This window comes from Arthrobacter sp. BE255 (genome assembly GCF_031457335.1).
In the GTDB taxonomy this organism is placed as follows: Bacteria; Actinomycetota; Actinomycetes; order Actinomycetales; family Micrococcaceae; genus Arthrobacter.
Map to the genome: position 1 here is coordinate 171,940 of NZ_JAVDWK010000004.1, position 188,445 is coordinate 360,384.

At 66.8% G+C, this 188,445-nt stretch carries 166 protein-coding genes, 7 tRNA genes and 1 riboswitch (1 of these 174 only partly in view); of the genes, 64 read left to right on the forward strand and 109 right to left on the reverse strand.

Translation table 11 applies throughout. The annotated features are described in order from the left end of the window. The 9 genes from ribB to J2X42_RS09565 all read right to left on the reverse strand — a co-directional run. Positions 1 to 202 carry the 5' end (the start) of a 3,4-dihydroxy-2-butanone-4-phosphate synthase gene (gene ribB, locus J2X42_RS09525; RefSeq protein WP_310164543.1) on the reverse strand. It extends 509 nt beyond the left edge of the window, so the window shows 202 of its 711 coding nt (coding positions 1-202); it begins with the start codon at positions 200 to 202; its stop codon lies off the left edge, out of view. Beyond that, complete coding sequence (locus J2X42_RS09530; protein WP_310164545.1) at positions 199 to 834, reverse strand: riboflavin synthase; 636 nt, start codon at positions 832 to 834, stop codon at positions 199 to 201. The genes ribB and J2X42_RS09530 overlap by 4 nt, the downstream gene beginning before the upstream one ends. Beyond that, entirely contained in the window at positions 834 to 2,000 is a 1,167-nt protein-coding gene (ribD, locus tag J2X42_RS09535; RefSeq protein ID WP_310164546.1) for a bifunctional diaminohydroxyphosphoribosylaminopyrimidine deaminase/5-amino-6-(5-phosphoribosylamino)uracil reductase RibD, read from the reverse strand. The genes J2X42_RS09530 and ribD overlap by 1 nt, the downstream gene beginning before the upstream one ends. Before the next feature lie 174 nt (positions 2,001 to 2,174). Further along, positions 2,175 to 2,329: riboswitch (FMN riboswitch) on the reverse strand. Positions 2,330 to 2,369: 40 nt separating this feature from the next. Further along, positions 2,370 to 3,050, reverse strand: coding sequence for a ribulose-phosphate 3-epimerase (rpe, locus tag J2X42_RS09540; RefSeq protein WP_310164809.1), 681 nt, complete (start codon positions 3,048 to 3,050; stop codon positions 2,370 to 2,372). 17 nt (positions 3,051 to 3,067) lie between these two features. After that, positions 3,068 to 4,642, reverse strand: coding sequence for an RsmB/NOP family class I SAM-dependent RNA methyltransferase (locus J2X42_RS09545; RefSeq protein ID WP_396134059.1), 1,575 nt, complete (start codon positions 4,640 to 4,642; stop codon positions 3,068 to 3,070). A gap of 2 nt (positions 4,643 to 4,644) precedes the next feature. Continuing rightward, entirely contained in the window at positions 4,645 to 5,565 is a 921-nt protein-coding gene (gene fmt / locus J2X42_RS09550; RefSeq protein ID WP_310164550.1) for a methionyl-tRNA formyltransferase, read from the reverse strand. Continuing rightward, a complete protein-coding gene (def, locus tag J2X42_RS09555) occupies positions 5,562 to 6,179 on the reverse strand; it encodes a peptide deformylase (protein WP_310164552.1) in 618 nt (205 codons plus the stop codon). Before def ends, fmt begins: the two co-directional genes overlap by 4 nt. A 60-nt stretch (positions 6,180 to 6,239) precedes the next feature. Beyond that, positions 6,240 to 7,094, reverse strand: a complete 855-nt coding sequence (locus tag J2X42_RS09560) for a cytochrome (RefSeq protein WP_310164554.1) — start codon at positions 7,092 to 7,094, stop codon at positions 6,240 to 6,242. Between the two features lie 105 nt (positions 7,095 to 7,199). Beyond that, positions 7,200 to 7,271: transfer RNA gene (locus J2X42_RS09565), tRNA-Val, on the reverse strand. A 238-nt stretch (positions 7,272 to 7,509) separates the two neighbouring features. Here J2X42_RS09565 and J2X42_RS09570 point away from each other — a divergent pair. The 7 genes from J2X42_RS09570 (at position 7,510) to J2X42_RS09600 (ending at position 8,829) form a co-directional block, all read left to right on the forward strand. Then, positions 7,510 to 7,582: transfer RNA gene (locus J2X42_RS09570), tRNA-Gly, on the forward strand. Between the two features lie 47 nt (positions 7,583 to 7,629). Then, positions 7,630 to 7,700 (forward strand) — tRNA-Cys (locus J2X42_RS09575). Between the two features lie 40 nt (positions 7,701 to 7,740). After that, positions 7,741 to 7,815: transfer RNA gene (locus tag J2X42_RS09580), tRNA-Val, on the forward strand. A gap of 55 nt (positions 7,816 to 7,870) precedes the next feature. After that, positions 7,871 to 7,943 (forward strand) — tRNA-Gly (locus tag J2X42_RS09585). Positions 7,944 to 7,990: 47 nt separating this feature from the next. Then, positions 7,991 to 8,062, forward strand: a tRNA-Val gene (locus tag J2X42_RS09590). A gap of 166 nt (positions 8,063 to 8,228) precedes the next feature. Further along, entirely contained in the window at positions 8,229 to 8,492 is a 264-nt protein-coding gene (locus J2X42_RS09595) for an antitoxin (protein WP_131134298.1), read from the forward strand. A gap of 145 nt (positions 8,493 to 8,637) precedes the next feature. After that, positions 8,638 to 8,829: a hypothetical protein gene (locus tag J2X42_RS09600; protein WP_310164557.1), complete on the forward strand. Its 192-nt coding sequence runs from the start codon at positions 8,638 to 8,640 to the stop codon at positions 8,827 to 8,829. 132 nt (positions 8,830 to 8,961) lie between these two features. Here J2X42_RS09600 and zapE read toward each other — a convergent pair whose 3' ends face one another. Beyond that, entirely contained in the window at positions 8,962 to 9,999 is a 1,038-nt protein-coding gene (zapE, locus tag J2X42_RS09605) for a cell division protein ZapE (protein WP_310164559.1), read from the reverse strand. Between the two features lie 218 nt (positions 10,000 to 10,217). Here zapE and J2X42_RS09610 point away from each other — a divergent pair, with 218 nt between their 5' ends. From J2X42_RS09610 to ybaK, 3 genes are read left to right on the forward strand one after another with little or no spacing between them, the layout of a single operon-like run. Continuing rightward, complete coding sequence (locus J2X42_RS09610; RefSeq protein ID WP_310164560.1) at positions 10,218 to 11,129, forward strand: sulfurtransferase; 912 nt, start codon at positions 10,218 to 10,220, stop codon at positions 11,127 to 11,129. 10 nt (positions 11,130 to 11,139) lie between these two features. Then, a complete protein-coding gene (locus J2X42_RS09615) occupies positions 11,140 to 11,601 on the forward strand; it encodes a SufE family protein (RefSeq protein WP_310164562.1) in 462 nt (153 codons plus the stop codon). A gap of 15 nt (positions 11,602 to 11,616) precedes the next feature. Continuing rightward, the gene (gene ybaK / locus J2X42_RS09620) at positions 11,617 to 12,114 is read left to right on the forward strand and encodes a Cys-tRNA(Pro) deacylase (protein WP_310164564.1); all 498 of its coding nucleotides are present in this window, start codon (positions 11,617 to 11,619) and stop codon (positions 12,112 to 12,114) included. A 15-nt stretch (positions 12,115 to 12,129) separates the two neighbouring features. Here ybaK and J2X42_RS09625 read toward each other — a convergent pair whose 3' ends face one another. Beyond that, complete coding sequence (locus tag J2X42_RS09625) at positions 12,130 to 13,404, reverse strand: alpha/beta fold hydrolase (RefSeq protein ID WP_310164566.1); 1,275 nt, start codon at positions 13,402 to 13,404, stop codon at positions 12,130 to 12,132. Between the two features lie 124 nt (positions 13,405 to 13,528). Between J2X42_RS09625 and J2X42_RS09630 the strand changes: the two genes are divergently transcribed. The 9 genes from J2X42_RS09630 to J2X42_RS09670 all read left to right on the forward strand — a co-directional run bounded on the left by J2X42_RS09630 (position 13,529) and on the right by J2X42_RS09670 (position 23,673). Continuing rightward, positions 13,529 to 14,020, forward strand: a complete 492-nt coding sequence (locus J2X42_RS09630; protein WP_310164568.1) for a hypothetical protein — start codon at positions 13,529 to 13,531, stop codon at positions 14,018 to 14,020. A 14-nt stretch (positions 14,021 to 14,034) separates the two neighbouring features. Then, positions 14,035 to 14,544 (forward strand): peptide-methionine (R)-S-oxide reductase MsrB, encoded by a 510-nt coding sequence (gene msrB, locus J2X42_RS09635; RefSeq protein WP_310164569.1) that lies wholly within the window; start codon positions 14,035 to 14,037, stop codon positions 14,542 to 14,544. 164 nt (positions 14,545 to 14,708) lie between these two features. After that, complete coding sequence (locus tag J2X42_RS09640; RefSeq protein WP_310164571.1) at positions 14,709 to 16,076, forward strand: DUF6421 family protein; 1,368 nt, start codon at positions 14,709 to 14,711, stop codon at positions 16,074 to 16,076. Then, positions 16,073 to 16,840, forward strand: a complete 768-nt coding sequence (locus J2X42_RS09645) for an SDR family oxidoreductase (RefSeq protein ID WP_310164573.1) — start codon at positions 16,073 to 16,075, stop codon at positions 16,838 to 16,840. Before J2X42_RS09640 ends, J2X42_RS09645 begins: the two co-directional genes overlap by 4 nt. 30 nt (positions 16,841 to 16,870) lie before the next feature. After that, positions 16,871 to 17,977, forward strand: a complete 1,107-nt coding sequence (locus J2X42_RS09650) for a low specificity L-threonine aldolase (protein ID WP_310164811.1) — start codon at positions 16,871 to 16,873, stop codon at positions 17,975 to 17,977. A gap of 58 nt (positions 17,978 to 18,035) precedes the next feature. After that, on the forward strand, positions 18,036 to 18,689 hold the full coding sequence (locus tag J2X42_RS09655; protein ID WP_310164575.1) for a DUF3000 domain-containing protein: 654 nt from the start codon (positions 18,036 to 18,038) through the stop codon (positions 18,687 to 18,689). Between the two features lie 42 nt (positions 18,690 to 18,731). Further along, positions 18,732 to 20,060, forward strand: a complete 1,329-nt coding sequence (locus J2X42_RS09660) for an HRDC domain-containing protein (protein ID WP_310164577.1) — start codon at positions 18,732 to 18,734, stop codon at positions 20,058 to 20,060. Between the two features lie 122 nt (positions 20,061 to 20,182). Continuing rightward, the gene (locus tag J2X42_RS09665) at positions 20,183 to 21,472 is read left to right on the forward strand and encodes a thiolase family protein (protein WP_310164579.1); all 1,290 of its coding nucleotides are present in this window, start codon (positions 20,183 to 20,185) and stop codon (positions 21,470 to 21,472) included. Next, positions 21,469 to 23,673, forward strand: a complete 2,205-nt coding sequence (locus tag J2X42_RS09670) for a 3-hydroxyacyl-CoA dehydrogenase NAD-binding domain-containing protein (RefSeq protein WP_310164580.1) — start codon at positions 21,469 to 21,471, stop codon at positions 23,671 to 23,673. Before J2X42_RS09665 ends, J2X42_RS09670 begins: the two co-directional genes overlap by 4 nt. Before the next feature lie 39 nt (positions 23,674 to 23,712). On the opposite strand, the gene J2X42_RS09675 is transcribed toward J2X42_RS09670, so the two are convergent. The 3 genes from J2X42_RS09675 to J2X42_RS09685 are packed head-to-tail and all read right to left on the reverse strand — an operon-like array spanning position 23,713 to position 26,889. Beyond that, positions 23,713 to 25,284: an ATP-binding cassette domain-containing protein gene (locus J2X42_RS09675; RefSeq protein WP_310164581.1), complete on the reverse strand. Its 1,572-nt coding sequence runs from the start codon at positions 25,282 to 25,284 to the stop codon at positions 23,713 to 23,715. Between the two features lie 2 nt (positions 25,285 to 25,286). After that, positions 25,287 to 26,030 carry an energy-coupling factor transporter transmembrane component T gene (locus tag J2X42_RS09680; protein ID WP_310164582.1) on the reverse strand — a complete coding sequence of 248 codons (744 nt, stop codon included), beginning with the start codon at positions 26,028 to 26,030 and terminating at the stop codon, positions 25,287 to 25,289. A 10-nt stretch (positions 26,031 to 26,040) separates the two neighbouring features. Beyond that, positions 26,041 to 26,889, reverse strand: coding sequence for an ECF transporter S component (locus J2X42_RS09685; RefSeq protein ID WP_310164583.1), 849 nt, complete (start codon positions 26,887 to 26,889; stop codon positions 26,041 to 26,043). Positions 26,890 to 27,136: 247 nt separating this feature from the next. Here J2X42_RS09685 and J2X42_RS09690 point away from each other — a divergent pair, with 247 nt between their 5' ends. Beyond that, on the forward strand, positions 27,137 to 28,561 hold the full coding sequence (locus J2X42_RS09690) for a mycothione reductase (protein ID WP_310164585.1): 1,425 nt from the start codon (positions 27,137 to 27,139) through the stop codon (positions 28,559 to 28,561). A gap of 28 nt (positions 28,562 to 28,589) precedes the next feature. Here the strand turns inward: J2X42_RS09690 and J2X42_RS09695 are convergent, their stop codons facing one another. The 8 genes from J2X42_RS09695 to J2X42_RS09730 all read right to left on the reverse strand — a co-directional run bounded on the left by J2X42_RS09695 (position 28,590) and on the right by J2X42_RS09730 (position 40,228). After that, positions 28,590 to 29,615, reverse strand: a complete 1,026-nt coding sequence (locus tag J2X42_RS09695) for a nucleoside hydrolase (RefSeq protein WP_310164586.1) — start codon at positions 29,613 to 29,615, stop codon at positions 28,590 to 28,592. Positions 29,616 to 29,627: 12 nt separating this feature from the next. Next, positions 29,628 to 30,605 (reverse strand): aldo/keto reductase, encoded by a 978-nt coding sequence (locus J2X42_RS09700; RefSeq protein ID WP_310164587.1) that lies wholly within the window; start codon positions 30,603 to 30,605, stop codon positions 29,628 to 29,630. Between the two features lie 11 nt (positions 30,606 to 30,616). Further along, positions 30,617 to 31,177 carry a hypothetical protein gene (locus J2X42_RS09705; protein WP_310164589.1) on the reverse strand — a complete coding sequence of 187 codons (561 nt, stop codon included), beginning with the start codon at positions 31,175 to 31,177 and terminating at the stop codon, positions 30,617 to 30,619. Beyond that, positions 31,174 to 31,791: a DUF402 domain-containing protein gene (locus J2X42_RS09710; RefSeq protein ID WP_310164590.1), complete on the reverse strand. Its 618-nt coding sequence runs from the start codon at positions 31,789 to 31,791 to the stop codon at positions 31,174 to 31,176. Before J2X42_RS09710 ends, J2X42_RS09705 begins: the two co-directional genes overlap by 4 nt. Then, the gene (dxs, locus tag J2X42_RS09715; RefSeq protein WP_310164591.1) at positions 31,788 to 33,761 is read right to left on the reverse strand and encodes a 1-deoxy-D-xylulose-5-phosphate synthase; all 1,974 of its coding nucleotides are present in this window, start codon (positions 33,759 to 33,761) and stop codon (positions 31,788 to 31,790) included. The genes J2X42_RS09710 and dxs overlap by 4 nt, the downstream gene beginning before the upstream one ends. 129 nt (positions 33,762 to 33,890) lie before the next feature. Further along, entirely contained in the window at positions 33,891 to 36,701 is a 2,811-nt protein-coding gene (acnA, locus tag J2X42_RS09720; protein WP_310164592.1) for an aconitate hydratase AcnA, read from the reverse strand. A gap of 165 nt (positions 36,702 to 36,866) precedes the next feature. Then, positions 36,867 to 38,264: a TRAM domain-containing protein gene (locus tag J2X42_RS09725; RefSeq protein WP_310164594.1), complete on the reverse strand. Its 1,398-nt coding sequence runs from the start codon at positions 38,262 to 38,264 to the stop codon at positions 36,867 to 36,869. Further along, positions 38,261 to 40,228 (reverse strand): APC family permease, encoded by a 1,968-nt coding sequence (locus tag J2X42_RS09730; RefSeq protein ID WP_310164596.1) that lies wholly within the window; start codon positions 40,226 to 40,228, stop codon positions 38,261 to 38,263. Before J2X42_RS09730 ends, J2X42_RS09725 begins: the two co-directional genes overlap by 4 nt. A 453-nt stretch (positions 40,229 to 40,681) precedes the next feature. Between J2X42_RS09730 and J2X42_RS09735 the strand changes: the two genes are divergently transcribed. The 3 genes from J2X42_RS09735 (at position 40,682) to J2X42_RS09745 (ending at position 44,522) form a co-directional block, all read left to right on the forward strand. After that, positions 40,682 to 42,994: a bifunctional SulP family inorganic anion transporter/carbonic anhydrase gene (locus J2X42_RS09735; RefSeq protein WP_310164597.1), complete on the forward strand. Its 2,313-nt coding sequence runs from the start codon at positions 40,682 to 40,684 to the stop codon at positions 42,992 to 42,994. Between the two features lie 110 nt (positions 42,995 to 43,104). Next, positions 43,105 to 43,776 (forward strand): TrkA family potassium uptake protein, encoded by a 672-nt coding sequence (locus J2X42_RS09740; protein ID WP_310164599.1) that lies wholly within the window; start codon positions 43,105 to 43,107, stop codon positions 43,774 to 43,776. Then, a complete protein-coding gene (locus J2X42_RS09745; RefSeq protein WP_310164601.1) occupies positions 43,776 to 44,522 on the forward strand; it encodes a TrkA family potassium uptake protein in 747 nt (248 codons plus the stop codon). Before J2X42_RS09740 ends, J2X42_RS09745 begins: the two co-directional genes overlap by 1 nt. On the opposite strand, the gene J2X42_RS09750 is transcribed toward J2X42_RS09745, so the two are convergent. The 4 genes from J2X42_RS09750 to dut form a co-directional block, all read right to left on the reverse strand. After that, complete coding sequence (locus tag J2X42_RS09750) at positions 44,489 to 45,235, reverse strand: DUF3159 domain-containing protein (RefSeq protein ID WP_310164603.1); 747 nt, start codon at positions 45,233 to 45,235, stop codon at positions 44,489 to 44,491. The genes J2X42_RS09745 and J2X42_RS09750 overlap by 34 nt on opposite strands. Further along, positions 45,232 to 45,585, reverse strand: coding sequence for a hypothetical protein (locus tag J2X42_RS09755; RefSeq protein ID WP_396134057.1), 354 nt, complete (start codon positions 45,583 to 45,585; stop codon positions 45,232 to 45,234). The genes J2X42_RS09750 and J2X42_RS09755 overlap by 4 nt, the downstream gene beginning before the upstream one ends. Continuing rightward, a complete protein-coding gene (locus tag J2X42_RS09760) occupies positions 45,578 to 46,291 on the reverse strand; it encodes a DUF3710 domain-containing protein (protein WP_310164605.1) in 714 nt (237 codons plus the stop codon). The genes J2X42_RS09755 and J2X42_RS09760 overlap by 8 nt, the downstream gene beginning before the upstream one ends. 136 nt (positions 46,292 to 46,427) lie before the next feature. Next, positions 46,428 to 46,949 (reverse strand): dUTP diphosphatase, encoded by a 522-nt coding sequence (dut, locus tag J2X42_RS09765; protein ID WP_310164607.1) that lies wholly within the window; start codon positions 46,947 to 46,949, stop codon positions 46,428 to 46,430. A gap of 95 nt (positions 46,950 to 47,044) precedes the next feature. Here dut and J2X42_RS09770 point away from each other — a divergent pair, with 95 nt between their 5' ends. Further along, a complete protein-coding gene (locus J2X42_RS09770) occupies positions 47,045 to 47,533 on the forward strand; it encodes a DUF3093 domain-containing protein (protein ID WP_310164609.1) in 489 nt (162 codons plus the stop codon). A gap of 30 nt (positions 47,534 to 47,563) precedes the next feature. Here J2X42_RS09770 and J2X42_RS09775 read toward each other — a convergent pair whose 3' ends face one another. Continuing rightward, positions 47,564 to 47,863, reverse strand: a complete 300-nt coding sequence (locus J2X42_RS09775; protein WP_310164611.1) for a DUF4193 domain-containing protein — start codon at positions 47,861 to 47,863, stop codon at positions 47,564 to 47,566. A 293-nt stretch (positions 47,864 to 48,156) separates the two neighbouring features. On the opposite strand from J2X42_RS09775, the gene sepH reads away from it, so the two are divergent. Then, entirely contained in the window at positions 48,157 to 49,500 is a 1,344-nt protein-coding gene (sepH, locus tag J2X42_RS09780; RefSeq protein ID WP_310164613.1) for a septation protein SepH, read from the forward strand. Here sepH and J2X42_RS09785 read toward each other — a convergent pair. Genes J2X42_RS09785 through J2X42_RS09800 form a run of 4 tightly spaced genes read right to left on the reverse strand, consistent with a single transcriptional unit; the run spans position 49,497 to position 54,926 of the window. Beyond that, positions 49,497 to 50,216, reverse strand: a complete 720-nt coding sequence (locus J2X42_RS09785; protein WP_310164615.1) for a thymidine kinase — start codon at positions 50,214 to 50,216, stop codon at positions 49,497 to 49,499. The genes sepH and J2X42_RS09785 overlap by 4 nt on opposite strands. Continuing rightward, positions 50,209 to 51,456 carry an alkaline phosphatase family protein gene (locus J2X42_RS09790; protein ID WP_310164617.1) on the reverse strand — a complete coding sequence of 416 codons (1,248 nt, stop codon included), beginning with the start codon at positions 51,454 to 51,456 and terminating at the stop codon, positions 50,209 to 50,211. The genes J2X42_RS09785 and J2X42_RS09790 overlap by 8 nt, the downstream gene beginning before the upstream one ends. Continuing rightward, on the reverse strand, positions 51,456 to 52,202 hold the full coding sequence (locus J2X42_RS09795; protein WP_310164618.1) for a DUF5998 family protein: 747 nt from the start codon (positions 52,200 to 52,202) through the stop codon (positions 51,456 to 51,458). The genes J2X42_RS09790 and J2X42_RS09795 overlap by 1 nt, the downstream gene beginning before the upstream one ends. Positions 52,203 to 52,244: 42 nt before the next feature. Further along, a complete protein-coding gene (locus J2X42_RS09800) occupies positions 52,245 to 54,926 on the reverse strand; it encodes a GNAT family N-acetyltransferase (RefSeq protein WP_310164621.1) in 2,682 nt (893 codons plus the stop codon). An 89-nt stretch (positions 54,927 to 55,015) separates the two neighbouring features. On the opposite strand from J2X42_RS09800, the gene J2X42_RS09805 reads away from it, so the two are divergent. Both J2X42_RS09805 and J2X42_RS09810 read left to right on the forward strand, forming a co-directional pair. Continuing rightward, the gene (locus J2X42_RS09805; RefSeq protein WP_310164623.1) at positions 55,016 to 57,520 is read left to right on the forward strand and encodes a DNA topoisomerase IV subunit A; all 2,505 of its coding nucleotides are present in this window, start codon (positions 55,016 to 55,018) and stop codon (positions 57,518 to 57,520) included. A gap of 9 nt (positions 57,521 to 57,529) precedes the next feature. After that, positions 57,530 to 58,048, forward strand: coding sequence for a DinB family protein (locus J2X42_RS09810; protein ID WP_131134259.1), 519 nt, complete (start codon positions 57,530 to 57,532; stop codon positions 58,046 to 58,048). 6 nt (positions 58,049 to 58,054) lie between these two features. Here J2X42_RS09810 and J2X42_RS09815 read toward each other — a convergent pair whose 3' ends face one another. Further along, positions 58,055 to 58,249, reverse strand: coding sequence for a GNAT family N-acetyltransferase (locus J2X42_RS09815; RefSeq protein ID WP_310164626.1), 195 nt, complete (start codon positions 58,247 to 58,249; stop codon positions 58,055 to 58,057). A 10-nt stretch (positions 58,250 to 58,259) separates the two neighbouring features. Next, on the reverse strand, positions 58,260 to 58,787 hold the full coding sequence (locus tag J2X42_RS09820) for a GNAT family N-acetyltransferase (protein WP_310164627.1): 528 nt from the start codon (positions 58,785 to 58,787) through the stop codon (positions 58,260 to 58,262). Between the two features lie 171 nt (positions 58,788 to 58,958). Between J2X42_RS09820 and J2X42_RS09825 the strand changes: the two genes are divergently transcribed. After that, a complete protein-coding gene (locus tag J2X42_RS09825; protein ID WP_310164629.1) occupies positions 58,959 to 60,476 on the forward strand; it encodes an FAD-dependent monooxygenase in 1,518 nt (505 codons plus the stop codon). A 5-nt stretch (positions 60,477 to 60,481) separates the two neighbouring features. Here J2X42_RS09825 and cydD read toward each other — a convergent pair whose 3' ends face one another. From cydD to J2X42_RS09840, 3 genes are read right to left on the reverse strand one after another with little or no spacing between them, the layout of a single operon-like run. Beyond that, positions 60,482 to 64,012, reverse strand: coding sequence for a thiol reductant ABC exporter subunit CydD (gene cydD, locus J2X42_RS09830; protein ID WP_310164631.1), 3,531 nt, complete (start codon positions 64,010 to 64,012; stop codon positions 60,482 to 60,484). A gap of 3 nt (positions 64,013 to 64,015) precedes the next feature. Then, positions 64,016 to 65,062 carry a cytochrome d ubiquinol oxidase subunit II gene (gene cydB, locus J2X42_RS09835; RefSeq protein WP_310164633.1) on the reverse strand — a complete coding sequence of 349 codons (1,047 nt, stop codon included), beginning with the start codon at positions 65,060 to 65,062 and terminating at the stop codon, positions 64,016 to 64,018. Positions 65,063 to 65,081: 19 nt separating this feature from the next. After that, the gene (locus J2X42_RS09840; protein ID WP_310164635.1) at positions 65,082 to 66,686 is read right to left on the reverse strand and encodes a cytochrome ubiquinol oxidase subunit I; all 1,605 of its coding nucleotides are present in this window, start codon (positions 66,684 to 66,686) and stop codon (positions 65,082 to 65,084) included. A gap of 257 nt (positions 66,687 to 66,943) precedes the next feature. Between J2X42_RS09840 and J2X42_RS09845 the strand changes: the two genes are divergently transcribed. Further along, positions 66,944 to 67,330 (forward strand): BlaI/MecI/CopY family transcriptional regulator, encoded by a 387-nt coding sequence (locus tag J2X42_RS09845; protein WP_066285700.1) that lies wholly within the window; start codon positions 66,944 to 66,946, stop codon positions 67,328 to 67,330. Positions 67,331 to 67,336: 6 nt separating this feature from the next. Then, positions 67,337 to 68,332, forward strand: a complete 996-nt coding sequence (locus J2X42_RS09850) for a M56 family metallopeptidase (protein ID WP_310164640.1) — start codon at positions 67,337 to 67,339, stop codon at positions 68,330 to 68,332. A gap of 154 nt (positions 68,333 to 68,486) precedes the next feature. Here J2X42_RS09850 and J2X42_RS09855 read toward each other — a convergent pair whose 3' ends face one another. Beyond that, positions 68,487 to 70,595, reverse strand: a complete 2,109-nt coding sequence (locus J2X42_RS09855) for a DNA topoisomerase IV subunit B (RefSeq protein ID WP_310164641.1) — start codon at positions 70,593 to 70,595, stop codon at positions 68,487 to 68,489. Positions 70,596 to 70,852: 257 nt separating this feature from the next. Between J2X42_RS09855 and J2X42_RS09860 the strand changes: the two genes are divergently transcribed. Then, positions 70,853 to 71,074: a hypothetical protein gene (locus J2X42_RS09860; RefSeq protein WP_310164642.1), complete on the forward strand. Its 222-nt coding sequence runs from the start codon at positions 70,853 to 70,855 to the stop codon at positions 71,072 to 71,074. 144 nt (positions 71,075 to 71,218) lie between these two features. On the opposite strand, the gene J2X42_RS09865 is transcribed toward J2X42_RS09860, so the two are convergent. The 4 genes from J2X42_RS09865 to J2X42_RS09880 all read right to left on the reverse strand — a co-directional run bounded on the left by J2X42_RS09865 (position 71,219) and on the right by J2X42_RS09880 (position 76,481). Beyond that, a complete protein-coding gene (locus J2X42_RS09865) occupies positions 71,219 to 72,535 on the reverse strand; it encodes an RNA polymerase sigma factor (RefSeq protein WP_310164643.1) in 1,317 nt (438 codons plus the stop codon). 264 nt (positions 72,536 to 72,799) lie between these two features. Next, complete coding sequence (locus J2X42_RS09870; RefSeq protein WP_310164644.1) at positions 72,800 to 74,041, reverse strand: DUF4192 domain-containing protein; 1,242 nt, start codon at positions 74,039 to 74,041, stop codon at positions 72,800 to 72,802. An 83-nt stretch (positions 74,042 to 74,124) separates the two neighbouring features. Continuing rightward, positions 74,125 to 75,474, reverse strand: coding sequence for an MFS transporter (locus tag J2X42_RS09875; RefSeq protein ID WP_310164645.1), 1,350 nt, complete (start codon positions 75,472 to 75,474; stop codon positions 74,125 to 74,127). Positions 75,475 to 75,542: 68 nt separating this feature from the next. Further along, positions 75,543 to 76,481 carry a proteasome assembly chaperone family protein gene (locus J2X42_RS09880; protein WP_131134248.1) on the reverse strand — a complete coding sequence of 313 codons (939 nt, stop codon included), beginning with the start codon at positions 76,479 to 76,481 and terminating at the stop codon, positions 75,543 to 75,545. 259 nt (positions 76,482 to 76,740) lie between these two features. Between J2X42_RS09880 and J2X42_RS09885 the strand changes: the two genes are divergently transcribed. The 5 genes from J2X42_RS09885 (at position 76,741) to J2X42_RS09905 (ending at position 82,876) form a co-directional block, all read left to right on the forward strand. Beyond that, positions 76,741 to 78,267 (forward strand): leucyl aminopeptidase, encoded by a 1,527-nt coding sequence (locus J2X42_RS09885; protein WP_310164648.1) that lies wholly within the window; start codon positions 76,741 to 76,743, stop codon positions 78,265 to 78,267. Between the two features lie 251 nt (positions 78,268 to 78,518). Then, positions 78,519 to 79,901, forward strand: a complete 1,383-nt coding sequence (lpdA, locus tag J2X42_RS09890; RefSeq protein WP_310164650.1) for a dihydrolipoyl dehydrogenase — start codon at positions 78,519 to 78,521, stop codon at positions 79,899 to 79,901. A gap of 116 nt (positions 79,902 to 80,017) precedes the next feature. Beyond that, entirely contained in the window at positions 80,018 to 81,736 is a 1,719-nt protein-coding gene (gene sucB / locus J2X42_RS09895; protein ID WP_310164652.1) for a 2-oxoglutarate dehydrogenase, E2 component, dihydrolipoamide succinyltransferase, read from the forward strand. 167 nt (positions 81,737 to 81,903) lie between these two features. Next, the gene (locus tag J2X42_RS09900; RefSeq protein ID WP_131134244.1) at positions 81,904 to 82,254 is read left to right on the forward strand and encodes a hypothetical protein; all 351 of its coding nucleotides are present in this window, start codon (positions 81,904 to 81,906) and stop codon (positions 82,252 to 82,254) included. Positions 82,255 to 82,447: 193 nt separating this feature from the next. Then, a complete protein-coding gene (locus tag J2X42_RS09905; RefSeq protein ID WP_310164655.1) occupies positions 82,448 to 82,876 on the forward strand; it encodes an OsmC family protein in 429 nt (142 codons plus the stop codon). A gap of 117 nt (positions 82,877 to 82,993) precedes the next feature. On the opposite strand, the gene J2X42_RS09910 is transcribed toward J2X42_RS09905, so the two are convergent. Next, positions 82,994 to 86,461: a S41 family peptidase gene (locus J2X42_RS09910; protein ID WP_310164657.1), complete on the reverse strand. Its 3,468-nt coding sequence runs from the start codon at positions 86,459 to 86,461 to the stop codon at positions 82,994 to 82,996. Between the two features lie 73 nt (positions 86,462 to 86,534). Between J2X42_RS09910 and J2X42_RS09915 the strand changes: the two genes are divergently transcribed. Further along, positions 86,535 to 87,422 (forward strand): TIGR01777 family oxidoreductase, encoded by an 888-nt coding sequence (locus tag J2X42_RS09915; RefSeq protein ID WP_310164658.1) that lies wholly within the window; start codon positions 86,535 to 86,537, stop codon positions 87,420 to 87,422. Positions 87,423 to 87,484: 62 nt separating this feature from the next. On the opposite strand, the gene J2X42_RS09920 is transcribed toward J2X42_RS09915, so the two are convergent. Then, a complete protein-coding gene (locus J2X42_RS09920; RefSeq protein ID WP_310164659.1) occupies positions 87,485 to 89,275 on the reverse strand; it encodes a serine/threonine-protein kinase in 1,791 nt (596 codons plus the stop codon). Between the two features lie 143 nt (positions 89,276 to 89,418). On the opposite strand from J2X42_RS09920, the gene lipB reads away from it, so the two are divergent. The 4 genes from lipB (at position 89,419) to J2X42_RS09940 (ending at position 92,386) form a co-directional block, all read left to right on the forward strand. Beyond that, the gene (gene lipB / locus J2X42_RS09925; protein ID WP_310164660.1) at positions 89,419 to 90,087 is read left to right on the forward strand and encodes a lipoyl(octanoyl) transferase LipB; all 669 of its coding nucleotides are present in this window, start codon (positions 89,419 to 89,421) and stop codon (positions 90,085 to 90,087) included. Next, positions 90,084 to 91,091, forward strand: coding sequence for a lipoyl synthase (gene lipA / locus J2X42_RS09930; protein WP_310164661.1), 1,008 nt, complete (start codon positions 90,084 to 90,086; stop codon positions 91,089 to 91,091). The genes lipB and lipA overlap by 4 nt, the downstream gene beginning before the upstream one ends. Positions 91,092 to 91,177: 86 nt before the next feature. Beyond that, positions 91,178 to 91,930, forward strand: a complete 753-nt coding sequence (locus tag J2X42_RS09935) for a DUF4191 domain-containing protein (RefSeq protein ID WP_310164662.1) — start codon at positions 91,178 to 91,180, stop codon at positions 91,928 to 91,930. Between the two features lie 102 nt (positions 91,931 to 92,032). After that, on the forward strand, positions 92,033 to 92,386 hold the full coding sequence (locus J2X42_RS09940; protein ID WP_310164663.1) for a DUF3817 domain-containing protein: 354 nt from the start codon (positions 92,033 to 92,035) through the stop codon (positions 92,384 to 92,386). 10 nt (positions 92,387 to 92,396) lie between these two features. Here J2X42_RS09940 and J2X42_RS09945 read toward each other — a convergent pair whose 3' ends face one another. Further along, positions 92,397 to 92,834 (reverse strand): RDD family protein, encoded by a 438-nt coding sequence (locus J2X42_RS09945; protein WP_310164664.1) that lies wholly within the window; start codon positions 92,832 to 92,834, stop codon positions 92,397 to 92,399. A gap of 260 nt (positions 92,835 to 93,094) precedes the next feature. On the opposite strand from J2X42_RS09945, the gene glnA (J2X42_RS09950) reads away from it, so the two are divergent. After that, on the forward strand, positions 93,095 to 94,519 hold the full coding sequence (gene glnA / locus J2X42_RS09950; protein WP_310164665.1) for a type I glutamate--ammonia ligase: 1,425 nt from the start codon (positions 93,095 to 93,097) through the stop codon (positions 94,517 to 94,519). A gap of 525 nt (positions 94,520 to 95,044) precedes the next feature. Here glnA (J2X42_RS09950) and J2X42_RS09955 read toward each other — a convergent pair. The 4 genes from J2X42_RS09955 to glnA (J2X42_RS09970) all read right to left on the reverse strand — a co-directional run bounded on the left by J2X42_RS09955 (position 95,045) and on the right by glnA (J2X42_RS09970) (position 100,479). Next, the gene (locus J2X42_RS09955) at positions 95,045 to 95,605 is read right to left on the reverse strand and encodes a GNAT family N-acetyltransferase (RefSeq protein WP_310164667.1); all 561 of its coding nucleotides are present in this window, start codon (positions 95,603 to 95,605) and stop codon (positions 95,045 to 95,047) included. A 5-nt stretch (positions 95,606 to 95,610) separates the two neighbouring features. Then, positions 95,611 to 96,054, reverse strand: a complete 444-nt coding sequence (locus J2X42_RS09960) for a VOC family protein (protein WP_310164668.1) — start codon at positions 96,052 to 96,054, stop codon at positions 95,611 to 95,613. Between the two features lie 63 nt (positions 96,055 to 96,117). Next, entirely contained in the window at positions 96,118 to 99,129 is a 3,012-nt protein-coding gene (locus J2X42_RS09965; RefSeq protein ID WP_310164670.1) for a bifunctional [glutamine synthetase] adenylyltransferase/[glutamine synthetase]-adenylyl-L-tyrosine phosphorylase, read from the reverse strand. Between the two features lie 9 nt (positions 99,130 to 99,138). After that, complete coding sequence (glnA, locus tag J2X42_RS09970; protein WP_310164672.1) at positions 99,139 to 100,479, reverse strand: type I glutamate--ammonia ligase; 1,341 nt, start codon at positions 100,477 to 100,479, stop codon at positions 99,139 to 99,141. Between the two features lie 264 nt (positions 100,480 to 100,743). Here glnA (J2X42_RS09970) and panB point away from each other — a divergent pair, with 264 nt between their 5' ends. Continuing rightward, complete coding sequence (gene panB / locus J2X42_RS09975) at positions 100,744 to 101,649, forward strand: 3-methyl-2-oxobutanoate hydroxymethyltransferase (RefSeq protein WP_310164673.1); 906 nt, start codon at positions 100,744 to 100,746, stop codon at positions 101,647 to 101,649. A gap of 38 nt (positions 101,650 to 101,687) precedes the next feature. Here the strand turns inward: panB and J2X42_RS09980 are convergent, their stop codons facing one another. Further along, entirely contained in the window at positions 101,688 to 101,852 is a 165-nt protein-coding gene (locus tag J2X42_RS09980) for an SPOR domain-containing protein (RefSeq protein WP_310164675.1), read from the reverse strand. Between the two features lie 132 nt (positions 101,853 to 101,984). Between J2X42_RS09980 and map the strand changes: the two genes are divergently transcribed. The 3 genes from map (at position 101,985) to J2X42_RS09995 (ending at position 104,508) form a co-directional block, all read left to right on the forward strand. Beyond that, a complete protein-coding gene (gene map, locus J2X42_RS09985; RefSeq protein ID WP_310164676.1) occupies positions 101,985 to 102,863 on the forward strand; it encodes a type I methionyl aminopeptidase in 879 nt (292 codons plus the stop codon). A 71-nt stretch (positions 102,864 to 102,934) separates the two neighbouring features. After that, on the forward strand, positions 102,935 to 103,738 hold the full coding sequence (gene ppgK / locus J2X42_RS09990; protein ID WP_310164678.1) for a polyphosphate--glucose phosphotransferase: 804 nt from the start codon (positions 102,935 to 102,937) through the stop codon (positions 103,736 to 103,738). A gap of 35 nt (positions 103,739 to 103,773) precedes the next feature. Then, the gene (locus J2X42_RS09995) at positions 103,774 to 104,508 is read left to right on the forward strand and encodes an SDR family oxidoreductase (protein WP_310164813.1); all 735 of its coding nucleotides are present in this window, start codon (positions 103,774 to 103,776) and stop codon (positions 104,506 to 104,508) included. Positions 104,509 to 104,584: 76 nt separating this feature from the next. Here J2X42_RS09995 and nrdR read toward each other — a convergent pair whose 3' ends face one another. From nrdR to J2X42_RS10010, 3 genes are all read right to left on the reverse strand, one after another. Continuing rightward, positions 104,585 to 105,100 (reverse strand): transcriptional regulator NrdR, encoded by a 516-nt coding sequence (nrdR, locus tag J2X42_RS10000; RefSeq protein WP_310164680.1) that lies wholly within the window; start codon positions 105,098 to 105,100, stop codon positions 104,585 to 104,587. Between the two features lie 151 nt (positions 105,101 to 105,251). Next, a complete protein-coding gene (hisD, locus tag J2X42_RS10005; RefSeq protein WP_310164681.1) occupies positions 105,252 to 106,628 on the reverse strand; it encodes a histidinol dehydrogenase in 1,377 nt (458 codons plus the stop codon). A 9-nt stretch (positions 106,629 to 106,637) separates the two neighbouring features. After that, positions 106,638 to 107,171, reverse strand: a complete 534-nt coding sequence (locus J2X42_RS10010; RefSeq protein ID WP_310164683.1) for a hypothetical protein — start codon at positions 107,169 to 107,171, stop codon at positions 106,638 to 106,640. A gap of 179 nt (positions 107,172 to 107,350) precedes the next feature. On the opposite strand from J2X42_RS10010, the gene J2X42_RS10015 reads away from it, so the two are divergent. Next, complete coding sequence (locus J2X42_RS10015; protein ID WP_396134060.1) at positions 107,351 to 107,809, forward strand: flavin reductase family protein; 459 nt, start codon at positions 107,351 to 107,353, stop codon at positions 107,807 to 107,809. Between the two features lie 3 nt (positions 107,810 to 107,812). Here J2X42_RS10015 and dnaE read toward each other — a convergent pair whose 3' ends face one another. The 23 genes from dnaE to dinB all read right to left on the reverse strand — a co-directional run bounded on the left by dnaE (position 107,813) and on the right by dinB (position 134,758). Further along, complete coding sequence (gene dnaE, locus J2X42_RS10020) at positions 107,813 to 111,370, reverse strand: DNA polymerase III subunit alpha (protein ID WP_310164687.1); 3,558 nt, start codon at positions 111,368 to 111,370, stop codon at positions 107,813 to 107,815. A gap of 35 nt (positions 111,371 to 111,405) precedes the next feature. Then, positions 111,406 to 112,332 carry an RluA family pseudouridine synthase gene (locus tag J2X42_RS10025; protein WP_310164689.1) on the reverse strand — a complete coding sequence of 309 codons (927 nt, stop codon included), beginning with the start codon at positions 112,330 to 112,332 and terminating at the stop codon, positions 111,406 to 111,408. Beyond that, positions 112,325 to 112,918, reverse strand: coding sequence for a signal peptidase II (lspA, locus tag J2X42_RS10030; RefSeq protein ID WP_310164691.1), 594 nt, complete (start codon positions 112,916 to 112,918; stop codon positions 112,325 to 112,327). The genes J2X42_RS10025 and lspA overlap by 8 nt, the downstream gene beginning before the upstream one ends. A 90-nt stretch (positions 112,919 to 113,008) precedes the next feature. Beyond that, complete coding sequence (locus J2X42_RS10035) at positions 113,009 to 113,704, reverse strand: DivIVA domain-containing protein (RefSeq protein ID WP_310164693.1); 696 nt, start codon at positions 113,702 to 113,704, stop codon at positions 113,009 to 113,011. 174 nt (positions 113,705 to 113,878) lie between these two features. After that, positions 113,879 to 114,166 carry a YggT family protein gene (locus J2X42_RS10040; RefSeq protein WP_310164695.1) on the reverse strand — a complete coding sequence of 96 codons (288 nt, stop codon included), beginning with the start codon at positions 114,164 to 114,166 and terminating at the stop codon, positions 113,879 to 113,881. Between the two features lie 122 nt (positions 114,167 to 114,288). Then, positions 114,289 to 114,819 (reverse strand): cell division protein SepF, encoded by a 531-nt coding sequence (locus tag J2X42_RS10045; RefSeq protein ID WP_310164697.1) that lies wholly within the window; start codon positions 114,817 to 114,819, stop codon positions 114,289 to 114,291. A gap of 88 nt (positions 114,820 to 114,907) precedes the next feature. Continuing rightward, complete coding sequence (locus tag J2X42_RS10050) at positions 114,908 to 115,630, reverse strand: YggS family pyridoxal phosphate-dependent enzyme (protein WP_310164699.1); 723 nt, start codon at positions 115,628 to 115,630, stop codon at positions 114,908 to 114,910. Beyond that, positions 115,623 to 116,312: a polyphenol oxidase family protein gene (locus J2X42_RS10055; protein WP_310164701.1), complete on the reverse strand. Its 690-nt coding sequence runs from the start codon at positions 116,310 to 116,312 to the stop codon at positions 115,623 to 115,625. The genes J2X42_RS10050 and J2X42_RS10055 overlap by 8 nt, the downstream gene beginning before the upstream one ends. 8 nt (positions 116,313 to 116,320) lie before the next feature. Next, positions 116,321 to 117,553 carry a cell division protein FtsZ gene (ftsZ, locus tag J2X42_RS10060; protein ID WP_310164703.1) on the reverse strand — a complete coding sequence of 411 codons (1,233 nt, stop codon included), beginning with the start codon at positions 117,551 to 117,553 and terminating at the stop codon, positions 116,321 to 116,323. Between the two features lie 188 nt (positions 117,554 to 117,741). Beyond that, on the reverse strand, positions 117,742 to 118,761 hold the full coding sequence (locus J2X42_RS10065; protein ID WP_310164704.1) for a cell division protein FtsQ/DivIB: 1,020 nt from the start codon (positions 118,759 to 118,761) through the stop codon (positions 117,742 to 117,744). Next, positions 118,754 to 120,130, reverse strand: coding sequence for a UDP-N-acetylmuramate--L-alanine ligase (murC, locus tag J2X42_RS10070; RefSeq protein ID WP_310164705.1), 1,377 nt, complete (start codon positions 120,128 to 120,130; stop codon positions 118,754 to 118,756). Before murC ends, J2X42_RS10065 begins: the two co-directional genes overlap by 8 nt. Next, positions 120,127 to 121,227 carry an undecaprenyldiphospho-muramoylpentapeptide beta-N-acetylglucosaminyltransferase gene (murG, locus tag J2X42_RS10075; protein ID WP_310164707.1) on the reverse strand — a complete coding sequence of 367 codons (1,101 nt, stop codon included), beginning with the start codon at positions 121,225 to 121,227 and terminating at the stop codon, positions 120,127 to 120,129. The genes murC and murG overlap by 4 nt, the downstream gene beginning before the upstream one ends. A gap of 6 nt (positions 121,228 to 121,233) precedes the next feature. Continuing rightward, positions 121,234 to 122,562: a putative lipid II flippase FtsW gene (gene ftsW, locus J2X42_RS10080; protein ID WP_310164708.1), complete on the reverse strand. Its 1,329-nt coding sequence runs from the start codon at positions 122,560 to 122,562 to the stop codon at positions 121,234 to 121,236. A gap of 2 nt (positions 122,563 to 122,564) precedes the next feature. Next, positions 122,565 to 124,142 carry a UDP-N-acetylmuramoyl-L-alanine--D-glutamate ligase gene (gene murD / locus J2X42_RS10085; protein ID WP_310164709.1) on the reverse strand — a complete coding sequence of 526 codons (1,578 nt, stop codon included), beginning with the start codon at positions 124,140 to 124,142 and terminating at the stop codon, positions 122,565 to 122,567. Beyond that, positions 124,124 to 125,233 carry a phospho-N-acetylmuramoyl-pentapeptide-transferase gene (gene mraY / locus J2X42_RS10090; RefSeq protein WP_131134981.1) on the reverse strand — a complete coding sequence of 370 codons (1,110 nt, stop codon included), beginning with the start codon at positions 125,231 to 125,233 and terminating at the stop codon, positions 124,124 to 124,126. The genes murD and mraY overlap by 19 nt, the downstream gene beginning before the upstream one ends. Continuing rightward, positions 125,230 to 126,696, reverse strand: coding sequence for a UDP-N-acetylmuramoyl-tripeptide--D-alanyl-D-alanine ligase (gene murF, locus J2X42_RS10095; protein ID WP_310164713.1), 1,467 nt, complete (start codon positions 126,694 to 126,696; stop codon positions 125,230 to 125,232). The genes mraY and murF overlap by 4 nt, the downstream gene beginning before the upstream one ends. A gap of 6 nt (positions 126,697 to 126,702) precedes the next feature. Further along, positions 126,703 to 128,343 carry a UDP-N-acetylmuramoyl-L-alanyl-D-glutamate--2,6-diaminopimelate ligase gene (locus tag J2X42_RS10100; RefSeq protein WP_310164714.1) on the reverse strand — a complete coding sequence of 547 codons (1,641 nt, stop codon included), beginning with the start codon at positions 128,341 to 128,343 and terminating at the stop codon, positions 126,703 to 126,705. Positions 128,344 to 128,421: 78 nt separating this feature from the next. After that, positions 128,422 to 130,224, reverse strand: a complete 1,803-nt coding sequence (locus tag J2X42_RS10105) for a penicillin-binding protein 2 (protein WP_310164715.1) — start codon at positions 130,222 to 130,224, stop codon at positions 128,422 to 128,424. Between the two features lie 42 nt (positions 130,225 to 130,266). Further along, complete coding sequence (locus J2X42_RS10110; protein ID WP_310164717.1) at positions 130,267 to 130,971, reverse strand: hypothetical protein; 705 nt, start codon at positions 130,969 to 130,971, stop codon at positions 130,267 to 130,269. Continuing rightward, complete coding sequence (gene rsmH / locus J2X42_RS10115) at positions 130,968 to 131,960, reverse strand: 16S rRNA (cytosine(1402)-N(4))-methyltransferase RsmH (protein WP_310164718.1); 993 nt, start codon at positions 131,958 to 131,960, stop codon at positions 130,968 to 130,970. Before rsmH ends, J2X42_RS10110 begins: the two co-directional genes overlap by 4 nt. A gap of 168 nt (positions 131,961 to 132,128) precedes the next feature. Continuing rightward, a complete protein-coding gene (mraZ, locus tag J2X42_RS10120; RefSeq protein WP_108599862.1) occupies positions 132,129 to 132,557 on the reverse strand; it encodes a division/cell wall cluster transcriptional repressor MraZ in 429 nt (142 codons plus the stop codon). Positions 132,558 to 132,932: 375 nt separating this feature from the next. After that, positions 132,933 to 133,307: a DUF3040 domain-containing protein gene (locus J2X42_RS10125; protein ID WP_310164720.1), complete on the reverse strand. Its 375-nt coding sequence runs from the start codon at positions 133,305 to 133,307 to the stop codon at positions 132,933 to 132,935. A 239-nt stretch (positions 133,308 to 133,546) separates the two neighbouring features. Further along, entirely contained in the window at positions 133,547 to 134,758 is a 1,212-nt protein-coding gene (gene dinB, locus J2X42_RS10130) for a DNA polymerase IV (protein WP_310164722.1), read from the reverse strand. An 88-nt stretch (positions 134,759 to 134,846) separates the two neighbouring features. On the opposite strand from dinB, the gene J2X42_RS10135 reads away from it, so the two are divergent. Together J2X42_RS10135 and J2X42_RS10140 are read left to right on the forward strand one after the other, a co-directional pair. Beyond that, positions 134,847 to 135,374 (forward strand): hypothetical protein, encoded by a 528-nt coding sequence (locus tag J2X42_RS10135; RefSeq protein ID WP_310164723.1) that lies wholly within the window; start codon positions 134,847 to 134,849, stop codon positions 135,372 to 135,374. Then, entirely contained in the window at positions 135,371 to 136,465 is a 1,095-nt protein-coding gene (locus tag J2X42_RS10140; RefSeq protein ID WP_131134988.1) for a polyprenyl synthetase family protein, read from the forward strand. The genes J2X42_RS10135 and J2X42_RS10140 overlap by 4 nt, the downstream gene beginning before the upstream one ends. A gap of 9 nt (positions 136,466 to 136,474) precedes the next feature. On the opposite strand, the gene J2X42_RS10145 is transcribed toward J2X42_RS10140, so the two are convergent. Next, positions 136,475 to 136,828, reverse strand: coding sequence for an Rv2175c family DNA-binding protein (locus J2X42_RS10145; protein ID WP_131134989.1), 354 nt, complete (start codon positions 136,826 to 136,828; stop codon positions 136,475 to 136,477). Positions 136,829 to 137,069: 241 nt separating this feature from the next. Here J2X42_RS10145 and J2X42_RS10150 point away from each other — a divergent pair, with 241 nt between their 5' ends. Further along, positions 137,070 to 138,455: a LysM peptidoglycan-binding domain-containing protein gene (locus J2X42_RS10150; RefSeq protein WP_310164727.1), complete on the forward strand. Its 1,386-nt coding sequence runs from the start codon at positions 137,070 to 137,072 to the stop codon at positions 138,453 to 138,455. Between the two features lie 112 nt (positions 138,456 to 138,567). Next, positions 138,568 to 140,631 carry a Stk1 family PASTA domain-containing Ser/Thr kinase gene (pknB, locus tag J2X42_RS10155; RefSeq protein ID WP_310164729.1) on the forward strand — a complete coding sequence of 688 codons (2,064 nt, stop codon included), beginning with the start codon at positions 138,568 to 138,570 and terminating at the stop codon, positions 140,629 to 140,631. Positions 140,632 to 140,722: 91 nt separating this feature from the next. On the opposite strand, the gene J2X42_RS10160 is transcribed toward pknB, so the two are convergent. Beyond that, positions 140,723 to 142,117, reverse strand: a complete 1,395-nt coding sequence (locus J2X42_RS10160) for a class II 3-deoxy-7-phosphoheptulonate synthase (protein WP_310164731.1) — start codon at positions 142,115 to 142,117, stop codon at positions 140,723 to 140,725. Between the two features lie 68 nt (positions 142,118 to 142,185). Further along, a complete protein-coding gene (locus tag J2X42_RS10165; RefSeq protein ID WP_310164732.1) occupies positions 142,186 to 142,962 on the reverse strand; it encodes a lysophospholipid acyltransferase family protein in 777 nt (258 codons plus the stop codon). Positions 142,963 to 143,074: 112 nt separating this feature from the next. Between J2X42_RS10165 and J2X42_RS10170 the strand changes: the two genes are divergently transcribed. From J2X42_RS10170 to J2X42_RS10180, 3 genes are read left to right on the forward strand one after another with little or no spacing between them, the layout of a single operon-like run. Then, positions 143,075 to 143,863, forward strand: coding sequence for an alpha/beta fold hydrolase (locus tag J2X42_RS10170; RefSeq protein ID WP_310164734.1), 789 nt, complete (start codon positions 143,075 to 143,077; stop codon positions 143,861 to 143,863). Continuing rightward, on the forward strand, positions 143,860 to 144,687 hold the full coding sequence (locus J2X42_RS10175) for an alpha/beta fold hydrolase (protein ID WP_310164736.1): 828 nt from the start codon (positions 143,860 to 143,862) through the stop codon (positions 144,685 to 144,687). Before J2X42_RS10170 ends, J2X42_RS10175 begins: the two co-directional genes overlap by 4 nt. Continuing rightward, a complete protein-coding gene (locus J2X42_RS10180; protein ID WP_310164738.1) occupies positions 144,680 to 145,282 on the forward strand; it encodes a hypothetical protein in 603 nt (200 codons plus the stop codon). The genes J2X42_RS10175 and J2X42_RS10180 overlap by 8 nt, the downstream gene beginning before the upstream one ends. Before the next feature lie 18 nt (positions 145,283 to 145,300). Here J2X42_RS10180 and J2X42_RS10185 read toward each other — a convergent pair whose 3' ends face one another. Continuing rightward, positions 145,301 to 146,392 carry an ROK family glucokinase gene (locus J2X42_RS10185; RefSeq protein WP_310164740.1) on the reverse strand — a complete coding sequence of 364 codons (1,092 nt, stop codon included), beginning with the start codon at positions 146,390 to 146,392 and terminating at the stop codon, positions 145,301 to 145,303. 175 nt (positions 146,393 to 146,567) lie between these two features. Between J2X42_RS10185 and J2X42_RS10190 the strand changes: the two genes are divergently transcribed. Then, the gene (locus J2X42_RS10190) at positions 146,568 to 148,379 is read left to right on the forward strand and encodes an AMP-dependent synthetase/ligase (protein ID WP_310164742.1); all 1,812 of its coding nucleotides are present in this window, start codon (positions 146,568 to 146,570) and stop codon (positions 148,377 to 148,379) included. 82 nt (positions 148,380 to 148,461) lie between these two features. On the opposite strand, the gene J2X42_RS10195 is transcribed toward J2X42_RS10190, so the two are convergent. Continuing rightward, positions 148,462 to 151,857: a pyruvate carboxylase gene (locus J2X42_RS10195; protein WP_310164743.1), complete on the reverse strand. Its 3,396-nt coding sequence runs from the start codon at positions 151,855 to 151,857 to the stop codon at positions 148,462 to 148,464. A gap of 304 nt (positions 151,858 to 152,161) precedes the next feature. Here J2X42_RS10195 and J2X42_RS10200 point away from each other — a divergent pair, with 304 nt between their 5' ends. Next, positions 152,162 to 152,980, forward strand: a complete 819-nt coding sequence (locus J2X42_RS10200) for a ParA family protein (RefSeq protein WP_310164745.1) — start codon at positions 152,162 to 152,164, stop codon at positions 152,978 to 152,980. 87 nt (positions 152,981 to 153,067) lie between these two features. Here J2X42_RS10200 and J2X42_RS10205 read toward each other — a convergent pair whose 3' ends face one another. The 5 genes from J2X42_RS10205 to gcvH all read right to left on the reverse strand — a co-directional run bounded on the left by J2X42_RS10205 (position 153,068) and on the right by gcvH (position 156,142). Beyond that, positions 153,068 to 153,664 (reverse strand): MerR family transcriptional regulator, encoded by a 597-nt coding sequence (locus J2X42_RS10205; RefSeq protein WP_066290467.1) that lies wholly within the window; start codon positions 153,662 to 153,664, stop codon positions 153,068 to 153,070. 237 nt (positions 153,665 to 153,901) lie between these two features. After that, positions 153,902 to 154,405 (reverse strand): bifunctional nuclease family protein, encoded by a 504-nt coding sequence (locus J2X42_RS10210; protein WP_066285823.1) that lies wholly within the window; start codon positions 154,403 to 154,405, stop codon positions 153,902 to 153,904. Next, complete coding sequence (locus tag J2X42_RS10215) at positions 154,405 to 155,121, reverse strand: MerR family transcriptional regulator (protein ID WP_310164749.1); 717 nt, start codon at positions 155,119 to 155,121, stop codon at positions 154,405 to 154,407. Before J2X42_RS10215 ends, J2X42_RS10210 begins: the two co-directional genes overlap by 1 nt. 23 nt (positions 155,122 to 155,144) lie before the next feature. Continuing rightward, on the reverse strand, positions 155,145 to 155,615 hold the full coding sequence (locus tag J2X42_RS10220) for an FHA domain-containing protein (protein ID WP_131135038.1): 471 nt from the start codon (positions 155,613 to 155,615) through the stop codon (positions 155,145 to 155,147). Positions 155,616 to 155,755: 140 nt separating this feature from the next. Continuing rightward, positions 155,756 to 156,142 (reverse strand): glycine cleavage system protein GcvH, encoded by a 387-nt coding sequence (gcvH, locus tag J2X42_RS10225; RefSeq protein ID WP_131135001.1) that lies wholly within the window; start codon positions 156,140 to 156,142, stop codon positions 155,756 to 155,758. Between the two features lie 117 nt (positions 156,143 to 156,259). Here gcvH and J2X42_RS10230 point away from each other — a divergent pair, with 117 nt between their 5' ends. After that, a complete protein-coding gene (locus J2X42_RS10230) occupies positions 156,260 to 157,129 on the forward strand; it encodes a DNA-formamidopyrimidine glycosylase family protein (protein WP_310164752.1) in 870 nt (289 codons plus the stop codon). A gap of 51 nt (positions 157,130 to 157,180) precedes the next feature. Here J2X42_RS10230 and J2X42_RS10235 read toward each other — a convergent pair. The 10 genes from J2X42_RS10235 to J2X42_RS10280 all read right to left on the reverse strand — a co-directional run bounded on the left by J2X42_RS10235 (position 157,181) and on the right by J2X42_RS10280 (position 166,805). Then, a tRNA-Pro gene (locus J2X42_RS10235) sits at positions 157,181 to 157,257 on the reverse strand. Between the two features lie 147 nt (positions 157,258 to 157,404). Continuing rightward, on the reverse strand, positions 157,405 to 158,955 hold the full coding sequence (gene der, locus J2X42_RS10240; RefSeq protein ID WP_310164754.1) for a ribosome biogenesis GTPase Der: 1,551 nt from the start codon (positions 158,953 to 158,955) through the stop codon (positions 157,405 to 157,407). Between the two features lie 10 nt (positions 158,956 to 158,965). After that, positions 158,966 to 159,643 carry a lysophospholipid acyltransferase family protein gene (locus tag J2X42_RS10245; RefSeq protein ID WP_310164815.1) on the reverse strand — a complete coding sequence of 226 codons (678 nt, stop codon included), beginning with the start codon at positions 159,641 to 159,643 and terminating at the stop codon, positions 158,966 to 158,968. 31 nt (positions 159,644 to 159,674) lie between these two features. After that, a complete protein-coding gene (gene cmk / locus J2X42_RS10250) occupies positions 159,675 to 160,388 on the reverse strand; it encodes a (d)CMP kinase (RefSeq protein WP_310164756.1) in 714 nt (237 codons plus the stop codon). Continuing rightward, positions 160,388 to 161,497 carry a prephenate dehydrogenase gene (locus tag J2X42_RS10255; RefSeq protein ID WP_310164758.1) on the reverse strand — a complete coding sequence of 370 codons (1,110 nt, stop codon included), beginning with the start codon at positions 161,495 to 161,497 and terminating at the stop codon, positions 160,388 to 160,390. Before J2X42_RS10255 ends, cmk begins: the two co-directional genes overlap by 1 nt. Positions 161,498 to 161,500: 3 nt before the next feature. Continuing rightward, positions 161,501 to 162,709, reverse strand: coding sequence for a pseudouridine synthase (locus tag J2X42_RS10260; RefSeq protein ID WP_310164759.1), 1,209 nt, complete (start codon positions 162,707 to 162,709; stop codon positions 161,501 to 161,503). Positions 162,710 to 162,820: 111 nt separating this feature from the next. Beyond that, positions 162,821 to 163,483: an SMC-Scp complex subunit ScpB gene (locus tag J2X42_RS10265; RefSeq protein ID WP_310164760.1), complete on the reverse strand. Its 663-nt coding sequence runs from the start codon at positions 163,481 to 163,483 to the stop codon at positions 162,821 to 162,823. Beyond that, the gene (locus J2X42_RS10270; RefSeq protein ID WP_310164762.1) at positions 163,480 to 164,292 is read right to left on the reverse strand and encodes a ScpA family protein; all 813 of its coding nucleotides are present in this window, start codon (positions 164,290 to 164,292) and stop codon (positions 163,480 to 163,482) included. Before J2X42_RS10270 ends, J2X42_RS10265 begins: the two co-directional genes overlap by 4 nt. A gap of 7 nt (positions 164,293 to 164,299) precedes the next feature. Continuing rightward, on the reverse strand, positions 164,300 to 165,199 hold the full coding sequence (locus J2X42_RS10275; protein ID WP_310164766.1) for an AAA family ATPase: 900 nt from the start codon (positions 165,197 to 165,199) through the stop codon (positions 164,300 to 164,302). 259 nt (positions 165,200 to 165,458) lie between these two features. Beyond that, the gene (locus J2X42_RS10280) at positions 165,459 to 166,805 is read right to left on the reverse strand and encodes a cation:dicarboxylate symporter family transporter (RefSeq protein WP_310164768.1); all 1,347 of its coding nucleotides are present in this window, start codon (positions 166,803 to 166,805) and stop codon (positions 165,459 to 165,461) included. A 141-nt stretch (positions 166,806 to 166,946) separates the two neighbouring features. On the opposite strand from J2X42_RS10280, the gene J2X42_RS10285 reads away from it, so the two are divergent. The 6 genes from J2X42_RS10285 (at position 166,947) to J2X42_RS10310 (ending at position 173,703) form a co-directional block, all read left to right on the forward strand. Next, positions 166,947 to 168,587, forward strand: coding sequence for a sensor histidine kinase (locus tag J2X42_RS10285; RefSeq protein WP_310164771.1), 1,641 nt, complete (start codon positions 166,947 to 166,949; stop codon positions 168,585 to 168,587). Next, positions 168,584 to 169,297, forward strand: coding sequence for a response regulator (locus tag J2X42_RS10290; RefSeq protein WP_310164773.1), 714 nt, complete (start codon positions 168,584 to 168,586; stop codon positions 169,295 to 169,297). Before J2X42_RS10285 ends, J2X42_RS10290 begins: the two co-directional genes overlap by 4 nt. Positions 169,298 to 169,393: 96 nt before the next feature. Next, positions 169,394 to 170,059, forward strand: a complete 666-nt coding sequence (locus tag J2X42_RS10295; protein WP_310164775.1) for a GntR family transcriptional regulator — start codon at positions 169,394 to 169,396, stop codon at positions 170,057 to 170,059. Between the two features lie 10 nt (positions 170,060 to 170,069). Then, a complete protein-coding gene (locus tag J2X42_RS10300; protein ID WP_310164777.1) occupies positions 170,070 to 171,590 on the forward strand; it encodes an MmgE/PrpD family protein in 1,521 nt (506 codons plus the stop codon). Beyond that, positions 171,591 to 172,496, forward strand: a complete 906-nt coding sequence (gene prpB, locus J2X42_RS10305) for a methylisocitrate lyase (protein WP_310164778.1) — start codon at positions 171,591 to 171,593, stop codon at positions 172,494 to 172,496. A 67-nt stretch (positions 172,497 to 172,563) separates the two neighbouring features. Continuing rightward, positions 172,564 to 173,703 carry a bifunctional 2-methylcitrate synthase/citrate synthase gene (locus tag J2X42_RS10310; RefSeq protein ID WP_310164780.1) on the forward strand — a complete coding sequence of 380 codons (1,140 nt, stop codon included), beginning with the start codon at positions 172,564 to 172,566 and terminating at the stop codon, positions 173,701 to 173,703. Between the two features lie 89 nt (positions 173,704 to 173,792). On the opposite strand, the gene J2X42_RS10315 is transcribed toward J2X42_RS10310, so the two are convergent. From J2X42_RS10315 to J2X42_RS10350, 8 genes are all read right to left on the reverse strand, one after another. Continuing rightward, on the reverse strand, positions 173,793 to 174,758 hold the full coding sequence (locus J2X42_RS10315; protein ID WP_310164781.1) for a hypothetical protein: 966 nt from the start codon (positions 174,756 to 174,758) through the stop codon (positions 173,793 to 173,795). A gap of 2 nt (positions 174,759 to 174,760) precedes the next feature. Further along, positions 174,761 to 175,270 (reverse strand): sigma-70 family RNA polymerase sigma factor, encoded by a 510-nt coding sequence (locus J2X42_RS10320; protein ID WP_310164783.1) that lies wholly within the window; start codon positions 175,268 to 175,270, stop codon positions 174,761 to 174,763. Positions 175,271 to 175,367: 97 nt separating this feature from the next. Further along, a complete protein-coding gene (locus J2X42_RS10325; protein ID WP_310164784.1) occupies positions 175,368 to 175,853 on the reverse strand; it encodes an 8-oxo-dGTP diphosphatase in 486 nt (161 codons plus the stop codon). Positions 175,854 to 175,902: 49 nt separating this feature from the next. Then, positions 175,903 to 176,664 (reverse strand): hypothetical protein, encoded by a 762-nt coding sequence (locus J2X42_RS10330; protein WP_310164785.1) that lies wholly within the window; start codon positions 176,662 to 176,664, stop codon positions 175,903 to 175,905. 2 nt (positions 176,665 to 176,666) lie between these two features. After that, positions 176,667 to 177,170 (reverse strand): sigma-70 family RNA polymerase sigma factor, encoded by a 504-nt coding sequence (locus tag J2X42_RS10335; RefSeq protein WP_310164787.1) that lies wholly within the window; start codon positions 177,168 to 177,170, stop codon positions 176,667 to 176,669. A gap of 119 nt (positions 177,171 to 177,289) precedes the next feature. Then, the gene (gene xerD, locus J2X42_RS10340; protein ID WP_310164789.1) at positions 177,290 to 178,297 is read right to left on the reverse strand and encodes a site-specific tyrosine recombinase XerD; all 1,008 of its coding nucleotides are present in this window, start codon (positions 178,295 to 178,297) and stop codon (positions 177,290 to 177,292) included. Continuing rightward, positions 178,297 to 178,959 (reverse strand): NUDIX hydrolase, encoded by a 663-nt coding sequence (locus J2X42_RS10345; RefSeq protein WP_310164790.1) that lies wholly within the window; start codon positions 178,957 to 178,959, stop codon positions 178,297 to 178,299. The genes xerD and J2X42_RS10345 overlap by 1 nt, the downstream gene beginning before the upstream one ends. 25 nt (positions 178,960 to 178,984) lie before the next feature. Next, entirely contained in the window at positions 178,985 to 180,799 is a 1,815-nt protein-coding gene (locus tag J2X42_RS10350; RefSeq protein WP_310164791.1) for a CTP synthase, read from the reverse strand. Positions 180,800 to 180,884: 85 nt separating this feature from the next. On the opposite strand from J2X42_RS10350, the gene J2X42_RS10355 reads away from it, so the two are divergent. After that, positions 180,885 to 181,400: a DUF2867 domain-containing protein gene (locus J2X42_RS10355; protein WP_310164816.1), complete on the forward strand. Its 516-nt coding sequence runs from the start codon at positions 180,885 to 180,887 to the stop codon at positions 181,398 to 181,400. A gap of 23 nt (positions 181,401 to 181,423) precedes the next feature. Here the strand turns inward: J2X42_RS10355 and recN are convergent, their stop codons facing one another. From recN to J2X42_RS10385, 6 genes are read right to left on the reverse strand one after another with little or no spacing between them, the layout of a single operon-like run. Next, positions 181,424 to 183,163, reverse strand: a complete 1,740-nt coding sequence (gene recN, locus J2X42_RS10360) for a DNA repair protein RecN (protein ID WP_310164792.1) — start codon at positions 183,161 to 183,163, stop codon at positions 181,424 to 181,426. Between the two features lie 3 nt (positions 183,164 to 183,166). Beyond that, positions 183,167 to 184,192 (reverse strand): NAD kinase, encoded by a 1,026-nt coding sequence (locus tag J2X42_RS10365; protein WP_310164794.1) that lies wholly within the window; start codon positions 184,190 to 184,192, stop codon positions 183,167 to 183,169. Between the two features lie 13 nt (positions 184,193 to 184,205). Further along, positions 184,206 to 185,018, reverse strand: a complete 813-nt coding sequence (locus tag J2X42_RS10370) for a TlyA family RNA methyltransferase (RefSeq protein WP_310164796.1) — start codon at positions 185,016 to 185,018, stop codon at positions 184,206 to 184,208. A 2-nt stretch (positions 185,019 to 185,020) separates the two neighbouring features. Further along, positions 185,021 to 185,251, reverse strand: a complete 231-nt coding sequence (locus tag J2X42_RS10375; protein WP_310164798.1) for a hypothetical protein — start codon at positions 185,249 to 185,251, stop codon at positions 185,021 to 185,023. A gap of 9 nt (positions 185,252 to 185,260) precedes the next feature. Continuing rightward, positions 185,261 to 186,250, reverse strand: a complete 990-nt coding sequence (locus tag J2X42_RS10380; RefSeq protein ID WP_310164799.1) for an HAD-IIA family hydrolase — start codon at positions 186,248 to 186,250, stop codon at positions 185,261 to 185,263. 7 nt (positions 186,251 to 186,257) lie between these two features. Next, the gene (locus J2X42_RS10385) at positions 186,258 to 188,081 is read right to left on the reverse strand and encodes a hypothetical protein (RefSeq protein ID WP_310164800.1); all 1,824 of its coding nucleotides are present in this window, start codon (positions 188,079 to 188,081) and stop codon (positions 186,258 to 186,260) included. Between the last annotated feature and the right edge of the window lie 364 nt (positions 188,082 to 188,445).

Below are 188,445 nucleotides of genomic sequence, written 5' to 3' on the forward strand. Positions count from 1 at the left end.
CGGAGCTGTAGCGGATGGTCCAGCCCATCAGCGCCGGGGTGGCGTGCTGGGCCGCGAAGATGATGTCGCCTTCGTTTTCGCGGTCTTCGTTGTCCACCACCAGGACGGGCCGGCCGGCGGCCATGGCGCGGATGGCGTCCTCCACCGGGTCAAGTCCGAGGGCGGCGTCCGTTGCCGGCTCAAGGTGTGCGGTGCCGTTCATCGGGTTCCTCCTGTGGCTGCGCCGGTGCTGAAGGCCAGCAGCCGTTCGGTGTACTTGGCGAGGACGTCCACCTCAAGGTTGACCCTGCTGCCGGTGGTCTTGGCACCAAGTCCGGTTTCGGCAAGCGTGGTGGGGATCAGCCCCACTTCGAACCAGGGCTCCGGTTCCGGGGCCGGGCTGACGGCGGTGACGGTGAGCGAGACGCCGTCAATGGCGATGGAGCCCTTTTCGGCGATGTACCGGGCGAGGTTTCCCGGAACGGCGAAGCGCAGCCGCTCCCAGTTCCCCAGTGCCTCGCGCTCCACGAGCTGCCCGACGCCGTCGACATGGCCCTGGACAACGTGGCCGTCGAGGCGGCCGCCGGCCGGGACGCACCGCTCAAGGTTGACGGAGTCGCCGGCGGCGAGTTCGCCGATGGTGCTGCGGACCAGGGTTTCGCCCATCACGTCGACGCTGAAGTCCCTGCCGTCAATCTGGGTGGCGGTCAGGCACACGCCGTTCACGGCGATGGAGCCGCCCAGGGCGAGGCCCTCGGTGCTGGCGGGGGCGTGGAGCCTGACGGTGGCGCTGGTGTCGCCGTCCCGTTCCACGGACAGGACCTGTCCCTGTTCGGCAATAATTCCGGTAAACATCAGTGGCCTCCCAAGGCTGGTTCGGCGCCGCCCAGGCGCGCGAGTGGTTCAGAATGCGGTTGTGGTTCCAAAGTTTGAGTGTGCTGGGGCCGGAGGTGGAGCCTGAGGTCCCGGCCGAGGGTCCTGACGGCGCCGCCGTCGGACTGGTCCCAGTCCCACTGCTGCGCGTCCGGCAGCGTGGTGATTCCAAGCCCGTCCAGCGCCGGCGTCCCGGATCCCAGCAGCGTGGGGGCGAGGTACACGATCAGCTCGTCCACGAGGCCGGCTGCCAGGAAGGCGCTGAGGATCCGCGAGCCGCCCTCCACCATGACGTGGCGGATTCCCGCCGCGTACAGCTGCGAGAGTGCATCGCGCGGTTCACGGGTGGGCAGGTGGAGCACCCGGCCGTCTTCGCCGCGGACGGCAGCGTCCGCCGGGATGTCCCGCAGGCCCATCACGGCCCGGAGGGGCTGCCTGCCGGACACGGCACCGGACGCGTCGCGGGCCGTGAGCCGCGGGTTGTCGATGAGGACGGTCTGGGTGCCCACCAGGATGGCGTCGATCCTGCCGCGGAGCCCGTGGTTGTCGGCGAGCGATTCCGGGCTGGAGATCCACTGGCTGGTCCCGTCCTCGGCGGCGATGCGGCTGTCGAGGGTCTGGGCGATGTGGAGCGTCACGAACGGCCGTTTCGCGGCAACGCCCTGGAACCACTGGCGGTTCAGCTCAAGGGCCTCCCCCGCGGCGAGGCCGCTGCGGACCCTGACGCCGGCTTCGCGGAGAGTGGCCGCGCCGCCTGCAGCGGGGTCGTGGGGATCATCCACGGCGTAGATGACATCCGTGATTCCGGCTTCGATGATGGCCTGGGCGCACGGCCCGGTCCGGCCGACGTGGTTGCACGGTTCGAGCGTGACCAGCATGGTGGCGCCGTGCAGGTCCAGTCCGGCCGCAGCCGCCTGGGCTATCGCGTCGGCCTCGGCGTGTGCGGTCCCGGCGCCGCGGTGGTAGCCCGTCACCAGGTGCCTGCCTTCGGAATCCACGACGACGGCACCCACCAGGGGGTTCGCGCCGCGGGGCCCGCGCAGGGCTGCTTCAAGTGCTGCATCCATGGCGGATGTTTCCGCCGGGCTGAAGGCAGTCACTATTTCGTCGTTGGGCGCTTGGGCGCGCTGCGCTGTGGACGGGGTCATGGTGCGACCACCGGGCAGGCTTGGCCGGATTCCACGCCGTGAGGAGTCAGGGCGTCGAAGAGCCATCGCAAGGGGTTCATGTGTGTTGTCGTTCCTTCCCTCTAGAACCGCGATGGCTCCGGGGGTATACGACAGCAGAAGGCTGCGGCATCAAATGATGCCGCAGATACAGCTGTACGTGCTTCTCTCATCCAGACTTTAACTGTCGGTACCGGAATTTCACCGGTTCAACCGTCCGCCGGTTCCTTCCCTGGAGGGGGAAAGCGCCGGCTCGCGGGTCGCGGACTGTCACCGCCGGTTCGGACTTACACCGACCCCGGAGCACGTATTGTGTGTTGCTATTCTGCCACAACCATGAAGGTGGCCAGACTATTCCGACGACCCCGCGCGTAACGTTTGGCTGCCTGCTTTGCGCAGCCGTTCGATGGCCGCCGCAGGGTCCTCCGCACCGTACACAGCGGAGCCGGCGACGAAGACGTTGGCTCCTGCTTCGGCTGCCCGGGTAATGGTTTCCTCGGTGATGCCGCCGTCCACCTGGATGGCCACGCCGATCCCGGAACCGTCGATCGCTGCCCTCGCCCGGCGGATCTTGGGGAGCGTGAGGTCCAGGAACGCCTGGCCGCCGAAGCCGGGTTCCACGGTCATGATGAGCAGCATGTCCAGCTCGGCCAGCATGTCCAGGTAGGGCTCCACGGGTGTACCTGGCCGCAGCGCCATGCCCGCCTTGGAGCCCCGGGCCCGCAGTTCGCGTGCCAGCTTGATGGGGGCAATCGATGCCTCGGCGTGGAACGTGACGGACGCGAGGCCCGCGTCAGCGAACCCGGGTGCCCAGCGGTCGGCGTCAGCGATCATCAGGTGGGCGTCCAGGGGCACCGGGCTGACGGCCTGGATCCGCTGGACCACCGGCAGGCCGATGGTGAGGTTCGGGACGAAGTGGTTGTCCATCACGTCCACGTGGACGGCGTCGGCATTGCTGATGCGGTGCAGTTCGGCTTCGAGGTTAACGAAGTCGGCGGAGAGGATGCTCGGATTGATGCAGCATTGCGTCACGGGTGAACCTTTCACGGTCAGGCCTTTTTACGGATCAGGGCGAGGAACATGGCGTCCGTGCTGTGGACGTGGGGCCAGAGCTGGGCGGTCAGCCCGTGCCCGGCGCCCAGGTTGCCGGTGAGGCTGACGCTGTCCAGGACCGCGCCGGCATCCAGGAGCTCCAGGTCATCGCGCTTGCGCAGGGCATCGGTGACGACGGCGGTGGTTTCGGCGGGGTGCGGCGAGCACGTGACGTACGCCACCACGCCGCCGGGGCGGACGGCGGCGAGGGCTGACTTGAGCAGGTCCCGCTGCAGCGGCCCTAAGTCCGCAAGGTCCTTGGGCGTGCGGCGCCAGCGGGACTCCGGACGACGGCGGAGCGCGCCGAGTCCGCTGCAAGGGACATCCACCAGGACACGGTCAAATGATTCGGGCTGCTCGGCGCCGACTTCCCGGCCGTCGCCGGTGCGGACACGCCAGGCGTCCCTGGGGACGGCCGACAAGGCCTGGCTGACGAGCTTCGCCCGGTGCGGGGCCGGTTCGTTCGCGAGGAGCGTGGCACCCCGGGCGTTGGCCAGGGCACCGAGCAGGGCGGCCTTGCCGCCGGGTCCGGCGCACAGGTCCAGCCAGGTTTCGGGGCCGGCGGCCTGCTCCAGGTCTACGGCTGCCAGCGCCCGGGCCACCAGCTGCGAGCCGACGTCCTGGACCCGTGTGGTTCCTTCCCGCACGGACGCCAGCCGGCCAAGGTCGCCGCCGCTGGAGAGGGCCGACCCTTCCACCAGTTCGCCCGGGGTGGCCCCGCTTTCGAGGGCTTCGTCGAGGCTCCCCAGTCCCGGCAGGGCCACCAGGTTCACCACCGGGGCCGCGTTGTCGGCTTCGAGGAGATCGTTGATTTCGGCGGCGGACCGACCGTGGGCCACAAGCGACTGGCGCATGGCGCGGACAATCCATTCCGGGTGCGCGTACTTGATGGAGGCGACCTTGGTCTCGTCGGTTTCGCCGGCGACCAGCAGGTCCAGCCATTCCTCGAGCGTGTGCGCCGTGACCTTCCGGAGCACAGCGTTGATCAGCGCGGACGGTCCGGCGCCGATCACGGCACGGGCCAGGCCGACGGTCTGGTCCAGGGCTGCATGGGCCGGTACGCGCATGGCCAGCAGCTGGTGCGTGCCGATGCGCAGGGCATCGAGGATGGCCGGATCCAGCTGGTCCAGCGGCCTGTCGACGCAGCGGGCCAGGACGGCGTCGTAGGTGCCCTGGCCGCGGAGGGCGCCGTAGCTCAGTTCCGTGGCGAAGCCGGCGTCGCGTTTGTCCAGCCCGTGGTGGCGGATCCGGGACGGCAGCACCAGGTTGGCGTAGGCGTCCTCCGCAGCGACGGCGCGCAGGACTTCGAAGGCCACCAGCCTGGCGGGATCGGCCCGGCGGGTCCGCTGCGCCGGCGCGTTTTCGGTAAAGCTCCGCTGCGCGGGGCGGTTGCGTTCCCGGCCCTGGGCGTTTCGCTGGCTGTTGTCCCGCTGTCCGCCGCCGCCACGGCCTCCCCGTGAGCCGCTGCCACGCTGTCCCCCGCCGCCGGCATTGCCGCCGCGGCCGGTGCCGCCTGTGTTTCCGCCGGACATGCTCATTCGAACACCACGCTTTCCAGTGTTGCCATGCCGCGGGCCCAATCGGCCGCGGCCATCATCTTCTTGCCGGCGGGCTGGATCCGCGTCAGCTCCACCGCATGGGAGCCGGTGCCCACCAGGACGCTCTTGCCGTTGAGCACCAACGCGCCGGGGGCGACATCCGTGGCCTCCGGCCGCAGCCGGACGGGTTCCAGTTTGACCCGCTGTCCGTCGAGGGTTGTCCACGCGCCAGGCTCGGGGGTGACCCCGCGGGCGCGCCGCCCGATGGCCAGCGCCGGCTGGTGCCAGTCGAGCCGGCCGTCGTCAAGGGTCAGTTTGGGGGCGAGCGATACGTCTCCGCGCTGAGGTTGCGCGGCAGCTTTGCCGGCATCGACGGCGGAGAGGGTCTGGGCCAGGAGCACGGCACCGCTGTGGGACAGCCGCTCGAGCAGCTGCCCGGCGGTGTCATCGGGGCCGACGCTCTCGGTCAGGGTTCCGAACACGGGCCCGGTATCCAGGCCGGCTTCCAGCTGGAAGGTGACCGCGCCCGTGACGTCGTCGCCGGCGATCACTGCACGCTGCACGGGGGCGGCGCCGCGCCAGGCAGGCAGCAGGGAGAAGTGCAGGTTGATCCAGCCGTGCCGCGGAACGTCCAGGGCTGCCGGGGGGATCAGTCCGCCGTAGGCAACGATGGCCGCAACGTCCGGGCTGACCGCGGCGATCCTTGCGGTCACATCCGCGTCCACCTTGGCGGCGTGGATAACGTCAATGCCCAGTTCGGCGGCCCGCTGGGCAACGGGCGACGGCGTGAGCACGCGTTTGCGTCCGACCGGCGCGTCCGGGCGGGTCAGGACGGCAACGACGTCGAAGCCCGCCTGCACCAGGGCGTCCAGCGAGGGCACCGCAACCGCGGGTGTACCGGCAAAAAGCACCCTCATTCAGCAGCACCGGGCGCCGCGGCACCAAAGCTTGCCCCGCCGGAACCGGCAGCCCCAAAACTTGCCCCGCCGAAACTGGATCCGACTGTTTTGGCCCGCTTCGCCGTCGTTTGCTCCGTGATGGCGTCATAGTTGGCGTTGCGTATGGACCGCAGGGCCTTTTTCCGGTCCTCGCCCTCCAGCCGGTCGGTGTAGAGGATGCCGTCCAGGTGGTCGGTCTCGTGCTGGAAACAGCGCGCCAGCATGCCTTCGCCCTCGACGGTGACGGGATTGCCGTGCAGGTCAACGCCGGTGACCTTGGTGGCCCGGAAGCGCCGGACGGGAAACCCCAACCCGGGGATGGACAGGCAGCCTTCCACGTGGTCCGGCTGGTAGTCGTCGCTGTTTTCCAGGACCGGATTAATGATGTGGCCGTCCACGCCGCCGACGCGGAAGGTAAAGACGCGCTGGCTGACGCCGATCTGCGGCGCGGCCAGCCCGGCGCCCTCGACGTCCTCCATGGTCTCGGTCATGTCCGCCACCAGCTTGGCCAGCTCAGGCCCGAACTCCGTCACGGGATCGGCCACTGTGCGCAGCACAGGGTCGCCGATGATGCGGATATTCAGAATGGCCATGTGCTTGTCTTTCCGGTTGGCGGATTGGGAACCAATCCAGTTTAGGCGGTGCTCAGGAGGCTAGGCGGTCCGTGCCGGCAGGGGCGGCGGTACGGGGATGAGGGCCGTGCCGGCGCTGATGGTGTCGGCGGAAAGCTCCCAGACGCGGCGCAGCGCGCAGAATTTCCACCAGTGGTGCTTCAGGACGTCCGGGTTGGCACGGACCGGGCGCACTTCTGTTTCGCCGATGGCCACGGCCAAAAGCACAGGGTTCTCGCCATACTTCCAGGCTTCCCATTCCCCGGCCACCGGGTCCACGAGGCTTTCCTCGGCCTTCATTCCGGCGACCAGCTGCATGACCACTTTGTCGTCGAGGGGCTTGACGGTGCCGTCCCGTGTGGTGCCCTTGGTTTTGTAGTCGATGACGCAGATCCTGCCGTTGATCTTCGCCACCAGGTCCAGGGTGCCTGCATATCCCACCGATTTGTTCCAGACCGTGATTTCCGGGGCGATGGGCTCCACCCGGTACAGTTCCCACCATTCGTCGAACCGCACGGCGAAGGCTTCCTCCCCGTTGGCGGCCAGCGCCTCCCGGGTTTCCTTCATGGCATGCGGACGGCCGAGCGCCCGGAGCGCCACCTGCTCGCAGTAGTTATGGACGCGGTCCCCGCGCCTGGCGGCCTCATCGCGGTACGTTTCGGCGGCCTTCGCAGCCCGGTTGACCGCCTGGCGGATCTTGGCCGGGCTGCCGAGGCAGTCGGCCAGCAGCGGATCCTTCGCCAGGCTGCTGGCACCCATGTAGCCAAACCAGCCGTCCAGTCCGTGCGGTTGCTGTCCGATCACCGTGGTGATGGAGGGGACAGTGAACGGCTCGGACGTGGAGCGCGCGTACATGCGGCCGTACTCGGTGGCGTGGGCAAGAAGCGGATCAGTCATACAAAGACTCTTTCACAAGGGGCTGACAGAATGGCCGGCGCAGAAACCCGGGCACAAAAAAGGTCCGTTTCCGCTCACAAGGAGCGGAAACGGACCGGATATCGGTGGGCGATACTGGGTTCGAACCAGTGACCTCTTCGGTGTGAACGAAGCGCGCTACCACTGCGCCAATCGCCCCGATGCATTTGAATGCTAGCCCACCCTGGGCCGAATCCGAAATCGGGCGCAAACTCAACCGGTGCATCATCTGAATTACAGCCCTGTAATTCGAAAAATTCCCTAGATTCCGGGGATCCAGGGCCATTCGGGCGGTGCCGGGCCATCCCGATTTGGAGATTCCCTGAACCTCCTATAGAGTTCTTACTCGTTGGAACGCGAGGAAATGCCCAAACGGCAGGGAATCAAGCCAATAAATGCGGACGTAGCTCAGCTGGTAGAGCACCACCTTGCCAAGGTGGATGTCGCGAGTTCGAATCTCGTCGTCCGCTCGCAGGACACTGTCACGGCAATGGCTCTTACGAACCGGCGCTTACACGGTGGGTTGGCCGAGAGGCGAGGCAGCGGCCTGCAAAGCCGTATACACGGGTTCGAATCCCGTACCCACCTCGGTGAAAACCATGGTTTCCGGTTAACCCCGGATGGCAATGGGCGATTGGCGCAGCGGTAGCGCGCTTCCCTGACACGGAAGAGGTCACTGGTTCGATCCCAGTATCGCCCACCAAGCAAGGAAACTTGCTTCATGCAGTACGCTTGGCCCCGGCCGGCGCACTACATACGCGGACGTAGCTCAGCTGGTAGAGCACCACCTTGCCAAGGTGGATGTCGCGAGTTCGAATCTCGTCGTCCGCTCTCTTCATGACAAGAAACACATCCCAATAAACCGGTCTTCCGGTTCCGGGCGATTGGCGCAGCGGTAGCGCGCTTCCCTGACACGGAAGAGGTCACTGGTTCGATCCCAGTATCGCCCACAAGCAGCAGCTCCCCTCGGAGCTGCTTTTTTATTGCCCGAAATTAGTGACGCGACGGCCGCCCGGACTTGACGGATTTTGTCACAGCACCTTGGCACCTCCAGGAGACAGGGCTAGGATCGGTTGCGGAGGAGCGACCTGGCTCCGCGATTGAAGGGAGGTGCTCGTGGGACTGATTGACGATCTTAAGGGCAAGGCTAAAGGTCTTATCCATGGCAACGAGCAGGCCATCAAGGACGGCATCACCAAGGCCGGCGATTTTGTCGACACAAAGACCGGCGGCAAGTACGCAGGTCACGTGGACAAGATCCAGGATGGCGCTTCCAAGCTCGTTGACAAGAACGGAACGCCCGGTGCTGCACCTGCCGCTGAGCAGGTCCCGCCGGTCACCCCTGTCCCGCCGGTTCCGCCGGTCGACAAGGCTCCGTAACAAGGATTTGGCCAGGGCTTTGCCCTAGCACGTCAAGGGGGCGCGGGTCCCGCCGGGAGGCGGCACCCGCGCCTTTGGCGTTTAACGCTGACTACACGCGCCGGAACGACGCTCAGCACACCCTTCGGCGGCCACGCCATGAACCTTGCCGCCCTCAGCGCGGCCGGACCCGGCCTACCTTGTGTTCGCGCTGGTCTCGGCGGCCCTGGTGACGCTGGTCAGCGCCGCTCCCCCGGGCCTGCTGGAGGCAGCTGCGGGGCTGGCGCTGATCGGGACCCTGGCGGCCTCGGTGTCGACCGCGCTGGCGGTGGATTCTCAAGGACCGCGGAACGCCTGAATGAGGTGAGTCCCGCCGTCGTGGGCTGCTTTGGGCGGCAAAGCCCGGGAAACAGGTCAGCCCGGCGGCGTGTCCGTGTCGAAGTGCCCCGTTTAGGCCGGGAAGCCCAGCCCTACAGCGGGGAGCCTGCCCTTAGGACGGCTCGTGGTTCTGGCCTTCCCGGGCCAGGGCGGTCAGGCGCGAGACGGCACGGTAGTACTTCTTGGTGTAGCCGCCGTGCATCATCTCGTCAGTGAACAGCTGGTCGAAAGGGACGCCGCTGGCCAGGATGGGCACGTCCTTGTCGTACAGCCGGTCCGCCAGCACCACAAAACGCAGGGCAACGGCCTGCTCGGTGATGGTTTCAACGTTGCGCCACACCACGCCGTCAATGCCGTCGATCAGCTGCCGGTAGCGGCTCGGGTGCACGCCGGCGAGGTGGTTGATCAGCGTGCTGAATTCGTCCTGCGCCACGGTCTTGCCGTCAAACTCGGCCTTCATCTGGGCCGCGAGTTCGCTGTTCTTCAGCGGGGACGGCGGCGTGGGCAGGCCGCGGTGGCGGAAATCCTCGCCGTCGATCCTGATGACCTCAAACTGGTCCGCGAGGACCTGGATTTCACGCTGGAAATCGACGGCGGCAAACCGGCCGTCACCCAGCGAACCCGGAAGGGTGTTGGACGTCGCAGCCAGCTTCACGCCGGCGTCGGCCAGTTCACGCATCAGCCGGGACATCAGCACAGTGTCGCCCGGATCATCCAGCTCGAACTCGTCGATGCACACCAGCTTGTAGTGGCTGAGCGCTTCCACTGTCTTGCGGAAGGAGAGGGCCCCCACCAGGTTGGTGTACTCCACAAACGTGCCGAATGCCTTGGGACCCGGGGCGGCGTGCCACAGCGATGCCAGGAGGTGGGTCTTGCCCACGCCGAATCCGCCGTCCAGGTAGATTCCGGCGCGGGAGGTGTCCTTCTTGGCAAAAAGCTTCTTGAACAGCCCGCCGCCGTTTCCGGCGCCTACTCCGTGCGCAAAGCCCTCCAGTTCCCGGACGGCGTGGGCCTGGCTGGGCTGCTTGGGGTCCGGGCGGTAGCTGGCGAAGGAGACCTGGCCAAACCGCGGTGAAGGATAAAAGCCCTTGAGGAGCTCATCCACCGAAACTGCCGGAGTGCGGGCGGCAAGCTGTTCGATCTGTACCAAGGTGGTCCGTTCTGCTGGTGGGTTGTCCCCAGAAAGAATACCGGCAATGCGGCACGGCTTCCCCGCCGGGGCACGGGCCGGCGGCCGGGCGTGACGAAGGCCATATTTCCCTCTGTTAACGCAACAGCGGACTTCGCTGCCCGCCGTGGCTAGTGTTGGAGCAGGTTCCCAGCATCCTCCTGCAGGTCCGCCGTACGTTTCAATGAAAGGCCATCACCTTGTCCTACCCAGTTGAAGAGAACGAGAAGTTCGCCGCCTACGCCCGTCCCGAGCGCCTGGTTTCCACCGAATGGCTCGCCGCCGCCCTTGAAAGCGGCGCCGTGGCCGATGGAAAGCTGGTGGTAGTGGAGTCCGATGAGGACGTCCTGCTCTACGAGACCGGCCATATCCCCGGATCAGTCAAGATCGACTGGCACACCGACCTCAATGACGAAGTGACCCGTGACTACGTGAACGGCGAAGCTTTCGCCGCCCTGGCCGCAGCCAAGGGCATCTCCCGCGACAGCACCGTGGTCATCTACGGCGACAAGTCCAACTGGTGGGCTGCCTACGCCCTGTGGGTCTTCACCCTGTTCGGCCACGAAGACGTCAGGCTGCTCGACGGCGGCCGCGACAAGTGGATCGCCGAAGGCAGGGAGCTGACGACGGACACCACAACTCCGGCCGCGGGCGACTACCCCGTAGTGGAACGCAATGACTCTCCGATCCGCGCCTTCAAAGAGGACGTTCTGGCGCACTTCGGCAAGCCGCTGATCGACGTCCGTTCCCCCGAGGAATACACGGGACAGCGCACCCACATGCCCGCCTACCCGGAGGAAGGCGCACTCCGCGGCGGCCACATCCCGACGGCGGCGTCCATCCCCTGGGCACGCGCTGCCGCGGCGGACGGGACCTACCGCAGCCGCGGGGAGCTCGAGGCCCTGTACCTCGGCGAGGCAGGGCTGACCGCAGGCGATGACGTGGTTGCGTACTGCCGGATCGGCGAGCGTTCCAGCCACACCTGGTTCGCCCTCAAGTACCTGCTGGGCTTTGACACCGTCCGCAACTACGACGGCTCCTGGACCGAGTGGGGCAACGCAGTGCGCGTCCCCATCGTCAAGGGTGCTGAGCGCGGCTCCGTCCCGGCGTAAGCTGGAGTAGATGACTACTCATGCCTTGCCCGCCTCGCTGGCGGAAATCGTGGACGACTTCCAGGCGCTCACAGAGCCCGAGCGGCTGCAGTTGCTGCTCGAATTCTCGCGCGAGCTGCCGGAGCTGCCGGACCGCCTGAAAGACCACCCCGAGCTCCTGGAGCAGGTGGTGGAATGCCAGTCGCCGCTGTTCCTGACCATTGAGACGGAAAAGCCCGACGCCGGTTCGGCCGGCGCCATCCGGCTCTACTTCAAGGCGCCGCCCGAAGCCCCCACCACGCGGGGTTTCGCCGGGGTGCTCCACGAGGGACTCGACGGGCTCAGCGCAGCGGAAATCCTGTCGGTTCCCGACGATATGCCCGAACTGCTGGGCCTGACGCGGGCCATCACGCCGTTGCGGATGCGCGGCATGACAGCCATGCTGGGCCGCATCAAGCGCAAGGTCGCCGCCTCGTCCCGGCTGCACAGCTAGGCAGCACCCACAAAGATGGGGCGCAAAAGCACTTCCCAGGGAACGCCGGCCACCGCGGTTCTGACCGCGGCCGGCGTTCCCTTTGTGCTGCACCCTTATACCCATGATCCGTCCGCGGCAAGCTACGGAACGGAAGCCGCCGAAGCCCTCGGCATTGACCCCGCCCGGGTGTTCAAGACGCTGATGGTGGAGGTGGAAGGCCGGCTGGCAGTAGGCGTGGTTCCGGTCAGCGGGAACCTTGACCTGAAGGCGTTCGCGGCCGCACTGGACGCGAAGAAGGCCGCGATGGCGGATCCCAAGGCGGCCGAACGCCGGACCGGCTATGTGCTCGGCGGAATCTCGCCGCTGGGACAGCGGCAGCCCTTCCCCACTGTCATAGACAGCAGCGCAGTGGCCCTTGAGACAATCCTGGTTTCCGGCGGCCGGCGAGGGCTCGATATCGAACTGGCCCCCGCGGACCTCATCCGCCTGACGTCCGCGGCGACGGCCCCGATCGGTACCGTCAAAGCCTAGGAACCCGGTTCCCCCCTATCCGGCAGATCCGGCTTGGCCCGGGTTGACCCTGGGCGCCAGCTGCTGCCGCAGCCACGCCTTGACCAGGCGCTCCCAACGGGCGGGATCCACATTCCATTCCTTCGTGTGCCGGGCGTGGTTGAACGTCTCGAACGTGACCATTTCCGGGTTGCGCTCGGCCAGCAGAGCAGACGGGCCATAGGGCACGTATTCGTCGTCCACGCTGTGCACGATCAGGGTGGGCGTGCGCAGTTCAACAGCCCGCGAGACCCAGTCCATGGCCTTCAGGTCCACCGGTGCTGCCAGGCCGGTGAGCCGGCGCCCCAGCGGGTGGCCCAGCATCAGCTGTCCGTAGCGTCCCACCAGGGACGGGATCCTGTTGATCTCTGCGTGATGGGCCAGGACGTTGACCCAGTTGATGACGGGGGCGTCCAGGACCATAGCCCGGATCAGGTGCCGGTACCTGGACAGATCGGCGGTCTGCAGGCAGATGGCGCCTCCCATGGACCAGCCGAAGAGGACGATCTCCTCGGCTCCGTTCGCCAGCGCGTATTCGATGGCAGCCTCGATGTCACGCCATTCCGTGGACCCCAGGCCGTAGCGTCCGTCGTCCGCCGACGGCGCCAGGCCGTCGTTGCGGTACGACACCAGCAGGCTGGTCAGTCCGAGTTCCAGTGCCGGGCCGACTGCCCGCAGGGCTTCCTGGCGGGTGGCGCCCCGGCCGTGGACCATCACTGCCCAGGTGCGTGGGGTGCCGCCGGCCCGGACAAGCCATGCCGGCGCCTGCCCGCCGTCGACCTCAATCAGGACGTCCTCCGCAGGGAGGCCGGCGGCGGCAGGGTCCGGATGGATGGCGCCGCTCCACCAGCCGCGGTGGGCGGTGTTGAGATCGCCGCTGTAGACGGCCTCCACTTCGCGGAGGACCGTGCGCTCCGCGGGTGAGTAGGAGACGATGCGGCCGATCCGGGCGTGGCCCTTGCCGCCGTCGAAAAATAGCCCGTACACACCGTCCACGGTGGTGTCCGGGGTGGCCGCGAGGATGACCTGCTGGCCCTCGCCTTCACGAATCACGGCCAGCACTTCCTGGTCCGACACCCTGCGCGGTGCGGGGGTGATCACCCGCCGCGCAAAGTACAGGGCCAGGGCTGAGGAGCCGGTGGCAACCAGCCCGGCCAGGGCCCCGCCGCCGATGACACCGCCGATGGCCCACTTGGCCCGGAGCGACATCCCCGCCTCGGCAGCAGGGACCGGGGCGGCCGTTCGGGCAGGGGTCCGTGTAGAAGAAGCCATGGGTCCATTCTTACTGCCAATGGCCCGCCGGCCATATTCCGCCACTTAGCCGCCGGACACCGGACGGCGGGCCGCACCGGGGCAAATGGATGCAGGCGAAGTGGCGCAGGACTAGGCTGTTGGCATGAGCGATCCCATCGTCATCCTGACCGAAGAACCCCTGGGCGCGGACGACCGCGTCAACATAGAACGGCTGGTGAACGGGTCGGACTCGCGCCTTGTGGTGCTGGTGCCGGCCAACACGGAGCGCCACCTGGTGGTGGACTTCCTGGAGCATCTGTCGCTGCTGGAAATTTCGAAGGCTTTCCGGGAGCTGGCCGGCCGCGCCCCGGATCCGGCATCCGAACGCGCGGAAGCGGCCGAGACCCTGGCGGTGTCGCTGGCCGCCCTCGAGGGGCTGGGTGCCGGCGTGACCGGCGAGGTGGTGGACGGCGGGGCCGTCAAGGGGCTGGTGGCCAAGGTCAAGGAACTTGGGGTGACGCAGGCCGTGGTGGTCACCCGCCCGCACGCTGTGTCGGACACGTTCCACACCGACTGGGCCAGCAAGGCACAGGACCAGCTCGGCATTCCCGTTCTGCACCTTTATGCGGGCTCGGGATTTATCGGTGACTCCTGAGCGTTGAACAGGCCATGAGCATCTTCGGAAACAAGATATTTGGCAACAAGGCGACGGACGCCACCCAGGACCTGCTGCCTGCGGACCACCCTGCCGGCAGCACCGGAAAGTCGGAAGCCGAGTGGCGGCAGGAACTCACGCCCGAGGAGTACCACGTGCTGCGCCAGGCCGGAACCGAACGGCCCTTCACCGGCGAGTACTGGGACACCCACACGGCCGGTGTGTACCAGTGCCGGGCCTGCGGCGCCGAGCTTTTCACGAGCAACGAGAAATTCGATTCGCATTGCGGCTGGCCGTCCTTCTGGGCCCCGCTGGCGGAGGGCACGGTCCGCTATATCCACGACCGGACCCTGGGCATGGAACGGGTGGAGGTGCGCTGCGCCAATTGCGATTCGCACCTGGGCCATGTTTTTGAGGGCGAGGGCTACGGAACGCCGACTGACCAGCGCTTTTGCATCAACTCCGTCTCGCTGAAGCTCGTCCCCCGCGAGGACGCGCAGGAGCAGGACACCGCCGGGTCCTGATGGCAGGAAGCGCCGGGCCAGCCACCGCCCGTGCTGGAGCTGGACGTGCAGTTGCGGCACTCGAGCTTGAGAGTTTCTTATGCTCAGCCATATTTTGAGTTAGGGAATCTGGTTGCTTGCTACGCTCGCCGTAGACGCCCAAGCAACCAGAAAGGCAGCCTCCGATGACCGAAACCGTGATCATTGCCCCCGCCAGGATTTCCGCCGACAATCCAGGCTGGCTCCGGCTCAAGGCTGCTGCCACGTCACTCCAACTGCTCCAGGCCCAGGACGGGTCCGTCCCCGACCAGGACACGCATCCGGCCGCAGCGGGCCATGTTGCCGTAATCGTTGAATCCATTGAGGAACTGGCTCCCGGGTTCCCGCACGACGCCGCTTACCTCGCGGCTGTCACGGCCGATTTCCGGGCCTGGGCCCAGACCGGTTTTGGCGTACCGGATTTCCTGGCGTCGCTGCTTGCCTTCCAGCCACAGGAACAGCGCGAGGACGGCCTCCAGCACCTGGTGGTCTTCCCCATGTACACCCAGAACGGCAGCAGCAGCCGGCTGGTGGAGGCCGTGCTGATCGAAGTCATCTGGCCGGAATTCATCGCCGCGCTGGAGGCCGGGGATTACTCCAACCGGCTTTTTGTGCCGATCCGCTTCCTGGACTTCACGGCCGGTTACAACACCAACTCGGCCGTGCTGTTCCCGGAGACCGTTGCCGTCCGCGCAACCCCCACCTTCACCTGGGGTGCCATCTTCGCGGACCGTGAGGCGGCCCGGTTCCGCCGTGTCCTGCGTGCCGCCGCGGACATCACGTCCCTCGAACTGCCGGCCGGTGCCGCGGAGCTGCTGGAGGACCAGGAACTGGCGGAGGCGACGTTCGTGATGTGGGACCTGATCCACGACCGGACCCACATGCGCGGCGACCTGCCCTTTGACCCGTTCATGATCAAGCAGCGGATGCCGTTCTTCCTCTACTCGCTCGAAGAGCTTCGCTGCGACCTCACGGCTTTCCGCGAATCAGTGCGGATTGAAAAGGACGCCGACGCCGGCCCCGTTGCCCGCAGGCACGCCAAGCTGGTCCAGTACGCCATCATCTTCGACCGGATCTTCCGCTTCGCCATCACCGGCAGCCGGGTCCGCAACTACGACGGCCTGGGCGGCCAGCTGCTGTTCGCGTGGCTGCACCAGCAGCACGTGCTGCACTGGACGGACAGCAGGCTCAGCATCGACTGGGACCGGGTGGCGGAAGCGGTGATCGCCCTCGGCGCAAGGATCGATGAGCTGTACTGGCGTTCCATCGACCGGCCCAAAACGGCGCACTGGCTCGCCGCGTACCAGCTGATTTCCGGCACGGTAACCCCCAACCCGGCCTCGGTCTGGGCCAAAGGCCCGGATGCACTTCCGCTCTCCGGTCCCCCGCGCGGCCTGACGGACCAGGTGCTGGACGACGAATTCCCGCTGTCCATGTTCTACGAAGCCCTGGAGAAGAAGATGCGACCGGTCATTGAATCCACCGCCGGAATCACGGGCAGTTCCGCCCTGTGACGAAAACCGAAGCGGTGGATACCGGCGGCGCTCCTCAGGGCGGCGCCCTGAAGGTGCTGGTCACCGGCGGCAGCGGGGCCTCCGGCGTCGCGGTGGCGTCGGCGCTCCGGCGGGCCGGGCACCGGGTCTTCACTGTCGGCTCGGACCGGGCCCGCATCGAAGGTGCGGCGAGGCAGGCGGGCGACGGCGTCACACCGCTCGTGTGCGACCTTGCGGACCTGGCCGCCGTGCGCGCCCTCCGGGAGACCCTGGCGGGCACCGCCGGGCGGATGGACGCCGTCATCCACCTCGTGGGCGGCTGGCGCGGCGCGAAGGGCATTGCAGACCAGGACGACGCCGACTGGGACTTCCTGGAGCGCGCTGCCATCACCACGCTCCGGAACGTGTCCCGGGTCTTCTACGACGACCTCGCCGCCTCGGGAACCGGCAGGTTTGCCATGGTCTCCTCCACCGCGGTGGACCGCCCGACGGCGGCGACGGCCGGCTACGTGGCAGCGAAAGCCGCCGCCGAAACCTGGACCATGGCCATGGCGGAAGGCTTCGGCCGCGCCGCGCCCGGCACTGAAGGCCCGAGCGCTGCCCCGGGAAGTGCCGCCGTCGTACTTGTGGTCAAGGCACTGGTGGACGCGGACATGCGCAGGGCGCATCCGGAGCGCAAGTTTCCCGGTGCCACCGACGTCGAAGACCTTGCTGCCGCCGTCGTTGGCCTGTTCAGCCAGCCGGCTGCCGGGCTGAACGGCCGCAGGCTGCTGCTGGCCACCTGACCTCCCTAGACTGAAAGCGTGAACAAAGCAATGACAACCACAGCCGAATCCGGCACGCACACCGCCGGCCGCCTCCATGACCCGTCCGTCCGGGGGTTCGCGTCGGACAACTACTCCGGGGTCCACCCCGAGGTCCTGGCCGCCCTCGCGGCAGCGAACGACGGCCACCAGGTCTCCTACGGCGAGGACGACTACACGGCGCGGCTGCACGAACTCCTGGAGGACCACTTCGGCGCCGGCATCGAAAGCTTCCCGGTGTTCAACGGAACGGGCGCCAACGTCCTGTCCCTCCAGTCGCTGCTGCCCCGGTGGGGCGCCGTCATCTGCGCCTCCACCGCCCACATCAACATGGATGAGAACGGCGCGCCGGAACGGATCGGCGGGATCAAGCTCCTGCACGTCCCCACCCCGGACGGGAAACTGACGCCGGAACTCATCGACCGGGAGGCCTGGGGCTGGGGCGACGAGCACCGCGCCCAGCCGCTGGCCGTCTCCATCACCCAGACCACCGAACTGGGCACCTGCTACACGCCGGCCGAGGTCCGGGCCATCGCAGACCACGCCCACGCCCGGGGCATGAAGCTCCACATGGACGGCGCCCGGCTGGCCAACGCCGCGGCCCACCTGCAGGTGCCGCTGCGGGCGTTCACGCGCGACGCCGGCGTGGACATCCTTTCCTTCGGCGGCACCAAGAACGGGCTGCTGTTCGGCGAGGTGGTGGTGGCCCTGAACCCCGAGGCTGCCCACGGCCTGGTCTACCTGCGCAAGATGAACATGCAGCTGGCTTCGAAGATGCGGTTTATGTCCGCGCAGTTCATCGCCCTGCTGGAGGACGGCCTCTGGCTCCGTTCGGCGTCGCACGCCAACGCCATGGCGGCCCGCCTCCGCGCGGCGGTGGACACCATCGAGGGTGTCCGGCCCACGCAGGAAACCGAATCCAACGGAGTGTTCGCCGTCCTGCCCGAGGGCGTGGCGGACAAGCTCCGGGAGTCATTCCGTTTCTACGACTGGAATGAAGCGGCCCGGGAAGTCCGGTGGATGTGCTCGTTCGATACCAGCGAGGAGGACATTGATGAGTTCGTGGCCGCGATCCGCAAGGAGCTGGCCGCCTACAACGCCGGCAGCACCACCACGTAGCATGGGGCGGCGGACGGCGAGCCTGCACAGGCTCTCCCCCGCCGTTGCGTAATCTGCGATGGTGAACGCACTCGCCCAGGTTCCCCCGGAGTTTCTCCACGCCTTGGGAACCCTCAGGAAAGCACAATGCCGCAGCGAGCTGCGGCTGGCTGAGATTCCGGCGCCGGCACGCCTGGCGCCCTTTGCCGTGGCGCTCGGCGCAGAGGTCATGGCCTCCGGCTCCGCAGGCGCCACCACCCCCGTCCATGGACCCGCCGCAATGGCACTGGCCGCGGCGGCAGGCACCGGGGACGACGAGGACACCGAGCTGGCCACCGGCCGGTTCATCCTGCTGCACGATCCCGAAGGCTCGGCCGTGTGGGACGGGGAGTTCCGGATCGTGACCTACATCCGGGCACAGCTGGAACCGGAAATGGGCAACGACGAAATGCTGGGAACAGTCGCCTGGACCTGGCTGGTGGAGGCCCTCGAAAACCACAAGGCCCCCTACCGCGCCGCCGGCGGCACCGCCACCCGGGTCCTCTCGGAGAGCTTCGGAACCCTTGCTGACAGGCCCGGGTCGATCGATATCGAACTGCGCGCGTCCTGGACCCCGGCGTCGTCTGACGTCACCGCCCACCTGGAAGCGTGGTCGGACATGGTCTGCACGTTCGCCGGCCTGCCGCCGCTGCCGGACGGGGTATCGCCATTGCCGAACCGGCGCCGGAACTAGCCCGGAATCCCTGAACCCCCTTGTCGGTAAACTGAAGGCACCATGACCCCTCACATTCCGGATAACACCACAGCCGGCGCTCCGGCTGCTGACACCACTCCCCACATCACGGTGGACGGCTTCGACAGCCCCATCCCCGTGGTCATCGACCTTGACGCACCGCGCGACGGCGTACCCCTCGTGATCGAAACCCAGTCCGGGCTGGAGCGCTGCGCCGCTGCCATCGCCGCCGGCACCGGACCCGCGGGAGTGGACGCCGAGCGAGCCTCGGGTTTCCGCTACGGCCAGCGCGCCTTCCTGGTCCAGATCCGGCGCGAAGGCTCCGGCACCTGGCTGATTGATCCCGAGCCCTTCGAAAACCTGGCCATCATCAACGACGCCCTCCAGGGCGTGGAATGGATCCTGCACGCGGCCAGCCAGGACCTGCCGTGCCTGTCGGAACTGGGCATGTGGCCGGACAGGCTTTTCGACACGGAACTGGCTGCGCGGCTCGCCGGACTCCCCCGCGTCGGGCTTGCTGCCGTGATCGAGCAGCTGCTGGGTTTCGGCCTGGCCAAGGAGCATTCCGCCGCCGACTGGTCCACCCGCCCCCTGCCGGAACCCTGGCTGCGGTACGCTGCCCTGGACGTGGAAGTCCTCACCGAGCTGCGTGAGGAACTCATCGAACTGCTGGAGGCGGACGGCAAGCTCGAATACGCGGAGCAGGAATTCGCGGCCATCCTGGAGGCCGGTGTGGCCCCGCCCCGGGTTGACCCGTGGCGCAAGACCTCCGGCCTGCACCAGATCCGTGACCGCCGCCAGCTCGCAGCGGTCCGCGAGCTGTGGCTGGAGCGCGATTCGCTGGCGCAGAAGCGGGACGTGGCACCTGGCCGGCTCATCCCGGATTCCGCCCTCGTCTCAGCCGCGAAAGCGATGCCCTCCACCGTTCCCCAGCTGCTCGGCACCAAGGGTTTCCACGGCAGGGCGGCCCAGCGCGAAGCGCCGCGCTGGCTCCGCTGCATCGCGGCTGCACGTGACCTGACGGACCTGCCCCCGCTGCACCTGCCCACCAACGCCCCGCCCCCGCCCCGGGTGTGGGCCGACCGGGACCCCGAGGCGGCCGCACGGCTCGCCACTGCACGGCCGCTCCTGCAGGAGAAGGCGGAGGAAACCAACCTCCCGCTGGAGAACCTGCTGACGCCCGATTACCTGCGCCGCATCGCCTGGCGCCCGCCGGCAAAGATCAGCGAAGAAACGGTTGCCGGGGAACTCCGCGCCCTGGGCGCCCGGGAATGGCAGGTTGGACTGGTGGCTCCGCTCATTACGGCGGCGTTCCTGAACCCCCAGCCCTTGCCGCCCAAGGAACCTAAGGCCGCCCCGGCCGCCCAGTAAACGCCTCCCCGCCGAGCCTTGCACACTAAGTTACTGGCGAGTAACATAGTGTGCACTGCCGTCCGGAACAGTGCTGCCCTTTGGCCTCTGACCGGCGCCAACGTCTCGATGAGGAGTTATACGTGAGCCACCACGGAAGCAGCGGAAATCCGCGCACTGTCCGCGACGTCGTTTTTGTTGACGGCGTCCGCACACCCTTCGGCCGGGCCGGCGAAAAAGGCATCTACGCCGGAACCCGCGCCGACGATTTGATGGTCAAATGCATCCGCGAACTCCTTCGCCGCAATCCGTCGCTGCCTGCCGCACGCGTGGACGAGGTGGCCGTCGCTGCCACCACCCAGACCGGTGACCAGGGCCTGACGCTGGGGCGTACCGCGGCGCTCCTGGCCGGCCTCCCCCGCTCAGTCCCCGGATTCGCCATCGACCGCATGTGCGCCGGCGCCATGACCGCTGTGACCACCACGGCCAGCGGCATCGGCTTCGGCGCCTACGACGTCGTGATTGCCGGCGGTGTGGAGCACATGGGCAACCACCCGATGGGCTCCGGCGCCGACCCCAATCCGCGCTTTATGTCCGAGCGCCTGGTGGATCCTGCCGCACTGAACATGGGCAACACGGCCGAGAACCTGCACGACCGCTTCCCGGCCATCACCAAGGACCGCACCGACGCATACGCCGTCTCCTCACAGGACAAGCTTGCTGCCGCCTACGGCAACGGCCAGATCCAGCCCGACCTGGTGCCCGTGGCCACGCTCAAGCCGGGGGAAGGATGGACCCTGAACATCGTTGACGAGCCGCCGCGGCCCGGCACCACGCTCGAGGACCTGGCCGCACTCCGCACGCCGTTCCGGGCCCATGGCCGGGTCACGGCAGGAAACGCCGCAGGCCTGAACGACGGCGCCACCGCCGCGCTCCTCGCGTCCGCCGAAGCCGCCGCCGAGCTTGGCCTGCCGGTCAAAATGCGGCTGGTCAGCTACGCCTATGCCGGCGTCGAACCCGAAGTGATGGGAATCGGCCCCGTGCCGGCCACCGAAAAGGCCCTGAAGAACGCCGGGCTCAGCATCGAGGACATCGGCCTCTTCGAAATCAACGAGGCTTTTGCCGTGCAGGTCCTGAGCTTCCTGGACCACTTCGGGATTTCCGACGACGATCCCCGGGTCAACCGGTACGGCGGCGCGATCGCGGTGGGCCACCCCCTGGCGTCCTCCGGCGTGCGGCTGATGAACCAGCTGGCACGGCAGTTCCAGGAGGATCCCTCCGTCCGGTACGGCATCACCACCATGTGCATCGGCCTGGGCATGGGCGCCACCGTCATCTGGGAAAACCCCCACCACGCCGACTACGGCGGCGCCGCCGGTACCACCGCCCACCAGCAAGCCGACGCCGCCGCCACCGAAGGAGCCGCAGCATGAGCGCCGCCGATTTCAGCCAGTTTGCCGAACTCTTCCCGCACGAAACCGTGACGCACTCCTACGTCCGGGACATCACGCTTCCCGCCCTGCCCGGCACATCCAGCCCCGGCACGTTCGCGCTGATCACGCTGGACAACGGGCTGGACCACTCCAAGCCCACCACCCTGGGCCCCAACACCCTGGTGGAACTTGGCACCGTCCTGGAGGGGCTGAAGAAACGTGCCGCCCGCGGCGAGATCGTGGGCGTCGGAGTGACGGGCAAGCCGTACTTCCTCGTCGCCGGGGCGGACCTTTCCGCTGTGAAGTCGCTGGAGAAACGCGAACATGGCCTGTGGATGGCCCAGCTCGGGCACTACGTCTACGGCACCCTGGCCAACCTGGGCGTTCCCAGCTTCGCGTTCATCAACGGCGTTGCCCTCGGCGGCGGCCTGGAGATCGCCATGCAGTCCACCTACCGCACCGTGTCCACCGGTGCCGGCGCGCTGGCCCTGCCGGAAGCTGCACTCGGCCTGGTTCCGGGCTGGGGCGGGGTATACATCCTGCCGCGCCTGATCGGACCGGAGGCTGCGGTCAAGGTCATGATCGAGAACCCGCTCAGCAACAACCGGACCCTCACCGGGCCGGAGGCGTTCCGGCTCGGCATCGCCGACGCCCTGTTCGAACCGGCTGATTTCCTGGAGCAGTCCCTCGCCTGGGCGGCCAAGGTCATCACCGGCGACGTGGTCCCGGAGCGGGCCAACGCCGTCGACCCCGCCGAGCCCGGCGTCGCCGGAAGGTGGGCCGCCGCCGTCGCAGCCGGCAGGACGATGGTGGAAGCCAAGACGTCCAACGCGTCCCCGGCCCCGGCCAGGGTCCTGGACATCCTCGAGGCCAACCGCACCATCACGCAGGCGGAATCCGCTGAGCTTGAATGCGAAACACTCGCCGGGCTGATGCAGACCGACGAATTCCGGGCCACGGTGTACGCCTTCCTCGATCTCGTCCAGAAGCGCTCCAAGCGGCCCGCCGGAGCACCGGACCGCAAACTGGCGCGGCCGGTCACAAAGATCGGTGTTGTGGGCGCGGGCCTTATGGCCAGCCAGCTCGCCCTCCTGTTCGCCCGCCAGCTCAAGGTCCCCGTGGTGATGACGGACATCGACCAGGCCCGCGTGGACAAGGGTGTGGGCTACGTCCATGCCGAAGTGGACAAGCTCCTCAGCAAAAAACGGATCAGCCAGGACGCCGCCAACCGGACGAAGGCCCTGGTGACGGGATCGGTCTCCAAGGAAGCCTTCGCGGACGCCGACTTTGTCATCGAGGCAGTCTTCGAAGAGCTGAACGTCAAGAAGCAGGTGTTCGCCGAGGTGGAGGCGATCGTTTCGCCGGACTGCATCCTCGCCACCAACACGTCGTCGCTGTCCGTCACCGCCATGGCCGCTGACCTCGAACACCCGGAGCGGCTGGTCGGCTTCCACTTCTTCAACCCGGTGGCCGTGATGCCGCTGCTGGAAATCGTGCGCGCGCCCCGGACCGACGACGCCGTCCTGGCCACCGCTTTTGAGCTCGCCAAGGGCCTGAAGAAGACGGCGGTCCTGGTCAAGGATGCCCCCGCCTTTGTGGTGAACAGGATCCTGCTGCGTCTGATGGGTGAAGTCACCGCAGCCTTTGATGAAGGCACCCCCGCAGAGATTGCCGACACCGCCCTGCGGCCCATGGGCCTGCCGATGACCCCGTTCGCGCTGGGTGCCATGGTGGGGCTGCCGGTGGCGCAGCACGTCCAGGAGTCCCTTAACGCTGCATTCGGCGACCGCTTTGCGGTGTCCGCCAACCTGAAGAAGCTGATCGACAACGGCGTGAAGTCGCTCTGGGCCCCGGCCGCCGACGGATCGCAGGAGATCCCGGACTCCACGCTGTCGCTGATGTCCTTCGGCACGTCGCCGTCCACCGGCGAGGAGGTGCTGCGCCGCGTCCAGGATGCCCTGGCCCAGGAGATCGGCCTGATGCTGGCCGAAGGCGTGGTGGCGGGTCCCGAGGACATCGACCTGTGCATGATCCTCGGCGCCGGCTGGCCGATGTTCCTGGGCGGCATCACGCCGTACCTGGACCGCGTGGGCGCCTCAGAACGGGTGAACGGCACGCGCTTCCTCGCGCCGGGCATCGCGTCCGGCCCGGCGGTGTCGGTTGGCCCGAACCCAGCCAGCCCGGAACCGGCCAACAGCTAGGGAATCCGCCAGCGGCCGGGGAACCAGCCGCTGGCGGAATCAGCCGGCGGTCAGCAGGCGGCCGGAGTCCAGGTGCACGGTCCGGTGCGCGATGGACCGGGCGTAGTCGAGGTCGTGCGTGACCAGCACGACGGCGGTGCCCTCCGCGGCGGCGCCGCGCACCACGCGGTCGAGCGTGGCCAGTCCATGTCCGTCCAGGGCAACGGTGGGTTCGTCCAGGGCGAGGACAGCCGGGCGGCGGGCAAGGACGGTGGCCAGGGCCAGCAGGCGCTGCTGCGACGCCGGAAGTTCTGCCGGGTGCCGGCCGGCGAGATGCTCCAGGCCGACCGCGTCGAGGGCCTGACGTACCGCCGCATCCGTTGCCGCACCATGGTGATGGTCCGTGGCGCGGCCGGGTGCCGCCGTGCGCCGGTGCTGCCGGTCCAGGCCGAAGCGGACTTCCCGTTCCACTGTCCGCTCAAACAGCTGGTCCCGGGGCTGCTGGAAGAGCAGCCCCACCTCCCCGGAGACACGCCCGGCGGGTTGCCCGCCGATGTTCCGTCCGTTGACCAGGACGAGGCCTGCCGTGGGCTGGAGCAGGCCGTTGAGGTGCCGCAGCAGGGTGGATTTTCCGGCGCCGTTGGCTCCCGTGACGGCCACGATCTCGCCGGCGCCAACCGACAGGCTGAGGCCGTCAAGGACTGGCGCAGCGGCGGCTTCCGGCACGGATGTCACCCATGCCCGCCGCTGCCGGCGGCCATAGGCAAAAGAGACGTCCCGCAGTTCCAGGGCGGCCGGGCCGGATACCGGTGCAGCGCACCCCGGCGGCAGGCCGTTGGATCCGGCGGATGGCCGCGCGCAAACCACGCCGGCGGCCTCCAGCACCCCGGCAGCGGAGACCCCGGCCGGGGTGCCTGACAGTGCCACAGTGCCGCCCTCGAGCAGCAGCCAGGTATCGGCGTCCAGCAGCAGGTCATCTGCCCGCTGGCTCAGGACCACGACGGCGGTGCCGGCCGTCACGAGGTTCCGCACCAGGTCCGCGAGGTTCTCCGCCCCTGACCGGTCGAGGGAAGCCAACGGTTCATCCATCACCAGCACTGCGGGGCCGGAAATGACGGCGGATCCGATGGCCAGGCGGCGCAACTGCCCGCCGGAGAGCGTTGCGGGATCCTTGTCCAGCAGGTGGGCCAGGCCGGTCTGTGACGCCGTACGCCGGACAGCTTCCTCCATTGCGGCACGTTCCACTCCGGCGTTTTCCAGCCCGAACGCAAATTCTTCGGCCACGGTTGCACGGACTGTGGACAGGGCCGCGGCGGCGTCCTGCGGCACGAAGCCCACACGGCGGCCCCAGATGGCGGGGTCGATGCGCGGATCGGCGGCCCCTCCGGTGAACCGCAGCCTGGTGCCGCCCAGGTCAAGGAACCCGGACAGGGTCCCGCCGGTGCCGGGAACCAGCCAGCCGGCGAGCAGGCGTCCCAGGGTTGATTTTCCGCTGCCGGAACCGCCCAGCACTGCTGTCAGCGTCCCCGCAGCGAGGGACAGGCCAACGCCGTCAAGGACAGGCGCCGCGTCGCCGGGGTACGTGAACGTGTCGATCCCGGCGGCCAGCGCGGGGGTGGAGCGTTCCGCCATCCTCAAGCACCCGCCGTCGGCTGCCAGAGGCGGAGAGCGATTGCCGCGGCGGCTCCGAGCAGGAGGACCAGGCGGAGCCGGCGCTGCAGGGGCGGATCCGGAACCTCCCGGTAACTGGTCCGGGGCCCGGCACTCCCGAAACCGCGGGCCTCAATGGCTGCCGCGCGGGTGCCTGCGTCCTCCACGAGCGACAGGACAAGCGGAATGGCCTGCCATCGGAAAGCGGCCAGCCGCCGGAAGACGCCGCCGGTGATCACCAGGCCGCGGGCTTCCTGCGCCTGGCGGATCCGCGCTGCGCGCGTGCTGATGGCCGGCAGCAGGGTCAGTGTGGAGGCGAGCACAAAGGCGAACCGGGCGTGGACGCCGCGGGCGGACAGGGCGGCCACCAGGTCCGGGACGCTGATGGTGAAGGAACACAGCAGCAGCACCAGCACTGCGGCTGAGAGCTGGGCAGCCCGCTCCAGGGCAAAGTGCAGTCCTTCCGCAGTGACCCGCGCCGGGCCCCATTGCGCCAGGACGGACGTGCCTTCGGGAAAGAAGAGTCCATGCAGGATGAACAGCGACAGCACCAGCGGAACCAATATCCCGGCCGCTGCCGGCGCCATCCGGCGTCCCGCTCCCCCGGCGACCGACAGGCCTGCTGTCCCGGCGATCACCGCGAGCGACAGCGGCAGGTTCGCCGCCGCCGTCGTGATGACTGCCGTGCTGCCGGCAGCGGCCAGTGAGGTGAAGGGATGGAGGCGCATCAGGGCCTGGTCAGGAACCCTGGCCGGCGGAGTGGCCGGTGGACCTGCCCTTGGGCTGGCCGGCCCCGGCCAGCACACGGTGGCGCCTGACAAAGGGGAACTGCAGGCGCGTGCGGCGCGGCAGGGCGTAGACCAGGACTGCCACCAAGGTGAAGACGATGGCCTTGTCCATGGGGTCGGAGATCAGGGCTTGCTTGGTGATGGCGGCCAGCAGGGTGTCCCCCATGGAGCGGAAGGCGCTCACGATGGCGCCGGTGGCCAGGCCGGACGTGCCGCCGAAGACGAACGCGGCAATGGGGGCGGAGACAACGCCGCCGATGATGCCGGTCAGGAAGCCCGCCACCGGGGCCAGGTAGAAGCGGCGGAACAGGCCGTACCGGGCGGCCAGGCCGGCCAGGCAGCCGATCAGGGCGGCACCGGCGGCGAAGGGCAGGACGGTCGGGTTGAAGAAGGACCAGACGATGCTGCTGAGCGCGCCTGTGGCGGCCCCCGCGGCAGGTCCGGCGAGGACGGCGATCAGCACGGTGCCGATGGCGTCCAGGTAGAAGGGCACCAGCGTGCTGCCGACGAACTGGCCGAGCACGATGTTGAGCACCAGGGCCACGGGAATCAGGACCAGTGTGGAGACGGGAAGGGTCGGAAGGACGGCCACAACCAGCAGGACGGCGCCCGCGAGGAACCCGGAGAGTGCAATCAGTGCCGACGCGCTGCCCGGGCCGCCGGTGATGTCGGCGGGCTGGTTGAGGACCAGGTAGACGTACGTGCCGGCGATGGCCAGGGCACCGAGGATTTCCAGCAGCCGGCGCTTCCGGGCGGCGGCCGGCGTCGGGGATTCCAGCGTGAGGGTGGGCGATGACATGGCGTTCCTTCGAAGGTTCGTAGCTGGCCCGGCATGCCCGGGCGGTGCGGATCGCCGCCTATGTCACCTCGGCGGCAGCGCGGCAGGAGTGGCCGGCCGGTCCGCGGTTCAGTCTACCGGGCGGCTATCCGTCGAAAGCGCTGTTCCGGTGTGGACCCGCGGCTGCCATAGACTCACTGGACGGGCCGCCAATGCCCGCCGTGCCCACTGTTGACCTGACCGCTGCGACCTCACGAAAGACGGATCCATGCCCCATTACGACCTGGCCATCATCGGCTCCGGATCCGGCAATTCGCTGATCACCCCGTTCTGGGACGGCAAGAAAGTGGCAATGATCGACGGCGGGGTGTTCGGCGGCACGTGTTTGAACGTCGGGTGCATCCCCACCAAGATGTTCGTTTATCCGGCCGGACTGGCTGCCACGCCCCGGGAAGCCGGCCGCCTCGGTGTGGACCTGAGCCTGGACAAGGTGCACTGGAATGACGTGCGGGACAGGATCTTTGGCCGGATCGATTCGATTTCCGAGTCCGGCCGGCGGTACCGGGCCGATGAACTGGACAACGTGGACCTCTACCAGGAACACGTACGGTTCACGGGTCCCCGGACGCTCGTCACCGACACGGGCGTGGAGCTCAGCGCGGACCGGGTGGTGGTGGCCGCCGGCTCACGCGCCGTGCTCCCCGACGTCCCGGGGATCGGCCTGCCGCAAGTGCACACCTCCGATACGGTCATGCGCATTGATGGCCTGCCGGAGCGGGTGGTGATCGTCGGCGGCGGCTACATCGCGGCGGAGTTCGCCGCAGTGTTCCACGGTTTCGGCGCCGCCGTCACCCAGGTAAACCGTTCCCGGCGGCTGCTCCGCGGCAACGACCGGGAGATCGCCGGGCGCTTCGCGGAGGCTGCCGCCGGCCGCTGGCGCCTGGAGTTGGGCTATGCGCTCCTGTCCGTGGAAGACAACGCTGACGGCTCGGTCACCGTGGTGTTCTCCGATGACGGCGGCAAGCCGCTGCGCGTGGCCGCGGACATTGTCCTGATGGCCACCGGGCGGGTGCCGAACACCGACCGGCTGGGCGTGGACGCTGCCGGCTTTGACCTGGATGAGGACGGTACCCTCTCCGTGGACGGCAACCTCAGGGTCCTCTCCGGCGGCAAGCCCGCAGAGGGTGTGTACGCCCTGGGTGACATCGCGAACAGCTACCAGCTCAAGCACGTCGCCAACCGGGAAGCCCGGGTGGTGGCGCACAACCTCGAACACCCGGACCGGCCCCGGTCCATCGACTACACGGCCGTGCCGTTTGCCGTGTTCTCCAATCCCCAGGTGGCCTCGGTGGGACTGACGGAGGAGGACGCCAGGTCGCAGGCCCCGGCGGGAACGGAGATTGTCACGGCGGTCCAGGACTACGGCAGTACGGCCTACGGCTGGGCCATGGAGGATGAGGAAGGCGTGGTCAAGCTTGTGGCGGAAAAGTCCACCGGGCGCCTGCTCGGTGCGCACATCATGGGCCACGAAGCCTCCATCCTCATCCAGCCGCTGGTCCAGGCGATGGCCACGGACGTGCCGGTCCACAGGCTGGCCCGCGGTCCCTACTGGATCCACCCGGCATTGACCGAGGTGGTGGAGAACGCCCTGCTGGCCCTTGACGTGGACCTGCCGGGCGACGCCCCGCTGTAGGGCTGGCGGGTGAGTGCCGGGCCGACGCTCAGCGCAGCCGGGCGGCGAGGCCGCCGACGGACCGGATGAGTTCCCCGAAGGCCTGCTCAGGCTTGTTGTCCGAGACGATCCGGGCGTTGGGCGGGTGCTTCCACAGGTTCCGGTAATCGGCCACCGTGGTCCCCATCAGCAGGGGCGAGTCAACCTCCACGTCCACGGTGGCGAGGCGGGTTGCGTAATCGAGCGTCCCGGCGGCCACGCCGGCGGCGAAGTAATCGTGGACGTGCGCCACGTAGCCCTGTCCGTAGAGGCGGTGAAACTCGAAATAGAAGCGCAGGGCATCGGACAGGTGCCGGACCAGCGGACTGTCGGCCGTGCTTCGAAGCCCTTCAGGCTGCTTCGGCAGGACCAGCTCCCGCTCACTGCAGCCGGCCGCCTCCGCGAGCCGCAGCACATGCTCAGGCCGCAGCTCGATCCGCTCAGTGGTGTCCAGTGAACAGACAATGGGCAGCCGGTTCACCGGCAAACCGCGGTACGCCGCATAAACTTCCTTGGCCGCCTGCGGATCAACGTGCGTATTCCATTCGGCGGTCGGAGTGGTGTTCCCCTGGTGATAGAAGCTGCCGCCCATGATCACCACCTTGCCCAGCAGTTCGGGCAGCCGCGGTTCGCGCCGGATGGCCAGGGCAAAGTTGGTCAGAGGCGCCGTGATGAGCGCCGTCAGCTCCCCCGGGTGGGCCCGTGCCGCCTCCACCCAGACGTCGGCGGCGTGCCGCTCCGAGACCGTCCCGGACGGCGCCGGCAGGACGGCGTGGCCAATGCCCTGGGGTCCGTGGGTTTCCGGCGTGGTCACCAGCGGGATGGACAGCGGAACGTCCGCACCGACGGCGACCTCCACTCCGGTGCGTCCGCACAGCTCCAGCATGGCGAGGGTGTTGCGCGCCACCTGGTGTGCGTCCACGTTTCCCGGGGATGCCGTCACGGCCACGAACTCCACGTCCGGCAACGACGACAGATAAGCCAGAGCCAGGGCGTCGTCGATCCCGGTATCCACGTCCAGCAGGAGCCTGGTCATCGGTGCAGCCGCCTAGAAGAGTGCGACTTTGGGAACTTTGGGGAAAATGTCATCGAGCTCGGCAAGCTCCTGGGGCGTCGGCACCCATGCCACGGCCTCCGCGTTCTGCCGGATCTGTTCGGGCCTGGTGGCACCGGCGATCACGCTGCTCACCGACGGCTGGGCGGCGAGCCAGGAGAACGCCACCTGGATCTCGGACAGGCCGCGCTGGTCTGCGAAGGCGCTGAACCGCTTGAGCTGGCCCCAGTCGGCGTCGTGCACCAGGTGGGTGCGGGTGTGGCTGAGGCGTGTCCCCTCCGGCGCCGTGTCCGGCGAGTACTTTCCGGTCAGGAGCCCGTTGGCCAGCGGGAAGTACGGCAGGACGCCAAGGCCGTAAGCCTCGGCTGCGGGCGTGACCTCCTGCTCGGCGCGCCGGTCCAGCAGGTTGTAGTGGTTCTGGGTGGAAATGAACCGTGTGCCGCCGGCGGCGCGGGCCACGAACTCGGCTTCGGCGATCTGCCAGCCGGCGCGGTTGGAGTGCCCGATGTACCGGACTTTTCCGCTGCTGACCAGGTCATCCAGTGCGGACAGCGTTTCGTCGATCGGTGTCAGCGGGTCCGGAGTGTGGAACTGGTAAAGGTCGATCCAATCGGTGTTTAGCCGCCGCAGCGACGCCTCCGCGGCCCGGATGATGTAGCTGCGCGAGCCCCTGGCCCCGAAGTCACGGCCGTTGGCCCCGCGCATGTCCATCCCGAACTTGGTGGCCACCACGGCCTCATCCCGCCGGCCGGCCAGGGCCTTCCCCAGCATGGTTTCGCTCAGGCCGGGCTCGCGCCCGTAGGTGTCGGCCACGTCGAACAGCGTCACGCCGGCGTCGAGGGCGGCATGGACGACGGCGTCGGTGGCCTCCTGGGACTCGGTGGCCGTATGCGCACGGCCCAGGTTGTTGCAGCCCAGTCCCACGACGGAGACGGTAAGGCCGGAGTTTCCGAGGCGTCGATATTCAGTCATGGATGTCCTCCCTAGAGGCTGAAGCTGTTGGCGGGCTTCGCCGAGTGCTTGAGCTTGAAGTTGTCCGGTTCGGTGAAGGATGCGGCACCGATGCTGAGCTTGGTGAAGTCCAGGTCCTCGCCGCGGCTGCAGACCTTGATGGCATTGACGGCCTTGTTGACCTCGGGGCACAGGCAGAAGATGTTCAGCTTGTAGTCGCTGAACTCCGAGCGTTCAACGGTGCCCAGCCCGCGCCAGGCCAGGTGGCTGATGAGGGCGTCCTTCGCCTTTTCCTCAAGGTAGCGGTCCCGGTCGGTGCCGTCCTTGGTTTTGAGGGCGAACTGGGCCACCACCCAGAACTGCTCCTCGTCGGGGATTTCGGCGTAGCCGTCCTCCGCGCACTGCACGGCGAAGGCATCCATGAGGCCCTCTACCGCGGCGGCATCGGCGACGTCGGTCTCCTCGGTCCTGCTCTGGTGGCCCACAACACCGTAGTTCATCACGAACTGGCTGTAGTCCTCGTCGTACCAGCCTTCGCGGAAGTGCAGCACTCCCTCGTCGTCCCGTTTGTAGACCCTGATGATTCCGCTCATGACCGTCCCTTCGTGAACCATTCGACGTCTGTCCCGTCGAACGGTGCGTGCTGTGCCTTGACGGCCTGGTAAAGCTCTTCTGCGGCGGCCTGGATGTCGTCAACCAGCCGGTCCGGGTAGTTCATGGCGATCCGGTGGTCCGCGAATTCGTCCTGGTCATCGATGAAGACGCCGCGGCCGGCCATGCGGATGACGTCCAGGTCCATGTCGATCACGTGGAACTCGGTGACCGCAGGCCGGATGTCCGTCCATTCATGGGCAACGGCCAGGTCCACGTACACGCGGACGCCGCTGGGGTGGGCGTCGTCGTAGAACGTGGCAACCCAGTCGCCGGAACGCGGCACCAGCAGCACGGCATCGGACTGGGTGTAGAACGCGGCGCCGGGCCGGGAGCAGAACTCGTTGGTCCCCTGGAAAATCCACCAGCCGTGCCGGTCTTCGCCCAGGTAGCGTCCCGGGACCACCCAGTGGGCCTTGCCGTTCCATTTGCGGTTCCGGGCCACCACCAGCTGGCCGGGCTGCAGCCGGCCCGGAACCCGGGTGGTACTGGTGTGCATGGCCGGGCCGGAATCCCCCGCGGCGCCCGGGTACTTCAGTGCGTCTTCTTCCCTCACAGAATCGGAAGGCTGCCGGTGGTGGGGTGTTCCTGGCCCGGGAGGGGACGGGCAAAGGGGACCTTTGTTCCCAGAACCTGCGCGACGACGTCGTGCGTGATCTGCTGCGCGGTCAGGCCGACGCGATCCAGCACCTGGCTCCTGGTGCCGTGGTCGAGGAACTCAACCGGCAGGCCAACCTCGTTCAGGGCGGTGTCCACCCCGGCGGCGCGCATTTCCTGCCGGATCCGGGACCCGACACCGCCGGCGCGGACGCCGTCCTCGATGCAGATGACCAGGCGGTGGTGGGAGGCAAGGGCAATGATGGAACGGCGCACGGGCAGCACCCAGCGGGGGTCCACCACGGTGGTGCTGATTCCCTGCGCCCCAAGGCGGTTGGAGACGTCCAGGGCCAGTTCGGACATGGCTCCGACGCTGACGATCAGGACGTCGTTCTCGGTGGACCCGGCCGGCCGGCGGGCCAGCACGTCCACGCCGTCGCTTAGCCGTTCGATGGCTTCAACCTCGGCACCCACGGTGCCCTTGGAGAACCGGACCACGGTGGGGGCGTCGTTGATGGCAACGGCCTCGCGGAGTTCCTCCCGCAGCCTGGACGCGTCCCGCGGCGCGGCAAGGTGGAGTCCCGGCACGATCTGCACCATGGACATGTCCCACATGCCGTGGTGGCTTGCGCCGTCCGGGCCGGTCACGCCGGCGCGGTCCAGGACGATGGTGACGCCGGCCTTGTGCAAGGCAACGTCCATCAGGAGCTGGTCGAACGCACGGTTCAGGAACGTGGCGTAAACGGCAACGACGGGGTGGAGGCCGCCGAAGGCCATGCCGGCGGCGGAGGTCAGGGCGTGCTGTTCGGCAATCCCGACGTCGATAACGCGGTCCGGGTGCCTCGCGGCAAACTTGTGCAGGCCCACCGGGATGAGCATGGCCCCGGTGATGCCGACAATGTCGGCCCGCTCATCGGAAATGTCCGCGATCTCATCGGCGAAGACCGATGTCCAGGACTGGGCGCCGGCAGCGCCGGTGGGTTCGCCCGTTTCCGGGTCGATGATGCCCACGGCGTGGAACTGGTCGGCTTCGTGGGCGCGGGCGGGGGCGTAGCCGTGGCCCTTTTCAGTCATGGCGTGCACGATGACGGGGCCGGCGTAGTTCCTGGCGGTGGACAGCGCGTGCTCCATGGCCTGGAGGTTGTGCCCGTCCACCGGGCCGATGTATTTCATGCCGAGGTCCTCGAACATGCCCTGCGGCGCCCACCAGTCCTTGATGCCCTTTTTCATGGCGTGCAGGCTCTTGTAGGTGAACTGCCCCACGGGGCCGCCGTTCTGGAGCTTCTTCTTCCACCAGTCCAGGGTGCCCTCGTAGGCGGGGGCCGCGCGGAAGGAGTCGATAGTGGGACGCAGCGAGGCGAGGTAGTCGGCGAAGCCGCCCACGGTGGGCGCGTAGGAGCGGCCGTTGTCGTTGACCACAATCACCACGCGCCGGCGCTTGTCGGCTGCGATGTTGTTGATGGCCTCCCAGGCCATGCCGCCGGTCAGGGCGCCGTCGCCGACGACGGCGACGGTGTAGCGGTCGCCTTCCCCGGTGAGCTGCCGTGCGCGGGAGATGCCGTCCGCCCAGGAAAGGGACGAGGAAGCGTGGGAGCTTTCCACGATGTCGTGCTCGGATTCGGCGCGGGACGGGTAGCCGGAGAGACCGCCCTCCTGGCGGAGCGTGCTGAAGTCCTGGCGTCCGGTGAGGAGCTTGTGCACGTACGACTGGTGGCCGGTGTCGAAGACGATGCTGTCGCGGGGCGAGTCGAAAATGCGGTGCACAGCAAGGGTCAGTTCAACCACCCCAAGGTTGGGGCCGAGGTGTCCGCCTGTCTGGGAGACGTTCGTGATCAGGAAGCTCCTGATCTCAGCAGCGAGTTCGGGCAGCTGCTTTTCGGACAACCCGTTCAGGTCCTGCGGATTCCGGATGGCGTCCAAGAGTCCCAAATGACCCCTCCTTCAGGTGGTAGACGTGCCTGTTAACTCTAACGCCTCGGCTCAAATCAAAAGCCGAAGCCCCGGCTGGTCGGTGACCGGCCGGGGCTTCGGGGAATGCTTGCCTGGAGCAGAAACCCGCTAGTTGGCGGAGATCTGGCGCAGGACGTACTGCAGGATGCCGCCGTTGCGGTAGTAGTCGGCTTCGCCCGGGGTATCGATGCGCAGGACGGCATCGAAGGACTTGGCGGTGCCGTCTTCAGCGGTGGCCGTGACCTTGAGGGTCTTGGGCGTGGTGCCTTCGTTCAGGGCGGTGACGCCCTCAACCGAGAAGGTTTCCGTGCCGGTCAGGCCCAGGGTCGCTGCGGATTCCCCAGCCGGGAACTGCAGGGGCAGGACGCCCATGCCGATCAGGTTGGAGCGGTGGATGCGCTCGTAGCTTTCGGCGACGACGGCCTTGACGCCCAGGAGCGCCGTGCCCTTCGCTGCCCAGTCACGCGAGGATCCGGAACCGTATTCCTTGCCAGCCAGGACCACCAGCGGAGTGCCGGCTGCCTGGTAGTTCTGCGCGGCGTCGTAGACATATGCCTGCGGGCCGTCAGCCTGGGTGAAGTCGCGGGTGAAGCCACCCTCGACGCCGTCCAGGATCTGGTTCTTGATGCGGATGTTCGCGAAAGTGCCCCGGATCATGACTTCGTGGTTGCCACGGCGTGAGCCGTAGGAGTTGAAGTCCTTGCGCTCCACACCGTTGGCCAGGAGGTACTGGCCGGCCGGGGTGTCCGACTTGAAGGAACCTGCCGGGGAGATGTGGTCGGTGGTGACCGAGTCGCCCAGCTTCAGCAGCACGCGTGCGCCGGAGATGTCCTGGACGGGTTCCGGCTGCGCCTTCATGCCCTCGAAGTACGGGGGCTTCCGGACGTACGTGGAGTTCGGATCCCAGGAGAACGTGTCGCCGGCGGGGGTGTCGAGTGCCTTCCAGCGGTCGTCGCCGTCGAAGACGCCCTCGTAGCCGCGGGCGAACATGTCCTTGTCGATCGAGGAATCGATGACCTGCTGGACCTCGACCGGGTTGGGCCAGATGTCCTTCAGGAAGACGTCGTTGCCGGCCTCGTCCTTGCCCAGGGAGTCGGTGTCGAAGTCGAAGTCCATGGAACCGGCCAGGGCGTAGGCGATGACCAGCGGCGGGGAAGCCAGGTAGTTCATCTTGACGTCCGGGTTGATCCGGCCTTCGAAGTTGCGGTTACCGGAAAGCACCGCGGTGACGGAGAGGTCGTTGGCCTGGATGGCCTCGGAGATTTCGGCGTCCAGCGGGCCGGAGTTGCCGATGCAGGTGGCGCAGCCGTAGCCCACGATGTAGAAGCCAAGCTTCTCCAGGTACGGCGTCAGGCCGGACTTCTCGTAGTAGTCGGTGACAACCTTGGAACCGGGGGCAACGGAGGTCTTGACCCACGGCTTGGACGTCAGGCCCTTGTCGACGGCGTTGCGCGCCAGCAGTGCGGCGGCAAGCATGACGGACGGGTTGGACGTGTTGGTGCAGGACGTGATCGACGCGATCGAAACTGCGCCGTGGTCCAGTTCGAACTCGCGGCCGTCTTCAGTCTTGATGTGGACCGGGTTGGACGGACGCCCGTGGGCGCCGTTCGCAGCGGACACAACACGGCTGGTCTCGGTGGTGTGCGAGTCGGCGTGCGTGAAGGACGGGGCGTCCGAGGCCGGGAACGACTCGTCCAGGGACTCGTCGACGCTGCCGTCTTCGATGGCGACGTAGTTGTGGATGTCCTTGCGGAACTGTTCCTTGGCATCGGTCAGCTCAATGCGGTCCTGGGGACGCTTCGGGCCGGAGATGGAGGGAACAACCGTGGACAGGTCCAGCTCGAGGTACTCGGAGAACTTGATCTCGCGGGAAGGATCGTGCCAGAGGCCCTGTTCCTTGGCGTAGGACTCCACGAGCGCCACGTTTTCGTCCGAGCGGCCGGTGAGGCGCAGGTAGTCCAATGTGACGTCGTCGATCGGGAACATTGCGGCCGTGGAACCGAATTCCGGGCTCATGTTGCCGATGGTGGCGCGGTTGGCCAGCGGCACCGCTGCAACACCTTCGCCGTAGAATTCCACGAACTTGCCCACAACACCGTGCTTGCGCAGCTGCTCGGTGATGGTCAGCACCACGTCGGTGGCGGTGGCGCCGGCGGGGATGGACCCGGTCAGCTTGAAGCCAACGACGCGCGGGATCAGCATGGACACGGGCTGGCCCAGCATGGCAGCCTCGGCTTCGATGCCGCCAACGCCCCAGCCCAGGACACCCAGGCCGTTGACCATGGTGGTGTGCGAGTCGGTGCCGACGCAGGTGTCGGGGTAGGCACGCAGTGCGCCGTCAACTTCGCGGGTCATGACCGTGCGGGCCAGGTACTCGATGTTGACCTGGTGCACAATGCCGGTTCCCGGGGGAACAACCTTGAAGTCATCGAACGCCGTCTGGCCCCAGCGGAGGAACTGGTAACGCTCGCCGTTCCGCTGGTATTCGATCTCCATGTTGCGCTCCAGTGCGCCGGAGTTGCCGAAGGCGTCGATCTGAACGGAGTGGTCGATGACCATTTCCGCAGGAGCGAGGGGGTTGACCCGCTTGGGGTCGCCACCGAGTTCCTTGACCGCTTCGCGCATCGTCGCCAGGTCCACCACGCAGGGGACGCCGGTGAAGTCCTGCATGATCACGCGGGCAGGCGTGAACTGGATTTCTGTATCTGGCTGGGCATCAGGATCCCAGCCTGCCAAGGCGCGAACGTGATCGGCAGTGATGTTCGCGCCGTCCTCGGTCCTCAACAGGTTTTCAAGCAATACCTTGAGGCTGAACGGAAGGTTTTCTGCACCTTCAACGGAGTTCAACCGGAAAATTTCGTATTCGGTTCCGGCTACATTAAGTTTGCCTTTTGAACCGAAGCTGTCCACAGTGCTCATCGCAGGACTCCTCTCGCAACAGTTTCATCTTTGTCGCGCGGTTGACCGCTTGCTAGTTAGGCAGGCCTAATTAGTGCAGGCCCTCAAAATTACATGGGGTCACCCGTGAATACGGAGCGCGACGTGGGACTACTAAGGGCCATAGTAGTCCAAATAGTTTCCCTGTCAGCGGCCTGGCGTCAGCAAAGCCACCGTCTCCAGGTGATGGGTGTGGGGGTAGAGGTCCAGTGCCCGCAGGCCCGCCAGGGACCAGCCTCCCTGCTGGAAGTAACCCACGTCACGGGCGAATGACGCCGGGTCGCACGACACATACGCAATGGCCCGCGGGCTTGCGGCGATTAGCTGGCCGACCACGGCTTTGCCGGCACCGGCACGGGGCGGGTCCAGCACCAGGGCATCAAAATTGCGCGGTTTCTGGCGGAGGATACGCTCCACGCGCCCCTGGATGATCTCAACCTGCGGGGCTTCGCGCAGGTTCTTGCGGGCATCCTTGCTGGTGCCGGGAGCTCCTTCCACCGACAGCACAGAGCCGGTTTCGCCCACTGCGTCAGCCAACGGAGCGGTGAACAGACCGGCGCCGGCGTAGAGGTCGGCCACCACGGAACCGGGCGAAAGGAAGCCGCCGTTGTGCAGGAAATCTGTGACGGCCCCCACAAGGGCGTCGGGCGCGTCGCGGTGGATCTGCCAGAATCCGGCGCCGGTAACACGGTAGTCATGTCCCGCGGCGGATTCCTGCACCCAGGTGCGTCCGCGCAGCTGCTGCACCTCATCGGTGAGGGGATCGAAGGTGGCGACCGAGACGTCGTCGGGAAGCTGGGCGGCGATGGCGCTGAGCCGCTTGGGCTTGGTGCCGGGAGCGGGGGCCAGGAGCACCAGGGGGCGTGAGCCGTTGGCCGGCGCCGCCACTTCCACGCGGTCGATCCCCTGCAGGTCAATGTCCCACAGGCGCAGCCGGTTAATGCCGTCCGAGGCGAGCGGCATTTCCCGCAACGGGATGATGTGGTCGGAACGGTGGGCGTGCATGCCCAGCCTGCCGCCGGAGGTGACCGAGAAACTTGCCCGCGTCCGCCACCCGAGGCCGGTGCCGGCGTCGTACGTTGTGTCTGTACCCGCGCCGTTGCCGGCCACGGCCTCAACGGCGATGTCCCCGCCGGGGAACTGCCCGATGCCGGCGAGCCGCTGGAGCTGTTCGGTCAGGACAGCTGCCTTGAGGCTGCGCTGGCGGTCAAGGGAGATATGCCCGAATTCGGCGCCGCCCACCGGCGGATGTCCGTGGCTCCAGGCCCGGCGGGAGTCGGCGGCGTGCCAGAAATGCTCCACGCGGTCAGGCGACGCTTCAAGGACGTCCACCACGTCGGCCCGCCAGAATTTGGCTGATTCGCCGGCGTCGGTCAGGCGGACCCGGACTTTCTCGCCGGGGACCGCGTGCCGGACGAAGATCACCCTGCCTTCGTGCCGTGCCACGCAGTGGCCGCCGTGGGCCACCGGGCCGACGTCGAGCACCAGCTCCTGAGGCTCCTGCGCGGAAGCGGACTGGGGGTGGGACTGGGTCTGGGAGCTCATTGGATATCCTGCAGGTTCTTTGCTTCTTCGGATGATTTCAGCTGCCACGGAACGCTGGCCACCATCACGCCAGGTTCGAAGTGCAGCCGGGTCTTGATGCGCAGGGCTGTCTGGTTGTGGACCAGCTGCTCCCACCATTTACCCACCACATATTCGGGGATGTAGACCACGATGAGGTCGCGCGGGGAGTCGCGCCGCATGTTCTTGACGTACTCCATGATGGGAGTGATGGTTTCCCGGTAGGGGCTTGCCAGCACTGTCAGCGGCACGGGGATGTCCAGCTTTTGCCAGTCAGCCACCGTGTGGGCGGTTTCCTCGGCGTTGATGTCCACGGTGATGGCGTCCAGCCGGGACGGCCGCGACGCCCGCGCATAGGCAAGGGCCCGCAGCACCGGTTTGCGTACGTGGGAGACCAGCAGGACGGCGTGGACCCGGGTCGGCAGGGCACGCGGCGAGGAGTCCTCATCCACGGCCAGCTCCTTGGCCACGTTGTCATAGTGTGCGCGGATGCTCCACATGATCAGGAACAGGACAAACATGGCCAGCAGCGCGATCCAGGCGCCCTGCTCAAACTTGGTGATCAGGACGATCACCAACACCAGGGCTGTCATGCCGAAGCCGATGCTGTTGATGGTGCGCGACTTCGCCATCCGCAGCCGGACCGTTTTGTCCTTGGCGAGCTTGAGGTGCCTCCCCCAGTGCCTGACCATGCCCAGCTGGCTGAGGGTGAACGAGATAAAGACGCCCACGATGTAGAGCTGGATCAGCTTGGTGACATCGGCGTTGAAGGCGATGATCAGCACCAGGGCACCGGCCGCAAGGGCCAGGACGCCGTTGCTGAACGCCAGCCGGTCTCCCCTGGTCCGCAGCTGGCGGGGAAGGTATCCGTCCTGGGCCAGGATGGAGCCGAGGACGGGAAAGCCGTTGAAGGCGGTGTTGGAGGCAAACACCAGGATCACGCCGGTGGCGGCCACCACGATGAAGAAGGGGATCGACCCGGGTCCGAAGATGGTCTGCGCGATCTGGCTGATGGCCGGGCTCTGGATGTAGCCTTCCGGCAGCGGCAGGCCGTCAACGAGGAATTCCGTGGCCGGGTCCAGGACGATGTGGACCTTCGTGGCGTTGGCCAGGTAGATGATGCCGGCGAGCATCGACGCCCCGATGACGCCGAGCAGCAGCAGCGTGGTGGCGGCGTTTTTGCTTTTGGGCACCTTGAAGTTGGGCACGCCGTTGCTGATCGCTTCAACACCGGTGAGGGCCGCGGCGCCGGACGAGAAGGCGCGCAGCAGCAGGAACGCGCCGGCCAGGCCCACCAGCCCCTCATCAAAACCGGGGGCGGGGACGATCGTGAACCCCGCGGACGGGGCCTCACGCAGCTGGCCGGTGGCGGCCTGGAAGATCCCCACCGCCGTCATGCCCAGGATGGAGGCCATAAAGATATAGGTGGGGACGGCGAAGACGCTGCCGGCCTCCTTGATACCGCGAAGGTTTACGAGGGCGAGGATCACGACGCCGATGGTGGCGATGAGCGCCTGTTGCCCGTGCAGGGAAGGCACGGCCGTGGTGAGGTAGGTGGCGGCCGAGGACATCGAGACCGCCACTGTCAGGACGTAGTCCACCAGCAGGGCCGACGCCACAGTGAGTCCGGCGAACTTGCCGAGGTTCTCATTGGCGATCTCATAGTCGCCGCCGCCTGACGGGTAGGCGTGCACGTTCTGGCGGTAGGAGGCCACCACCGTCAGCAGCACAACCATCACGGCGAGTCCCACCCATGGCGAAAACGCCACGGCGCTCACGCCGGCGAGGGCAAGGGTCAGGAGGATTTCGTCCGGAGCGTACGCCACGGAGGACAGGGCATCGGAAGCGAAGACCGGAAGTGCGATCCGTTTGGGAAGCAGGGTGTGGGCGAGCCTGTCGTTCCTGAAGGGCCGGCCCACCAGCACCCGTTTTATGGCGTTCAGCATTGTCAGCACAATTGTTCCTTGAGACTACTCACGACGCCCCACTTCTGTTGAGCACTAGAGCAACCTTACGACACTGCCGTCTGACCCGATCGGGTGCCCGCCTTCGGCAGGCACCCATACTTCGAGGTGCCGGTCCAGTCACAGCGCAACAGGCTGTCACCGGACTAGACCACGCTGCTCCGCCGGCGGCCCGGGCCACCGGATTTGGCCGTCCCTGGGACGTAAAAACTGTTCGAAGAAGACAACTTGACTTGAATAGGGGTCACCGGAGTGTGCACCGCGGCACGGCAGGAAACCCGCCCCCGCGGCGCTGTTGGCACGGCACCGGATTCCTATGTGTGACGCCGGCATTGGCCGGAAAAAGGGGTGTTGTTTCTCACTGCGCGGATCCTTGCACGCGTCGATGGCCGGTCAATAGCGTGGCCACCACTGCCGGACAAACGAAGGACTGCCATGAGAACAGCACCTGTTGCGACGGAAACTTCCCACCCTGACACCAAGGAGGGAGGACCACGGCCCCGCATCCCTGTGCCGGGAGGGCCGGGCCGCCGCCTGGCAGACGCGCTGCGGTATGACCTGCCGGCGTCGCTGGTGGTGTTCCTGGTGGCCGTGCCGCTCTCCCTGGGCATCGCGGCAGCCTCCGGAGCGCCCATCATGGCCGGCCTGATCGCCGCTGCGGTAGGCGGCATCGTGGCCGGAAGCCTGGGCGGCTCGCCGCTCCAGGTCAGCGGACCCGCGGCAGGACTGACGGTAATTGTGGCCGGGCTGGTTGACCAGTTCGGCTGGCCGGCCACGTGCGCCATTACCGCCGCGGCCGGGGTGCTGCAGGCACTGCTCGGCCTCGCCCGGTTTGGCCGCGTTGCCCTGGCCATCGCGCCGGTCGTGGTCCATGCGATGCTGGCCGGCATCGGCATCACCATTGTGCTCCAGCAGTTCCACGTCCTGCTGGGCGCCGGCTCCGCCAGCTCGGCGATCGGCAACATCACCGCCATCCCCGCCAGCCTGGCTGACCTCGAGATTGCCGCTGCAGCGCTTGGCATCACGGTCATCGGAACGTTGCTGGTCTGGAAGCGCCTGCCGGAACCGGTGCGCCGCGTTCCGGGTCCACTGGTGGCAGTCATTATCGCCACGGCACTCTCCCTTCCCTTCGGCGTCGACCGGATCACGTTCAGCGGATCCCTGACAGACTCCCTGGGCCTGCCGCAACTGCCCGCCGGCAACTGGAACGCCGCGGTCATCGGCGCCGTCACCATCGCCCTGATCGCAAGCGTGGAATCCCTCCTTTCGGCAGTAGCCGTGGACAAGATGCACCACGGCCCGCGGACCAACTTCAACCGGGAACTCCTGGGGCAGGGCGCGGCCAACGTGACGTCCGGACTCCTCGGCGGCATGCCGGTGACGGGTGTCATTGTCCGCAGCGCCACCAACCTGGAAGCGGGGGCACGGACCCGTTCCTCTGCCGTCCTGCACGGTGTCTGGGTGCTGGTCTTTTCCCTGCTGCTGGCCGGATTGATCCAGCTGATCCCCGAGTCCGTCCTGGCCGGCCTGCTGATCATCGTCGGCGCCCGGCTGGTGCGCCCCGCGGACATCAGCACGGCGCGGCGTACCGGTGACCTGCTCGTCTACGTGGTGACGCTGTCCATCGTGGTGTTCGCCAACCTGCTCGTGGGCGTGCTGACCGGGCTGCTCCTGGCCATCGCGCTGGTGCTGTGGCGGATAGCGCGGGCGACTGTGACCGCAGCCCCGGATGCGGGAACCGCAGGCGGCTGGCGCGTTGTGATCGACGGCTCGTGCAGCTTCCTGTCGCTGCCCCGGCTCAGCGCCGTACTGGCCACTGTCCCTGCCGGCACGGACGTGACCCTTGAACTGGATGTCGACTACCTGGACCACCCGGTCCACGACGCACTGGACGCCTGGCAGACCCGCCACGTTGCCACTGGCGGTTCCGTCACCGTGGAGGAGCACGGCACCGCCAGCCTGGAGGGTGCCCACGCCGCACCACCCTGCCGTGGGGACGCCCGGTCCGCCCTCCGCGGCGGGTTTGCCCCGTGGCGCAGCTGGCAGCAGCAAGCAACGTCGTCCCCCGCCCCGGAGAGTCCGGACGTTCCTTCCCCGCAGCCCGTACTGGCCGGCGTCGAAAACTACCACCGCCGCACTGCCGACCTGCTCAGGCCGCACGTCGGCGAACTGGCCACCTACCAGGACCCGTCCACGCTGTTCCTGACCTGCGCCGACTCACGCCTGGTGCCGAACCTGATCACCAGCAGCGGCCCGGGAGACCTGTTCACCGTCCGCAACGTGGGCAACGTGGTGGGCAGCCCAGGAACCGACGCAGCCACCGACGCGGCATTGGAGTTTGCCGTGGGCAAACTCTCCGTCGAGTCCCTGGTGGTCTGCGGCCACAGCGGCTGCGGAGCGATGACGGCGCTGCTGGACGGAGGGGACAGCGGGGACCAGGGGCAGGGGCCAATCGACGTGTGGCTGGAACACTCCCGGGCCAGCCTGGCGGCCTTCCGCACCGGCCACCCGGTACAGGGCGCTGCCGCCGCGGCGGGATTCAGCCCCGTGGACCAGCTGGCCATGGTCAACGTGGCGGTCCAGCTGGAGCGGCTGCAGGGCCACCCCTTGGTGGCAGGCGCACTGCAGGCAGGCACGGTCCAGCTCACCGGCCTGTTCTACGACATCCCCACCGCCCGTGTCCTGCAGGTCAGTGCCGACGGCATCGGCCACCTGCACCCGCTCCCGGAGCCCGTGCCAGCCCCGTAGCCTGAGGGCGCAGACGCCGGCACCGCCCGACGCGCAGCTGAAAGGATCGCCGCGCGGTGCCGGTAGAGTTCTAGCAGCAGTAATGGGCCAGGAAAGTTGAGGAGATACGGGTGGCGCACTTCGTGATCATGGGATGCGGCCGGGTGGGAGCAACGCTGGCGCACACGCTCGAGGACGCCGGCCACTCCGTGGCCATCATCGACCAGGACGACCGTGCCTTCCGCCGGCTCCGCCAGGGCTTCACCGGCCGGAAGGTCACCGGCGTCGGGTTTGACCGGGACACCCTGAAGCAGGCCGGAGTCGCCGAGGCGTACGCCTTCGCGGCGGTCTCCAGCGGCGACAACTCCAACATCCTGGCCACCCGCGTTGCCCGTGAGACGTTCCACGTCCCGCACGTCGTGGCCCGGATCTATGACCCCGGCCGCGCGGAGATCTACCAGCGGCTCGGCATTCCCACCGTCGCGGCGGTGCGCTGGAGCGCGGACCAGGTCCTGCGGCGCATCCTTCCCGAACAACATCTGGCCGGGGATTTCCGGGAACCCTCCGGCCGGCTGGTCCTGGCGGAACTGGACCTCGACGCCGGCTGGATCGGGCACCGGATCACCGAGATCGAGAAGGCTGCCGACGTCCGGGTCGCGTACCTCACCCGGTTCGGCGAGGGCATCCTCCCGGAGCCGGGCATGGCCTACCAGGACGGCGATACCGTCCACGCCATGCTGCTGGTGGACCGCAGCCCGCAGGTGGCGCACATTCTGGCCAAAGCACCCGCCAAGGAGTTGTAGTGAAAGTTGTCATCGTGGGCGCCGGCAGTGTAGGCTCGTCGATCGCCAGGGAGCTGCTGGCGCACAAGCACGAAATCCTGCTCATCGACCTCAAGCCTGAGGTCATCGGACGCAGCGGACTCCGCGGCGCGCACTGGCTGGTGGGCGACGCCTGCGAGCTCAGTACCCTGCAGGGCGCGAAGATGGAGGACGCCGACGTCGTCGTTTCGGCCACGGGCGACGACAAGGTCAACCTGGTGGTGTCGCTCCTGGCCAAGACCGAGTTCGGCGTGGGCCGCACGGTGGGCCGGGTCAACAATCCCAAAAACGACTGGATGTTCAACGACTCCTGGGGAGTGGACGTCGCCGTCAACACCCCCCAGCTGATGACCGCCCTCGTGGAGGAAGCGGTGGAGATCGGTGACCTGGTCCGGCTGCTCACCCTGCAGACCGGTGTCTCATCGATCGTGGAGTTCACCGTCCCGCACGATTCGCACGCCATCGGCCTCACCGTGGGCGAGATCCACTGGCCTGAAGACTCCACGCTCGTGGCCATCCTGCGGGACCATGCCCCCATCACGCCCAGCCGGGACGACGTGATCGACGGCGGCGACGAACTGTTTTTTGTCACCACCATCGCGGCTGAAGACGAACTGCGCGCCCTGCTCTCCCCCGAATCAGCCGAGGCTTCCGACGGCGACCACGCCCCCGAGAGCGGCCGGCCGGTGGACGCTCAGGCCCCGGAGGACGACGGCTTCGACGGCTGAGTTCCGGCGTCCGCCGGGACCGGCCGGGTGAGGAGCCAGGCAATCCAGATGCCCAGGATGTACAACGGCGCACCCATGATGAGCCGGGTGGTGGCCAGCGCCGCGAGCCCGTCTGCGCCCATGAGGTAGAGCGGAACCTGCACCACAAGCCGCAGCACGAGGACAGCGACAATGATCCAGGTCCCCAGCCGGTACGCCTTCACGCGGGCAGGGTCCTTGCGCCAGTCCAGGCCCTCGTTCCGGATGAAGCCGAACAGCAGGCCTGCTATGGGCCATTTAACGAAGATGGACACCACCATGGCCAGGATGTAGGCCGCGTTGGTGAAGAATCCGGGAAGGTAGAAGTCCTCTGCCTTCCCTGTTGCATTGGCCAGCCAGGCAGAGATTCCCACCCCAACCACACCGGCCAGGGCCTGCGTCAGGGGCCGCCGCTGCACGAGCCGCACCACGGTGAACACAGCGGCGGAGGCCAAGGCTGCCACCAGTGAAGGGGTCAGGTCGTGGGTAATGGTGAAGGCAACGAGGAAAACAAGTCCGGGGAGGATGCTCTCGGCGATGCCCTGGACACCGCCGGCGCTGCGCAGGACGTCAATCCGCCCGTCGTGGGTACGGTGCAGGCCGGCCTTGGCCGCATAGCCTTCGGCGAGCCCGGCGATCGTCGGCTGCTCCTGGACCGGCTCGGAGGGCTTCTCGGGCTGCTGCGGCGCGGTCATTCGTTCTCCTGGCGGGACAATATTTCGTAGCGTGGGTTGAACATGGTGGGCAGGCCCTGGCTGTGCGTCAGCATGCCCTCAAGCCGGACTTCCGTGCCGGCGTCGATGCCTGGAACGCGGCGCCGGCCCAGCCAGATGACGCGGAGCCGGCCACCCGCCGCCCGGGACCCCGGCCGGGGACCCTCCTGGTCGGTGACAATGGCCGTGAACGCGGCAGTCTGGTCGGCCGGCACGTAGGTGACCGATTCGATGTACCCGTGGCAGGCCACCCTGCCCTTGTCCGGGAGCTCGCTGACGGGCACGCCGGCTCCCCCGTGCGGGGACATGGCACCCTGGGGGGAATCAGCCAATCTGTGTGATCTCCGGGCCCCGCTCGGGTTCCTGCAGCGCAGGGGCACCGGGCGGCGGCGTCATGCTGGCATCCTTGGGCAGGCGCAGCTGGAGCAGGTCACGCGGCGGCATGGGGCTGTCGCCCCGGATCACCACAATCTTGCGGAAAAGCGTTTCCAGCGGACCCGCTGCGTCCCGGTCCATGGCTGCGGCTCCGCCCAGGACGCCGCGCAGGAACCAGCGCGGACCGTCAACCCCGACGAAGCGGGCCACCCGGTAGCCCTGGCTTCCATCCGGCGCACCTGCAGGAAGCTTGGCCACCAGTTCGGTGCCGAACTGGCCCTGGACTTCTTCAACCTGTCCGCCCTGGCTGCCCACGGACTGGCCGATCTGTTCCCGGATCTCGTCCCACAGGCCCTCGGACTTCGGGGCGGCGAACGCCTGGAGCTGCAGGCTGGAGCCGTTCAGGTCCATGGTTACGGCCACCACACGCTGGGTTGCTTCTTCCACCTCGAGCCGGAGCTGCAGTCCCTCGCTGGGTGAGATCAGGAGGGCGCCAAGATCCACGTAGCCGTCACGGCTGGTGATTTCGGAGACATCAAAAGGTCCGGTTGCGCTGCGGCCGGCAGTGTCCGATGACTCGTCCGCGGCCTCCGCCGGTGACGCCGGGGCGTCCGGTTCGTCTGCTTGTTCCTTCTTGGCTTTCCTGCCGAGCCCAAAAACCATGGGTCGTCTCCTTAGTTGTGAATGTGCGCGGCCGGCGGTCCCGCCGTAAACCTGGGTCCCGCCGTAAATCGTCAGTGCCGGACGGCCGCCGCCTGCATTGGCCGTGCCGCGCACCCGGTCCCGCCTCGACAGTGGGTCAGGCCGTGGGAGGGGTAAATCCGCCGGTGGAGCCGAACCCGCCGGCGCCCCGCACGGACCCGTCCAGTTCATCGACGGGGACGAACTGTGCGTACTCCACCCGCTGGATGACCATCTGTGCAATTCTATCGCCGCGCCGCAGTTCGATGTCCTGCCGGGCGTCCGTGTTCAGGAGGGTCACGGAGATTTCGCCGCGGTAGCCTGCGTCAACGGTGCCGGGCGCGTTAACGATCGTCAGCCCGTGCTTCGTGGCCAGGCCGGAGCGGGGGTGGATCAGTGCCACGTAGCCGTCAGGCAGGGAAATCGAAACCCCGGTGGGAACCAGCTTCCGCTCCCCCGGCTGCAGGACCACATCAACACGCGCGCGCAGGTCCGCGCCGGCGTCGCCGGGGTGGGCGTAGGACGGAGCCTCCAGGCCGGCGTCGAGCATTTTCAGCTGTACCTGCAGGGTGGGGGCGCCGAGCGCTGCGTGGGCCTGGGGTTCGGAAGCGGTTTCTACCGTGGCAAGTTCGTCAGTCACAGTCACTCACTCTAACGCCCGCGCCCATGTTCGGCCTAGCGTCGGCGGTTCCGGCCCAAGATGAAATAGGCCCCCAAAGATGGAAAGCTGGGGGCATGCCCGAATCAAGCTCCGCCGTACCGGTTCCCAACAGCCCCTCCGCCACCCCCTCGGTGGTTTTCCGGGAGAAACTCTGGCCAACGCCGTGGGTGTGGATCATTGTGGCCGGGATCGCAGGTGCGGGCATCCTGGTGTTCGCCCCGATCAGCGCGGCGGCCGGCTACACGGCGGCAGCGGTGCTGTTCGCCATCATGGCTGTCCTGCTGGTGCTCTCCACCCCCACCATCACGGTCACAGATGACGCCCTCACGGTGGGCCGGGCAACGATCGAGCGCCGGTTCGTCGGCACTGTGCAGGCTTTCCGCACCAAGGAAGCGACAGCCGAGCGCGGCACCAGGCTCAACGGGCTGGCCTACCTCTGCATCCGGGGCTGGATCGACCCCGTGGTCAGGATCGACATCACCGACCCTTCGGACCGGACCCCATACTGGCTGACGTCCACGCGGCGCCCCGAGGAGCTCACTGCAGCCCTGTCCGCCAAATAGCGGCCCGCTGTCCAGGAGCCGTAATCCCGGTCAGCCTTCGCACTCCCTGCAGTAGAAGCGGCCGTCCTTTTCCCTGGCGATCTGGGAGCGGTGCCGGACCAGGAAACATGAGGAGCAGGTGAACTCGTCGGCCTGCGCCGGGACCACATGGACAAGGAGCTCTTCGCCCGAAAGGTCCGCGCCGGGGAGTTCGTAGCCGGCCGCAAGATCACTCTCGTCCTCCTCCACCACTGCGGTGGGCTTGTCCGAACGCCGGGTCTTCAGTTCCTCAATGGAATCCTCGTTGAGGTCTTCTTCGGACTTCCGCGGCGCATCATAATCGGTGGCCATTTCCTCTAACCTCGCTCCATTTCCGGTGGCCGGGTGTGTCACCTTCATAACGCCGGACACTGTGCGTTTGTGCCCTGCGTGGGGCACATCTTTCCGCAAGCCGGCGGTAAAAGCCAGAGCCCTGGACAGGTCCCGGGCGTGGGTGTCTCCGAAACGCAGCGACCGCCGCCGCGGTCCCAGGCAAAGGCCCGGAAACTCCCGGAATATCGCGGCGCGCCCTATCTCCTAACCCAAAAAGGGACTGCCGGGTGGCAGAGTTTCGATTGATAGTAATGCCAGGGTGGAGGATTTGTATGCAGGATCTACGGCTTGTAGGCGTACACGACGACGGGGAGCATCTCCTGTTGAGCGGTGCCGGCGGCGAGATGTTCCAGCTGCCGATCGATGAAGCGCTGCGGGCGGCCAGCCGGTCTTCGGCGAAGGCCTCGTTCGGCGCGGCCCCCGTTGCCATGTCCCCGCGGGATATCCAGGCGAGGATCCGCAGCGGTGCCACCGCCGCGGATGTCGCAGAGCTTTCCGGGCTGCCCCTTGCCAAGGTCGAACGCTATGAGGGGCCCGTGCTCGCTGAACGTGAGTATGTGGCCCAGCAGGCCCGGAAAATCGAGGTCGCTTCCCCTTCGCCCGGTCACGACGCCTACCGTTCCGCTTTCGGCGACAACCCGGCGTCGCTTGACGACATGGTTTCGCACCGGCTCCGTGCCCACGGCATCGAACCGTCCTCCGTCGAGTGGGACTCCTGGCGGCGTCCCGACGGCAGCTGGACGGTGGCTGCCCGTTTCGAAGCGAAGAAGGACGGCACCGCAGGCATCGGTGAGGAACCGCCGGCTCTGTGGACCTTCAGCCCTGCCCGAAAGTCGCTGCAGAATGCCAACCGCTGGGCGCAGCAGCTCAGCGAGCTCGAACCCCTGGACGGCCTGGTTCCCGCACGGCGTCTGACCGCCGTCTCGGACCGGCCTTTTGATTTTGAGACCGACGCCGAAGCGGCGGCCCGCCACTCCTCCGGCCCGCACACCGGACCGCATGCCCTTCAGCCGGCCGGCAAGGACGCCGACGGACTGCTGGACATGCTCCGTTCACGCCGCGGCCAGCGGCTGGGTGTGGACGAGGACGCCGATGACGCCCTCGCGCTGCTTCTCACGCACGGCGTACCGGCAGCCCATCCAAGGCCGTCCGAGGTCCAGCCCGAGCCGGAGCAGCAGGAGCCCGCTCCCGCCGGTTCCGAGCCCGACGCCCCGGCGGCGCAGGCTGATCCCCTCACCCGCAGGCGTGACGCCAGGCCGTCCATGCTGTCGCGGCTGAGCCTGATTCCTTTGCACAAGGACGACGACGACGATGACGTCCTGAAGCTGCACGACGGCGTGAGCACCGAAACACGGGAAGTCACCATTGTGGCGTCCCCGCCCCGTCCGGCCGGACAGAGCGCTCCCGCCGCCGTTCCGCCGAAGGAGCACACAGGAGCCAGTTTTGGCCTTGAGGAGCTGCTCGGGGGCCGGAATCTGCGGCGCCCCAATGACGAATCCGCTCCGGCCGCCCGTGCCGACCGTGACGCCGACGTGCCGGAACGGCAGCCTTCCAAGCCGAAGCGCTCCAGCATTCCCACGTGGGACGAAATCGTGTTCGGGACCAGGGGCGACTAGCCTCCCGTTCCGCCTGAACCCCGCCACAGGCAGGCGTCCGTCTCGAACGGCAACAGCTGGTCCTGCTGGGCCATGATGTGGGCACCGTGCGCGGTGACCCGCCGCATGTAGTGACGGCGGCACAGGGTTTCGTAGCCCACCACCGGAAGCTGGCCTTCAAGGCCGGCCGCCGCGGGATCGCTGGCCATGTCGACGTCGCCCACCACCACCTGGGCGCCTTCCATGACCATCACGCCGTCCACCGTCCGTGCGTTGTGGGTGGCCCGCCGCCCGCACCAGCACAGCGCCTCCACCTGCAGGACCTGGACCCGGTCGGCGAGTTCGATCAGCCGCTGGGAGCCAGGAAAGAGCCTGGTGCGGAAGTCCGCGGTGATGCCGAACGCAAAAACGTCGACGTCGATCTCGTCCACGAGCCGCGCCAGCTGCTCCACCTGGACGGGCGAATAGAACTGCGCTTCGTCACAGATGAGGTAGTCCACGCGCTGGCCGCGGGTGCGCCGGTCCACCACTTCATCCCAGAAGTCGGTACCGTCCGTGACCTCAACGGCGTCGGTTTCCAGCCCAAGCCGGCTGGAAATCCGGGAGCCGCCCGCCCGGTCGTTCCGGCTGAACCGGATCCCGCCGCGTCCGCGGGCGCGGTGGTTGTAGTCCATCTGCAGGGCCAGCGTGGACTTGCCACAGTCCATGGTCCCGGAGAAAAACACCAGCTCAGCCACGTCCGGCCTTCCGGCCTTCCGCGGAGAAACACAGCAGCGGGACTTCCCGTTCGGCTTTGGTCAGCGAGCCGTGCTGGCCAACTACCTCCATTGCGGTTGGGCGCACCCGCCGCTTGTCGTAAAGTGCCAGGGCGTCCCGTGCGGCGATCATCACGTCGCCGATCCGGGGTCCGACGGCGGGACGCAAGTCTCCGAACAGGCCGCCGGCCACCGCCTGTTCCCGGGTGAACGCCCAGATCCGGTCGCCGAACCGGTTCCGCCAGGCATCCAGCAGCCGGTCCCGTCCGGCGTCGCCGACGGCCTCCTCAAGGTAGAGGTGCACCATCCTGGGCTCGCCCGCGGTGTGCCGCACGCCGTCGATGAGGGCGGGATCAGCCGCGTAGTCGATCCGCTGCGGCGGCGGCACGTCAAGCATGCCGTGGTCCGCGGTGAGCAGCACCGTGGTTCCGGCCGGAAGGGAGGCGTTGAGGCGCTTGATGGTGGCGTCCAGCTCCTCGAGCTGGTGTTCCCATTGCTCCGACTGGCAGCCGTACCGGTGTCCGGCCTTGTCCAGTTCGTTCACGTAGAAGTACATCAGCGCCGGCCCGGCGGCAGCCATGGCTTCGGCGGCGGCGCCCGTGCGGGCATGCGAGGTGGTGCCCGAGATGAAACGGCCGCCACGGAGGGCAGCCTGGGTCATGGGCGAGTTGCCGAACTGCGGCAGGCTGATCGTGCTCACGTCGACGGATGCGGCGGCCCGTTCGAACACCGTGGGGAACGGCTGCCAGATGAGCGGGTCAACGCCGGCGTCCCAGTTGCCGAGCATGTTGACCACCTTGTCCTGGTCCGGGTCCAGGACGTCGTAGCCCACCATTCCGTGCTGGCCAGGTGCCAGCCCGGTCCCGAAGCTGGCGAGGGCCGCTGCAGTGGTGGACGGGAAGGTGGAGTCCAGCCAGACGGGAATGTTTCCCTGCCCGTTGTTCATGACGGACCGCAGGAACGGTGTGTGCGCGGACTTCTGCTTCAGGAGGTTCCGGCCGAGTCCGTCCGCCAGGACGACGCAGACCCGTGACGACGGCGGCAGCCCCAGTGTGTTGGTGAAACCATCCACACCCAGGCTTGAGGCGGCGCTGGTGAGCACGTCCGCGATGGAGCGCTGGCCGAAGGCAGGCGGGTGCGGAAGGGTGGCCGTACCGGCCCGTTCGGCCGGAGATGCTTCGGCCACAGATGCCGGGACTGCGGTTTTTCCGTGGTCCGGCATCAGCGTTGCTGGTGTCCGCGGCTGAGGCGGTTTCCGAAGACGCCGGCGCGCGGGCGGGGCTGCAAGGACTGTGCGCCGTGCAGGACCGGCGACGTGGATCCTGTGTTGACGGCACGCAAAGCACGGGCGAAGAGCTTGGCGTCCTGGACGGCCTGGAGACCGTCGGCTTCCGCGCTGATCCGCAGCACGATGTCCTCCTGGGCGATCGTGCCGCTGTAGCCATGGTCCGCTTCACACTGCGGATCCCCGCAGCTGGCCGGGCCCATGTCCAGCCGCTGGCCGCCGGACCAGGCGATGGCCAGCGTCAGTTCGCGCACGGGGTCGGAGGGCTTGTAGTTCTGCGGCTGGGCGTACATGTAGCTGAGGACCACTGACCGGATCTGCGCCACGGGAACGGACTCGGTGGAGATCTGGGCCACGATCTGTTCGCCGGCTTCATCGAGCTGCTGGTCGTCCACGTGTGTGATGACCAGCATGTCCGAGGTGAGCACCAGGACCGTGATGTGGCGCCGCACCTCTGCCCGGTCAAAGTGCGTCTCAAGGTGGACCAGGTGGGCGACGCAGTCGCGGCCGTCCAGGGCGTCGTCGACGACGTCGGCCACCAGCCGGGGGTAGAAGCCTGCCTTTTGGAGGGCACCGTCAAGGCTCTGGCCCTGCGCGCTGTGGCTGTGTGAGCTGTGGGGTCGGGTGGCCTGGTTGTCATTGCCGGGCGTTTGAGGCGTCGACGTGGGAGGCTGTGAGCTCATTTCCCCATTTTCACAGATCGGCCGGGGACTTGCTAACTGCGGCTACCCCAGCATGGCCCGGCGGGCGCTGTCCGTCCGCTGGGCCGCGTTCCCGATCCGAACGTCCGCGGCGAGGATGGCAACTCCCTGCGGCCCGCAGAGCACGGGGTTGAATTCGACGAGGGCAATCTCGGGATGGTTGTCCTTCATCCAGGCGAGCCGGCCGGCAAGTTCCTCCAGCGCCGCCACGTCCACGGCGGGCAGGCCCTGGTATCCGAAGAGCTTGCGGGCGGCCCGCGGGCTCCGGATGAAGTCCTTGACGTCGGCTGCGGACAATGGCGGCGTGCGGTGGGCCCAGTCGTCTAGCAGGTTGACGGCGTCTCCGGCCAGGCCGAACGAGACGACGGGGCCCAGCAGCGGGTCTTCGATGGCCCGGAAGGTGCAGGCCTGCCCCACCGGGGCCATCGACTGCACCTCCAGCGACGCGGACCCGTAGGATGCCAGCGAGCGCCGCATCTGCACGATGTTGTGGCGCAGCGATTCGGCGTCCTCGATGTCCAGGCGCACACCGCCCAGGTCCAGGCGGTGCCGGAGGGCCGGGTCGGTGGTTTTGAGTGCGACGGGCCATCCCAGCGCCTGGGCCGCGTCGACGGCCTGGTCAGCGGTTTCGAAACCGACGGAGGGCAGGACCATGATCCCGTAGTAACCCAGGAGCGAGGCGGCCGCGGCCTGGTCAAGCTGTTTGAGCTGCTCGCCGTGGACGTCCGCGAGGAGCAGTTCCAGGCTGGCCCGGGCGCCGTCGGGGTCGCATCCGGCAGGCTCCACAAAGTGGCCGTGGTCCCGCGCGACCCATTCGGCGTAACGGACCACGGCTGCGAGCGCCGCCACGGCCGCTCCGGGGTTGGAAAAGCACGGGATGGCCGGCGCCTCGCCCACCATCCCTTCCACGTAGATGGAGGGGTCAAGGATGCCGGCGAAGGCAGCCACCACGGGTTTGCCGGCTTCCGCGGCACATTCGGCCAGGACTCCGGCGATGTTTTCCACGGTGAGGCCCCGCGCCGGGAGCAGGGCGGCCACGACGGCGTGCACGTGCTCGGAGGCCAGGGTGTCCTGGAGGCTGCGCCGGAGCGCCGGCAGCGCGAGCGACATGCCGGCGTCGAGGTCCAGGCCGGTGACCAGCGATCCCACGCCCAGGCCATGGGCCAGGGCACTGTCCGCCACGACTTTTGCCAGGGCCTGCGAGTTGCTGAGGATGGCCAGTTCAGGGCCCGCCGGCAGCGGCTGCCCGGCCACGATCTGGGCCACGTCCATGAGCTGTTCGATGGTCTCGACCCTGATGACCCCTGACTGGCGCATCATGGCATCGAGGGCACCGGCAGGCGCCTGGGTGGTGCGGACGGCATGCCCGGGCGGCAGGCGCAGGCCCATGGACTCGGACTTGGCCACGATCACCGGCTTGGTGCGCGCCAGCCGCCGGGCGAGGCGGGAGAATTTGCGGGGGTTCCCGATCGATTCCAGGTACAGGGCGACCGCGGAGGTGTCGGCGTCGTCCTCCCAGAACTGCATCATGTCGTTTCCGGAGACGTCCGCCCTGTTGCCCGCCGAGAGGAAGGTGGAGAGTCCCATCCGGCGCCGGCTGGACGCGGCGTAGAGGGACACCCCGATGGCGGCGGACTGGCTGAACAGGCCCAGGCCGCCCCGCCGCGGCAGGGTGGGCGCCATGGAAGCGTTCAGGGATACGTCCGGGTGGGTGTTGACGACGCCCAGCGAGGCCGGGCCGATGACGCGCATCCCGTTGGCCCGCGCCTTGCGGACCAGGTCGCGCTGGCGGGCGAGGCCGCGTTCGCCGTCGTCCGCGAAGCCTGCGGAGGCGACCACCACCCCCTTGACGCCGGCGGCGGCGCAGTCGTCCACCACAGTGGAGACTTCCTCATACGGGACCGCGATGACCGCAAGCTGCACAGGACCGGGGACCTCGGTGAGGCGGCCGAACGACAGCATTCCGGCGAGCTCCAACGCCTCGGGGTTGATGGCGTACACGGGCCCGGTGAAGCCGCCTTCGATGATGTGCTCCAGCAGCTGGTAGCCCACGGTCCCCCATTTGCGGCTGGCCCCGATCACGGCAATGGACGACGGCGCCAGCAGGTCCCGCACACTCCTCGCCTCGGCGCGGTGCTCGCGGGACTCCATCACCGCGCGGGATTTGTCCGTGGGACCGATGTTGAATTCGAGGCTGACCACGCCGTCGTCGAAATGGCGTTTGACGTCGTACCCGGCGTCGGAGAAGACCATCAGCATTTTCCGGTTCTCCGGCAGCACCTCGGCGCTGAACCGGCGGATCCCGTGTTCCTGGGCGGCTGCCGCGAGATGTTCGAGCAGGATGGAGCCGATGCCCCTGCCCTGGTGCGCGTCCGCGATGTTGAAGGCGACCTCGGCCTCGGTGGGGTCATCGAGCCGGTCGTAGCGCCCGATCCCGATGATCTCGCCGCCGATGGTGATCACGAACGCCACCCGGTCCTTGTAGTCCACCTCCGTGAATCGCTTGAGCTCCTTGCTGGAGAGCCGGGCCTTGAAGGCGAAGAACCGCATGTAGATGGAGTCCTGTGACTGCCGCATGTGGAAGGCCTGGACGGCGTCGGCGTCGGCGGGGTGGATGGGCCTCAGATGGGCGGTTCCGCCGTCCCGCAGGACGACATCGGCTTCCCAATATTCCGGATATACGCCGTCCCCGGGCTGATCCACCATAGGCTTAGCCTAGCCAAAAACTCCCGCCGCACACCCAGGTGCGGCCAATCAGTGCCAGACCAGTACCCCCAGAAGGATTTACCAGCCCCATGGCCCGCCGCCAAAGCCCAGCCCCCGCAGTGGATTCCAGCCCCTTCACCGAGAACATCGTGGATATCGATGTCACGTCCGAGATGGAGGGCTCCTTCCTGGAGTACGCCTATTCGGTGATCTACTCCCGGGCCCTGCCTGACGCCCGTGACGGCCTCAAGCCGGTGCAGCGCCGGATCCTGTACATGATGAGCGAGATGGGCCTGCGGCCGGACCGCGGCCACGTCAAGAGCGCCCGCGTGGTGGGCGAGGTCATGGGAAAGCTGCACCCCCACGGCGATACGGCCATCTACGACGCCATGGTGCGCATGGCCCAGGACTTTTCGCTGCGCCTGCCACTGATCGACGGGCACGGCAACTTCGGCTCGCTCGACGACGGCCCGGCAGCCCCGCGGTACACGGAGGCCCGGCTCGCGGCGGCGGCGCTGACCCTCACGGACCACCTCGACGAAGACGTGGTGGATTTCGTCCCCAACTACGACAACCAGCTGACCCAGCCGGACGTCCTGCCGGCGGCGTTCCCCAACCTGCTCGTCAACGGTGCCACCGGCATCGCGGTGGGCATGGCCACGAACATGGCCCCGCACAACCTGGTGGAGGTCATCTCCGCCGCGCGGCACCTGATCGCCCACCCGGACGCCACGCTGGATGACCTGATGCGCTTTGTCCCCGGCCCGGACCTGCCTACCGGCGGCCGGATCGTGGGCCTGGACGGCATCCGCGACGCCTACGCCACCGGCCGCGGCTCCTTCAAGACCCGCGCCAAGGTTGAGATCGAACAGCTGTCGGCCCGCCGCACCGGCCTGGTGGTCACCGAACTGCCCTACATGGTGGGGCCGGAAAAGGTGATCGAGAAGATCAAGGACGCCGTCAACGGCAAGAAGCTGACCGGCATCAGCGACATCGTTGACCTGACCGACCGCAAGCACGGGCTGCGCCTGGTCATCGAGCTGAAGAACGGGTTCAACCCCAACGCCGTCCTGCAGCAGCTGTACCGCTACTCCCCGATGGAAGACTCCTTCGGCATCAACAACGTGACACTGGTGGACGGCCAGCCGCAGACCCTGGGCCTCGTGGCGCTGCTCACCGTGTACGTGGGCCACCGCATCGACGTCGTCCGCCGCCGCACTGCGTTCCGGCTCGGCAAGAAGAAAGACCGCCTGCACCTGGTGGAGGGCCTGCTGGTGGCCATCGTGGACATCGACGAGGTCATCCAGATCATCCGCTCCTCCGACGAGGCTGCGGCCGCCCGGGTCCGGCTGATGTCCATCTATGACCTCACCGAGATCCAGGCCAACTACATCCTGGAACTGCGCCTGCGCCAGCTGACCAAGTTCTCCCGGATTGAGCTGGAGAAGGAACAGGATGAGCTGCGCCGCGAGATCGCAGAGCTGGAAGCCATCCTTGGTTCGGAGGAACGGCTCCGGGAGCTGGTCTCCAGTGAACTGGGCGAAATCGCGGAGAAGTATGGCACCCCGCGCCGCACGGTGCTGCTCGAGTCCGAAGCCGTCTCCCCCACCGTGGCCGCTGCCCTCGCCGCGCCCAATGGCAAAGGCAGGGCCGCGCCGCTGGCGCTGGAAATTGCCGATGACCCCTGCTGGGCGATCCTGACGGCGTCCGGGCAGATCGCCCGCACGTCCAACCAGGAGCCACTGGCCGAGTCAGGTCCGCGGTCCAAGCACGACGTCTTTTCGTCAGTCGTCAAGACCTCGGCCCGCGGGGAGATTGCCGCCGTGACGTCGCAGGGACGCATGCTGCGGCTGCAGGTTATGGACATGCCGGTCCTGCCTCCGATGTCCGGTCTGCCGAACCTCGCCGGTGGGGTCCAGGCCAAGGAATTCATCACACTGCTCAAGGGCGAAACGCTGGTGGCGTTTACGCCCCTGGACCAGGTCCTGGCTATCGGCACCGCCCAGGGCGTGGTGAAGCGCGTCCAGCCCGACTACCCCCTGAACCGCGAGGACTGGGAGATCATCGCCCTCAAGGACAAGGACGAGGTGGTGGGTGTGGCCCCGGCCGGTTCGGAAGAATCCGACCTCGTGTTCCTGACCCGCCAGGCCCAGCTGCTCCGTTTCGCTGCCGGGGCTGTCAGGCCGCAGGGCAGGACGGCCGGCGGCATGGCCGGCATCAAGCTGGCCTCCGATGACCAGGTGGTGTTCTTCGGCGCGGTGGCGCCCGGGGACGACGACGCCGTGGTGGTCACCATCGCAGGCACCAACGGGGCCCTCCCCGGGACCGCACCGGGTGCGGCCAAGGTGACGGCCTTCGCCGAATACCCCGCCAAGGGCCGCGCCACGGCAGGGGTCCGGGCGCACCGGTTCCTCAAGGGCGAAGACACCCTGCTCCTGGGCTGGGCCGGACACGGCCCGGCGAAGGCAGCCTCGGCCGCCGGGGTGGCGCGTTCCCTGCCGCAGGAGCACGGCAGGCGTGACGGGTCCGGCATCCCGCTGTCCCAGCCCGTCGATGTGGTGGGTCCTGCCATGGCCTGGCCGGATCCGTCCTAGACTGCTGCCATGCCTATCGTTCCTGATGAAAAAGACTGGACCTGGGTCCTGACCCGGCCCTGCCCGGAGTGCTCCTTTGACGCTTCGACGGCCACCCCGGCCACCGTGGGACGGACAGTCGAGAACATGCTGCCGCGGTGGCGGGCCGTCCTCCGCCGCCCCGACGCGGCCGAGCGGCCCGACGACGAAACGTGGTCTGCGCTGGAGTATGCCTGCCACGTCCGGGACGTGTTCAGCCTGTTCGACCAGCGCCTGAACCTGATGCTCGACGACGACGACGCCCGGTTCGAGAACTGGGACCAGGACCTCACCGCCATTGAGAAGGACTACGCCGGCGCCGACCCGGCCGTGGTCAGCGCCGAACTGACCGCCGAAGGCCAGCAGGTTGCGGAGTCCTTTGCCGGCGTCAGGCAGGCCGAGTGGGGCCGGAAGGGCCTGCGCAGCAACGGCTCCGAGTTCACCGTGCTGACCCTGGCGCAGTACTTCCTGCACGACGTCGTCCACCACCTCCACGACGTGGACGGCTGAGCGGGCTCAGAGCTCCTTGTCCCACGCCATGCTGGTGTTGACCGCCTGATACCCCATTTTGGTGTAGAGGGCCAGCGCGCCCGTGGGGTTTTCCGAATCGACGTCCAGTGAGGCCACATCCATGCCCGCGTCGGTGAAGCGGCGCATGGCGTCCGCAAGCAGCGCCTGGGCGATCCCCCTGCCGCGGTATTCGCGCCGCACGCCGGATGGTTCACCGTGAAATTCCAGGACTCCTCGTCCCGCGGCTCGCTGGCATCTCATTGAAGTAGCGCACCACCGTGTACCCGGCCGACTCCAGCAGCCTGGCCTGGTGGCGGTGCTGCTGTTCGGTGCCGATCCTCAACAACGGCGCCGGCTGCGTGCCGCCGTCGTCAGCGTCTTCCGCGAACCGTTGCCGTGCGCGTTGCTCCAGCCAGTCAAGCAGTGCCCTGCCTATCCCGCGACGCTGCCAATCCGGGTCCACGCAGCCGAAGCCGTGGGCTTTCCCTGCCCCCGGGTTCCTGGAGATCCGCGCGCAGGCCCGGGGAACGCCGTCGTTGTCCAGGCCAAGGATGGTGTTGTCCGCGGGCGGGTTTTTCCGGGATTCCACCTGCTGCTGCAGGTCAGCCTCCCGTTCGTACCAGACGGGATTTTCGACGGCGGCGGTCCGCGCGATCAGCGCGGCCCAGGCCTGTATGTCGGTTGCCGTCGCAGGCCTCCACCGAAGCCCCGGGAAGTCCACCTTGGCATCCTGGTTCATGCAAATAGGCTAACGCAGGCACCTGTTTCAGGAATGCCGCCGCGCAGAGGCGCCGCGACCCTCCCACGCATCCTCTATTTCCAATCTACGCCCGGCACGGGGGCTTGCGGCAAGCCCCCGTGCCGGGCGGATAATCGCCGGACGCCGGAAAGCAGGGAACGGGAGCAGCATATGACTGAGGGTTTGTCGACACATACTAAGCACGAAGTAGTGATCGCTGGAGGAGGTCCCACCGGGCTGATGCTGGCGGCCGAGCTGGCACTGGCGGGGATCGGCGTAGCCATTGTCGAACGGCGCCCCAACCAGGACCTCCCCGGCTCGCGGGCAGGCGGCCTGCACGCGCGCACCATCGAGGTTCTCGACCAGCGTGGAATCGCCGGCCGGTTCCTCGCCGAGGGGCAGGTGGCCCAGGCCGCCGGCTTCGGACCGGCACGCCTGGACCTCAGCGACGTTCCCACCCGGCACAACTACGTGCTCGGGCTGTGGCAAAAACACATCGAGCGGATCCTCGGCGGCTGGGTCGGTGAGCTGCCGGTGACGTTCTATCGGGCACGTGAGGTGACCGGTTTCGTGCAGGACGCCGACGGCGTCGACGTCCTGCTGTCCGACGGCCTGTCGCTGCGGGCGGAGTATCTCGTCGGATGCGACGGCGGCCGCAGCCTGGTCCGGAAAGCGGCAGGCATCGGGTTCCCGGGCTGGGATCCGACAACGAGCAGCCTGCTCGCCCAGGTGGAGATGGCCGAGGAACCGGAACTGGGCATCCGCCGCACTCCTTCGGGCACGCACGCCCTCGGCAAAGTGGAATACGAGATCAAGGACGGCGAGGTCGTGTACATGCCCGGGGGGACGGTTGGGGTCATGCTGACCGAGCCGCACGTGGGCACGGGCGAGCCCACCCTGCGCGATCTCAGCGAGGGCCTCATCGCCGTCTACGGAACGGACTACGGCATCCACAGTCCCACCTGGATCTCCCGGTTCACGGATATGACCCGGCAGGCCGCTGCCTACCGGGACAGGCGGGTCCTGCTGGCCGGCGACGCCGCGCACGTCCATGCCCCGGATGGCGGCCAAGGGCTCAACACAGGCGTACAGGATGCGGTGAACCTGGGCTGGAAGCTGGCCCAGGTGGTCAAGGGGATATCCCCGGACGGCCTGCTGGACAGCTATCATACGGAACGGCACCCGGTCGGTGCCCGCGTGCTGCGCAATTCCATGGCTCAGGTTGCGCTGCGTCGCCCGGACGAGCGCTCGGAGGCCCTGCGGGACACCGTAGCCGAGCTGCTCGGCATGGACGAACCACGCAAGCGCTTCGCCGCGATGATGTCCGGCCTGGACATCCACTACGACCTCGGCGAAGGACACCCGCTGCTTGGCCGCCGCATGCCCGATCTCGACCTCGTCACCGCCGACGGCCCGCTGCGGGTCTTCACCCTGCTGCACACCGCCCGGCCGGTGCTGCTCAACTTCGGAGACCCCGGCAGCTTCGATGCCGTTCCGCGGCCGGACCGGGTCCGACTGGTCGACGCCTCCTGCGCTGGTGCGTGGGAGCTTCCGGCCCTCGGGACGGTCCCTGCTCCCACCGCCGTGCTGATCCGGCCTGACGGCTACGTGGCCTGGGTGGGCGGCCCCGCCCAGCCGGGCCTCGCCGACGCGCTAAGCACCTGGTTCGGACCGCCTGCCGGGCAGTAGCAGGGTCAGGACGCCGGGACCTTGGCGGCGTCCCTCTCCGCTTCCTCCACCCGCGGCCGGGAAAGTTCCAGCAGGTGGTCCTCCGGGTGGATGTCGGCCAGGTTGTGGGTCACCAGGACCACCGTGCGGTCCGCCAGGCCGGAGCGCAGGTCGGCCAGCATGGTGCGTCCCGCTTCGGCGTCCAGATGGGCCGTCGGTTCGTCCAGGAGGATGACCCCGGCCCCGGTCATGAGCGTCCGGGCAACAGCCAGCCGTTGCCGTTCGCCGCCGCTGAGGAACGATCCTCCCGGTCCGATCCGGGTGTCCAGTCCTGCCGGCAGGCGGGAGACGAGCCCGCTGAGGCCGACGGCGGCAAGGGCGGCCGCCATGTCGCCGTCAGCTTTGTCCGGGTCATCCGCCGCGGCGCGGCCCAGGAACAGGTTGCCGCGCAGCGTGGAGTCGAACAGGTGCGCCTCCTGCGGGCACCAGGCGGCCTGTCCGGTGACGCGTACCTGGCCGGCGGAGGGCGGAAGGAAGCCAAGCAGCACGGAGAGCAGGGTGGACTTTCCGGCCCCGGACGGTCCGGTGACTGCAAGCCAGCGTCCGGGCGCGGCAGCCGCGGCCAGGCCGGTGAACACCGGATCCCCGCCGGGCCAGGCCGCGGCCATGCCGTCCAGCTCAAGCCCCGGCGCTGCACCGGCACGGGCGTCGACGCGTTCGAGGCCGTCGGCAGCTGCGTGGGAAGTGGCCTGCGCAGTGGCCGCCGACGGGGTGCCGGCGAGCACACCGGACCGGCCGATCCGGCGCAGGACCGTACGGAATGCCGCGAACTGGCGGACCGCCGTCGTCATGGCTGCGTAGGGTTCCACCAGCGCCAGCTGCAGCAAAACGATCACGGCTAGCGTGGCGGGCGCCAGCGGTCCGTCCAGCACCTGTGGCGCGCCCATGACGGCGGCACCCAGTGCGGCCACCCCGCAGGCTGCGGTGGTGACTGCCTGCCCCAGGCCCTCGGCCCAGGCGGAACGCTGGGACGCCCGGGTGGCTGCGCGGTCCTCCGCGGCAAGGCCGGCGAGCACTGTGGCGGCCACCCCGTTGGCGTGGAGCTCGGCACGGGCGTCGAGGGCCGCGGCGATGCGCCGGAGCACGCCGTCCCGCAGGCTCTGTTCGGCTGTTGCAGATTTCCGGTCGGCCCACAGGGCGGCCGCAGGGGCCAGGAGCAGGCTGGCTGCGGCGGCCGCCGCCACGGCGGGAAGCGCGGCGGGCACCAGCAGGCCTGTCGCTGTGAGCGCCGAGGCGGCCACAGCGGCGGCGGTCAGGGGCGGCAGGACCACGCGCGGAAGCAGGTCCCGGACGGTGTCGACGTCGTTGATCACCGAGCCGAGGACGTTGCCGCCCTGCAGGAGCCGGCGGAGGGACAGCGCCCGGCGGCTCAGTGACTCCCACAGGCGGCCGCGGAGCCGGGTGAGGGCGGCGAACACGGCGTCGTGCACCAGCAGGCGTTCCCAGTAGCGCAGGACGGCGCGCCCGATGCCGAAGAACCGCACGCCCACGATCGCGGTGAGGAGGTACAGGATGGGCGGCTGCTCACTGGCGCGGATGATCAGCCAACCGGACACCCCGGACAGGCCGACGGCGAACAAGGCCGCAAGCGTTCCCACCACCGCGGCGCCGCTGAACTGGCCGGCCACCGGTGCAAGGAGGCGGGCCAGGAGCAGACCCGTCGCCGGAGCCCTTTCCCCGCCGGCGGGGCCGTCGACTGACGGCACTGCGCTGGCCGGGGCGACGGCGGCCGGAGCGTCGCCGCTGTCCGCCGGGAGGACGGCCTCCGCTCGTTCCCGGGCCGCGCAGGTTGCCGGGACGGCGGAAGCCTGGACAACCGGCCCCGTCAGGCCCCGTGCCGACACCGGAACGACATGGTCCGCCAGGGCACGGGTCCGGGCGTCATGGGCCACCAGGATCACCGTGGCCCGGCCCCGCAGCGCCAGGATGGCGTCCTCCACCCGGGCCGCCGAGGCGCCGTCCAGGTGCGCGGTGGGTTCGTCGAGCAGGAGCACCGTGGCGCCGGACCTGATGCGCGCCAGCCCGCGGGCCAGTGCCACGCGGCGCAGCTCCCCCGGGCTCAGTTCGGCGGGGTGCCTTGAGGCCAGGTGCCCGGCGGCAGCCGCGGCCAGGCATTCACTGGCCGCCGCTGCATCGGATTCAGGAGCCCCGGCTTGCTCAGCCGGTCCGGCCCCGCCGGCCAGGTACAGCAGGACTTCGTCGAGGACCGTCGGCTGCACCATCACGGGATGCTGCGGAACCCACGCGACGCTGTCCCGGCTGAACCCGTCCAGCCGGCCCGTGACAGTGGTGCCCGCGCCGTCGCCGATCGTCCCGGCCAGCACTGCCAGTACGGTGCTTTTGCCGGCCCCGCTTGGGCCGTCCAGCGCGGTGATCCGCCCGGGCGGCGCGGTGAAGGTGAGTGGCCCGACGGCGGGAGCGGACCTGCCCGCATAGGTCACCTCGAGGCCGGTGACGGTCAGTCCCCCGCCGGCTGCCGCAGCAGCCGGCGTGCCGCCGTCGGCCTCCTTATTGCCGGCGGGCAGGGGCCGGGCCTGAGCGTTTCCGGCCGGCAGGGGCCGGGGCTCGGGCGCGGCGGTGACCGCGGTTGTTTCGGCGAGCGCCGCACGGCCGTCGTCGCTGGCGTGGTGCGCGGTGCCCAGCTCACGGAGCGGAAGGTAGCAGTCCGGCGCGAGGATCAGGGCCAGGAGCCCGGCCTCCAGCGGCATGTCGCCGTGGACGAGCCGCACGCCGATGAAGACGGCCACCACCGCCACCGAGATCGTGGCGATGAGCTCCAGGGCCAGCGCGGACAGGAACGCGGTGCGCAGTGTCCCCATGGTCCGGGAACGGTATTCTTCGGAAATCTCCTCAAGCGCTTTGCGCTGGGCCGTGGCGCGTCCCAGCCCCACCAGCACCGGAAGGCCTTTCGCCAGCTCCAGCATGTGGGCGGAGAGGCGGGACAGGCTGGCCTGTGCGGCCCGGACGTTGTCCTCCGTGTACCGGCCGATCAGGACCATAAAGAGCGGGACGAGCGGAACGGTCAGCACGATCACCACGGCACTGACCCAGTCGGCGAACAGGATCCGGGCGCCGAGCAGCAGCGGAATGGCCGCGCAGTTCACCAGTGCGGGCAGGAACTGGGTGTAGTAGCTGTCCAGCGCATCCAGGCCCCGCGTGGCCAGGACTGCCAGGCCGCCGTCGGCAGGGCCGGCCGCGCGGGCCCCGTTCCGCAGTGCCCGGGCCAGCAGTCCGCTCCGCAGCTCCTCCTTGACGCCCAGGGCGGCCCGGCGGGCGGCAACGCCCTGGGCCCAGACGGTCGCGGACCGCAGGACGACGCCGGCCAGTCCCCACCCGATCCCGTCCTGCCAGCCCGGGTCGGCGGCGGTGAGGCCCGCGAGCATCGACGCGACCGCCTGCCCCATCAGGACCAGGGACAGTGCCTTCAGGGCAGCGAGGAATCCGAGCCAGTAGATGGCTGAGCGCGTGACAGGGCCGGACGGGAAGCCTGGGCGCACGGCTCAGCCCTTGGTGAAGGCTTTGGCGGCGATGGCCGGGAGGAAGCTGTGGGCCTCCGGGATGTGGGCGGCGCTGACGCGGCGGCGGAAGACCCAGTAGGTCCAGGCCTGGTAGGCAATGACCAGCGGCAGCCCCACGGCCGCCACGATGCTCATCAGCCCCAGTGTGTAGTCCGAGGATGAGGCGTTGGAGATCGTGAGGTTGAATTCCGGGCTGAGCGTGGACGGCAGCACCACGGGGAACACGGCACCGAAGATCGAGGCGGAGCCCAGGACCAGGAAGGCTCCCAGCGCTGCGAAAGCCCGTCCCTCGGCGCCCTTGCGGGCCATGAACCAGGCAGCTGCCGCGGCCACAACGGCTGCGGCCACGGCGGCGAGCGTCCACGGCTTGCCGGCCAGGACCTGGACGCTGACAGCCCATCCGGCCAGCGGCAGGAGCAGGACCGGAAGAAGGCGGACGAACCAGCTGCGCGCACGGTGGCGCACATCGCCGTCGGTCTTCAGGGCGAGGAAGGCCAGGGCATGCAGCAGCGAGAAGCAGACCACCGCCAGCCCGCCCAGGACTGCGTACCAGCTGAACCAGGCGAACGGTCCGCCTTCGCGGTCGCCGTTGGCGTTAAGCGGCAGGCCGGTGGTGGTGAGCGCCAGCGCTGCGCCGACCCCGAACGCGGCGAAGAGCGAACCCAGGGCAATGGCCCAGTCCCAGCGTGCGCGCCAGCTGTCGCTGTCCACCTTGCCGCGGTACTCGAAGGCGACGGCTCGGAAGATGAGCGCCACAAGCACCACCAGCAGCGGGAGGTACAGGGCGGAGAAGAGCGATGCGTACCAGAGCGGGAACGCGGCAAAGGTTGCGCCCCCGGCGGTCAGGAGCCAGACCTCGTTGCCGTCCCAGACCGGGCCGATGGTGTTCAGCAGCACACGCCGTTCGGTGTTGTTCCGGGCAAACAGCTTCATGAGCATCCCCACGCCGAGGTCGAAACCCTCCAGGAAGAGGTATCCCGTCCACAGCACCGCGATGGCAATAAACCAGATGGTGGGCAGCAGTTCCATTCGTGCGTTTCCTCTGCTCTTAGTAGGCGAATGCCAGGACGTCGTCCGCGGGCTTGCCGGTACCCGGACCGCCCTTGCCGCCGGGGGTGGAGTCCCCGTTTTCGTCCACCGCGGCGTGCGCCAGTTCAGGCATGGCTGAGACGATGCCGCCGCGGATGTACTTGACCAGCAGCTTGACTTCCACCACCAGCAGGAGCGCGTAGACGGCGGTCAGCACCACCAGCGAGGTCAGCAGTTCCCCGGCCGAGACGCCCGGTGAGACGGCCGCGGCGGTGAACATAAACACCTGGTCAATGCCGTTCAGGTCCGGGTTCGGGGCCACGACGAAGGGCTGCCGGCCCATTTCGGTGAAGATCCATCCCGCGGCGTTCGCGCCGAACGGGGCGAGGATGCCAAACACGGCCAGCCGCATCAGCCAGCGGGACTCGGGGACGGTTCCCTTGCGTGTTACCCACAGCGCGACGAGCGCCGCCAGGGCGGCGAGGCCGCCGAACCCGATCATCATGCGGAAGCCCCAGTAGGTCACTTCCATGACGGGGACATACTGGATCTCCTGGCCGGCTCGGTCGCCGTAGATCGGGTTGTCAGGCAGGTGCGTGCCGTAGTCGGCTTTGTACTGGTCCAGGAGGCTGTTGACGCCCTTGACCTCGGTGGTGAAGTCCCCCTTGGCCAGGAAGGAGAGGATGCCTGGGACCTCGATCAGGGCGACGATGTCGTCGCAGTTGCCGGCCCCGAGGTTGCCGACGCTCAGCACGGAGAATCCCGTGCCGTCGTGGCAGGCGGCCTCCGCGGCGGCCATCTTCATGGGCTGCTGCTCGAACATGAGCTTGCCCTGCAGGTCTCCGGTGAGGGCAGTGCCGGCGAAGGAGATCATCGCGACGACGGCGCCGATGCGGAGGGAGCGGATCCAGACTTTGTGGTCGGTCCGGTCCCGGCCGGGAATGTCTGCCCCGCCCGGGACGACGTTGCCGTCCGCGTCAACGGTGTCGATGCCGTCGCGGCGCCGCCGCCAGAGGTGGTACCAGGCGATGCCCAGCAGGAAACCGCCGGCAACAGCCAGCGCGCCCATCAGGGTGTGCGGGACGGCCACCAGTGCAGTGTTGTTGGTGAAGACGGCCCAGGCATCGGTCATCACGGGCCTGCCGTCAATCATCTCGACACCCACGGGGTGCTGCATCCAGCTGTTGGCCACGATGATGAAGTAGGCCGAGAACAGGGAGCCGACCACGGCGATCCAGAGGCAGGCCAGGTGGATGCCGGGCTTGAGCTGCTTCCAGCCGAAGATCCAGAGCCCCAGGAACGTGGATTCCACAAAAAACGCCAGGAGTGCCTCCAGCGCCAGCGGGGCGCCGAACACGTCGCCCACAAAGCGGCTGTATTCGCTCCAGGCCATGCCGAACTGGAATTCCTGGACGATGCCGGTGGCCACACCCATGATGAAGTTGATCAGGAAAAGCTTGCCCCAGAACTTGGTCATCCGCAGGTACTCCTGCTGGCCCGTGCGGTGCCACATGGTCTGCATGATGGCGACGACCAGGCCCAGCCCGATGGTCAGCGGCACCATCATGAAGTGGTAGACCGTGGTGATGCCGAATTGCCAGCGTGCGATTTCCAAGGCGTCCAAGGCAGTCCCTACTGTTGTCGGGTTCAAACTTTTCTACGTTCCGTAGAACTTGACTTCTACCGAGTGTAGAACAATGCGCGCGGCACTGTAAACCAACAGTTCCATCATCGAGGCCGGCCCACAAGGCTGCGGCGCGCCCAGTGTTCTACTTGACGTAGAAAGTAGAGCCGAAACGCGGTAAATTTGTATCTGTAGTGTTCAGCTGTTGTCACCGCGGCCTGCGGGTCCGCGGTGCGGGGAATCAAAGGATGTATGGAATGGCTAGTCTTGGCGAACTGGAACGGGCAGTGATGGACCTGCTCTGGGCGGGCCACGAAGCAGCCACCGCAAACACCCTGCGCGATCTGCTGGCGCAAAGCACGGAAGCAACGGGCGGCGCCGCGGGGCATGAAGGCAAGGAACTGGCCGTCACCACAGTGCTGACGGTGCTCTCACGGCTGGAGAAGAAAGGCCTCGTTGAGCGGGAGCGCGGCACCAGGCCGCACCGCTACCAGGCCGTGTCCAGCCGGGAGGACCACACGGCCGAGCTCATGCACGAGGTATTGGGATCCGCCCCGGACCGCGAAGCGGTCCTGGCGAGGTTCATCGGGTCTGTGACGGAAAGTGAAGCCGAAACCCTGCGCAAACTGCTCGGCCACATCTAGCGGGCCATGTTCTGGACCTCATACCTGCTGGCGGTCCTTGCGATAGTCCTGGCGTGGCCGGTGCCTATCTTCCTTTCACGCGCGCAGTGGCCTGCCCGGTCGCCGTTCACCGCGATGCTCCTGTGGCAGGCCATCGCCCTCGCAGGTGGCCTCTCCATGATCGGCGCGATGCTGGTCTACGGCCTGGAACCGATCGGAGACAACCTGATCGCCGGGCTGCGCGCCCTGGCGGGAATGGTGCTGTTCAACGCCCCCACCACAGCCTTGGGCTTCTGGCATCTTTTTGCCCTGTCAGCCGCGGCCCTGCTGACCGCCCATCTGGTCTTCACACTGCTGCTCACGTACTACAAGATCGAACGGCAGCGGCGGCGGCACCGCGAACTGCTCGCCCTGCTTGCCTCCCCGTCCAGCGAGGGGGCGGGAACCGTGGTCATCAGCCATGACTCGCCGGTGGCCTACTGCCTGCCCGGCGGCGCACGCTCTGTCACTGTGCTGTCCGACGGCCTGATGGCAGCCCTGGAACCGGCCGAGCTTCGCGCCGTCCTGATCCACGAGAATGCCCACCTGAGCCAGCGCCACCATCTTCTGCTCTGGGCGTTCGCCGCCTGGCGGCAGGCGCTCCCCTGGCTTCCTACCACGCGGCTGGCCCAGGAGTCGGTGAACTCGCTCATCGAGATGCTGGCCGACGACGTCGCGCTGAAGACCGAGAGCAAAGCAACCCTCATCAAGGCCATTGCGATTGTGGCCAGCGGCTCGGCTTCATCGGGGGCCGGAGCCGGTTTCCAGCCAAGCGGTACGGCCGGCCTGGCCCTTGAGGGCCTGGAAACCGCGGCGGGCGTCACCGGGTCCGACTCTGCGCGGACCACGGCGTCCAGGGTCAGCCGGCTGCTGTCGCCGCGGCCACAGCTTCCTGCCGCCATCCGTGGCAGCGTCCTGGCAGGCTGCGTCCTGCTGCTGGCGCTCCCCACTGCATTGCTGATCGTGCCCGGCCTGCTGGGCTGACCGCCGCAGGCCGGGCACAGACCTTAAATTCGGCGTACTGCGGCTTACTTCAGCGCTGCGTTGCCTTTGAAGGTGAGGCCGGAGTTGCCCACGCCCGTGCGGTTCCCTGGCCGAGCTTGCGAGGTGAGGGGACCTGTGGGGTCAATCGATGGAGTCAGGCGTCGATCCGCTCCCGGTCCAGGCTTGCTGCGCCCGCGATGATGAAGTCCTTGCGCGGCGCGACGTCAGAGCCCATCAGGAGGTCGAACGTGTCCTCGGCCTGCTTGGCGTTTTCGATCCCCACCTTCCGCAGGGTCCGGTGCCGCGGGTCCATGGTGGTCTCCGCCAGCTGCTCCGCGTCCATTTCGCCCAGGCCCTTGTAGCGCTGGATCGGTTCCTTGTAACGCTTGCCCTCCTTGGCGAGCCGGGCCAGGAGGACGTGCAGTTCCGCTTCCGAATAGGTGTAGATCATTTCGTTGGCCTTCTGGCCGGCGTTGATCACTTCAACCCGGTGCAGCGGCGGAACGGCGGCGAAGACGCGGCCCTCGTCGATCATCGGCCGCATGTAGCGGAAGAACAGGGTCAGCAGGAGGGTGCGGATGTGGGCGCCGTCGACGTCAGCGTCGGTCATGAGGATGACCTTGCCGTAGCGGGCGGCGCTGATGTCGAAGCTGCGGCCGGAACCGGCACCCACCACCTGGATCAGGGCGGCACACTCCGCGTTGGACAGCATGTCACCCACGGAAGCCTTCTGGACGTTGAGGATCTTCCCGCGGATGGGCAGCAGGGCCTGGAAGTCCGAGGAGCGGGCGAGCTTGGCCGTTCCCAGTGCGGAGTCACCTTCCACGATGAAGAGTTCGGATCGCGCGACGTCGTCAGTGCGGCAATCCGCGAGCTTGGTGGGCATGGAGGAGGTCTCCAGCGCGTTCTTCCGGCGCTGGGTTTCCTTGTGGACCCGCGCTGAAATGCGGGACTTCATCTCGCTGACGATCTTCTCCAGCAGCAACGCCGACTGGGCCTTGTCGTTGCGGTTGGCGGAGTTGAGCTTGGCCGTGATCTCCTGCTCCACCACCTTGGCCACGATGGCACGCACGGCCGAAGTGCCCAGGATTTCCTTGGTCTGGCCCTCGAACTGGGGCTCTGCCAGGCGGACGGTCAGGACGGCGGTGAGGCCTGCGAAGATGTCGTCCTTGTCGATCTTGTCGTTGCCGGCCTTGAGCTTGCGGGCATTGCTCTCCACGGCCTTGCGGAAGGTCTTGACCAGGGCCTGTTCAAAGCCGGACTGGTGCGTTCCGCCCTTGGGCGTGGAGATGATGTTGACGAAGCTGCGGACTGTGCTGTCGTAGCCGATGCCCCAGCGCAGGGCCACGTCCACTTCGCAGTCGCGTTCGACCTCGGCAAGCTGGCTGTGGCCGCGCTCGTCCAGCACCGGGACCGTTTCCTTGAACTTGCCGGCGCCGTGCAGCCTCCAGATGTCGGTCACTGCCGGGTCGGCGGCGAGGAAATCAACGAACTCGGAAATGCCGCCGTCGTGATGGAATACTTCTTCGTGCGGGCCGGACTCCCCCGGAGTGCCGGGCAGCCGGCGCTCGTCACGGACGGTGAGCTTGAGTCCCGGCACGAGGAACGAGGTCTGGCGGGCACGTGCGGCAAGTTCGTCGTAGGAAAACTTGGCGTCCGGGGTAAAGATCTGGCGGTCCGCCCAGTAGCGGATGCGTGTGCCCGTGACACCGCGCTTTGCCTTGCCGATCACGTCCAGCACGGAGCCGTCCACAAAGGGAGCAAACGTGGCGGCCGGATCCACCTTGGTGCCCTGGTCCTTGAAACGCCCCGGCTCGCCGCGCCGGAAGGACATCTTGTAGGTCTTGCTGCCGCGGTCGACCTCTACGTCGAGACGCGCCGACAGCGCGTTCACCACCGAGGCGCCCACACCGTGGAGGCCGCCGGAAGCGGTGTAGGAGCCGCCGCCGAACTTGCCGCCCGCGTGCAGCTTCGTGAAGACCACTTCAACACCGGTAAGGCCCGTCTTCGGTTCCACGTCCACGGGGATGCCGCGGCCGTCGTCGTGGATCTCCACGGAATTGTCGGCGTGCAGGATGATCTGGATGTCGTGGCCGAAGCCCGCCAGGGCCTCGTCAACGGAGTTGTCGATGATTTCCCACAGGCAGTGCATCAGGCCGCGGGAGTCGGTGGAGCCGATGTACATGCCCGGCCTCTTGCGGACGGCTTCCAGGCCTTCCAGGACGGAGAGGTGCCGGGCGGTGTAATCAGAACTTGGTGCCACGGGTTGTGAACTCCTTCAGTGACGTAACAGCAGGCGCTTGCGGCGCCCTTCCTAGCCTAGTCGGCCCGGCCCCGAAGGCCGGTCTGCCACTCCTGGCAGGGGGTGTGGGCGGGGCCACTCGTGATGTTTTTGTGATCAGATCGGCGCGCCTTGATGAATTCTTGCGGATACGCGTACAGCGAACTTGCCCCATCCTTGCGATGGAATTGCTACGAATACTGGTTACATAGACATACAGATCTACTAAGGAGGCCGAAATGACAACAGCAGTGGCAGACCGCACACTCAACGCACTGGACCGGTGCGATCGCTGCGGAGCGCAGGCATACGTCCGTGTTGTACTCGAGTCCTCCGGCGGTGAGCTGCTCTTCTGCGGCCACCATGCCCGCGCGGTCGAGTCAACGCTCAAGCCGTTGAGCTCCGACTGGCACGACGAGACGGGCCGGCTTCACGAGAAGGCGCCCGTAGCCGTCGACTGACCCTACCGACTACACAAAGCAGGACCCCCTTCCATTCGGGAGGGGGTCCTGTCTTGCTTAAGGACGAAGCAACGCGGGGTCACTTCCTGCCCGATAATCTGGGTTTATCGGGCAGGAAGTGACCCCGCGTTGGTTGATCCGGTCCTAGTCCAGGTAGTCCCGGAGCACCTGCGACCGCGACGGGTGGCGCAGCTTGGACATGGTCTTGGATTCGATCTGGCGGATGCGCTCACGCGTGACGCCGTAGACCTTGCCGATTTCGTCTAAAGTCTTCGGCTGTCCGTCGGTCAGGCCGAACCGCATGGCCACCACGCCGGCTTCGCGCTCCGAGAGGGTGTCCAGCACCGAGTGCAGCTGCTCCTGCAGCAGTGTGAAGCTGACAGCATCCGCAGGAACCACGGCCTCGGAGTCCTCGATGAGGTCACCGAACTCCGAGTCGCCGTCCTCGCCGAGCGGGGTGTGCAGCGAGATGGGTTCGCGGCCGTACTTCTGGACCTCGACGACCTTTTCCGGGGTCATGTCCAGTTCCAGGGCCAGCTCTTCGGGCGTGGGTTCGCGGCCCAGGTCCTGAAGCATCTGGCGCTGCACACGGGCCAGCTTGTTGATGACTTCGACCATGTGCACCGGGATGCGGATGGTGCGGGCCTGGTCGGCCATGGCGCGGGTGATGGCCTGGCGGATCCACCAGGTGGCGTACGTGGAGAACTTAAAGCCCTTGGTGTAGTCGAACTTCTCGACTGCACGGATCAGGCCCAGGTTGCCTTCCTGGATCAGGTCCAGGAACAGCATTCCACGGCCGGTGTAGCGCTTGGCCAGGGAGACCACGAGGCGGAGGTTGGCCTCCAGCAGGTGGTTCTTGGCGCGCTTGCCGTCGTGGATGACGAATTCAAGCTCACGCTTGAACTTCGGGTCCATGGTGCCGTCATCAGCGTTGATCTTCTCTTCGGCGAAGAGTCCGGCTTCAATCCGGAGGGCCAGGTCAACTTCCTGCTCGGCGTTGAGCAGTGCAACCTTACCGATCTGCTTCAGGTAGTCCTTGACGGGGTCGGCGGTGGCGCCGGCGGACATGACCTGCTGGACAGGGGCGTCGTCGTCGTCGGCGTCGGAGTAGACGAAGCCTTTGCCGGTGGCAGCTGTTGCTTCCTTGGCGGCGTTGATTTCACCGTCATCGACGGCGTCCGGGCCGTCCAGGATGATGTCGTCGAGGTCTTCCTCGACGTCGTCCTCGTCGTCGGAGCCGCGCGCGGCCTTTCCGGCGGCTTCGGCAGCGGCCTTGGCGCCGGGCTTGGGCCCGCGCTTCTTGGGTTCGGGCCTGCCATCCCCATCACCGGCGGTGGCATCCTTGACAGCTTTGTTTGCTGCCCGCGTGGCTGCACGCTTGGCGTTCGTTGCAGCCTGCTTATCCTCAGGGGACAAGTCGTCCTGGGCGGCGGGTTCCTTCTTCGCGGAAGACGGGGTCACAGAAAACCTTTCTAGCGGCGGTCTGTGGAATCACCATACGGGCAACACCACTATGACCCTGTCAAGTCCGTGATCAACATCAGGTGCAACCACGGCCGGCAGAGTCCTTAAGTAGAACTGCCGGGGCGGCTGTAATGTTCCCGGAAAGGGACCCATTACGTGCACCAGATTCACGGACCCAACCGGGTCTCGGCATCCATTGTCTCACGGTTTTCCCAAACGCGGCCGCACGCCGCCGCCCGCTCCCTGTCAGGCGGCATCAGGTCAAAACTTCTGCCAGGCAGCCTCCTTCCGCGCAGCCCAGCCGCAGAGACTCCCCCGCCGGACAAGTTCGAGCAGGAGTTCAGCAAGCCGGTAACCGGGTTCTTCGTCCAGCGCCTGCCCCAGGTGCGCCGCTGCATACGAGCCACGTCCGCGGCACCACGAAATCCAGCCGCGTCCCGAGAGCGCCGCCGCGGCGGACTGCCCGCCACCGGCCGCCAGCTGCTCAAGGACACGGTCCAGGTTGTTCATGCTGCCCCAGTCCGGAACGGGCGGCTCCAGGCCCAGCAGGACCTCGCCGTATCCCGGCACTGCGGAGTCCGGGCACGGAACCGTATCGGGCAAGACAATGGCGGTGCCGGACCCGGTGTCCTCCAGACCAGCGACGTCGTGCATACCGGCGGCCCGCGGACGCACTGGCGCCAGCCGGGATGCGGGGTCAAAAATCCCAAACTGATCCGCGCCGGCGCATGCGGCAGTCCTGCCCGCGGCGGCCGTCACCAGCACCGCGTCCCGCCAGGACGGTACGCGCAGTGATGCACGGAGGAAGCCCTGGACGAGCGGGTCGGCCGGGCACTGCCCGGAACGGAACAGCGGTTCCCAGGAGTCAAGGAGCGCGTCGAACTGTTCCCTGCTGCCCCGGCGGAGATCCAGCGGGACCATCCACGCCGCTTCGGCTGCACGCAGCCGGGTCATGTCCTCCGGCGGCATGGCCACAGGCGCGGGACGCTGTTCCTCCGGGGCCGGCCCGACGCTGCTGCCCCGGAAGACCATTTCGGCGTTAAGCCTGCTGTCCAGGATGTCACTGGTGGGACGGCCAGGCAGCGGGCAGCAGGACTGGTCTGTGCAGTGGGCGTCACGCCAGTACGAATCGCCCACATACCAGGCATCCCGGACGGGCATCCCGGCGCTGCCAAGCACTGCCTGCAGCGATGCCAGCAGCCCTGTATAGGTCTGGACCTCGCCCAGGCAGCCGTCCATCCAGCCCTCGTTGGTGAAGAACACCAGCAACGAGGCGTCGGCGTGCCGGTCAGCGCGCAGGTAGTCCCGGACGGTGCCGGCAAACTTCTTCGGGTCCGCTAGGACCCCGGGGCCGGGCAGGTCCAGACGGAGCGTGGCCCCGAGGCGTTTGCCCTGGAGCGTCATGGCCACCAGGCTGTCTGCCGGCCAGTACCCGAGGGAGTGTGGAATGAACCCAAGGATGTCCTCGGGGCAGTGGACGGTGAGGTGTTCTGGAGGAGTCATGCCTCCAGCTTTGGGCGGCGTACTGCACCCTGTCAGGCGCTGATTCCGCCATGTGTGAAAACCGGGTCTGTTGAGGAAGAGTGTCAGTCGTCGTCGGCGGGTGTCCGCTGCTTCTTCCGGGCCAGGTTTTCCCGCCGCTGCCGGGCGAGGGCCCGCAGGAGCGGCGGAACAACGACTCCCTGTGCCGCCATCTGCCGGCGCACCTTCCGCCGGGAAGCCAGCGTCGCCGAGACGCCGATGCCGATGAGCAGGAACTGGACGCACAGCGCGATCCGGAACGGTTCAAGCCCGTAGAGGACGCCGTTGGAGAATCCGCTGGCGTACAGGATGTCCAGCACCAGCCCGATCAGGAAAATCGCCACCAGCGCGGCGATGAAGCCGCCCACGTTGACGATGCCCGTGGCCGTGCCGATCCGGTGCGCTGGGTTGAACGTCCGGGCGAAATCGAAGCCGATCATCGAACCCGGACCGCCGATGGCCAGGACCACCACCAGCCCGGCCAACAGCCACAGCGGCGAGCGGCCCGGCATCAGCAGCACCGCGGCCCAGGCCGCTGCGGTCGCAGCCGCGATGAGCAGGACCATGGTGGAACGCCGCAGCGGGTGCCGTGACACAAAACGTCCGATGAAGGGGCCCACGGCCATGGCGGCGGCCACGTAGAGCGCCATCAGGGCAGCGACGGTTCCGGCATCGAGCCCCTGGCCGGAGATGAGGAAGGGATAGCCCCAGGTCATGGCAAACACTGTGCCGCTGAACTGGATGGTGAAGTGGCTCCACATTCCCAGCCGGGTGCCCGGCTGGCGCCAGGCCCGCGCGAGCGAGGCTCCGGTGGCCTTCAGCCCCTGCTGCGCCTGGGGCCGCGGGGTGCCCGGCGGGACATCCAGCAGGAACAGCAGGACAAGGACGACGGCGAGACCGGACATCCCGGCCAGCATCAGGAACGCCGGGGTCCAGCCGGCGGAATGCAGGACCAATGCAAACGGGACAACGCTGAACAGCTGTCCCAGCTGTCCGGACATGCCGGTCAGCTGGGTAACCAGGGGCACCCGCGCGGGGGCGAACCACAAGGGGATCAGGCGGATGACGGAGATGAACGTCATCGCATCGCCGGCGCCCACCAGCACCCTTCCCAGTACACCGCCGGGGATGCTGTCGGCGAACGCCAGCTGGAGCTGGCCGAGACCCATCAGGACTGCGCCGCCGGCAATCATGGCCCGGGAGCCGAACCGGTCCACGAGGACGCCCACGGGGATCTGGAGACCGGCGTAGACCAGGAGCTGGAGGACAGTGAAGAAGGAGATGGCCGAGGCGCTCGCGTGGAACCGCTCGGTGGCTTCAAGACCCACCACGCCGAAGGAGGTCCGCTGCGAGACGGCTACCAGATACGCGAAGATTCCGATGGTCCAAATCAGCCAGGCGCGGGGTGCAGTCACTCCCCCATTATGCCCGGGCGGCAACGCCCGCCAGGCGTGGGACCGCCAGGCGGACAGGCACCGGAATGCTACTTGCCGGGATTTTCCCGGGCCAGGTAGGCCTCGACGGCGGCACCCAGCTCGTCGCCGTTGGGCAGGTTGTCATTCTCATCGGCGAGCAGCGACCTGCGGACAGTTCCCTCCGCTTTCTCGTCGTAACGGGATTCGAGGCGGGAAACCACCTGCTGGACGTCCTCTGACGCGTCGATCTGCTCGGCAATCTGGCGGCTGACTTCCCGGCCGGCTTCGCGAAGCCGGTCCGTGGGCAGCATCAGCGACGTCGCCGCGCCCAGGTATTCCAGGCCGGCCACCGCGGCCGTGGGGTATTCAGCCTCAGCGAGGTAATGCGGAACGTGGATCACGTAGCCGGCAACGTTGCGCCCGGCCTCGACGAGCCGGAGTTCCAGGATGTGCCCTACTGCAGCGGGGACTTCCACGGTGGGCTTCCACACCGAGATGCCCTCGATCAGGTCAGGCCGGTTCCCGTGCACAGTGACGCCGACGGGGCGCGTGTGCGGCACCGGCATGGGAATGGAGTGGATCCACGTGACCAGGTTGACGTCCAGCTTTTCGGCGATCCCCACCACTGCGCGGGCGAAACGCTCCCACTGGAGGTCCGGCTCAAAGCCGGCCAGCAGGAGGAACGGAAGGCCCAGCCCGTCCGTCAGCCTGTACAGCGCGAGCTTCGGCGCCTGGTAATCCTGCAGGTGGTCTTCCACAAACGAAACATGCGGCCGCCGGGACCGGTAGTCGATGAGCTGGTCAGCGTCGAAAACCGCCACCGGCTCGGCGTCGAGGGTATCGAGCAGCTCAGCGTTGATCTGCTTCACAACATGCCCGGCGTCGGCAAACCCGGTAAACCCCATCACCAGGTTCAGGCCCCGGAGCGCCGGACTGTTGAACAGCTCGATGTTGCTCGCATAGAGCGCATCGGGGTCCAGCAGGGAGCCGGAAATCCGTTCAAGCACGGCATGTTCCTTTCGTGGATTCGGGTGGATACCTCGTACAACGCCCCGGGCCACCGCGGCATTCCACTTGTTGGTGTGTCGCAGCTCTCAGATGATTCCGCTGCGGCGGCGCAGACGGGCTACGATCGGAACTGGCCTGCCGGACGGGCTTGCGACGCCCCGGCGGAGTCCCAGGCCCGCCGCAGCTTCGGTTTCCATGGCAGGACGCCAAACATGCATTCCTGCCCGAACAATCTTTGAGAATTGAGGACTGATCCCTATGGTCAAGAATACTGAAATCCACCTTAGTACCCTCGCGCGGGACCTTAAGAAGGCCCCCAGTGACGCCGTTGTCATCGGGGTGGGCCAGGGACCGGACGGCCCCGTCCTCCTGGAGAATCCGCTGACGGCCAAGTCCGCCGAAGCGTTGACGGACTCCCTGAAGGTCCTGGGCGTCACGGGCGCCGCCGACCAGGTGGTCCGACTCCCCGGCCTCCCCGAAACCGGCGCCGGCGTCCTCGTCCTCGCCGGCGTGGGCAAGGTGGGCGCAGACCGCACCCTCGCCGGCGAAGCGCTCCGCCAGGCGGCAGGTTCCGCCGTGCGCCAGCTTGCCGGCTTCACCACTGTGGTCCTGGCACTTCCGACGGCGGGTGTCGCCGACGTCGCGGCCGTCGCCGAAGGTGCCGCGCTGGGATCCTATGCCTTCACTGAATACCGCTCCTCCCGGGACGGCCTGAAGGACCCCGTCAGCAACGCCGTGATCTACACGGATGTTGCCGACGGGCCGGAACTGCGGTCAGCCCTGGTGCGGGCCGGCCTGGTCGGCAAGGCAGTCAACGCCACGCGGTCGCTGGTCAACCAGCCGCCCAGCCACCTCTACCCCGAGTCGTTCGCCGAGGCCGCCAAGGAACTGTCCAAGGGACTGCCCGTCAAGGTGACCGTCTGGGACGAAAAACGCCTCGAAAAGGAAGGCTTCGGCGGCATCATGGGCGTGGGCAAGGGCTCCACCCGGCAGCCCCGCCTGGTGAAGGTCGAGTACGCCCCCGCGAAGGCGACCGCAAAGATCGCCCTGGTCGGCAAAGGCATCACCTTCGACACCGGCGGCATCTCCATTAAGCCTGCCCTGGGCATGGGCGACATGAAGAGCGACATGGCGGGCGCCGCCGTCGTCCTTAACACAGTGCTGGCCATCGCCGGCCTGGGCTTGCCGGTCAAGGCCACCGCGTGGCTCTGCATCGCCGAAAACATGCCCTCCGGTGCCGCTTCGCGGCCCGCGGACGTCCTCACGATGTTCGGCGGCAAGACCGTCGAGGTGCTGAACACCGACGCCGAGGGCCGCCTGGTCATGGCGGACGGCATCGTCGCGGCGAGCCGGGAATTCCCCGATGCCATCATCGACGTCGCCACGCTCACCGGCGCCCAGCTTATTGCGCTCGGCAACCGCACGGCCGGTGTGATGGGGTCCGACAGCGTCACCGGCCCACTCAAGGCCGCCGCTGACCGCGCCGGCGAACTGGTCTGGCCCATGCCGCTGCCTGAAGAGCTGCGTCCCAGCCTGGATTCCCAGGTGGCGGACCTGGCCAACATCGGCGAACGCCACGGCGGCATGATGACCGCTGCCGTTTTCCTCCGCGAGTTTGTGGGTAAGGGCAAGGACGGGGAGCAGATCCCCTGGGCCCACGTGGACATCGCCGGGCCGTCGTTCAACAACGGGAGCCCTTATGGCTACACCCACAAACAGGGCACGGGCTGCACCGTCCGGACCCTGGTGGCCTACGTGGAGGACCTCCTGGCGGCGGCTGCCTGACCGGCTTTTTGACCTGTCACGCGGCTTTGTGACACCTCAGTGAATCCTTGGACACAAAGCCGCGTGACACTCACCACAAGCGCTCCACAAACACGGCGCCAAGGTGGAGCATGGATAAGTGGTTCGCTAAGGTGAACCACGGTAGTCACAAATGCAAGAGAACCTGCCTGCTGGCATAATCACGGCAGTACAAGTTCCAAGACCAGATGATGCGTACGCTCGCGTCATCGTTCACGCGAGGGAGCGTCTAAGTGGCCGATCAGGCAACTGCGCAAGAATTCGACATCCTGGTACTCGGTGGCGGCAGCGGCGGATACGCCACCGCCCTGCGGGCCGTACAGCTTGGCTTCACCGTCGGCCTCGTGGAGAAGGGAAAGCTGGGCGGCACCTGCCTCCACAACGGCTGTATCCCCACCAAGGCCCTGCTGCACTCGGCAGAACTGGCCGACCACGCCCGCGACTCCGCCAAGTACGGCGTGAATGTCACCCTGGACAGCATCGACATCAACGCTGTCAACGCTTACAAAGACGGCATCATCGCCGGCAAGTTCAAGGGCCTCCAGGGCCTGATCAAGTCCAAGGGCATCACCGTCATCGAAGGTGAAGGCAAGCTCCAGGGCACCGACACCGTTGTGGTGAACGGCACCGCCTACAAGGGCAAGAACATCGTCCTCGCCACCGGCTCCTACTCCCGCTCACTCCCGGGACTGGAAATCGGCGGCCGCGTGATCACCTCCGACGAGGCCCTGAAGATGGACTCCATCCCCAAGAGCGCCATCGTGCTCGGCGGCGGCGTCATCGGCGTCGAGTTCGCTTCGGTCTGGAAGTCCTTCGGCGTCGACGTCACCATCGTCGAAGGCCTGCCCTCCCTGGTCCCCAACGAGGACACGGCGATCGTCAAGAACCTCGAGCGGGCCTTCAAGAAGCGCGGCATCAAGTTCTCCACCGGCATCTTCTTCCAGGGCGTCGAGCAGAACGACACCGGCGTCAAGGTCACCCTCGTGGACGGCCAGACGTTCGAAGCCGAATACCTCCTGGTCGCCGTCGGCCGCGGACCCGTCACCGCCAACCTCGGATACGAGGAATCGGGCATCACCATCGACCGCGGCTTCGTCATCACCAACGAACGCCTCCACACGGGCGTCGGCAACGTCTACGCCGTGGGCGACATCGTTCCCGGCGTGCAGCTGGCACACCGCGGATACCAGCAGGGCATCTTCGTCGCCGAGGAGATCGCAGGCCTGAAGCCTGTCATCGTCGAGGACGTCAACATCCCCAAGGTCACCTACTGCGAACCTGAAATCGCGACCGTGGGCTACACGGAGAAGGCCGCCAAGGAAAAATTCGGCGACGACCAGATCCAGATCCAGGAGTACAACCTCGCCGGCAACGGCAAGAGCTCCATCCTGGGCACCGGCGGCCTGGTGAAACTCGTCCGCCAGAAGGACGGCCCCGTAGTGGGCGTCCACATGATCGGCTCCCGCATGGGCGAGCAGATCGGTGAAGCCCAGCTCATCGTGAACTGGGAAGCATACCCGGAGGATGTGGCCCAGCTGCTGCACGCCCACCCCACCCAGAACGAGGCACTGGGCGAGGCCCACCTCGCCCTGGCAGGCAAAGCCCTCCACGGCTAAGCAGCCCCGCAATACAACAGGGCTTAGTGCACCGGGCATGATCCGCCGGGTGCACTAAGCTCGAACAAGCCAGCAATCATCCGCACAAAAAGATCAATAAGGAGAACGGGGACGACATGTCTGAATCCGTTAACTTGCCCGCCCTCGGTGAGAGCGTCACCGAAGGAACCGTCACCCGCTGGCTCAAGCAGGTAGGTGACCGGGTAGAGGTGGACGAGCCGCTGCTCGAGGTTTCCACCGACAAAGTAGACACTGAAATCCCCTCTCCCATAGCCGGCGTCATCGAGGAAATCCTCGTTGCCGAAGATGAGACCGCCGAAGTCGGCGCTCCGTTGGTTCGCATCGGTGATGGTTCAGGATCCTCAGCCCCCGAGGCAGCAGCGCCGGCCGAAGAAGCTCCCGCCGCCGCTGCCGAAGAAGCCCCCGCCGACGAGGCCCCGGCCGCACCGGCTGAAGAGGCTCCCGCAGCTGACGCACCCGCGGCAACCGGCGGCGAAAGCCACGAGGTCACCCTCCCGGCCCTCGGCGAAAGCGTCACCGAAGGCACCGTAACCCGCTGGCTGAAGGCAGTAGGCGACTCCGTCGAGGTGGACGAGCCCCTCCTTGAGGTCTCCACCGACAAGGTCGACACCGAGATCCCCTCCCCTGTCGCGGGAACGCTGCAGGAAATCCGGGTCAACGAAGACGAAACCGCCGAGGTAGGCTCCGTCCTGGCCGTCATCGGTTCCGGTGCCGCTGCCCCCGCGGCAGCGCCCGCCGCCGCTCCGGCCCCGGCCGCCAAGGCCGAAGCCCCGGCTCCCGCCGAAGCACCCAAGGCTGAGGCACCGAAGGCTGAAGCACCCAAGGCAGAGGCACCGAAGGCAGAAGCTCCGAAGGCAACGGCTGAGGCAGCTCCGGCCGCGTCGGGCTCCGAGTCCGGCTATGTCACCCCCCTGGTCCGCAAGCTCGCCAACCAGCAGGGCGTGGACATTTCCTCGCTGTCCGGCACCGGTGTCGGCGGCCGCATCCGCAAACAGGACGTGATCGCCGCAGCAGAAGCCAAGGCTGCTCCCGCCGCGGCTCCGGCAGCACCGGCCGCATCGGCTGCCCCGGCCGGCCCGGCTGCGTCCTCCCTGCGCGGAACCACGCAGAAGGCTCCCCGCATCCGCCAGGTCATCGCCCGCCGCATGCGCGAGTCCCTCGAGGTCTCCACCCAGCTCACGCAGGTGCACGAAGTGGACATGACCAAGATCGCCAAGCTGCGTCTCAAGGCCAAGAACTCGTTCCAGGCCCAGAACGGCGTCAAGCTCACGTTCCTGCCGTTCATTGCCAAGGCAGTGGCTGAGGCCCTCAAGCAGCACCCGAAGCTCAACGCTGCGTACGACGAGGACAAGCAGGAAATCACGTACCACAACGCCGAGCACCTGGCGATCGCCGTGGACACTGACAAGGGCCTGCTGGTTCCGGTCATCTCCGACGCCGGCAACCTGAACCTGGCCGGCCTGGCCGGCAAGATCGCCGATGTCGCCGGCCGCACCCGCGACGGCAAGATCGGCCCGGACGAGCTGTCCGGCGGCACGTTCAGCATCACCAACATCGGTTCGGTCGGAGCCCTGTTCGACACCCCGATCATCAACCAGCCGCAGGTTGGCATCCTGGGCACCGGCGCGATCGTCAAGCGTCCCGTGGTGGTGGCCGATGAGAACGGTGACGACTCGATCGCCATCCGCTCCATGATGTACCTGTCCCTGACGTACGACCACCGCCTGGTGGACGGCGCAGACGCAGGCCGTTTCCTGCAGACCCTGAAGGCCCGCCTTGAAGAAGGCGCCTTCGAGGCTGACCTGGGACTCTAACCCCAGGGCCGGAACGTACGACGGCGGTGCACGCACCGGCGGGAAACCACCGGAACGCGTGCGCCGCCCTCGCGCTTTAAGTGCCCGGCCGGAACCGCCGGCGCGACACACGGAACGGCACGGCCAGCCTTACTACATGGCGTAGAACGTCTGGCTAGACTGTTGCCATGATTATCGTCTACAACATCATGGTCTTCCTGCACATCGTCGGCGCCGCCATGATCGTCGGCATCTGGATCGGCAACATGAAGAAGCCCACGGTCCACCCCCGGCAGTTCGACGGCGCGGCGCTCCAGCTCATCACCGGCATCGTGATGATGGGCCTGATCCCCGCCCTGGACATGGACGCGAACTACTTCAAACTGGGCATCAAGTTCGCGATCGCACTGGCCGTGGGCGTCCTGGCCTTCATCGGACGCCGCAAGTACAAAAAGGGCGAGGACATCAGCAAGGGCCTCGCCCACAGCGTGGGCGGGCTGGCGCTCCTCAACGTGGCAATCGCCACCTTGTGGAACTGACCCCTTACCCAACACACCACGACGGCGCCGCTCCCCTTGCCCGGGAGCGGCGCCGTCGCTGTTTACGCTGGGCGGTCACAATCCACTGAGAGCGGACAGCCCGTGCATGGGCGCCGCAGAGTCCCTAGGATGGGAACCGGCGGGGCCCTGGCAGGAGCCGGTCCCGGTTCGAATCTACCTTTGAGGAGTGGACATGGCTGCAACACGCACCGCACACACAGTATGGAACGGCGACCTGATTTCCGGTTCGGGTCAGACCACGCTGGACAGCTCAGGCCTGGGCACATTTGAGGTCACCTGGAAGGCGCGCACCGAAGCCGCCGAGGGCAAGACGAGCCCGGAAGAGCTGATCGCCGCGGCCCACGCGAGCTGTTTCTCGATGGCGTTCAGCCACGCCCTTGCCGGCGCCGGCCACGCCCCGGAGGAAGTCAACACCAAAGCGGCCGTGACCTTCGTTCCCGGCACCGGCATCACCGGCAGCCACCTGACCATGTCCGCCAAGGTTCCCGGTATCTCCGAAGAGGAATTCCAAAAGATCGCCGCCGAAGCCAAGGTAGGCTGCCCCGTGTCCGGCGCGCTGGCCAGCATCGACATCACCCTGGACGCAACACTGGTTTCCTGATCCAGACAGGCAGCGGCGCTCTTAGCAGCTGAAAACAACAGGCCCTGCTCCCGCCGGATTACCGTCGGGAGCAGGGCCTGTTGCGTGCCCGCAGCCTTTTGAGCTCCGGGCGGGGCGTCAGTCGCCGTGCCGCCGCGCGGGCAGCGGAGCGGGCTTGAGCCGGCGGTAGCCTTCGCGGACGGGCGGGCGGTCCGTGGGCAGTTCCTGGACCATCTCCTTCAGTGCGCCGATCCCGTATTCCAGCTGGGGATCCTGGCCTGCGGCATAGGCGTGCGGCGGGTAGGCCACCTCGATGTCCGGGTCCACACCGTAGTTTTCGACGCTCCAGCCCACACCTCCGCCGAACCAGGTGGCGTACCGGGGCTGGGTCACGCCGGTGCCGTCCGCCAGCGAGTACCTGTTGTCGATCCCGACGACGCCGCCCCAGGTCCGTGTACCGATCACCGGGCCGATGCCGCGGAGTTTCGAGACCTGGGTGATGATGTCGCCGTCGGACCCGGCGAATTCATCAGCGAGGACAATCACCGGCCCGCGCGGGGCGTGATGCGGGTAAGTGCGGGGCGCCTCGCCGCGGGGCATGCTCCAGCCGGTGACCTTCCGGCCGATCAGTTCCGCGACCAGCTGGGACGTGTGCCCGCCGCGGTTGCGCCTGACGTCCACGATCAGCCCGTCCAGCGCCGTTTCGGTGTCGAGGTCCCGGTGCAGCTGGGCCCAGCCGTTGGCCATCATGTCCGGGATATGCAGGTAGCCGAACGCACCGCCCGATGCCTCACGCACCGTACGCCTGTTCGCAGCAACCCATTCCTGGTAGCGCAGCCGCTCCTCGTCCTTGACCGGGACCACGGCGATGCGCCGCTGGATCCCGGCGTCAGGGCCGTGGCCGGCACCGTTGCTGAGGGTGAGCTCCACGGCGCGGCCCGCCGCACCCACCAGCTGCATGGCCGGGGTTACCGTTGCGGAGAGCGGGACCCCGTCGATGGCCAGCAGCAGGTCCCCCGCCTTGGCGCCGGCGCCGGGGCGGGTCAGCGGGGACGTTGCCAGCGGATCCGAGGACTCGCCGGCCAGGATGCGCGTGATCTCCCATCCGGCGGCCGTGAAGGCAAGATCGGCGCCCAGGCGCCCCTGGCCGTTGCTGCCGTTCTCCGTCACCGCGGCAGGCCGGACGTAGGCGTGCGAGGTGCCGAGCTCGCCGTGAAGTTCCCACAGCAGGTCCACAAGGTCGTCATGGGAGCCGAGCCGGTCCACCAGGGGACGGTAGCGCTTATGGACGGAGTCCCAGTCCTGGCCCGCCATGTCTTCGGCCCAGAAGAAGTCGCGCTGCAGGCGCCAGGCTTCATCGAATGCCTGGCCCCAGACGCTGAGCGGGTCCATCATCACCCGGATGCGGCCGAGGTCCACCTTGACCAGCTGCCCGGACTCCTCGTCGGCCTTCGCGCCCGACGGGACCACGCTGACCTTCTTGTCCCGGACCAGGACAACCTTCTTGCCGTCCCCCGAAAGCCGGTAGCTGTCCACGGCGTCCACCAGGGTCACTGTTTTCCGCCGTGCAAGGTCAAAGCGGACCAGGCTGGGCGGCGTGTCCTTGTCCTCCTGGCTGGCCTTGCCGTCGCCGGTGACACCGGTGAGGGCCCAATCCAGCCATAGGAGGGCCCCGTCCGCGGCCCGGAGCGAAGAGTAGTTGCCCTGCGGGACCGGCACGCCAATGACCCGGTGTGCCAGGCCTTCCGCATCAACCCGTACTTCCGGGGCACCGGCGGCGTCTGTGCCCTCCGGCTCAACGCCTGCGCCGTCCAGGTCAACAGCAGGGCCAAACGGGGACGGCGTGTCGGCGGCCAGGGCCACCAGGTAGGGCTTGATGGGGCTGGGGAACGACAGGTCGAAGGAGTGGCCGTCGTACACCGGGTCGAAGCTGCGGTTGGAGAGGAAGGCGAGGAACTTGCCGTCCGGAGTGAAGCCGGGCGATTTGTCGCAGAAGCGGCCGTCGGTGACCTCAATTACCGCAGCGTCCTTGGCTCCGGCCTGGACCAGCCGAAGCCTGCTGCGCGAACCGAAGGACGTGACGGGTTCAGACCACGCCAGCCACCGTGAATCGGCTGACCAGCTCAGCTCCGAGATGGTGCCTTCGCCGATGCTTGCCACGAGGGAGAGTTCACCCGTGGCGGTGTCCGCAATGTAGACGTCGCCGAAGGACGTCCCCACCGCGAGCCACCGGCCGTCGGGGCTCGCTTCCATTGAGCTGGCGCGGGCGGGCTTGGAGAACGCGATGCGCGTGGGTGCCGTGCCCGTGGTGGGTTCCTCCGCCGTCCCGTCAGCTACGGGTGCGACGTCGGCCCGGGAGTCATCGCCCACGGGGGCCGTGACCGGCGCGGCAGGGGCTGCCACAGCAGCGCCTGCCGCCGGCACCGGCCGCGGCAGGGACGCCGCGGCGTCATCGGCGGGCGCGTCAGCGGGCACCGGCGCGGGTGCCATTTCAGCTGTCGCGGCCGGTCCGGGCACCGGTGCGGCGATTTCCTTGATGTACAGCGCCTCGACACCGTCGTGATCGGCGATGTAGGCGAGGCGTCCGCCGTCGAGCGGCCTCGGGAGCCGTGCGCGGACCCCAGGCGTGGCCTCAACCACGCGGGAGGGACCGTCCTTATGGCGGATCCAGTGGATGGTGCCGTGGGCCTCGACGGCGCTGGCGGAGCCGGTCGCGTCGGGAACCACCGCTCCGAGGTGCTTTTCTGTCTTCAGCAGGCCCGGACGCCGGGACTGGGAGGCCGAGCCGAGGGAGATGTCCAGCCGCACGGCGTCCGAACGCAGGTCGTGCAGGACCCAGAGTTCGCCTGCGGACTCGAACACGATCCGCTGCCCGTCGGAGGCTGCGTGCCGGACGTAGAAGTCCTCATGGTCGGTGTGCCGGCGCAGGTCGCCGCCGCCCGGCAGGACCGAGTACAGGTTCCCGAACCCTTCGTGGTCGGACAGGAAGGCGATCCGCCCGTCCACCCACATGGGATCCGTGAGGTTGCCGTCCAGCTCCGGGACCAGGCGTTCGAACTCCCCGTTGCCGTCGGAATCGATCCAGAGCTTCCCTGCGGTGCCGCCGCGGTAGCGCTTCCACCAGGCCGGCTCGCGGGACAGGACGCTGGCCAGGACCACCGGGCGTTCGTCGCCGACTTCGGGCCCGAATGCCACCGATTCCACCGGGCCGAACGGGAGTTCCTCAGCCCAGCCGCCGTCAACCGGAACGCTGTAGGCATACGTGTGCCGGCTCTCAGCCTGGCGGAATGCGCTGGTGACCAGGGCTGCGCCGCCGGCGGTAAATCCCTTCACCCGGGTGCTGGCGTGGCCGAAGTAGGTCAGCTGGCGGTAGCCGCCGCCGTCCACTTCGGCGGTCACCACCTCAGGCGCTGTCCCCTGGACGACGGTCCAGACCAGCCGCTTGCCGTCCGGCGTGAAACGGGGGTTGCGCGCGGGGAGCTGGAGGGAGGAGACGCGCCATGCCCGTCCTCCGCCAAGGGGCGCGATCCAGACGTCGTCCTCGGCCACGAAGGTGACCAGATCGCCGTGCACATGCGGGAATCGGAAGTAGCTCGAAGAGGTCATCAGTCGATCATAGTCAACTCACCGCGCCCCCTGCCGGAGGTGCCGCGCGATGCCGGGCATGGTGAGATGGATCATGCGCATCGTCATTGCCGGGGCCTCCGGGCTCATTGGAACCCACCTGTCCACCGTCCTGCGGCATGCCGGCCATGAGGTGGTCACCCTTGTCCGGCGCGCACCCTCGTCGGCGGCGGAAATCGGCTGGGATCCGTCGGCACGCCGCCTCGACCCGGCATCCCTGGCAGGTGCCGGTGCCGTGATCAACCTCTCCGGCGCGGGCATCGGCGACCGGCCGTGGACCCGCCGCCGGATTGAGGAACTGTTCAGGTCCCGCCTGGACGCCACCGCAACGCTGACGCAGGCGATGCACCAACTTGATGTCCCGCCGCCCACCTTCATCAGCCAGTCCGCGTCCGGATACTACGGCGATGCCGGAAGCACGGTGCTCGGGGAAGGTACGAAGGCCGGGACGGGCGTGCTCTCAAGGCTTTGCGTCGAATGGGAGGCGGCCGCGCATGCGGCTCCAGCGGGCGTGCGGGTGGTGACGCCCCGCACCGGCGTAGTGTTCAGCCGCTCGGGCGGCGCCTTGGGCCGGCTGCTCCCCCTGCTCCGCTGCGGCGTCGGTGGTCCGCTGGGCCACGGCAGGCAGTACTGGCCCTGGGTGACACTGCCCGATGTTTCGTCGGCTTTCCAGTTCCTGATCGATTCACAGCACACGGGACCGGTCAATGTCTGCGCCCCCGAAAGCGCGGACGTTAATTCCCTGATCTCAGCACTTGCTGCTGCCTTGCACCGTCCGGCCGTCGTGCGTGTGCCGGCCCCGGTGCTGCGGCTCGTCCTGGGGAAGCTGGCCGATGAGCTGCTGTTGCCAAGCCAGCGTATGGACCCGGCAATCCTGGCCGGTGCCGGGTTCGGCTGGGAGCACGCCTCGGTAGCGCGTGCGGCCGCGTGGATAGCATCCTGACCTTTTCTGCCGGCCCCCGCACCGGAACCTTCGACTCCGCACCGCCCGCCCTGGAAGCCTGGTCACAGCCCCGGCAGAATCTCGGCGACGCGCCAGGTGCCGTCCACCTGCACAAGCACCAGCCGGAGCTGCTGTGGCGGGGCCGCGAGGCCCGTGGCCACCAGCCCTCCTGAGCGGTCGACTTCCTCATAGGCTGATGCCGCCGAGGTGACTGCCACCACCGCCCGGCTTTCGTTGCTGTCCGGATGGACGCGCACGTCCGACAGGAGGCTCGTGAAGCCGGCCAGGACATGGCCCGATTCACGGAGCGGGCCGGCTATGCGCCCGTCCGCGGCGGACGCCGTCGAGCCTTGCGCATTGACCTGTTCCAGCAGCTCCAGCCGCCCCGAACTGAACGCCAGCGACCGCAACGAGGCAAGGCCCTGGACCGCTTCACCCGGGTCCGCCGAGCCCAGCTGCGCCGTTACCGTGTCCGGGATCCGGACGTCGGCCGGCCCGGCGCTCCGGCTCTCCCTGGCCGGGTTCTCCTGGGCCGGGTCCTCCACGGAGCGGCTGTCCCGGTCCTGGCTGTCCCCACTGCCCGCCAGCACATGGTCCGGACCAGCAGGCGCCGTACCACCCGGGACAGCGACCCACCACGCTGCCGCCAGGACAGCAAGCAACGCCGCTGCGGAAAGGACCCGCGACCCGTTGACGGGCCGTCGCCGGGCTGCCCCGACATGCCGGCCGCCCGGCCGTGCCGGTCCTGCGCCCGCAGTGTCTCCGCCGGCTGGTGGCGGATCCGTGCTGACCTGAGGTGCAGTGCGCGACGCTGCGCCGCTGATCCGCAGCGGGCTTTCCGCCCCGCCGTCGCGGGGAAACGGCAGCACCTGCCTTGCGCCGATGACACCGGACCATCGGGAGGTGGACATCCGCCGCCGCCAGGAATGAAGTGACTCCCGGACCCCTGATCCTGAACGCTCGGGAAGCGGACGGCGGGTCAGGAGTTCCGGCAGCACCGTGGGGTGCACTGATCCGGCCAGGTCAACCGGGAGCGGGGCGGCGCTGCGGTAGACCGCGGCGGCCAGCTCAACGGCTGTGGGCCTGAGCCGCCGGTCTTCATTGAGCCCGGCCTCAAGGGCAGCGGCGAGTTCCGTCGGGACATTCGGAAGGATCAGCGGCAGCGGCGGCCGGTCCGACGTCCGGCCGGGGATATCCCCGGTGAGGCAGTACCAGCCCAGCGCGGCAACGGAATAGACGTCCCGCTCCGGTTGCAGCCCTGCCCGCACCGCATCCACCGGCGCCGGATCCATGAATCCCCGGGTGCCGTGGCCCGGCACGGCAGCGACGTCCCCCACCATCCGGGCAATGCCGACGTCGGCCAGCAACGGTTTGCCGTGGCTGGTGAACAACACATTGCCCGGCGACACATCCGAGTGGGTAAAGCCGTTGGCATGCAGATACCCCAGCACCTGGGCAATCGGCGTCAGTACCGTCACCGTCTCGCCGATGCTGAGCTTCCCGCGGCTGGCCACGAGCTGGGCCAGGGAGCCGCCCGGCGCATAGTCCACCAGCAGGCCGAGCCCGTCGCGGGAGTCCAGTACGACGCGGAGCACGTCGTGGGCCTTCACGAGGTGCGGGTGGTCCAGCGCGGACAGGATCCGGATTTCCCGCCGGACGCCACTTTCGACGGCGGCGTCAGGGGCGGTGTCCGCGGCCGGACCCGGCGGCGGGGCCGCGGGCACAAAACACTTCAGGGCAAAGTCCGTGCCCGTGCGCTCGTCGGTCACGAGCCAGACGGTGGAGCTCCCACCCCTGCCCAGCTCGCGTCCCACGGTATAGCCGGGCACCTCCGGAACTGCAGAATCAGCCATGGCTTATGTCTAGCGGAATCCGGCCGGCGCCGCAGAAGTTATCCACAGGCGGCAGCCGGACGGGGGCAGGACCGGCGTCCTGCGGGGTGAGAGCTTGGACACTAAATCGGGAGCAGCGCCGGCCGGGGTCTAAGCTGGATGCCATGACTCTTGAGTTTTCCACGCTGGGTCTTGCACCGGATTTCGTTGATTACATGTTGGGCTGGGACCGCCAGCGCGAACTCCATGACAAAGTCGTCGCTGCCGAGGCGCCCAGCACAGTCCTCATCCTTGAACACGCCGCTGTCTACACGGCCGGCAAACTCACCGAAGAACACGAGCGCCCGATGGACGGCACACCCGTCGTGGCAGTGGACCGCGGCGGCAAACTGACCTGGCACGGCCCCGGCCAGCTGGTCGCCTATCCGATCCTCAAGCTGAAGAACAGGTCCGGCATCCGCGACTACGTGGAACGGCTCGAAGCCGTCATGATCGCCGTCATGGCTGACTACGGCATCAACGCTGAGCGCATCAAGGGACGCGCCGGGGTATGGATCAAGGCCGACAGCAAGGGCCCGGACCGGAAGATCGCCGCGATCGGCATCCGCGTCCTGGACGGGGTCACAATGCACGGGATCGCCATCAACTGCAACAATGATCTGGCACCCTATGCCCAGATCATTGCCTGCGGCATCACCGATGCCGGCGTCACCACGATGTCCATCGAAGCAGGCAAAAACATCGCCCCCGGCGATATCGCGGACCGGCTCGCGGAAGAATTCCGCAAGCACGAAGAAGCACTCGTATCAAGCCCCGAAGGAGCTCTACTGTGACACTGGCACCAGAAGGCCGGAAGATGCTGCGCATTGAGCAGCGAAATGCGGCCACTCCGGTGGAGCGCAAGCCGGATTGGATCAAGGCCAAGGTCCAGATGGGCCCCGAGTTCGTCCAACTGAAGAACCTGGTCAAGAAGGAAGGCCTCCACACGGTGTGTGAAGAGGCCGGCTGCCCCAACATCTTCGAATGCTGGGAAGACAAGGAAGCCACCTTCCTCATCGGCGGTTCAGAGTGCACGCGCCGCTGCGACTTCTGCCAGATCGACACCGGCAAGCCGTCCCCGGTGGACATGTTCGAACCCACCAAAGTGGCGCGCTCCGTGCAGGCGATGCAGCTGCGCTACGCCACGGTTACGGGTGTGGCCCGCGACGACCTCGCCGACGAGGGTGTCTGGCTCTATGCCGAGACGGTCCGCAAGATCCACGAGCTCAACCCGGGTACCGGCGTCGAACTCCTGATCCCTGACTTCTCCGGCAAGCCCGAGCACATTGAGGCGATCTGCGATTCCAAGCCTGAGGTTTTCGCGCACAACGTTGAAACCGTGCCCCGCATCTTCAAGCGCATCCGCCCCGCGTTCCGGTACGACCGGTCCCTGGATGTCATCACGCAGGGCCGGAACCTGGGCATGGTGACCAAGTCCAACCTGATCCTGGGCATGGGCGAGACCCGCGAGGAAATCTCCGAAGCCCTCCGCGACCTGCACGACGCCGGCTGCGACCTGATCACCATCACCCAGTACCTGCGCCCGTCCGAGCGGCACCTCCCGGTGGACCGCTGGGTCAAGCCGCAGGAATTCGTGGACCTCCAGCAGGAAGCCGACGAGATCGGATTCCTGGGCGTGATGTCGGGCCCGCTGGTCCGCTCCTCCTACCGCGCCGGCCGCCTGTGGGCCACCGCGATGCGCAAGAAGGGCTGGGAAATCCCTGCCGAACTCGCGCACATCGAGTCCTCCGGCAGCACCCGCCAGGAAGCCAGCTCGCTGCTCGCGGCGCATTCCTGACCACACAGCTGCAGTGCCTGAGGGCCGGCACCGGGTGTAATCCGGCGTCCGGCCCTTAGGCATAAATCACGTAGAATTAAGGCACTATGGCGAAATCCCCTGATTCCAGCAACTCCACTCCGGCGGCCTCAGACGCCCCGAAGCGTGGCCTCTTCTCGCGCAAGCCAAAAGAAGCGAAGGTCAAGAAGCCCAGCCGGCTCAAGCAGATCGGCGAAGTCTTCAACATGACCCGCCGCCACGACCCCATGGTCCCGTGGCTGATGCTGCTGGTGTTCCTGGGGGTTGTGGCCCTCAGCTTCCTGGTGGGCTTTTGGCTGGACAACTGGATTACCGGCCTGATCATCGGCATTCCGCTGGGCCTGCTCGGGGCAACCCTCATCCTGTCCCGGCGCGCAGAGCGGGCAGCTTTCGCCCAGATCGAAAACCAGCCGGGTGCCTCCGGCGCGGCTTTGGGCACGCTGAAGCGCGGCTGGATCACCGAGGACCAGCCCGTCGCGGTGAACCCGCGCACGCAGGACGCCGTGTTCCGCGCCATCGGCCGACCGGGCGTTGTCCTGGTCAGCGAGGGCCCCAGCCACCGGGTCAAGCCGCTGGTCGATGCCGAGCGCAAACGCCTCGCGCGGATCCTGCCCAACGTCACGGTCCACGTGATCGAAAGCGGCCGCGGCGAGGGCCAGGTCCCCATCAGCCAGGTGGCCAAGAACATGGGCAAGCTGAAGAAGGAACTCACCAAGCTTGAGGTCAACGCCGTGTCCAAGCGGATTTCCTCGCTCGGCAAGGGCCTCCCCATCCCCAAGGGCATCGACCCCTACAAAGCGCGTCCCAACCGCGGACGCTAGGACACATGGAGCCGTCCCGGTTCCGGCCCAGGCCGGCACCGGGACGGTTTTCTTTTTGGCCCCTGGCCGTCACCAACGCACAGAGATCGGAAATTCATGAACATGCCGCTGAAAACCGTCGTCATCCGCGCTTTCCGGGTCCTCGCCGTCGCCGAGGCCTTCAGCTGGGCGGCGCTGCTGACCGGCATGTATTTCAAGTGGATCGCCAAGACCACCGAGCTGGGTGTGGAAATCGCCGGACCCATCCACGGTGCGCTCTTCGTCGGCTACGGACTTGCCGCACTCGCGCTGTGGCGGATCCAGCGCTGGCCGTTCGGAGTGGCCTTTTTTGCCGGCGTATCAGCTGTCTTCCCGTTCGCCACCATCGCCTTTGAGCGCTGGGCCGGTAAGCGCGGCTACCTCACCACCGGGGGCGCCCCCGCGCGTGCCGGGGCCAAGGAAACGGCGGCCGTCTAACGTCCGGAACCTATCGCCGGATCAGGACCGTGTTCATTGCCTTGTCGTGAAGGCCGCGGTGGTCCGGATCGAAGATGACGGCCGGAATCACCAGGCACAGGAGCAGCGCCCTCACTACGGCCGCCAGCGGTCCTGCCGGGGCGCCGCCCAGGCGCACCACGTGGATTCCCACGAGGCGGTGGCCGATGCTGTAGCCCAGGGTGCCCACCAGCAGCATCTGCTCCGCCGCGAACACGGCCAGGTTGGCCCACGAATCGCCGCCGAACACCAGGTTGCTGATCAGCAGGGCAATGCCCCAGTCCACCATGATCGCCACTATGCGCCGCCCGGCCCGTGCGATGGAGCCGGGGCCGGACTCGGGCAGCCCGAGCCGCTCCCCCGGATATTTGGAAATACCCGAGGTATCCGGTCCGGTGAGCCAGGAGCCAATGTCTTTGCGATCTACCACCGTCCAAGCTTACCGACTCACCAACGTTCATACTGTGGAACCCGTTAGACCACAGTATGGACACGGGATAGCGTTGCCATATCAGGGCATTCTGTAACCTGCCCGAAACAATGTGGACACGGACGGGAAATGCCGTGTCCATAGGCTGGGTGCAGTTTCAAGCAATTCCACTAAGCAGGGAAACTGCGTTTCCCTGCCCTTCGGATTGCGCTGGATCAGATGGCTTGCAGCCAGATATTACATATGCGTTAGGAGCATAGATGTTCAAGAATGCGGACGAAGTCCTCAAGTTCATCAAGGACGAAGATATTAAATTCGTCGATATCCGCTTCACCGACCTCCCGGGCGTCCAGCAGCACTTCAATGTGCCGGCCAAGAGCGTTGACGCAGACTTCTTCGTCAACGGCCAGCTCTTCGACGGATCTTCCATCCGCGGCTTCCAGGGCATCGCTGAATCCGACATGCAGCTGATCCCGGACGTCACCACCGCATTCCTGGACACCTTCCGCATGGAAAAGACGCTGGCGCTGAACTTCTCCATCGTGAACCCGCGCACCGGCGACCCGTACCACCGCGACCCGCGTGGCGTTGCCGAGAAGGCTGAAGCCTACCTCGCCTCCACCGGCATCGCCGACACCGCGTTCTTCGCACCCGAGGCCGAGTTCTTCGTCTTCGACAACGTCCAGTACCAGTCCTCCCCGCAGGGCAGCTTCTACAAGATCGACTCCGAAGAGGCACACTGGAACACCGGCCGCGAAGAAGAAGGCGGAAACCTGGGCTACAAGACCCCCGTCAAGGGCGGTTACTTCCCGGTCTCCCCCACCGACAAGCAGGCCGACCTGCGCGACGCCATGTGTGTTGCCCTGGACGAGGCCGGCCTTGAGGTTGAGCGCAGCCACCACGAAGTCGGCTCCGCCGGCCAGGCTGAAATCAACTACAAGTTCACCACCCTGACGCACGCCGCTGACGACCTGCAGAAGTTCAAGTACGTCATCAAGAACACGGCCGATGCCTGGGGCAAGTCCGTGACGTTCATGCCGAAGCCGGTCTTCGGTGACAACGGCTCCGGCATGCACTGCCACCAGTCGCTGTGGACCAACGGCGAGCCGCTGTTCTACGACGAGAAGGGCTACGCCGGCCTGTCCGACACCGCCCGCTGGTACATCGGCGGTCTGCTGAAGCACTCCTCCGCCGTGCTGGCATTCACCAACCCGACGGTCAACTCCTACCGCCGCCTGGTCAAGGGCTTCGAAGCCCCCGTGAACATGGTCTACTCGCAGGGCAACCGCTCTGCCGGTATCCGCATCCCCATCACGGGCTCCAACCCCAAGGCCAAGCGCATCGAGTTCCGCGCACCGGATCCCTCCTCCAACCCGTACCTGGCATTCGCTGCCCAGCTGATGGCCGGCATTGACGGCATCCGCAACCGCATCGAACCCCCGGCTCCCATCGACAAGGACCTCTACGAGCTCCCCGCCGAGGAAGCCAAGGACATCCCCAAGGCTCCGGGCACGCTCGAGGAGGCCCTGACGGCACTGGCCGAGGACAACGAGTTCCTGCAGGCCGGCGGCGTCTTCACCCAGGACCTGATCGACACCTGGATCGAGTACAAGTACGAGAACGAAATCAAGCCGCTCTCGCTGCGCCCGAACCCGTACGAGTTCGAGCTCTACTACGGCGTCTAGCCAGACCACGCGGCTGGAGCGGCTTTAGTCCGCACACAGTCCGCAAGGAATCGCGTTACAGCAAAGGCCGGTCCCAGGTTTCACTACCCGGGACCGGCCTTTTGTTGTGCCTGGCTCCCCTTACGTGCTTGCTTGGGTCATGACTGCGTCTCTTGCGGCACCCAGGTTGCCAGGGCCTCCGTTGGCCCCGATTCCCGAAGCGCGTGCCTGAAGGTCAAGACGTAGCTTCCCCCTGGAAATTCGATGGGGAACTCCGGCGTTTCACGAAGATCGGACGTCCCGTCCTTATCCCCGCCGCGGTAAGTGACATTCAGTTTCATATCGCAACCGTAGAACACCAGCGGGCAATGGGAAAGGCCTCACGCCGGCCGGCCCGGGCGGACCTGTTGGTGGCCAAAGGTGGAGGCTGGCTCCAGACGTGCTGAGACCGGGAGCCAGCCCCCTGGCATGTGCTCCCCGAGACGAAGACTTTTCAAGCCTTCCCCCCAACAAGGTTTGAAGAACACCGCCAATCCACATGATCTGTCAATGTGGCGCCCGAGGCAATGGCAAACCGCCGGTCTGATCCTGTGTGAAGCTGCAGAACATGGTCCGTTGCGGCCCGGAACTGCCACCGAGGTACTGTCCCCGGTCCACAAACCCGGCCTTTTCGTAGGCGGCCAGCCCCGCCGGGTTGCGCTCGTTGACTGAAAGTACGACGCCGGCCTCGCCGCCTGAGTGCCTTGCCGTCAGTTTCGCGGCGGCTTCCACGGCCGCAGCCGCCGCGAGCCGGCCCAATCCCGTGCCCTGCCGCCGGCGGTCGATGAGGAAGCCCCGCAGGAGCCACGCGGAATCGTCGTCCGGCCAGCCTGCCAGCCGGGCGGCGCCTGCCTGGAGTGTCAGTACACCCACCGCGTCCCCGCCGGCCTCGATGACATACGGCCGGCGCGACTGCTCCGCCAGGCCGGCCAATGCCATCCGAAGCGGATCGCCGACGAAGTCGGACTGCCCCGGCGCCAGTTCCAAAAGGGCCACCGCGCCGAGCTGGATGGCGCACGCGTCCGGTCCAAGGTCGTCAAGGGCAATCAGCCAGACTGACTGCTCCATGCCCCTCAGCTGGCCGGCGCTTCGGCGCCCCCGGCCGGGCTGCCGTCGGCCGGCGGGCCTGCGGGGTCCATCCACATGACCTCCCAGAGGTGTCCGTCAGGATCCTGGAAGCTGTGGTTGTACATAAAGCCGTAGTCCTGCACCTCCTGCGACGGGGTGCCGCCGGCGGCGAGGGCTTTGCGCACGGTTTCGTCCACGGCGTCCCTGCTGTCCACGGAAAAGGCCAGGATCGCCTCCGTGGAAGCGGTGGCATCGGCCACGTCCTTGGAGGTAAAGGTCTTGAAGAAGCCTTCCACCAGCAGCATGACAAAGGCGTCCTCGTTGATGATCATGCAGGTGGCGTTTTCGTCGGTGTAGTCCGGGTTGAAGGAGAAGCCGAGGGCGGTGAAGAAGTCCACCGACCTCTTCAGATCCTTCACGGGCAGGTTCAGGTAGATTTGCTTAGCCATGGGCCCAAAGGTAGCACCGGCCCGCCGCGGGTGTCAGCCGGGCCGGCGGCCGGCCGCGGACTGCTAGTGGCCGTAGAAGACCTTTTCGAAGACGGCGCGGGCACGCCTGCTCAGGCGGAGGTAGTCCTCCTCGAGTGCGCCGGCCTGGCCGGGTTCGTAACCGCACCAGCGGGCGACTGCCTCGAGGTCGCGCCGCGACGACGGCAGCAGGTCTGATGCCCGGCCGCTCCAGATGACGTTGGCTGACCTGATCCTGCTGGCAAGCCGCCACGCGGCGGCCAGCAGCTCGGCATCACGTTTCTCCAGGAGGTGCAGGGCAGCGGCCGCGTCGAGGGCCTCCACAGTGGAGGTGGTCCGCAGCTCCGGATGTTTGGCCGCGTGCTGGAGCTGGATCAGCTGGACCAGCCATTCGACGTCGCTCAGGCCCCCGCGTCCCAGCTTAAGGTGGCGGGCGGGATCGGCCCCGCGCGGCAACCGCTCCGATTCCACCCGCGCCTTGACGCGGCGGACCTCCCGGACATCCTGGTCGGAAATCGTTGCCGGGTACCGGATGGGGTCGATCAGCTCCAGGAAGTCCCTGGCGAGCCCGTCGTCGCCGGCCATCGGCCGGGCCCGGAGCAACGCCTGCGCCTCCCAGATCAGGGACCAGCGGCGGTAGTACTCCGCGAAGGAATCCAGCGACCGGACCATCGCGCCGTTTTTCCCCTCCGGGCGCAGGTCGGCATCGACCTGGAGGACGCGTTCGGCCATGATGGCCGGCTTCAGCGGCTGGGTGAGGAGGCTGGAGACCTTGGTGACAATCCTGGCCGCCTGCGCCTGAGCCTCCTCTTCGGTGTAGCCCGGCAATGCCCGGTGCACGTACATCACGTCGGCGTCGGAGCCATAGCCGATCTCGCGGCCGCCCTGGCGGCCCATTGCCACGATCAGCACCGCGGTCTTCAGCGGCTCCTTGGCGGACACCAGGCCTTGGGCAACCCGCAGGGCCCCCAGGACGGCAGCCCGGTCCGTGTCCGCCAGGGCGGCCCCCACCTGGTCCTGGCCCAGCAGCCCGGCGGAGTCAGCGATAGCGATCCTGAGGATCTCCCGCCGCCTGATCAGCCGGATGAGGCGCATGGCGTTTTCCGGGTCCGAATGCCGTGACATCTTGGAGGTGATTTCCTGCCACTGGGCCTCGAAGCTGATCGGCGCGAGCTCCTTGTCCTGGCCCAGCCATGCCACCGATTCGGGCGACACCTCCAGCAGGTCCGAGATCAGCCTGGAGTTGGACAGGACGTGGCACAGCCGTTCGGCCGCGGCCGTGGAGTCACGCAGCATGCCGAGGTACCAATGGGTGGTGCCCAGGGTCTCGCTGACGCGGCGGAAGGCGAGCAGGCCGGCGTCGGGATCAACGCCTTCGGCGAGCCAGTCCAGCAGGATGGGCAGCAGCTGCCGCTGCAGGGCGGCCCGCCGGCTGACCCCGGCGGTGAGCGCCTCGATGTGGCGCATGGCGCCCTGCGGGTCACCGTAGCCCAGCGCGGCAAGCCGGCCCTGGGCTGCCTCGGGGGTGAGCCTGGCGTCTTCGCTGCTGAGCTTGGCTGCAGTGTTGAGCAGCGGCCGGTAGAAGATGCGTTCGTGCAGTTCCCGCACCGAGCGTTTGGTCTTTTGCCAGGCGGACAGCAGGGCGTCCGGGTGCGGCCGTTCGTTGGAGAACGGGCCGAGCACGGCCTTGGCGAGGGCCCGCAGCGCTGCGTCGCTGACGGGCATGAGGTGGGTCCGCCGGAGCTGGAACAGCTGGATCCGGTGCTCGAGGAGCCGCAGGTACCGGTAGGCGTGGTCGAATCCGGCGGCGTCGGACCGGCCGATGTAGCCTCCGGCCGACAGCGCGGCGATGGCGGACGTGGTGTCCTTGCGCCGGAGGGATTCGTCGGACTTGCCGTGGACCAGCTGCAGCAGCTGGACGGTGAACTCGACATCGCGGAGGCCGCCGCGCCCGAGTTTGATCTGCCGTTGTTCCTCGGCGGCGGGAATGTGTTCGGTGACCCGGCGCCGCATGGCCTGCACCGATTCCACAAACCCTTCGCGTCCTGCGGAATTCCAGATCAGCGGCGCGATGGCCTCTTCGTAGCGGCGGCCCAATGCCATGTCGCCGGCGATGGTGCGGGCCTTCAGGAGGGCCTGGAACTCCCAGCTTTCCGCCCAGCGGGCGTAGTAGCTTTCGTGCGAGGGCAGCGTCCGCACCAGGGGCCCGGACTTGCCTTCCGGGCGCAGGTTCGCGTCCACTTCCCACAGCCCCGGCTCGCGGGCGATCGACGAAATGGCCCGCGAGATGCCGCTGGCCAGGGCGGTGCCGATGGTGTTGGCGCGCGCGTCATCGAGTTCGGCGGAATCGATCACATAGATCACGTCGACGTCGGAGATGTAGTTCAGCTCCCGGGCGCCGCACTTGCCCATCCCGATGACGGCCAGGCCAACGTCCGCGACGTCGGCTGCGCCGAACTGCTCGGCCGCCTCGGCACGCGAGACCGCCAGGGCAGCTTCGACGGCGGCACCGGCCAGGTCGGCCAGCTCAGCACCGACGGCGGGCATGAAGTCCAGGGGGTCGGCGGCGCACAGGTCCTTGACGGCGAGGTCCACCACACCGCGGCGGTAGGCGGTACGGAGGGAAACGTACGCTTCCGTGCCGGCGACGCCCGCAACCGGCCTCGCCGACCGGGGATCCGCCTGGACGGACTTCAGCAGGGCAGCCCGGAGCCGCTCCGGATCCGCCTGCAGCGGTTCCGGACTGGCCCTGACGTCAAAGGCGTCGAGGTGCTCCGGATGCCGGATAAGGAACTCGCCCAGGGCCTCGGAGGCACCCAGGACCCGGTACAGCGGCTCGCTGGTCTCCGGATCGGCCGCCGCCAGCTCCCGGAGCGCCGGATGCTTTTCGATCAGGCGGACCAGGGACTGCAGGGCAGTGTCCGGGTTCGCCGCCATCTGCAGGCCGGCAAACAGCTTGTCCTGGTCCAGGCCGTGCAGTTCCCGGGCAGCAAGGAACCGCTCGCCCTTCTCCAGGTCGCTGAAGCCGGCCGAGATCAGGCGGCGGGCAAGGCTCACCGCCGCAGCCTAGAGGATGCCGAGGTTGCGCTGCAGCTCGTAGGGCGTCACCTGGAGCCGGTAGTCCTGCCATTCGGCACGCTTATTGCGCAGGAAGTGTTCGAACACCTGCTCCCCGAGGATCTGCGGCATCAGCTCGGACTCCTCCATGGACCGGATGGCGTCGTGGAGGCTGGCGGGCAGGGGGTCGTGGCCCATGGCACGGCGCTCGGCGGAGCTCAGCGACCAGACGTCGTCCTCGGCTGCCGCGGGAAGGTCATAACCCTCTTCGATCCCCTTCAGGCCCGCCCCCAGCAGAACCGCGTACGCCAGGTAGGGGTTTGCTGCGGAGTCAATGCCCCGGTATTCGATCCGGGCGGACTGGCCCTTGCCGGGCTTGTACAGCGGCACCCGGACCAGGGCCGAACGGTTGTTGTGGCCCCAGCTGAGGTAGCTGGGGGCTTCCCCGCCGCCCCAGAGCCGCTTGTAGGAGTTGACGAACTGGTTGGTCACCGCCGTGAACTCCGGGGCGTGCTTGAGGATGCCGGCGATAAACTGCCGCGCCGTTGTGGACAGCTGGAATTCGGTGCCAGCTTCATAAAACGCGTTGGTGTCACCCTCGAACAGCGAGAAGTGCGTGTGCATGCCGGAGCCGGGGTGGGCTGTGAAAGGCTTGGGCATAAACGTGGCGTAGGTGCCCTGCTGGAGGGCAACCTCCTTGATCACGGTGCGGAACGTCATGATGTTGTCCGCGGTCTGCAGCGCGTCCGCGTACCGGAGGTCGATTTCGTTCTGGCCGGGACCGGCCTCGTGGTGGCTGAACTCCACGGAGATGCCCACGGATTCCAGCATGGTCACGGCGGTACGCCGGAAGTCCTGGGCCACGCCGCCCGGTACGTGGTCGAAGTAGCCGCCTTCGTCAACGGGTACCGGCGCGCCGTCCGGACCCGGTTCCTGGGACTTGAGCAGGTAGAACTCGATCTCCGGGTGGGTGTAGCAGGTGAAGCCCATGTCGGCGGCCTTGGCCAGGGTCCGCTTGAGGACGTTGCGGGGGTCCGCGGCGGACGGCTCGCCGTCCGGGGTCAGGATGTCGCAGAACATCCTGGACGTCTGTTCGGTCTCGCCGCGCCACGGCAGGATCTGGAACGTGGAGGGGTCCGGCTGGGCCAGCATGTCGGATTCGAACACGCGGGCGAGGCCCTCGATGGCGGAACCGTCAAAACCCAGGCCCTCCTCAAAGGCGCCTTCAACCTCGGCGGGGGCAAGCGCCACCGATTTGAGTGAACCCACGACGTCGGTGAACCACAGGCGTACAAACCGTACGTCGCGCTCTTCGATAGTGCGCAGGACAAACTCTTGCTGGCGGTCCATGATGGCCTCTTCTCCGGTCAACGTCCATGCCCCGGGTCCGCAGTTCAGGAAGCCGGCAGCAGTTCACAAACACTTTACTAAGCAATTGCCGCCGATGCGGGAGCCTGCCCCCCGCGTAACACAGCGTTTACACCGGCGGAGGGGCTGCAGCCCCGGGCAAGTCGGCTGCAGGCGGCCTGGCGGGCGGTCACATATGACGCGAATCACCTGTCCGGCGCCCCCGGCCGGTAGCTAGGACAGCGGGTGCCGCACTACGCTCTTGCCATGGCCTCAAGCAATAGCTCTGACTCCCGCGCGTCCGCTGAAGTACCCGCACCATACGGAACCGGGCCCACCCCGGCGCAGCCGCCGTCGTCGGACGCCGCTCCCAAGCCTGCCCCCAGGGTCCGCATCCACCACCTCCAGCAGGCCAAGAACGACGGCACAAAGTTCGCCATGCTGACCGCGTACGAACAGTACACAGCGGAGATCTTCGACCAGGCAGGCATCGAGGTGCTGCTGGTGGGTGATTCCGCGTCCAACAACGTGTTCGGTAACGAAACCAGCCTGCCCGTCACCGTCGATGAGCTCCTTCCGCTGTGCCGTGCCGTGGCCCGGTCCGCGAAGCGGGCCCTGGTGGTGGCGGACCTCCCGTTCGGCAGTTACGAGGTGTCCGCGCAGCAGGCTGTGGCTACCGGCGTCCGCTTCCTCAAAGAGGGTCTCGCGCACGCGGTAAAAATCGAAGGCGGCGCGTTCTACGCCGAAACGGTCCGGGCAATGGTCCAGGCCGGGATCCCCGTGATGGCGCACATCGGTTTCACGCCGCAGAGCGAACACGCGCTGGGCGGGTACCGCGTGCAGGGCCGCGGCGACGACGCGCAGAGGCTGATTGACGACGCCGTGGCGCTGGCGGATGCGGGCGCGTTCAGCATCCTGATGGAAATGGTTCCGGCCGGGGCGGCTGCCGCCGTCGACGCTGCCGTCAGTGTCCCCACCGTGGGCATCGGCGCCGGCAAGGAAACCACCGGACAGGTGCTTGTGTGGCAGGACATGGCCGGCCTCCGTGGCGGAAAGATGGCGAAGTTCGTCAAACAGTACGCGGACCTCCGCAGCACGCTCAGCGATGCGGCAAAGGCCTACGGCGACGACGTCCGCTCAGGCCAGTTTCCCGGGCCCGAGCACTCCTTCTAGGGCCCGCCCGGCGCCGTAAGCCAGGGGGCGGCCGGGCGTCAGTCCTCGTCGCCCTTTTCCCAGGCCTCGTTCCGTGCCTTGACCTTTTCCAGGGCGTGCTCCGCTTCCTCGCGTGTCTTGTACGGGCCGATCAGCTGGCTCCAGTCCGAGAGTGCGTCCTCTTCCACCTCGTGGGTGTTGACGTTGTACCAGTACTCAGTCATGGTGTTCCTCTTTCCGACGGCAGGGTTCCGGCTGCGGGTGCCGCCACGTGATCCACGTAACGTAAACACGTACGCGGGCCCGATACGGCCTTCAGTTACTTGGCGTTCTGTGGTGCCTTATATGATCAATCTATGCCTTCCCTAGCCTCGACTGCACCCACCGGCACCCTCACCCCGGGAACCGTCAGCCCGCAGCTTCCCGTACCGGCGTCCATCCCGCGCCCCGAGTACGTGGGGAAGCCAGGCCCGGCAAAATTCACCGGTTCCGAGGTCAAGTCCGCGGAAACGGTGGAGAAGATCCGGATCGCCGGCAGGATCGCCGCGCAGGCCATCGTTGAGGTTGGCAAGCACATCAGGCCCGGGGTCACCACCGACCAGCTGGACAGGGTTGGACACGAATTCCTCCTGGACCACAACGCGTACCCGTCGACGCTGGGCTACCGGGGGTTCCCGAAGTCCCTGTGCTCGTCGCTGAACGAGGTCATCTGCCACGGAATCCCGGACAGCACCGTGGTCCAGGACGGCGACATCATCAACATCGACATCACGGCCTTCATCAACGGAGTCCACGGCGACACGAACTACACGTTCCTGGTGGGCGATGTCGACGAGGAATCGCGCCTCCTCGTCGAGCGCACGCAGGAGTCCCTGAACCGTGCCATCAAGGCCGTGGCCCCCGGCCGTGAAATCAACGTGATCGGCCGCGCCATCCAGTCCTACGCCAAACGCTTCGGCTACGGTGTGGTGCGGGACTTCACCGGCCACGGTGTTGGTGAAGCGTTCCACACGGGCCTGATCATTCCGCATTACGACGCCGCTCCGGCCTACAACACCGTGATCGAGGCCGGCATGGTCTTCACTATTGAACCCATGCTGACCCTGGGCACTGTGGACTGGGACATGTGGGCTGATGACTGGACCGTGGTCACCCGCGACCGCAAGCGCACTGCCCAGTTCGAACACACCCTCCTGGTGACCGAGTCAGGCGCCGAAATCCTCACCCTGCCCTGACACATCCCCTTTTCAGGTCAGCCCCTCAGGCCGGCCTCCCCTGCCCGCCCACTGCCACGAACGGAATCACATTGGCCAAGAAGGACGAGAAGTCGCACAAGAACGCCCCGCTGATCGGCATCGACATCGGCGGCACGGGAATCAAGGGCGGCATCGTCGACCTGAAGAAGGGCAAGCTCCTCGGTGAGCGGTTCCGCGTGCCCACGCCGCAGCCCGCCACCCCCGAGGCCGTGGCCGAGGTCGTGGCGCAGGTGGTGGAGGAGCTGTCCTCCCGGCCCGACGCACCGGCTGCCGGTTCGCCCGTTGGCGTCACCTTCCCCGGCATCATCCAGCACGGCGTGGTCCATTCCGCAGCCAACGTGGACAAGAGCTGGCTGAACACGGACATCGATTCGCTCCTCACCGCGCGGCTTGGCCGCCCCGTGGAGGTCATCAACGACGCCGACGCCGCCGGCCTCGCCGAAGCACGCTACGGCGCGGGCAAGGGTGTGGAAGGAACCGTCCTGGTGATCACGCTGGGCACCGGCATCGGCTCGGCATTCATCTTCGACGGCCGCCTGGTCCCCAACGCGGAACTCGGGCACCTCGAAATCGACGGCTTCGACGCCGAGACCAAGGCCTCGGCCGTGGCCCGTGAGCGCGACGGCCTGAGCTGGGAGGAATACAGCGTGCTGCTGCAGCGCTACTTCTCCCATGTTGAGTTCCTCTTCTCGCCCGAGCTGTTCATTGTGGGCGGCGGCATCTCCAAGCGCGCCGACGAGTACCTGCCCCACATGAAGCTCCGCACACCGATCGTGCCGGCCGAACTGAAGAACGAGGCGGGAATCGTCGGCGCCGCAATCGAGATCGCGCTGAAGCACAAGCTCTCCAAGTAGCGTTGGATCTGCCGGCCGGGGATCGTCCCGGCGTGATGATCGTGACCGGCGCGAGCCGCGGCATCGGCGCGGCCATCGCCCGCCGCGCGGCCCTCGCCGGGCACACCGTCGTCGTGAACTATTCGGCGGACCACTCCGGCGCCCGCGCGGTGGTGCAGTCCATTACGGACGACGGCGGCTCGGCCGTAGCTGTGCAGGCGGACGTCAGCGACTCCGAGGCCGTCCGGGACATGTTCGACGCCGCTGCCCGGCTGGGTCCGCTCACGGCCGTTGTTAACAACGCCGGAATCACGGGGAACCTGATCGGCAACCTCACCGAGGTGCCGGCGGAGACTGTCCGGCGCGTGATGGACGTCAACGTTACCGGCCTCATCTACGTCTGCCAGGAGGCCGTCCGCCGCCTGCGTGCGGACGGTTCCGGCAGCGGCGGGTCCATCGTTAATATCTCCTCGACGGCCACCAAGGCGGGTTCGCCCGGCACGTGGGCCCACTACGCGGCGTCGAAAGGGGCTGTTGATGTCCTGACGGCGGGACTGGCAGCCGAGGTGGCACCCCTGGGAATCCGGGTCAACTGCGTGGCTCCCGGGAGCACCAACACGGGCCTTCACGCGGCTGCCGGAATGCCCGACCGGGTCGAGCGCCTGAACCCGACCATACCGATGGGACGCGGCGCCGAGCCCGATGAGGTGGCGGCTGCCGTGATGTGGCTGATGTCCGCTGAAGCGGGGTACATCACCGGCGCCGTGCTGCCGGTCTCAGGCGGCCGGTAGCGGGCGACCGGCCCGCCTTACCGGGCAGCGGTGCCGGTGGTGACTGCGGCTTCCCCTCCGCTGCCACCACCGGAATCTACAGGGAGCTCTTCTCGGAACTCGGGGCGCCCTTGGACGTTTCCGTCCCGGCGGCCTTCGCTTCCTGCTCCGACTCATGACGGAGCAGGGAGATGGCCGATTCAAAGTCCTCAAGGGATTCGAAGGCCTGGTACACGCTGGCGAAGCGAAGGTAGGCCACCTTGTCCAGCTTCTGCAGCGGACCGAGGATCACCAACCCCACCTCGTGCGCGTCGATTTCAGCCGCGCCCGAGGCCCGGATCTGTTCCTCGACCTCCTGCGCCAGGAGGGCGAGGTCGTCTTCGCTGACCGGCCGGCCCTGGCACGCCTTGCGCACACCGTTGATGACCTTGCTCCGGCTGAAGGGCTCGCCAACGCCGGAGCGCTTGATGACCGAGAGGCTGGTGGTCTCCACGGTGGTGAACCGGCGTCCGCATTCGGGGCACTGGCGGCGGCGCCTGATGGCAGACCCGTCGTCGGCCATGCGGCTGTCCACGACGCGGGAATCCGGGTTGCGGCAGAACGGACAGTACATGGCGTCCCTCCCTCGCTCTCTCGGTCACAGGTTTCTCGGTGAACGTCGGCTTCCGCCGGAATTCTCCAGCTATCAGTCTACGACTACATGTTGCGTAATAACAAGCTTGTAATTACTACATGTAGTGCTTTTGGGCCGGCCTGCCGTGGACTTAGGAGCGCCCGCCGAAGCGGGCCGTCACGGCTTCCCCGTGGGCCGGGAGGTCTTCGGCTCCGGAGAGGCTGACGATGTGTCCGCTGACCTCCTGCAGGGCCGCCCTGGTGTAGTTGATCACCTGGATGGCGCGCAGGAATGTGGTCACGTTCAGGCCGGAGGAAAAAGCCGCCGTTCCGCTGGTGGGCAGGACGTGGTTGGAGCCCGCGCAGTAGTCCCCCAGACTGACGGGGCTGTAGTCGCCCACGAAGATGGCGCCGGCGTTCCGGATGCGGGCGGCCACCGCGGCAGCGTCCGCCGTCATGATCTCAAGGTGCTCAGCCGCGTAGGCGTCGCAGGCCGCAATGCCCTGCTCGAGGTCCTCCACCAGCACCACGCCGGACTGGGGACCGGAGAGTGCTTCGCGGACCCGGTCGGAGTGTTTGGTGGCCGCCGCCTGGCTGGTGAGCTCGGTCCGGACGGCGGCGGCGAGGTCCTCCGAATCCGTGATCAGGACGGACGCGGCCTTGGGATCGTGTTCGGCCTGGCTGATCAGGTCCGCGGCCACCAGTGCCGGCTGGGCCGTGGAGTCAGCCAGGATGGCGATCTCAGTGGTACCCGCTTCCGAGTCGATGCCGACGACGCCCTTGACCAGCCGTTTGGCCGTGGCCACGAAGATGTTGCCCGGACCGGTAACAACATCCACCGGCTCCAGCGCGGGTCCGACCGCTGTGGCGTCCACGCCGTAGGCGAACGCCGCGATGGCCTGGGCACCGCCGATTGCATAGACCTCACCGATGCCCAGCAGGGCGGCCGCGGCAAGGATGGTGGGGTGGGGAAGGCCGCCGAAGTCTTTCTGCGGAGGCGATGCCAGCGCAATGGAGGCAACGCCGGCAGCAAGGGCTGGCACAACATTCATGATCACCGAGGACGGGTACACGGCGAGGCCGCCGGGGACATACAGGCCCACCCGGGCCACGGGGACCCAGTTCTGGCTGACGAGGGCACCGTCCCCGAGTTCGACGTCGATATTCCGTGGACGCTGGCTGTCGGCGAACCGCCGGGCACGGCTGATGGACTCTTCCAGCGCCTTCCGAACGGCCGGGTCAAGTTCCGCCAGTGCGCGCGCCAGCTCTTCGGCCGGCACGCGGGGGTGGGCCTGGTCCACGCCGTCGAAGCGCTGCGCGTACTCGGTGAGTGCTGCGTAGCCGCGCCGGCGGACGTCGCCGATGATGTCCAGGACTTTCTGTTCAGCATCCGCCACCGTCTGGTGCTGGGCACGCGGAACGGCTGCGCGCAATCCGGCCAGCGTCAGGCCCTTGCCGCGGAGATCAACCGTGCGGAAGCTGACGGCTGAGGCAGGAGGGGTGGCGGGAAACTCAGGAGAAATGGTCACCGGTCCATTTTACGCGCCGGGAGCCGCGTCCCCGGCGACGGGGCCGGCAGTGCCTTCCGGCCCCTTCTTCAGGAGCGTGAGGAGGCTGATGGCAAAAGTACCGACTGCAGTGGCCGCCGGCCAGAGCAGCAGCACCGGCAGGGACCGGAGCGAGAAGGCAACGCTGGCATTGACCGACGTATCAGCCGGTGCACCCCAGAACTGGGCCGCGAAAATCCCCACCTGCCACGCAAGGACGGCTCCGGCCAGGCCTCCTGCCAGGGCCAGGACCAGGTCCTCCTGCCGGGACTGCCTGGAGTTGTCGGTGATGAACACAGCCAGCAGGCAGCCGGCAAAAACGAACAGGCCGGCGAGCGTCAGGTCCCGTGGCAACCACACCTCCGGGTTGGAGCCGGTCCCCAGGGCAGGGTCCCTGGTGATCAGGTTCAGGCCGCCCGGAGCAAGCAGCCACCACAGCAGGCCGACGGGGAGGCCTGCGGCCGTTGCGGCCGCGAACCAGGCCCACTGGAGCCCGGAGGAGCGTCGCCGGATGCGTTGTGTCATGAAACAAACCTTAACAAAAGTTCAGGCCCCTCAACCGGGGGACGTGCGGGTAAACAGTTTCCTACGGATGCCGACTCCGCCATACCCTTGAAAGCAGAGGCAAGTCTCGTTCAGGGTAATCCAGGGAGTTTTTCATAGTGACCGAAGACCGCGTGCCGTTCGAGCGTACGTTTAAGGAAATGTTCCGCCGCCATGCGGCCGGCGTGGCCATCATCACTGTCAACTACCAGGGCCAGCCCTATGGCTTTACCGCGACGTCCGTGGCGTCGCTGTCTGCCCAGCCGCCGCGGTTCACGTTCAACATGGCCAGGAGTTCCAGCTCCTGGCCCGCCGTGGCAAACACCACGCACATCGGCGTGCACATGCTCGGCCTCGAAAACCAGGACCTCGCAGACCGCTTCGCCCGTACCAAGGACCGGTTCGGCGGCGACCACTGGGAGCTTGGCCCGCACGATGTCCCGGTGCTCAAGGACGTTGCCGGCTGGCTGATCGGCAAGATCCAGATGCGGCTCTCCTTCGAGAACAACGCCGTGGTGGTGGTTGAGGTCGTGGACGGCCAGGTGGGCGAGGACGGCTCGCCGCTGCTCTACCACGCCGGCGGCTACAGCCAGCCCGTCCCCCTGGACTATGAAATCTAGCTGCTAGACGTCAAGGCAGGCCGGTCCCAGCAGCACTTTGAGGTCGCCGAACAGCGAGGGGTTGGGATTCACCCGCATGTGGACGGGAAGACCCATGACCTCCACCCGTGAATCGCCGTGCAGGTGGACCCTGACCTCCGAGTTTCCCCTGTGGTTCCGCAGGACGTCCCCGAGTTCGGTGACCACCGCCTCGGTGGCTTTGTGTGTGGGCATGGAGATCTGGAGGGGCCCGTTGGTGCCCTCGCTGAGGTCCGGAACGGACAGTTCCATGCAGTTCAGCGTCACGGCGCCGTCGTCGCGCCGCTGCAGCCGGCCTTTGACCACGACGATCAGGTCCTCGGCCAGGACCGAAGCGATGGGGCCGTAAACCTGGCCGAAGAACATGACCTCCATGGAGCCGCCAAGGTCTTCGATTTCGGCACGGGCGTAGGCGTTGCCGCTGGCTTTGGCGATCCGGCGGCTCAACGAGGTGATCATGCCGGAAATTGTGATGATGGCACCGTCGTGCGGGCCGTCCTCGGCAATGATGGACGTGATGGACTGGTCCGCGTGCTGGCTCAGGACACCCTCCAGCCCCTGCAGCGGGTGGTCGGACACGTAGAGCCCCAGCATGTCCCGTTCGAAGGACAGTTTGTCCTTCTTCTCCCATTCGGGAAGTTCCGGGATTTCAATACTCAGTGAGGCCTCGGACTCGGCTTCCTCAAACCCGGCGAAGAGGTCGAACTGGCCGATCGCCTCGTTGCGCTTGAGCGTGATGACCGAATCGATGGCCTCTTCATGGATCATCACCAGGGCGCGCCGGTGGTGGTTGAGGGAGTCGAAGGCCCCTGCCTTGATCAGGGACTCGATGGTCCGCTTGTTGCAGACCACTGCGGGGACTTTCATCAGGAAGTCCTTGAACGAGGTATAGGCTCCCTCGCTCTCCCGGGCAGCCACCATGGCCTGGACCACGTTGGAACCGACGTTGCGGATGGCGCCCATGCCGAAGCGGATGTCGGTCCCCACAGGCGTGAAGTTCAGCGCGGATTCGTTGACGTCCGGCGGAAGCACCGTAATGCCCATGCGGCGGCACTCGTTGAGGTAGATGGCCGACTTGTCCTTGTCATCGCCCACCGACGTCAGCAACGCCGCCATGTACTCCGGCGCGTAGTGGGCCTTCAGGTACGCGGTCCAGTACGAAATCACCCCGTAAGCGGCCGAGTGTGCCTTGTTGAAGGCGTAGTCGGAGAACGGCAGCAGGATGTCCCAGAGGGTCTTGACCGCCTCCATGGAGTAGCCGTTGTCCTGCATGCCCTGGGAGAACCCGGCGAACTGCTTGTCCAGCTCGGATTTCTTCTTTTTGCCCATGGCGCGGCGAAGGATGTCGGCCTGGCCGAGGGAATAGCCTGCGAGCTTCTGCGCAACGGCCATAACCTGTTCCTGGTACACGATCAGGCCGTAGGTTCCGCCAAGGATTTCGGCGAGCGGTTCCTTGAGTTCCGGGTGGATCGGAATGACTTCCTGGATCCCGTTCTTGCGCAGCGCGTAGTCAGTGTGCGCGTTGGCGCCCATCGGACCCGGGCGGTAGAGGGCCAGGACTGCGGAGATGTCTTCGAAGTTGTCAGGCTTCATCAGCTTGAGCAGGGACCGCATCGGCCCGCCGTCAAGCTGGAACACGCCCAGGGTGTCGCCGCGGGCGAGCAGCTCGTAGGAGGCGACGTCGTCCAGGGCCAGGCTGTCCAGGTCCAGTTCGTGGCCGCGGTTGAGTTTGATGTTCTCCAGGGCGTCGGAAATGATCGTGAGGTTCCGCAGGCCGAGGAAGTCCATCTTGATCAGGCCCAGGCCTTCGCAGGTGGGGTAATCGAACTGCGTGATCACCTGCCCGTCCTGGATGCGCCGCATGATGGGGATGACATCGATGATGGGGTCCGACGACATGATGACGCCGGCGGCGTGCACGCCCCACTGGCGCTTCAGCCCTTCGATGCCCAGCGCTGTTTCGAAGACTTTGGCGGCCTCGGGATCCGTGCCGATCAGCTGGCGGAAGTCGCCGGCCTCGCTGTAGCGCTTGGAGTCCTTGTTCTGGATGTCCGCCAGCGGAATGTCCTTGGCCATCACGGCCGGCGGGAGCGCCTTGGTCAGCGTCTCGCCCATGCTGAACGGGTAGCCCAGCACGCGGGAGGAGTCCTTCAGCGCCTGTTTGGTCTTGATGGTGCCGTACGTGACGATCATGGCCACGCGCTCGTCGCCGTACTTGCGGGTCACATAGTCGATGACCTCGGAGCGGCGCCGGTCATCGAAGTCGACGTCGAAGTCAGGCATGGAGACGCGGTCCGGGTTGAGGAAGCGTTCGAAGATCAGGCCGTGGTGCAGCGGGTCAAGGTCGGTGATGCGCATGGCGTAGGCCACCATGGAGCCGGCACCGGAGCCACGGCCGGGTCCCACGCGGATGCCGTTGTTCTTGGCCCAGTTGATGAAGTCGGCCACCACGAGGAAGTAGCCGGGGAACCCCATGGACGTGATGACTTCGAGTTCGTAGTCGGCCTGGGTGCGGACTTTGTCCGGGACACCGCCCGGGTACCGGTAGTCCAGTCCGGTGGCCACTTCCTTGACCAGCCAGGATGTTTCGTCCTCGCCCGGCGGGCAGGGGAAACGCGGCATGTAGTTGGCCCCGGTATTGAACGAGACTTCGCAGCGCTCGGCGATCAGCAGGGTGTTGTCGCACGCGTCGGGGTGGTCCCTGAACAGCTCCCGCATCTCTTGGGGGGACTTCAGGTAGTAGCCGCTGCCCGAGAACGCGAAGCGGGAGCCGCCGTTGTCGTACGTGGGCTCCAGGAGGGTGGACCCCGACTGGATGGCCAGCAGCGCCTCGTGCGCCTTGGCGTCATGCTCGTGTGTGTAGTGCAGGTCGTTGGTGGCCACGAGGGGAAGGTTGAGGTCCTTGGCGAGCCGCAGCAGGTCCCCGGTGACCCGGCGTTCGATGTCCAGGCCGTGGTCCATCAGTTCGCAGAAGTAGTTCTCCGCCCCGAAAATGTCACGGAACTCCGAGGCTGCTTCCAGGGCTTCGCGGTACTGGCCCAGCCGCAGCCGGGTCTGGACTTCCCCTGACGGGCAGCCGGTGGTGGCGATCAGGCCTTCGGAGTAGGTGTTCAGGAGCTCGCGGTCCAGCCGTGGCCATTTGCCGAACACGGCGTCCAGGGATGCGATGGAGGAGGCCCGGAAGAGGTTGCGCATGCCTGCGTTGTTGTAGCTCAGCAGGGTCATGTGGGTGTACGAGCCACCGCCGGAGATGTCGTCCTTGCGCTGGTGTTCCTCGCCCCAGCGGACACGGCTCTTGTCCGTCCGCGCAGTGCCCGGCGTGACATAGGCCTCGACGCCGATGATCGGCTTGATGCCCTGGTCCGTGGCGCGTTTCCAGAAGTCGAAAGCGCCGAACAGGTACCCGTGGTCAGTGGTGGCCAGGGCCGGCATGCCCAGGCGTTCGGTCTCATCGAAAAGCTCCCCCAGGCGGGCGGCGCCGTCCAACATGGAGTACTCGGTGTGGTTGTGAAGATGGACGAACGAGGCATTGCTGGAAGTCACCGGACTATTCTATGCGCTCGGTCCGGGCCGGCTGCTCAGGCTTGCCCGGACTCCAGGACTTCCAGCGCAAAGGACAGGTCTTGCGGGTATTCGCTGGTAACGGTCACCCGCTCCCCCGTGACCGGGTGGTCGAAGCCGAGCTGGCGGGCGTGCAGCCACTGCCGCGTGAGGCCCAGCGTGGCGGCCAGGCGCGGGTCCGCACCGTAGGTCAGGTCCCCCGCACAGGGGTGCCGCAGTGCCGAAAAGTGCACGCGGATCTGATGCGTTCGGCCCGTCTCAAGGTGGACTTCGACGAGCGTGGCCTTGCCGAATGCTTCCAGCACTTCGTAATGCGTAATGGACGGCCGGCCGTCCTCAATCACGGCAAAGCGCCAGTCGTGTCCCGGGTGCCGCCCGATCGGCGCGTCGATGGTGCCCTCCAGCGGGTCCGGCAGGCCCTGGACCACGGCGTGGTAGACCTTGTCCACCGTGCGCTCCTTGAACGCCCTTTTCAGGGCCGTGTAGGCGCGCTCGGTCTTGGCCACGACCATCACGCCGGACGTGCCGACGTCGAGCCGGTGGACGATGCCGGCGCGTTCAGGCGAACCCGACGTCGAGATGCGGTACCCGGCTCCCGCCAGGCCGCCCACCACCGTGGGTCCGACCCAGCCCGGTGACGGGTGGGCGGCGACACCCACCGGTTTGTCGACAACAACGAAGTCGTCGTCATCCAACAGAATCTTCAGGCCTTCCACAACTTCCTCCACCACTTCGAGCGGGTCCCGCCGTTCGGGCACCGTGACGTCCAGCACGTCTCCTGCGACCAGCTTCGCGGACTTGCCCACGGCCTTGCCGCGGCTGATGACGTTGCCTTCGGCGATCAGCGTGGCCGCGAGGGAACGGGATATGCCCATGAGCTTTGCCAGCCCGGCGTCCGCGCGTGACCCGCCGAATTCGTCAGCCACCACGATGCGTTCAGGCATCGTCCGACTCTTTCTTCGGTGCGTGCTTCTCCTGTGGGGCCGCCACATGCCGGGACCCGTCCAGCGAGATCCCCCGGAGCGTCAGGATGCAGATGATGGACACCGCCGAGACCACCGCGGAATCGGCAATGTTGAAGATCGCAAAGTTGGGCAGCTGGATGAAGTCCACCACATGCCCCATCCCGAACGAGGGCTCGCGGAACAGCCGGTCCGTGAGGTTGCCCAGGGCCCCGCCCAGGAGCAGGCCGAGCGCCAGCGACCACCAGGCGGAGCCCAGCTTGCGCACCTGGAACAGGATGGCGACGGAGACCGCGGCCATGATGATGGAGAACACCCAGGTCACGTTTTCGCCGATGGAAAATGCTGCGCCCGAATTCCGGATGAAGTACCAGTGCAGCAGCGGCGGCAGGACGGGGATGCGTTCACCTTCCACCATGCTGGAGGTGACCCAGAGTTTCGTCAGCTGATCCAGCGCGTAGGCGAAAACTGCAAACGCCGCGAAAAGGGACAGCATGACCCTGCGGCGGGGGCGCCGCGGCGTGGGGGGAAGCGGGGGTGCAGCGTCAGCGGCAAGTTCGTCTGTCATGGTGCTTTCATTCGGGTACCGATGTTAATCACAAAAGCCGGCGGCCGAGGAATCCTCAGCCACCGGCTTTCAGAATACGTGCTTGACAGACTAGTTGGCTTCGACCTCGGGTGCGGCCACTGAACCACGGGCGTCAAGGTCGCGCAGCTGGCCTTCGATGTAGGCCTTCAGGCGTGAGCGGTAGTCGCGCTCGAAGCCGCGCAGCTGCTCCACCTTGCGTTCCAGCACGGACCGCTGCTGCTCCAGGGCACCCAGGATCTTGCGGGACTTCTCCTGGGCGTCGTTGACGAGGCTGCTGGCTTCGATCTGCGCCTCGGCGATGATCTTGTCCTTCTGGGACTGGCCGTCAGCGACGTGGCGGTCATGCATCTGCTGCGCCATGGCCAGCAGGCCGGCGGCGGACTCGGCAGAAACGGTGCTGCCTGCCGCCTGGGCGGGGGCGGCAGCCGGAACAGCAGCCACGGGGGCAGCCTGCTCGGCTTCCTTCTTCTTGCTTGCCTCGGCGGCCTTGGCTTCAGCCTCGGCCTTGGCACGGGAGTCATCCTTCTCGGCCTTGACGGGCGCGGGGACCTTCTCGACCACCGGTGCTGCAGCGGTGGAGCTGGCAGGAACAGCGGATCCGCCTTCGGCGAGCTTCTTGCGCAGCTCGTCATTTTCCTGGTTCAGGCGCCGGAGTTCAACGACGATTTCGTCCAGGAAGTCATCTACTTCATCCTGGTCGTAGCCTTCGCGGAACTTGGTCGGCTGAAAGCGCTTGTTGACAACGTCTTCTGGCGTCAAAGCCATCTGGTCACCTCACTGGTCTAGTTAGTCAGTGGCCTTCCGGCCGTCAAAACTACGGTACCTAAATATGGTCTGGTTCCTCTAATTCAACACCGTAGTGTCAAACCGGAGTTTCTTCGCGTTGCAAGTAACAGTTCCCCAAGGATCAGCACCTGCACAGCTAGGTCTAATCGAAATTTACGCGAAACTCCTGGTGATCCCCATCGCCACGCTGACGGCGATGAACAATATCAGGAACCCCAGGTCCAGGCTGATGCCGCCCAGCCTGAGCGGGGGGATCATCCTCCGCAGGACTTTCAGGGGCGGATCGGTGATGGAGTAGACGGCGTGGGCCACCACGAGGGCCGGCCCCCGTGGCCGCCACTCCCTGGCAAACATCTGAACCCAGTCGAACACCAGCCGCACGATGAGCGCCACAAGGAACAGTAAAAGGGCGATATAGACAAGTCCGAAAACAATTCCCATGACTTAACTCATATCTCCATCTTCATTCCGGATACCGCGGTGTCCTGCCAATGCTTCATTGTCTATTTCAGCACAGATGCCAGACAGGTCCACCTGCCTGGCATCCGCAATGAGCTTAATGGCTAGCTTTGATTGAAGAAGCTTGCCTGGGTCTCGCTGACCTTCTTGTCATCGCCGATGACCTCGATGTACGACGGCGACAGGAGGAAGACCTTGTTCGTGACACGTTCAATGCTGCCCCGGAGTCCGAACACCAGCCCTGCGGAGAAGTCCACCAGGCGCTTGGCATCGGCCTCGCCCATGTCCGTGACGTTCATGATGACCGGGATGCCGTCGCGGAAACTCTCGCCGATCAGCTTGGCGTCGTTGTAGGACCGCGGGTGGATGGTGGTGATCTGCCGGAGCCCGGTAGATTCTTCGCGGCTGGATGCCGCACGCTTGATGGGGGTCACTGGTGCGCGGTATTCCTCTTCGGGGACGTAGGACGCCTCACGGCTGACATCGCGGACGGGTGCGGGTGCACGGCGTTCCTCGCGGTCAACTTCCATGGGCTCGTCCTCATCCTTACGTGTGGTGTGGTGCTCGGACTCGTAGTGTTCATCGCCATCGGCGAGCCCAAGATAGATCATTGTCTTGCGCAGAGCGCCGGCCATGGTCGACTCCTAATCGTGTCCGTAGGCGGGCCGACCAATGATTTGACAGCACTGGAAATCCCCGCCATTCACTTCCAATGCTTTGACGCTACCCCACCGCAGGACGCGATCCGAGAATATCCGAACCGATCCGCAGGTGTGTCGCTCCGAAGCGGATGGCCACTTCGAGGTCCTGGCTCATGCCCGCCGAAATGCCGGTGGCGGCGGGATGGTCGGCGGTGAGCCGGGCAGAGATGCCGGCCAGCTTCTCGAAGGACGCTTCAGGCGGAACCCCCAGCGGCGCGACTGCCATGACACCGGCCAGGACCAGTCCGTCGGCAGTGGCCAGTTGCTCTGCGAGGGATTGGACGTCGGCGGGAGCGGCGCCGCCGCGGTGCGCACCGGCGTCGTCGTCGAGGCTGACCTGGATGAAGCATTCCAGCGCGGCCCGTCCGGACCGGTCCTGTTCGGCGGCAACGGCCCGGGCGAGCCCGTCAGCGAGCTGGGGCCGGTCCACGGAGTGGACGGCGTGGGCGTAGCGGACCACTGATTTGGCTTTTTTGCTTTGGAGCTGGCCCACAAAATGCCAGTTGAGCCCGAGCCCGTGCAGGGCCTCGGCTTTCGCCGAGGCCTCCTGGTCCCGGTTTTCACCGACGTCGGTGACGCCAAGCCCGGCGAGACGGCGGATATCCTCTGCCGGATGGAACTTCGTGACCACGATCAGTGTGGGCTCGTCCGCGCGGCCTGATGCCCTGGTGGCGGCCTCGATGCGGCTCCGGACGGCGGCGAGCCCCTTCTCCAGCTCCGCTGTGCGGGCAGCAGCCTCAGTCATGGGACCACACCAGTCCGGCAAACCGGCCGGTGTCTTTGTTCCGGCGGTAGGAGAACAGGTCCCCGTTCTCCAGGGTGCAGGGCCCGGAGTACATGATGTCCACGCCGGCCGCTTGCAGCTGGCTGCGCGCGCCGGCAGGGAGGTCGAGCCCGGGGGTTCCCCAGCTGGTGGTGGACCATGTTGCAGGGATAGCGGCCGCCACGTCCTCACGGAGCGCGGCAGGAACCTCGTAGCAGGCGCCGCAGATGGACGGACCGAGCCAAGCCTGGATGCCGCCGGCGCCCAGGGCGCGCATCTGCTCCACTGCGGCGGGGATGACGCCCGCTGCCAGGCCTGGCCGGCCGGCGTGGACAGCGGCAAGTACCGGGCCGGCGGCTCCCTGGCCGACCAGCACCGCGGGGATGCAGTCTGCCACCATGACCGCCAGCGGCACACCACAGGAAACCATGGCGTCAGACTCTGGCGTTTCACTGCCGGCTTCCATCACCGCCACGGCGGTTCCGTGCACCTGGTTCATGAACCGGAGGGACCCCGGAACCATGCCCGCGCCGCGCTCGAGTTCTTCCCGGCGCGCCCGGACGCCGTCGGGGCTGTCCCCCACGTGCAGTGCCAGGTTGCCGGCGCGTGTGTCCGTGAACGCCACGGACACACCGGGCAGGACTTCAGCCTTCCAAAGGAACAAGCCGGGCCCTACTTCAGGAAGTCGGGGACATCCAGGTCATCGGAGCGGCTGCCGGACAGGTCCGGCTCCACTACCGAAGGGAGGTCGACGTCGAAGCCGGAGTCCGCGGGGACAGCTGACGGGCGCTGCTGGCCCCAGTTGCTCAGGCCGGATGCGGCGACGCCGGCGTGGACCGGCTGCACGTTCATCTGGTGGCTTCCGCCCGACGGGGCCTGGGCCGGTGCCGGTGCGGGGGCGGCGGGGCGCTGGGGGGCCACCTGCGGCTGGGACTGGTCCATGGAGGGCGAGGTTGCCTTCACGTCGTCGAAGCCTGCCGCGATGACCGTCACGCGGGCCTCGTCGCCGAGGGCGTCGTCGATGACTGCACCGAAGATGATGTTCGCCTCGGGGTGGGCCACCTCCTGGACCAGGCGGGCGGCTTCGTTGATCTCGAAGAGCCCGAGGTCGGAGCCGCCCTGGATGGACAGCAGGACGCCGTGGGCTCCGTCGATGGAAGCCTCAAGCAGCGGCGAAGCGATGGCCAGCTCGGCAGCCTTGACGGCTCGGTCCTCGCCACGGGCCGAACCGATGCCCATCAGCGCTGAGCCCGCGCCCTGCATGACCGACTTCACGTCGGCGAAGTCGAGGTTGATCAGGCCGGGGGTGGTGATGAGGTCAGTGATGCCCTGGACACCGGACAGCAGGACCTGGTCAGCGGAACGGAAAGCGTCCAGGACGGAGACGTTGCGGTCGCTGATGGACAGGAGGCGGTCGTTGGGGATGACGATCAGCGTGTCGACTTCGTCGCGGAGGGCGTCAATGCCGGCCTCGGCGGAGCCGGCGCGGCGGCGGCCTTCGAACGTGAACGGGCGGGTGACAACGCCGATGGTGAGCGCGCCAAGGGAGCGCGCGATGCGGGCCACGACGGGAGCGCCGCCGGTACCTGTTCCGCCGCCTTCGCCGGCGGTCACGAAGACCATGTCCGCGCCGCGGATGACCTCTTCGATTTCGTCAGCGTGGTCCTCTGCAGCCTGCTTGCCCACCTCGGGGTTGGCGCCTGCACCGAGACCGCGTGTCAGCTCCCGTCCGACGTCAAGTTTGACGTCGGCGTCGCTCATCAGCAGGGCCTGGGCATCGGTGTTGATTGCGATGAATTCGACACCGCGAAGACCGACTTCGATCATGCGGTTGACTGCGTTCACGCCACCGCCGCCGATGCCGACGACCTTGATGACGGCCAAGTAATTCTGCGGAGCTGCCACGTTACGTGTCCCTTGTTCGTGTCCTATTGCGAAAACTTTTGGAGTCGGGCTTGAAGCTTTGAACCTTAACCTTCGAGTTGAAGGTTATAGTTATGTCAAGTAACTCATGTCTGTGACGGTATTTCCTATGGTTCGCACATTCAATAACCGGGGCCGCGTGTCGTGCGAATACCGGGAAATAAAGAGGTTCAGCGCGTCACGGGATGCCTGGGCACACTGACGTCGTAGACGCGTACGGGGTTCTTGGGATCGGCGGGCACCTTCAGCAGGGCCTGCAGCACCTTGGCCTTCAGCTCCCTTTCGGAGGCATTCCCCCATACGATGGTCTGCCCGTCGACCAGCTTGAGTTCAACGGCGTCCACCGACTGGGCGGAGGCATTTGACAGCTTGGCCAGGACGTCGGCGGGAAGGGCACCCAACACCGCCGCAGTGGCCTGGAACAGGTCCTTGCCGATCGTGCCCGCGCCGCCGTCGATGACCGGCAGTGACACGGACTCCGGGTCGGCCGTGGCGGCCAGCTGGACGCCGTCGACGTCCACCAGCTGATACTGCTCCCCCTGTTTGACCAAGGCCACGGGGACGCGTTCCCTGACGTTAACCACCAGTCCTGACGGCGGCCTGGCCTGCGTGGTGACGGATTTGATCTGGACCAGTGGTTCCAGGAGCCGGTCCACCTCGTCGTCGCTGACCTGGGGCAGCGGCTTGCCTTTCAGCGGTTCCAGGGCGGCCTGCACCTGGTCCGGGGTCAGGAGGCTCGTGCCGGACACGGAAATCGTGCCGACGGCGAGAAGCGGCGAAAAAACGGCGGCCGCGAGAATCCCGACTATCAAGGCTGCCGCGGTGCACACCGTGATCAGGATGTTCCGCTTGAGCCGCCTTCCCCGGGGCTCCGGGAAAGCGAGGACGTTGGCACCGGCGGCGGCGCCCGGGGGCAGCTTGTCCGTGGACTTTTTTTCTTTCCGGCGTGACGCCCACGACTGCGCGGCTTTGGACCTGTCGCCCTTGGACCCGGTGTCTTTGGCCCGTTTGCCCCGCGTCGGGTCCGGATCCGGCGCAGGAGCGCTCTTGGAGGCGGAGATGACCTCCGGCTGCGCGGCCTGTGCCGGCGCGCGGTTCCCTGGCAGGCCGCCGGATCCGCTTCCGGATGCGCTGCTCCCCCGCTGGGTGCGTCCCGGCGACGTGTAGGTGGGGCGCCGGGCACTAGCCACGCAGTGCCTGCACGATCTTCGGCCCGAACGCCGTCACGTCGCCGGCCCCCGCGGTCAGGATAATGTCGCCCGGACGTGCGGCGGCGACCAGTTCGGCCACTGCCGCGTCTCCGTCCACGAGGCGCCCGCCGGAACCCAGGTGGTCGGCGATCAGCTGGCTGGTGACGCCGGGGATCGGATCTTCGCGGGCCGGGTAGATGTCCAGGACCAGGGCGGTGTCCGCCAGGTCCAGGGCTTCCGCGAAGTCCCGGGCAAACTCCCGGGTCCGGGAGAAGAGGTGCGGCTGGAAGAGGACGTGGACCTGGTGGTCACCGGCGACGGACCGGGCTGCCGACAGGGCGGCACGTACTTCCGTGGGGTGGTGGGCGTAGTCGTCGAAGACACGGACACCGCCGGCCTCCCCCTTCAGCTCAAAGCGCCGTGACGCGCCGGAGAAGCCGGCCAGCGCGGCGGCGGCTGCACGCGCGTCCACCTTCAGTTCCAGGGCGACGGCGAAGGCGGCGGCGGCGTTCAGGGCGTTGTGCCGGCCGGGGACCTGCAGTTCGAGAGCGAACCGGCCGTCAGCGGTGGAAATGGAGACGTCGCCGGGGCCGCCGTCGTGCAGCACCACATCCGCGTCCGCGGACGTCCCGTACAGGACCACCCGGGTGTTGCCGCGCGCCTGGGTGCGCCGGGCAAGGGCCAGGGCGCCGGCGTCGTCGGCGCAGGCCACGAGGACACCGTCGGCGGGCAGCAGGGCGGTGAACCGGTCGAAGGAGGCGTAAACGGCTTCAGCGGTTCCGTAGTGGTCCAGGTGGTCCGGCTCCACGTTGGTGACCACGGCAATCCGGGGCCGGTAGTTCAGGAACGAGCCGTCCGATTCGTCGGCTTCGGCCACAAAAATCCCGGAGGCGCCGTGTGCGGCGTTGACGCCGAGGGCCGGAACGTTGGCGCCGATGGCAAACGAGGGCTCCAGGCCCGCGCCCTGCAGCAGCACGGTGACCATCGACGTCGTGGTGGACTTCCCGTGCGTTCCCGCAACGGTCACCACCACGTCATCGCCCATGGTGGCTGCCAGGGCCTCGGAACGGTGCAGGACCGGCAAGCCGGCCTCCCGGGCTGCCACGAGTTCAGGGTTGTCTGCGCGGATGGCCGAGCCGGCCACCACCGTTTGGGCGTCGCCCAGGTTGGCAGCGTCATATCCGACGGCGACCCTGGCACCCGCCGCCTGCAGGTCTGCCATGACGGGCAGGTCCTTTGCGTCTGAGCCGCTGACTGCCACCCCGCGGGCAACCATGATCCGGGCGACCGCGGACATGCCGACGCCGCCGATTCCGATGAAGTGGACGCGGCCCAGGGATTCCTGGCTGTGGATGTTGGCGGGGGTCATGCGGATACCGCTTCCAGGACAAGACCAGCCATGCGCTGGTCGGCGTTTCTGATTCCAAGGCGCCGGGAGTTGGCTGCCATGGCGGCCAGCCGGGACGGGTCGGTCACGAGCGGAATGAGCTTCTCCCGGACCCACTGCGCGGAGAAGTCCCGGTCCTGGACGAGGAGCGCCCCGTCCGCCCGCACCAGCCCGGCGGCGTTGAGTGCCTGTTCGCCGTTGCCGATGGGCAGCGGGACGAAGACAGCCGGTACGCCCACGGCGGCCACTTCGCAGACCGTCGCGGCGCCGGACCTCGCCAGCAGCAGGTCCGCGGCCGCGTAGGCCAGCTCCATGCCGTCGATGTACTCCACCTGCCGGTAGCCGGGTGCTGTGAGCTTCTTGCCCTTGGCGTCGAGCAGGGTCTTCCCTCGTCCGGTGATGTGGAGTGTCTGGACGCCGGCGGCGGCCAGGTCCCGCACGGCGGCTTCCACCGTGCGGTTGATGCTCAGGGCGCCGGAGGATCCGCCCGTGACGATCAGCGTGGGCCGGTCAGGGTCCAATCCCAGCGCTTCGCGGGCACCCGCCTGGGCGGCGGACCGTTCCAGCCCGGAAATTTCAGTGCGCATGGGCATTCCGACGTGGCGGGCGTGCCGGAGCGGCGTGGTGTCGAAGGCGACGGCCACATATTTGGTCAGCATCGCGCCAACACGGTTGGCGAGGCCGGGCCGCGCGTTGGCCTCGTGGATCACAATGGGGATCCGCCGCCGCCGGGCGGCCAGGTACATGGGGGTGCACACGTACCCGCCAACGCCCACCAGCACGTCTGCGCCGTGTTCGTCCAGGATCCGGCCGGCCTGCCGCACGGCCCCGGCAAGGCGGCCGGGGAGCCGGACCAGGTCCATGGACGGTTTGCGCGGCAGCGGCACGCGGTCGATTGTGGCAAGGTCCAGTCCGGCGGCCGGCACCAGGCGGGTCTCCATGCCGGCCGGTGTCCCGACGGCAAGGAGGCTGACCTCGGGCGCGGCGGCCCGGATGGCGGCGGCGATGGCAAGCAGCGGGCTGATGTGGCCGGCCGTTCCGCCGCCGGCGAGGACGATGGAGAGGTTCTGGGAAGTCATCTGGTGCTAGGTACGCTTTCTGGCGGTTTTCTTCGGGCCGGTGGATCCGCGGGAAGGCCTGTTTCCAAACTTCAGCATCCGCTTGGGCCTGATTGATGGGGGCATCTGTTCCCGGGCGAGGGACAGCACAACACCGACGGCGCACAGCGATATCATGAGCGCCGAGCCGCCGTAGGAGATGAAGGGCAGGGGGACACCGATCACGGGCATCAGGCCGGTGACCACTGACATGTTGACGGTGGCCTGGCCGAGGAGCCAGACCATGATGGTGCCCGCCAGGACGCGGTGGAACATGTCCTCCTGCGCCACCACAACGCGGTAGATCGCCGCACCCAGGATGGCGAACAGGATCAGGACGACGACGGTGCCCACCAGGCCCAGTTCCTCACCGATGATGGCGAAGATGAAGTCGTTGTGGGCTTCGGGGATCCAGCTGTACTTCTGCCGGCTTTGGCCAAGGCCGACGCCGAACCAGCCGCCGGATGCCAAGCCGTAGATCCCGTTCGTGGCCTGGTAGTTCGCATCGATGCCGTCGGCACAGGACTGCCCCGTCCACCACGACGTGATGCGGCACATGCGGTTGGAGCTGGTGACTGCCATGGCTGCGGTTCCCGCAGCGCCGATCAGCGCGGCGAAGCCGAACAGGTACAGCGGCACGCCTGCGAAAAAGAGCGCGGCCGCGGTGACCATCATGATGATGATCGCCGTGCCCAGGTCGTTCCCCAGCACAACGAGGCCGATGACGAGGCCGGCTACGGGAATCGCCGGGATCAGTGCGTGCTGCCACCGGCGCAGCAGCTTGCCTTTCCTGGCCAGGACGGTGGCCATCCAAAGCGCCAGGGCGAGTTTCGACGCCTCGGACGGCTGGAAGGTGATGCCGCCGATGTCGATCCAGTTCTTGTTGCCGTTGACTTCATCGCCGATGACCTGGACCAGTGCCAGGAGCACCAGGGCGATGCCCAGGCCGAGCCAGGCCAGGCGCTTGAGCCAGACGACGTTGATACGCGACAGGACGAACATGGTGAAGATGCCGATAGCGGCAAACATGCCTTGCTTGAGGGCGTCCCCGTAGGGGGATTTCCCTGCCGCGATGGATTCCACGCTGGAGGCCGAGAGGACCATCATGATCCCGATGGCGGTCAGTGCGAGGGTGGAGCCCAGGATGAGGTAGTAGGTGGAGCCGTTCCGCGAGGTCCCGGTGCCTTCCAGTGCCGACCAGAAGCGGCGGTACCCGTTACGGATCCGGGCGGGCAAGGAAGGCCGCCGGGAGGCCGCCTTTGCGGTGTTCCCCGGGCGCGGCTTTGCAGCCGGCGGCCGGGTGGGCGTGCTGACCATTGTTACTCCTCGCCGGTCTGGGCCTGCCCTTCCACCAGCTCGCGGACAGCTTTGATAAAGGCATCGCCACGGTGAGCGTAGGAAGAGAACTGATCCATGGATGCAGCTGCCGGAGCCATCAGGACGGTGTCTCCCGACGCGGCCAGCTCCGCCGCTGACGCAACAGCCCGGGACATCACGGCTTCCCCGGAGTCCGGGGAGCTGCCTGCGACGGCACCGTCCTGCGCGGCAGTCTGCATGTTTTCAGTGTCGCCCGCGGGTGCTCCGATCACCGGGACATCCGGTGCGTGTCGTTTGAGGGCCTGGGCCAGGGCCCCCGTGTCCGTGCCGATCAGGACCACGGCTTTGAGCCGTGCGGCGTGGTCGCGTACGAGGTCGTCGTAGCTGACGCCCTTGGAAAGGCCGCCGGCGATCCAGACCACGTTCTCGAATGTGGCCAGCGACGCCGAGGCTGCGTGCGGGTTGGTGGCTTTGGAGTCGTTGACCCACAGCACGCCGTTCTGCCGGGCAACCGGCTGGATCCGGTGGTTGCCGGGGACGTAGTCCCGGATGCCCTGCCGGATAGCTTTGGGGTCGACGCCGTAGGCCCGCACCAGGGCCGCTGCCGCCAGGGCGTTGGCCACCATGTGGCGCGGGGCGAATTCGCCGAGGTCGGCCATGGAGGCGAGCTCCGCCGCACTGTCCTTGCGCTCGGCGATGAACGCGCGGTCCACCAGCAGACCCTCCACTACCCCGAGCATGCTGATGGCAGGGGTGAGGGTGGTGAAGCCTATGGCCCGGCAGCCTTCCGTGACGTCCGCGTTTTCCACCATGCGCTCGGTTTCGATCTGCTCCGCGTTGTAGATGCACGCCTTCTGGGTGCGTTCGTAGACTTTGGCTTTGTCCGCGAGGTAGGAGGTGTACGAGCCGTGCCAGTCAACGTGGTCTTCGGCAACGTTGAGGCAGACGCTTGCCACCGGTGACAGGGATTCTGCCCAGTGCAGCTGGAAGCTGGACAGCTCCACCGCGAAGGCGTCGTACTCCACGGGATCGCGCAGGGCGTCCAGGATGGGAGTCCCGACGTTTCCGACGGCGATGGCCTTCAGCCCCGCGGCCTGCAGCATCGCTTCGGTCAGCCCTACAGTGGTGGTTTTGCCGTTGGTTCCGGTGATGGTCAGCCAGTCAGCGGTCTTGTGGCCTTCGCGGACACGCAGGCGCCAGGCGAGTTCGACGTCGCCCCAGACCGGGATGTGGGCACGCGCGGCCGATGCCAGGAGGGCCTGGTCGGGGCGCCAGCCCGGCGACGTCACGATGAGTTCCGGCAGGGATCCGTCGATTTTCGGGATCCTGGTGACCGCTTCCTCGCCAAGCAGAACGTCTGCGGCGCCGACGATCCTGAGGGTGTCCGCCTGGGCTTTGGCGGTCTCGGACGTGGCGGCGTCAACCACCACAACGCGGGCGCCCAGTTCGATGAGGGTGTCGGCGGCGGCGAATCCGGACACGCCGATGCCGGTCACCACAACGCGCAGCCCGGCCCAGTCCGAGTCCCAGCTGACGAGGTCCTGAAGGCGGGAGGAAACGGTCACAGGAGCACAACCCATTCAGCGTAGAAGATACCCAGGCCAACGGCCACGAAGAGCCCGCCAAGAATCCAGAACCGGACCACGACGGTGACCTCGGCCCACCCCTTGAGCTCGAAGTGGTGCTGCAGTGGTGCCATTTTGAAGAAGCGTTTACCGCGGGTGGCTTTGAAGTAGCCGACCTGGATGATGACGGACAAAGTGATGAGGACAAACAGGCCGCCGATGATGCCCAGCAGCAGTTCGGTCCTGGACAGGATGGCGAAGCCGGCAATCGCGCCGCCGATGGCCAGGGATCCGGTGTCACCCATGAAGATTTTGGCCGGCGAAGTATTCCACCAGAGGAATCCAACGAGGGCGGCACTCATGATTGCGGCCAGGAGGGCGAGATCGAGCGGGTCGCGGACCGAGTAGCAGCCGCTGCCGGCCTCCCGCGGGGAGCCGCAGGCCTGGTTGCTCTGCCAGATGCCCATCAGGGTGTAGGCGCCGAACACCATAACCGCGGCGCCGGCGGCCAGGCCGTCCAGGCCGTCCGTGAGGTTCACGCCGTTTGTTGCGGCGGTCACAATCAGGTTGGACCACACAACGAACAGGATGGCGCCAAGGACGGTTCCGCCGAAGGCGAGGTCCAGCCAGGGAAGGTCCCGGACCAGGGAGATTTTGGTGGAGGCCGGTGTGACACCGTCCGCGTCCGGAAAGTTCAGGGCCAGCACGGCGAACGCGATGCCCACGGCGCCCTGGCCGATGAGCTTGGCCTTGGCGTCCAGCCCCAGGCTTCGCTGTCTGGAGATTTTGATGAAATCGTCCAGGAAGCCAACCAGTCCCATGCCCACCATAAGGAACAGCAGGATCAGGGCGGATGCCGAGGGGCCCGCGGACGCCGGATTCAGCATCCACATGATGAGGTGCGTCAGCCCGTAACTCAGCAGGACGGAGCCAACCACCACGGTTCCGCCCATGGTGGGCGTGCCGCGCTTGGTGTGGTGGGAGGTCGGTCCGTCATCCCGGATGAACTGGCCGTAGCTCTTCCGGACCAGGAGCCGGATAAAGAGCGGGGTTCCCACCAGGGCGCACAACAGGGCCAGGCCAGCGCCGATCAATAGTGCAATCACAGCTGCTCGCTCCCTTCAGTGGCAGGTACCGGGGTTTGTGGGGGTAATGCTATCCGATCGCCTAAATGGCGCAGTCCCACGCTGTTGGAGGACTTAAACAGCACGAGGTCGCCGGGTTCAAGTTCGGCGTTCAGCAGTTCGTAGGCCTCATCGACCGTTTCGGCAAAGCTGCATTCATCGCCCCAGGAACCTTCCTGGACGGCGGAAACGTAAAGTGGCCGGGCCGCCCGGCCAACAACCACCAGGCGGGAGATGTTGAGCCGCACAACCTGCGTGCCCACGGCGGTGTGTTCGCGGATGGATTCGGGTCCGAGTTCCAGCATGGCGCCGAGGACTGCCCAGGTGCGGCGGCCCCGGCCCAGGTCGGCGAGGGTACGCAGGGCGGCCCGCATGGATTCGGGGTTGGCGTTGTAGGCATCGTTGATGACGGTGACGCCGTCGGCCCGCTCGGTGCGCTCCATGCGCCACCGGCTGGCAGCCGCCTGCGTGCTCAGTGAGTCCGCGATGTCGTGGCCCGGGACCCCCGCGGCATTCGCGGCCGCAGCTGCGGCCAGAAGGTTGCCCACGTGGTGCGCGCCGATCAGTTTGCTGCTGACGTGCAGGTCCGGCTCGCCGGAGGGCAGGGTGAGGTCGAATTCGGGGTTTCCTGCGGAGTTGGTGTCCGGGTTGACTGCCTGGACGGCGGCGCCGGCGCGGCGTTCGGCGGAGTACCCCAGCACCTCGGCCTGCGTACGGCCTCGCATGGCGGCGACGCGGTCGTCGTCGAGGTTGATGATGGCGGTCCCGGTGGCGGACAGTCCTTCGAGCAGTTCGCCTTTGGCGCGTGCGATGTTTTCGACTCCGCCGAACTCGCCGGCGTGGGCCGTGCCAACACCGAGGACCACGCCGATGTCCGGCTTGACCATGTCGGCGAGGTAACGGATGTGTCCGATGCCTGTCGCTCCCATTTCAATGACCAGGAAGCGTGTGGTGCCGTCCGCGCGGAAGACGGTCAGCGGAACGCCGATCTCGCCGTTATAGGAGCCCTGCGGCGCGACGGTGTTTCCCTGGCCTGCGAGGATACCGGCGAGCAGGTCCTTGGTGGTGGTCTTGCCGGCAGAGCCGGTGATGCCTACAACCGTGAATTCCTCACCGCCGGCCTGGCGGGCAGCACGGATGCGGCGCACGGCCTCAGCGGCGAGGGCGCCCATGGCCAGGACGGCGTCGGCGACAAGCACCGCGGGGTAGCGTGCTCCGTCCGGGCCGGCAACCGGCCGCTCCACCAGGGCCAGCGTTGAGCCGTTCCCGAATGCGGTGGCCACGAAGTCGTGGCCGTCAGCGTGCTCCCCCGGTTTCGCGACATAGAGGGACCCGGGCGTGGCTTCGCGCGAATCCGTGACCACCGACAGAGGGGTGATCCCGGGATCGGCGTCCAGGCGGCCGTTTGTGATTTCGGCGATTTCCGCCGCAGTAAATGCAATCATCTCGGTCTAGGACTCTATCCGGTCGTCTTGGAGAACGGTGAATCCCCTGGCTGTCAAGGCGTTCCTCAGTTCCACCCTGTCGTCGAGGGCAACGTTGACGCCCTTCACTTCCTGCCAGACCTCGTGTCCGCGCCCGGCCACGAGGATGGTGTCCTGCGGCCCGGCGAGTTCCACGGCCTGCCGGATGGCGGCGTCGCGCGGGAAGATTTCGAGGATGCGGCACCCAAGCGAAGCCTGTTTCTTCGCCTCCAGGGCCCCGGCCAGCACGTCAGCGCGGATCGCCGCCGCGTCCTCATCGTGGGGGTCGTCGTCGGTCACAATGACGGTGTCGGCGAGGGTGGCCGCGATGGCGCCCATTGCCGGGCGCTTCCCCTGGTCCCGTTGACCTGTGGCACCGAAGACAACAATCAGGCTGGACCCGGGCTGCGGGGACCGCACGGCTTCCAGGGCCCGCGCCAGGGCGTCGGTGTTGTGGGCAAAATCAACAACCGCGGCCGGCGACTCGGAGACCAGCTGCATGCGGCCCGGAACTGCGACGGTGAACGGGTCGTGTTCATCCAGGGCGGCCTGGACTGCCGCCAAGTCCACGCCGCTGGCCAGGACCATGACGGAAGCCAGGGCCGCGTTGGCCACGTTGAAGCTGCCCGGGAGGCCGGTGTGGACGTTCAGGGCCGAACCGCCAGGACCGGTGAGGGTGAAGTCCGTGCCCAATCCGCGGGGCGTCGCCGACCCGACCGTCCAGTCTGCGGGAGACCCGGCGGGTGTGGCCGCGAGCGTAGTGACCGGGATCTCCGTTGTGGAGGCAAGCTGACGGCCCCAGGAATCGTCGACAGTGACCACTGCATGGCGGGCGCGCGGGGGCGTGAAGAGCTCGGCCTTGGTCTGGAAGTAGCCGTCCATGGTTCCGTGCAGGTCCAGGTGGTCCTGCGTGAGGTTGGTGAACCCTGCAACGTCGAAAACCACCCCGTCCACGCGCTGGAATGACACGGCGTGTGAAGAGACTTCCATGGACGCGGCGTCCAGTCCCCGCTCCCGCATCAGTGCCAGCAGGGCGTGGACATCCGGTGACTCCGGAGTGGTCAGCAGGCTGGGAATGGGATCTCCGCCGGCCTTGATTTCAATGGTCCCGATCAGCCCTGCCTTCAGGCCCAGGGCACGCAGCAGGGCATTAATGAAGTAGGTGGTGGTTGTCTTGCCGTTGGTGCCCGTGACGCCGAACAGCGTCGGCTTTCCGCCGGCCGGAGGCTGGCTGCCGTAGATCATGGCTGACAGCGGCCCCACCACGTTCCGCGGGCTGTCGACCACCAGTACGGGAACGGGCGTGTCGGCAGACAGCGCGAGAAGGCGTGCGCCGGCGTCGTCCGTCAGCACGGCCGCCGCCCCGGCGTCGATTGCCTGCGCCACAAAGTCCGCGCCGTGCCGCGTTGCCCCGGGAAGGGCGACGTAGAGGTCGCCCGGCTCAACGGTGCGTGAGTTCAGGGAGATCCCGGTGATGCTGACCGATGCCGACTGGCCGGGAACGGACACGCCAACGGATTCGCCGATGCTGTCCAGGCGCACCGCGGAAACGGACGTGGGCCTGAACTGCGACGCGGCGGATCCCCCGGCCGGAACAGTATTGCTGCCGGGGGCATTGTGATCTGACAAGAGGGTCTCCGATAGTGCTAGTGGATCATGCCCGCGGGACGTGCTGGGCCAGCGGGCGCTGCTGGGCGTGCGGCCGTGCTACTTGGCGTATTGCGGCAGCCGTGCCGGTTCACCGGTGGACGGCTGGACGTTGTAGGTCCGCAGCGCCTGGCTCATGACTGACCGGAAGACCGGCCCTTGGGTAATGCCGTAGATGCTCCCCTTCGGCCGCTGCAGTACCACCTCAACAATAAACCGCGGATCGTCCATCGGCGCCATGCCGACGATGGACGCGGTGTACCCGCAGAATCCTGACTTGCCGTCGTCGCACGGCGATTCCGAGGTGCCAGTCTTGGCGCCGACCCGGTATCCGTCAATGGCTGCGTCCTTGATCTGCCCCTCGGTCACGGCGCTTTCGAGGATGTCCTGGACCTGCTGTGCGGTGTTGTTGGAGACCACTTGCCGGGGCGGCTGCTGGGCTGCCTTTTCTTCGGATCCGTCCGGTGAGAGGTACGAATCGATGAGGCGCGGCTGGAGCATAACGCCGTTGTTGGCGATGGTTTGGAAGGCGCGCACCGTCTGGAGCGTTGACTGGGATACACCTTGGCCGAAGAGGACGGTGTACTCCTGCCGGCCGTCCCACTGGTCCGCCGGCGTAAGGATGCCCGAGGAGGTGGAGGGCAGGCCGATGTCCGGCGCTTCCCCGATGCCGAACTTCTGCAGCCAGTCGTGCCGTTGTTCCTTGCTGAGCCGCTGGCCCGCCATGACCGTTCCCGTGTTCATGGACCAGCCAAGGATGCCGGCGAGGGTCCGCTCCTCGGTGCCGTGGGCAAACGAGTCGCTGAAGGTCTGGCCATCCACGGTGTATGACGGCGGGAGGGTGAACGTGTCCAGCGGACTGGATTTGCCTTCCTCAATCAGCGCCGCAGCAGTGATCATCTTCTCCACGGACCCTGGCTCGTAGGCGGCGGTCACGGAGCGGACGCCGCGGTCCTTCGCTGCCACGAGGCCCGGGTTGTTGGGGTCGGGGGAATTGGTGTCGGCCATGGCGATGAGGTTGCCGGTCTTGGCGTCCATCACAATGATGATGCCCCACTCGGCGCCCAGTTTGTCCGACTGGCTCTGAATGGCCTGCTGGGCGAAGTACTGGAGGTCGGAGTTGAGCGTGAGCTTGACGTCCTTGCCGTCCTCCGGTGGCGTGAGTTCGTCCAGGCCGACCGGAATCCTGAGGCCGTCGGCGCCGATTTCGAAGAGCCGCTTGCCGTCTTTGCCTTTCAGCAGCTCATCCTGCGTTTGTTCGATTCCGGCCTGGCCTGTGTACCCGTCCTGGAGGAAGCCAACAATGCCGCCGGCCACCGAACCGTTGGGGTAGACGCGCTTGCTCACGCCTTCCGTGACGATTCCGGGGATCTGCATCTTGGAAATCCGGTCCTCAACGTCAGGCTTCAGGTCCTTGGCCACGATGTAGTAGCGGGATTCTCCGGTGACGGCATTGCGGACGTCATCCTTGTCCATTCCGAGTGCCCCTGCCAGCTCGGAAATCCCCTGGTCGCGGGAAACATCAACGAGTTTTTCCTTGCCGTCCACGGTTTCGAGGCGCTTGAAGGTTTCCGTTTTGGTATTGACGGTCTGGTCCACCACCACGTTGTACCGGATAACGCTGTTCGCAAGGACGGTGCCGTCCGCGTCCAGAATGCTCCCACGCTCGGCCGGCAGGACAGTCTGGGTCATCCGCTTGTTCAGGGCCGCTTCGGCCATGCCGCCAACATCCAGCCCCTGGACCAGGAACAGCTTGCCGCCCACCACCAGGAGCAGGGTGAGCATGATGCCCAGGCCGAGGCGCAGCCGTCTTGTGGCGTTGGGCACCTTGCCGTTCTTCGACTTGCCGGTCCTCTGCGCCACCCTGGATTCCTTGCTGTTTGCTGTGTTGCCTGTCAGTGCCAGTTACTGCCCGGGCGTCTTCTGTTCCGGTGCCGGCACGGAACCGCCGTGGAGTTCCCGCGCCGGTGCCGCCGCGGGGGCTGCTGCCGGCGGATTCGCGGGGGCCTGCGCCGCAGCCTGGGCGGCAGCCTGCGCGGCCGGCGGATTGGCGGCGGGTTCTCCAGCCACCGGCTTCCGGCTGGCCAGCGGCTCCCCTGTGCTTGCCGGCGGGACCACGGTCAGCTGCCCGGCAACTGCCGGCGCCGGGATGACGGCACCGGCGTTTCCGCCCTTGACGGCCGGTGTCGCCTTGCCCGTGACCGCCAGGGTGGAAAGGTCGATCTGGCCTTTCACCGTGGATGCCACCATTCCCAGGTCAGCGGCCTTGGCCGCCAGGTTTTGGGGTGCTTCGAAGTTCTGCACCTGTTGTGTCAGGTCCTGGTTCTGCTTGGTCAGCGTGCTTTGCTTGCCCCGGAGTTCCACGAGCTGGTACTGGGCGGTGGACACCGAAATGTTCAGCACCAGGACGGCCACGAGTGCGACGGCGAGCAGCGCAAAGCAGAGGACAACAAAGGGGGCGCGGCGCTTCCTGGGAGCCGTGCGCACCACCGAGAGAGGAGTGCGGGCCTTGCGGACCGGGCCGGGAGCGCCGGCGGGAGTGGGCCCAATCGCAGGCGCAGCGCTGCCGGAGACGACCGGAAAGTTCTTGACGGCGGCTGCGGTGCTCATGCGGTTCTCCTGGTTCTGATGCGTTCCACGGCCCGCAGCCTTGCTGAGGCAGCGCGCGGGTTTTCGGCGATTTCGACGGCGGTGGGCACCTCTGTGCCCTTCGTGAGGGTCTTGAGTTCGGCTTTGTGTTCCTCCAGCTCCACCGGAAATCCGAGCGGGGCCGAGGATTTGGAGCCTGCCTGGAAGACGCCCTTGACGATTTTGTCCTCCAGTGAGTGGTAGGACATGACCACAATGCGTCCGCCAAGGGCCGTTGCCGCGACGGCGGCGGGAACCGCCCGCTCGAGGACGTCCAGCTCCTCGTTGACTTCGATGCGGAGCGCCTGGAATGTCCGCTTGGCGGGATGCCCGCCTGACTTGGCCGCGGCGGCAGGAACCACCGAGCGGATCTGCTCGACGAGTTCCCCGGTGGTGGCGAAAGGCTTCACTGCGCGGGCAGCGACGATCCTGTTGGCAATGCGTCCGGCAAACTTCTCCTCGCCCCATTTGCGGATGATCCGCACGAGCTCGTCTTCGGAGTAGTTGTTGACCACATCCGCGGCGGTCTGCCCGCGGCTGGTGTCCATCCTCATGTCCAGCGGCGCGTCGAAGGAGTAGGCAAAGCCGCGTTCGCGTTCGTCAAGCTGCAGCGACGAAACTCCGAGGTCCATGAGGATTCCGTGGACTTCGCTGACACCGAGGTCGTCAAGGACATCGGCGATCTCATCGTAGACAGCGTGCACCAGGTCAGTCCGTGCGGAGAATGGCGCCAGCCGTTCGCCGGCCAGGGCCAGCGCTTCCTCGTCGCGGTCGATCCCGATCAGGTGCAGGTCCGGGAAGCGCTGCAGCATGGCTTCCGAGTGGCCGCCCATGCCGAGGGTGGCGTCGATGGCTACAGGAGTGTCTCCCCTGAGCCTCGCGGCCTCAAAGCCAGGGGCCAACAAATTGATGCACCGGTCCCGAAGGACCGGTACGTGGCGTTCGGACGTTGGCTTCGGGTTGTCGTTCATGCCTTCGTCCTCTCCTGCCATGATTGCCGTGGTGTTGCTTCTTGAGCCAGATCCCCATCCGCGCCTGTCGTCCTGCCCGCCTGGCTCCGGGGAAGTGAGCCAGGTTGGCCGGCCGATGGGCGGCTGGAGATCTCGTTCAAGAAGCGTTCCGCCGTTCCATGCCGGCGATCACAGAATCCCCGGAATGGCGTCGTCAGTCTCAGAGAAGGCTGTTTCCTTCTCTGCCAGGTATTCGTTCCAGGCTTGGGCGTCCCAGATCTCGGCGCGGGTTCCTGCGCCGATCACGGCCAGTTCCCTGCCGAGGCCTGCGTACTCCCGAAGCGCTGCCGGAATGGTCACGCGCCCCTGCTTGTCAGGTACCTCGTCCGAGGCTCCAGAGAGAAAGACGCGGATGTAGTCCCGGGCCTGCTTGGAGGAGATGGGCGCCTCCCGCATTTGCTCGTGGACACGTGCAAATTCCTGCTCACTGAAGACGTAGATGCAACGCTCCTGGCCCCTCGTGAGCACCAGGCCGCTGGCAAGTTCCTCGCGGAACTTCGCGGGGAGGATAATTCGGCCCTTTTCATCCAAACGCGGCGAGTGGGTGCCAAGAAACACCGGCCCACCGCCTGTCTGCTGTCAGGAACTGCACATCCCCTGTGTTGCAACTACCCTCTTATGCCCTCCACATTACTCCACTTTCCCCCACAGTCAACGCAAGATTGGCGCAGATTCCCCCCACTTTAGGGAATTGGGCCCGCAAATCCGGCCATTTCACAGGTGGTGGAAAGTGGAGGGCTTTTGCATGCCGACGAGCATCCGGGCAGCCGGTTTCAGTGCGCGGTTAAACGCAAAAGACCCGCCGCGGCGGGTCTTTTGCGTGAATTACTGGTTCGGATTACTGGACGGCCGCTTTAGCCGGGCGCAACGAAGGTGGAGTGGGGGTCAGGTGGTACGGAATGGAGGAGTCCGGTGGCCTGGCAGCCGGCTGGATCAGGAGTCGCCGCGGCGCCTCTCGTCCCAGCGTTCCTCAAGGCTGCTCATGAAGGAACTCCTGGATTTGCCAGGCTTCCCTGGACGGCCGCCGCCGCGGGACTTTCCGGGTGCCGAGCTGCGCATCGTCGCGAAGTAGACGCCGGCCCCCATCACCACAAATCCCAGGACGCCGACGAAGATGTTCTGGAGGGTGACGCCAACAAGCAGGAGAAAAATCCCGGCGAGGGCGCAGAGAACGCCGATCACCACATGCCGCGTGGACCATGAGCGCCCTGGATCAGACCCCATGGAATTCGCGAATTTTGGATCGTCCTCGTGCAGCTGCTTTTCCAACTGTTCAAGCAGCTTCTGTTCGTGCTCCGAGAGCGGCATCACGACCTCCTTAAGTAGGCCAACGTCCGGGCTGGGCCCAGCCAGTACTTCTGCTCCGATAACGACTGGCCTCCCGTACGAGTTCCCGCTCCGCCGTCAATGGCGGAACGGGAGCGGTATGTCCAGTCGTTCGAAAACTATGTATATATAAGGATAGTTTGTTGAGGGCCGTTCTGAAAGACAGCAATGACTTTCGTCAAGGGGCTCGACGACGGGAAAGACGCCGCAGGGGGCAAGAACTAGGCTGAACCTTTTCCGGAGTCCAACAAGCGTGCCGGAAGCACGGATTTATTGCCAAATTTCCGGCTCACTTTGTCCAATGCCTGTTCAGCTGCCCGCCAGTTGTCATCCCTCCGGTCCAGGCTGAGCTGCAGGGAGGTTTGGGCCGTTTCCTCCAGCTGTTCTGCCCGGACACCCACCAGCCGCACCGTCATGCTTCGGTCGCCAAGTGAATCCAGGAGCTGGAGGACAACGGCGTAGATCATCTGCGTGCTGTCCACCGGCGTGTGCACTGTCCGGCTCCGGGTGATGGTGGAGAAGTCCGCGTAGCGCAGCTTCAGTGCCACCGTCCTGGCCACCATTCCCGAACTGCGCAAGCGCTCCGCGGTCCGGTGCGACAGGCGCAGCAGTTCGCGGTGCAGGAGGGCATTATCGGCGGTGTCCACGGCAAAGGTTTCCTCGGCTCCGATGCTCTTCTCGAGCCGCACCGGCGTCACTGGACGCGGGTCGATCCCCCAGGACAGCCGGTAGACATGCTCGCCCGTGGCGCCCAGGGTCCGTTTCAGGGTGTGCAGCGGGGTGGCGGCCAGATCCGCAACGGTCCTGATTCCCATCCGCGCGAGGACCTCGGCAGTCTTTGCTCCCACTCCCCACAAAGCACCAACCGGCAGGCTGTGCAGGTAGGGGACGGTTTCTTCCGGCCCGATCAGGAGCAGTCCGTCGGGTTTGCACCGCGTGGATGCGATCTTGGCCACGAACTTGCTCGCGGCGATACCCACCGAGGCGGTGATGCCCAGTTCGGCGGCTACGCGGCGCCTGATCAGTTCGCCGATGTCACGGGGCGGACCGAGCCGCCGGATGGCACCGCCAACGTCAAGGAAGGCCTCATCGACACTGAGCGGTTCAACCAGATCGGTGACCGATTCAAAAATCCCCATCAGCTGGGCGGAGACCTCGTAGTACAGCTTGTGCCGCGGTTCGATGATGACCGCCCTGGGACACATCCGTGCTGCGATCACCATTGGCATGGCGGACTTCACGCCGAATTTCCGGGCCTCGTACGAGGCAGACAGCACCACCGAACGGTCTGCGGGGTAACCCACAATGACAGGCTTGCCGCGGAGTTCAGGGCGGGTACGCAACTCGACGGTGACAAAGAAAGCGTCCATGTCCACATGCATGATGGGCGTACGGCGAAGCTCCCGAAGACCCGCTTCGGTGTGCTGATTCATCCCGTCCGGCCCCACGAAACAATCTTATCCGCTGGTACTGACTAAACTGGAGGCTGAATCCGGCATCAACACCAGGAGGAAAGTCCCTGTGACGGTCATTGGAAGTCTTAAGCCAAAAGGATCGGCCGCCCTCGTGGCCATCGCAGCGCTGGCACTGGCCGCCTGCAGCCCCGCGGCACCGGGAGTAACCACGCCGTCCTCCGCCACTTCGCCGCAAACCTCCGGCCAGCCCACGGCCACGGCGTCGGCCAGCCCCTCGGCGTCACCCGGGACTTCGGCGACAGTGGGCGCACTCGTCGCCGGGTTCCCACAGCAGCTTCTTCCCGTCATGCCGGGAGCCACCGTGATTTCCAGCAGCTTCGACAAGTCAGCGACGCCGGCGACCGTTGCGCTGGTGGGCAGCGTCTCCGGCCCGCCCGCACCCGTCGTCGAGTTCTACACCAAAGCCCTTGAAGCCCAGGGCTTCAAGGCGGTGCCCGGAGAAACCGTGGGCGCCGTGGCCTCCAAGGACTTCGTCCGGGGCGACAACGAGACCGTGAACCTGGCGGTGGTGGAAACCGCGGGCGCTTCCACGTTCACCATCGGCGCCAACGTGGCAGCTGAGTCAGCCAAGTGACGGTTGCCGAGCAGCTTCGCCTTGAACAGACCGGATACGTGGCGGCTGTCGCCGGTGAACTGACAGACTTCCTGACCACGCGCCAATCCGTGATGACGGCCATTTCCCCGGATATCGATCCCATCATGGGTTCCATCTCCAACCTGGTCACCGGCGGCAAACGGCTCCGGGCCCTGATGTGCTACTGGGGCTGGCGGGGAGCCGGCGGGGAAGCCGGGGCCAGCCAGATTGTGACTGCAGGCTCGGCGCTGGAACTCTTCCAGGCCGCGGCGCTCATCCATGACGACATCATCGACCGGTCCGACACACGACGGGGCGGGCCCAGCGTCCACCGCCGCTTCAGCCAGCTGCACACGGCACAAGGGTGGGCCCTGGACAACGAAAGGTTCGGCCACGCCGCTGCCATCCTGACCGGCGACCTGTGCCTGTCCTTCAGCGAGGAAGCCTTCACGGACATCGGCGAAAAAGCCGCTTCCGGGAGCAGGGCCCGGCTGATCTTCAACCTCATGCGGGCCGAGGTTATGGCCGGCCAGTACCTGGACATCCTCGAAGAAGTCGCCGGGCCTGTCCGGGACAGGGCCGGGGCCGTGTCCCGGGCGCAGTCCATCATCCGCTTCAAGTCCGCCAAGTACTCCACGGAGCATCCCCTGGCCCTGGGCGGCGCGCTTGCGGGAGCCTCCAACGAGCTTCTCCGCGGATACTCCGCCTTCGCGCTTCCGCTGGGTGAGGCCTTCCAGCTGCGCGACGACGTCCTGGGCGTCTTCGGCGACCCCGTCACCACGGGAAAGCCCGCCGGCGACGACCTCCGGGAAGGGAAGCGAACCGTTCTGGTGGCGCTCGCCCTGGACCAGGCAACGGCCGAAGAATCCGCCTTCATCGACGCCAAGCTCGGAAGCCCGGATCTCGGCGACGCAGACATCGCCGAGATCCGCCGCATCATCGAGGAATCCGGAGCACTGCAGGCCACCGAAGTCCTGATCGGTGAATTCGGGGCAGCCGCGTTTGACGCGCTGGAACAACTGGAGCTGGACGAATTGCCAAAGACAGCCCTCCGCAGGCTGGCTGAGGCAACCGTCAGCCGCGCATCCTGAAAATTACGGTTACCAGGCCAGAGTTTGGGCGCGGCGGCGGATTTCGGTTTTGCGGCCTTCACGGAGGGCATCAATAGGCCGACCACGCAATGATTCGTCGGCAGTAAAAAGCCAGACAATCAGGTCTTCGTCTGAATAGCCGGCATCCGACAGCACCACAATGGTGCCTTTAAGGCTGTCCACCACGTGACCGTCCTGGATAAATTCCGCGGGGACGCACCGGATTCGCCGTTCACCCACGCGCAGCGCGGCCAGCGCCCGCTCATCAAGGAGACTGTGGACTTTCGTAATTGAAACGTCCAACAACTGCGCGACATCAGGCAAGGGCAGCCACTCGCCAACAAGGCTTTCTACGTTACTCACGGATCAAGGTTGCCATGACGTGCACCCTGACGCCTAGTCGCCGCCATTCCGGCGGAGGCATCGGCAGGCGACACTCCAAAAAATTCTCGTTGTCAGCCTTTAGAGAATTCTTGTGCTAATTGCCAATCCATGAGAGATTCACATAGATCACATTGGTAACAGCAATAACTTAAGTAACACTAGAAGCATTATTAACACAGGCAACACCCACCGCTCCGCAGTTGAGAAGAGGATTCCTTCCATGACGACGTCCCGCTCGCCACAGCAGCCACCCAGGCCGAGCCTGCCGATGATAGCCGCCACGACGGCGGCGCTCCCTGCGGTTGTCCTGTCGTCACTGGCCCTTGCCCACCCTGCTGCGGCTGTTGCCCCCGCCCGCCCGATCCCTGCCACCCTTGTCGCGGCAATGAAGGCCCAGGCAGCCGCTGCCACGGCGGCCGTTATCCCGGCCGCCTCGGTTTCGACCACGATTCCGTCCGCGTTCCGGCCCGCCCAGCCGTCCGTCCCCGCCGAATACACGATCGCCCGGGGCGACACCATCAGCAGCATCGCCGGAAGGCACGGCCTGGATACCTACGAGGTGCTCAAGCTGAACAACCTCCAGCCGAACACCATCATCTACCCGGGCCAGAAGATCAGGCTCTCCGGTTCCGGCAGTGCGCCCGCCGCAACTCCTGCTGCCCCGGCACCGGCGCCGCTGGCCACGTCCGGTGCAACCTACACCGTCAAGTCCGGCGATACCCTCAGCGCCATCGCCTCCAGGCACGGAGTGGGCCTTTCGGAAATCTTCGGCTGGAACGGGCTGAACATGCGTTCCATCATTTACCCCGGCCAGAAGATCAAAGTGAATTCAGCTGACGCCGCACCCGCTGCAGCTCCTGCGCCCACGCTCCAGCCCGCGTCCGCACCCGCGGCGCCGGCCCCCGCTGCTCCGGCGCCCGCCGCCCCCACCGGTTCCTATACGGTGAAGGCCGGCGATACCCTCAGCGCCATTGCCTCCAGGCACGGCGTGAAGCTTTCCGACGTCCTGTCCGCGAACCAGCTGAGCCTGTCCAGCATCATTTACCCGGGCAACAAGCTGGTCATCCCCGGCGCCGCCGTTCAGCCGGCCGCCACGCAGCCGGCCGCGAATGTCACTCCCCTGGTGCCGAGTTCGTTCCTTGGATTCACCTACCCCGCGGCCGTGGTCAGCTCAGCCAACGAGAACAAGGCACTGCTCAACGCATCTCCCGTTCCTTCCCGCGACCAGATGCGGACCATCGTGGCGGACACCGCACGGGCCATGGGTGTGGACCCTGCCCTGGCGCTGGCTTTTGCCTACCAGGAATCCGGTTTCAACCAGCGCGCCGTCTCCCCGGCGAACGCCATCGGCACCATGCAGGTCATTCCGTCCTCCGGCCAGTGGGCGTCGGACCTGGTGGGGCGCAAGCTCAACCTGCTGGATCCGTACGACAACGCGACCGCCGGCGTAGCCATCATCAGGCAGCTGATCGCCACCAGCAAGGACCGTGACACCGCGATCGCCGGCTATTACCAGGGGCAGTATTCCGTGAGCAAGTACGGCATGTACGACGACACCAAAGAGTACGTGGCGGCCATCAAGGCGCACGAACAGAACCTCGGCTAGGCCAGCACGCCCCAACGCCCGGTCCCCGAAGGGACGGGCCAGCGCAGTAACGATACGGGTCCGGATCGCATGGTGATTCGGGCCCGTTTCGTTGCGGGATTAGGATCGTAGGGTGCAGGAACACGTGTCTGACCGACTTGTTGGAACGCTGGTGGATAACCGCTACGCCGTCCAGTCCAAGCTCGCGCGCGGCGGAATGTCCACCGTTTACCTCGCAACGGACCTGCGGCTGGAACGCGACGTCGCACTCAAAGTACTCCACCCGCACCTCGCCAGCGACGATACCTTCCTGGGCAGGCTGGGCCGTGAGGCGAAGGCAGCTGCCAGGCTTTCGCACTCCCACGTCGTGGGTGTCCTCGACCAGGGCAACGACGGCCAGACGGCCTACCTCGTCATGGAGTACATCAAAGGCCATACGCTCCGGGACGTCATTAAGTCCAAGGGCGCGTTGCCACCCCGGCTTGCCCTGGCACTCATCGATCCCGTCGTCGAAGGACTCGGAGCAGCGCACGCCGCCGGGATGATCCACCGCGACATCAAGCCCGAGAACGTCCTGATCGCCGACGACGGCCGGATCAAACTGGGCGACTTCGGCCTGGCACGTGCGGTCACCACGTCCACCAGCACGGGTGCACTGATCGGCACAGTGGCCTATCTTTCCCCCGAACTGGTGCTGGGAAACCAGGCCGACGCCCGGAGTGACATCTACTCGGTCGGGATCATGCTGTACGAAATGCTGACCGGCCAGCAGCCCTTCAGCGGCGAGGTCCCCATCCAGGTTGCGTACCAGCACGTGAACGGCACGGTGGGCCCGCCGTCGGCCCTGGTCCCGGGCCTCGCCGCCGAAGTCGACGAACTGGTGCAGTGGTGTACTGCCAACGACCCCGAGAACAGGCCCGTGGACGGCACCGCCCTGCTCCAGGAACTGCGCCATATCCGCACCAACCTCACGGACCGCGAACTGGACCTCCAGCCGCCTGCAGCGCTGGATCACGGCATGCAGAATCCCACTGAAATCATCACCCGCCCCAGCCACCCCACTACCGTGATGTCACCGCTGGAACGGCCCGGGAGACCTCCGCAGCCTGCGCCGGCCCCGTCCGGGGATTTCGCAACTGCGGTCATTCCCGCTGCCCCGGCCGCACAGCACACGGCCGCCTACTCCCCCTACCCGGACACCACGCCCGCTCCCCTGACCAAGCGCGCCCGGCGCAAGGCGGACAAGGAAGCCGAAAAGGCACGGTCCCGGGCGGCCGCAACTCCGCTCAGGTCGCTGCGGGAAGGCAACCCCCGGCGCCGTGGCGCCCTGTGGGTGGTCATCCTGATCATCGCGGCGCTGCTGGCCACCGGTGCCGGCTGGTTCTTTGGCATGGGCCCGGGATCCCCGGCGACCGTCCCCGCCGTCGCGAACAAGACGGTGGCGCAGGCCCAGCTGCTGCTGAGCGACGCCGGATTCCAGTCCAGCACGCGTGACGTTTTTGACGATGACGTCCCTTCCGGCCTCGTAGTGGGAACGGAGCCCGGGGCCGGCACGGAGATCAGGAAATTCCAGCCGGTGGCCTTGTTTGTCTCCAAGGGTCCCCAGCTGTTTGAGCTGCCGAAACTGACCGGACAAACGCTGGAACAGGCCAAAGCGGAACTGAACAGGGCCGAGATGGCCCTGGGCACCATCACTGAGCAATTCGATGAGGGCGTTGCCGCCGGCGTCGTGCTCGCCCAGGACCCGGCATCCGGGACCCCGGCCCGGCACGGCACACCGGTGGCCCTGGCCGTCTCCAAGGGTCCCCAGCCCATCCCTGTGCCGTCCGTCGTTGGGATGGACGAGAACGACGCCGTCGATGCCATCGAGGCGGCCGGGCTGAAGGCAGAAGTAGCCAAGGACGAAGTCAACGACAAGAAGGTGCCCAAGGGCGCGGTGGCCAGCCAGTCGCCGTCGAACGGCACCCTCACCCGGGGCGCCACGGTGACGCTCACCATCTCCGATGGCCCGAAGATGGTGAGGGTTCCCAGCTACGTCGGCAAGCAGGCCAAAGAAGCCGAACAGGCTCTGCGCCAGCTCGGCTTCGAAGTGAAAGTGAACAACGTCCTCGGCGGATTCTTCGGAACCGTCCGCGACCAGGACCCGGCCAACAAAGACGTTCCCGAGGGATCAGTCATTACCCTGACGGTGGTGTAGCGCGGACGCCCGTGCCGGCAGACGCAAAAAAGGATGCCTCCCGTGACGCGAAGTCCGGGAGGCATCCTTTTCGACTGAAAAAACGACGCGGTCAGTGCTTGGAGAGTGCCCCTGCGACCAGGAACGCCATTTCGAGTGACTGCATGTGGTTCAGCCGCGGATCGCACACAGACTCGTAGCGGTCCAGGAACGCCTCCTGGTCCACGGGGTCGGCCCCGCCAAGGCATTCCGCGACGTCGTCGCCGGTCATCTCGACATGCAGGCCACCAGGAACGGTGCCCAGCGAATGGTGGACCTCGAAGAAGCCGCGGACTTCGTCGATGACGTCGTCGAAGTTGCGCGTTTTGTAGCCGTTGGGTGAGGTGACCGTGTTTCCGTGCATCGGATCAGTGACCCAGAGGACCTGGGCGCCGGAGGCGGTAACCTTCTCGACGACGGCGGGCAACTTCTCCCGGATGTTCTTCGCGCCCATGCGGGTGATGAAGGTGAGCCGTCCGGGCTCACGCTCGGGGTCCAGCTTGTCGATGAGGCGGAGGGCGTCATCTCCGGTGGTGGACGGGCCGAGCTTCACGCCGATCGGGTTCCGCACGCGTGAGAGGAAGTCGATGTGCGCATGGTCCAGCTCGCGGGTGCGCTCCCCGATCCACAGGAAGTGGGCCGAGGTGTCGTAGGGGAATCCGGTCCGGGAGTCGATGCGCGTCAGCGCCCGCTCGTAGTCAAGCAGCAGGGCCTCGTGGCTGGCGAAGAACTCCACCCGCTTGAGCGCCTCAAAGTCAGCGCCGCAGGAGGCCATGAACTTGATGGCACGGTCGATATCGCGGGCCAGGGACTCGTAGCGCGCGTGGGCCGGGTTCTCGGTGAAGCCCTTGTTCCAGTGGTGCACCAGCCGGAGGTCGGCGAAGCCGCCCTGCGTAAACGCCCTGATGAGGTTCAGGGTGGATGCCGACGTGTGGTAGGCCCGGAGCATCCGGGCTGCGTCGTGGCCACGGGATTCGGGCGTGAAGTCGTAGCCGTTGACGATGTCGCCGCGGTACGCGGGCAGTGTGACGCCGTCGCGCGTTTCATCGTTCGAGGACCGGGGCTTGGCAAACTGGCCGGCCATCCTGCCCATCTTGATCACGGGCATGGCCGCGCCGTAGGTGAGGACCACCGCCATCTGCAGGATGGTCCTGACGCGGGCGCTGATCTTGTCCGCGGTAGCAGCTTCGAAGGTTTCAGCGCAGTCGCCACCCTGAAGCAGGAAAGCCTTGCCCTGGGCGGCGGCGGCCAGCCTTTCGCGGAGGATGTCCACCTCACCGGCGAAAACCAGCGGCGGGAGCACGGAGAGCTCCTTGACCGAAGAGTCGAAGACGTCCTTGTCCTGCCAGCTGGGCTGCTGGGAGATGGGGAGGTCCCGCCAGTCATCCAGGCCTGGATAATTGGCGGCGCCGCTCTGGGCGGTACTGGACAGCGAGAAGGCGGGTTTTGCGGATAGCTCAGTCACCATCTAAGAGTAGTGTCACTGGGCGGCATCCGGACACCCGGCCGTCACGCGCGGGGGCGACCGGCGTCACATCATCCGGCGGCCGGCGTCCCGTCGTCGTCCTGCGGCTCCGGTGCGGCAACGCTGCCGGAAGGATCAGCGGCCGTGTCCGTCGCCGGCTTGTCCTGCTTGCCGGCAAGCCGGAGTTTCACCACGGCGGCATATTCGTCCACGTACTCCTGGCCGGAAAGACGCATCAGTTCGAACATGATCTCGTCAGTCACCTTGCGCTGCACCTCGCGGTCTTCGGCCTGCTCCCGGTACTGGCTGAAGTCCAGCGGCTCCCCGAAGATCATGCCGATCCGGCGGATGTTGGGCAGCCGTTTGCCGATGGGCTGGACCTTGTCCGTACCGATCATGGCCACCGGAATGACGGGGACACCGGCCTGGAGGGCCAGCCGTGCCACACCGACCTTGCCGCGGTAGAGGCGGGCGTCCGGGCTGCGGGTGCCCTCGGGGTAGATTCCCAGCAGACCGCCGCCGGTCAGGACGTCCATGCCCGCGTTGAGCGAAACAGCCGACGCCGCGCCGCCCGACCTGTCCATGGGAAGTTGGTTGGTCAGCCGGAAGAACAATGCCGTGAGGCGGCCTTTGAGTCCGGTTCCGGTGAAGTACTCGGACTTCGCCAGGAAGATCACAGGCCGGGGCACCATCAGCGGCATAAAAATCGAATCGGAAAACGACAGATGGTTGGAGGCGATGATGGCTGCGCCCTCCGCCGGAACATTGTCCAGGCCTTTGACCCAGGGGCGGAACAGGAGCCGCAGTACCGGACCCAGAAAGATCCTCTTCATGACCCAATAAAACACGCGACGAACCTCTCGAAGAAGGCGGCAGGCCCGGGCTCAGCGGGGCAGGGCCAGGACTCCAATGCCACCCTACTCTAGTGAGATTTATCCCGAACAGTGACACGATGGAGTCATGACAGAAAGCAGCATCCCGCCCCGGCCTGCCGCTTTCAGCTACCCCGGCCACGGACCCAATGCCACGACCGGCATCGCCATCTGCCACGGGTTCACCGGGAGTCCCCTCAGTGTCCTGCCCTGGGCGGAACATCTCGCGGCCCAGGGCTTCGCCGTGTCCGTGCCGCTCCTTCCGGGGCACGGGACGGACTGGCGCCAGCTGGCCCGCTCCACCTGGCCCGACTGGCAGCGCACTTTTGAAGCCGCCTACCTTGACCTCGCCGCACGCACGGAAACCTGCTACGTGGCCGGCCTGTCCATGGGCGGGGCCATCGCGCTGCTGACTGCGTCCCGGCATTCGGTGGCAGGGGTGTCAGTGGTTAACCCCGGCCTGAGTTTCTATGACCGCCGGGTGCGGGTCATCGGCGTGCTCAAGTACTTCCAGCAGACCACGCTGCCCATCCAGGAGGACGAGTCCACAGCAGCCGTCACCGACGACGGGGACTATTCACGGACGCCCCTGGCCGCTGTCCACCAGCTCAAGAAGCTCTTCGGCGCAAGCATCCGCGGCCTGCCACGGGTCACGGCGCCGGTCCAGGTATTCAAGTCACGCACCGATGCCGTGGTTCCCCCGTCGTCGCTGGCCATGCTGAGGCGACGCTTGGGCGGGCGCCTGGTGGAGGTCGTGGACCTGCATCACAGCAGCCATGTGGCTACGCTGGACGCCGACGCCCCCGAAATTTTTGCGAAATCCACCGCGTTTTTCCTTCAGCACGCCCACCGCCCCATTACGTCGGAGAGTTCATGACAGCGCTTCCGGACCACAGCCCGTTCCACAGTGCCTTCCGCGGCGACGGACCACGCATCGGCGTGGTCCTCTCGCACGGCTTCACCGGCAGCCCGCACGGCCTGCGGGCCTGGGCCGCGTCCTTGGCTGACGCCGGATTCGCCGTGCGTATGCCGCTCCTTCCCGGCCACGGCACCACGTGGCAGGAACTGGCGCGGACCCGCTGGACCCAGTGGCACGAAGCTTTGGACGGGGCCTACCTGGAACTCGACGCCGAATGCGACCATGTTTTCTCCGCCGGACTCAGCATGGGCGGGGCCCTGGCCCTGCGGGTCGCGGCCACCCGGCCCGTCGCCGGGGTCATCCTCGTCAACCCCGGCCTTGTCATTGACGATCCCCGCGCCCCGCTGGCGGGCATCCTCAAGCTGGTGCTCAAGAGCACGCCGGCGATCGCCAACGACATCCTGAAAGCCGGCATGGATGAGGGCGCCTATCCCCGGACCCCGGTGGCTGCCGCCCATGAGCTCAACAAGATGTTCAAGGACACCATCCGGCTTCTCCCGCGGGTCACAGCGCCGGTGCGTGTTTTCAGGTCCACCGTGGACCACGTGGTGTCCGACTCCAGCATCGTTGCCTTGCGCCGCGGCCTCACCAACGCCCCGCTCGAGCTGACCCGCCTGGAGAACAGCTACCACGTGGCCACCCTGGACAACGACGCGGACCAGATCTTCGAGGGCTCAATCGAGTTCATCCGGTCGGTCATCCCGGCGTCGGCCGGCGGGGGCATTGCTGCACCGGTCCACCAGGCGCCTGCCGGGAGCCAGGAGGGCACCGCCCGTGACTAAACCCGATTCCGGCGCCCCGGATCCAAGTGCCAACCAGGACGACGCCGTCTGGCTGGATCTGGTGGCGCGCCTGGAAGGCTCCTCATCGGCCCAGGACGAAGCACTGCGGCCGGGCGGCGCCGATGCCCCGAAGCCGACCGGCGCGCCAGGGTCCACCGAAAGCCCGGCCACCGGAACGGCAGCCCCGCACAATACGGGCACCGGCGCCAGCTTCCGGGACTTTGATCCGTTGGGGCTGGCACCGTCTGCCCCGACCGAGCCGTCAGCTGCCGAGCGGCTGGCCGCTGCGTCTCCTGGGACTCCCGGGAGCACGGACGATCCCGCCCACGGACCGCGTGACTACGGGGTGGACGACGACGACACTTTTGTTCCGGAGGAGCCCCCGAGCCTTGCCGGCACTGACCCGCTGACCATGCTCGCGTGGCTGGGCGCCGTGGGTGGCCCGCTGGCCCTGCTGCTTTCGGTGATGTTCTGGCGGTCGGCACCGCTGTTAGCCATCCTGGGGATGGTGGCGGTGTTTATCCTGGCGGTGGTGTACCTGATCATGAAGCTGCCCCAGGAAAAGGACGAGAACGACGACGGAGCCCGCGTCTGAGCTGTGGTTATGCAGCCGTCAGCTGCGCATCCGGCTGCTGACCCGGGACAGGTCTGCGGCGCCGATCAGGCCTGCGTTGGGTCCCAGTGCGGCGAGTTCGATCCCCGCCGCCGGGCGGAAGCCGCGGCCGGTCAGGTTCCTGGCGAACGCTTTCCTTGCCGGCTCCACCAATAGGTCTCCGGCCGAGCAAAGTCCGCCGCCGATGACAAAAAGTCCGGGATCCAGGGCGGCTGCCAGGTTGGCAAGTCCAAGGCCCAGCCACTCCCCGACTTCCTCAAGAAGCTCGCGGGAGGCGGCATCGCCGGCAAGGGCAAGCTCCGTGACGACCGCCCCGGTGATTACGGCGGGGTCTCCGCCGACGGCGGCAATCAGTTCCTGCGCCACAGGTGAGTTCGCCTGGGCCAGGATCCTCGCCTCCCTGCCCAGCGCGTTGCCGGAAGCATACTGCTCCCAGCAGCCGCGGTTTCCGCACTCGCACCGGTGGCCTCCGCGCATGATGATCTGGTGGCCGAACTCCCCCGCGACGCCAAACCTTCCGCGCTCAACCCTCCCGTCCAGCACCATCGCGCCGCCGATTCCGGTCCCCAGCGTGATGCAGACGAGCCGGCTTTCGCCCTGCCCTGCACCAAAGCGCCATTCGGCCCAGGCCGCGGCATCGGCGTCGTTGGTGAGCAGGACAGGCCTGCGCAGGAGGCGTTGGAGGTTCTCCCTCAGTGGCTCGTTGCGCCAGGCGAGGTGGGGGCTGAACAGGACCGTGCCGCCGTCGAGGTCCATCCAGCCCGCCGCGCCAATGCCCACGGACCAGATGCGGTGCCCCGCCCCAAGTTCTTCAACAAGTTCGACAATGACCCGTTCCACAGCCCTTGGATCGCTGCCTGGAGTTGAGCGCCTCGCTTCGCTCAGGATCCTGCCGTCGGCGTCCACTACGCCGGCGGCAACTTTGGTCCCGCCGATGTCTATGCCGATGGCGAGTCCTTTCCGGCCCAACCGAAGGTGCTCACGGAAAGTTGGCCCCTGCCCGGTCCGGGCCGCGATGGCGGGTGGCCGCCGCTTCCAGGGCGCCGGGCGTCTGTGGGGGCCGGCCTGTACGCCGGGGGGCGGTTCATACATAGTTCCCCATTCTAGGCCGACGAATGCCGCCGCCCGGCAAGCCCGGAGGGCCACTTGGCGGGCCCGCTTTGACGCACAAGTTACTCGCCAGTAGGTTTGTTACTGCACTGCCGGGTACAGGCGTACTAGTGTTAGACATACCCTGTCCGGGCCTACGGATATCAAAGGAGCTATAGTGCGCGAATTCAGCGTTCCGCCGCTGGTTGTTGTCCCACCTGAAACCAACATCACTGACCTGGTGCTGCGGCAGGCTGCCAAGCCCAGCAACCCTGCTCTGTTTTCCCGGCTCGACTCCGCGGGAGCCTGGCAGGACGTATCCGCCACGGATTTCCTTGCCGATGTCCAGGCACTGGCCAAGGGCCTGATCGCCAGCGGCGTCAATGCCGGGGACAGGGTGGGAATCATGTCCCGCACCCGGTACGAGTGGGCTTTGGTGGACTTCGCCATCTGGTTCGCCGGCGGTGTGTCGGTGCCGATCTATGAAACCTCGTCCCCGTCACAGGTTGCCTGGAACCTCGGCGACTCGGGAGCGGTGGCCGCGTTCGGCGAAGCCGCCCACCACGAGGACATCATCCGCCAGGCAGCCACGTCCGAAGGACTGACTGCCTTGCAGCACGTATGGCAGCTCGAAGGCCGCGGCCTGGACGCCGTCCGCGAAGCCGGACGGGATATCAGCGACGCCGACCTTGAGGCACGCCGCAGTGCCGCCAACCTGGCCGACGTAGCCACCATCATCTACACCTCCGGAACCACCGGCCGCCCCAAGGGCTGCGAACTCACCCACGGCAACTTCGTTGAGTTGTCGGACAATGCTCTCGCCGTCATTGGCGACATCGTCCATGAAAACGCGAAGACCATCATGTTCCTGCCCCTGGCGCATGTCTTTGCCCGCTTCATCTCCGTCCTTGCCATGGCGGCCGGCACCACGGTGGCCCATACCCCGGACATCAAGAACCTCCTCGCTGACCTGCAAAGCTACGAGCCCACATTCATCCTGGCCGTGCCCCGCGTCTTTGAGAAGGTCTACAACTCGGCGCTGACCAAGGCCGAGGACGGCGGCAAGGGCGCTATCTTCCACAAGGCCGCGGAGACGGCCATCGCTTTCTCCAAGGCCCGCCAGGCAGGCCACGTTGGCTTGGGCCTGAAGCTCAAGCACACCCTCTTCGACAAGCTTGTCTACGGGAAGCTCCGCGCCGCCATGGGCGGCCATGTGGCCCATGCTGTCTCAGGAGGCGGGCCGCTGGGCGAACGACTGGGGCACTTCTTCCAGGGCATCGGCCTGCAGGTCCTGGAAGGCTATGGGCTTACCGAAACCACCGCCCCCATCTCCGTCAATACACCGTCGCGGATCAAGATCGGCTCGGTGGGCAAACCGCTGCCGGGGAACGCGGTGAAGATTGCCGAGGACGGCGAGATCCTCGCCAAGGGCGTGTGCGTAATGCGCGGCTACTACAAACGCGATGACCTGAGCAGCGAGACCTTCGCCGACGGGTGGTTCCGAACCGGCGACATCGGCCGCCTCGACGAAGAAGGGTTCGTTTGGATCACCGGACGCAAGAAGGAAATCATCGTCACCGCCGGTGGCAAGAACGTGATCCCGGCGCTCCTCGAGGATCAGATCCGCGCCGACGCGCTGGTCTCCCAGGTCCTGGTAGTTGGCGACAACCGGCCCTTTATCGGCGCGTTGGTCACCCTGGACCAGGAAGCGCTCCCCGGCTGGCTGCAGCGCCATGGCCTGCCGAACACCACCACCCTCGACGAGGCAGTGGAGAATCCGGTGGTGAAGGCGGCGGTCCAGGACCTCATCACCCACGCGAACGCTTCCGTGTCCCAGGCTGAGGCAATCAAGTCGTTCCGGATCGTGGCCGCAGACTTCACCGAGGCATCAGGCCACCTGACGCCTTCAATGAAGGTCAAGCGCGGCCAGGTCATGAAGGACTTCGAAACCGTCATCGAAGAGATGTACGGCGCCCCGCGCGGGTCTTAAGCAAAAGCAACGCGGGGTCACTCCCAGCCCGATAAACAGTGTTTATTGGGCGGGAAGTGACCCCGCGTTGCTTTTTAAGTGGTTACTCCACAACCAGGAGCAGGTCCCCGCCCTGCACCTGTTCAACCGTTGAGATGGCGAGGCGGGAGACTTTGCCGCCGACCGGCGTCGTAATGGACGCTTCCATCTTCATCGCTTCGATCGTGGCCACCGTGTCACCGGCGTTCACGGTGTCACCTGCCTTGACCGTGACGGTGACGGCACCGGCGAACGGCGCCGCGACGTGGCCCTGCTGGGCCGGGTCCGCTTTCTCGGCGGCTTTGACGTTGCTCACCACGGAACGGTCGCGGACGACGACGGGCCGGGACTGCCCGTTGAGCGTGCACATGACCGTGCGCATGCCCTTCTCGTCCGGCTCGGAGACAGCCTCCAGCGAGGCGATCAGGCGGACGCCCTTTTCCAGCTGGATCTCGTGCTCCTGCCCGCGCTGCAGGCCGTACAGGTAGTCCCTGGTGTCGAGCACGGAGATATTGCCGTAGGTTTCCACGCTCTTGAGGTAGTCCTTGGTGGGACCGTCGAAGAGCAGGCGGTTCAGCGTGCCCTGGCGGGTCTTGGAATCGCCTTGGAGCGCGGCACTGTCCTCGGCGCTGAGCTCAACGTCGCGGACCTTGATGCTGCGGCCCTGGAGTGCCTTGGTCCGGAACGGTTCCGGCCAGCCTCCCGGCGGGTCACCGAGCTCGCCGGACAGGAAGCCGATGACGGAGTCGGGGATGTCGTAGTTCTGCGGGTTCTCGTTGAAGTCCGCGGGGTCGGCGTTCAGGCCCACCAGGTGCAGCGCGAGGTCGCCCACCACCTTCGACGACGGCGTGACCTTCACCAGGCGGCCCAGGATGCGGTCCGCGGCCGTGTACATGTCCTCGATGGCTTCGAAGCGCTCCCCCAGGCCCAGGGCCATGGCCTGCTGGCGGAGGTTGGACAGCTGCCCGCCCGGGATTTCGTGCTGGTAGACGCGGCCTGTGGGGCCCGGCAGGCCCGACTCGAACGGCGCGTAGACACGCCGCACGGCCTCCCAGTAGGGCTCCAGGGAGCTGACTGCCGCCAGGCTGAGTCCGGTGTCACGCGGGGTGTGCGCCAGTGCCGCCACCAGGGCCGAAGCGGACGGCTGGCTGGTGGTTCCTGCCAGCGAGGCGGACGCCACGTCCACCGCGTCCACGCCGGCGTCGACGGCTGCCAGGAGGGTGGCCAGCTGGCCGCCGGCGGTGTCGTGGGTGTGGAGGTGGACCGGAAGGTTGAACCTTTCACGGAGCGCGGCAACCAGCTTCGCGGCGGCAGCGGGACGGAGCAGCCCTGCCATGTCCTTGATGGCCAGGATGTGGGCGCCGGCATCCACGATCCGCTGGGCGAGTTCGAGGTAGTAGTCCAGCGTGTAGAGCTTCTCGTCCGGGTCCAGCAGGTCGCCGGTGTAGCACAGGGCAACTTCCGCGACTGCCGTGCCGGTGGCGCGGACTGCACGGATGGCGGGCGCCATCTGGTTGACATCGTTCAGTGCGTCGAAGATCCGGAAGATGTCGATGCCGGTGGCAGCTGCCTCGTTGACAAAGGCAACCGTGACCTCTTCGGGGTACGGGGTGTAGCCGACGGTGTTGCGGCCGCGGAGCAGCATCTGGAGGCAGACGTTGGGCAGGGCCTTCCGCAGTGCGGCAAGCCGGTCCCACGGGTCTTCGCCAAGGAAGCGCAGCGCCACATCGTACGTGGCACCGCCCCACGCCTCGACCGAGAGCAGCTCAGGTACCAGTGCGGTGACGGCCGGGCCGGCGGCCACGAGGTCGCGGGTCCGGACCCGGGTGGCGAGCAGGGACTGGTGTGCGTCGCGGAACGTGGTGTCCGTGACGGCCACTGCTGTCTGCTCACGCAGCGCCTTGGCGAAGCCTTCCGGGCCCAGCTCCTGGAGCCGCTGGCGGGACCCCGGCACGGGCTGGATGCCCGCGACGGAAGGAAGCTTGGATGCCGGGTTGGAGCGGACGGTGAGTTCGCCGTTCGGCTTGTTCACGGTGACCTCGGCCAGCCAGGTGAGCAGCTTGGTGCCGCGGTCGGCGGACACGCGTGCCTTCAGCAGCTGGGGCCGCTCGTCAATGAAGTTCGTTGCGACGTTGCCGGCAATGAAGTCGGCGTCGTCCAGCACGGCCTGCAGGAAGGAGATGTTGGTGGAAACGCCACGGATGCGGAATTCCGCGAGGGCACGGCGGGCGCGGGCCACTGCTGCCGGGTAGTCGCGGCCACGGCAGCTCAGCTTCACCAGCATGGAGTCGAAGTGCGGGCTGATTTCGGCACCCGAGTACACGGTGCCGCCGTCGAGCCTGACACCGGCGCCGCCTGCGGAGCGGTAACCAGTGATCTTCCCGACGTCGGGCCGGAACCCGTTGGCCGGGTCCTCGGTGGTGATGCGGCACTGCAGGGCCGCGCCCTTGAGCTGGACGGTTTCCTGGGAGAGACCCAGGTCTGCAAGGGTTTCGCCGGACGCGATCCGCAGCTGCGCCTGCACCAGGTCAACGTCCGTCACTTCCTCAGTGACGGTGTGCTCGACCTGGATGCGGGGGTTCATTTCGATGAAGACGTGCTGGCCGGCGCGTTCGCCGACGGTGTCCACCAGGAACTCGACAGTTCCGGCGTTGACGTAGTTCAGCGCCTTGGCGAACTTGACCGCGTCACGGTAGAGGGCCTGGCGGATCCCCTCGTCAAGGTTGGGGGCCGGTGCAATCTCAATGACCTTCTGGTGGCGCCGCTGGATGGAACAGTCGCGCTCGAAGAGGTGCATGACGTTGCCCTCGGCATCGGCGAGGATCTGGACCTCGATGTGCCGCGGCCGGAGCACAGCCTGCTCCAGGAACATGGTGGGATCACCGAACGCCGCATCCGCTTCGCGCATGGCGGACTGCAGGGCTTCCGGGAGGGCCTCGCGGGTGTCCACGCGGCGCATGCCACGCCCGCCGCCGCCGGCGACGGCCTTGGCGAAGATGGGGAACCCGATCTCGTCGGCCGCGGCGATGAGCTCATCGAGGTCCTTCGACGGCTGGCTGGACTTCAGCACCGGGACGCCGGCCTTCCGGGCAGCTTCCAGCGCGGCGACCTTGTTGCCGGCGAGTTCCAGCACCTCAGCGGGCGGACCGACAAAGGTGATCCCGGCTTCCTTCGCGGCACGGGCGAGGTCCGGGTTCTCGGACAGGAATCCGTAGCCGGGGTAGATTGCGTCGGCACCGGACTCCTTGGCCACCCGGACCACTTCGGCCACGTCAAGGTATGCCCTGACAGGATGGCCTTCCTCGCCGATCAGATAAGCCTCGTCGGCCTTCTGGCGGTGAATCGAGTTACGGTCCTCGTTCGGGAACACAGCAACGGTCTTGGCGCCCAGCTCGTAGCCGGCGCGGAATGCCCTGATCGCGATTTCGCCGCGGTTGGCCACCAGAATCTTGGAAAACATACTTCTCCTGCATCATTGCGGGTGTATCGGTAAGTGGTCACAGTGTCTAAGACCCGCGCTTAGAAATACAAATCATTGTGGCCACCGTCACAGAAGTTGCCGTCATGTCCGCGACGCTTTGCCGGGGACCGCCGGAACCAGCCGTTGCCATCACGCCGAGGTGCCATGCCGACGCCCGATAAAGCAGGAATCGCCGGCGCATCAACATATGATGAGTAGGGCGGCAGGAGCCGCCCGGCTTCGGCACTGCCGGAGCAAACATTACCCCCAACACGGCAGCCGGCGTTAGGTTTTGGTCTCTCAAGTGCAAGTAGTCAGCATCAGCAGCCTCAAGGGCGGGGTCGGCAAGACTTCCGTCACCACAGGATTGGCGTCTGCGGCGCTTGCCGCGGGCATCCCCACATTGGTGGTGGACCTGGATCCCCATGCGGACGCGACCACGGCCCTGGGCGTGCAGCCCGGCGACCAGCTGGACATCGGGCGGATGCTCAAGAGCCCGCGGAGGGCCAAACTCGCGGACAACGTGGTGGGCAGCAGCTGGACGGCCCGCGCACTCTCGAACGGGTCCGGTCCGGGAGTCCTGGACGTCGCGGTCGGCTCTGCGTACACCGGAATATATGACCGGCCGGACCTGGGCCGCCGCGATCTCCGCCGCCTTTCTTCGGTGCTGGCCGGCGCTGACTATGAACTCGTCCTGATCGACTGCCCTCCATCACTGAACGGCCTGACCAGGATGGCCTGGTCAGCCAGTGACAAAGTGGCCCTGGTGGCCGAACCCGGGCTGTTCTCCGTAGCGGGAACCGAGCGGACCATGCGGGCCATCCAGCTGTTCCGGCAGGAGTTCGCCCCCAACCTTTCGCCGGCCGGCATTGTGGCAAACCGTGTCCGCACCGGTTCATCCGAGCACACCTACAGGCTCGCCGAAATGGAATCGATGTTCGGAGAGCTCCTGTTGAGCCCCCGGATCCCGGAGCAGGCAAACTGGCAGCAGATCCAGGGCGCGGCCCACCCGGTCCACCACTGGCCCGGCGACTCGGCGAAGTCGGCTGCTGCCCTCTTTGACACGCTGCTGGCCAACCTCCTCGCCGTTGGCAACGGCCTGCGGAGCCGCGGCCAGCGCTAGTCGCTGAGGCGGCCGGCTCTGGCCGCACGTTGACCGCATGGAAAAGGCCACCTTCCGCTGGAAGGTGGCCTTTGGCGTTTTTAGGGTTCAGCCGGTCTTCCGGGCTGCACGGCGCTTGCTGAGCTCGTCGTCCGGAAAGGACTGTTCGGCTGCATGCTCGCTCGGGAGGGACGCCAGGCTGCCTTCGACCTCCCGCCATACGCGGCCGACCGCAATGCCAAACACACCCTGTCCGCCCTGGACGAGGTCGATCACCTCGTCCGCGGACGTGCACTCGTAGACACTGGCGCCGTCACTCATCAGCGTGATCTGGGCGAGGTCCTCCACGCCGCGCTCCCGCAGGTGTTCCACGGCGGTCCTGATCTGTTGGAGCGACACTCCGGTGTCCAGGAGCCGCTTGACGACTTTGAGGACCAGGATGTCGCGGAAGCCGTACAGGCGCTGCGAACCCGAGCCGGCAGCACCGCGGACTGCGGGTTCCACCAGGCCGGTACGGGCCCAGTAATCAAGCTGGCGGTAGGTGATGCCGGCCGCCTTGCAGGCAGTCGGTCCGCGGTAGCCCGCGTCTTCGTCAAGAACGGGAAGGTCTTCGGTAAACAGGAGGCCCTGGGCACCGCTCGCGGGTACAGCGACACCAGCCGTCGAGGGCTGTTTCAGCTCGCCTGCTTCGCCTTTGGGACTCACCTGGATCCTCCTTGTCATAAGCTCCCGGGGAAAAACTGCAGCAGCCTGTACGGGCACGAAGTCCATGCATGTAATTTCCTGGAGCCGCACCTTACAGTGTGACTTGCGCTGCTGCTGTAAGCAATGGGAACTTGATACCTTTGACGTTAGGCCTGCCGGGTCCCAAGGTCAAAGACGTTCGGCTCTTTGCAGGGGCGTGTCGAAACTTTCAGCCTCAACTTTAACCTTAACGTGATCTCAACCGTCGAAGTCTTCCGGCTCCACGTCGTCCAGGAACTCCCGGAACCGCCGCAGTTCACGTTCCTCGTCGACGGTGGGCCCGGGCTCGGTGTCTTCGCCCTCGTCATGTTCCGTGATGCGGACCCCCGCCTCGTCCATGACGGAATCCGCGCACCAGATCCGGCATTTGGCCCGCAGCGCGATGGCCAGCGCATCAGATGCACGTGAGCTGACAGTGGTTCCGTTCTCGAACTGCAGCTGGCCGTAGAAGATGTTGTCCTCCACGGCGACAATGTTCACACTCACCACCGAATGGCCCAGGGATTCCACCACGTCAACCAGGAGGTCGTGGGTCATGGGCCGGGGCGGGACCACTCCCTGCTGGGCCAGGGCAATCGCGCTGGCCTCCGGTGTGCCGATCCAGATGGGCACATGCCGCTCGCCGTGAATCTCGCGTAGCAGCACCAGCGGCTGGTTGGAAGGAAGTTCGATCCGAACCCCTACGATCTCGACTTCGATCATCAGATGTCCATGCGTGAGATGTGGTCCTGCACCAGGGCCCGGTGCAGGGTGAGGCAAAGGTCGCTGATCTCGCGCGCCGCCTCGGCCGCCCGGGCCTGCGACGCCGAATCCTTGCGGGATGCGAGCGGCGCCACTGCACGCTCCACGAGTCCGAACTCACGTTCGGCCGCGGCCTGGAAGGGCCGCAGGTGGCGCGGCTCCAGGCCATGGCTTTCCAGCTGGACGCACGCCCGGGCCACCTGCAGCGCGTGTTCGTCAAACCTGCCGTTGCTGTGGCTGATCAGCCCGAAGCTGAGCAGCGACTGCAGCAGCGGAACGCTGGCACCGGACTCGGTCCGGAGCTGCTCCTCGGTGAGTTTCCGGCCGCGGTTCTGCAGCTCGGCTGCCAGCTCGTCAGAGACGATCCGCGGGGAAACCACGACGCCGGGGGGAAGGTTTTCGGGCCGTTCTCCCCTGTCGATCGCGTCGAGGTAGTCCTTGATGACTTTCAGGGGCAGGTACTGGTCGCGCTGGAGTGCCAGCACAAAACGGAGGCGTTCGACGTCCCCGTCCGAGTACTGCCGGTACCCCGCGGGCGTCCGGCGGGGGTTGATGAGTCCCTTTTCTTCGAGGAACCTGATTTTGGACGCGGTCATTCCGGGGAAATCGCCGCTCAGCTGGGCGAGGACCTCCCCGATGTTCAGGACCTGCGGTCCACGGCGTTCCGGTTGTGCCATTGCCACAGGCAACTGCCCCGGGATCAGGCGCGGCCTGCAGCGCGGGCAGGGCTCAGGTAGAAGGTGAGGCGGAATTTGCCGATCTGGACTTCGCTTCCGGACTTCAGCTCAACACTGTCCACGCGGTCATGGTTGACATAGGTGCCGTTGAGGCTGCCTTTGTCCACCACTTCAAAGCTGCGCGCCGTGCGCTGGAACTCAACATGGCGGCGTGACACGGTCACATCGTCCAGGAAGATGTCGGCGTCCGGGTGGCGCCCGGCGGTAGTGACGTCAGAGTCCAGCAGGAACCGGGCACCGGCGTTGGGGCCGCTGTGGGCGATCAGCAGCGCCGATCCGGCGGGCAGCGCCTCCACGGAGCTGCGCTCGTCCGATGAGAGTTTGGGGGTAATGGTGGGTTCTTCGGTGACGGGCGTGAGATGGATCGAGGTGGTCTCCGAAGCCTTGCCTGTGCCGTAATCCCCGTCGGCAGGGTTCTGCTTGTGGCCAACCATGGCTTCCTCCTCTTCCGCTGCAGCGTCACCTGCAATCAACATGTCCCCCCGGCCTGCCTCGCAAACCCGGCCCCGGACGCCGGATCCGGCCATTGACGTGCGAAGACGCTGCATGGCCGGACCGGATGAACCGGTTAGCTTTAGCCTACCTGTTGTTCGTACTCCGACGCACTGAGCAACGATTCCACGGCGTCGGCTTCGGCCAGTTTGACTTCAATCAGCCAGCCGTCCCCGTACGGATCGGAGTTGATGAGGGCGGAGTCTGTGTCCAGGGAGTCGTTGCGGGCCACCACTTCCCCGCTGACCGGGGCGTAAATGTCGCTGACGCTCTTGGTGGACTCGACTTCGCCCACTACTTCGTTCGCGGTGATTTTTGTACCCACTTCAGGCATCTGTGCATAGACAACGTCTCCGAGTGCGTCCTGGGCGAAGTCTGTGATGCCAACGCGGACCACGCCGTCGGCGTTGGGTGCGGTGACCCATTCGTGCTCTGCGGTGTAGGACAGGTCTTCGGGAATGTTGCTCATCAGGGGCCTTTCATCGGGTCAAACACCAATGTCAACGGGGCCTGCTAAACAAGCCGCCGCTGAAAGTATAGGCACAACTCCCGGAGCGTTCGAGGTGGATTCTGACATGATGGGACCATGCCCGAGCTTCCTGAGGTTGCAGGCCTGGCTGACTATCTGGACGGCCACCTGCGCGGCACGGTCCTGGAACAGGTCCAGATTGTGTCCTTCGCCGTGCTCAAGACGGCGGATCCCGCCTACACCGATCTCTACGGGTGGGCTGTGACGGGCGTCCGGCGCTTCGGCAAGTTCGTGTGTATTGACACCGACGGGCCGTCCCTGGTGTTCCACCTTGCACGGGCAGGCTGGGTCCGGTTCACCGACTCGCCGAGCAGCTCTGAGCTCAGGAAGGGAAAAGGGTACATCGCCGCCAGGCTGTCCTTCTCGGGTAACTCGGGCCGGCACGGGATGGACCTGACCGAAGCCGGCACTAAAAAGAGCCTGGCCGTCTATGTGGTCCGCAAGCCGCAGGATGTTCCGGGGATCGCGGCCCTGGGCCCGGATCCGTTCAGTCCGGAGTTCGACGCCGGCACGCTGGCGAAGATCCTCGGCGCCAGCTCCCAGCAAATTAAGGGGCTCCTCCGAAGCCAGAGCGTCATCGCAGGGATCGGGAACGCCTACAGCGACGAGATCCTGCACGCCGCGAAAATATCGCCGTTTGCGATCGCCAAGTCCCTTGACCCTGGGGACGTCCAGGTTTTGTACGACGCAATCCACAGCGTCCTGGGCACGGCGCTTGCCGAAGCCCGCGGCAAACCGCCGAGTGAACTGAAGGACGTCAAGCGGAGCCACATGCGGGTGCATGCCCGGACCGGCGACGCCTGCCCGGTATGCGGCGACACGGTCCGGGAGGTGTCATTCGCGGACACGTCGCTGCAGTACTGTCCCACCTGCCAGACCAAGGGAAAGATCCTGGCGGACCGGCGGACGTCCAAGTTCCTGAAATAACGCCAAAAGCAGAAGCGCCCCGGAGAAATTCTCCGGGGCGCTTCTGCTTTTTGGTCGGGCTGACAGGATTTGAACCTGCGACCCCTTGACCCCCAGTCAAGTGCGCTACCAAGCTGCGCTACAGCCCGTCAGTTCCGCCGTTCTCCGCTGCGTTTACTCCTGATGTTAGCCAGGATTTCAACTCAGCAGTCCGGCCGAACCACCTTGAAAAGCTTACACGATGTGAGAGGGTGCCTGTGACACTTTCGGGCATCCGGTCAGCAGGTGTGTCGGAATTAACGCTTCTTGCCGCGCTTTTCGCGGACGCGCATGTTGACCTCGATGGGCGTGCCCTCGAAGCCGAACGTCTCACGGAGGCGGCGGGTGATGAAGCGGCGGTAGCCGGGATCAAGGAATCCTGTGGTGAACAGCACGAACTTCGGCGGGCGGCTGGACGCCTGGGTGCCGAACAGGATGCGGGGCTGCTTGCCGCCACGGACCGGGTGCGGGTGCGCAGCCACGAGTTCGCCGAGGAAGGCGTTCAGGCGTCCGGTGGCGATGCGCTTGTCCCAGCTCTCCAGGGCAAGGTCCAGGGCAGGGACCAGCCGGTCCTTGTGCCAGCCGGTCAGCGCCGAAATGTTAACCCGCGGGGCCCAGGCAACGTGGGCAAGGTCCTGCTCGATTTCCCGCTCCAGGTAGGTGCGGCGTTCGTCGTCGAGCAGGTCCCACTTGTTGTAGGCGAGAACCAGCGCGCGGCCGGATTCGATGGCCAGCTGCAGGATCCTGACGTCCTGTTCGCTGAGGACTTCGTCCACGGCCAGGAGGACGACGGCGACCTCCGCCTTCTCGAGGGCGGCCTGGGTCCGGAGCGAGGCGTAGTAGTCGGCGCCCTGTGCCATGTGCTGGCGGCGGCGGATGCCGGCCGTATCAACGAACCGCCAGGTCCGGCCGCCGAGTTCAATGAACTCATCCACCGGGTCACGGGTTGTGCCTGCGGTGTTATCCACCACCACACGCTCCGAGCCGGCGAGCTTGTTCAGCAGCGAGGACTTGCCCACGTTGGGGCGCCCGATCAGCGCGATGCGGCGCGGGCCGCCCGAGCGCTCCAGTCCTTCAATCGTGGAGAACTCCGGCAGGGTGTCCATGACGTGGTCCAGGAGGTCGGCGACGCCCCGTCCATGCAGTGCCGAGACGGGATAGGGCTCACCGAAGCCGAGGCCCCACAGGGTGGCCGAATCCGCCTCCTGTGCGAAGTCGTCCACCTTGTTCGCCACCATGATGACCGGCTTCTTGCTGCGGCGGAGCATCTTCATGACGCCTTCATCCGTGGCGGTTGCGCCCACGGCGGAGTCAACCACGAACAGCACGGCGTCGGCCAGTTCCACGGCCATTTCGGCCTGCTCGGCTACGCGGGCGTGGATGCCGCGGGCATCGTGCTCCCAGCCGCCGGTGTCCACGAGGGTGAAGTTGCGGCCGTTCCAGTGGGCCGAGTACATCACGCGGTCCCTGGTGACGCCCGGGGTGTCTTCCACCACGGCTTCGCGCCGGCCCAGGATGCGGTTGACCAGGGTGGACTTGCCCACGTTGGGGCGCCCGATGATGGCCAGGACGGGGTCCAGTTTGACCGGTCCGTCGAAGTCCTCGTCGTCGTACCGGCCGCTGAGCAGGGCGGCGTCGTCCTCGTCGAGATCGTAGTCTTCCAGGCCCGCACGGAGGGACGCTGCGCGCAGCTCCGCTTCGTCGTCGTCCAGGGCTGCCAGCCGCTCGGCCACCTGGTCGGTGCCGGTGGGCGTGTATTCGTCTTCGCCGGCGCCGGAGTGGCCGGATGTTTGAGTCGTATCGCTCATTGCACTTTCCTTAGTGGTCATCTGCCGGCGTCCCGGCTACTGCTGGTTCGAGCGGTGAGCCCGCGTGGGGCAAAGGCTGCCCACTGTGTTTGATTGCATCCTGGACGTGCCCTGCCAGCGCAGCGCGGATTTCCATTCCCGCCCTGTCCATTGAAGCACGGCCGGTTTCGCCGGGATTGCGGCTTATTGTCAGGGCGTTGCCGAAGCTGACATGGAACCGCCGCCCCGGCCTGGGGACGGTGTCGAGGTGTTCATCGCCGGTCCGCGTACCCAGGATGGCGACCGGCACCACCGGAGCCCCCGAGTTCAGTGCCAGCCATGCCACGCCGTTGTTGATGTCGGTTGCCTGGCCGCTCCCCCGGGTGCCTTCCGGCAGAATCCCGACGCAACGGCCGGCGTCGAGCACGTCCTTGCTGAGCAGCAGCGCCGCACGGTCGCCGGAGCGGTCCACGGGCAGCTGGCCGGAGGCCCGGAGGACCCGGCCAAGGAAACCCTTGAACATCTCCTTCTTGACGAGGATGTGCATGGGACGCGGTGAGGCACCGAACATCACCGGCCCGTCCAGGAAGCTGATGTGGTTGCCGGCAAAAATCACCGGTCCCCCGGTGGGGACGTTGGAACGGCCGGTCACCGAGGTACGGTACACCAGGTGGTCCAGGATCCAGCCGACGGGCCGGCTCCACGCCATGGTCCAGGCGGCGGGAAGCCTGGTGCCGCGCTCAGTCACGGTTGAGGACCTTGGTGACGATCACGAGGGCGGCGTCCACGGTTTCCTCGAAGTCAAGGTCCGAGGAATCCAGGGTCACCACGCCATCGGCTGCCTGGGTGAAATTCACGACCGTGGAATCCTTGGCATCGCGGTGGATGACCTGGGCGGCGAGCTGCTCGGCGTTCTGCGTGCCACCCAGCTGGATCCCGCGGCGGCGGAGCCTGGCTTCCTCGCTGGCGGTCAGCAGCATCCGGACTTCCGCGCCGGGTGCGACGACGGTGGTGATGTCCCTGCCTTCCACCACCATCCGGCGGTGGTGCTTTTCAATGAGCTCACGCTGGCGGCGGATCAGTTCGGTCCGTGCGCCCAGCGTGGTGGCCACGGCGCTGACGGCCGACGAAATGGCCGGTTCGCGGATGGCCTCGGAAACGTCAACACCGTCCACCCGCACGTAGTCCTGGTGCGGGGTGGTGCTCAGTTCCAGCACAAGGTCCCTGGCTGCCTGCTCCACGGACGCGGCGTCATCAAGGCTGATTCCGGTGTTGACGCAGAACCACGTCAGGGCCCGGTACATGGCACCGGTATCCAGGTAGGCAAGCCGCAGCCTGCGGGCAACTTCCTTGCTCACGCTGGACTTGCCGGAACCGGACGGGCCATCGATGGCCACCACGAGCGGCCGGCCCACCCGCAGGGCGGGCAGGGTTTCAATGAGTTCCTGTGTCATTACTGCAGTACCCGCCATCCGCGGTCGTTGAGTGCTTCGATCAGGTGGTCATGTTTGTTGGGCAGCACTGAGAGCTCCACCATGCCGACGTTCTGGCCCGACGAATGGTCCAGCCGGAGGTCCTCGACATTGACGCCGATCTCCCCGATCTCGGTCAGGAGCAGGGCGATCTGGCCCGGCTTGTCGTCCACCAGGACGGTGAGCCAGGAGTACGCCTGCGGCGGGCCGCCATGCTTGCCGGGAATGCGTGCCTGGCCGGCGTTGCCTTCGCTGATCAGCTGGGCAAGGTCCAACCGTGCGCCGGGTGCGGCGGGCGCCTCCAGCGTGCCGATGAGGCGGTTCAGGTCCTCACGCACGCCGTAGAGGATGTCCACCACTTTCCGGGCGTTGCCGCCCAGGATCTGCACCCAGAGGGTGGGATCGCTCGCGGCGATCCGGGTGACGTCCCGCAGGCCGTTGCCGGCCAGGGAAAGCGCATGGAGCGGCGTGCCCTGCAGCCTGCTGGCCAGCAGTGACGACATCACCTGGGGCAGGTGGGATACCAGTGCCACGGCTTCGTCGTGTTCGTCTGCGGTGAACTGGGAGACGATTGCGCCCAGATCCGAGGCGAGGGCGCGCGCCACCCGGGTGGCTTCGGCCGAGGACTCCTCCGACGGGCAAACCACCCACGGCATGGACGTAAAAAGCTCGCCGCGGGCCGCAACGGGCCCGGATTTCTCCCGTCCGGCCATCGGGTGGCTGCCGACGTAGCGGGAGAGATCCGCGCCGCGGGCACGAAGGTCGGCCAGGATGTCCGCCTTGACGCTGGCAATGTCCACCACCACGGATTCCGGGTAGTCCGCCAGCGCGCCAGCCACAACCGAGGCTGTGACATCCGGCGGTGCCGCCACGACCACGAGTTCCGGCGCCTCGCCTGACAGCTCGGCCAGGGGCAGACCGGCGCCGATGTCGACGGCGACCGCCTGGTTGGTGGGCGACGGGTCCGACAGGTACACGGGGACGGCGCGGCCACGCAGGCCGAGCCCGATGCTGGCGCCCAGCAGGCCGGTGCCGATCACAACGACCGGGCCGTTAAGGTGTCCGCGGCCGTGCGTACGAAATGCGGACATGCCTCAGAGCCCTACGGATGCCAGCAGGTGGCCGACTTCCTGCTTGCCCAGGTTGCGGATGCTGCCCTGTCGCTGGTCGCCCAGGCCGATGGGTCCGACCTTGACGCGCACCAGGCGCAGGACGGGGAAGCCCACGGCATCGAACAGGCGCCGAACAATCCGGTTCTTGCCCGAGTGCAGGACTACCTCGATCAGCACGTGGCCCGGTGTGGAGTCCACCAGCTTGAAGGAGTCCACGGAGGCGAAGCCGTCCTCGAGTTCCACGCCTTCCCGGAGCTGGGCGCCGATTCCCTGCGGGAACGGGCCGCGCACCTGCACGAGGTACGTCTTGGGCACTTCGTAGGAGGGGTGCGTCAGGCGGTTGGCCAGTTCGCCGTCGTTCGTGAGGAGCAGCAGCCCTTCGGTGGCGACGTCGAGCCGGCCCACGTGGAACAGGCGTTCGCCCTGGTGGGTCTTCCGGACAAAGTCGCTGATGCAGGGGCGGCCGTCGGGGTCCTCCATGGTGGACACGACACCCTTGGGCTTGTTGAACACCATGTAGACGAGGTTCTCGTCCAGTTGGATGCGCAGGCCGTCAACGTGGATGACAGCGTTTTTGGGGTCCACCCGGACACCCAGTTCGGTGACAACCTGGCCGTCGACCTCGACGCGTCCCTCAGCGATCATCTCTTCGCAGACGCGGCGCGAAGCCACACCGGCCTGCGCCATGACCTTCTGCAGGCGGGTGCCGTCGGCGTCGTGCATTTCAGACTGCGGCACGGGCCCGCGGGGACCGCGCTTGCGCGACGGCTTGCGGACCGGGCCAAGGTTCTGGCCAAAGCGTTCGCTGCCGAAGGCGCGGGATGCCGCTGCCCCCGGTTTGCCGGTACGTGCCTTGGGCTTGAGCGCGCCCGGAGTGCCGGGAGCCTTCTTGGCGCCGGGCTTGCGGGCAGCTGGCTTCCGGGCCGAGGGGGCGGCCGGCTTCCAGTCGGACGCGCCGCCTTGCTGGCCTGCGGGTGCTTCGTCGGGATCGACAAAGCGCTCCTCGCGGGGCTTGGGTGCCTTGTGGGGGCGGTCGCCGCCGCCGAAGCCGGCGTTGCGCTTGCCTGCAGCGCCGCGGAATCCACCGCCCTGCGCCCCGCCGCGGCTGGCGCCGCCTTGTGATGAATTGCGTTCCGGACCTTTACGTCCTGAACTGTTACGTGGTGAACCCTGGCGTCCCGCCTGTGTCATGACCCGTCCTTCGATATGTTGACCGGCAAGTTGTCCAAGGACAACCCTAGCCAGCCGTGCAGAATAATTCTGCCCTGATGAATACTCTTGTGCGCAGGCAGGATGCCCCGCCTACATTCTTCCGGCGTCGTAGAACTCCTCGATGCCTTCCAGTCCCGGAAGATGGGGTGAAAGCTGAGGCAACTCAGCCACGGAGCTGATCCCCATCCGCTCCAGGAAGTACGATGTTGTCCGGTACAGGACGGCGCCCGACTCCGGATCGTTCCCGGCGTCTTCGACCAGACCCCGCTGCGTCAGTGTCCGCACGACCGAATCAACATTTACTCCCCGAATTGCGGACACCCTGGCCCGGGAGACAGGCTGCCGGTACGCGATGACGGCCAGGGTTTCCAGGGCCGCCTGCGTGAGCCTGGCCGTTTGGCCCTCCAGCACAAACCGGCCGACGATGTCGGCGAAGTCAGCGCGTGAATAGATCCGCCAGCCACCGGCGATGTTCCGCAATTCAAAACCCCGGGGGCTGGCGCTGAAGCCAGCATCGCTGGCAACGTCCATGTCCGGGGCTTTAACAGTATAGCCGTTATACTCCCGCTGCAGTTCCGCCAGCAGCTGCCCCACAACCTCGACGGTCAGGTTCAGGCCCGCTGCGAGCTCAGTGGCGGTGGCCGGCTGGTCCAGCACCATCAGCACGGCCTCGACGGCGGCTTTGGCCCCGCCCGGCAGGTTACCGACGTCCGGTCCCTCGTCGCCAACGGCCCCGGGATGCTCTTCGGTCACGGCTGTTCCTCGTATTCTTCACTCAGGTTCACGGTGGACCATTCCTGGCCTTCGGCTGTCCAGTGCACCGTCAGGTCACCCAGGGGACTGAGCTGGTCGAAGGCCACCACCTTGTCGCGGAACATTTCCAGCAGCGCCAGGAACCGCGCCACCACCACCAGGGTGGAGTCCGCGTCGGCGATCAGCGCCCGGAAGGACAACGGGTTCCCCAGCTGGAGGCGGAGGCCCATGATTTCCGCCTGTTCCTTCACGCTGACGGCGCTGCCGTGCAGGTGGCCCAGGCCGACTTCGGTGGGCCTGGGCACCTTGGGTTCCAGCGCGGTTTCGGCCAGCTTGGCGAACTGTTCCGGGGTATGTTTCCAGACCAGCTCAGGCAGCATGGCGGCGAAGTGTTCTTCGAGGGCAACCTGTCGCGGGAAGCGCCGGGATTCCTGGTCCAGGGTTACGGCCATCAGGCCTGCGACCTGCTTGAAGGCCTTGTACTGCAGGAGGCGGGCAAAGAGGAGGTCGCGGGCTTCGAGCAGGGCGATGTCCTCATCGTCCTCGACTTCGCCCGCGGGCAGGAGCCGGGCGGCCTTGAGGTCCAGCAGGGTGGCGGCAATGACCAGGAATTCACTGGCCTCATCCAGGGCCCAGTCCTCCCCCAGTTTCTGCAGCTTCCTGATGTATTTGATGAACTCATCGGTGACGGTGGCGATGGCCACCTCGGTGATGTCCAGCTGGTGCTTGGCGATGAGGCCCAGCAGGAGGTCGAACGGTCCGGTGAAGTTGGCCAGCCGGACCTCAAAGCCGGGCTTGGACTCAGCCACAGCCTGTCTAGGGTGCGCCGCCGCGCGAAATCAGCTCTTTGGCCAGGCGGCGGTAGGCATCTGCACCAATGTGGTTGCCGGCGTAGCTGGTGATCGGTTCCGCCGCCACCGTGGCGTCGGCGAACTTGATGGAGCGCTTGATGACGGTTTCGAACACCTTGTCGCCGAAGGCTTCCACCAGCCGTGTGATGACTTCGCGGCTGTGGAGCGTGCGGGCGTCGTACATCGTGGCCAGGACGCCGTCCACCTGCAGGCGGGGGTTCAGCCTGTCCTGGACTTTGTCGATGGTCTCCACCAGGAGGGCAACGGCCCGGAGGGCAAAAAACTCGCAGATCAGCGGAATGATCACGCCGTGGGCGGCAGTCAGGGCATTTACTGTCAACAGTCCAAGGGATGGCTGGCAGTCGATCAGGACGACGTCGTACTCGTCCTCGACCTTCTTGAGGGCCCGGTCCAGGACCTGCTCGCGGGCGACCTCGTTGACCAGCTGTACTTCGGCGGCGGAGAGGTCGATGTTGGCGGGCAGGAGGTCCACGTTTTCAACACCGGTCTGGTGGATGGCGTCGCGGATATCAACCTTGCGGTCCATCAGGACGTTGTAGACGGTCAGGTCCAGTTCGTGCGGGTTGATGCCCAGGCCCGCCGACAGCGCACCCTGCGGGTCAAAGTCGACCAGCAGTACCCGGCGGCCATATTCGGCAAGGGCCGCTGCAAGGTTGATGGTGGACGTGGTCTTGCCGACGCCGCCTTTTTGGTTGACCATGGCGATGACGCGCGCCGGACCGTGGGAGGACAGCGGAGCGGGTTCAGGAAATTCGCGGTGCGGGCGCCCGGTGGGACCCATCACGGCGTCTTCCAGATCAAGTTCCGTGCCTTCCAGAGTTGCCGAACCCTGTTCGCTGCTCACGTATCTATCCACACTTTCGATGACGGTGATTTACCTGCCGCTGGATTCCAGCGCCGTTCCTGCTTTTCACCAAGGCTACAGCCCCCGACACGGTAATCGAGGGAACTTGACTTTGCGCCCATTCTGAGCCTTTACCTTCTGGTAGAGGTCGAAGGTTAGGCTTCCGCACGCGCAAACCGCCCGCACAGCCGGGGGCTGTGCGGGCGGTTTGAGGGTATTGTTTCCTGCCTGCCGGCCGGGCTTTCGCCTGGCCCGCCGCCTAGACGGTGGCCGGGAGCGGCTTAGCCTCTGCAGAGTGGCCGGCCGGATCGCCGTGACCGGCGATCATGGTCTGTTCGTCGAAGGGGATCTCGCCGGACAGGACACGGTCCACCTGCTCGCCGTCGATTTCCTTGACCCAGGTGCCGATCAGCACGGTGGCAACCGCGTTGCCCGTGAAGTTGGTCAGGGCCCGGGCTTCGGACATAAAGCGGTCGATGCCAACGATCATGCCCACGCCGCCCAGCAGTTCCGGCTTGTGGGCCTGGAGCCCGGCAGCCAGCGTTGCCAGGCCTGCACCGGTCACGCCGGCTGCGCCCTTGGAGGCAATGATCATGAAGATGAGCAGGGAGACCTGGGCGCCCAGGTCCAGCGGGGTGCCCATGGCGTTGGCCACGAACAGGGACGCCATGGTCAGGTAGATCGCGGTGCCGTCCAGGTTGAAGGAGTAGCCCGTCGGAACGGTGACGCCAACAACCGGCTTGGAAACACCCAGGTGTTCCATCTTCGCAATGAGGCGGGGCAGTGCCGCTTCGGAAGAGGAGGTGGAAAAGATCAGGAGGTATTCACGGGCCAGGTACTTCATGAGCTTGAAGATGTTGACGCCGGCAACCAGCTGGAGGAGTCCGCCCAGGATGATCACGATGAAGAGGGCGCAGGTGATGTAGAAGGCCAGCATGAGGGTGAACATGCTCACGATTGCCTGGAAGCCCGTGGCTCCGACGACGGCGGCAATGGCACCGAAAGCGCCCACCGGGGCAAGCCACATGATCATGATGAGGATACGGAACACAACCGCCTGGCCATGGCCGATTGCCTTGAGCACGGGCGCACCCTGCGGGCCCATCTTCTGGAGGGCGAAGCCGACCAGGATGGCTGCGAGGAGCGTGGGCAGGACGGGGATGTCTCCGGGGATGATGCCCAGCAGGAAGTCCACGGTGCTGTCCGTGGCGGCCTTCTTGGTGGGATCGTAGGGGGTCAGCTTCAGGCCTTCACCCGGGTGGATCAGGTTGCCGACCACCAGGCCGATGGCCAGGGCGAAGGTGGACATCACCACGAAGTAGCCCAGTGCCAGGCCGCCGACCTTGCCGACCGTTGCAGCCTTGGCGATGGAGCCGATGCCCAGGACGATGGTGCAGAAGATGATCGGTGCGATCATCATCTTGATCAGCTTGATAAAGCCGTCGCCGAGCGGCTTCAGCGATTTGCCGACCTCGGGGAACAGCAGACCGACGACAGCGCCCAGGATCACGGCGGCAATGACGGCAATGTAGAGGTAGTGGGATTTGTCCAGGCCCTTGCGGGCGGCCTTTGCAGGCGCTGCTGACTCTCCTCGTTGAGAAGCCATGATGTGTCTCCTTATGGATAATCTGGTAGACGCTGCGGCGCAGTCTCTGGGCTCATCGCGTCGGTCCGTTGTGATATCCATCATTGGGCACACCGTGACTTAGCTCACCGTTGCGTTCATATTGGTCATGGGAGGTGCTTGATGATCCACCGCTGGAGTATCGCCCGCAGGCTGTTCGTGGCGAACCTGGTGATTGTGCTGGCGTTCATCGCCGTCGGAGGCACCGCCACGTACGTTGACGCCCGGGACCGCAGCTATGAGGAAGCCGGCCTGCGGATGACCGGCGTGGCTGCCGCCATCGCTGCCAGCCCCCTGGTCCTCCAGGCTGCTGGCACGCCGGATCCGTCGGCGTTGCTGCAGCCGTACGCGCTGGAGGTGATGGCCGGATCCGGAGCAGACTTCATCACCATCATGGCGCCGGACCGGACACGCTGGACGCATCCGCGGGAAGAGGAACTCGGCAGGCCCTACATCGGCTCGATTGATGCCGCGCTCCGTGGCGAAATGTTCACCGAGGTCACCGCCGGAACCCTGGGCCCGTCGGTGCGCACGATTGCCCCCGTCAAGGACGCGGCGGGGAACGTCAAGGCGCTGGTTGCCGCCGGCGTCACGGTCCGGACGGTGGACGTTGCCCTGTCCGGCCGGCTGCCTGCCCTGCTGGCGCTCGGCCTGGCCCTTCTCCTGGGCGGGTCCCTGGCTTCCTGGCTGCTTGGCCGGTACCTGCGCCGGGTGACCCGCGGATGGGGGCCGGAACAGCTTGCCCAGCTGTTTGCCTACTACGAGTCCGTCCTCCATTCCGTCCGTGAGGGGCTCATCCTGATCGATACCCGGGGCAGGGTGGTGATGTACAACGACCAGGCCGCCGAGCTGCTGGGGCTCGAACCCCGCGGTTCGGGCGATGACCCGTCACGCCCGCCTGCCCTGTCGGACCTCCCGCTCGCCGAGAGCCTGAAGGACCTTTTTGAATCCGGCCGCCCGGCACACGATGAAATCCATCTGACAGGTCCCCGGATTGTGGTGGTGAACCAGGGCCCGGCCGTGGGACCGGACTCCCCCGGCCTCCGCCGCCCGGCGGTGTTCGGCACGGTGGCCACCATCCGCGACCGGACGGAGATCGAGTCGCTGGGAAGCGAACTTGAAACGATGAGGACCCTGTCCAGCGCCCTCCGCGCCCAGACCCACGAACACGCCAACCGGCTGCACACCATGGTTTCGCTGCTGGAGCTGGGCCGTACCCGGGAGGCACTCGAGTTTGCCACCAGGGACCTTGAACTCAGCCAGCAGCTCACCGACGAGATGGTCAGTTCCGTGGACGAGCCCGTTCTCAGCGCGCTGATCATGGGGAAGGCAGCTGAAGCCAACGAGCGCGGCGTGAAGCTGACCCTCGCCACCGTGGGGTCCGCGTCGGTGGCGGGACTGGCGGTCCAGGACCTCGTCACCATCCTGGGCAACCTGCTGGACAACGCCATCGACGCCGCCGCGGACGGCAAGGCTCCCAAGCAGGTGGAGCTGACGGTGGAGTCCGACGCCGAGGGCCTGGACATCATCGTCAGGGATTCCGGTTCCGGAATCGACCCGGCCGCCGTGGACAAAATCTTCAAGCACGGCTTCAGCACCAAGGCGTCCGGCCCCTTCGGGAGGGGCGTCGGCCTGGCGTTGGTGCGGCAGGCCGTGCAGCGGCTTGACGGTACCATGACCATCACAGGCACGGACGGAGCACAGTTCCATGTCTTCCTGCCGGCCATGGCCGCCGGAACCGACAAAGAGGAGCAGTTCCAGTGAGCGATATCCGCGTCCTCGTTGTTGAGGACGAACCGGTCGCCTCCGCAGCGCACGCCGCCTATGTAGGCCGGCTGGAGGGATTCACCCTGGCCGGCACAGCCCCGGACGGCCAGTCGGCACTTCGGCTCCTCACAGACTTCCTTGCCTCCGGAGAACCGGTGGAGCTCGTCCTGCTGGACATGAACCTCCCGGACCTGCATGGGCTGGACATCGCCCGGCGGATGCGCGCCGCAGGGATCCTGTCGGACATCATCGCCATCACGGCCGTCCGGGAACTCGCCATTGTCCGCAGCGCCGTGGCGATCGGCGTGGTGCAGTACCTGATCAAACCCTTCACCTACGCCACCTTTGCCGACAAACTGGCCAGCTACCGGCTGTTCCGGCAGCAACTGGCGTCCCCGGAGTCCGGCTCCGCAAAATCCGGGGCCTCCCAGAGTGACGTTGACCAGGCCTTCGCCAGCCTGCGGGCCCCCTCCGAAATGCCTCTGCCCAAGGGCCTGTCCGTCTCCACCCTTGAAGCAGTGCAGGAATTCCTGAAGGGACAGTCGGACGCCGTCTCGGCCACCCAGGTCATGGATGCCCTGGGCATGTCCAGGGTTACCGCACGCCGGTACCTGGAGTATCTGGCCGACGCCGGAACTGTCTCCAGGTCACCGCGCTACGGCACACCCGGCAGGCCGGAAAATGAATACAGGTGGAGCGGCCGCTAACTCCGCACAAGCCGCAATGTATACACGCAACGCTTTTTCTCCGGAAATTTCCCGAGATTCACCCCACTTGCAGCGTTCTGTGTATACACTATGGTCATGCAACCAACGAAGGGCCCAAGCGTCCGGGCCAGCGACCGCGCCTACGCGGCGCTCCGTGACGACATCGTCGAGTGGCGCCTTCTCCCCGGAACCCTGCTCGCCGAGGTGGAACAGTCCGAACGCCTGGGCGTCTCCCGCACTCCCCTCCGGGAGGCGCTGGGGCGCCTGACCGCAGAAGGGCTGACGACGGCGGCAGGCGGCCGCGGCGTCGTCGTCACCGGCATCTCGCTGGAGGACATCGACGAACTCTTCGAACTCCGCGAAACCCTCGAAGGCAGGGCCGCGGAACTGGCTGCCGAGCGTGGCGATCCGGACGATTTCGTGCGGCTGCACCGGGAACTGCTGGCGGCACCGGCCCTGATCAGCGGCGACGACCCGGCGCGCCACGACTACTACGCCCTGGTGGCACGGCTCGATGCGGCCATCGACACAGCTGTATCGAACACTTACCTTGCCCAGGCCATGGGTGCCCTCAGGGTCCACCTGGTGCGGGTACGCAGGCTCGCCGCCGACGACGCGGCTCGGCTGTTGGCCGCCGCCGCCGAGCATGCCGCGATCGCCGAGGCGATCGCCGCCCGCAATCCCCGCCTGGCCCACGCGGCCACAACGGTCCACCTGCACCGCAGCCTTTCGCATATCAAAGCCACCCATACACCCCACTAGAAGGAGCCCCATGGTCAAGGAACACCACGTCCGCGTGTACAAGAGCGAGGAAAACCTGGCCCGCGAGGACCAGCTGGCGCACAAGATTGCCGTGGTGGCGGCGGACCCGGTCGACGTCACCGCTGACGTCACCGAGATGGTGATCAACCGCGTCATCGACAACGCCTCCGTTGCGATCGCTTCGTTGAACCGGGCGCCTATCGTCGCTGCGCGGGCGCAGGCCCTGACGCACGGTCCGAGCACCGGCGGGAAGGGCGCGAAGGTCTTCGGCATCGGCGAACGCGTCTCCCCCGAATGGGCGGCGTGGGCCAACGGCGTTGCCGTGCGTGAGCTCGACTATCACGACACGTTCCTGGCCGCGGACTACTCCCACCCGGGGGACAATATTCCGCCGATCCTGGCCGTGGCCCAGCACGTGGGGTCCAGCGGCAAGGACCTGGTCCGGGCCATTGCCACCGGGTACGAGATCCAGGTGAACCTGGTCAAGGCGATCTGCCTGCACAAGCACAAGATCGACCACGTGGCCCACCTTGGTCCGTCCGCGGCCGCCGGGCTCGGCACCCTGCTGGGCCTGGATGTGGAGACGATCTTCCAGTCGGTGGGCCAGGCGCTGCACACCACTACCGCCACCCGCCAGTCCCGCAAGGGCGAGATCTCCACCTGGAAGGCCCACGCCCCGGCGTTCGCGGGGAAGATGGCCGTCGAGGCCGTGGACCGGTCGATGCGGGGGCAGACCTCGCCCGTGCCGATCTATGAGGGCGAGGACGGGGTGATCGCGTGGATGCTGGACGGCCCGGACGCCTCCTACACCGTCCCGCTCCCCACACCGGGCGAGGCCAAGCGGGCCATCCTGGACACCTACACCAAAGAGCACTCCGCCGAGTACCAGGCCCAGGCCTGGATCGACCTGGCCCGTAAACTCCACCGCGAACACCCCGAGGCCACCAACCCCGCCAATGTGGCCTCCGTGCTGATCAAAACCAGCCACCACACCCACTACGTGATCGGCTCCGGCGCCAACGACCCCCAGAAATACTCCCCCACCGCCTCCCGGGAAACCCTGGACCATTCCATCCCGTACATCTTCACCGTGGCCCTGCAGGACGGGTCCTGGCACCACGTTGATTCCTACTCCCCCGAACGCGCCGGCCGCCCGGACACCGTGGAACTCTGGCACAAGGTCACCACCGAGGAAGACCCCGAGTGGACCCGCCGCTACCACTCCCTGGACATCGCCGAGAAAGCCTTCGGCGGCACTGTGGTCATCACACTCACGGATGGATCGGTGGTCACCGATGAGATCGCCGTCGCGGACGCCCACCCGCTCGGCGCCCGCCCGTTCGCCCGGGAACAGTACGTCAACAAGTTCCGCACCCTCGCAGCCGGGCTCGTAGAAGAGGCCGAGATCGAGAGGTTCCTCGCCGCCGTCGAACGCCTCCCCCACCTGGCAGCCGGGGAACTGGACCAGCTGAACATCACCGCCGCGCCCGGCGTGATCGACTTCGCCGCCGCACCCAAGGGACTGTTCTAAATGCTGTACTCCACCGTCACCCCCGAACAAAAACGCATCCGGTTCCGCGAACTCCTCGCCTCCGGCACCATCGCCCAGTTCCCGGGAGCGTTCAACCCGCTCTCGGCCCGGCTGATCGAGGAGAAGGGCTTCGCCGGGGTCTACATCTCCGGCGCGGTCCTGGCCAACGACCTCGGCCTCCCGGACATCGGCCTGACCACCCTCACCGAAGTAGCCACCAGGGCCGGGCAGATCGCCCGGATGACCGACCTCCCCGCCATCGTGGACGCCGACACCGGCTTCGGCGAACCCATGAACGTGGCCCGCACCGTCCAGGAAATCGAAAACGCCGGCCTCGCCGGCCTGCACATCGAGGACCAGTTCAACCCCAAACGCTGCGGACACCTCGACGGGAAGAACGTCGTGGACCTGGACACCGCCACCAAACGCATCCGCGCCGCCGCCGACGCCCGCCGGGACCCGAACTTCCTCATCATGGCCCGCACCGACATCCGCGCCACCGACGGACTCCAGGCAGCCCAGGACCGCGCCAAGGCGCTCGTGGAGGCCGGGGCCGACGCGATCTTCCCGGAGGCCATGAAGGATCTCAGTGAATTCCAGGCCATCCGTGATGCCGTGGACGTCCCGATCCTGGCCAACATGACCGAGTTCGGCAAGAGCGACCTCTTCACCGTGGACCAGCTCCAGGGCGTCGGCGTCAACATGGTCATTTATCCGGTCACGCTGCTCCGTAGTGCCATGGGCGCCGCGGAGCGTACGCTGGAATCGATCAGGTCCGACGGCACCCAGGAGGCACAGGTAGAGAGCATGCTGACCCGTGCGCGGCTGTACGATCTCGTGGATTACGAAGCCTACAACCGCTTTGACACCGGAGTCTTCAATTTCAAGGTTCCAGGTACCCGCTGACCCCGCACCATCGAAGGACTTCCGGCTTCGGCCGGCCCACAGGCACAAGGAACGAAGGAGTTTCAGCATGGCTGAAAATGAGATCAAAAAGGGCCTCGCCGGCGTCGTGGTGGACTACACCGCGGTGTCCAAGGTCAATCCCGATACCAACTCGCTGCTGTACCGGGGCTACCCGGTCCAGGAACTCGCCGCCCGCTGCAGTTTCGAGGAGGTGGCCTATCTCCTGTGGAACGGCGAACTGCCAACCGCCGAGGAACTGGCCGCCTTCACGGCGCGGGAACGGGCCGGCCGGCCCCTTGATCCGGTAGTCAAGCAGGTCATCGACGCGCTGCCCACCACCGCCCACCCGATGGATGTCTGCCGTACGGCGGCTTCGGTCATGGGTGCCCGCCATGAACTGGCCGAGGACTCCTCGCGCCAGGCCAACATGGACAAGGCCATCGACCTGTTCGCCGCGATGCCCGCGGTGGTGGCCTACGACCAGCGCCGCCGCCACGGCCAGGAACCGGTGGAACCCCGTGACGACCTGGACTACTCCGCCAACTTCCTCTGGATGACCTTCGGCGAGGAGCAGGTGCCCGAAGTCGTGGACGCGTTCAACGTGTCCATGATCCTGTACGCCGAGCACTCCTTCAACGCCTCCACGTTCACCGCCCGGGTGATCACGTCCACGCTCTCGGACCTGCATTCAGCCGTGACCGGAGCCATCGGGGCGCTCAAGGGTGCGCTCCACGGCGGAGCCAACGAGGCCGTCATGCACACCTTCGACGAGATCGGCATCCGGCCCGAGGAATCCCTCGAGGACGCCGCCGCCCGGGCCAAGACCTGGATGGAGGACGCCCTCGCCCACAAAAAGAAGGTCATGGGCTTCGGCCACCGCGTCTACAAGCACGGCGACTCCCGGGTGCCCACCATGAAGGCTGCCCTGGACAAGATGATCGCCCACTACGGCCGGCCCGAACTCCTTGGACTCTACAACGGGCTGGAGACGGCCATGGACGAGGCCAAGGGCATCAAGCCGAACCTCGACTACCCCACCGGCCCCACCTACCACCTCATGGGCTTCGACACCGCCACGTTCACACCCCTCTTCGTGGCCAGCCGCATCACCGGGTGGACCGCCCACATCATGGAACAGCTGGACTCCAACTCCCTGATCCGCCCGCTGAGCGAATACAACGGCGTGGAGGAACGGCACCTGCCGTAACAGCCACTCGAGCCAGCGCGACGGCGGCCCGGTCACCCCTGGAAGGTGACCGGGCCGCCGTCGTCCGGGGTGCTTCCCGGCGGCCGCCGTCAGGGGACCAGGCTCAGGGACAAGAACATTCGCTTGAGCTGGGCATACTCCTCGGTGGCCATGTACGCCTTCGCTTCGTCGACCGAATCGAAGGCGAGGCCTCGGGTGTCACCGAGAGTGACCTGGAACTGTGTGGCAAAGGAGAGCGTCGCAACAGGCGAGGACACCATGTTGTAGTACATGCACGACGTGACCAGCTGCGGGTCGGGTTGGTTCAGGCCCAGGGAACCCCGGACTTTCAGGCCAATACCAGTCCCGTCAAGCACACGGAAGCTGAACTCCGGCGCGCCGGCATGTGCAGGGGTGCGGTACGGAATATCAGCCGGCCCGGAATCGAGGGTGAGCAGCGGGACAGGCTCCGGACCGCAGGCGCCACCCAGCCCCCCTGAATTCGCATGTTCGAGGCCGGCAATCCGGATTCCCTGTTCATTGGCCACGTCGAGCTGGACGGATGGTGTTGCGCCGTCCGCTTTTTTCGCAATCACCGTCCAGCCGGGCGGCAGATCGAAAGAAAGCCGGGCGCCCGGGTTTGAATACCGTTCCCATTGTGCGCCGGCGGGCGCCGCCGGGGCGGAGGGAGTGATGGGCTGTGCCACGCCGGACGCCGGGGCCTGGCTGGCTGGCGGTGTTGGGCTCGGAGTGGCAGCCGGTGTCGGACTGACGCTTGAGGCAGCGGACGGAGTCGCAGTGGAGGAGTTGGCCGGCGCCGGTCCCGCCGTCAGGGGCCCCAGGTTGATGGAGACCAGAACACCGGCCGTCACGGCCGCTGCCGCTATCGTGAGAAGCCCTATGGCCCTGCCGCGGCGCTGCCTGCGCTCCGCGAGGTTCGGAATGTCCGCGGACACGCGGTCAGCGTAGACCTCGGGGCGGGAAAACATCGAGTGCAGGGCCTCTTCGGCGTCCGGCGTGGTGGGGTTGGGGCCGATCGGATCAGCTCCCGCAACGAGATTCCTGATGGCATCCATGGCTAGGCACCCACTTTCTGTTCGAACGGGCCGGAAAGGGCCGGCAAAAGTTTGCGGAAAGCCTCCCTTGCCCGGTGCAGCCGCACCTTGGCAGAAGATTGGGTGCATTGGAGTACCTGCGAGATTTCCGCAATGGTCAGGTCATCCCAGTAAGCCAACTGCAGGATGTCCCGGTCTTTTTCCCTCAGTGCCATCATGGCGTCCTCCACGGAAGCGTCGTCGCTGTTTCCCCAGGACTCCGCCACTGAAGAGACCATGAGCTTGTCATGCAGCGCCTTCTGCCGGTCGCGGCCACGGTAGGCGTTGCCGATGAGATTGCGGGCCACAGTCAAGAGCCAGGGAATTTCCGTGCTGCCCGCACCGTCCCACTTTTGCCAGGCGACGCGGAAGACGTCGGCCGCGAGTTCCTGCGCCAGCTCGGCGTCATCAACCCGCCGCAGGACATACTTGTGGATTCTTGGATAGCTGTCCTTGTACACGGCGATAAACGCCAACTCGCGCTCTGAAAGCACGATCCCCCCTGAGGTCGTATTGTCGTGGTCTTGCATGTAACCGTATAGTTTCCGGCTGATGCGCAGCGGTTACACCCGCCCCTGACCAGTGCCCGCCTCAGCGGGTGGTGTAGTCCAGCACTTCGCGCACGGTCTCGTTGTCCTCGTTCAGGACCACGGTGATGTGGAGCACGGACCCGCCCAGTGCCAGCGGGAGCCAGTGGGCGGCGTCCTGCCACATGCGCTCCACCGGAAGGGCGCCGACGTCGAACCATTCCGGCCGGATCTCCGCGCTTTCGGACGGCTCGCCCGTCCACCGGTCCGCCACAAACAGGCGGGTGGCCATGTTCCATTCCGGGCGGGCCGGGAAATCGAAGACCACCTGGCCTGCATCGCGGAGGTCCTGCTGCCGGACCACAACGCCGGCTTCTTCGTGGACTTCGCGGCAGGCGGCCTCCGCGTCAGACTCGCCAGGCTCAACATGGCCGCCGAGGCCGACCACTTTGCCGCGGCCGAAGCCGGTCTTCTTCATACCCAACAGGACCTGTGGCACGCCCGCCAGATCCCTGGTCAGGAAGCACAGCGTGACCGGAGTGAATGTCATGCCCTCAACCCTATAGCTTGGCTGCCTGCGATCCCCCTCGGTTTCCTTGCTAGGAGGCGAAGGCCGGCCCTTCTCCAACAAGTCGCGGCCGGAGCTCAACAGGGATACCTTTTTGGACGAATTCCTGGTCCATGGCTTCCTGCGCAGTCACTGTTTGGCCGTTCTGCGAGACATCGTTGTTCAGGGCCTGGAATTTCCAGGTGAAAACGGTGGACCACGGCGCCTGCAGGTCAAAGAGGAATCGGCCGTTCTGCAGCTTGGCGATGCGATACCAGGCGTTTCCGCCGTCGAGTTGAAGGTCCCTGGCGCCGTCATCCGAAATCGAGTAGGCCAGCCAGCCATCGGCGCAGCCAAGCACTGTGTAATAGTGCTGTTCCGTTTCGGCAATGGGCTCAATGGCGCGCGCCGGTGTGTTCATCAGTTGGTCGATGTTGGCCACGGTGCAGGGGACGCCGCCGGTGGTCAGGACGGCGGGTGTTGTGGCGGAGGGGCTGTCCGTGGGTGCGGGCGCGGGGTCGGTGATGGTGCCGCTCGGGGCAGGTGTGGCTTCGGTGGTGCCCGCGGGCGCGGGCTCCGGCTGCGGTGCCACCATTCCCCCGGCCACAACGACGGCGCCAACCACGGCGGCTGCCGCAAGGGCGACGACCCCCGCCCGGACCGCCGTACGGCGCGCGGACCCGGCCCCGGCCAGGGGCACGACGTTGGGGTCCGCAGAATACACAATGGAACGCGCGGCCGCGGCTGCCCCGGCGGGCCGTGGTTCCTCCACCCGGGGCTTGGCGTCCTTCATGAGCTGTTCGATCCGGTCCATGGCTAGCCCTTCCGTTCGGTCATGAGTTGTGCGGGGGCCACGCTGGCAAATGCACGGCGGGCGCGGTGGAGGCGGACAGCGGCAGCCGAGGGGGAACACCCCAGTGCCTGGGCCAGCTCGGCGGTGGTCAGATCGTCCCAGTAGCTAAGCATCAGGACCTCCCGGTGACGCTCGTTGAGCCGCAACAGGACATCGGCCACAGCGGCCTGCTGTTGGTCGTTGGCGTCAGGAGCCTGGCTGCGGGCCTGGTCCTTCAGGCGATCTATGAGTTCGAGGCGGCGGCGGCGTCCCTTGTACTCGTTGCTGAGCACCTTCCGGGCGGTGGCGAGCAACCAGCCTATGCCGGGCGGTTCCGCCAGCTGCCTTTCCCAGGCGATCCTGAACACGTCCGCCGCCAGTTCCTCGGCGCGTGGAAGGTCATTGATGCGGTAGGCGATGTAGTGGTAGACGCGCGTGAAATGCTGAGTGTGCAGGTCGATGAAGTCATGTTCACTGGCTGCCAACATAGTGTTCCCCCCGGCATCGGATGACCTTGGTTGTTAACCAATAAGTGTCCCGTCATGCCGGGTTTCTTACACCCGGGAAAAATATTCTCGCCGAACGGGAACGGGGGTGCAGGCGACTGTCAGCCCAGCGCCCGCGGGTGGGCGGCAGCGTAGATTTCGCGGAGCGTATCGGCGGTGACCAGGGTGTATACCTGTGTGGTGGTCACGGAGGCGTGCCCCAGGAGTTCCTGGACCACCCGGACATCGGCGCCGCCTTCCAGGAGGTGGGTGGCGAACGAGTGCCGGAGCGTGTGCGGCGATACGTCTTTGGTGATGTTGGCTTTGTCCGCGGCGGCTTTCAGGATGGTCCAGGCGCTTTGGCGGCTGATGCGTCCGCCCCGGGAATTGAGGAACAGCGCCGGCGTCCCCTTTCCCTTGGCAGCCAGCAGCGGCCGGCCGCGGACCAGGTACGCGTCCAGGGCGCGGGCACCGTAGGAGCCCAGCGGGACCAGCCGTTCCTTGGAGCCCTTGCCGAAAAGCCGCACGATCGCGGGACCGGACTCCGCCCCGTGCAGCGAGATGTCGTCAACGTCCAGGCCCACGGCTTCGCTGATCCTGGCCCCGGTGGAGTAAAGGAATTCGAGCAGGGCCCGGTCCCTCAGCCCGGTGGCGGTGTCCGTGCCGGCGGCTTCGAGGATCCGGGTGACCTCGTCCACGCTGATGGCCTTGGGCAGCCTCCTGCCCGGCATCGGCGGGTGGACGTCGCTGGCGGGATCCGTCGTGGTGAGCCCTTCGAGGGCCCAGAATTTGTGCAGTCCCCTGACTGCCACCACGGTCCGGGCCGCCGACCTCACGCCGAGGGCCGTGCCGCCGTCGGAACCGTCCGACAGGGCCTGGACGAAGCCGGTGACGTGGTGCCGGGTGATCTGCGTGGGGCCGTCGCAACCGGCGGCAGCGAGGTAGCTGGCGTAACGCGTGAGGTCTCGGCGGTAGGCGGCGAGCGTGTTGAGCGCCAGGCCCCGTTCAACTCCCATGTGCTGCAGGTATTCGGTGATGGCGTGGTCGATCGCGGTCCGGGGCCTGGCTGGCTTTGCCGGTTTGTCAGGGACCGGCGGTGCGGGGGCTTCCGCGGCGGTATCCGCCGTCATCAGCGCTGGCTGGGGTGGGCGGGCCAGGGAGCATCCGCGGGGCGGAGGCCGGCAAAGCCGTCAGCCCGTGCTGCGGCGGCGGCAAGGATCCCGACGACGGCGGACGGGTTGTGCAGCTTCCCTTCCAGGACTGCGGCCACGGCGTCGTCCAGGGCTATCCAATGGAATTCAATCTCCGCTTCCTCATCCGTCCGCTCGTGGCGCTCATGATGGGGCACCTCGGTGAGGTCGCGGGCAAGGTAGATCCTGATGGCCTCGCTGGAGGAGCCGGGCGAATTGAAGAAATCGGCCAGGACGTTCCAGCTGCCGGCGGCGAGATCCGCTTCCTCAGCGAGTTCGCGGGCGGCGCCGGTGACGAACTCTTCCCCTTCGACGTCCAGCAGGCCGGCCGGGATCTCCCAGAGGTCCATGCCCACGGGGTGCCGGTACTGCTTCAGGAGCAGGATTTCGCCGGCCTCGTTCATAGGGAGCACCGCGACTGCGCCGGGGTGGTCGATGTAGTCGCGGGTGAGGGCGTCGCCGGAGTCGCTTAGCTGGAAGCTGTCGCTGACCACGTCCCAGATCCGGCCTTCGTAAACCTTCTCGGTGGACAAAAGACGGCGCGGGCTCGGTGCATCCGAAACCTTCCGTGCAGCTTGGGGGGTTTCAGGTGTACCGGGCATCGCGCCGTCCTTTACGTATTCGGTTTTACTTTGCGGCGACCGTGCGTGCCTGCTTGGCCGCCGGTGCGCCGTTTTCGGTGGCCGGGACCTCGGGGGCCTCCTGCGCTGCGGCGCCGGGCAGCCCGGCGTCCCGCAGGTCGTTGCCGGCCTGGTGGTCCAGGGCGGCTTTGACCAGTCCGGCGAACAGCGGGTGCGGCCGGGTGGGCCGGGAGCTGAGCTCGGGGTGTGCCTGGGTTGCCACGTAGTACGGGTGCACCTCGCGCGGGAGTTCAACGTACTCCACGAGCTTGCCGTCCGGCGACGTTCCGGAGAACACCAGGCCCTTTTCGGCGATCTGTCCGCGGTACTTGTTGTTGACCTCGTAGCGGTGGCGGTGCCGTTCGCTGACGGTGGTCTTGCCGTAAGTCTCGGCGATGACTGAACCGGCGTCGAGCTTGGCTTCGTACAGGCCCAGGCGCATGGTGCCGCCGAGGTCGCCCTTGCCTTCGACGATGTCCAGCTGCTCTTCCATGGTGGCAATGACCGGGTACTTGGAGTCGGGCTCGAACTCGCTGGAGGACGCGCCTTCCAGTCCCACCACGTTCCGGGCGTATTCGATCACCATGCACTGCAGTCCGAGGCACAGGCCCAGGACCGGCAGTTTGGTTTCCCGGGCGTACTTGAGCGCCCCGAGCTTGCCTTCGAGGCCGCGGATGCCGAAGCCACCGGGCACGCAGATGGCGTCCACGCCGTCGAGGGAGGCAACGGCACCCTCATGGGTTTCGCATTCGTCCGACGGCACCCAGCGGATCTTGACCTTGGTGTCGTTGGCGAAACCGCCGGCGCGCAGGGCCTCCGTGACGGACAGGTAGGCGTCCGGGAGGTCGATGTACTTGCCAACCAGCGCGATCTCAACCTCGTGCTTGGGGTTGTGGACGGCTTCGAGCAGCTTGTCCCAGCTAGTCCAGTCGACGTCCTTGAACGGCAGGTCCAGGGCACGGACGATGTAGGAGTCCAGGCCCTGGGAGTGCAGGGTCTTGGGGATGTCGTAGATGCTGGGTGCGTCGGCGGCGTTCACTACGGCGTCGATGTCGACGTCGCACATGCGGCCGATCTTCTCGCGCATGGCGTCGGGCACTTCGCGGTCCGAGCGGATCACGATGGCTTCCGGCTGGATGCCGATGGAGCGCAATGCTGCCACCGAGTGCTGCGTCGGCTTGGTCTTCAGTTCCTGGGACGGCCCGATGTACGGGACCAGGGAGACGTGCAGGAAGAAGACGTTGCCGCGGCCGATGTCCTGGCGGACCTGGCGGGCTGATTCAAGGAACGGCTGGGACTCGATGTCGCCGACAGTGCCGCCGATCTCGGTGATGATGACGTCCGGAGCGTTCTTGCCCTCGGCGGGCAGCCGCATCCGGCGCTTGATCTCGTCCGTGATGTGCGGGATGACCTGGACGGTGTCGCCGAGGTATTCGCCGCGGCGTTCCTTGGCGATCACGGTGGAGTACACCTGGCCGGTGGTCACGTTCGCCGAGCCTTCAAGGTTTTCGTCCAGGAAGCGCTCGTAGTGCCCGATGTCGAGGTCCGTCTCGGCGCCGTCGTCGGTGACGAAGACTTCGCCGTGCTGGAAGGGGTTCATCGTGCCCGGATCCACGTTCAGGTAGGGATCGAGCTTCTGCATAGTTACAGACAGGCCGCGTGCCCGCAGGAGGTGGCCGAGGCTTGAAGCCGTCAGCCCCTTACCGAGCGAGGACGCCACACCACCGGTTACGAAGATGTGTTTGGTCGTCTTGGACGAGCCCGGGAACCGGGAATTTACACGGGAATTTGATCGCTGCACCACGGAATTCGAGCCTATCATCAAATGAGCCTTCCAAGGATCGCCGAAACTGTTCCCCAAATGCTCCAGTGTGCAGTGCGGGCAGCCTTAGGATCAAGGGGTGACCATGGATCCGGACCCTGAAAACGAGCCATCCGGCACTGTCGGCGGGGCGGATGCGGGGAATTTGCCGGTCTTCCGGTCGCTGGCGCTGGAGTCCATTCCGGTGCCGGACTACGCCGATGTGATTGTCCTCCCAGTCCCCCGTGGCGCTTCGGCGGAGCCGCGGGTCTGGGCCGAGGAGCTGTTCTCGCTGGAGTCCATGCCCGGCTGGGTGGCAGCGCTGATGGGCCTGCGGCAGGCAGTGGTTGGACTGATGGGCATCAGCCGGGCGCCGGCCGGGGTCTTTGCCGTCGCCGCAGTCAGCGGCGAGGAAGCCCTGATCAGCGCGGACGACACGCACATGGACTTCCGCTGCGGAGTCGCTTACGACGCCGGCGCCCGGCTGTTGCGCGTCACCACGGCCGTGCGCCTGAAGGGCTGGCGGGGGCGGCTGTACTTCGCTCCCGTGCGGCTGCTGCATCCGCTGGTGGTGCACGCCATGATGGCACGCACCATCCGCCGCCTCACGCTCCTGCCCTAACGGCCGCCAGGCCCGCTGCGGTACTAGGCCCGCTGCGGCAGCAGTTTGGCGTCGTCGAGCAGCTCCTGGGCATGGGCCTGCGCCGATTCGGAATCCTCCTGGCCGGCCAGCATCCGGGCGAGTTCCTTGACCCGTTCGGGGCCGTCGAGCAGCCGCACGTCGCTGGAGGTGAACCCGGTGGCGGTGCCGCCGTCGGCTCCCCTGACCGATGTCTTGGTGACGGTGATGTGCTGGTCGGCGAACGCGGCGACCTGGGGCAGGTGGGTGACCACCAGGACCTGCACGTGCCGGGCCAGCATGGCCAGCCGGCGGCCGATCTCGACGGCGGCCCGGCCACCCACGCCGGCGTCCACTTCGTCGAACACAAATGTGGGCACCGGATCAACTGCGGCGAGGACCACCTCGATGGCCAGCATCACGCGGGAAAGCTCACCGCCGGAGGCGCCCTTGCCCAGCGGACGGGCCGGCGCGCCGGAGTGGGGCTGGAGCAGGAAGGAGATCTCGTCCGCGCCGTACGGCATGAGCTGGGCGGCGGGCTCGATGGTGATCACCAGGGTCGCGTCGGCCATCGCCAGCGCCTTCAGTTCGGCACTGACCCGTGCCGAGAGATCCTTGGCGGCCTTGCTCCGGACCTTGCTGATGGCGGCCGCCTGCTTCTTCAGCTCGGCTTCGGTCCGGGCCACCTCCGCGTCCAGCGCCTCGATCCGGGTGGAGTCGTCCTGCAGTTCGTCGAACCGTACGCGCGCGTTTTCCGCCCACACCAGGACCTCATCGATGCTGGGGGCATACTTGCGGACCAGCTTGGCCAGGGCGGCCCGCCGGTCCTCGATTTCCGCGAGCCGCTCCGGGCCCTCTGAATCCAGGCCTGCCTGGTAGCTGGCCAGTTCCGTGGCGATGTCGTTCAGCAGGAAGCCCACCTCTGCCAGGCGGGCAGCTGCCGCGCCGAGTTCGGCGTCGTGCTCGGCCACATGTTCCAGGGTCCGCTTCGCCGCGTCCACCAGTGTGGTGGCGTCGCCCTCGTCACCGTAGTCCTCGGCGATGAGGGCCTGGTGCGCGGTGTTGGCGGCAATCCTGAGCTCTTCGACGTTGGCCAGTTTCACGGCCTCCGCTTTGAGGGACTCGTCCTCCCCCGGCTGCGGGTCCACGTCGTCGATTTCCGCCAGCGCGATCTCGAGCGACTCCGCTTCCCGCAGCCTGTCCCGCGCGGCACCGCGCAGCGTGTCAAGCTCCGCCTGGCTGGCCTTCCAGTGGCTGTACAGGGTCTGGTAGGTACCCAGCGGACCCGCCAGGGTGTCGCCGGCAAACTTGTCCAGTGCGCCGCGCTGGGCGAGTGCGCCCTTCAGCCTGATCTGGTCCGACTGGCCATGGACCACCACCAGGCTTTCGCCGATCTCCGCGAGGACACCTACAGGGGCGGCCCGCCCGCCAAGGTAGGCGCGGCTGCGCCCGTCCGCACCCAGGCGGCGGGCAAGGATCAGTTCAGCGCCGCCGTCGAACTCCTCCACCTCGGCACCGGCCTCCAGCGCGCGTGCGATGGCCGCGTGTCCGGCGTCGAGCTTGAGGACCGCCTCCGCGGAGGCGCTCTTCGCGCCGCTGCGGACCGCTCCGGCGTCGGACCGGGCACCCAGCAGGAGCCCGACGGCGGTGACCACCATGGTCTTTCCTGCGCCGGTCTCGCCTGTCACCACGCTCAGCCCGGGGCCCAGCGGCAGTGTGGCGTCGGTGATGACGCCCAGATCGCGGATTCTCAGTTCTTCAAGCATGATTCACTTTGCTGTTGACGGATCGGTTTCATCTTCAGGGTGGTCTGCGTGCGTGACCTGCAGCGGCGCCATCGGCCGGGGCGTCCGGACAATCGGGATCGGGCCGGTGTGGATGGCTTCCGACTGTGGGACGGGACCCCGCCAGCCGTGGATGGGGAGCTCGAATTTCCGGACCAGCCGTGCGGAAAAGGGTGTCTGGTGCGTCCTGGCGAGGCGGACCGGCGTGGCGGATTTGGTTACTTCCACGCGCGCGCCCGGCGGCAGGTCCACGGAGCGGCGGCCATCGCACCACAGCACGCCCATGGCGTCGGTGCGGTTCAGGACCTCCACGGCCAGCCGCGACCGCGGCGACACCACCAGGGGCTTGGCGAAGAGGGCGTGGGCGCTGATGGGGACGATCAGGAGGGCTTCGACCTCCGGCCAGACAACGGGCCCGCCGGCCGAGAAGGCGTAGGCCGTGGACCCGGTGGGGGTGGCCAGCACCACGCCGTCGCAGCCGAAGGTGGTCAGCGGACGCTCGTCGACTTCGGTGACCACCTCGAGCATCCGTTCCCGGTTGCCCTTTTCGATGGCTGCCTCATTCAGGGCCCAGGTGTGCCAGATTTTCTGGCCCCGGACCCACACCTGCACGTCGATGGTCATGCGCTCTTCCACCGTGTAGTCGCGGCGGGCAATCCACTCCACCGTCTGGGCGAGGTCTGCCCGCTCGCTCTCGGCGAGGAAGCCCACATGGCCGAGGTTGACGCCGAGCAGGGGGACGTCCACTTCCCGCACCAGCTCGGCTGCGCGCAGGATGGTCCCGTCGCCGCCGAGCACCATGACCAGCTCAACGTCGGGGAGCTGCACGTGGTCGTGCAGGATCTCCACCGGCTGGGTCAGGTGCCCGAAGAAGCGCTCCATGTCGCCCAGTTCGGATTCCTGCATCACCGGGACGATGCCCGAGGCGTGCAGCTGGGCGCAGGCTTCCCAGGCGGCCTTCAATGATTCCTCGCGGCCGGTGTGGGCAAGGACCAATACGCGCCTGCTCATCAGGTTCCGCTTTCTAGTGGTTCGGCCAAAGACGTCCAAGCAACCCAGCAATGGCTGAATCGCGCTCTTCGATCTTAGGCAAGTCTTGGGTCATCCTGCGCTTTATCCACAGGAAGTATTCGACGTTTCCGTCCTGGCCCGGCAACGGACTCGCCGCGAGGCCGCACAGGTCCACGCCGGCGTCGAGCGCCGCATTGGCGACTTTTTCCACTGCCATCCGGCGTTCGCGCTCGGAATTCACCACCCCGGTGCGGCCGAGGCGGTCCTTGCCGATCTCAAACTGGGGCTTCACCATCAGCACCAGGTCACCGCCCGGTTCCGTGCTCAGGGCCAGCGGCAGGACCACCATCGTCAGTGAAATGAAGGACAGGTCCGCGACGGTCAGTGCCACGGTGCCGCCGATATCATCGGCTGACATGTACCGGACGTTGAGGCCCTCGTGCACTTCCACCCGGGGATCGTTCCGGAGCTGCGGCACCAGCTGGCCGTGCCCGACGTCGACAGCCACCACGTGAGCCGCACCGCGCCTCAGGAGCACATCGGTGAAGCCGCCGGTGGAGGCGCCGGCGTCCAGGCACCTTTTGCCAGCGACAGTGATGGCGGGAAAAGCGTCCAGCGCGCCCGCAAGTTTGTGGCCTGCCCGGCTGACGTAGCTGTCCTCTTCGCTGTGTTCGACAGCCAGGTCCTTGCCGTCATCCACCTGCAGCGAGGCTTTGGACAGCACCTGGCCGGCCGAGGTCACCCGGCCCTCGGCAATCAGGGCCGCCGCGTGCGTGCGTGACCGTGCCAGGCCGCGCGCAACCAGTGACTGGTCGAGTCTCGCCATGCTCAGGCCCCGCCGTTTCCGGCCGCAGGCTCTTCATTCAGGGATTCGAGCAGGGCGTCGTGGAGTTCGGCGTAAAGGGCCTCATGGTCTGCCACTGGCTTGGTTTGGAGACCGTCCAGCGCGGCCAAGGCGGCATCGACGGACGGGTCCCCCACTCCTGCGTCTGCGGTGTCCGGCCACTCCGGGGTGGGCTGGGCTGCAATCGGGTGGTGCGCTTCGTTCAGCTCAGTCATTTGACCAGTCTAATGACTGAGCCACTCGAGTTTGGGCGCACTGGCTGTGGCTGCCTCGGGGATCGCAGCCCACCAGGCGGCGCAGGCCGCGCGCCAGGAGTCGAGGTCGCTGTCGCTGCCACGGACGTGGACGGTGTCGCCGCTGACCCGCGCCGTGGACGTTCCGCAGCGGTATGTCCCGTCGATGTGCTCCACTGCCGGGTACGGCGTGTGGAGGTCGGTCAGTGAGTTGATGACGTAGTCGGGGCGTTCGGCGGTGCGTGCGGCCAGGATGGTTTCCCTGGTGTCGACGCCGGTCAGGACGGCCACGGTGGCAAAGCCTGCGTTGTTGCCGCCGAGGATGTCGGTGTCCAGCCGGTCGCCCACCACCAGCGGGCGGTCAGCGGCAAGCCGCTTGGCCGCCGCGTGGAAGAGCGGCGCCTCGGGCTTGCCCGCGACGCGCGGCGTCTGGCCCGTGGCCGCTGCGACAGCCGCCACCAGGGTGCCGTTGCCCGGGGCGATGCCGCGGGCCTGGGGAATGGACATGTCAGTGTTCGTGGCCACCCACAGGGCTCCGGCAGCGACGACGTAGGCAGCTTCGGCCAGGTCCTTCCAGCCGATCGCCGGGTTGAAGCCCTGGACCACAGCCACGGGGTCATCGTCCTGGCTGCTGACGGGAGTCAGGCCCACAAGCTCAATCTCCTGCGCCAGTGCCGGACTGCCGGTGATCAGGACCCTGGCACCGGGGGCCAGCAGCGACGCCAGGAGTTCGGCGGCGGCCTGCGAGGAACTGACCACCTGCTGGTCCTCGGCAGGGGCACCGAGCTCCCGGAGGTGCTCGGCAACCTGCGCCGGGGTGCGGGAGGCATTGTTGGTGACATACCCGAGACCGATTCCCAGTCCGGCCAGTTGCTGAAGCGACTCCACGGCGCCGGGGATGGCGTGCGGACCGGCGTAGACCACGCCGTCAAGGTCGGCGAGCAGGGCGTCAAACAGCGAAATGAGGGGAACAGCGGTCATCGTCGGATCAGTCTTCCCGGCGTTCTGCGTGGCCTGCCTCGGCGTCGTGTCCGCCGTGGTTTTCCGGGCCGTCGTCTTCCTGGATGGTTGACTCGTCAGTGACGTCGTCGGTGGCCTCGTCAGTGGATTCCAGTTCGTCCTGTTCGACGGAGTCCTCATCGGACTCGGAATCGTCAGACTCGAAGTAGTCCGACTCCGCGTCGTCCATGGAGGAGTCCACGCCGTCGCGTTCGGGCACAGTGTTGGCTTCTGCGGCTGCGGCGGCTGCCGGCCGGGCGTCCGTTTCCGGTCCGCGGGCCGCCCGCTCCATAAGACGGCGGCGTTCTGCCTCCTCGCGGGCTTCCTCTTCCTCGTCCCAGCCAAGGTCCACGATGTCCGGTTCCTCGTCGACGCCAAGGCCGAGGGCGTTTTCAGCCACGACGGCCTGCTTCTGCCATTTCACTGCCTCCTGCTCGCGGCCGACCGCAGTCAAAGCGTCGGCGTACGCACGGAAAAGGCGCGGGCTGTAGGAGAAGGCCCGGTTGATGTCCAGCTGCGGAATCTCGAGTTCGGCGACGGCGGCATCGAGCTGGCCGAGGTCAGTCCGGGCTCCCGCGGCGACGATGGCCAGCTCGGCCTTGCCGGGGGCGTCGAGATCCTTGGCTTCCTCGGAGCGCACCACATCAAGGGCACGGTCCGGGCGGCCCAGTCCGCGTTCGCAGTCGGCCATGACGGGGAGGTGGACGTTGGAGCCGCTGATCCTGCGGTAGGTGCGGAACTCGCGCAGCGCTTCGCCGTAGTGGCCCGCGGCGTAGGCGGTCAGGCCGACGGCCTCACGGACCGCGGCGAGCCGGCCGCCTCGGCGGCTGGCTGCCAAGGCGTGCTGGAAGGCCAGTTCAGGCTCGTCGTCGATCAGCCGGCCGGCCATTACCAGGTGGCGGGCCACCCATTCGGCACTCTTCGGTTCGAGGGTCTTGATCTGGTGCTGGGTGGCGCGGTCCAGCTCTTTGCCTGTGACGTCTTCGTCGATTTCAGGGGACCGCTCACGGTCTGGACGGTTGGCGCTGCGCAGGTCGCGGGCGTTGGGAACGCGCACCGGACGGTCTTCCGCACGGTCACGGCCGAACTGGCGCGGTCCGGACTCGCCCCGGTCGAAGCTGCGGGGTGCCCGCTCCTGGCGGTCACCGAACGGCTTCCGGTTGTCACGGTCGCCGAAGCTGCGGCGTTCGCCGTCTCCCTCACGGCGGGGACGGTCACCGTAAGGCTTGTTTTCCCGGTCACCATACGGTTTACGGTCACGGTCGCCGAAGGGCTTACGCTCTCCACCAGCGAACGGCGGCTTGCGGTCTCCCCCGCCGAAGCTGCGGCGTTCGCCGTCACCTTCACGGCGCGGACGGTCACCATAAGGCTTGTTTTCCCGGTCACCATACGGTTTACGGTCACGGTCGCCGAAGGGCTTACGCTCTCCACCAGCGAACGGCGGCTTGCGGTCTCCCCCGCCGAAGCTGCGGCGTTCGCCGTCACCTTCACGGCGCGGACGGTCACCATAAGGCTTGTTTTCCCGGTCACCATACGGTTTACGGTCACGGTCGCCGAAGGGCTTACGTTCCCCGCCGCTGAACGGAGGCTTGCGCTCTCCCCCACCGAAGCTGCGGCGTTCGCCGTCACCTTCACGGCGGGGACGGTCACCATAAGGCTTGTTCTCCCCGGAGCCAGGCGCGCGCCGAGGGCCGTCGCTGCCTTCCCGGTTTTCCCGGGAACGGAATCCACGGGGATCCCCGCCGGAGTTGTTCGGTCCGCGGAAGGGACCGCGGTCCTTGCCGCCGCGGTTGCCGCCGTTGTGCTCAGCCATGTGGGATTCCTCCTGTTGCGAGCCGACCACTGGCGCAATCGCAGCCGCTCTATCCGTGTTTCGTTTTCCTACGCAACCCGAAATCAAGCGCTTCGAAGTCCGTACATCTCAATCAATTCTAGGCGAGTCGCCAAACCCACGATGACAGAAAGCTCCCCTGGCAGTCAGTCGTGGGAATCTTCACACCCGGGACCCTCTCGCAGTTGTTGCGGGTTCCCTTTACGTCAGGCTGGTTGTGAGTCAGTCGTTTGAAGGGAACAGGAGCAGCTATGTCTGTTGGTCCGCGAGGTATTAGCCGTGATGAGATCCGGGAATTGGTGCATCAGTATTATGTGCAGCCGTACGGGACGAGGAAGGAATGGCT

Excerpts from the sequence above, each read along its gene's own strand:
- J2X42_RS10035 (WP_310164693.1), bottom strand. The coding sequence starts at position 113,704 with ATGGCTTTGACGCCAGAAGACGTTGTCAACAAGCGCTTTCAGCCGACC.
- J2X42_RS10230 (WP_310164752.1), top strand. The coding sequence starts at position 156,260 with ATGCCCGAGCTTCCTGAGGTTGCAGGCCTGGCTGACTATCTGGACGGC.
- J2X42_RS09545 (WP_396134059.1), bottom strand. The coding sequence starts at position 4,642 with ATGTCCGGCGGAAACACAGGCGGCACCGGCCGCGGCGGCAATGCCGGC.
- murC (WP_310164705.1), bottom strand. The coding sequence starts at position 120,130 with ATGACCCCCGCCAACATCCACAGCCAGGAATCCCTGGGCCGCGTCCAC.
- J2X42_RS10330 (WP_310164785.1), bottom strand. The coding sequence starts at position 176,664 with ATGGACCGGATCGAACAGCTCATGAAGGACGCCAAGCCCCGGGTGGAG.
- J2X42_RS09820 (WP_310164627.1), bottom strand. The coding sequence starts at position 58,787 with ATGAACCAGGATGCCAAGGTGGACTTCCCGGGGCTTCGGTGGAGGCCT.
- J2X42_RS09790 (WP_310164617.1), bottom strand. The coding sequence starts at position 51,456 with ATGCCGGACCACGGAAAAACCGCAGTCCCGGCATCTGTGGCCGAAGCA.
- J2X42_RS10185 (WP_310164740.1), bottom strand. The coding sequence starts at position 146,392 with ATGTATGAACCGCCCCCCGGCGTACAGGCCGGCCCCCACAGACGCCCG.
- J2X42_RS10385 (WP_310164800.1), bottom strand. The coding sequence starts at position 188,081 with ATGGCTGAGCACAACGGCGGCAACCGCGGCGGCAAGGACCGCGGTCCC.
- J2X42_RS09860 (WP_310164642.1), top strand. The coding sequence starts at position 70,853 with ATGACAACAGCAGTGGCAGACCGCACACTCAACGCACTGGACCGGTGC.
- J2X42_RS09900 (WP_131134244.1), top strand. The coding sequence starts at position 81,904 with ATGATTATCGTCTACAACATCATGGTCTTCCTGCACATCGTCGGCGCC.
- J2X42_RS09825 (WP_310164629.1), top strand. The coding sequence starts at position 58,959 with ATGACTGAGGGTTTGTCGACACATACTAAGCACGAAGTAGTGATCGCT.
- ribD (WP_310164546.1), bottom strand. The coding sequence starts at position 2,000 with ATGACCCCGTCCACAGCGCAGCGCGCCCAAGCGCCCAACGACGAAATA.
- J2X42_RS10040 (WP_310164695.1), bottom strand. The coding sequence starts at position 114,166 with ATGGGAATTGTTTTCGGACTTGTCTATATCGCCCTTTTACTGTTCCTT.
- J2X42_RS10295 (WP_310164775.1), top strand. The coding sequence starts at position 169,394 with ATGCAACCAACGAAGGGCCCAAGCGTCCGGGCCAGCGACCGCGCCTAC.
- J2X42_RS10050 (WP_310164699.1), bottom strand. The coding sequence starts at position 115,630 with ATGACTGAGGCTGCTGCCCGCACAGCGGAGCTGGAGAAGGGGCTCGCC.
- J2X42_RS10170 (WP_310164734.1), top strand. The coding sequence starts at position 143,075 with ATGACAGAAAGCAGCATCCCGCCCCGGCCTGCCGCTTTCAGCTACCCC.
- J2X42_RS10125 (WP_310164720.1), bottom strand. The coding sequence starts at position 133,307 with ATGCCGCTCTCGGAGCACGAACAGAAGCTGCTTGAACAGTTGGAAAAG.
- J2X42_RS09915 (WP_310164658.1), top strand. The coding sequence starts at position 86,535 with ATGCGCATCGTCATTGCCGGGGCCTCCGGGCTCATTGGAACCCACCTG.
- recN (WP_310164792.1), bottom strand. The coding sequence starts at position 183,163 with ATGCTTGAAGAACTGAGAATCCGCGATCTGGGCGTCATCACCGACGCC.
- panB (WP_310164673.1), top strand. The coding sequence starts at position 100,744 with ATGGCCTCAAGCAATAGCTCTGACTCCCGCGCGTCCGCTGAAGTACCC.
- J2X42_RS09615 (WP_310164562.1), top strand. The coding sequence starts at position 11,140 with ATGACTACTCATGCCTTGCCCGCCTCGCTGGCGGAAATCGTGGACGAC.
- def (WP_310164552.1), bottom strand. The coding sequence starts at position 6,179 with ATGGCCATTCTGAATATCCGCATCATCGGCGACCCTGTGCTGCGCACA.
- J2X42_RS09775 (WP_310164611.1), bottom strand. The coding sequence starts at position 47,863 with ATGGCCACCGATTATGATGCGCCGCGGAAGTCCGAAGAAGACCTCAAC.
- J2X42_RS10285 (WP_310164771.1), top strand. The coding sequence starts at position 166,947 with ATGATCCACCGCTGGAGTATCGCCCGCAGGCTGTTCGTGGCGAACCTG.
- sucB (WP_310164652.1), top strand. The coding sequence starts at position 80,018 with ATGTCTGAATCCGTTAACTTGCCCGCCCTCGGTGAGAGCGTCACCGAA.
- J2X42_RS09660 (WP_310164577.1), top strand. The coding sequence starts at position 18,732 with ATGACCCCTCACATTCCGGATAACACCACAGCCGGCGCTCCGGCTGCT.
- J2X42_RS10300 (WP_310164777.1), top strand. The coding sequence starts at position 170,070 with ATGGTCAAGGAACACCACGTCCGCGTGTACAAGAGCGAGGAAAACCTG.
- cydB (WP_310164633.1), bottom strand. The coding sequence starts at position 65,062 with ATGGAACTGCTGCCCACCATCTGGTTTATTGCCATCGCGGTGCTGTGG.
- lspA (WP_310164691.1), bottom strand. The coding sequence starts at position 112,918 with ATGACAGACGAACTTGCCGCTGACGCTGCACCCCCGCTTCCCCCCACG.
- J2X42_RS10260 (WP_310164759.1), bottom strand. The coding sequence starts at position 162,709 with ATGACACAGGCGGGACGCCAGGGTTCACCACGTAACAGTTCAGGACGT.
- J2X42_RS10255 (WP_310164758.1), bottom strand. The coding sequence starts at position 161,497 with ATGTCCGCATTTCGTACGCACGGCCGCGGACACCTTAACGGCCCGGTC.
- J2X42_RS09920 (WP_310164659.1), bottom strand. The coding sequence starts at position 89,275 with ATGGCTGATTCTGCAGTTCCGGAGGTGCCCGGCTATACCGTGGGACGC.
- dinB (WP_310164722.1), bottom strand. The coding sequence starts at position 134,758 with ATGAATCAGCACACCGAAGCGGGTCTTCGGGAGCTTCGCCGTACGCCC.
- J2X42_RS10345 (WP_310164790.1), bottom strand. The coding sequence starts at position 178,959 with ATGCCCGGTACACCTGAAACCCCCCAAGCTGCACGGAAGGTTTCGGAT.
- J2X42_RS10160 (WP_310164731.1), bottom strand. The coding sequence starts at position 142,117 with ATGGTGACTGAGCTATCCGCAAAACCCGCCTTCTCGCTGTCCAGTACC.
- J2X42_RS09850 (WP_310164640.1), top strand. The coding sequence starts at position 67,337 with ATGTTCTGGACCTCATACCTGCTGGCGGTCCTTGCGATAGTCCTGGCG.
- J2X42_RS10025 (WP_310164689.1), bottom strand. The coding sequence starts at position 112,332 with ATGCCTGAACGCATCGTGGTGGCTGACGAATTCGGCGGGTCACGCGCG.
- lipB (WP_310164660.1), top strand. The coding sequence starts at position 89,419 with ATGACTCTTGAGTTTTCCACGCTGGGTCTTGCACCGGATTTCGTTGAT.
- map (WP_310164676.1), top strand. The coding sequence starts at position 101,985 with ATGCCTTCCCTAGCCTCGACTGCACCCACCGGCACCCTCACCCCGGGA.
- J2X42_RS10045 (WP_310164697.1), bottom strand. The coding sequence starts at position 114,819 with ATGGCCGGCGCTCTGCGCAAGACAATGATCTATCTTGGGCTCGCCGAT.
- J2X42_RS09995 (WP_310164813.1), top strand. The coding sequence starts at position 103,774 with ATGATCGTGACCGGCGCGAGCCGCGGCATCGGCGCGGCCATCGCCCGC.
- J2X42_RS09530 (WP_310164545.1), bottom strand. The coding sequence starts at position 834 with ATGTTTACCGGAATTATTGCCGAACAGGGACAGGTCCTGTCCGTGGAA.
- glnA (WP_310164672.1), bottom strand. The coding sequence starts at position 100,479 with ATGGACCGCCAGCAAGAGTTTGTCCTGCGCACTATCGAAGAGCGCGAC.
- J2X42_RS09725 (WP_310164594.1), bottom strand. The coding sequence starts at position 38,264 with ATGAGCTCCCAGACCCAGTCCCACCCCCAGTCCGCTTCCGCGCAGGAG.
- J2X42_RS09680 (WP_310164582.1), bottom strand. The coding sequence starts at position 26,030 with ATGCGCCTCCATCCCTTCACCTCACTGGCCGCTGCCGGCAGCACGGCA.
- J2X42_RS09955 (WP_310164667.1), bottom strand. The coding sequence starts at position 95,605 with ATGGAGCAGTCAGTCTGGCTGATTGCCCTTGACGACCTTGGACCGGAC.
- J2X42_RS09770 (WP_310164609.1), top strand. The coding sequence starts at position 47,045 with ATGCCCGAATCAAGCTCCGCCGTACCGGTTCCCAACAGCCCCTCCGCC.
- J2X42_RS10315 (WP_310164781.1), bottom strand. The coding sequence starts at position 174,758 with ATGGATGCCATCAGGAATCTCGTTGCGGGAGCTGATCCGATCGGCCCC.
- J2X42_RS10375 (WP_310164798.1), bottom strand. The coding sequence starts at position 185,251 with ATGACTGAGCTGAACGAAGCGCACCACCCGATTGCAGCCCAGCCCACC.
- J2X42_RS10215 (WP_310164749.1), bottom strand. The coding sequence starts at position 155,121 with ATGGCACAACCGGAACGCCGTGGACCGCAGGTCCTGAACATCGGGGAG.
- J2X42_RS09905 (WP_310164655.1), top strand. The coding sequence starts at position 82,448 with ATGGCTGCAACACGCACCGCACACACAGTATGGAACGGCGACCTGATT.
- J2X42_RS10310 (WP_310164780.1), top strand. The coding sequence starts at position 172,564 with ATGGCTGAAAATGAGATCAAAAAGGGCCTCGCCGGCGTCGTGGTGGAC.
- xerD (WP_310164789.1), bottom strand. The coding sequence starts at position 178,297 with ATGACGGCGGATACCGCCGCGGAAGCCCCCGCACCGCCGGTCCCTGAC.
- ftsW (WP_310164708.1), bottom strand. The coding sequence starts at position 122,562 with ATGGTCAGCACGCCCACCCGGCCGCCGGCTGCAAAGCCGCGCCCGGGG.
- J2X42_RS09640 (WP_310164571.1), top strand. The coding sequence starts at position 14,709 with ATGACCGAAACCGTGATCATTGCCCCCGCCAGGATTTCCGCCGACAAT.
- J2X42_RS10355 (WP_310164816.1), top strand. The coding sequence starts at position 180,885 with ATGGATCCGGACCCTGAAAACGAGCCATCCGGCACTGTCGGCGGGGCG.
- J2X42_RS10195 (WP_310164743.1), bottom strand. The coding sequence starts at position 151,857 with ATGTTTTCCAAGATTCTGGTGGCCAACCGCGGCGAAATCGCGATCAGG.
- J2X42_RS09960 (WP_310164668.1), bottom strand. The coding sequence starts at position 96,054 with ATGGCTAAGCAAATCTACCTGAACCTGCCCGTGAAGGATCTGAAGAGG.
- rsmH (WP_310164718.1), bottom strand. The coding sequence starts at position 131,960 with ATGAACGACAACCCGAAGCCAACGTCCGAACGCCACGTACCGGTCCTT.
- J2X42_RS09760 (WP_310164605.1), bottom strand. The coding sequence starts at position 46,291 with ATGGTTTTTGGGCTCGGCAGGAAAGCCAAGAAGGAACAAGCAGACGAA.
- J2X42_RS10010 (WP_310164683.1), bottom strand. The coding sequence starts at position 107,171 with ATGACACAACGCATCCGGCGACGCTCCTCCGGGCTCCAGTGGGCCTGG.
- J2X42_RS09690 (WP_310164585.1), top strand. The coding sequence starts at position 27,137 with ATGCCCCATTACGACCTGGCCATCATCGGCTCCGGATCCGGCAATTCG.
- J2X42_RS10150 (WP_310164727.1), top strand. The coding sequence starts at position 137,070 with ATGACGACGTCCCGCTCGCCACAGCAGCCACCCAGGCCGAGCCTGCCG.
- J2X42_RS09935 (WP_310164662.1), top strand. The coding sequence starts at position 91,178 with ATGGCGAAATCCCCTGATTCCAGCAACTCCACTCCGGCGGCCTCAGAC.
- J2X42_RS09695 (WP_310164586.1), bottom strand. The coding sequence starts at position 29,615 with ATGACCAGGCTCCTGCTGGACGTGGATACCGGGATCGACGACGCCCTG.
- J2X42_RS10210 (WP_066285823.1), bottom strand. The coding sequence starts at position 154,405 with ATGATCGAAGTCGAGATCGTAGGGGTTCGGATCGAACTTCCTTCCAAC.
- J2X42_RS10245 (WP_310164815.1), bottom strand. The coding sequence starts at position 159,643 with ATGGCGTGGAGCCGGCCCGTCGGCTGGATCCTGGACCACCTGGTGTAC.
- J2X42_RS09685 (WP_310164583.1), bottom strand. The coding sequence starts at position 26,889 with ATGTCATCGCCCACCCTCACGCTGGAATCCCCGACGCCGGCCGCCGCC.
- J2X42_RS10365 (WP_310164794.1), bottom strand. The coding sequence starts at position 184,192 with ATGAGCAGGCGCGTATTGGTCCTTGCCCACACCGGCCGCGAGGAATCA.
- J2X42_RS10370 (WP_310164796.1), bottom strand. The coding sequence starts at position 185,018 with ATGGCGAGACTCGACCAGTCACTGGTTGCGCGCGGCCTGGCACGGTCA.
- sepH (WP_310164613.1), top strand. The coding sequence starts at position 48,157 with ATGCAGGATCTACGGCTTGTAGGCGTACACGACGACGGGGAGCATCTC.
- J2X42_RS09670 (WP_310164580.1), top strand. The coding sequence starts at position 21,469 with ATGAGCGCCGCCGATTTCAGCCAGTTTGCCGAACTCTTCCCGCACGAA.
- J2X42_RS09800 (WP_310164621.1), bottom strand. The coding sequence starts at position 54,926 with ATGGTGGATCAGCCCGGGGACGGCGTATATCCGGAATATTGGGAAGCC.
- J2X42_RS09655 (WP_310164575.1), top strand. The coding sequence starts at position 18,036 with ATGGTGAACGCACTCGCCCAGGTTCCCCCGGAGTTTCTCCACGCCTTG.
- J2X42_RS09795 (WP_310164618.1), bottom strand. The coding sequence starts at position 52,202 with ATGAGCTCACAGCCTCCCACGTCGACGCCTCAAACGCCCGGCAATGAC.
- J2X42_RS09735 (WP_310164597.1), top strand. The coding sequence starts at position 40,682 with ATGAGAACAGCACCTGTTGCGACGGAAACTTCCCACCCTGACACCAAG.
- msrB (WP_310164569.1), top strand. The coding sequence starts at position 14,035 with ATGAGCATCTTCGGAAACAAGATATTTGGCAACAAGGCGACGGACGCC.
- J2X42_RS10015 (WP_396134060.1), top strand. The coding sequence starts at position 107,351 with ATGTTCCGCCGCCATGCGGCCGGCGTGGCCATCATCACTGTCAACTAC.
- J2X42_RS09650 (WP_310164811.1), top strand. The coding sequence starts at position 16,871 with ATGACAACCACAGCCGAATCCGGCACGCACACCGCCGGCCGCCTCCAT.
- J2X42_RS09910 (WP_310164657.1), bottom strand. The coding sequence starts at position 86,461 with ATGACCTCTTCGAGCTACTTCCGATTCCCGCATGTGCACGGCGATCTG.
- J2X42_RS10325 (WP_310164784.1), bottom strand. The coding sequence starts at position 175,853 with ATGACATTCACTCCGGTCACGCTGTGCTTCCTGACCAGGGATCTGGCG.
- J2X42_RS09845 (WP_066285700.1), top strand. The coding sequence starts at position 66,944 with ATGGCTAGTCTTGGCGAACTGGAACGGGCAGTGATGGACCTGCTCTGG.
- J2X42_RS10335 (WP_310164787.1), bottom strand. The coding sequence starts at position 177,170 with ATGTTGGCAGCCAGTGAACATGACTTCATCGACCTGCACACTCAGCAT.
- gcvH (WP_131135001.1), bottom strand. The coding sequence starts at position 156,142 with ATGAGCAACATTCCCGAAGACCTGTCCTACACCGCAGAGCACGAATGG.
- J2X42_RS09750 (WP_310164603.1), bottom strand. The coding sequence starts at position 45,235 with ATGACCGCGCCGCAGCAGCCCGAGAAGCCCTCCGAGCCGGTCCAGGAG.
- J2X42_RS10280 (WP_310164768.1), bottom strand. The coding sequence starts at position 166,805 with ATGGCTTCTCAACGAGGAGAGTCAGCAGCGCCTGCAAAGGCCGCCCGC.
- J2X42_RS09810 (WP_131134259.1), top strand. The coding sequence starts at position 57,530 with ATGCCTATCGTTCCTGATGAAAAAGACTGGACCTGGGTCCTGACCCGG.
- J2X42_RS10350 (WP_310164791.1), bottom strand. The coding sequence starts at position 180,799 with ATGATAGGCTCGAATTCCGTGGTGCAGCGATCAAATTCCCGTGTAAAT.
- J2X42_RS09705 (WP_310164589.1), bottom strand. The coding sequence starts at position 31,177 with ATGAGCGGAATCATCAGGGTCTACAAACGGGACGACGAGGGAGTGCTG.
- J2X42_RS09940 (WP_310164663.1), top strand. The coding sequence starts at position 92,033 with ATGCCGCTGAAAACCGTCGTCATCCGCGCTTTCCGGGTCCTCGCCGTC.
- murG (WP_310164707.1), bottom strand. The coding sequence starts at position 121,227 with ATGACTTCCCAGAACCTCTCCATCGTCCTCGCCGGCGGCGGAACGGCC.
- prpB (WP_310164778.1), top strand. The coding sequence starts at position 171,591 with ATGCTGTACTCCACCGTCACCCCCGAACAAAAACGCATCCGGTTCCGC.
- J2X42_RS10380 (WP_310164799.1), bottom strand. The coding sequence starts at position 186,250 with ATGACCGCTGTTCCCCTCATTTCGCTGTTTGACGCCCTGCTCGCCGAC.
- J2X42_RS10110 (WP_310164717.1), bottom strand. The coding sequence starts at position 130,971 with ATGAGCACCGCAGCCGCCGTCAAGAACTTTCCGGTCGTCTCCGGCAGC.
- J2X42_RS09980 (WP_310164675.1), bottom strand. The coding sequence starts at position 101,852 with ATGACTGAGTACTGGTACAACGTCAACACCCACGAGGTGGAAGAGGAC.
- ybaK (WP_310164564.1), top strand. The coding sequence starts at position 11,617 with ATGGGGCGCAAAAGCACTTCCCAGGGAACGCCGGCCACCGCGGTTCTG.
- J2X42_RS09560 (WP_310164554.1), bottom strand. The coding sequence starts at position 7,094 with ATGACTGATCCGCTTCTTGCCCACGCCACCGAGTACGGCCGCATGTAC.
- acnA (WP_310164592.1), bottom strand. The coding sequence starts at position 36,701 with ATGAGCACTGTGGACAGCTTCGGTTCAAAAGGCAAACTTAATGTAGCC.
- J2X42_RS09885 (WP_310164648.1), top strand. The coding sequence starts at position 76,741 with ATGGTCAAGAATACTGAAATCCACCTTAGTACCCTCGCGCGGGACCTT.
- glnA (WP_310164665.1), top strand. The coding sequence starts at position 93,095 with ATGTTCAAGAATGCGGACGAAGTCCTCAAGTTCATCAAGGACGAAGAT.
- J2X42_RS09700 (WP_310164587.1), bottom strand. The coding sequence starts at position 30,605 with ATGACTGAATATCGACGCCTCGGAAACTCCGGCCTTACCGTCTCCGTC.
- murF (WP_310164713.1), bottom strand. The coding sequence starts at position 126,696 with ATGATTGCATTTACTGCGGCGGAAATCGCCGAAATCACAAACGGCCGC.
- J2X42_RS09630 (WP_310164568.1), top strand. The coding sequence starts at position 13,529 with ATGAGCGATCCCATCGTCATCCTGACCGAAGAACCCCTGGGCGCGGAC.
- J2X42_RS10220 (WP_131135038.1), bottom strand. The coding sequence starts at position 155,615 with ATGGTTGGCCACAAGCAGAACCCTGCCGACGGGGATTACGGCACAGGC.
- fmt (WP_310164550.1), bottom strand. The coding sequence starts at position 5,565 with ATGAGGGTGCTTTTTGCCGGTACACCCGCGGTTGCGGTGCCCTCGCTG.
- J2X42_RS10175 (WP_310164736.1), top strand. The coding sequence starts at position 143,860 with ATGACAGCGCTTCCGGACCACAGCCCGTTCCACAGTGCCTTCCGCGGC.
- J2X42_RS09805 (WP_310164623.1), top strand. The coding sequence starts at position 55,016 with ATGGCCCGCCGCCAAAGCCCAGCCCCCGCAGTGGATTCCAGCCCCTTC.
- J2X42_RS09730 (WP_310164596.1), bottom strand. The coding sequence starts at position 40,228 with ATGCTGAACGCCATAAAACGGGTGCTGGTGGGCCGGCCCTTCAGGAAC.
- cmk (WP_310164756.1), bottom strand. The coding sequence starts at position 160,388 with ATGACACAGGAACTCATTGAAACCCTGCCCGCCCTGCGGGTGGGCCGG.
- nrdR (WP_310164680.1), bottom strand. The coding sequence starts at position 105,100 with ATGTACTGTCCGTTCTGCCGCAACCCGGATTCCCGCGTCGTGGACAGC.
- J2X42_RS09625 (WP_310164566.1), bottom strand. The coding sequence starts at position 13,404 with ATGGCTTCTTCTACACGGACCCCTGCCCGAACGGCCGCCCCGGTCCCT.
- der (WP_310164754.1), bottom strand. The coding sequence starts at position 158,955 with ATGAGCGATACGACTCAAACATCCGGCCACTCCGGCGCCGGCGAAGAC.
- J2X42_RS09870 (WP_310164644.1), bottom strand. The coding sequence starts at position 74,041 with ATGACTCCTCCAGAACACCTCACCGTCCACTGCCCCGAGGACATCCTT.
- J2X42_RS09675 (WP_310164581.1), bottom strand. The coding sequence starts at position 25,284 with ATGGCGGAACGCTCCACCCCCGCGCTGGCCGCCGGGATCGACACGTTC.
- murD (WP_310164709.1), bottom strand. The coding sequence starts at position 124,142 with ATGGGTTGTGCTCCTGTGACCGTTTCCTCCCGCCTTCAGGACCTCGTC.